Below are 230,686 nucleotides of genomic sequence, written 5' to 3' on the forward strand. Positions count from 1 at the left end.
TTCTAACTGCTTTACGTTGAAAGGCTTGCTTAAATAGTCATCCATTCCTGAATCAATACACTCATCCCGATCGCTATTCATGGCACGAGCTGTAATCGCTATAATGGGTATGTTTTTTTCTTCTTCCATCATACGGATTTTTTTCGTTGCTTCAAAACCGTTCATCACCGGCATTTGGCAGTCCATTAAAATTAAGTGATAGGTATGTTTTTTTACAGCTTTGATCGCTTCTTGTCCATTCAGCACCGCATCGACTTGATAGCCTAACTTTTTCAACTGGCAGGTAACAAGGCGCTGGTTGATCAAGTTATCTTCAACCAACAAAACTCGAAAGCTATCATTACAGCGACTTTTGCCATTCTCTTTACCACTGTGAAGTTTCTTTTTCATTGAGCAGTTGCTATTGAGCTTTCTTGGATTCAGCTTTGGCTTTGGCTTTTCTGCTTTATTGATAGCCTTGGCTTTTGCAAAAGGAATGATACACCTGAAAGTAGAGCCTGTTCCTTCCCTGCTTGTTACACCGATGGTTCCTCCCATTAAGTGAACCAACTTTTTACTAATGGGAAGACCGAGGCCTGTTCCGTGATAATGACGACCTGATTTATCATCGACTTGCACAAAGGGGTTAAATATTTTTTCTACACTGTCAGAAGAAATGCCTATGCCTGTGTCTGTTACTTCAAAGCGAACTAGCATTTCTTGATCACTTTCCTGTTCTAGAGTGACTTGGAGACTTACTTTTCCATAGGATGTAAATTTAATAGCGTTCCCAAGCAAGTTCAACAAAACCTGGCGAAGTCGAATCGGATCGCCTCGCAAGACTTGGTTGAGTCGAGGATCAATCTCTTTTTTGAAGGTTAAGCCTTTGCTCGTCGCTTTCGAAGAAAGCAAATAAACACTCGTCTCAATAAGGGTGGGTAAGTCAAATTCTTTGATTTCTAGATGCAATTGAGAAGCTTCAATTTTGGAAAAATCGAGGATGTCATTAATAATGATCAAAAGCATTGTAGAGGAATCGCGAACTACCTGGGCAAACTCACTTTGCTCTAGACTTAGCTGAGTCTCTAGAAGCAAATCGATCATTCCAATAATCCCGCTCATCGGTGTTCGTATCTCATGGCTCATCGTTGCTAGAAAATCCGTTTTGGCACGATTGGCGCATTCGGCCACTCTTTTGGCTTCTCGCAAGGCCTTTTCAACTTCCTTCTCTTTCGAAATATCTCGAAAAAGAATGGTAAGCCCAATGCGCTCTCCTTCACAAATAATCGGCCTTACTACATAAGAAACAGGGAATGTTGAACCGTCTTTACGAATAAAAGTGGCGCTTGCCGTTCGAACCAAAGTAGGTCCCTCTTGCTCATATAGAGCCATCCAATCGATAGGCATTCTTGACTCTGAAGGATTATCTACAATTACCGTTGTTTCTTGACCATAAAGTTCTTCTGTAGACCAGCCAAGGATTTGCATGGCAATGGGATTCAAAAATACAATAGAGCCTACACAATCAATGATAAATAGAGCCTCACCGAGACTATTCAGTAAAGATTGGTTTATGTCATTCTGCAATAGCTCCTTTTTCAATATGATTCGACCCATCTTTTCCACCCACTCAATTCTCCATTTTCATGGTCTTTTGTGGACAGATATTCTTATTATGCTTTACTTTGTTGCATTCTCCTTGATGTTTTGCTTTGCTGCCTATCATGTCCCTCGTGATTTTTTTCTTTATTGCTTTTCTACGCCCCCCCTTCCTTATCCTGCTATGGATTGTTAATAAGTTGAATAGATTAATTTGCTTTGCCTGGCTCTGTTGATAATCGTTTTCAATTGGCTTCATTTTACTGTTTTTTTCTGTAGCTGTCAATGCTATTTTTGGTATAGATTTCACAATCTTTTGCTTTTCCTTATAGTTTCCCTAAGAAAGCCCTACCTAAATTAGGGGTGGCATGGGGGTAGCAGGTGAAAATATTTTCTAAAGTTTAGATCTTCAGAAGGAATCTTGTCATTCTTAGCTAACTTTCTACTTTAGAATCCTCTAAAGAAAAGGAGAGGTCCATCAATGGCTAAAAAGGGACGCTTACTACTTGCTTGTTCTTTATCAGTTAGTATGAGTATGATGCTCTCTATCTTCCCTACCGACGCTTTTGCTGGTACGAAAGCCCTACCTGCCAATCTTATGATGATCTCTGAGCAAGCTGAGGTCACTTCTGAAAAAGGCTTCCCCTCCCCCTTACAGGAAGTACGGTTGTCTTTAGAAGAAGCGATCCAAGAGGCAAAAAGAATCGTTACGATTCCTGAAGACTATAACTCTTTCTCTTATGCTTTCGAAAAACATAGTAATTGGCAAGGCTGGTCTCTTACCTGGATTCAACAAGAAAACGATCGTACTGCTGCTTCTATACATCTATTGATCGATAGTCAAAGCGGTCAACTTTTACGGCTTCATCACTGGCTCCCTTACGACGATAGAAAGCAAAGCACTCTTTCTCAACAGGAAGCACAAAAGATTGCTACACAATTCATGCAACGTGCTGCGCCTAAATATATGGCGCAACTTGAGCTTGAGCCCTTAGACCCTGAAGCTTTCCCCTGGCCAGGACAGCGCGGTCAGAGAAACTATGCCTTCCACTGGCAGCGCCAAGAGGCCTCTATTCCCGTTGGCAATGATGGTATACGCATCACCATCAACAGCGACTACGCTTCGATTGAGTCTTTCGAAGTAACATGGAGTCAAAAGTCCCTTCCATCTTCAAGAGAAGCCATCTCTTTATCAAAAGCAGAGCAAGCCTTCACAGATGCAGGGCTTATGAAACTACAATATATGCAACCCACTCGTTATAGAACTTTTTCTTCTGACGACAGGGCTGAAGTTTTGCTTGTCTATCGCCTAACAAGCCCTTCGATGGGACGCATTGATGCCCTAACGGGACAGCCATTTATACCGCCTCAAGAGAGCCATTTAGACGATAATGCTAGAAAAGAAGCAGGAGATGCCTCTATGCCCATGGAGGAAGAAGCTGCTTTGGAGTCTAGAGCCCTTCCTTTAACGCCACAAGAAGTAGAAGCCATTTATAAGCAAGCCAATCTTTTGACAGAAGAACAAGCCATCCAAGCAATTGGTCAATGGGTGGATATTCCATCTAACTTACGCCTTCATGGGGCAGACCTTTCGAAGAGGGAAAATGATTATGTCTGGAATTTCCGCTGGCAGAGCCAAGAAGGCAAAATGGCTTATATGAATGCTTCTGTAAGCGCTACAACAGGTGAGCTGTTAAGCCTTTATCTGCCTCACGATTACGAAAAGACGATAGAACAAGATAAGCAAATTCCTTTGGAAGAAGCGCAGAAAATTGCTGAAGCTTTTCTGCAAAAAGTTCAACCAGAACGATTTGCACAAGTAGAACTCCGAGAAAATGATAGCCTATGGGTTGGTCCTCTTTCAGAAAACCGCTATCAAAATTTCTATTATCAACGATTGGCTCACAACATTCCGTTTCCTGGCAATGGATTCTACTTGGTCGTAGATAGAGCAGAGCAAAAAGTGATCCAGTACAACCTTACTTGGACTTCTGCAGAAATCCCGGCTCCAGAAAACATTCTCTCAGAAAAAGAAAGTCATAAGAAATATCTAGCAAACTATCCTTTACAAATTCGTTACGCACCGCACTATCTACCTCGCCTAGATGAGCAACAGTTCTATCTTCTCTATGAACCCAAAAGCTTGCCCAATCAAACCTTTTCACAAATAATCGATGCCAAATCAGGTGTTCCTCTAGACTGGCAAGGCCAAGAAATTAAAAAGTCTTTCGACGGTGCTTTCAGCGATATTGCGGGTCACATGGCTGAAAAGGAGATTCGCAGACTTGGCCAAGCGGGACTCTTTGTTGAGTATGGCGAGGTCTTTCGCCCTCAAGAAAATTTATCGGTACTGTCATTGCTGCAAGGTTTGTACAAGCTAAATAACCCGTACTCGTTCTATGGGCCTTCTCCCTCTGACGAAGTTCTTGTCAAAGAAGCTCGGGAAAATGGTCTTATTGCAGAAACAGTAGAAGGCAAAGATTCTGTGAATCGAGAGATTATTACACGAGCCATGATCGGATTGCTGAATCTTGATCAAGCCGCAAAGCTTGAACAGATCTATCAAGTCCCTTATGAAGATCAAGATCGCTTTCCGGCTGGCTTTCGAGGCTATGCTGCCCTAGCTTGGGGATTCAATCTGCCAGGAAGCAACGATAAAACCTTTGCTCCCGAAGAAACTGTTACGCGCGCCGAAGCAGCTGTAATGATTATGAGAACCTTAGAAATTAGACAAGCTATGTAGAAAAAGATAACCCCTCTCTCCACGTAGAGCTGAGGGGTTTTACTTTTTTATTGATAACCTAAAAGCTTCTTTTTGCTAGTTAGGTGGTCAATTTCATTTTGAATCACTTTTTCTGTTGCCTTGGGCAGTGGGACACCGTTTTCTTTACAGTAAGCGAGAAAACGGCGATGAACGCGTACTTCATTGATGAGCACTTTTAGCTTTCGTTGCTCTGCTTCTATCACCTTTTGCATTTGTCGTTCTTTGCCTCTTGACTCCCAAAAAGCGTCTAATATGATTCTTCACTCCCATTTTTTTGCGTTGTGCTTTCTCTGGCTCTTTGTCCTTATTATTTGCGATTCTAGCTAAATCATAAGATGGAAGATCTTAATGGGCTTCATTCGTTTTGAAAAAGGTCTTCAAGGCATCGTAGACTTCGCTTCTATCTCGAATCGTTACAGATGAGAATTTGTCGTTTTGTATTTTTCGCAAGGCGTTCATTAAGGTGCTAGAAAAGTGAGAGCGTACAATCTCGCCGTAACCAAAAAGGTTCGTTCTTTCTAGTAATTGATTGACAAGGCGGAGGCAGTTTTCGTTATCGCTAGATAGATTGTCACCGTCGGAAAAGTGGAAAGCGTAGGTGTTGTAGTCTTGTGGTGGAAAGCGCTCGTTAATAATGTTAAGAGCCAACTGGTAGGCTGAGGAGCAGCGAGTCCCTCCTGATTCACCTTTTGTAAAAAATTCTTCTTCTGTCACTTCTTTTGCTTCTGTATGATGGGAGATAAAAACGAGTTTTACAGCATGATACTTGGTCCTTAAAAAGCGCGTCATCCAGTAGAAAAAGGTGCGCGCAATATACTTTTCAAAGTTGCCCATGGAACCTGAGGTATCCATAAGAGCTAAAACAACCGCATTGGAGTGCCGTTCATTGTGGATTTCCCAGGTCTTATAGCGCATGTCATCGGGAAGAACGGGATAAAAGCCTGGATTCCCCTGTCTCGCGTTGCGCTTTAACGCTTCTAATAGAGTGCGCTTGCGGTCTATATTGCCTTGCAAGCCTTTTTTGCGTACTTCATTAAATCGATAGGATTCTGTTTCTAGTTCGGGCACCCGCTTTTCTTCCATATTGGGCAAGCTTAAGTCTGCAAAGAGAAGTTTTTGGATTTCTTCAATCTCTACTTCTGCTTCATAGTAGTCGACACCGGGCTGCTCACCTGCGCCAGGCCCTTTGCCTGTTCCGGAGGAAGGACTGCCATCTCGCCCTAGCACATCCCCTACTTTGGTCTTGCCATTGCCTTGGCCAACTTGTTTTTGTTTGTTAAAGTCATAGCGAATGCGGTACTCTTCTAAAGAGCGAATGGGCACTTTCACCGTTTTTCGTCCATCACTTAAAATAATGGCTTCTTCCGAAATGATCTGGGGCAAGTTTTTCTTAATGGCTTCTCGAACTTTCTCCTGGTGACGAGCCTGGTCGATCTGGCCTTTGCGATGCAAAGACCAGTCTTCTCTCGACAAGATAAAATCATCTGTCATGACTGAAGGCCCCCTTAGCGATTTAACAATGAGCCTGTGTAGCGAAGCAACTCATTGGCGCAGACTGGGCAGTAGCCATGATCTTCCATGAGTCGGGCTGTCACTTCGTTCATACGCTTTAATTGCTCTGCATTGGGCGTTCGCGTTGACGTGGTAATCTTGACGACATCTTTGAGGTCTGAGAATAATTTTTTCTCAATCGCTTCTTTTAGGCGCTCATGAGAAGTATAATCAAAAGCTTTTCCACGTCTTGCATAGCTTGAAAGGCGAATTAGAATCTCTTCACGAAACGCTTTTTTCGCATTTTCAGAAATTCCAATCTGCTCTTCAATGGAGCGCATCAGCTTTTCATCGGGATCGAGTTCTTCATCGGTAATCGGGTCTTTTAGTTTTACGCCATTGCAATAGGCTTCCACATTGTCTAAATAGTTGTTAAGAATGGTACGAGCTGATTCTTCGTAGGCGTAGACGAAAGCTTTTTGCACTTCTTTTTTGGCCAGCTCATCGTATTCACGTCTTGCTGTCGCGATAAAGTTCAGATATCGTTCTTTTTCTTCTTTTGAAATCGAAGGGTGCTGATCAAGGCCATCTTTTAAGGCTCTGAGAACGTCTAGGGGATTAATGCAAATGGTGTCTTTGCGAATAAAGGCAGAAGAAAGCCGGTTGATAACGTAGCGAGGATCTACACCGCTCATGCCTTCATCACTGGTCTCATTTTGTAGCTCAATCAGATCTTTTTCTTTAAATCCTTCTACGTCTTCTCCATCATAAAGGCGCATTTTTTTGACAAGATCCATGCCTTGCTTTTTTGATTCTTTCAGGCGGGAAAGTATCGAGAAAATGGCTGCAACGCGCAAGGCATGAGGTGCTATATGGATATGTTTGAGATCAGATTGAGCAATTAGTTTTTCGTAAATTTTTACTTCTTCTGTTACTTTTAAGTTATAAGGCACTTTAACAATAATCATCCGTGAAATTAGGGCTTCGTTCTTTTTGTTAGAGACAAAAGATTTGTATTCATTTTCGTTCGTATGGGCCACAATAAGCTCATCAGCACTAATCAAGGCAAATCGCCCTGCTTTGAAGTTGCCTTCCTGCGATAGCGACAGCAAGTGCCAGAGGAATTTCTCATCCGATTTGAGCATTTCTTGGAATTCCATCATGCCTCGGTTGGCTTTGTTCAGTTCGCCGTCAAAACGATAAGCTCGAGGGTCTGACTCTGATCCATATTCTGAGATGGTAGAAAAGTCAATGGAGCCTGTTAGATCAGCAATGTCCTGGCTTTTGGGATCAGAGGGGCTGAAAGTTCCGATACCAATGCGGTCTTCTTCTGATATGAAGAGTCTTTCTAGAGGTACCTCTTCAATTTTGCCACCCCATTCTGTGTTAAGGCGCATTCTACAATGAGGGCATAAGTTTCCTTCGATGTAGACGTTGTACTCACGCTGGAACTCTTCTCGTAATTCCTTCGGTATAAGGTGTAAAGGTTCTTCATGCATAGGGCAACCTTTGATTGCATAGATTGCGCCGAAGTCCGTGCGGCTAAAGTTTTCTAAGCCACGCTTTAGCATCATAACAATGGTTGATTTTCCCCCTGATACTGGGCCCATTAAGAGAAGTATCCTTTTTCGTACTTCGGTGCGACGAGCGGAGGAGTGAAAATATTCTTCCACCAACGTTTCCAAAGTGCGATCCAGTCCAAAAATCTCTGAAGAAAAAAACTTATAGCGTTTGACACCGTTTACTTCCTCGACGCCTTCTGAAACAATCATGTTATAGATCCTCGAGTGTGACAGCTGCGTAATCTCAGGTTTTTCTTTCACCAGTTTTAAGTAGTCTCGAAAGGTACCTTCCCAGACCAAGTCTTTTTCCCGTTGACGAAATGTTTCTAGCTTGTCTAGAAATCCCATTCTTTCTCTCCCTCCTGCTGGCTAACCAGAAGCTGGTTACTTCTACCTTATGCGCGAGAATCTGGTTGAAACACTTTTCATCACATCCAAATTCAGGGTAGCATATAAAGTGGAAGCGCTAAAAAGTGCCTATTCTTATACTTATGGCTTTCTTAGCGAAGACAGGTCTTTTTTATTGTTTTTTTCTTTTTTTCTTTTTTCTAGGAAGGAGCCTGCCATGTCTGGTGAAAAAGTTGTAGCCATTGTAATCGCGCTACTTCTTATCGGGTCAACTATCTACGCGCTTTACCAGGCTTGGTTTAAGCAAATGCTGAAACCATAGACTTTAGTACTATCTAGACAAATTCTCTTTTCCTCGCTATGGTAAAGAGTGAGGTGAAGCATCTTATGGAAAATATGACCTTAGAAGAAGTGCAAAAGCAAGTCGATGACTATATCTCTCAGTTTGAAGAAGGTTATTTCGATCCACCTACTTTAATTCTTCGTTTTTGTGAAGAATTGGGAGAACTTTCGAGAGTTGTCTCTCACCGCTATGGGCCGAAAAAGAAAAAGCCTGGTGAAGAAGAAGGCGATATGGAATTAGAGATGGGCGATCTCTTTTTTGTCCTTATATGTCTAGCCAATCGACAAGGTTACGATCTGAACGAGATTTTTCAAAAAACAATGGAAAAGTATAATCATCGTGATAAAGAGCGATGGACTCGTAAAAAAGAAAAACCACCTTCCTATGAAGGTGGTAACGAGCCAATCAATGAACTGGATTTGAACCAGTGAGAAAGGATGCCACAGTCCTTTCTAGCACCTGCTATCATTGATTCTTTTCAGTCTTACTTAAATTTTATTAAATGTTGTTCTCTATGTTCTACTATATTTTTCGTTATTGTCATCGTGTTTTTGTCTGCATCTGCCCTCGGTTTTGTATTTTTTTAGATAGAGTTTTTTTCCTTTTCTCTTCTATGGCGATTCAGCCTCTACTACTAGGTACTGTAGAAGCTGATCGAGCTCTGGTGCCTTCATAGTACCAGAGGCTGTTGTCGCCAGGTTGCCTTCTTCATCCAATAAGATGAAAAAAGGAAGGCCTTCTACTTTCAATTCACCACTGGCAATGCGAGGATCATTGCGTCCTACATCGACCATTTCAATCATAACTTGTTGTAATATATCCTTTCGTTGGGTAAGCCATTTTTGGAACTCTCTTTTTTGTTCTTCGCATTCTTGACAGGGTAAAGCATAGTAATATTGAATGATGCCAACATAGGTAGCAGGGGAAACAATGTTATCTTCGTCCTTCGTATTCGCCTCTTGCTCTTTCGGTACGTCCTGTTCCTTACTTGGTTCTTTTCCTTCTTCTCTCTGCGTCTCTTTATAATTTGTTTCTATCTCTTCTGATGAAACGTTGTTGTCATGATTTTTTGCATTTTGGCCTTCTGAGCCTCTCGTGCTACGTACTAGGTTCTCTTGCTCTGGTGTTATTGTATCTTCTGTTTCAACTTCTACACTTTCAGATGGTTCTTCTTGTATGCTATCTTGTTCTTCTATTGCTTCCTGATTCCGATTCTCCCAGCTCGTCTCGCTTGCTATCAATTGCATCGTGCAGCCCGAGATAAGAGACCCTGTGAGCAACAGTGCAAGGAGAACCCACCACCCCTTTTTTCCCATTTCTGCTTCCCCCCTTTGGAAAGGTAGCTGTAACAACAACGATAGGTTGACCTGTTTTCTTGCGCATGTGTGCACATTGTCTATTCTATTCGACTTTGCGCTTTTATCTTCCTTCTTATCCTATCGAAAATTGTTCCAATCATCTCCAGTATTTCGTGAAAAGCGAGGGGAGTAGTAGAAAACTATAGAGCGAAAGGGGGATTGTTGGTGTGAGCGATAAGAAAAAACCGCTTTGTAAGCTTATTGAAAAAGATCTGATCAAAAAAGATCTAAGTTCTTTTAAAGAGATCGTCTCTAAGGCGGGCTACTATTGTAAAAAGTGTGGCCGAGTGGCAAAGAAAGATAAACAACTGTGCAAACCAGAAAGCCTCTAATCTTTAGCATCTAAATTTATAAGCCCCAAATACCTCTCTTTTCTTTCCGTGCTTCTTCTTGGGCTGCTTTGAAAATGTCAACGTATTTTACATTGGGAGGAAAGGTAGTTACTTCCGCAAAACCATTTCTCACCAAGGTTTCGTTAAAAAGTTCTTCCTCAAGCCAAATGTAGCCTAACAATCTTCCGTAGCGATCTCGCTCTTGTACGTCAAACTCCAGTTGAAAGGTACGCCCTTCGAGCCTTTGCTTTGTATAATCACTCGCTTCTCGGCCATAAGGCTCTTCACCGATGGTAGGGTGAACTGTTTCAGGTGTATCTATGCCAATAAAGCGAAGTCGTTCTTGTTTTCCGTCAATTAAAATAACAGCCGTGTCACCATCAACCACTCGGACCACTTGTACCGTAACGGTCTGTTCAGGAACTTCTCTAACAACAATTACCGTATCGCCCATGAAAACTGTCTTGTTCATACAGCCTGTTAGGAACAGCAGCAAAAGGGCTGTAATAAGGGCAACGTAGATAGGGTGCTTCTTCATTGGGTTGAATCTCTCCTTGTGATTGTAGTTACCTGCATTTCATATATACATAAAGAAATCACCTCGCAGAGAGGATAAGGCTTCACTCTGCTGAGGTGATTTCTTTTGTAAGAAGATAGCCGTCTTTATAGAGACTGTAAGCTACGAATGCGATCGTCAAGATCGGGGTGACTGGAGAATAGCTTGGTCCACTTGCTGGCGCCACCGTTGATCTTCATGGTCTGTAAAGCTTGCTGATCTGTATCGACAAGTTGTACATTTTGCTTCAGAGATTGTAAGGCATGAATCATCTTCTCTTTGCCCGCTAGCATAGCGCCACCGCGGTCGGCATGGAATTCACGATAGCGCGAGAAGGCCATGACAGCAATACTGCCGAGGATAGAGAAGAAGATCTGGAAGAAGATAATCGAAGCAAAGTGAACGATAGTAGCATACTCTTCACGAACAAAGGTAGAAACTGCGTAAGCTAGAATACGGGAAATAAAGACTACAAAGGTGTTAACAACGCCTTGGATCAGTGCCATCGTCACCATATCGCCATTGGCAATATGAGCTACTTCATGAGCGAGAACACCTTCAACAGCCGCATCATCCATACGATTGAGTAAGCCTGTTGATACAGCAACAAGAGAACTGTTTTTCGTTGCTCCTGTGGCAAAGGCATTCACCTCAGGGGAATCATAGATACCGACTTCTGGCATTTTCGTAATTCCCGATTGGCGAGACATATTATGGACAAGTTGAACAATTCGATATTCTTCGGATGTTAAATTCCCATTGGGATCGAGAACGCGAACGTTCATCATTTTCTTGGCCATCCAGCGAGAAAGGGCCAAAGAGATAAATGAACCGGAGAAGCCTACAATGGCTGCAAAAACGAGGAGGCTTCCATAATCAATGCCATAGGCAGTGATGTATCCTCCAACGCCCAGCAAACTAGTCATAATTACAATGGTTAATAGAACTAGAAAGTTAACGAGTAAGAACAAACCGATACGTTTGAACATCCACCACAACCTCCTTTTTCATAATCGAAAATTATCTCTCGCATCGGGCACCGATAGGTATTATACCATATATTTGATATTTTTTTAAGTTTTATTTCATCTAGTTTTTTGGTAAAATTTACAAGGAGACTCTTTTTCATAGCTTGACCCAGCATAAGATTGATTTTTGTGTTACTATACCGTAAAGAAGACTTTCTTATCCAGACTTTTTACGAAAGGGGCGTACTTTTGTACTGTGGAAAACCTATTATACCTGGATACACTTTTTAAAGATCTTGTGATAGCGACAACCATATTCTTTTTCTTCCTTTTACTTCGCAAAATTTTTACTCGTTACGTTTATCAGTTGATCCTAAGAATCCTTCACAAGACGGAAACGGAGTTTATCACTCGCATTTTCCTTGCTTTTGAAAAACCTTCGCAGTTTTTCTTTATATTTATCGGTATTTACGTTTCACTGAAATACGTTGACTTATCGCCTTACTATCAAGATCTATCTCTGAAATTCTTCCGCTCTGCCCTGATTGCTTTAATCGCCTGGGGGCTTTATAACCTTAGTGATGTTTATACGGGCATTTTCAGCACTCTAGAGAAGCGGCTCAGTGTAGAGTTTAATGAGATTTTAGTTTCTTTTTTCTCTAAGGTACTTCGAGTGATCGTTGTTTTGTTTGCTGCTAGTATTATTGCCCAAGAGTGGGGCTATCGAGTAGAAGGGCTTGTTGCCGGTCTAGGTTTAGGTGGCTTGGCTTTTGCACTGGCCGCTCAGAATACCTTGTCCAACATTTTTGGTGGCGTAGTCATTATCATGGACAGGCCTTTTTCCATCGGTGATTGGATTAAAACGCCCAGTGTGGAAGGTACTGTAGAGGATATTAGTTTTCGCAGCACCAAGGTTCGAACTTTTGCCCAGGCTCTTGTCACGGTACCCAATTCTACGCTGGCCAATGAAGCGATTACGAATTGGTCACGGATGGGAAAACGGCAAATTGCTTTCCATGTCGGTGTTACATATGATACGACGCGTGAACAAATGGAAAAAACGGTCGCTTCTATCAAGGATATGCTTGTCAATCATCCTGAGGTTCACCCCGAGACTATCTTCGTTGTCTTTGACAAATACAATGATAGTAGCCTCGATATCTTCCTTTATTTCTTTACAAAGACCACAGTTTGGGGCGAGTTCTTAGCTGTAAAGCAAGATGTAAATCTTAAGATTATGGAAATTCTTGAAGAGAACAATGTATCGGTAGCTTTCCCCACTACAACAGTCCATGTGGAAAAGTCCTCAGAAGAAGAGCTTTCTTTTCGGAAAATGCCTCTCGCTTAAACAGCAACGACCTCCTTGTTGGGCTCTAAGACAAGGAGGTTTTGCTTTTTTCGTCGAATCATATCTGGAAAAGCGTAGTAATTGTTCGTTTTAACGGGGTTGTTGTCGATTGGCGTCGCAAGTTATCTACAACCTTGTCCACACCAAGAAAGCCTGCTATTTCAACCTTTCCACAGCTTTATCCACATTATCCACAATACTGCTATCCCCTTATCCACATGGCCTATTGGGTCGTTTTTTTCAGAAATTTCCAGATATCTGGGGCTTATAAAAATCGAATAATGACATACTGATGAACGAATGAATACTGTGAGGTGTTGCTTTTTGGCACCGATTCTTCTGATGTTACTAATCGGCAGTTTGCTGATTGCTCTTGTTGTAACGTTCCAGACGAAATATATAGACCCTACTTTGTTGGAAGTGGCCAAATATAATCTCTATACTTTCCCCTTTATGTTCGTAGCCAATACAATGCTTTTTATTGCTTTTACGAAAGGGCAAGCTATTTTTGGTTCTTTAGCTGTTGTTGTGGGCATGCAAATCGCCATCTACATGCTGGCAATCGCCCTGTTTGGCTACTTCATTCTAGCACAGCAACCGAGTTGGAACACTCTAATCGGAATCTCTTTGTTAGTAAGTGCTGTTTTTTTCTTGAATCGAGGGTAAAAAAACAAGAGCTGATGCATCCTATGATGGAAGTTATCTGATAGGACAAGGAGGTTTCTCCGTCAATGACACAACAACACATCCATTGCACTGTTGATAATTGTCATTACTGGGCCCAAGGTAACAAGTGTGTGGCCAATGAAATTCTCGTAGCTTCTGATCAATTGGGTGCCGATCAACCGGATCGGATTGATGCAACGACAGCACAAAATCTTAACCCCACGCCGGTAAATACTTGTATGTCAACCTGCTGTAAATCTTTCGTGGCAGGCAATTCTCCCAACACCAATGTTGATGGTATTAAAAAGCAGTAGGCTTTCCTACTGCTTTTTAGCTTCTTCTTGCTACTTCAATCGCTTCATCTGCATCGACGGCAGTTTAATGGGGTACGATGATTAGCAGCAAAATTTTTTCGGAGGTGTTCAATGGCTGTTTTTTATCTATCCGAGATAAAAGAAGCGATTCGACGCGGTGTCTGGCCTCCTGATTCTTGGAAGTTGCCTGCACCTTTACCTGAGCTAGAAATCAAAGAAGAAGATAGTCCTGAGAAAGTAAACGCCCAGCTCGAAACTTTGGCAAAAGATTGGGCCCAAAAAAACGACGTGAAGCTGCATTGACCCACAACGAAGGGTCCCTGCAGCTTCTTTTCTTAGAATAGTTTTAGTTTGCCCTTTTTTAAGAGCAAGCCTAAGCCACCAAGCATAAAAAGGTAGCGATTGTCGATGATTTTTTTCATCAGTACGGCTTTTTTGCCTACAAGCATTTTTCCGAAGACGACACCAATTGCTTCTTCACTTCCTAGAGATGCAACCGTTCCTTTGATTTCAATTTTTATGTCTTGAAGTGCTTCTCCTTTTAGTAGCGCCTTGATATTGTTGGCACAGGTTTCAGCTTGTTGAATCGTAACTTGTGCGGATGGGGGGTAGGGACGTCCTGATTCTTGATCGTAAAGGACAGAACAGTCACCAATTACAAAAGTATGATCGTCATGAGGTGCTCGTAAGTCTTTACGCACTTCTACGCGACCTCGCTGTGTAGGAAAGCCCGATTGACTTACCAAAGAGTTGCCTTGAACACCGCCTGTCCAGACGACTGTATCGGCCTTAATTATTTCTTCTTGTTCCCCTTGTGCAATCGTCACACCATCGCTATGACAGGCTTTTAACATACTTTTCAGATAAAACTCTACACCACGACTTTTCAAGTAGTTGTATGCATATTCTACCAACTCCGGTGCAAAGCCCGGTAAAATCGTGGGACCTGCTTCAACGTTAATGATTCTAACTTTTTGGGGATCAATATCAAATTCCTTGCATAGAACAGGAACTCTTTCTACTAGTTCACCAACAAACTCTATACCTGTAAAGCCAGCGCCACCTACAACAATCGTGAGCATCTCATCGCGCTTTTCATGGTGATATCTGGCAAAGGTACATTGAATATGTTCACGAATCTTGCGTGCTTCGTTAATACTTCGTATGCAAAAGGAGTGCTCTTTCAAGCCTGGTATGCCAAAAGTAGCTGGTTCAAAGCCTAAAGCGACGACGAGATAGTCATATGACAAGGTTCTACCGTTTTTCAAGAGGACTTGCTTTTTCTCCGTTAGAATCGTAGTAACTTCATCTTGAATAAAGGTAACACGCTTCGTATCAATCACTTCTTCGATGTTTACACGGTTCTGATCCTGATGGGCTGTTCCTGCTGCATTTTCATGAAGCAGTGTTGTTTGGTAATGGTAAGGATGCTTATTGACCAGTGTAATGGACGCTTCTTCGCTGGCAAGCATTTTCTGTAGGTGCAGTGTGGTCATTATGCCACCATACCCGGCACCGAGAACTAGAATTTCTGCTTTTTTCATTTTGTCTTGGCTCCTTATCTCCTCAGCACACTTTTTTTGATAACTTCTGAATCACCCTTCGATTCGCTGGGATAACAATTTTATTACGAACCCAACTACTATTCTCCATTTATTATCATTTTCCTGCTTAAATCCCTTTTCAGGATTAAAATACCTTGTGTTCTCAAGCACGAGGCGATCAAAAAAAGACTACCTGATTTCGGTAGTCTTTTTTTTGATTACTTATAGTTCTTTTAAAGAAGGGCCTATTCGTTGTACCAGTTCTCGTGCAAAAGGGCCTAAATCATTGATAGAGTATGCTTTCATGGTGCCTGCTGTAGGGACTCGAAGTGCTACAGCAATCCACTCTTCTGGAACGCCTGCTTGACGAAGTCTCTTCTCAACACGAAGTGCTGCCCGAATTCCTTCTTCGGCAGCTACACTGTTCACGAAGGCAACTTGATCAGCAGGACCCGGAACAGAAGGTGCAAGGTCTTTGAGTAGCTCTGCAATGCGCTGGTACCTTTCCTTTTCTGTTGCATCTATGACGAGCAGTCCTTCTTCTCCTAATTCCATTTCACGAAAGTGTCCGATGACTTTTACACCGACAACGGGCAAATCAATGCCTGCACTTTTTATTTTTTCTGCTGTTATCGTTGTTGCCATATTGATAAAGAGGGTGTTGTTGCCAATGCCTTTTGATTGTAGTTCCTGTAATACAGGGATGACAATGGGTGCTGGCAATGTAAGAATGGCTACTGTTGCCTCTTGTACATCCTCTATCGAAGTACTATAAGAAGCAGCCGTCATGCTGGCGACATTACGAGCGACTTCTTCTTCTTTATCAATGACAAGCAGCTCTACTTCTTTGGGTAGGCGTTTTACAATAAGAGCACCCAGTCGTCCAGCACCTAAAAGAGCAACTCTTTCCTCTCTCTTTTCCAATGGATCCATCCTTTCTCCTCACTGTGAAGGTTCAGGTTGTTATTCAAGCAGATGCGTCTATTGCTTTTTTATTCAACTTACGTAGCCATTCATCCCACTTCTCTGTCGTTCTGCCTGTGTAGGCATCGCCGATTTCCTCTTGCTTTTCTTTAGAAAAGTCGATACCTCGTCCTCCAATGGCCAGCTTTAGGTTCATATCCATCTCCTCGGCGAGTTTTTCTAGTTTTTCTTTCAGTTGAACCATTGTAGTTAGCGCTTGAGCCGTACCCACAGAAAAAGCAACAATCCGAGGCCGCAGTTCTGTAAAAGCTTGCATCATATCTTCCATTGGCACATTTTGACCTAAGTAAATGACCCTAAAGCCTCTTCTTCGCAAGTAAATCGAAAAAATCAAGAGCCCAAGTTCATGTTGTTCTTCAGCGATACAGCCTGTCATTACGATAGGCATCTCGCGGTTAGAGGGCAAGGCGCTAAGCATGGTTCCAAGACGAGCCCGGAAGAAGTTCGAAGAAAAGTGCTCTTGGGCTACTGTGATTTCTTGCTTGGACCAGCGATCGCCCAAATTGTGAAGAATCGGCAAAATGATATCTAGGGACACTCTTTCCATGCTAAAGAGGCTTAAGGCTTCTTCGAGAGCAAATCCTGCACTTTGTTCATCGTAGTCATCTAAAGCTTTTATAATTCTATCTTTTATATCATCAACAATATCTTTGCCCATATCCATGATCGGACTAATCGGCAGAAGATTGTCTCGCTGGTGAAGCATTTTTACGGCTTGGCCAATTGTAACACCGTTTTTTACTTGCTGTGCTAACCATTGAATGGTTTGTACGTCTTCTTGAGAGTAGACACGATAGCCAGCACGATTTCTTTCTGGCCTGATAACTTGATAACGCTGTTCCCAGACTCTAAGGGTACCTGCTGCAACACCAGTCATATTTTCTACTGCTTTAATGTTATAGAAACCTTTCTCATCAAAAGCCACGTTGACACCCCTTCATTATAAATAACGAATGCTATAAATAACTTGTTCTAACTAATTATAAGGTATAAACAAAGAAAAAACACTGGTTATGCATGGAAAGAGAAAGTCCCCTAAAAAATATTTTTCACTACGAATACTATGATATTGCTTTTACCTTATTATCTTCTACTTTATAATAGCAATGGTATATTCATGACTATTTCATTTGCCATCATGAACTTGTGTAAAAAAGCAAGGAACTTATCTTGAGGAAGAATCGAGGTGATCATGTTTGTTTGAAGATGCTCAAAAAATAAGTGCCGTATTTGCCGATAGAACTCGCTTTTCCATTTACCAGTTTATTGTCAATCTTTCTACGCAGACTTGCAACGTAAAAGAGATTGCCAAAGAGTTTTCGATTCACCCCAATGTAGCGCGCCTTCATTTATCAAAGCTAGAAGAAATCGGTCTGCTAGAGTCCGATTGGGATCACCAGGCTACACCAGGTCGTCCTGGACGGGTCTATAAGCTTTGTACAAAAGCGTTATCGCTTACTTTCCCGCCACGCAGGTACGAATTACTGTCCCATCTACTTTTAGAAAGTCTTTATAGTTATGATGATGCTTCCGATGTTTTAGAGCGAATTGGCTATCAATACGGCAAAAAGCTAGCGCAAAAAGTAACTGCCCAGGAGAGCTTTTTAATGTCTCAGTCCATGGATGAAGAGACAAAGAAAAAATATTTAATACAGATTCTTTCTGCACAAGGTGTAAGTTTTATGATAACCAAGGAAGGTACCCAGAAAGTAATTCGCCTTACAAACTGTCCTTTCCGGGAGTTGGCTTTGGAACATTCTCATCTAACTTGTAAGCTTCATCAAGCGATTATTGCAGGTCTCTATGAAAGCTTTTTCGAACCTGTTCAAATGACGACTTTGTCGAGACAATCTAACAATGATACATATTGTGAGCTTCTCTTGTCCCAAGAGAAACCATAAAATATAAAAAAGTGGACCTCTTCTTGCGGAAGGGGTCCACTTTTTTATTCTACCGATTAATAGCCTGTGATGGCCATAACGCTTCTGACAGATTGGACTGATTTGGCAAAGAGCTCCTTTTCTTCTTCTGTCAGTTCAATCTCAAAAATCTTTTCTATACCATTGGCTCCTAACATAACGGGTACGCTTGTAAAGAGCCCTTCATAACCATAGTCACCTTGTAGCAAGGCTGCTACGGGGAGGATTCGCTTTTTGTCTTTTAAGACGGCTTCGACCATCTGTACGGTTGATGCAGCTGGTGCATAGTACGCGGAACCGGTCTTCAGATAGTTGACAATCTCAGCGCCGCCTTTGCGCGCTCGATCTACCATGGCTTGAATTTTTTCTTCTGGAAGCAACTGGCGAATGGGGATGCCTCCTACAAAAGTGTAACTTACCAAAGGCACCATGTCATCACCATGGCCACCTAGAACGAAAGTCGTTACATCTTCCACAGAACAACCCACTTCCATGGCAATAAAGGTTTTGAAGCGAGCTGTGTCTAAGACGCCTGACATGCCGTAAACGCGATTGGCTGGAAAGCCAGAGCATTTATAAGCCACATAGGTCATGGCATCAAGAGGGTTAGAGACTACAATGAGATGGGCATTCGGTGATACCTGCGCTGCTTTGCTAGCACAATCAGCCATAATCTTGCTGTTTGTTGCCACGAGGTCGTCACGGCTCATGCCTGGCTTACGAGCAATACCAGCTGTAATAACAACTACGTCAGAGTTGGCAGTGTCAGCATAATCATTGGTACCTTTAATGTAGCAGTCAAAGCCCTCTACAGGAGAAGCCTGCATCAAATCGAGACCTTTTCCTTGAGGGATGCCTTCTGCAACATCGAGCAAAACAATGTCCCCAAGCTCTTTGGCAGCAGCCCAGTGGGCGCATGTAGCACCTACATTACCGGCACCGATGATGGTAATCTTTTTGCGAGCCATTGTGATTCTGGTCCCCTTTCTCTTACTTGCTCCTTACGTATGAGTACGTCTTCTCACTTACAGCTATAAATTACATCCGATCTACTACAGCTTGTGCAAATTGAGAAGTTTTTACTTCATTGGCGCCTTCAATACCGCGAGCCAGGTCATAGGTCACCACTTTGTCCTGAATGGCTTTTTCAATCCCTTTAATGATGAGATCGGCCGCTTCTTGCCACCCTAGGTGCTCTAACATCATGACACCGGAAAGAATGACAGAACTGGGGTTAATTTTGTCGAGACCTGCATATTTCGGTGCTGTGCCATGGGTTGCTTCAAAAACAGCATATTCGTCAGAAAGGTTGCCGCCGGGTGCCATACCAAGGCCTCCTACTTGAGCGGCTAGAGCGTCAGATAAGTAGTCACCATTTAAGTTGGGAGAAGCAAGTACGTCATACTCGTTAGGGCGGATTAAAGCTTGCTGGAACATGTTATCGGCAATGCGATCTTTTAAGACAATCTTGCCTTCAGGCGCTTTGCCTTCATACTTCGCCCAGAGCTCATCTTCTGTAATCACTTGATCAGCAAATTCATCTCTAGCCAATTCATAGCCCCAGTCTTTAAAAGCACCTTCTGTAAATTTCATAATGTTGCCTTTGTGAACTAGGGTTACGCTTTTGCGCTTATGCTGAATGGCGTATTGAATTGCTTTGCGAATGAGGCGTTTACTTCCAAAGTCAGTCATGGGCTTTAATCCCAAAGCTGTGCCGTCCCGTAAAATTTTAACGCCTAGTTCGTTGCGGAAAAATTCAACGGCTTTTTCAGCTTCTTCAGAACCGGCTTGCCACTCCAAACCAGCATAAACGTCTTCTGTATTTTCACGGAAAATAACCATGCTTACTTTTTCAGGCTCTCTTACAGGACTGGGAACACCATCAAAATAGCGCACAGGACGGACGCAAGCATAGAGATCAAGAACTTGGCGAAGTGTCACGTTCAGGGAGCGAAAACCGCCTCCTACAGGTGTTGTTAAAGGACCCTTGATCCCGACACGAAACTCTTTAAATGCTTCTACCGTCTCTTCAGGGAGCCACTCGCCACATTTGTCTTTTGCTTTCTCACCAGCATAGACTTCCATCCAAGCAATGGATTTTTTGCCACCATAGCTTTTTCTACAGCAGCATCAAAGACTTGCTGAGAAGCACGCCAAATATCAGGACCAGTCCCATCACCTTCAATGAAGGGAATAACCGGTTTATCAGGTACTTGTAAAGAGCCATTTGCATACTGAATTGCTTCACCCTGCGCAGGTACTTGTGCATATTGGTACTTAGCCATTCGATGTTCTTCCTCCTTGTCAGCGATTGCATTACAAAAATATACATCCCTAGTAATGATAGTCCAAAAAATGGTGCTTGTCCACTTTTCTTCACTATCTTCGTCATCGATGGGAAAAAACCCTTCTCCTGTGAGATATCGATCAAATTCTGTAAATCATTATCTTGCGTCCTGTCCCTACAAAAGATTGAATTGTACCATAGAGTGAACGATCAATGGTATCGTAGGTATGAGCAGCCAAATGAAAATCTTGCTCTACCTTCTTAACAACAAGTAAAGTATGATAAGGTCGTCCTTCCGGCAGTGTTAGCTGAATCACATCGCCTCTCCACAACTTTTCCAACCACTGCGGCCACTGTGCGATCATCTCTTCAGGGCTATGAATGCTGTAGTCTGTGGCACGCTTAGACCAGTGATTATGAAAAGCAGAAGCGACTTTCCAGGTTAAAGTAATTCGGCGATCGCCGTCTCGGTCCGTAGCGCCAGGCTTACACCACCAGTATGTGGCCCAAGTAAAACGTTCTAAGGGTCCTTCCACCCAAGGCATCCCTCCGGCAAAAAGGCATTGAGAGATAAAGTTGGTACAGTCTCCACCTTCACCGGGATCGCCAAAAAAGGGATAGGCTCGATTGGGGTTGTTCCAATGTCGATAAGCATAGGCAACGGCAGCTTCTCGATTATAGCGAGATTGTTTTGCTAAGGATTGACGGGACTTGGCTTGTGATGATTTCCTAGGGAAAGTGGCAATGATCAAGTCTCGCAAAGAAAAGGTTACCCTCTTTTTCTTCATCAACGAAGACCTCCTAGGATTCACGTTTTGTTTGGAAGTTTCGTTTCATGCTATGTAAGAAGGTACAAAAGAAAGACCATCCATCACCTTCCATCAAGATGTTGTAGATGTAATCTTCAAGCCAACAATTCCAATTAGAATGAGCAAAATAAAAAAAAGACGAGATAGTTCTCTTGACTCCCCAAAAAGTACAATACCCAGCAAGACCGTGCCTATCGCACCAATACCTGTCCACACTGCATAGGCCGTACCTAAAGGCAAGGACTTCAATGCTTGCGCAAGCAAGAAAAAGCTTAAAACCATCGCGCAAAGGGTACCTATAGAAGGCCATAGTCGACTAAAGCCTTCGGAATATTTTAGCCCAATCGCCCAAAGTACTTCAAAAAGACCTGCTATAAAAAGATAAAGCCAAGCCAGTTCTATCACCTCATACCCTACACTCTATGCTTGACAAAAACAATGCGATTGTAATCCTTCTATAAGGTTACAATCGCATTGTTTTTGCTTTACTTCACAGCAAAGTTATAGCCAGCCATGAAAGCTTTTTTATTCACTTCTAATAATTTTGCAGGTACTTTGGCTTCTAGCGCTTCCTGCCATCTTTCAAGAGGGATATCCATATGAGCAGCTAGAATCCCCATTAAAACGACATTCGTTGCTTTTGCATTCCCTGCTTCTGTAGCCAAATCAAGGGCGGGTATCACCGTTACGTTCTGTATAGAGCTGTTTAGGTCGTCCAGTATGCTATCTGGATACTTGGCAGCACCAATAAGCACAGGCAACGGTTCAATGCGCTGATCGTTTACAATTGCTTTGCCATCTTTTTTTAGCATGTGAGCCCAACGATAGGCTTCTAGCTTTTCGAAAGCAACAAGAATATGGACGTCTCCAGCTTCAATGGTCGGTGAAAAAACTATTTCACCCATTCTGACCTGGGTCACAACAGATCCACCCCGTTGTGCCATACCATGAATCTCTGAAAGTTTTACATCCCATCCTTTGCTCAAAGCAACATGAGATAAAATTTTTGAAGCCAAGATGGCACCTTGACCGCCAACACCTACAAAGAGAATATTTAAGACTCCTGACATCTTAGGCCCCTCCCTTGCGCAGTGCACCAAACTTACAAATCTGAATACAAACATTGCAACCTGTACAAAGCGGCTTGTTCACAACGACAGTCTTACCTTCTTCATCAAAAGATAGGGCAGGACAGCCAATTCTCAAGCAGACGCGACAAGCTTTGCAATCTTCACAAACAACAGCTTCTGTCTGGCCTTTTAGCATCAGTGCACAAGGTTGGCGAGCAATAATTACCGATGGTTCGGGCGCAGCCACTTCTTCCTGAATCACTTTCTTAACTGTTTCTAAGTCAAAAGCGTCTACTTCAGCAACTCTTCGAACACCTAAAGATTTAGCCAAAGCGGCAAAGTCGACAGTGGGTGAATCTTCATTCATCAAGGTCTTACCTGTACCAGGATGATATTGATGACCTGTCATGGCTGTAATAGAGTTGTCCAAAATTATGATAGTTGCAGCTGTTTTGTTATAGACTACATCCATTAACCCGGTAACACCAGAGTGCATAAAGGTGGAGTCTCCAATGACTGCTACGAGCTTACCAGCCAGTTCGGGATTGGCTTTTTCCATACCGACAGCAGCGGAGATAGAAGCGCCCATACAGATACATGTATCCATCGCTTCTAAAGGTGGCATGGTACCTAAGGTGTAACAACCAATATCACCTGATACAACTAGCTTAAGCTGCTTAATCACATAGAAAACACCACGGTGTGGGCAACCGGGGCACATAACAGGTGGACGAACAGGTGCTGTAAAGGGTTGCTGTACCTCTTGCATTATATTGCTTTGTTCTGTTGTAACAGCAACAGAAGGGTTCGCTACATTCAGGTAAGCACCTAAGTTTTTCTGTAAAAGAGAAACAGAAAGCTCTCCATAAGGAGGCAATAGATCTTTTCCTACTACTTTGATGCCCAGAGCTTTAATCTGGTTTTCTAAGTATGGTTCTAGTTCCTCCACGACAAACAAGGTATCGACTTCATTGGCAAAATCCATAATTTTTTGCTTTGGAATGGGATGAGTTATACCAAGGCGTAATACAGAAGCTTGCGGGAACGCTTCTTTTACATACTGATAGGATACACCGGAAGTGATTATGCCGAAAGACTGCTGTCTCATTTCCACAAAATTCGCAGCTGATTGCTCTGAAAAAGTGGCCAACTGGGCATCCCGTTCTTCTAAGAAAACCCGCCTTGTGCGAGCATGCGCTGGAATCATCACAAACTTTTTAGCATCTTTTGTGTAGGGCTTGATTTCTCTTTCCATGGGTTCTCCAAGCTCTACAAGGCTCTGGGAGTGAGCAATGCGAGTGGTAATCCGCAGCAATACAGGCGTATCAAAAGTTTCAGAAATTTCTAGCGCTAGCTTAACCATATCTTTAGCTTCTTGCGAATCAGAAGGTTCTAGCATCGGTATTTTAGCAAAAGGTGCGTAATGACGATTGTCCTGCTCATTCTGAGAAGAATGCATGCCTGGATCGTCAGCCGATACTAAGATAAGACCACCGCGAACCCCACTATAGGCAGCTGTAAAAAGTGGATCAGCTGCTACGTTGACGCCTACATGTTTCATGGCTACCAATGTACGAGCACCAGCAATAGAAGCACCGACGCCCACTTCCATGGCGACTTTCTCATTAGGGGACCACTGACTATAGATTTCTGGATATTTTGAGATGTTTTCTAGAATTTCAGTACTCGGTGTACCAGGGTATGCAGCAGCTACAGAAATACCATACTCATAAGCGCCCCGAGCAATCGCTTCGTTACCGGTTAGCAAAGCTTTCAAGTCCAGTCCCCGCCCTTCATCATTCGCAAATATATTCATAATCCAACATGATTTTACCAAAAAAGTTTCCACTTGAAATCCATTAATCTTTGGGTCTGTTGTCAATAATTCTCTTGGATTTTCCTGTTGTTCTTTCTAGGGACCGTGGCTCTACCAGACGTACTTTGGCTGTTATTGATAATACACTTTTCAGTTGCTGATGGATTGTTTTGGTGAGAGACTCCAACTCACGATATCGGTCTTGGAAGTACTCTTCGGCCAATTCAACATGCACTTCTAAGGTATCCATGTAGCCTTGTCTATCCACGACCAGTTGATAGTAAGGCGCTACACCTTCCGTCTCCATAAGTACGCTCTCGATTTGTGAAGGAAAGACATTGACGCCTCGAATGATTAACATATCATCGGTTCGGCCTGTCACACGGCGCATCCTAACGGTACTGCGGCCACAACTGCAAGCATCAGCGGTGAGCATACTGATATCTTTGGTCCGATATCGGATGACGGGAAAACCTTCTTTGGTTAAAGTGGTAAAGACAAGCTCTCCTTCTTCTCCATACCCTTTCGGTTCTCCTGTATCAGGATCGATCACTTCGACGAAAAAGTGATCTTCTTGAATATGTAGACCATCGCCAACAATACATTCACCGGCCACGCCTGGCCCCATAAGCTCTGTTAAGCCATAATTATCACTGGCACGAAGAGACCAATCTTTTTCCAACTGTCGACGTACGCCTTCTGACCAAGGCTCAGAACCAAAAAGGCCGATGCGCAAAGGCAATGCTGCCGGATCAAGGCCCATCGTTCTTGCTTCTTCCGCCATGTGAAGAGCATAGCTCGGCGTGCAAACGAGTACCGTCGTTTCAAAGTCCTGCATGAGCATGAGCTGCTTTTGCGTGTTACCACCCGATGCTGGCACAATGGTACAGCCCACTTTTTCTAAGCCATAGTGAAGCCCAAATCCTCCGGTAAAAAGACCGTAGTTAAAAGCAATTTGTGCTGTATCTTCACCAGTAACGCCTGCCATGGTCACAACGCGGGCTACCATTTCCGACCAGTTTTCTAAGTCTTTCTTGGTATATCCACCGACTACAGGCTTGCCTGTTGTTCCAGAAGAAGCATGGAGACGGACAAGCTCTTTTTTCGGCACTGCAAAAAGTCCAAAAGGGTAGTTATCTCGCAAATCATGCTTTGTGGTAAAAGGAAAGCGGCCTATATCTTCTATGCTTTTTAGATCATCGGGATGTACACCGGCTTCATCAAACCGACGGCGATAATGCGGTACTTTCTTATAGACCCTCTGTAACGTTTCTTTCAACCGCTGTAGCTGTAATCGCTGCAAGGCCTCCCGCTCCATACATTCGGCCTCGGCGTTCCATATCACGTATTTATCTCCTCCCTTATGGACGACGGATTATATTGTTTGGACTTTTCCTGCTCCTCCGTGCCAAAAGCCTGGTCCACTCTGTCTGTTGGTAGCGGTGCTGTTAAAAGACTTACAACAGGCACTACTAGCAGAGACGTTAGCATGGCCAGCGTTCCGACCAACGGCGTATCCAAGCGAATTTCGCCAATGGACGTGAAACCGAATAAAGGAGCAATAAAAGATAACCCCACGGAAATTGTTAGGCCTGTTAAAGCACCAGCCCAGGCGCCGGCCTTGGTCGTCTTGCGCCAAAAAAGACCGTATAGATAAGGCGCCAAGAAAGTTCCTGCTACTGTTCCCCAGGAGATGGCCATAAGATCTAAGATAATCGCTGGTTTGGCGATAGCAATAAGCAAGGATAAAAGAACAAAAATAATACAAAGGGCTCTCATTAATAAAACGCCATACTTCTTGCCCCAATCAGGCTTAACGATACCAACAAAGTCTATGGCAATGGCAGAAGCTGATACGAGAACAAGCGAAGCAAGGCTTGACATAGATGCAGAGAGAACGAGCAAGAGAATAATCGTAAGTCCAAAGAGTGGCAACGTTTCTGTTAAAATCTGTGGAATGATTAAGTCTGGATTGGGTTGTCCATCAAGCAGTGGTAACTGTTCAAAAAAGAGCGGCGATAAAGCACCGATACCATAAGCACCTGCTCCAATTATGATACAAAAGACTGTCGATACCCAGGTCGCTCGACTGATAGAAGCTTCATCTTTGATAGAGTAAAATTTTTGCACCATTTGTGGAAGTCCCCAGGTCCCTAGAGATGTGAGTAGCACCAAGGAAACGAGGGCTATGATGGCAGGCAAAGAAGTAGGTGCTGCTAATGCAAGAGCTGGATTTACGGCATCTAGTCGAACAATTGCTTCTGACAGGCCGCCCACTTTTTCATGACTGAAGACGAAAAAGAGCATCATAGCCACACCGAAGAGCATGACAATCCCCTGTATAAAGTCTGTAATAGCCACCGCAAGATAGCCACCCATGACGAGAAAAAGCGCTGTAAGACCGGCCATCATAATGTTGGCCATGAGGTATTCCATGCCTAAAACTTCCTGAAATAGATAGCTTAATCCCATGTAAACTGAAGCAGAGTAAGGAACTAAGAAGATAAAGATGATTAAAGCACTATAGAGCTTTAAGTTTCTACTTCCATAGCGAGCTTCTAAAAATTCTGGCATTGTGCGAGCATTCAAACGCACAGTCATTCGACGCGTTCTTTTTGCTAGAATCCACCAGGCTAACAGGGAACCGATCAAAGCATTGCCTACGGCAATCCAAAGCGCGGATAGTCCAAAGCCCCAGCCGACCTTTCCAGCATACCCAATAAAAAGGACAGCCGAAAAATAGGTCGTGCCGAAAGCAAAAGCTGACATCCACGGACCTACATTACGATTGCCCAAGAAAAAATCGTTTACAGTCTTTGTTTTGCGCATGGCGATATAGCCACTGCCTAATAAGAGGGCTACAAAAAGCCCCAGCATAAGCCATTGAATCATATTCTACCATCCTCCCATTCTACAGAACCATTGAGCCCAGGCACCGTACTACATCTTCTCTTCCTTTGGTTGCAGTTCCTTCCTATTACGAGTAACTGAGGACCTTGGTTAAACCTTATCTTTTTTTCCAACATTCTGTTTTTGAATACTCTGAAAAGCACTACAGATATATTATTCAAAAAATGCACTTTCGTCTAGTGATAATATAATTTTTTGTAGAAAAAAAGCAAGTGCACCTAACAATACATCGTTAGGTGCACTTGCAAAAGGTTGTTTTCGCTTAGCCTTCAATAGCGCCAACAGGACATACGTCTGCGCAAACGCCACAGTCTACACAGTCATCATTGATTTTGTAAGGGTTGCCAGCAACGATTGCGTTAACGTAACAGGAGTCAACACATTGTCCGCAAGCTGTGCAAGCGCTAGAAATCTTATGTGCCATTCTTCTTTTCACCTGCCTTTTCAGGGTAATTCATAAGTACGTAGACAGTTCATAAAAAGGTTAGCCTGCACTGATTGCACCAGCAGGGCAAGTGTCTTCGCAAGATCCGCAATCGATACAAGTATCCTCAATGGTATAAGGGTTTCCTTCTTTGATAGCATCGACTGGACAAGAATCCAAACAAGCACCACAGGAAACGCAAGCATCAGAAATTGTATAAGCCATTAACTCGATTCACCTCCCAGTACTTCGTAGGACAGTGCATCTTTACAATATCATGGAAATACAAAAGCTTCAATATATAAATTACGTAAAATTATAAATTTAATCTTTGTTGCACTGATTGAATTGCTTTTTGCACAGCTTCTACAGCCGGTCCCCCCGGTACTTTGCGATCATTCACACAACGAGCCACGTCAATGGCTTCAAATACGTCTTCTTCAAAAACGGGAGAGCATCTCTGGTAATCTTCAAGAGAGAGCTCATCAAGAGAAAGACCTTTTTCCAGGCACAAGAAAACCATCTTACCCACAATTTCATGAGCTTCTCGGAAAGAGAGGCCTTTTTTCACGAGATAGTCGCTACATCGGTAGCATTGGTAAAGCCACCTTTTGCGCCTTCTTTCATCTGGTCTTTCCGTACTGTCATCGTCGCGATCATGGGGGTAAAGGCGGTAAGGCATCCTTTCACGGTGTCAATGGCATCAAAGAGCGATTCTTTATCTTCTTGCATGTCTTTGTTATAGGCTAGTGGCAAAGCTTTCATGACCGTCAGCAATGCCATTAAAGAGCCGTAGACTCGACCTGTTTTTCCACGAATTAACTCTGCCACATCCGGATTTTTCTTTTGTGGCATCATAGAGCTACCGGTCGAGTAGGCATCATCAAGCTCGATAAAAGAAAATTCTTGGCTGCTCCAAAGGATAATTTCTTCACAAAAGCGAGACAAATGCATCATGATCATGGAGGCGGCACTGCAAAATTCAATGGCAAAGTCACGATCAGAAACAGCATCTAAGCTGTTTTCTGTAATGCCATCAAAAAGAAGCTCCTCGGCAACACCTTCACGGTCCAGGGAAAAGGTAGTACCTGCCAAGCACCGGAGCCAAGAGGAGAAAGGTTCATCCGGCGAGCACAGTCTTTTAATCTACCCAGGTCACGTTCAAACATCTGTACATAAGCAAGCAAATGATGGGCCAATGTTATCGGTTGCGCTTTTTGCAGATGGGTATAGCCTGGCATAATAGTATCGATATTCTCTTCTGCTCGTTCTAAAAGCGTTTTGATCAAGCTTTGAAGAAGAATCATTGTTTCTTCGATTTCGTCGCGAAGATAAAGTCGTATATCTAATGCCACTTGGTCATTGCGACTGCGACCAGTGTGCAATTTCTTACCAACTTCTCCTACTCTCTCTGTGAGCAGTTTTTCTATATTCATGTGAATATCTTCAGCAGCTACGTCAAATTCAACGGTACCTGCATCAATATCAGCTAGAATGGCACCTAGACCTTCGAGAATCTTGTTCGCATCTTCTAGCGTAATAATCCCTTGCCGACCTAGCATTCTCGCATGGGCCATAGAGCCTTTGATATCTTGACGGTACAGACGCTGATCAAAGCGAATGGAAGAATGAAAATCTTCTACCACTTTGTCTGTCCCTTTCTGAAAACGACCACCCCAGAGTTTTTCTGTCACAAAAAACTGCCTCCTTGAGCGAAACTTTCTCTGCCTTTTATGTGTCTAAGATCGTAATAGACATTGAGAACCAGACAAGGCAGTATTTTGAATCTTTATTCTCTATCACTCTTATTGTACCTTATTCTTTCATGAATAGGAAGAGAGGTGAAGCCGATTGAAATCCTTATGCAATAAGTTAAAGCTATCTTATCATGAAAGGGAGCTCTTGTCCCTTATGATTTTATTTATCATCGCGCTGGGGTTGGCGGCCTTCACCCATGTATAAACAGATGACTTGATAAGCACTCTAAGCATAAAAAGGAGTGCTTTCTATGAGTGATTCTGCCAATATAGTTCCAACATTGTCCAGCGAGGTATCTTCTATACCAGAAACCGAATCTAAGCAAGAAATGGTCGTTCTTCTCGACGATGGTACCATTTTCCCTTTATCAACCGAAGAGCCTCCTTACTAAAGGTAAGGAGGCTCTTCGGTTGATTGGTAATCTTTTTGTTTGCCAACTTGATCAATAAAAGGATTTAGACTTGATTTTTCTGTATCAAAAGGTACAATCAAGTGGGAGGTGGTCTCTTTGATCAACATATCCGAAATTGCTCGAGATAAGTTAAAAGAGTTGATGCTGAAAATAATGCGCCTCATATCCGTATCTATGCACTTGACCGTACTCACTCTGCTTATGAGTTGGCTTTTGAGTGGAGCCCTAAAAAGAGCGACCTTGTAGTTGAAGTACAGGGTATCTCTTTTGTAGCCGATGATGTTACGAAAGATTATCTTCAAGGCCTGACTGTAGATTATGAGGAGAGCGATGATGAAGTAGGCTTTGTTGTGCGCTCTTCTTTTAACACAGGTTGTGGAGCTTTGGCTTGTGATCACGGTTTTGGAACCTGTAGTGGCGATGGAGAATGTAAAAATTAGTTTATCAAAGAGAAAGCCGACTGAAAAAAGTCGGCTTTTTTCTTTTCTTGTAGAATAATTTCTTTGCCTCTATAACAAATTAAGAATGGCTAACGTTCAATAGAAGTTGATAAGGAGGTACTACCATGCCAGATGTAAATTGTACTGTAAACACCTGTCACTATTGGCAAAATGGAAACTTGTGTACAGCAAAGCAAATTGTAGTCCAAAACGACCAACAAGGCGGCTTTTCACCGAGTTCTAGTCTGAACCAGTTGGCAGCTACACCAGCTAGCAACACTGACGAAACTTGCTGCCAAACATTTAAAAACAAAAATTCCCAGTAATTGGTTTTCACCCTTGTAAGCTTACAATACTTTTTGCTTTTTATTAAGTTATAAATGAAAAGTGTGTTACTTTTTACCTTATTTTTCTTTATCGAAGCATTCTGCAAACCATTGCAATGCTTCGATAAATTTTTCTGCCTTTTCTGGCTCATGGCGTATCTGTTCACGAATTAAGAGCAAAGCCGATTCACTTACATTTGATAAAAGTTTTTCTCCTTCTGAAGATAGCGCAATTACCCATTCACGCTGGTCCACAGGGCTTTGAGTCCTTGTAATGAGCCCTTTTTGCTCTAAATCTTTCAGGGCTGTAGACAGTGCACCTTGTGTAAGATGAAACAGTTTACGCATGTCTTTTTGTAGCGCCAGTCCACGGTGATTGATATGGTGAATCAATAAAAACTGTGTGTGAGTCAGAGGCGTTTTCTGGCTCATTTTTGACATGGTTCGCATCATTGTTTCATAGAAGTCGTGAAGGGCATATTGAAAATCTCTTTCCAGCATAATGGAAGCACCTGCCTTTATTCATCCTCTTATTTATTCATCTTGAGTAATAATTCATAATTTTTGCATCTTTCATTGTAACATATAAAGACTCTAAAAGCATCGACTTGGTAGAAAGAGCTCTAGAAGAAAGCTTGAAAGTTCAAAGTATAACAAGCGGAATTCTTTTTTTATTGAGATATTTTATTGCAAACTCCTTTTTGGATAAAAAATGTTTTTTCAGTCAATCCATCCAATTGGAATCTTTAAGAATCACTAAGGTTGACAATTTCTTTTTGGCTATGAAATAATTATTATACTTTATCACCTAAATCTTCCGCAATGTGGTTTCTAAAATATTGTTTCCTTTTTTGTCTTCCATGTGTCTCATTACAGGCTTATTTATTTATTTTTGTATTTATTGATTATTGTTATTTCGTATCGCAAATTGTTTTTAATTTCAATGGACTCTGTGAAAGAAAGATAGCAACTTAGAAAGGATTGGTGATAGAGCCCTATTCGGAAAAGGAGGAGCTGTATATGGGATTGCTTAAGCCACTATCCAACTTAGATAGGCGATTGGTAGTTGTCTCCAATCGGGGACCTTTTACTTTGAAGGACAGCGATAAAGGAACCGATATTGTTCCTTCCGTAAGTGGTCTTGTCTCAGCACTTACCCCTATTATCAATCAAGAAGGGGGTGCTTGGGTTGGTTGGGGTGGTCGCTTAGGTAAGCCAGAAGACGTCTTTGGGAGAACCCTTCCTATTACAAATCGTAACAATGCTTTCTTTCATGAAGTCATTCTTACACAAGAAGAAGTAGAGGCCTTTTATGAAGGCTTGTCAAACAGTTGCCTCTGGCCCCTGTGCCATAACTTTGTAGAAAAGTCAATTTTCGATATAGAGCAGTGGACCAACTATCGCAGCGTCAATGCAAAATATGCCAAGACTTTACTGCGCAAAAGCAACTCTCGTGATTTAATTTGGATTCATGATTATCATCTAGCACTCGTTCCCACCTTTGTTCGAGCTGAAAGGCCACAAGCCCAGCTATCTTTGTTTTGGCACATTCCTTTCCCAGCACCTGAGATTTTTGCAACTTTGCCCTGGTCGAGAGAATTACTGCGTGGAATGCTCAATTGTAATCTTATTGCCTTTCACACGGAAAGTTATGTGCGAAATTTCCTAATTACGGTGGAAGAGTTGCTTGATGCCAAAGTAGATCATTTGACAGGTTCCGTCTTTTGGATGGGGCGCAAAGTAAAGGTGGCTGCCTTTCCAATTGGCGTTGACTGGAAAGAGTTTGAGGCCTTCGCGACGAAGCCAGAAATTCGTCAGAAAGCACAGCAGTTAAAGCAAGCCGCTGGTGGGGATTACTTGATTCTCGGTGTAGATCGACTTGATTATACCAAAGGCATTCCAGAGCGCTTAAAAGCCATGGAGTGGCTCTTCGAAAACTACCCTGAGTACAGACGTAAAGTTACTTTTATTCAAATAGCCGTTCCCAGTCGCACCCAAGTTACAGCCTATCAGGATTTACGCCGAGAAGTAGAAGAAAGCGTAGGAAGAATCAACGGACGCTTTACAGAAGATCACCATATTCCGATTCGCTATCTTTTTAAGCCTTTACGCAAAGACCATCTGGTAGCTCACTATCTTGCAGCTGATATGTGCCTGGTAACACCGCTGCGCGATGGCTTGAATTTGGTGGCCAAAGAGTATATAGCCACCAATGGTAATTATTCTGGCACCTTGCTGTTAAGTCCTTTTGCCGGTGCTGCCAACCAGTTAAAAGAGGCTTTACAAGCCAATCCTTATTCGCCCCAAGAAACGGCACAAAAGATTATCAAAGGGTTGCAAATGTCTGAAGGCGAAAAGAAAAGAAGGCTCCATAGCCTCTATAAAGGTGTAAAAGAGCAGGATATTACTTGGTGGTGGAAAGCCATTAAGCAGGCCTGGCTAACTGGATCTACCATAGCCGTTCCAAAAACGACAAAAGCAGAGGATCCGAAGCATGAGCCAACGATTAGCTAATCAACCTTTACAGTCAGCACAGCAGCTCTGGGCCCAACTTGTCATTCAGGCAGAAGAACCTTTGCTTTTATTACTTGATTATGATGGCACCCTTGTACCGATCCAAGACAAACCAGACCTTGCTCGACCTTCTGCCCCTCTTTATGAAAGCCTTATAACTCTTTCGAAGCAACAAAATCTTATCATTGCTATTGTATCAGGACGAGATATTAGAGAGCTTAAAAGCTTTCTGGCCATAGAAGGGATTTACTACGTGGGAGGTCACGGCGCAGAAATGGAAGATCTTCATGGAAACCGATACAATTTTGTCAACCAAAGAATAGAATGGATTGAGTCCTTAGCAGAAATTGCTTGCCAATGTATCGGCTCCCATGAAGGCTTTCTCCTAGAGAGAAAAAAAACTTCCTTTGCATTCCACTACCGTCTAGCCTGTCCATCAATTGCTTCTGTTGTCTTAGAACAATATCGTAAAAAGATCCAAAGAATACTTGAAATAGAGAAGCTAGAAATGGTAGAAGGTAAAAAAGTGATAGAAGTGCGCCCTGCTTACATCAACAAAGGAACTGCTGTATTACAACTTATGGATCGCTACTCCCAACATCGCCCTCTTTATATGGGTGACGACAAGACGGACGAAGATGCTTTTAAGGCAATTGCAGGCTATGGCTTTACCAGTTCTACTGTTCTCATATCCGAAAACCCAAAACCCTCGTATGCCTTTTACCGTATGAGAAACTCCCAGGAAGTAGTTCAATTCTTACAAATCCTTTCTATGAGGTGTAGTGATGGTTCAATTCAATCCGCCGTCCCCCCGTGAACGTTCTCGAACCCTTGCTTCTTATCAGAATCTTGTCTCTCCAGAACAATTGGTAAATATCGAAAAACTTGCGAAACCGCTGCAAAACAAGACAATACAACACATTAATTCCACCTTTGTAGGTGGTGGTGTGGCCGAAATCTTACAGAGTTTGATTCCGTTGATGAAATCAATCGGCTTACAAGCTCAATGGGATGTCTTAACTGCGCAAAGTGATTTTTTTGAAGTAACGAAGGCCTTTCACAATGCTTTCCATGGTGAAAAGATTCATTTTCGTGAAGAAATGATAAAAATTTACAACGATACTTTACAGCGAAACCTGTCTATTATCGATAAAAATGCAGACTTTGTTATTCTTCACGATCAACAGCCCCTTGGACTTGTTAATGCCAAAAAAGGACAAAAAGGTCATTGGATCTGGTATTGTCACATCGATCCCATTGACGTAGACCCTAGAGTCTGGAACTTTCTGAGCCATTATGCTAGACAATGTGATGCTGCCATTTATCATCTCGATGATTATGCCAAGCACCTTCCTCATAAGCAGTTTATTTTGCCACCGGCAATCGATCCTTTAAGTGATAAAAATCGTGAGGTAACGTCAGAGGAAAGTGAAAAGGTCTTGCAATCTCTGGGAATATCAACAGATAGACCTTATGTTCTTCAAGTGTCTCGCTATGACCGCTTGAAAAATCCCTTTGGCCTTGTGCATGCCTATCTTGAATTGCTCAAAGTTTTTCCTTGTGATCTTATTTTTGCTGGCGGTGCCGCTGACGATGATCCTGAAGGTTTGGAAGTCTACAATGAGCTTAAAGAACTGACCAAAGATCATAGTACCATTCAAGTACTCAATTTATCACCAACGAGTCACCTAGAAATCAATGTATTACAGCGTTCTGCTGCTGTTGTTGTTCAAAACTCCAGTCGTGAAGGTTTTGGCTTGACGGTAACAGAAGCCATGTGGAAAGGTAAGGCCGTCGTCTCAACGCCTGTTGGCGGTATTCGCATGCAAGTGATACCTGGTAAAACAGGTCTAATGGCTTCTTCCGTTCAAGAGCTAACACAAGCCCTGTTGGAGCTCTTGCAGAACCCTTCACTGGCACAACAATTGGGCCAACAAGCAAAAGAGCATGTGCGACAAAACTTTATCACGCCTGTCTATCTCCAGCGTTGGTTAGAATTGATGAATGACCTAGAAAATAAAAAAGCTTGAGTAGCCTCTAAAGGTTGCTCAAGCTTTTTTTTGTAAAGAGATTGAACGGACAGGACATAATAGTGTTAGATTTCGCTCAATCTATCGTGGGAGGTGAAAGTCGTGAAAAACAAAAAAAATAAAAAGAACCGTAACAATACAGAGCCAGCTAAACAGGTAAACACTGTGAGTCCTGGTGAACCTGAAGTTCGTAACTTGCCACAAAACCAAACAGACTAAGAAAGTAAATTAAAAGTCCCTTAATGACGTCATAAGTTCTAACGTCATTAAGGGACTTGCTTGCAAATTCTTTAATTTTCACGTATCGCAGAGAGTTCATAGGAGGTGTCACTAAGATGGTAAAAAGAAAAAAGAGCATTGATACAGGCAAGGAAACTGAGACAGTAAAAGAAGCTTTCCAAAGAGATCAGGCAGTTCAGGTAGAAAATTCCGACGCCATCCCAGCACATCATGCTGAAATCATTGCGAAAACAAATATGGGCGTTCTTCCTACGCCTCTTTATTCCGAATTGGAAGATCCGGAAAGCTTTCGTAAAAGAAAGGAATAAAAAATAAAAAACCGACATAGTAAGTCGGTTTGAAAAATCTTGGTTGCGGGGACAGGACTCGAACCTGTGGCCTTCGGGTTATGAGCCCGACGAGCTACCAACTGCTCCACCCCGCGACATTTTGTGTTCTACTTTTATAGTATAGGCAAGATACAAAGTTTTTATGCATTATATTCAATAATTTCTTCAAAAAATATCATGAATTTTGCACCTTGAAAGCTACACAGAGAAATATTCGCGATGTAAAGAGTAGGTTAAGTCCTCGACCGATTCGTACTCGTCAACTACACGCCTCACAGCGCTTCCATCTCGAGCCGATCAACCAGGTCATCTTCCTGGGGTCTTACCTACTTACGTAGTGGGAAGTCTCATCTTTGGGTCGGCTTCGCGCTTAGATGCTTTCAGCGCTTATCCGGTCCCGACTTGGCTACCCAGCGCTGCATTTGGCAACACACCAAAAAATGGGAACCAGGGGCTTTGATATGTTATTGGCTTTTTATTAATAAAGAAAAATTTTACAGGGTTAAAAGTAAAGTATTCTCATTTTCTTCTTTAGTTCGTGGTATTGAATCAGACCTATCGTTAGAGAAAAAAAGACCGAAGGGATATCTTCCTTCGGTCGACTTGTATCCAACGAAAAAATCACAGGTTGCTAATAGATTTTTTTGTATTTTTTTACTTTGATGCAAGGCTATTCTCGATGTCGGCTCATCGCATCCTGGGGCTGAACGTAGGTCCCAAGGGTTGGGCTGTTCGCCCATTAAAGCGGTACGTGAGCTGGGTTCAGAACGTCGTGAGACAGTTCGGTCCCTATCCATCGCAGGCGAAGGAAGTTTGACGGGAGCTGCCCCTAGTACGAGAGGACCGGGGTGGACCGACCGCTGGTGTACCAGTTGTGTTGCCAAATGCAGCGCTGGGTAGCCAAGTCGGGACCGGATAAGCGCTGAAAGCATCTAAGCGCGAAGCCGACCCAAAGATGAGACTTCCCACTACGTAAGTAGGTAAGACCCCAGGAAGATGACCTGGTTGATCGGCTCGAGATGGAAGCGTCGTGAGGCGTGTAGTTGACGAGTACGAATCGGTCGAGGACTTAACCTACTCTTTACATCGCAAGTTTTTCTCTGTGTAGCTTTCAAGGTATAATTTTGATTCAATTAAAATGCAACTGAGAATTTAATAATCATAAGTAGAAGCAAAAGACCTTACAGCTGAATAAGAGCTGTGAGGTCTTTTTTTCTAGAGAAATTCTTGCTCAGCATAAAGAAATTGAGTACTGGAAAAGAAAGCAAAAGGAATAAATCAATATGATTAACAAGGAAATGAAAGAGAAAACAAAAATCGTACCGATGGGTGATACAGCATGGGTCATTTACTGGCCAGATAAAATATCACCTACTATTAACGAGGAAGTACAAAAAGCAGCAGAAAAGATAAGGAAAGAGAATCCTCCCTGGCTAATCGAAGCTGTACCTACTTTTTCTTCCCTCGCCCTATACTATGACTGCTTACAATTTGATGGAGAAGAAGTAAAAAAAATTATAGCAAAACAACTCAAGAATCTTACAGAAACACAAAAAAAAGAAAAGAAAGAATGGGAGATTCCAGTTTGCTACGGTGGATCTTACGGACTTGATCTAGAAAATTTAAGCCGTGAAAAAAAACTAACGAAAGACGAGATCATCAAATTGCACACGCAGAAGCAGTACATCGTATACATGCTCGGTTTTATACCGGGATTTTGTTATCTCGGAGATGTCGATGAGCGCATTGCATCACCTCGTCTGGCAACACCACGAAAAGCAGTACCAGCAGGATCTGTAGGCATTGCAGGCCAGCAAACGGGCATTTACCCAGTAGAGGCACCGGGGGGGTGGCAAATTATCGGTCGGACGCCAATTAAAATGTATAACCCAGAAGATGGTGAACCCGTTTTCGTTCAAGCAGGAGACTATATAAAATTTCGAGCTATCGCGGAAGAAGAATTTAATGAATGGAAAGTAAATCAAAGAGGGCCCGTAATGAAAGGAGTGTTAAAACAATAAAGCGCATTTATCCAAAAGGATCAAGGATAAGAAACACCACCTAGGTAAAGGGTAATGCGCCAAGAATCATTATGACTGTTGAAGTTTTAGAATCAGGCCTTTATACGACCATACAAGATAAAGGGCGTTATGGCTACCAGGCAGCAGGAATACCTGTATCAGGTGCTATGGACTCCTTTGCCCTACAGGTAGCCAATCGACTCGTGGGCAATGAAACCAATAGAGGCGCATTAGAAATGACCTTACAAGGTCCAACATTGCTATTTGAAGAAGACTGCGAGGTTGCCATCACTGGGGCTGATATGACCCCAACATTAAATGACCAGCCAGTGCCATTGTGGGTAAACCTTTATATCCCTAAAGGAAGTATCCTTCGATTTGGTTATGCTCAAAAAGGTTGTCATACCTATTTGGCTGTGGCAAAAGGATGGAAAGTTCCAGAAAAATTTGGTAGTACATCTACTTATGTCCGTGGTGCTATCGGGGGCTACCATGGAAGAGTAATCAAAAGAGGCGATATTCTTCTCCTCAATCAGAATCAAGTTAATCAAGAAGCAGAGAAAAAAATGGAACTACGAGCTCTCGAGCCAAACCGTACACCACAATATAACAATAAAATAAAAGTTGCAGTAATAGCAGGCCCGCAAGCAGAGTATTTTACAGACGAAGCATGGCAAACTTTTTATCGACAAGTCTACCGCCTCACCACAGCAGCCAACCGAATGGGCTATCCCTTAGAACCAGTAGAAGGAAAATTACTCACTCGCAAAAGTAATAAAGAAATGATTTCTGATGCCACAGCAGTTGGTGCAATTCAAGTACCTCCGAATGGACAACCTATCGTTCTCATGGCCGATCGCCAAACAACAGGTGGTTACCCCAAAATCGCAACGGTTATCTCTGCCCATATATCTAGAATCGCACAGGCTCAACCGGGCAGCCTTATTCAGTTTGCAAAAACGGATCTTTCTAGGGCTCACCAATTGGCAAGACAACAACAAAAAGTGATTGAAGAAAAAATAATAACAGGAGCCAAAGGCAAAGAAGCTTGGTTAGAGCAAGCATTGCTGCAACGAAGAAAAGTGATTGCACAAATTGAAAAAAGAAAAGGTCAAGAAAAAATTATTTACAGCATTACCTGGGAAAAAGAAAATGTAGGGAACGAAAAAAAATCAAAAAATATTTTTCATCAAAAAGCTGTTATTTATCCTGAAATAATAGACAGTTAACATAGAAAGATTCACCTTGGTTCTTTTATAAAGTAAATCTAATAGAAAGGCTGGCAAAAACTTATGCAGATAGACGTAAACTGTGACCTCGGTGAAAGCTACGGCATCTATAGGATAGGTTCCGATGAAGCTATGATGCCACTGGTGTCATCCGTAAACATTGCTTGTGGCTTTCACGGCGGTGATGCAGATACCATGGCAGAGACAGTAGAAAAGGCCTTAAAGCATGGAAAAGCAATCGGAGCTCATCCTGGTTATCCTGATCTACAGGGCTTCGGACGTCGCCACATGGCAATGACGCCATCGGAAGTGATCAATGTAATGATCTATCAAATTGGCGCACTAGATGGATTTATACGCGCAGCCGGTGGACAACTACACCACGTTAAACCACATGGTGCTTTGTATAACAAAGGAGCCATCGATCCTGCTTTGGCCGATGCGATTGCAAGTGCTATCAAGAAATTGAATCCTCAACTCTTTCTCTACGGCCTAGCTGGTTCAGAACTATGTAAGGCAGGTCAACGGCAAGGTTTAAAAGTAGTGCGAGAAGCATTTGTTGATCGAACATACCAGGAAGATGGCACTTTAACACCGCGGCAGCAAGAAAAAGCCCTTATTCACGACGCAGATCAAGCGCTTCAACAAGCATTATCAATTATCGAAAAAAAAGCAGTACAAACTACAACAGGCACGTGGATATCCTTAGAAGCAGATAGCTTATGCCTTCATGGTGATAATGAAAAAGCTGTTGAACTCGCTCAATATCTTAGAAAAAAGTTTTCAGAAAAAAACATCACAATTAAGGCTCCTTTTTGCTAAAAAAGGGTTATAACAATAATTTTTCATAAAGAGGCCCAATTATTTAACTACATGAAGGCCTCAACTTGTCAAAATTTTTTATCAAATTAACTTTTTTACTATCCAGTGGAACCAAAAAGTCTTATCAGGAATACATTACCACTGAAATAAAGACCAACTCTTGATAAGGAGTGAAGTACATTGGATTGGTGGATGATGCCTGCGCAACGTCCGATGATGTGTGATCACTTACGTGGCATGATTGGTGAAACCATGAGGGCTGAAGTAAGACACCCCAGTGGGATGCGCACTTACACAGGTCGACTCGTTGCAGTAGGAGATGACTTTATCGAGCTAGAAATAGGTGAAGCAGACGATAGAGCAAGATACTATGAAGTAGAGTCATCAACAATACCAAATGAGCCAGAACACCTCTATCCTTTAGAATCAGGACAATATGAAGAATCAGTTGGACCTATGGCACCGATGGATCAATTAAGTCCGATGGATGAAAGTGGACTATACTCACAAGTAGAACAATACAGTCAAGGTGATGAAGTAGAAAGCCAACAATTTATTGGAGGACCTTTTTCACGACTCCTGATTCCCCTTGTGTTACTATCCACTCTCTATACCTATCCCCGTCGACGCCGTCGTCGCTACTGGTAACAATACCCACAAAAAACCCTCTTGCATGGTAAGCAAGAGGGTTTTTTCATAGATACGTCAAGGAGAACATAAGCTATTTTTTATATAACGTAATAAAAAAAGAAATTCTAGGCTGTGAAGGAGCAGCATAAAATATTTTTTCGCATAACCTTTTATTTCCAATGCCATCCTAAAAAGTGAAAATAATATCGTTGACAAGACGAAAGGAACGACATAAAATAAAGATGAAACTGAGATTCAATATCGATAACAAAGAATACGGGGAGGGTTACACGATGGCTCCAACTGTAATTCACTGGAAAAAGAGCCTTGACCAGAAAGAGTCCGTGCAAGTTAGATTTGAGAAATGGCTTTTTGTTAACTTATCAAAAGTAATTATCGGTGGAAAAACAGGTGAGTTAATCCGTTTTAAAGCACCCTTTTTCCGTAAAAGCTTGCTAGAAACATTGCGTGATGGAGAAAAACTATCACATCAATGGGGCCTTGAGGTATTCGTATTACGAAAATGTCACAACTGCGCCCATGTTATTTTTTATGACTCTCAGCGGTTAGAAGATGCTTTAGATGAAGCGAGAAAGACGCCTCTATTAGAGCGCTTGCAATACGATCAACAAATTACGGGGAAAGAGTTTTTAGAACAGTTACGCCATAAGTGGCAGCACAAAGGGACCATTCCTCATGAGATTGGAATCGCTGCTGGCTATCCTGTCAAAGATATTCTAGGGTTTATGGGCTTAGCGCCCTTACCACTCACCACCGTCTGCGGATGGCAAATCTATGGCGATGCCAACCCATCTTTGATCATGAAAGAACGCTTTGATCAAGCGCAACGATGGGCCATGGATTATATTGATGTCGATCAATCTATTTTTTTACGGGATGAGCTTCGTCATTAAGAAAAATAACTTCCACAGTAAACAGAATTTTCCCAATATATATTTTTTTCAATAATAATACTATAAGAGAAAAAGAGCCTATTAAGAGAGGCTCTTTTTCTTATGCTTTTGACAGACCTTGTTAGGTTTTGCAGGTTAGTGTAGAATATTTAGGTAGTCGTGGATAGACTAGATTGAGTAGCACTAAAGGGCATTCCCGGCGCGGGAGGCCAGATGGGAGCCCGAACATCGCACGGGGAGGAAGGAAAATAAATGACAGACGTAAAAGCAGAAAAGGGAACTTGGACTGTAAAGAAAGGTCTTGCTGACATGCTCAAAGGTGGCGTGATCATGGATGTTACAACGCCAGAGCAAGCAAAAATTGCAGAAGAAGCTGGCGCTTGTGCCGTAATGGCCTTAGAAAGGGTGCCTGCTGATATCAGAGCCGCTGGTGGCGTCGCTCGCATGGCTGATCCGACTGTCGTTCTACGTATTATGGACGCTGTTACCATTCCAGTCATGGCGAAAGCACGGATTGGTCACTTTGTAGAAGCACAAGTGTTAGAGTCACTCGGTGCAGACTACATTGACGAATCAGAAGTTCTTACACCAGCTGATGATCTCTATCATATCAACAAGAATGACTTCAAAGTTCCTTTTGTCTGTGGAGCTCGCAACTTAGGGGAAGCCCTTCGTCGTATTGGTGAAGGTGCCGCCATGATTCGAACAAAAGGTGAGCCTGGCACAGGCAACGTTGTAGAAGCCGTTCGTCATGCTCGTCAAGTTCTGAGCGATATTCGCAAGCTTGTGAATATGCCAGAAGAAGAAATGATGACATTTGCGAAAGAAATTGGAGCACCTTTTGATCTGCTTCGCCAAGTGGCGAAAGAAGGTCGTTTGCCTGTTGTCAACTTTGCAGCAGGTGGTATTGCCACGCCTGCCGATGCAGCTTTGATGATGCAAATCGGTGTAGATGGCGTATTTGTCGGCTCCGGTATCTTCAAATCAGGCGACCCCGTTCGTCGCGCCAAAGCCATTGTAGCCGCTACAACCCACTACAACGATCCCAAGATTATTGCAGAAGTCTCCAAAGACTTAGGCGAACCCATGGTGGGCATTGAGATTCCTACCATTCCTGCTGAGCAACGGATGCAAGAGCGAGGCTGGTAGAAGTCCATGAGAAGAAAAATCGGCTTATTGGCCATGCAAGGTGCTTTTGTAGACCATGAGAAGGTGATGCAAAAGCTCGATTGCGAAACGCTACAAGTTCGTACGCCAGAACAGCTTGGTCAAGTTGACGGTTTGATCATACCCGGTGGAGAAAGCACGACCATTGGAAAGCTCATGGACCAGTTTGGTCTTGTTGATGCCGTTACAGAAAGAGTTCGTAACGGCATGCCGATCTGGGGAACTTGCGCTGGTATGATTTTGCTAGCAAAAGAAATTGAAGGTTCTGATCAACTACGACTGGGTCTTATGGACTTAAAAGTTCGACGCAATGCCTTCGGTCGGCAAGTCGATTCTTTTGAAGCGCCTCTTCAGATAGAAGAACTCGGACAAGAGCCTTTTCCTGCTGTTTTCATCCGGGCTCCATATATTGCTGAGAAAAGTGACAATGTATCAATCTTAGCAACGTACCAGGACAAAATTGTTGCAGTGCGCCAAGGTTGTTGCCTAGCTGCAGCATTTCACCCTGAATTGACTGCAGACAGTCGTATGCATCAATACTTTCTTGACATGGTGAACCAATCCCTGTAAAATTTGAAAAAACAAAGTCATAGTTTTTACAGAATGAATATATCTTTTTATGTCTCTATCCAAGGGAACAGAAAGATGGATCGTCTTCTATGGTGGTGAAAGAAACGAATGGGCATATATCGAGGAAATGGCGTAGAATTATACTATGAACTCCATGGACCTCATGATGCCCCTGTCCTCGTTTTTACTCATGGAGCAGGATGGGATCATGAGCAGTGGACTCCACAGATTAAAGAATTTTCTAAGGATTATCGTGTCCTTGTCTGGGATATTCGCAGCCATGGTCGCTCTTCCTGCTCTAATGAAGCCCTAGAAGGGAAGTTATTTAGCCAGGATTTGCTCCATTTATTGGACCATTTAGATATTGAAAAAGCAGTTCTAGCTGGCTGCTCCATGGGAGGGCATATCTCTCTTCGTGCTGCTGTAGAAAGACCTGACAAAGTCGCAGCTGTTGTTGCCATGGGGACACCTGTGACAAGTGCTTTTAACTGGTATAATCGATTGGGACGCTGTTTTAAAGAACGATCCATACGCAAAATGACGATGGAAATCGTCGATATGTCCCTGCAATCCTTTTCCTTTTTTGCCTATGGCTTATCGATGCGCATGCTTTCGATGGAAACACTGGCGAAGCTTCATGCGAAAGGTTTAAGCATGATTAGCCCACAGTTAAGAGAATATTTTTATCAGGTTACTGTAAAGCATAAGAAAGAACAATGGATCCGCATTTTCAATACGGTGTCAAGAATGGAGCTTTTGGAAGACCTTCCTAAAGTATCTTGCCCCACCATGGTGATTGAAGGCGATGCTGAGTGGATGATGCGTCGACAGCATCGATACATTTGTGAATGTATTGATGGAACAGTGCACTGTCTCGTCAGCGACGCAGGACATGCAGCCAATCTTGACAATCCGGAAAAAGTAAATAGCCTGCTACGGGATTTTTTAGACAAGACGGTTTTTACTCCTGTAGAGCCAGCAGCAGAAAATCCCAAAGCCTCAGCTTTGCCGCCAGTGAATTGGCCTGCTTGTCAGCCCTAGATAGATCTTGCCAACAAAGAAAAGCTATGGTAGAATTCTCACAAATCCTATATTTATAGTGATGATGGGGAACAGTAACCAGAGAATAGGTGCAGAAAGTTGGCGGGTTCGATGCGAGCCAATCCTAATAACTGGTGAATTTCCACCCCTGATGCTGGCGATGATGAATCGTCCGGTCATGTCCGTTACGCATGGTTGAGTGGACTTTCGAGAGGAAGTCAAGCAGGGTGGTAACGCGGGTAGCCTCTCGTCCCTGACCATAGTGTCAGTGACGGGAGGTTTTTATGTTTCAGCCCACTTTGTATACAAGGACTCTGTATACAAACGAATTAGGACCCCTGGATATCCTAAGGAGGAATAAGATTATGTATGAAAAAGAATACCTCATGTTACCGGGGCCGACACCTGTACCGCCTCGCGTATTGAGGGCTCTGTCAGAACCTCTGATCAACCATAGAGGTCCTGCTTTCAAAAAACTGATTGAAGATGTAACTGAAGGCATCAAATTTGTCTATCAGACGAAGTACGATGTTCTTGTTCTCCCTGCTTCCGGTACTGGCGGCATGGAAGCTTCTATTGTGAATTTTCTCTCACCAGGTGATAAGGTACTCGCTTTATCGATTGGTGCCTTTGGTGATCGCTATGCGACCATTGCCAAGAATTATGGTTGTGTCGTTGATAAAGTTGACTTCGAATGGGGCACTGCCATTGATTTAGAAGCGGTAAAAGCAAAGCTGGCCGCTGACGTAAAGCAAGAATACAAGGCCATTTTAGTCACTCATAATGAGACATCTACAGGCGTTTGCAACGATCTTAAAGGATTGGCAGAAATCAGAGGCAATCATCCGGCTTTATTACTTGTAGATTCTGTTTCAGGTCTTGGTGTAATGGATGTAAGGCCGGACGAGTGGGGACTTGATGTCGTTGTAACAGCAGCGCAGAAAGGGTTTATGATTCCACCAGGTCTGGCCTTTATCTCCGTAAGCCCAAGAGCCTGGGAAGCCTATGAGCAATCGAAAGCACCTAAGTTTTACTGGGATCTTGGTTCAGCGAAGAAATTTTTAGACAAAGGTCAGACACCAGTAACTCCAGCATTGCCTCAGTATACAGGTCTTCGAGAAGCACTTAAGATCTTCCAGGAAAAAGGCATGGAGTTCATGTTTGCCAAGCAACTTTATTTGCGCGATATGACTCGAGCTGCCGTAAAAGCTTTAGGTCTCAAGCCATTGGCCGAAGATGCCATTGCTTCTGCAGCTGTTACAGCTGTATGGGCACCGGAAGGCATTGAAGCCAAGGCAATTAATAAAAAAATGCGGGAAGAATATAATGTCGTTCTCGCCGGTGGACAAAAACAACTAGAGAACAGAATCTTCCGCATCGGTCATCTTGGCTATGTACAACATCTAGACATTCTTGCTACCATCGGAGCGCTGGAAATGTGTCTCCAAGAGCTCGGTTACCCTGTAGAACTTGGTCAAGGTACCAAAGCCGTACAAGAAGTCATTATGTCAAGAAAGGGGATCATTTGATCTTATGCGCGTACTTGTTTGCGACCCTATATCACAGCAAGGTATCGAAGTTTTTCAGGCCGCTGGCAACATTGAAGTCGATGTAAAACTAAAGCAGACTGAAGATGAGATTGTCAACATAGTGGCTGATTACGAAGGAATTATTGTTCGTTCAGAGACAAAAATTACGAAAAAAATTATTGAAGCAGCCGACAAACTAAAAGTTATTGGTCGGGCTGGTGTGGGCGTAGACAACATTGACGTAGAAGCAGCCACCCAAAAAGGGGTTGTTGTGGTCAATGCACCAGAAGGCAACACCATTGCAGCAGCAGAACTTACCTTAGGACACATTATTGCTCTAGCTCGTAATATTGCACCTGCCAATGATGCTCTTAAAGGTGGAACTTGGGCAAGAAGTAAGTATGTTGGACTGGAATTAAAAGGCAAAAAGCTGGGCATACTCGGAATGGGTAAGATTGGATCTGAAGTTGCCAAAAGAGCAAGAGCTTTTGACATGATTGTATACGCCTATGATCCTTTCGTATCAGAAGAGCGGGCTCGAAACATTGGCGTTCAAGTTAAAGACCTTGATACAGTGATTCGAGAAGCTGATATTATTTCCATTCACATGCCCAAAACGAAAGACACCTATCGTCTTTTGAATGCTGAAAAGTTTTCCATGATGAAAGATGGCGTCTATATCGTGAACTGCGCTCGTGGTGGCATTGTGGATGAAGAAGCGCTTTATGAAGCTGTTACTTCTGGCAAAGTGGCTGGAGCCGGTCTTGACGTTTTCGAAAAAGAACCGATGACCGAAAGCCCTCTTTTTGGTTTAGAGCAAGTGCTCGTCACACCACACCTCGGTGCATCCACGAAAGAAGCACAAGTCAACGTTGCTGTTGATGTCGCTCATGATATTGTTAAAGTCCTTCGTGGTGAAGCCGTTAGCGCTGCTGTCAATATTCCTGCCGTAAAACCGGAGTTAATGGCCATCTTCAAGCCTTATCTCGATCTAGTAGAAAGACTGGGCCGTTTTATCGGTCAAGTTACAGACGGTCATATCGAAAAAATTTCTCTAACCTATGCTGGCGATCTGGCTCAATACAATGTCAATCCGCTGACAACAACGATCCTCAAGGGATTGCTTCGTCCTACCTTACAAGATGCTGTGAACTATGTAAACGCTCCTTTCGTAGCTAAAGCGAGAGGTATCAAAGTAACAGAAACGAAGACTGTCGATATGGATGACTATGCCAACTTGATTACTCTAGAAGTGGTTACTAGCAAAGGAACGAAAAAAGTATCTGGCACTATTATGCAGAAAGAGCCTCGCTTTGTTCGCATTGATGACTTCAGTCTCGATATGGCGCCGATTGGGCATATGCTTGTAATGCCTCATATTGATAAGCCTCGGATCATTGGTCGAACAGGTACGATCATTGGGGAACATGATGTAAATATCGCAGGTATGCACTTAGGAAGAAAAGAACTAGGGGGTCCTGCTATCGCCATCTTAAATATCGATGGCACAGTTCCAGAAGCTGCCTTGAATCAACTGAAAGAAATTGACGGCGTTATTGATGTGAAGTACGTCAACTTACAGTAAGCCCCTGATTTCTTTTATTCACCGCTATTTCATGTAAAGTGTTTTCCTGGAATCAGAGGGTAGAGACGCTGTTGGTAGCGTCTCTACGCCTATCCCACCGAAAGGGGGTCAAGCACTCCATTGCTCGATCTAAAGTATGTACGTGCTTACCCTGAAGTTGTTCAGCAAGCACTAAATCGAAGAGGTACCCAACTATCGCTAGAAGATTTTTTAGAATTGGACAAGCAACGCCGCAAAGTGCTAGTAGAAGTAGAAGCACTGAAATCGCAGCGCAATCAAGTATCTGAAGAAATTGCCCGCAAGAAAAAAGCCAAAGAAAATGCAGAAGCAATGATTCTGGCCATGCGCCAAGTTGGCGAAGAAATTAAAAAGCTCGATGAACAAGTTGGGCAAATTGAAGAGGAAATGAAAAAGATCCTCTACTTTATTCCCAATCTGCCTCACCAGTCAGTACCAGAAGGTTCTTCGGAAGATGATAACGTAACGGTACGTACTTGGGGAGAACCAACTAGCTTCGACTTTCCTGTCAAAGCACACTGGGATCTTGGTGAAGATTTGAAAATCCTAGATTTTCAAAGAGGCGCTAAAATTACAGGGGCTCGTTTCACAGTCTACAAAGGATTGGGCGCACGCTTAGAAAGAGCTTTAATCAGTTTTATGCTCGATCAGCATGCTAAAGCAAACTATGAAGAGGTTTTGCCACCTGTCATCGTCAATCGACAGTCTATGCTAGGGACAGGTCAGCTCCCTAAGTTCGAAGAAGACATGTTTCATCTAGAAGGAACCGATTATTACTTAATACCAACGGCAGAAGTACCTGTAACAAATCTCTATAGCAATGAAATTCTCGATGGCGCACAGTTGCCTATCTACCATTGTGCTTATTCTGCCTGTTTTCGAGCTGAAGCTGGCGCAGCTGGGCGAGACACAAGAGGCTTAATTCGTCAACATCAGTTTAACAAAGTTGAACTGGTGAAGTTTACAGAGCCAGAAAAATCATATGAAGAACTGGAAAAGCTTACACAAAATGCTGAAAATATATTACAACTCTTGGGCTTGCCCTATCGAGTCGTAGCGCTCTGTTCCGGTGATCTTGGTTTTTCCGCAGCAAAGACTTATGACATTGAAGTATGGCTCCCTAGCTTTCAGACCTATCGAGAAATCTCTTCTTGCTCTAATTTCGAAGACTTTCAGGCACGTCGGGCCAACATTCGTTATCGAACAACACCGAAAAGCAAGCCAGAGTATGTTCACACACTGAATGGTTCTGGATTGGCCATTGGACGAACGGTAGCCGCTATCTTAGAAAATTATCAACAGCCTGATGGCTCTGTTATCATACCTGAAGTTTTACGTCCCTACATGGGCGTGACGTCTATTGATGTTCCTTAAAAAATTCTATAACCCCATAAAGCGTTTTTTCAATGGCCTAATATAGGTATAGGTTTGAGGAATAATTTTTTTTTATAAAAAACAATATAATTTGAAATAATTCTGAATAGGATGAATAGGATAAAAGAGCCTTACTTCGACAAGGCTCTTTTTTGTAATAGCAGGACTTTTAATGATTGAAAGCGAAGATGTAAGCAAAATTATAAAGATAGAAGGCTTCCAGATGAAAGACGATGAGGTGTGAAAAGATGAAGGAAAAGATAGAAGGAAGGGACAGCAAAAAACACATCTCCGTTGATAGTATTATAAGAAATAGTGAAGAGCGTTTTTTTGCCGTTATAGAGAAGATACCTGTTGGTGTCTGTATTACGGATGAGAATGGATTTTTTGAATATGTAAATCCTGCTTACTGCAAAATCTATGGCTATGAGAAAGCAGAACTTCTGCATCAACATTTTACCATTGTCGTACCTGAGAATTTGCGCCCTTATATGAACCATATGCATCGAGAATTCGTAGAAATAGGGTCAGAAGTTCGTGGTGAATGGAAAGTTGTAAGAAAAGATGGTAGTGAATTAACAATTTTAGCCGATGCAGTTCTCTTTTATGACATAGATGGTCAGCCTCGCAAAGCCACATTCGTCACAAATATTACTGAACGAAAAAAAATGGAAGAAAGTCTGCGAATTGCGAAAGAAGCGGCTGAGAAAGCCAGTTTGTTTAAATCAAAATTTCTTTCTACCATGAGCCATGAATTGCGGACACCATTAAATGCTATTATAGGTTACGCAGATTTGGTTATGTCGGATTTAGATCATCCACTTAACGAAGTGCAGAAAGAAAGCCTTAACGAAATATTGCAAGCAGGTGAGTTTTTACTTAAATTGGTCAACGATCTTCTGGATCAAGCGAGTATTGAAGCAGGCAAAGTTGTACTAACGAAAGAAAAGGTAAACCTGACTAAAACATTGCAAGAAAGCATTCAACTCATTATGCCCATGGCGGAACAGCAAGGATTGAAGCTTCGTGCGCGTAACAATGATTGTATGCATGTAGAAGTAGATCCAAGGCGTTTGAAGCAAGTTCTAGTGAACTTACTTTCGAATGCAGTCAAATACAACCGAATCAATGGTACGATAGATATTCACTGTGAAGAAAAAGATGAAACTTTCATTCGTGTATCTATAAGCGATACAGGAGCAGGCATTTCAGTTGAAGATCAAGAAAAAATATTCGACCCCTTTCAACGGGTTAATTTTAGCTATTCACATTTAGAAGGTACGGGCATCGGATTGCCCATTGCAAAGTCAATTATAGAACTAATGGGTGGTTCTATGGGCGTTGCAAGTCAAGTAGGTGTTGGCAGTACATTTTATATCGATGTTCCGAAAAGCAGCTACGAGGAAAAAAGTCTACGCTAAAGCTTTTTTATTTACCATGACTTTCCTCGAAAAATAAGCGGAGAAATACTTGCAAAGGGAATATGATTGTATTATAATAATTGAGTCTTAGCAAGAAATTCACTTGAGGAACTTCTTGTTCAGTAACATTGGAGAGGTGTCCGAGCGGTTGAAGGAGGCGGTCTTGAAAACCGTTGAACCTTTGCGGGTTCCGTGGGTTCGAATCCCACCCTCTCCGCCACTTAAGAAAAGCTTGGTGTAGAGCGGTTTGTAGCGACTATGTAGTCTGAAGTTCCAAAGAAGATACACCAATTAATTAGATAAAAAAGACGGTAAACCGTTGAACCTAGAAAGGCCACTCTGCGCCTGCTGTAGGTTCAACGGTTTTTTATTTTTTTCGAAAAGATGCGATGCTTCAAAAAGCACAAGAACAAGCCGCAGCAAGAATCACGAAGAAGGAATTTCACTACTACAATAGAATAGTAATCACTGAAAAGTTTTATCAAAAACATAGAAGGATCATAAAAGGAGGACCAAAATTTTTTTCTGAGATAAAAATTTAGCATCGATATGGCACAAAAAACGACGAAAGAAAGGGGAAGTAATAAGATGGGCAGAGCAAAGAACTGCATCCTAATTGTTGATGACTCAGAAGATGTTCGACGCCTTCTCCAAGAAATGCTTCGTCGGGAAGATTACGATGTAATTGTTGTTGAATCAGCTCAGAAAGGAATTGCTTTATTATCAGAGAACACTGTAGATCTCATTCTAATGGATGTCCTTTTACCAGCTATGAATGGACTAGAAGCGTGCCAGTTGATCAAGTCCATGCCAGAGTGGCGTCACATACCCATTATTATGGTCACAGACTTAGAAGACATGGAAGAGCTTGATCGCGCTTTCTCTGCAGGTGCGATTGATTATATTACCAAGCCGATCAAAAAGGTGGAGCTCTTAGCGCGCATTCGTTCAGCACTCGCACTAAAAAAAGAAATGGACGAACGCAAAGCGCGAGAAACAGAACTACTCGCAGTCAATGGACTATTAGAAAAAGCAATCGAAAAACTAAAGACACTCTCTTCTCTTGATGGATTAACAGAATTACCCAATCGGCGACGCTTTGATGAATACCTACATACAGAATGGAAAAGAGCGTACCGAAATAACATACCTATTTCCTTAATTATGCTAGACATTGACCACTTCAAAGCCTATAACGACAGCTATGGCCATCTAGGTGGAGATGAGTGTCTAAAAGAAATATCCAGAATATTGAATAAAAAAGTGCGTCGTCCAGGAGATCTTGTTTGTCGCTATGGCGGAGAAGAATTTGCCATAGTACTACCAGAAACCAACTTACATGGCGCGGAAGTGCTTGCTGAGAACATAAGAAAATCTATCGAACAAAGGAAGATTTTCCACAATAGCTCTCCCATTCATAATGTCGTTACAGTCAGCGTTGGTGTAGCTACCAAAATACCACAGTTAATTACAAGTTGGAATGACCTAATCCTAAGTGCAGATCAAGCCTTGTATAAAGCGAAAAACCAAGGTCGAAACCGTGTAGTTTTAGCGAATTAAAACTTTCAATTTGTTGAGCTTGTGCCTTTTGGGGCAAGCTACAAAAAGCATTTTCCGAGTAGTTGTAAATAAGGAGGGTGTATTGTGGAGTTACTAGGCCAGATACTGTCGTTAATCATAGTAGCGGCTACTATATTCTGGCTTCTGCTCTTTACAACGGATCGTTCTTCTCGCATCATTCTTGCTTTCTCTTGTGGAGCCTTGCTTGCCTTAGGAACGACAGAACCCTTTATCTATCAGATATGGGGTATGCGAGTTTTAGCACCTTTGTTTGCTGGTTGGGCAGTTGCCTATTCTTGGATTTTCCCAAAAACTCTCATCTTCGGAGCTCTTTTCTACTACATCACCATACTTCTGGAAAGAATCATAGGAGAGAAAAAAGAGGAAGAATCATAAGAGCCAAAACCTACTCTTGCTTTTGTATCAGAAAAGAAAGGTTTCTAGGTTTAAAAAACATTTAATAAAATGAAATACTGAGAAAACAAGAGATAACCGGAATTAAATGGTTTACAATAGATATAATTGGCTGAGATTCCTGATTATAAGAAGTGACCTTATCAATAAATTGATGTATCGTAATAGCATAAGTTGACGGAAAGAAATCGATAAAAAAGATGGCAAAGGCGCCATTTTGAAGTGAAAGTTTACTTCAAAATGGCGCTTTTTTGTTTCTTCAACCGTCCATCTCTTTGGTAAAAAGAAACGGTAAAAGACTCTTACGATGGCAATGCTGCCATAGCAGTGCACTGGATTGGTGCCAGTACACTGCGCGCCTTAAAGCAGCAGATCGTAAGAGTTTTTTTTACACCTTAAAAAGGGGGTGGTGCCCAGTAAAATATAACCAATCACGTACTCGTCAGAAGAACGAGCAAGTTCACTCCAAAAATATAAAAAGAGGATATAAGGAGGAGTAGGGTCTTATGAAAATGATTCGAGCAATCATCAGGCCTGAACGGGCAGAAGCTGTAGCAGAGGCACTTTCCGAAGAGGGTTTGAACTCTCTCACGAAAATGCACGTCTTCGGGCGGGGTAAGACAAAAGGCATGCGCATTGGCGACATTGTCTATGATGAGTTCCCCAAAGTAATGCTGCTCATGGTTGTAGAAGATGGCATGGCTGACAAAGCCATCGAAACCATCGTCAATATCTCAAAGACAGGTGCCATGGGAGATGGCAAAATCTTTATCACTCCCGTTGAAGAAGCATACACCGTAAGAACGGGGGAAAGGGGGCTCTAACATGAAGGAAATAACTGCCTTCATCAGGCGCCACCAGGTTCCTGCAACCAAGAAGGCTTTAGAAGAAGCCGGTTTTGCCGCTTTGACCATCCAGAGTGTTGAAGGTCGAGGCAAGCAAAAAGGAATAGGCGGCTGGGCTGCTGAGATAGACCCAGAGCTTAACACCGTAGAAGCAGGCCTCCAACTTCAAGGCGAACCGGAAATAAAATGGATTCCCAAAAGAATGCTCACCATCATCGTACAAGATGATCAAGTGGAAAGTGCTGTTGCAGCCATCATGGCTGCCAACCGAACAGGCCATATTGGAGATGGCAAGATATTCGTATCTTCAATGGAAGAAATCCTTCGTGTTCGTACGGAGGAAAGTGGTGTCGAAGCGGTTAGCTAACAAAGAACGGAAAGACATAAAGGAGGATTGGCCATGCGTCAAATAGCCATTTACGGTAAAGGTGGAATTGGTAAGTCCACCACCACCCAAAACACAGTCTCTGCGCTGGCAGAGATGGGAAAAAAAGTGATGATTGTGGGTTGTGACCCTAAGGCAGATTCGACAAGGCTAATCCTGAATGCCAAAGCCCAGGCCACTGTTATGGATCTTGCTCGTGACCGTGGTACCGTCGAAGACTTAGAGTTAGAAGATGTCTTACTACAAGGTTACGCGGGTATCCGTTGTGCGGAATCAGGCGGTCCAGAACCGGGTGTTGGTTGTGCTGGACGTGGTGTTATCACAGCCATTAACTTCCTCGAAGAAAACGGTGCCTACACGCCTGATCTAGACTATGTATTCTACGATGTCTTAGGTGATGTTGTTTGCGGTGGTTTCGCAATGCCCATCCGTGAGAACAAGGCGCAAGAAATTTACATCGTTACCTCCGGTGAAATGATGGCCATGTACGCGGCCAACAACATCTCCAAAGGTATTTTGAAATACGCTTCTTCCGGGAAAGTTCGTTTAGGCGGTCTCATCTGTAACAGCCGAAAAGTTGATAAAGAATATGAACTTATTGATGAGCTAGCCAAACGTCTCGGTACCCAAATGATTCATTTCCTCCCACGTGACAACCAAGTTCAAAGAGCGGAGCTTCGTCGTCAAACTGTTATCGAGTACTCCCCAGAGCATCCACAAGCAGACGAATACAGAGCACTCGCCAGAAAAATTGACGAAAACAAAAATCTAGTTATCCCATCACCACTTAGCGTTGACGAGCTCGAAGATCTACTTCTTGACTACGGTATCTTAGAAGACGAAGAAACAGCGGCAGCGAAACTAGCTTAAATAAAAAGCCTTCAATAATTATAAAGAAATGGGGTGTGGCCTGTGAGTGAACAACCAAAAGTCAGTCGGGAGATGGTCGATGATATTTTATCGGCCTACCCGGAAAAAGCCAGAAAAATGAGGGCCAAACACATCGTCGTTAAGGATGAAGGCTGCACCACCTGTGCAATTAAGTCCAACTCCAAAACGATTCCCGGTGTCATGACGGCTCGCGGTTGTGCCTACGCCGGATCAAAAGGTGTTGTTTTTGGTCCTGTTAAAGATATGATTCATATCTCCCATGGTCCTGTTGGTTGCGGTTACTATTCCTGGTCCACCCGACGGAACCTGGCTGCTGGTGAACGAGGGGTCGATAACTTCGTCCCCTTCCAATTCACCTCTGATTTCACCGAAAATGACATCGTCTATGGCGGTGACAAAAAGTTAGAAACCCTAATCAGAGAGATCAAAGAACTTTTCCCAAAAGTCAAAGGCATCTCCATTCAGTCAGAGTGTCCTGTCGGTTTGATCGGTGACGACATAGAATCGGTCGCTAGGAAGATGAGCAAAGAACTAGATATGCCTATTGTGCCTGTTCGTTGTGAAGGTTTCCGTGGCATTAGCCAATCTTTAGGACATCATATTGCCAACGATGCCATCCGCGACCATATGATCGGAAAAAAAGAAAGAGCCGATGTCGGTCCCTACGACGTGGCTTTAATCGGTGACTACAATATCGGTGGTGACGCTTGGGCCACGAAAACAATTCTAGAAGAGATGGGTCTTACTGTAACCAACATCTGGACCGGTGATGGTACCGCTGAAATGTTGCAAACAGCCCATCAAACAAAGCTCAACTTGATTCACTGCTACCGCAGTATGAACTACATCTGCAAACACCTCGAAGAAGAATATGGTACTCCTTGGATGGAGTTTAACTTCTTTGGTCCTACTAAGATAGAAGAATCTGTCCTTCAAATTGCCGAGCGTTTTGACGAAAAGATCATGAAAAAGGCCAAAGCCGTTATTGCCAAGTATAAGCCACAAATGGAAAAAGTAATCGAACAGTATCGCCCTCGCCTAGAAGGGAAAAAGGTTATGCTCTATGTCGGTGGCTTGAGACCACGTCACATCATCGGAGCATACGAAGACCTGGGTATGGAAGTAATCGGTACAGGTTACGAATTTGCCCACAAAGATGATTACGACCGCACCATCCCCGAGATGGGCAATGCCACTGTTATTTATGACGACGTAACGGCCTACGAATTCGAAGAGTTTGTAAAACGGCTAAAGCCAGACTTGATTGGTTCTGGTATCAAAGAAAAATATGTCTTTGAAAAGATGGCCGTTCCTTTCCGTCAAATGCACTCCTGGGATTACTCCGGTCCCTACCATGGCTATGATGGATTCCCCATTTTCGCTCGTGACATGGATATGGCCATCAACAGTCCAACCTGGGCTTTATCGCAAGCGCCCTGGAAAAAAAGTGCGAAGGAGGTGTAGCCCATGAGCGTCGATACGACTTGCTGTAACAACAGCTGTGACAATCAAGCGATTTCCGAATGGATTAAGTCAGAAGAGTACAAAGAGAAAAACTTTAGCCGTGAAGCCTTGACGATCAACCCGTCCAAAGCTTGCCAACCCCTAGGCGCGATGCTCTGTGCCCTTGGCATCGAAGGCTGCCTTCCTTTTGTACACGGTTCTCAAGGTTGTGCCGCCTACTTCCGGAATAACTTGAGCCGCCACCTCCGTGAGCCTGTTCCGACCGTCTCTGATTCCATGACAGAAGACGCTGCCGTATTCGGAGGGCAGGCCAACATGATAGATGGGCTAAAAAACGCCCATGCACTCTACCACCCTGCCATGATGGCTGTCTTTACCACCTGTATGGCTGAAGTTATCGGCGATGACTTGAAAGCTTTTATCACCAACGCCCGCAACCAAGGTGCCATTCCTGAAGACTTTCCCATTGCCTTCGCTCACACACCTAGTTTTGTGGGTTCCCACATTACAGGCTGGGATAACATGTTCAAAGGATTGCTACAATCCTTGGCCGATCCTCGCCACGGTAAATGGACCAACGGAAGACTCTATCTGGTACCTGGCTTTGATGCTTATCCAGCCAACTTGCGAGAATATCGTCGTCTCGTAGATGCCATGGGCATTCCTGTCACCATCCTTCCTGATGCAAGTGAACCCATGGATGCGCCCCATACGGGAGAATACGAGCTTTACCCAGGCGGCACACCCATGGCAGAGCTTGCCGATGCATTGAACGCTTCTGGCTTCGTCTTCATGCAGAAGTATTCAACCCAGAATAGCTTTAAGTTTGTCAAAAATGTTCAGAAGATCAACACCGAAGTTGTCACCATGCCAATTGGTATTAAGAACACCGATAACTTCTTGATGGCTCTGACAGAAATGACAGGCAAAGCTGTACCTGCTGAATTAGAAAGAGAGCGTGGTCGTGCAGTGGATGCTGCCACAGACGCGCACCAATATATTCACGGACGCCGTTTCGCACTCTTTGGAGATCCGGACTTGCTGATCGGACTCGTAGGATTCTTGCTCGAAATGGGCGGCATGCCAGTTCATATCGTATGCACCAACGGAAACGCAAAATTCAAGAAAGAAATGGATGCCCTCTTAGCCAGCAGCCCTTTTGGCTCAGAAGGAAAAGTATACATTGGCAAAGACCTCTGGCACTTACATTCTCTCTTAATGACAGAACCTGTTGACATGCTCATTGGTGACTCCCATGGAAAATACCTAGCCAAAGACGCCGGAATCCCTTTGGCTCGCGTAGGTTTCCCTTTAACAGACCGTGTCAACTTACACCGCTCTCCGATTGTTGGTTACCAGGGTGCAATCAACTTAATCAGCTTGATTGCCAACACCTTCATTGAAGAGCTAGACAGAACCTGCTCCGATGAAAGGTTCGAATTGCTCCGCTAAAATTGTCACTCTCTTACTATTTCGATAGAGGGACCTCACAGACCAGACTGCCTTTACCGTGAGGGAACCCGGCACCCGCGCGAGAAAGGCAGCTGGTCGCCCCGGTCCCCCAGCCCAGTTAAGAAGAAACAAAAAGGGGGGATAGCGATGTTTGTCAATCTCTCTAAACTTCATCTCAAAGAAGAATGTCCTCTCGAAGACAAAGGAGCCCCCAAGCTCTGCATGAAAGCCCTGCCGGGTGAAGGCGCTGAAAGAAGCTGTGCTTTTGATGGCGCAAGAGTTGTTCTCATGCCGATTGCTGATGCCGCTCACATCGTTCACGGTCCCATTGCCTGTGCCGGGAATTCTTGGGACAACAGAGGTGCCCGTTCTTCGGGTCCACAACTGTACCGCCGAGGTCTTACTACAGACTTACATGAAATGGACGTTGTCTACGGCGGTGAGAAAAAATTAGAAAAAGCCATTGTCGAAGTAGCCTACACTCATCAGCCAAAAGCAATTTTTGTCTATGCCAGCTGTGTATCTGCCCTCATTGGCGACGATATCGATAAAGCTTGCCAAGAAGCACAAAAAGAAGTTTCCGTACCTGTTATTCCTGTAAATGCCCCAGGCTTTATGGGAGACAAAAACATCGGCAACCGGGTTTCTGGTGAAGTGCTATTACAGCAAGTTATTGGTACAGCCGAACCAGAAGAAGACCATCCTTTTGCTATCAACTTTATCGGTGAGTACAACATTGCCGGGGATCTCTGGGGTATTCTACCTTCCCTTGATGCATTGGGAATCAAGCTTCTCTCATCTATCAGCGGTGATGGCCGCTTTGACGATATTAGAAAAGCTCATCGCGCCAAACTGAATGTCCTTGTATGTTCCAAAAGTTTGACCAACTTGGTAAAGAAGATGGAACAAAAGTGGGGCATGCCTTATATAGAAGGATCTTTTTACGGGATTCACGACACAAGCGAAACCTTGCGAATGATAGCACAGATGCTGGGAGATCAAAGTCTGATCGAAAGAACAGAAAAGCATATTGCTGAACAAGAAGAAAAAACACGCCAAATTATTGACCCCTACAAGAAAAAGTTAGCCGGGAAAAGAGCCGTCCTCTTTACAGGGGGCGTAAAAACTTGGTCCATGGTCACAACGTTGAAAGAACTGGGGATTGAAGTTCTTGCCGGTGGGACGCAGAACTCGACGCCAGAAGATTTTCTGCGCATGAAAGCTCTCATGGATCCAGAAGCGCAGATTATCGAAGACACCAGTGCGGCAGGCTTTTTAACACTGATCGCTGAGAAAAAGCCCGACTTAATTGTAGCTGGCGGTAAAACAAAATATCTGGCCCATAAGACAAGAACACCCTTTTTAGATATTAATCACGGCCGTAGCTTGCCCTATGCAGGTTATAGAGGCATGGTCACTTTCGCAGAAGCCGTTCACCGCACTGTATTCAGCCCCGTCTGGGAAAAGCTCCGCCAATCTTTTCCACCAGGAGGTGAAGCAAGGTGAAAGCTCCAATCAAGCTAAAACAGCGTAGCTATAGTGGTAATCCACAAAAAAACAGTCCTGCTCTTGGTGCTACCATTGCCTATATGGGCGTCGACGGTCTCTTAGCACTCTTGCACGGATCACAAGGATGTTCAACTTTCATCCGACTTCAGCTCTCAAGGCATTTCAAAGAGCCTATTCCATTGAATTCAACAGCCCTATTAGAAGATACAGCCATCTTCGGTGGCTGGGATCATCTCAAAAAAGGAATTGCCAAAGGTGCTGATAAGTTCAAACCACAAATTATCGGCGTTATGAGCTCAGGCCTCACCGAAACTTTTGGCGATGACATGGTAAGCGCTCTTGCGGCCATGCGTCAAGAAAGAACGGACCTAGCGGACCTTCCAGTCGTTCTGACACGAACAGCCGATTACGTAGGTTCTTTGCAGGAAGGGTATCAGTTGGCTACACTATCCCTGCTAAAAACCCTAACGGTGGAAAAAGTTCCAAAAGAAGGGCAGACTGTTGCTCTGTTTCCAGGTGCCCATTTCACCCCGGCTGACGTAGAAGAATTAAAAGAAGTTCTGACCTTGTTCGGGCTCAAAAGCCTTGTCTTGCCAGACATCTCCACTTCCCTCGATGGTCACGCCGAATTGGAACCGGCGCCCGTTGTGCAAGGTGGAATTACCCTAGAAGAAATCAAAAAAATTCCTGGCGCTGTAGCAGCATTTTCTTTCGGCACAAGCATGGCTGTAGTTGGCCAAAAGCTTCAAGAAATGCATGGAATTGCCCATTGCAACATTCCATCGCTAACAGGCTTAGAAGCCGTCGATAACTTTTATCTAAAGCTTTCTGAAATATCTGGAAAGCCAATTCCAACACAACTGCTACGCCAGCGCAGTCGCTTGCTCGATACTTTAGCCGATTACCACGATGCACTGGCTGAAAAACGAATTTCCATTGCTTTAGAGTCTGACTTACTCCTCTCTTTAAGTGGCTGCTTACAAGAAGTAGGCGCTCATATCAACATAGCTCTCACTGCCACACCCTTACAGGAAGCATTCATTCCTGAAAATCTGCCCATTGCTGTCGGTGACTTAGAACATCTAGAAGAAAGAGCGGCCGGAAGCCACTTAATTATAGCCAACTCTAACGCTCGTCAAGTTGCTGTCCCCTGGAAAATACCGCACTTGCGAGCAGGCCTGCCTGTCTTTGATAGAGCAGGCATCCCTCAAAAAGTATGGATTGGTTATCGAGGAACACAACGATTTATCTTTGATGTCCTTAACACCATGTCATCTCAATAAAAACGAGTGGAGGTGGACTATATGCTTGTAGCCTTTGCCTCAAAAAGTATGAAAACAATTGATTCTCACTTTGGGCTTGCTGAGTCTTTTGCTATCTATAAAGTAACAGCAGAAAAAATTGAGTCACTCGGTGTTACAGCTTGTCCGCAAGGAGAAGCTGGCGACGAAGACAAGGTGGAAAGCAAGCTTAACTTGCTGAAAAACTGCTCTGTTGTCTACTGTACGCAAATCGGAGGCCCTGCTGCAGCGCGGTTGGTGCAATCCAACATACACCCCTTAAAAGTACCAGAAGGAAGACCTATCCAAGACGAGCTAGAGCGACTGCAACTCTTATTGGCTACCAATCCACCTCCTTGGCTGGTAAAAAAAATAAAGAAAGAACAAGAAAAGGAGGCCTAAGCGCGATGAGCAAGTATGTGACCGGATTGACTTATGGCGGTCAAGAATGGACCCCCCAATTCATCACAGAAGTGGATCCTATGAAATGCATGGGCTGTGGACGCTGTGTAAAAGTTTGCGCACAAAAAAGCTTGGGCATTGACATGTTTGAAGATGAAGACGATATGCAACGAATGGTAGCCATTGTAGCCAACCAAGACAGCTGTTCAGGCTGTCAAGCCTGTGGTCGTGTCTGTGTAAAACACTGTCATCGCTTTGAGCCCAAGTTGGCCTAGATTCAAGAAAGAGGTGAAAAACATGGGATGTCAAGGTGGTTCCTGTGGTTCAGAAAAAAAATCGTCGCTGGCGAATCATCCCTGTTTTTCCCCTCACGGTCACGGAAAAACAGGACGGATTCACCTCCCCGTAGCACCAGGTTGTAACATTTCTTGTGGTTACTGCGTACGCAAATTTGACTGCGCCAACGAGTCTAGACCCGGTGTTACCAGTCGAGTCATCAACCCGGAACAAGCACTCTGGCGTGTCGAAAAAGCATTGGCTGGCTCTATGGGGCCTTACCTGGCTGTCGTTGGCATTGCAGGCCCAGGAGAGCCATTGGCCAATCCCAATACATTCAGAACATTGCGCCTGGTCAAAGAAAAGTATCCTCATATGATGCTTTGTGTCAGCTCGAACGGACTTTTGCTTACAGAAAAAGTAGAAGAGCTTATAGAGATTGGCATTAGCCATATCACCGTAACCTTAAATAGCCTGCGCCCAGAAACAGGTGCAGCCATTTATCCCTATGTATACTGGAAGGGAGAAAAGCTCACTGGATTGGCTGCTGCAGAGCGACTGATTGAACAACAATTAAAAGGAATTGAAAAAGCAGCGCAGGCCGGTCTGCTTGTTAAAGTCAACACTGTTGTCATCCCTGGTATCAATGACGAGCAAATCGAGGAAATCGCAGAAAAAGTGAAAAGCCTTGGTGCAGCTGTCTTAAATCTAATGCCTTTGATCAACCAAGGAATATTTGCTCATTTAGAGCCTCCAACGGTTACTGAAATGACGCAACATCGACAAAAAGTGGCCACCATTCTTCCTCAGATTGCCCATTGTCGCCAATGTAGAGCCGATGCCATTGGGCTCATCTAGTAGATAGGAGGTGCAGAAAGTGCATTGCAATCAAAACAATCAAGAAATCGCCTTAATGGATACAACCTTGCGAGATGGCGATCAAGCGGCTGGTGTGGCCTTTCGCAGAAAAGAAAAAGAAATTATTGCGAGAGCTTTGGCTGACATTGGCGTACAGGAAATCGAAGTTGGCATTCCAGCGATGGGGCCAGAAGAAGTGGAGTCTGTTAAAGCACTCGTCAAGCTCAACCTTCCCTTACGAGTCTCTACTTGGAATCGTTCCGTGATTAGTGACTTAGAAGCAAGCTTGCGCAGTGGTGTAAATGCTGTTGCCATCTCCATGCCAGCGTCGGATCAGCAAATTGCTCGCAAGCTTTGTCAATCAAGGGAATGGGCTCTAGAAAAGTTAGGGCAGGCCATTCGTTGGGCAAAAGATAGAGGTCTCTATGTAACCGTCGGCTTAGAAGATGCCAGTCGAGCAGATTTCGAACACCTGATCGCCATTGGAAGAGAAGCAGAACGATTGAAAGCCGATCGCATGCGCTTTGCTGACACCTTGGGAATTCTAGAACCAATCGGAACGTATAAAATCTTCTCTCAACTCTCCAAAGCGTTGACCATACCTTTAGAAATTCATGGTCATAACGATCTTGGAATGGCAACTGCCAATTCTGTTGCTGCCATTCAAGGTGGTGCTAGAGCGGCCAGTGTTACTCTCTGTGGTCTCGGTGAAAGAACAGGAAATGCTCCACTCGAAGAAGTTGCCATTGCTTTGGCCCAAAGCTGTCAAATTGACTGTGGCATTAACTTCGAAAAACTGCCTTCTCTCTGTCGTCTAGTTAGTAAAATTACAGGTCGCCCCATTGCCTATCACAAGCCTGTTATCGGTCGTTATGCTTTTACCCATTCCTCTTCGATTCACGTCGATGGCTTTCAAAAAGATAGAGCCAATTATGAAAGCTATCCGCCTGAGAAAGTAGGAAGACGCCATCGCATTGCTTTAGGTAAATACAGTGGACGAAAAGCCTTAGAGACCTTTTTAGCAGAGCAAGGAAAAAGCCTACCAGAAAAAGAGCTAAATGCTCTTTTAGAACAAGTCAGAAGAATGAGCGAAATTCTCAAAAGACCGCTTCGGCGGAGCGATATCTTAGCCTTACTTCCTAGAGCAGAGGAAAAGTGCAGTATTTCTATGGAGTCAAGCAACCTTAACTAGCTAGAGGCTTTTATCGAAGAGACTATTTCTACGAGACCATAGCGTATGTAGCTATGGTTTTTTATTTTTTCGGTGAATTTTATGTGTTGCAATAAATAAAATTATAGGGTATAATACTATTTGTCTTTGAAAAAAGAACAATTTGCGCCCGTAGCTCAGCTGGATAGAGTAACTGACTACGAATCAGCAGGTCGGGAGTTCGAATCTCTCCGGGCGCGCCATTTTAAGAAATGATAAAGCCTCGCATTTTTGCGAGGCTTTTTTGTTTTTTTGTGTGTTTTAGAGAACTACTTACTTTTGGCTACATAGAGACCTTGCAATAGAAATCACCACATAATCACATAAACAAAAAGGAGATGGAATCAAAAGATGCAACTAAGGCATCGTAATGATTCCATCTCGCTATAATTGGAATGGTGAAGATATGTTTACGTATTAATAGAAGAATACGTTAATGCTCTGTGGTTCTCAAGGAGTTAACAACCAATGGGTATCAGGGCTACTCTTTGATATCAAGGGCCAGTTCTAGCTTGAACTGTAAAAGCATTTCTTTTTTGATGATGACTTTGAGCATTTCAGCCACAGACTTATCAAGATCGATCAAGTTACCAATAGTTATTGGCTCTGCAATACCACCTGTGGTACTGTCTAATGTACCGAGAACTTTTTGGATCTTTTCTCCTTCTGCGTTGATAATGTGGGCGAGAGCAACTTGCTCTATGGCAATGGCTGCAATGATGTCCGCTTTGGCTTCTTCAAGTGTTCTTTCTGATTTATCAGGAAACGTAGGTGTTGACATGAAGATACCTCCTACACAAGAAATTTTGTAACCCTGTAAACTTTATGTGAGGCGGTTTTGCTTTATACTTTTTCAGAAATGGTAATTCTTAGGTCACCTTCTTTTTCTTGAAGCCAATGGTTGCGTTCTTCAAGGAGTGAATAAATCGAGGAAAAATCGAAAGTCTGATCTAGATTTTTTTGAAGAAATTCTCTATTTACGGCTTCCATTCTTCGAAGTGAGATCCGAAGCAGTGTCTGAGACTGTTGGAGAGATCCAAGCGATAGGGGTTCTCTTCTTTTCATAGATAGTCACCTTCATTCGCATAGTAGGCAAGATGGTCACATATTGTTGGCATGTCAAGTTACTTTCATAGCTCTCTAGATTTAGGACTATGTACTCTTTTTTCAAAGAGTCTTTTTACCTAAGCGGACGATAGCTTTGTCGAGACTTTACTCTATATTTTGGTACCATTTGTGGTGTTGATATGGTACGAGTCGAGTAAATTCGTTCAGGAACAACAGGTTCTTTTTTCTCTGGCGGTTTTGGTGGCTCTGATGGCTTTGGTGGTTCAGGTGGTTTTGGTGGCTTTGGTGGTTTCGGTGGCTTTGGCGGATCTGGTGGCGTGGGCGGTTTTGCTGGCAACAGTTGTGTAACCAATTCTAGTTTGAAGTGGAGGAGCATTTCTTTCTTTACGATTGTGGTCATTAAATCTTTTACGCTTTGATTTAGTTGGACCAATTCTGTAATGGAGACAGAGTCTGTCTTTATGGCATGCTGAACTTTTTCTGCTTCTGCATTGATCAGATGGGCCAGCGCCGTTTCTTCAAGTGCAATTGATTCGATAATATCATTCAAAGCTTCATCGCGAGTCCGCTTTGGTACTGTAGGTGGTGTCATCTGCTATACCTCCTTATGGAAGATATATGCATAAGAAGACAAGCCAATGAGTTTCTTTGGTGCAAAATATATATTTTTTTTCTATTACATGAATTTTTCAGAAACTGCATTGTTGAGAACCGACCACTTCAAGGGAATGTTTTTTCCAAATTCTTACGCTTGCATCTACTGTAAGAATAAGATATAATTAGTTTCGTCTTCTTGACAGATAGGAACAATGCGCCCGTAGCTCAGCTGGATAGAGTAACTGACTACGAATCAGCAGGTCGGGAGTTCGAATCTCTCCGGGCGCGCCATTTTTTATTTGTTGAGATGGTTTTTTACCTTTTTCTTTATGTAAGAAGACATCGTGTTGGTTTGAGGAAGTTAGTAGCATGGATTACGTCTCAGACGATTACAAGTATATGGGTCTTGCTTTGGAAGAAGGGAAAGTAGCCCAGTCCAAAGGGGAAGTACCGATTGGTGCAGTTATCGTCTTAGATGGCCAAGTCATTGGTCGAGGCCATAACTTGCGAGAAAGCGATCGCAATCCTGTAGCCCATGCAGAAGTTCTAGCTATTCAAGAGGCAGCGCAAAAGCTAGAGCGGTGGCGCTTATCAGGCAGCACTCTTTATGTGACTGTGGAGCCTTGTCCGATGTGCGCAGGAGCCATTGTCTTGGCTCGTATTTCTAGAGTGGTTTTTGCTGTTATGGATCCCAAAGGCGGTGCTGCTGGTACCTGCTTTAATATTCTAGAAAGCCCTTGGACGAATCATCGTGTTGAAGTAACTTCTGGCGTTCGAGAAGAAGAAGCGCGAGCGTTGATGCAGAGTTTTTTTCGCTCTTTGCGGGAGAAGCGAGGGAAGTAACTTTTTCTACTGGTGATGTCGGTATAGGACGATTTGTTTCCCGATGGTAGGATATGAATATTGCATTAATTACGGAGAGATGGCTGAGTTGGTCGAAGGCGCTCGACTCGAAATCGAGTAGGCGGTAACCCCGTCTCCAGGGTTCGAATCCCTGTCTCTCCGCCATAAACATAATAATATCAAGGGTTCTGGGGCTTTTTGCCTTAGAGCCCTTTCTGCATTTTAGGGCTCATTTTTTCTTCGTGATAACATTTTGATAACACTAAAAAAACCTCCCTTTTGCGTTTGCGGGGAGGTTTCTTTGTACTTTCCTGTCCCATCACTTGCTAAAATGTGTTCCTGTTGCTTTTTGTTCTGAACTAAATGAATAAAGAGATTCCCAGTAAGAGGTAAGAAGCATACCATGTAGTTATGCTTTGAATGTAAACGACAAAGGGAACTCACTTTACTCCCGAAGCCTTAAAAACAGGTAAAAAATCTCTTGCTAACAAAGTCTATCATTTAGAAAGGGTGAATTGTGAATCCAATGAGTCAACAGTTCCGAGTGATAAACCAAACAAAACAAGAGTTAGTTTTTCAACCCATTCAAAAAGCTGATAGATTTTGGAAGAGATTGTTAGGATTAATGGGAAAAAAGGAACTTCATTTTGGGCTCTTATTAACGCCCTGTTACAGCATTCACACCTTTTTCCTGAAGCATGAAATTGATGTTGTCTTCCTAGGAGAGAATAATCAAGTTCTTTTTTTGATACAGCAGGCTCAACGAGGAAGAATTTTTGTAGGGGTACCAGGAACAAAAACAGTGCTTGAACTTCCACCGACAGTTACCAAAGGGAAACTTCATATTGGAGATATTTTAGCATTTATACCCTTTTCCACTAGTCAGTAACCAATGACATCTAGGTCCTACTCTATTAATAAAAAGATTGTTTTGGGTTCACTGTTAAAAGATTGAGGCGCTCTAATATCATAGGCACCAATGATCTCTGCGTTGTTGTTTTTCCAGTAAATTTCATTCGCTATTAAAGCTCCGTAAAAAGTATTGTTATTCCCGTCGAGGGTAAGTAAGCCGGGGGTATATAAAATACCATTTATTCTACAATTGTTAGACTTTATATAAATACCTTGGGTAGCATACATGGCTATAAGATCAGTCGTTTCGTTTGTATACTCTAATTTGTTTCCACTAATGTATAAAAGACCATCTACCAGCAATTGACCACTGCCAGAAAATAAATTATCCCTTAATTCCAAGTCTCCATCTACATAGATGATACCATTATTAGGTGCGATTGTTGTATTACTAAAAACTGTTAATGATGAGCCATCTCCATATACCTCAGTAGCGCCAGCAGCCATACCATAAAAATCAAACTCCGGGAAGGGGATAATAGGTGAATTCTTATTAATTGTTCCTGTAATTCCGCTTAAATCTCCTGAAGAACCTCGACAAGATAAATTTCCATATATATACCGATTCGCACCTTTAACTGCAAACTTGCCATTGGTGTGTACATTACCGTGTATTTCAAAATTATTCCCTTGAATGTTAAAGTCTTTTGTACTGCCAACAAAAAGGGCGTAATTAAGTGGCTCAAGTGTGACAATAGCTTGAGATGATTGCTGAGCTCGGGCTACCGCCCGTACAGTTATAACATGCTTATCAAAACCAATAATTTTTAGAAAAGCAAAGTCTACAGTCCTACTACCAACGACTTCTAACATTAAGTCACTTCCATTATAGGGATAATTCACTGTTACTTCACTTCCATCTAGACCATTTATTTTTGCAAAGTTTATGGCTTTACTTGTGACTTGACCTTTATTTTTCACTACCTCTTGAACGGCAGACAATGCTGCAAGATCCACAGCATTTTGCATACGATTTTTGTTATAAAACAGTAGAGATAAATCCAATATTAAACCTGTCAAAATCAAAATAATAGGCATCAAAATAGCAAATAAAATAGCAATTATGCCTTTTTGATTATTACAATATCGAAACACCCCAATCACCTCTATAAAGCCCCCTGACCGTGAAAAAAGCGAAGGATATGCTTGTCAGAGTCACAATACGCTACGGTGGAGGGCTTTCTACTCGTCCGATATAGGTGGCATTTATATCGGCTGTTGCCCCAAAGATTGTAGATATAGGCGTTAGAAAGTCCATCTTATAGTGAATGGAAACGCCTATCTGCTCTCCTATAGTCAAAGAAGTATCATAGGGCGGGGTTACCGTCACGATCATGACATGGCCTGATGCAGGTGTTAGTGTAAACTGGGTGCATAAATCACCTTGATCATCCGTGGAAGTTGAAGAGATGACGGTCGTAGTACCAGTCAAGGGTGCTGTGATTGACGATAAATTGTTAGCAATCTCTTCCTCAGATATTCCAACAGAGATCATGCGCATGGTAACTCTGGTAGCATTATCAACCATTGTATGGTAATACATGAGTCGTCCCAAATCGATAATTGAAAAGAAAAACATTATAAATATTGGTAAAATCAGAGCGAATTCAATCAAACCCTGCCCCTTGTTATGGTTACTCCATACTTTTTTTACGCTCATGATCCGATGCCTGCCCTTCCTGCCGGGTAAGGTCATTCATAGATGGGTCCATAGGGAATACCACCTCTTAAAAGAAATTTTCTATCATACTGATCATGGCTGGGCCCAGTAAGATGATAAAAAGTTGTGGAAAGATAAAAAAGACCAGAGGAAAAAGAAGCTTGACAGGAATTTTGTAGGCAGCTTCTTGGGCTTTTTGTTTACGCATGAGACGAATCTGTTCTCCCTGGGCTCTAAGAATCGTCGTTAAGCTGACTCCCATTTGCTGCCCACTTAACAATGCTGTAATAAAATTAGATAATTCAGGTATGGAAATACGGCTGGCCATATTTTGAAAGGCCTCCTTTTTGGCCTTTCCATACTTTATATCAGTCATCGTTAAGGCTACTTCTTCCGCAACAGGACCTTGAAGATAGGTAACGATACGAGTAAGGGCCAAATCAAGCCCTATGCCTGCTTCCACACTGATCATTAAGTAATCAATGAAAGCAGGAAGAGAACGATAAATCGCCTGTTGCCGCTTGGCAACTTTCTTTTTCAGATACAGAATAGGTGTTAAAAAGCCGAGTATAAAGAGTAGCAAAGTGCCGACCCATTGGAATGTTACATCTGCAATCATTCCCAAGAGAAAATAACCTGTCAGGCTAAATAATACTGAGAAAAGAAAGCTATATCCTACGATTAATTCGGAGCTGCAGTTAGACCCTGATGCTTTGACCAGCTTAGACAACCTTTCTTGCAATGAGAGAGGTAAAAAAAGAAAGATTCTCTTTCCTTGTTCTGACAAAACGTTGAGGCCCGTTGAAATATTTTTTAAGGAATATTTTTCTGAAGAGTCCATGGGTGATAAGAGCTTTGAGCGAATGGAACGGTGAAGAAGCTTTTCTTGTAGAAATAGAAAAAGAAGTATGAACAGGCCGATACATATAAGTAGTAACCAAATGAAGTTTTGAAGAATTGTAAACATGATCATCACCAATTCAACGAAACGATTCTTTTGATCAGCAGAGCACCAATGATTTGACTTACTACGCCAGCAAGGAGCAATTGCTGGCCCAGGCTATGGGTGAGTAGTATGCTGATGTAAGTGGGGTTCATTACATAGAGAAAGATAAATATTACAATAGGCAATAACACAAGAATCATTCCCGACATTTTTCCTTGCGCTGATAAGCTTTTTATTTCTCCTTTTATTCGCTGTTTCTCTACCATCGTTTCCGCTAATGTTTGAAGGATTTTTATCAGGTTTCCTCCTGTTTCCTTAGAAATCATGATGGCTGTTGTGAACGTTTCAACATCTTCTGTAGGATTGCGTTGATAGAAAAGGTAAAAGGAATCTTCGTAACTTTTTCCTAGCTGAATGTCTTGAAATACAAGCTGAAGTTCTCGCTTCATAGGAGCAGGGGCTTCGTCAGCGACGATTTTTAAGGCATGTTGAAAACTATAACCAGACTGTAAACTACTACAAAGAAAGTTAACGACATCAGGAAGTTGACGAGATAAGGACTCAATTTTCTTTCTAGCCAAATAAGAAAGAAAAATATGAACGCTTAAGGGGAAAAGGACAGTCACGATGATGCTACTTAGCAGTGATCTTGTAAGCAAGACGGTGAATAGAATCGTTGTAATCCATCCTGCACTTACATAGATCATGAATTTGGTTACTTCTATTTCTACAGAGGCTTTATTTAGTGCAGTTTGAAGCCAGGATGTAAAAGTAGCCTTCTGATTTGACGATTTTTTCAAGAGGAGTTTTGCTTCTTTGGAGATGGTGTTGTCAATTTTTTTTTCATTACGAAGACGTTTTATCATCATCTGTTGAAAAAATAAACCTTTAAGGAGTAAATAAAGAAAAAAGGTCAGAACTGTCCCCAAAGCAAGTAAGAGTAATGGGACAAGCAATTGTATCACCCCTTAATCTCAATACCTAAGGTTCTAAAGCGGATCTCTATCTTCGCTGGTAAGTCTGTAGAAACAAATTCTCCTCTGACTTTTCCGTTAGCACGGTCTTTGCTGTTAAAATAGTACAGATCTTGAAGTAAAATGGAGTCTCCTCCCATGCCCGCAATCTCCGTAATATGGGTTACCTTTCGAGTTCCATCAGACATGCGCTCAATGAAGCATATTAAATCGATAGCACTATGAATCTGTTCCCTGATGGCACGAAGAGGAAGATCTATTCCCGCATAAAGGGTCATGGTTTCAAGCCGGGATAGTGCATCGCGAGGTGAATTGGCGTGTACTGTTGACAAGGAACCGTTGTGACCTGTATTCATCGCTTGCAACATATCCAAAGTCTCTGCCCCTCTTACTTCGCCTACGATAATTCGGTCTGGTCTCATTCGCAGGCTATTGCGAACTAAATCTTTAATGGTAATGGCACCTTTACCTTCAATATTCGGGGGACGAGCTTCTAAAGATATGACATGGGGCTGTAATAGTTTCAATTCGGCTGCATCTTCAATGGTTATAATTCTTTCTCCCTCAGGAATAAAAGAACTTAATGTATTGAGTAAGGTGCTTTTTCCACTTCCCGTCCCGCCAGCCACCATAATATTGGCTTTTGCCTTAACAGCCTTGCTTAAAAAAAGGGACATTGCTTCGTTGAGTGAACCATACTGAATTAACTTTTCAATCGTTATAGGTTTGGATGAAAACTTGCGAATTGTTAATAAGGGGCCTTTTAAGGAAATGGGGGGGATCACTGCATTGACCCTTGAGCCATTTGGTAAACGGGCATCTACCATGGGAGAGCTTTCGTCAATTCTTCTTCCTAAGGGAGCAACAATTTTATCGATGATTTGCAATACATGTTTGTCATCACGAAACTTGATTTCAGATACTTCAAGGCGGCCCTTTTTTTCTATATAAACTTGATGCGGTCCATTTACCATAATTTCACTGATGGAATCATCCATTAGGGCATGCTCTAATGGGCCAAACCCTCGTAACTCATCGAGTACGGAATGAAGAACCACTTCTCTTTCTCGTCGAGAAAGAGAAGGAAATTCTTTAGCAACCAAGTCATCTAGGAGCATTTCTAAGTAGGCCCCTATCGCTGTATCTGATTTCAAGGTAGGTACAAGTGTTGCATCAATTTGACTGATTAACTTGCGTTGTACAGTAACCAATGCAGAATTGTGATAAACATTTTCTGTAACCGTTTTGTGAATATCTTCTACTTGGGTTCCTTGGTCTTTCTTTTTGGTTTTATTATTTAGAGAGTCCTTTAAATTGGGGTTACCACTAGAAAATTCCATTTGCTATTCCCTCCCCCTACCAAAAATCCTTTTTAAAAAGGAAGTTTTTGGTTTTGAGGAAGGAGTAGAGGTGGTTTCAATCAAAGAACGACTCAAAGTGATTAATTGTTTTGCTACAGTTGAATCTTTATGCTGCAGTACAATAGGTTCTCCTGTATTGATGGAATACCTGATCAATTCTGAATTATCATCAATGAGAAACAAGTTTACTCTACCTAGAAACGCTTGGATGTCATCTACTTTCAATTCGCAAGAAGTTTGAAAACGGTTTAAAACCAACTCTATTTTATCGTCAGGTACATTTAGTTTTTGAAGAGTATCCAAACCGCCTTTGACATTTTTAAGAGTTGGAATTTCCATGGTTGCCAAAAGTAAGATTTTATCGGCTCTTTCAATCGAACCAAGAACCACTTGATTGAAGAGTGGAGGTAGATCAATGATGATATAGTCATAAATTTGAGTATACAAGTCAATTATTTCTTGAATATCTTGGGCCTTAATCATTTCTGCTTGCTCAGGTTCAGTGGGTGCAGGAAGAACGTGAATGCCACTTGGATGAATTGTCACGTATTGAAGCAAGTCTTTCGGTTCTAGCCCCATTCGGTCCGTAGGAATGTCAACAATTGTGTTTTTGGGTGTTAGATTGAGCATGTCAGCAACATCACCAAACTGTAAGTCCAGATCGATCAACAGGACGTCTTCTCGAGTTTCTTCTTTCAAGCTAACGGCTAGATTAATAGCTAAGATACTTTTCCCTACACCACCTTTGGTGCTGAAAACGACAATGATATTCGGCTCTCGGTTAGAAATTTGCTTCGGATTAGAGAGGAATTTTTGCTTTTGCTGCAGCTTCCATGCGTGAACTTCTAAAATGGAGTGATGGAGTTTAGACGATGTAAGAGGGAACTCTAAGAAGTCATTAGCACCTGCCTGCATGGCTTTACGAATGACATCGAGTGAAGCAGCAGTACCCATCAATATTACACCGATATAAGGGTAGAGCTCTTTAATCTTCTGGGTTGTTTCAAACCCTGTCATCTCTGGCATGTTTGCATCAATGATAGCTACGTCTGGCTGATATTTATCTATAAATTCAAGGGCTTCTTGACCCGTTAATGCTTCCCCTGTGACCTTAATATTTTCAAATGGTTCTATTAAAGCCTTGAACGTTTTTATGGATGTAGGATTGTTATTGACAAGCAATATTCGTATTTTTTTTCTCATCCTTCTATCCCCCCCTCAAACAAGTCATTTTGCAAATTCAGTTTCAGAAGCGCTAACATAAGGTCTGTATAGGTATAGGAATGTGGCTTTGTTATTCTCTATTTTCTTTGTAGCTTTTCCGGCTGGCTTTGACAAGGCAGAAAATCAAGAATATCAAGATAGAGTCGATGATAAAACTGCCATCTTTCTTTGTCTTTTTCGGGTTCTATATTTTCCTTCTGATCACAAGCAAAAAGCAAAAGCTCTTTCGTGTATGTGTCACGATGTTCACGGAGAAGATTGCTCAAAGCTCTATCGTGATTTTCTGAGGTAATCTCTAGCTCTGCAATACGCTCTTTTGCATCGTCTAGTTTTTCTCGAAGATCATTCACCTTGTTCATTTGCTCTACTCGTAGAGCCTGCAGAGCTTTTTCATGTTCAATCTCTTTTTGTTGCATCTGCCGCTCTGTCTCTGCTTCTTTGTCTGTTACTTCTTTTTGCAATATGGACAAATGCTCTTTCAGCATTGCTTTTTCTTGTTGCTCTGTCTGCAACTGCTCTTGCCATGTGCCTTTGTCGCTTTCATAGCTTTCACTTTTGCTTTGTAGGCTTTCGACTTTGCTTTGCAGCTCTTTGGTTTTACCCTCTGTTTCCTGTCCTGCTTTTTCTGCCAGCAGAGCCAGTCGGTTGAATTCCTCTTGGGCTTTCGCCAAAGTGCTTTCAGCAATTGCTACTCTTTCAAGAAGCTCTTTTTCTTTTTCTTCATACTGTATCTTTGCTTCTGCCAGTTTTTGTTGCACTTCCCTTGTTTCTTGCTCTGCAAAGGCTATCTTGTTCTGAAGGCTTTCTTGTTGATCCGCAAGGGGAGAACGTAAGGTAAGCCGAACTTCTCCAAGTATGCTGTAATAAAATAGCTTTTCTGCATCAAAAGGGCTCATTAGAAAAGTAATATAATTGGACTCGACAGATTTATTTTGACCTGTATCAATAACATAAACATTTTGGAAAATGGTTTTTACTATTTCTTGCTGGCTGTAAGGGGGTTTCAAGTACACGAGAATATCCACTTGGTCGCCATTTTGGATCTGTCCTCCAACACCGCTGATTGAATCGACTTTCATTGTAATTGCTCGTTGGTCTTTAGGAACTAAGTAAGCTAGACCATCTTGTTTCCCCTGTACGATGCGCCCTAGGATGATTTGTTCGCCTTTGTAAATGTTTTCTTTGGTAATTTTTCCGACAATCTGACTCTTAGATTGCAGAGCGCCTTCTACAACTTGTTGCCTAGTAACCTTGGAATTAGATAGATGCTTCTCGGTGATCAAGGTGTTTGCGGGAATATTCTCACTGGCTACAATGACACTTATCAATGAACCTGTTTCTATGGTTTTTTGCTGAAAAAAATAAAGCAAAAGACCTGTTATCGTCATAGCGATGGCAAGAGATAGAATTAATGCTTTTTTCTTAACTGTAGTCAAAGATTCACCTCCTTATCCCGGCAGAAACAATGAACAGTACCAACGAAGGAGAATACCAATTCCTAAAAAAACACCGAGTGGGAGTGAACCAGTTGGCGAGATGGTACTAAAGTTTCGATATAACAAAGCAAATCCAATGTTGCGAAAGACATATTTCAGCTTTCCTTGCAGTGCTAATACAATTAGTGCTACCAACCCAAATAGAATCAAACCATATAGGGTGCCATGCATGACAATGGAAGTGCCTACGAATGCGCCAGAAGTGGCCAAGAACTTCACATCGCCTCCACCGACCCAACCCCAAACAAACGGTAGAATCAGTAAGCCTAAGCCCAAAAAGGCGCCTAAAAGTGCATCAAAAATTCCATGAAAGCTCCCAAACCAGCCATGTAATGCCATAGCTGATATAAAAAATGAAAGTGTAGTCCAATTGTAAATTTTTTTGTAACGAATATCTGTGTAACAGACAATGAGTATGAATATGGACAAAAAGATGGAGATGATTGTATGAAGCATGTTTCTCCTCCTTTTGTATAGAGAACCGAATAGGTCTCAGACCTATTCGGTTCAGGCGGGTCAGGGCTGGTTAATCAAGACTGGTGTTGATTTCTTCGTATTTTGTTTCAAGTTTTGTACCGATTGCGGTGATTACGCCGATAAGCACAACTGCGATGAGGGCGAGTATAAGTCCATATTCAATCATGCCCTGACCAGATTCGTCGGTGATGAGAGTCGTTAAAAGTTTTTTCATACCAATCCCTCCTTGATGACCGCCTTCAATAATAAACTATTCAAAAAAATAGAAAAAAGTTCCAGAAACTTGATGTTACATGGGGAATAATGACGAATAATATCGAATTCTGGGTTGGGTGCGTAACCTTGATTTGCCAATACCGTTCTAAAGCTTTATATCCTGCATAATCTTTACTTTCATATCATAGATAAAACCCCCTTACCTTTTTAAGTAAGGGGGTTACAGATTATTGACAAAGTGTGCTCTGTATGGTTATTCAGGGGCAATTAATTGCCAGTATTCATAGGCTTGTCAATTCAGTATTTAACAAAAGAAACCAAAGAATAAGCCGTAATAGCGTCGTAACTTGAGGTAAGGTCATCAAAAACCTAGCCTATTCAGCCCAGTAATTTAGGAAGTTTTTGAAAACAGAAATTCTACTTTATGAAACACTTCTTGATTTTTCTTTTTTTCTTTTTACGCTTAACTGGCTTTCCGATTATTTGAACTTTCGCTACAGCTTTACACACCACTGGTTGAGGATAAATTATAGGAGGACAAAGTAAAGGTTTCGGAGGACATGGTGGGGGTGGGCATGGTGGCTTTGTATCCATGGCTGTTTCTAGCTTAAATTGAAGTAGCATCTCTTTCTTTATAATGGTTTTCAAAACTTGTTCAACTGTTTTGTTTAATGCTATCAGTTTATCCGGACAAATAGTTTTACTCTTTAAATAATGCTCTATTTTATCAGCCTCTGCGTTTATGAGATGGGCCAATGCTGTTTCTTCCAAGGCAATGGATTCAATTACATCGGTAATAGCCTCTTCACGAGTTCGCTTAGGAATCGTTGGCATCGTCATAGGCAAACCTCCTTACCAACGATATATGCAGAAAAAAATGGAGCGGATGGTTGTCCTATAGATTTATATTGCATATTTTTCCTAATGTTATTACTATTTCTGCAGCAGTTTCTAATTTTAAAGGGCTAGACGACTTTTCGCCTAACCCTTTTTTGAACTGCTGAAAGAAAATCGTCAGGCCTTTAAATAAATCCGCCAATTCGTTTGCAGTATTGAAGTGGTGTCTGGAAAACTTTTTCAATCATGGATCGATCACAAGATTTGTACATAGCATCATAACCAGGTTTTGCATTTGATTCAATGAACCATAAATTTAGATTTTCATCAAAAGCAAAATCTATGCCTAATTCCCCAAAGGTACCATACTCTTTTTCGATATAAACATAACAAGTGCGTAAAAATCGTTCAACTTTTTCTTTTAGTTTCTTTAGCTCATCATCTGATAGTTTAAAGTACTCAGCAAAAAAAACGTCAAACTCAAATACTTTTGAACCGGATTGCGTACTTGTAATCGGTGATTTTCTTACACCCATTCTTACAGGATAAGAGTGGATTTGCAAATCACCATTTATATCTCTTTGTAGAGTCGCTCTTAGGTCAATTTTTTTATCGTCAATCGTTATGAGAGGAATGGCTTGTTGTATCAGAACTTTTTTATTTGCGAAAAATAGTCTAACAGTTTCAGCAACTTCATGGACCGTCTCTAGTTCTTCTGAAAAAACTTGCCCTTTGAAATAGCTGTAAATAAATTTACCATTTCTTAATTTCTCTACATAGAAAATATCACGACCATTGCTACCTAAACAGTCTTTTATATAAAGCTTATGAGAAAGATCGAACATTTTTTCTATAGATGCAATATCTGTAAACAGATTTGTAATGGGAAGATAAGGTTGCATTTTTTCATGCTTTGATAATTTTTCATGTAAATCCCACTTATCAAAAAAGTATTGTGGATTCAATGTAATGATCTCTGGACAAAGAGCCAATTGTTCTCGGATATAATGCGACTTAATCTTTTGTTTTGGTAGTACACCGCCGCCGCGGTCATATAAAATATCAGGAAAAGGAAACTTTCTTCTTTCCCAACGGTCTAACATCTCATTGTAGTAGGTTCCGTTAATTTTTTGATTAAGAAAGTCTACATCTTTAATTGAAAAAAAGTATAAGATTGTTTTCTCATATTTATTAGCAATTGCAAATTCTCGATGCCTGAATTTAGGTGTTTGGCGATGCATTCTTCGAATATGTCCATTGCTTAAAAAAGCAGCGATGACCGGTCCAAAACGAAGGCTATTATCTTCTACCACAAGCTGACAGCTTGTTCCCTCGATAAGACTAAGCTTATTCATGAGATCTGGACAGAAGTAAATTTCACCGGTGCTTTCTTCACATAAATTTGCTGTTACATTTTCTTCAGATAATCCAACTTGTACAGAGATATTCTGATGAATGTCCAATCTTTCAAAAATTTTTCTAGGTACAGTAATACAGTGGGGTCTTAATTCAGAAGAACGATATAGTTTTACTTCAGTTGTATTTCGACCAGAGGTCATATTTCCTTGTATTAAGTATTTGGTATAATTCAGTATCGAAAGAAAGGGATAACTGGGCTCATCGATATATAGATCACTCGCCGTTGGATATTTTTCAGGCTTTGTATTTGCCTCAATAAACCATATTCTTCCTTGGGTGTCAACAGTAATATCCATGCCAATCTCAGCAAAAGTACCGAATTCTTTTTCAATGGCTTTCATAATTTCTAAGCTAACAGTTCGAACTTCAGCGTCTGTTGGAAAAAAAACATCTTTATCCTTCATGCGTGGGTAAAAATCTGCATATTCTATTTCTTCGCTTTCAATCGTTGTTATGGAATAGTCTTTTTTTGCAATACTTACCCTGTTGTATGCTATCGTCCATTTCCCACAATGATTTTTTTGCATTAAGACACGAGTATCAAAGTTCCTTCCTTCATACTTCATAATCTTGATGCCTTGTTGGAGGATAAACTTTTTGTTATTTACGAAAGCGGACACTAGATCTTGCGTATCCCTTAAGTCTTGATAGACTTCTCGAAGGAGGCCATTTTTATAATAGACAACTACATATTCGTTATTTACTTTTTCAAATGACATTACTTCAAGTCCACGGCTGCCATAAAAGGATTTTAGAAAAATAAAGCGATGCTTTTCTATCATTTCTTCTAAATCCTTAAAGTCACGGTACTCTACTGTATCTGGTAAATAAGGTCTAATTTGCGAGTTTTTGTTGAGCCGCTTAAATAATTGCCATTTTCCCAGATAGTCGCGACTGTTAATAAACGTAACATCTGAATGCTTTCTAAATTGCTCTCGAATATGCTTTACCAGTATTTTCTGTTCTGGATAAAAGCTAGCGCCTCGATCATAGATTACATCGGGCATGGGAAAGGTATCTTGTTTCCATTTATTTTCTTTAGTGTCAAACCAATATCCTTTTATAGATCTAGCAAACCAATTGATGTGGTCAATCGAAAAAAAATAGAGCAAACAGTGAGCCACTTCATTTGCAATAACCGTATTATAGAGAATCGGCTCCCTTTGATCTTTTTCAATAACATCCATGTATTTTGTATTGAGAAAAACCCCTAGAACGGGTCCTAATTGAATCACCTTGTCTTTCCGCCAAATATTTAATGTGACTTTGTTAATCAGTTTAAGTTTGTTAAAACTATCCTCGCAAATAAAAAGTTCACGTCCCCTGGCTTCTTTTCGAATCACTATAACTTCTGCTTCTAAGGCCCCGCATTTTAAAATATAGTTTTCATTTTCTTTCACACCAAGCTCTTCCATTATCTTTTGATCGACTAAACATACCCCTTGCTTAAGCTCCCTCGATTTTATAATGTCTATATGCATGGTTAACCACCCTTTTACAAAAAGTAACCAAACTTTTTTCTTGTCATAACCTGTAGTTAGTTAAGTTGTTTTTTCGACTTACCTAACTATTATGATAAAGAAAGGAAAGTTGTTCATGTCATCTCCGACCATTCCTACGATCGATCCTCAGATTAATATCGATCGAGAGGACGCAATTAATCTGCTTTTAACGTCCATTGCTCTCGAAGAAATAAGCCTAGCGCACATTATCAATGCTGAAGGCGAAAAAATTCAATCTATCTTAGGAACCTTACCAGGGCAGACCGTAAATAACCCAACACTCGACGAGCTTATGGCAATCAATAAAAGCGTTAAAAGTACACTGCAGACTTTGATTAAAAAGGAGATGCTTTTGCAATTTAAGTTAGAAGCGGTGTTGCAGATTCCAAGGCCCGTGCCACCGGAAGATTAAACGGGTTAGCAAGTGAATCCATCTTCATGACAAGGTATTTAGCATATTCCAATGGGTTTAAAAAGGCTTTTTCAATTGTTTTCCTATCATAAGCTTTGATTAAAGAAGCCTTGGTCGGTTGGTTGTTGCTTTCAATGAACCAAATATGGTTTTTCTTATCTAATGCAAAGTCAATGCCCATCTCACCTGTGGGACCGTAAGATTTTTCAATTCCTCTATAGAGGGCAGATAAAAAATCTTCTACTCTATTTCTTAAAGCGATGATTTGTTCTTGAGAATAATTCATATGCTTTGTAAAAAAATCTTCGAGACGATAGCAGTCCCCATGGGTCGTGATGGGGGCATTTTTTTTGCTTATCCTGACAGAAATCGACGTATACTCTAATTCTCCGTAACCATTTCGCTGAACCTCTGCCCGCATATCCATGATCTTTTTATCGATACTGTGTAAATCAATTGCTTGCTGAATGATAAATGGACTTCCTTGAAAAAAGTTATGGACTACTTTGAGAAGGGAGTGAAGATTTGTTTTACCCGTCATTACGCCGTCGTCCATTGTGAAGTAGCTGTATTCATAGCTCGCATCGTCAAACCTTGCAACTCTCATCACATGATAGCCTCTTCTTCCTCGACATGCTTTTAGATAAAGGCTAGGATGGTTCTTGAGCATATCGATCAAATCTTTGTCTCTTCGATATTTCATGGTTATTGGTAAATGGGGTTGTATATTGTCCAAATCATTCAAAGCTCGATATACTTCCCATTTATCAAAACCTTTACAATAATTTATGCTTCTTGCGCCTTTTTTCACTAACTCTTCGATAAAGCTACTATATTTTTTTTTTCGCTTTTGAAAACCCCACCTCGTTTATATAAAACAGTGGGAAAGGGAAAGGATTTACTAAGCCATCTTTTGCTTTCATCATCGTAATAGAAACCTTCGATGGTTAAGTGACGTAAACGAATGTTATCTATAGAAAAAAAATACATAGTTGTTTTTGCTTTTTTATTAGCTTGATGAAGTAGAAGGATTCTCTTGTTAGCAAGGCCTTTTTTCAGATATCTTATATTTCTTTTTGTTAGTAAAACGCCTACAATCGCATCATGGGAAATATCGACAGATTCAGTAGCTTTCATTTTGCTTGTCACCCATTTCTCCGGAACCATTATTTACCTTTCTTAACAGTATTCAAAATGGCTTCCTATTGATACAAATAAAGAAGAACTGCCATTCATAAGGTATAAGTCTGAAGCTACTGAATCTGTCAATCTCAACTTTTTTTCCATAAGAAAGGCAACAGTTGTCACTACCCCGCTAAGTCATGAATGACTAACAGGTAATGTCAACCGTTGCCTAGGAGTGCTTCTTTTAGCATTTTCGAATAAGGATGAATGGTAGGTGTATTCGTGACAAGAAATCATAGGTATAGGAGGTCTGAATCTTTCTTTCTGTCAGGAGGTGTCTTTCATGACGAAGGTCCTAGGGAGCTATATAGGGCGTTATACGCTCGTACATGTCCTGATCTATGGGATTGCTGGTATGTTTTTTTATCAGGGTACAGGCTATGAAGAAGCAATGGTTCCAATGGATGTAATAAAACAGTATGGGCCCCTTGACAATTTTCTTACGGCTGTAGTTGCCTTATTAGGACAGATTGCACGTGGTGCTTTGATCGCTTTATTACTCTACCCATTTTACAAGGTTATTGTAAAAAAAGATCATGGTTGGTTGTTGCTCTTCGGATTGCTTTTCGGCTTGAATGTGTTGGGTTTTCAAATATTTTTCGTTGAAAGCATAGAGTACTTTACAGTGGTAGACTCTTTGCCTGAAGTAATTGAAACTTTCAGAATCGAAGTTCCTGAAATCATTGTTAAAAGCTTGCTTATCTCGGTTCTATTTTTTGGTGGGAGAGAAAGCGGCTAAGAAAAGCGATTGATTTGCGTGGTTGGTAACGTGATGACGGCAAGGCAAAGCGCGCGGGACCACGCAAGAGAGTGCTCAAACCCCTTGATTTCAGTACTTGCTTCTTTCCATGGAAAAATAATCAAAAAAAGAAGGGGTTCTTTTTTTGATGTAGAAGTAATCATTGTAAGCACAAATACAAGCTGAATTAATGAAAAATATAGAGCAATAGAATGTATAGAAAGGAGGTTTTGGTATGAGGCTAAAGAATAAGCTAATGCTTCATGCGAAAAATATTCGCTCATCCCAAGATCGTAAGAAGCATGCCAAGAGGTTTGTTGCCCAGTCGCAAAGTGCTTTTCGTGCGAGAGCGAGTAACAATAACCATAGAAAATTGAAGTAAGGTAGTGGTAGCATGATTAAGAAAAGAATTGCCAAGAAAAGAGAAAAAGCTGCTTTTCTAGAAGGAGAAGCAAAAGAACAATTCATTGCCGACGCCAAAGCGGCTCGTCGTATCAAAAGGGCGATCAACCGAGCAACGCGTCGACAACAACATAAAGCAGAACAAAGTCGTTATCGAGTTATGATCAACAACGCCAAGATGTTTGTAACCAATGTAGCCAACGAAGAAGAAGCTTTGAAAAAAGCTTCCACCCATCGTACTTTCAAAGAGCAAGTGCGTATGGCCAAAAGCGCAGGAAGAGAACCAAATATTTCTGTTCAAATCCTTGAAAAGTAGCCAATGGCTACTTTTTTTGTGCCCTGCAGAGCCGAGGATTACCAGGGTGGCTTAGAAAAGCGATCGATTTGCGTGGTTGGCAACGTTGCTCATGACGCATATTCATCGATGAAAATTAATGCTACAATAAGCAGCGTAGGAAGAAAAGACAAGCAAATCAAAATCACGTCAAGATCAAGATTAATAATCGAGGGAAGAGGTAAGACAAACCATGGTAGCAAAATCAAGCAATGAAACAACAAAAAAACGAGCCGGAAGAAATCGTACCCTCTTCCTGACAGAAGAAGATAGAATTCGACTAAAGCCAAAATTGATTACAGAAATGCCCTTAGAGCGATTCAAAGAGATGCCTCAAGGCACAGCCAATGGCGACTGTCTACAATGGGCGCAAGTATTGCCGCTTGCATCGATAGACTTACTTTTTTTAGATCCACCCTATAACTTAACGAAAAACTTTAATGGTAGAAACTTTACCAAAAAAGATGTAAAAACATACTCCCAGTGGCTTGATGGTGTCCTACAAACCTTAGATCCTTTACTTAAAGAAACAGCCTCTATCTATATCTGTGGAGACTGGTATACATCGACGTCAATTTTTGAAGTGGCGTCAGAATACTATCATGTCCAGAATCGAATCACCTGGGAGCGGGAAAAAGGAAGAGGTGCACTGGGTAATTGGAAAAATTCCAGTGAAGACATTTGGTTTTGTACCAAGTCCAAAAGCTACACCTTTCATGTAGATAAAGTAAAACTGCGTCGCAAGGTTATTGCGCCTTATAAAGAAAACGGCAAACCAAAAGATTGGCAAGATACAGAGGCTGGAAAGTTTCGCGATACCCATCCTTCGAATCTGTGGACTGACATTACCATTCCCTTTTGGTCCATGCCTGAAAACACTGATCATCCTACACAAAAAAGTGAAAAATTGCTAGCGAAAATCATTCTTGCGAGCAGCAATCCTGGTGACCTCGTTGTTGATCCTTTTGTAGGCAGTGGCACCACTTCGGTGGTAGCGAAAAAATTAGGCCGACGCTATCTAGGCATAGAACTCGACGAAGAATATGCCATGTTAACAGAGCGCAGGCTGGAGTTGGCTGAGATAGATAAAGAGATACAAGGATATCAAGATGGCGTCTTCTGGGAGCGCAATACCTTGGCTATACAAGGCAAACAAAGTAAAAGCAGCTAAATTGTATCGGTCGACGCTGCTGTTTTTTCCCACTTCCTCCTCTTCTGAATACTATAGAATCGTAAGGAGGAGAAGTAGATGTCGATTGCTCGAGGAACTTATTTTTTATATACGGTCTTTCCGGGTGATTCGCTTTATGCCATTGGAAGGAGATTTGGCAGCTCTGTAGAAGAGCTGGAACAGTTAAACGCATTGTACCCACCTTTTACCGATCCGGGGCTGATATTTCCCGGTCAATTGTTAATTGTACCTTATGGATATGGTGATCTTGCCGCAGGGACATTTCTTTTTGTTAGACCTGGCGATAGTCTCTATCGCATCGCAAGGCAATTTTCTACATCTGTAGAAAATCTAATTCAAATAAATCCTCAGATTGATAATCCTGCCTTGATTTACCCAAATGAACTGGTACAACTTCCTGCTCAGATTTATATCGTATCTCCTAGTGATTCTCTATATAAGATTGGAGCTCAAAGCGCTGTTTCTGTTGGTGCATTGATTCGAGCAAACCAAGACCGTCCAGGATTTTCAGCCGACGCCCTCTATCCTGGATACGGGTTGATTCTTCCGCGATTTGAACCAGTCATAGAACCGCTGGAGCCTTTGGATCAACTGGCCAGCTTGCTGCCGAATCAAGCTGGTTTTACTTGGTACTACGAAGGCTTTGCTGAATATGGTCATGTCATGACCTTGCAGTCGATCGAGAGGGAACCGAATCGGTATGTGTATCGCGTGACGGGTGAAGTCAATGATCCTTCTGAGGGTGAAGCTGTAGGAAGAGATTTTCGTTTAGCCCTACAATATGTCATTACCGGGGAATCGTTGTTTCAGATTAAAAGGGAAGAAGCAATGTTGGATTCGCCCTTTGATCAGTTAGAATTGATTCGACTCCCTCTTCAGCAGGGAAATCGCTGGAGACAAGAAGTGACAGACCGAGCCGGTCAAACATTCGCTTTAGACTCTATCATTGAAGATGTTCAAGAAGATCGAGGGGCTAGAGTTTACACGGTTCGTTATACTTTAAATGGTAGCGACTACTATGAGTTACGGAGAATTAGAGAGGGGATCGGGGTAGTCTATTTTGAGAAGTTGCTAGTCTTAGGGGATCAACAGTTTCCGGTGAGTTATTTTCTCTATGAAGATATCTCTGGTCTACAACGTTGAGGGGTTTTACAAAGGTAGGTTCATAGGAACGCCTCGCCATTAAGATCATACAGAAAAAAATTTTTGAACTAGAAGGAATAACTCTTTTTACGTAGAATTAAATATAATATCAAGAATAATTATGAATACCAATAGGAGGTGAATTCCGGTTTTCTCTGTGAAGACCGGAAAGAGACTATGACGATGAAAGCGTATTTTGAAAAAGCCCAAGGTACAGGCATTCTTTCTACAGCTGATGGTGAGGGGAATGTTAACGCAGCGCTCTACGCCACGCCTCACTTCATGGAAGATGGTACCGTTGCTTTTATCATGAGAGAGCGATTGACCTATCAGAATGTGCAAGCCAATCCCAAAGCATGCTATCTCTTCAAAGAAGCACATAAAATCGGTGGATACCGTTTGTATCTGACGAAAGTAAAAGAAGAGGTAGACAGCGAACTGCTCTTTGAAATTCGTCGCAAAGAGACTCACATTCAAGAAGATGAAAAACTATACCTCGTGTACTTCAATGTAGATAAGATTCTTCCTATACTCGGCGGCAAAGAAGTAACTTCTTGCCCTCATAGTAAAGGTTGCTGCTAAGAATTGGTGCCTAGGTGGGTGATTCTACGATAAGATGATAGGAAAAGAAAATCTGTCGAAGAAGTAGCATAATGAAATAGCAGGAAGATAAAAAGCCTTTCCCGGTGCTCATAAAAATGGCCGGGAGAGGCTTTTTGCATAGAATTGGAAACCCAATGCTTTGTGACTGTGCTGCTTATTTACCTTACGTCCTTTACAGGGCAAGTGAGAAGCCCACAATATGAATATAGGAGTACGAAAGCAACGACCATGGAAATCATAAAAAAACTGAACGATTTATTAGATAGACAAGAAAAAAAGAAATACATCCTCTTATTTCTGCTTATGCTTATGGCTGCAGCACTGGAGGTTTTTGGACTTAGCATGATCATTCCTTTTATCAGTCTCGTCATCAATCCTGCCTATATGGAAGAACAGCCTTTGGTATATCAGCTTTATGCACTTTTGCGTTTTGAATCTTACCAAGCCTTTTTAGTTACGACTACCTTCGCTTTGTTAAGCATTTTTATCTTCAAAAACTTTTTTCTCTATTCTATGTACTCTTTTAAATATCGCTTGACCAACGATCAGCAAGCCCTTATCGCCAGCCGCTTGTATAGCACCTACCTCAAGCGACCTTATGCTTTTTACTTAGATCGAAACTCAGCCGAGTTATTACGCAATACGAATGAGGAAGTAGGCTTGGCTTTTACAAGAGTCGTACAACCTTTTCTGATTCTTGCCACAGAAACACTGGTCTTACTGGCCATTGCCATTTTTTTGCTTACCATCGAACCGGTCATCACTGCGACTGCCATGGTCGTGCTTGGCGGCTTTGTCTTGCTTTTCTTTACCTTTCAACGTAAGAAAATGATTCAATTGGCTCAAAAACAACGGACTTTGCGGAAAGAAAAAGTAAAGTGGCTCAAGCAAGGCTTTGAAGGAGGCAAAGAAATCAAAGTAAATGGCAAAGAAAAGTTTTTTATTGAAGCATTCCAGAACCAGGCTATGCCTTTTGCACAGATCAACCGTTATTTTCAAGTGATTCGAGAAGTGCCTAAACTATTTATTGAGTCTCTTGTTGTAGTCACCATCTTGCTGATTACGGCTATGGTCATTCTGCAAGGTGATACTTCGCAAAGCCTCTTACCGACGTTAGCGCTCTATAGCATGGCCGCTTTTCGGCTTATGCCGTCGATCCAAAAAATTGCCGGTTCTATGACACAAATAAAAAACGGCATGCCTTCATTAGAAACAATACACAGTGAGCTTTTGGAGTTAGAAGATGAGAAAAGCGAAAGGGAGCATGAGTTACCTAGCGCCAAAGCCATAAAGGGCTCTAGCAATAAATTTCACCAGGCCATTGAAGTAAAAGATATTTACTACCGCTATCCCAATGTAAAGGAATATAACCTTCAAAAGGTGAGTCTGACCATTCCCATTGGCCAATCGGTGGCTTTTGTCGGTCCGTCGGGTGCTGGAAAAACAACACTTGTAGATATCATTCTAGGTCTACTCCAACCTGAAAAAGGTCAAGTTACCATTGATGGAATGGATATCTATCAAAATCTAAGACGATGGCAACAAAAGATTGGCTACATACCGCAGTCTATCTATCTTTCTGATGACACAATTCGTAACAATGTTGCTTTTGGCTATGATGGGGATCAAATTGCTGATGAAGCTGTATGGCAAGCTTTAGATGCCGCCCAGCTAAAAAGCTTTGTGGAAAAACAACCACAGGGGCTGGACACCTTAGTCGGTGAAAGAGGTGTGCGTTTATCAGGTGGGCAGCGACAGCGTATCGGTATTGCCAGAGCGCTTTATCACAATCCAGAGATTCTTTTTCTCGATGAAGCGACTTCTTCTTTGGATCAGGAGACAGAAAAAGGCGTCATGGAAGCCATTGAAGGGTTGCGAGGAGAAAAAACCTTGATCATCATTGCCCACCGCTTGAGTACCATTGAGCATTGTGACCTTGTCTATGAGATTCGGGATGGTCAGTTGGTGGAATTCTAAAAGGCTACTGCTTTTTTTAGACAATAAAAAAAGGAACTTTACCCCATCTGTGTAGAAAAGTTTAGTCTCCAAACAAAACCAATAGATACAGAAGGAGAAAAGAGGTAAGCAAATGTCTACGTTCGTATGTCCTTGGTGGATGGGGTATTTACTACTGAATCCTTTTCGAAAACTAATTCACGATCCTCACAAAATTCTAGGCAAACAGGTAAAGCACGGGATGAAAGCAATGGATGTAGGATGCGCAATGGGATACTTTAGTTTGCCTATGGCAAAGATGGTCGGAGATCAAGGCAAGGTTATTTGCATTGATCTTCAGGATAAAATGCTCGAAAGACTGGTTAAAAGGGCTACAAAAGAAGATCTACTTCATCGAATCGAGACCCGAGTTTGCAGTTATGACTCCTTAAAAGTAAGCGATATGAAAGAAGAGATCGATTTTGTCTTGGCTTTTGCAATGATTCATGAAGTTAAGGATAAGGAGCGCCTATATAAAGAGCTTTACGAAGTGTTAAAACCAAAGGGCACTTTGCTGGTCGTTGAACCCAAAGGACATGTGAGCGAAAAAGACTTTGCTTATAGCATGACTCTATGTGAAGAAAGCGGCTTTACACTGATGGAGCGTCCGGTTATTGGGAAAAGTAATGGTGCCTTGTTTCAGAAAGGTATCGCCTTTAATCAAAAGTAGGATGGCAAGTGCTTAAGGTGTATTACACCCAAAGCCTTGCCTTTTTATTTTGCCACCAGAATTGAGTAGGACGGTTTTCTTTTTTCCACAAAAAAATCAACAAAGCTTTTCAGATTGACATCGGTTCAAAGCATAAAAGCCAATCCTTATTTTGAGCTCTTTTTTGTTCAGGGAACGGACGGCATGCAGACAGCTCGTAGCAGTGGAGAACTTGGCGATCGTGCAAACCGTTGGTGGTTTAAGAAGATCATGGATGGGCCAGACAAACCTTTTGTTAGCAAATCCTACTACTCCATAAGCGGAAATATGGCTGTATCGTCCGTTATTATGCCTATCTATCGGGACAACGAACTTGTCGGGATTTTTGGCAGCGATTTAAAACTAGAGTCTCTTCAGGAGTTGGTGGATCGTACAATTGAAGGGCAGGAGCGGTATGCCTATATCATTGACGGTGAGGGATATGTCGTCGCCCAGGAAATTAAGAAGCTGGCCGAGCAAACGTCTGAGGCGACGAAGGAAATTACAGACCTTATTGTTGCAACCCAGACGAATGTGAAGAAAGTGGTTTCAATGATCAGTGAAAGTTCTCAACAAATGGAACAAGGCTTTCATTTTTGCTTCAATCATGACATTAGAGAAGGCAATTGTGTGTTTAAACAGGCGTAACCAGGTCGTATCAACTTTTTCAATCCTTTGCTCTGCTTTATTTAATCAACCCGTATTACCAACTCCTGCTGCAATGCCACTTATGGTAAGCAAGACATCTGTAAAGAGATCATCATCATCTTCCACATGCTCGCGCATTTCTTTAATCAATTCCACTTGTATAAAGTTTAAGGGGCATATATAACTGCTTCTTCTTTCAACCCAATCAACAATATTTGGGGAATGCTCAGGGCATTTCTCTTTCGTAATTTTCTTTACAATTTCTTCGGTTCGTCTAAATTCTGCTACGATATCATTAAAAACTTCATCGGCAACCTTTTTATCTTGAACCAATTTCTTGTATTCCGTCGCGATGGTTATGTCCGCTTTGGTCAGTGCAATTTGCAAATTTTGAATCACTGCACGGAAAAAGGGCCACTTTTCATACATTTCTTCTAACAACTTCATGTTGGCTTCCGATTCTTCGGCAAAGCTTGATAATCCCGTTCCTGCTGCGTACCAGGCAGCGAAAAATAGGCGAGTTTGGGTCCAAGAAAAAACCCAGGGAATGGCCCTTAAATCTTCAAAGCGAGTGCTGTTTTTACGAGCCATGGGACGAGAGCCAATCTTTAATTCACCGAGCTCCATTAATGGAGTGGCTTGCTTAAAGTATTTTAAAAAGTTTTCATTATGGAAAACGAGGGATTGATATTTTTTCAAGGATATTCTCGTTACTTTTTCCATTGCCATTTCCCAGGCCTCTGCTTGCAAAGCCCAATTTTTTTGCTCTTTTGTGATTGCACCCTTTAATAAGGCTGTAGCAGCTTGCTCTAAGTTCAAGTAAGCAATATCGGGTTGCAAATAACGAGAAGAAAGTACTTCTCCCTGTTCTGTAATTTTCACGCTGTTTCCTAAGATTTCTGGCGGCTGAGACATAATGCTTTTATTCAAAGGCAAGGCGCCTCGACCTAACGTACCGCCTCGACCGTGGAAAAATTTCACAGAAACAGCCTGTTCTTTCGCAATTCGATCAATCTCTTGCTGCGCTTTGTAGAGTCGCCAATGAGCTGTTAAGGTACCACCATCTTTGCTACCGTCAGAATAGCCGAGCATGATTTCTTGGTGATGATTGCGCGCTTGCAATTGCTGGCGATATATATCCATGCTAAAAAGTGTTTTCATCATCTCAGGTCCTGCCAGTAAATCATCGATCGTTTCTAAGAGCGGTGCAACGTTGATATCGCTTTCCACTTGACCCGTTGGCAAGACGCGATAAATCCCTGCTTCTTTCGCCAGTACTAAGACTTCAAGTATATCGCTAACCGATTGCGTTTTACTAATCAGATACACTTCAATTGCACGTTTCCCAAAGGTCTGATGGGCTCTGCGAATCATGCGAAAAACATTTAACATTTCTTCTGTTGCTTCTGAATATTCGGCATGGACGATGACTAAAGATCGGGGATCCCTTAAAACTTTTTGTAATAGTATGATCTTTTCATGCTCTGTAAGGTCTGCATATTTTTCCGTGATCGCCACTCTTTGTAGCAATTCTGTAATCGCTGCCTCATGCTCACCGCTATGGTTTCGCACATCGAGCGAAAGAAGGTGGAAGCCAAATAACTGAACTTGACGAATGATTTTGGATAACATTTTCTTTTCATATTCCACTGGATGATGCTGTTGTACACTTTCCCGAATGGACAATAAATCTTCTAACAGTTGATCTGGCGACTGATAACCCCTGCTGGGTTCTCCGATATGTCTAAGCCTTTCAAGCATAATGGCGAATTTCCGGCGATAGATTTCCGTTGGCACGGGCCATTTTTTCTTGTCCTTTACATACAACTCTTCCTCTTGCCGTACCTTCTCTTGAAAGGCATTGCTAACCTCTACACGGTTCGTCGAGTGACTGAATCTTCTCATTAACTCTACCAAGGCTTTGTCGTATTTTTTTAGCACCAGCTCTCTTTGTTTTAACAAAGTTTGACTTGTAATGGCAGAGGTTACATTGGGATTTCCATCGCGGTCACCACCAATCCAGGAACCAAAACGTAAAAAGTTAGGAACTTTTACTTCTTGTCGCCCGTAAAGGGCTTCGAGCTCTTTTTCTAAATCTTGATGAACATCAGGCAATATATCAAATAAGGTTTCTTCAAAATAACGAAGACCCTGTCTTACTTCATCCATGACCGTGGGTTTTTGGCAATGAAGTTCGTCAGTTTGCCATAAAGCAGCAATTTCGTTAAACAAACTTTGATCCAATTTTCGTAAATCTTTCGCCGGTATCATCGGTTGATCTAAGCGTTGAAGGAGCGATAAAATCCTTTTCTTAATATCTAGCACCGTTCGTCTTGAGGCTTCTGTCGGATGTGCCGTAATCACTAATTCGAATGATAAACGATTTAATACTTGTTGAATGGTTTCTTTAGAGATTTGCTTCTCCTTCATTGTAAGAATAGCGCTCTCTAACGTATCAGGATGGCTTTCGAGTTCCTCATGGAGTCTCAGTTCCCGATTTTTACGAATGAGATGGTATTCTTCAGCAATATTGATGAGACGCAGATGGATCGCAAAAGCACGAATTACCTGCTGTCGTAACGGAGGCTTTAGTTGAATCATTTCCTCTTTTAATGCTTTGTATAAGCTTTCAGAGTTATTGCTTTCTAACATTGCTGTCATTTCTCTAATTTTATGTATCTGTTGCAATAAAGCCTTTCCACCATGGTGTTCTAGTATTTGGTCCAGCACTCGTCTTAACTTTTCTAAGTCCTGTTGTAGCTGCATAGAACAAGCATTCATATCCATTTTGATATCACCGATCCTTTACACATTGTGTCCATGACAGAACAAGAGCTTTGATATTTGGATTCATATATTCAGTTTCTTCGGATCGACTATATTTTTCGACGCGAAATATATAACCCCTGCTACTTTCTCCGCCATGCATAATAAAATCAAGGGTTAGATAGTTCTTAAACGAATCCTTCTGGTCTGATCTATCGAGGTACCTCAAATATTCAAAAAACGACAAGAAAGCACAGCTGCCTTCTTGTCGTTTTTGAATTCTTACGTGAATCTTTACGGTGATTTATAAAGCTTTTTCCTTTACATTCTAGTCCGAATTCTTTCTAGCGCCTTTTCCGTGTTTTCTCTTGTACCAAAGGCTGTCAGGCGGAAGTAGCCTTCACCGCTTGCACCAAAGCCTGCACCGGGTGTGCCGACAACATTGGCTTGGTTCAAAAGCGTATCGAAGAAGTCCCAAGAGCTTACATTGTCAGGCGTTTTCAGCCAGATGTAGGGAGCGTTGACACCGCCAAAGACTTTGTAGCCAGCGTTGATCAAGCCTTCTCGAATGATTGTAGCATTGTCCATGTAGTAGCGGATGTTGGCCTGGATTTCTTTTTGCCCTGCTTCAGAGTAAATGGCTGCAGCGGCCGCTTGCACAGGATAGGATACACCATTAAATTTTGTTGTCTGTCTTCTCAGCCAGAAGCTGTTCAAGCTGTGGGCATTGCCTTGTGAATCATAAGCTTTCACTTCTTTGGGTACAACGGTGTAGGCGCAGCGCGTGCCTGTAAAGCCAGCTGTCTTAGAGTAGCTGCGGAACTCTACAGCAACTTCGCGAGCCCCTTCAATTTCGTAGATGCTGCGAGGAATGTTCTCTTCTTGGATAAATGCTTCATAGGCAGCGTCAAAGAGAATGAGCGCTTTGTTATCTCGCGCGTAATCGACCCATTGCTTCAGCTCATCTTTCGTTAAGGTCATGCCTGTGGGGTTGTTCGGGAAGCACAGATAGATCATGTCTACTTTGGTTGTGGGCAATTGGGGCTTCATGCCGTTTTCTTCTGTACAAGGCAGATAGACAATGCCATCGAATTGACCTTTGGCATTGAAAGCACCAGTACGACCGGCCATAACATTGCTGTCTACGTAGACAGGATAAACGGGGTCTGTTACGGCAATGATGTTAGTAACGCCTAAAATATCAGGGAAGTTGGCTGTATCTGTTTTGGCGCCGTCGCTGATAAAGACTTCATCGGTGTTCAATTCCACACCGAGGGGTTTATAATCATTTTCGATAATTTTTTCGCTTAGAAATTCATAGCCTTGCTCTGGTCCATAGCCTCTGAAAGATTCAGCACGACCCATCTCGTCTACAGCTGCTTTCATTGCGTCGACAATGGCTGGTGAAAGGGGTCGAGTCACATCACCAATGCCTAAGCGAATGATATCTGCATCTGCGTTCTCTGCTTTGAATTGATTCACTCTGCGAGCAATCTCCGAAAAAAGGTAGCTGCCAGGCAACTTCAAATAATTCTCGTTAATTAATACCATAGTTTCAAAAAACTCCTTCTCTCAAAAAGGTTGTCTTTATTTATGATATATTTTCCCTGTAGCAATGTCAAAGTCTGTATTTAAAGTATACAGGGATACTTGAGTACGGAGCCATTGAGTGTACATAGGGTCTCTGGAATTAGAGATTATAGGCATAATAAAAAAGCCAGCTCTTTTCGTATCGAAGGGATACAAAAAAAGCTGGCTTTTTATGGGGTTATGAGCATAGGAGGAATTAGAACCGTCCCCCCAGTGTTATTCGAAAAAGACAACTTCGCCAGACTGTAAAAGATACTTAGCACCGACAATAGATATTTTGCCTTGCTCTACCAATGGACGAAGAGTTTCGTTATTCATAAGTTTTTCAACGACGGCTTCTACATTTTTATCGGTCGCTGCTTCATACAGTAAAGTTTCTTCGTAGCCTTCGTTCTGCGCTTTTTGAACTGATGGATGAATCAATGAAAGTAGTTTTGCCATATTGCTGTCTCCGAGACTTTCCCCTGCGGTGCAGCAAGTATCAACAGCCGCTCTGACAGCGCCACACTTTTCATGACCTAATACAACAACGAGGGGGCTTTGTAGATGCTCTACTGCATATTCCACAGAAGCCATTGCAACAGCATCAACAACGTTGCCAGCCATTCGAACAATGAAAAGGTCGCCTAGGGCTTGATCAAAAACAATTTCAGGTGGTACCCTGGAATCAGAACAACCAACAATGATAGCAAAAGGCGCTTGCCCTTGCTCGTTCAGTTCTTTCCGACGTTCTTCACCGATGTTTTTACTTGCAAGCTGGTTCTCTACGTACCGCTTGTTTCCTTCTACGAGCCGTTGCTTTGATTCTTCAGGTGTTGATGCTACTTTTTTCATTCTATTATCTTCACTCCCACTTCCATGATTGCTTGTCTATAACAGTTCATTCTGCCCAGCGTTTTTTATTATATCAAGGCGAGGTCTTTTGTCACAGCTTTATTTATCAAATTTGCTCTAGAAAATATTACACAGTCATAGTAACCTGAGAAGGTGCAAAAATCTTTGTTGATAAAGCGTTATTTTTAGAGCATGATAATGATCTCGAATAAGGCGCTTACTTATGTTATGAAAGGATTTATAACGATGAAAACAGATGCTGCGAACTTAAGAAGAATTATCATAATGCCTCTTCTTGGTCTATTATTTCTAATGATTATTGGTGCATTCGTCGTAAACACAGTAATCAACGATAGTACTAAAAGTTCAATCTCAGCGAGTACTGCCCCGGTGCTTCTATCTGCGGATGAGCTGGGCGAAATCTACAATCAACTGTCAGTACTGAATCCCCAAGGTCTTGAAGGTGCTATCAGTGATGCCATTAAAAATCAAGGAAAAGGCTATTACCCTGGAGAATATCTCACAGAAGGTCATATTATTTTAGGTCTTGAGAAAAAAGACAAGGACCTTATCGTCTATACGATTGCCAGTACAGGTTGGTTTGGCTTTGAAAATGCTATCTTTACCAAAACAAGCGGTACTGGTGCAATTCCTACCGTTATGACCTTTACCTACAATGAGTTGGGAGAATATGAGCTTCTAGATTATCAAGAGCCTAGGGACGGTAGTGAATATGCACCATCCCTTAAAAAGCTTTTTCCTGAAAGCTTACAAAAACCCCTACTTTCTGGAAACATTGACACGACTGACTTGGACCGTCAACAAGAAGCACAAGCAGAAGTGTATTTGCAAAATATAGGTAGAAGTGCTCAAGTTCAAATCGATTATGTAGAAAAACAGCTGCCCGAAATTGATGTTACCGCTTCTAACAAACTTTTTAGTGAGCTGAGCAAGCATGATTCTTTTCTCAATAACTGCCCTTACTGGCTTGGTACAAGAGAAGAAATAGAAGAAGGGATTCGCTATATCTATGAAACTGCTCAAAGCAAAGCCGACGATGGCACAGACTTGATCACTTTTTCTAAAACCAAAGAAGATGGGGCAATGGTGGAAAAGCGAGTATACATGATTGTTGGCCAAGAGCCTATGCCTATTTACCCTTAATAGTTTTTTTACAAGCAAAGTCATTCTCTGACAAGGCGAAGCAAAATGAAGAATCTTACTTTCATGGTCCTCACTTTATTAAGGAGGACCTTTTTTTCATGGGGAAGTGTGAATTGAACTTACAGACCTTTTAAAGTAGAATGACAGTAGCGATATTTCGACAATATTATCAATTTTCTGAAGAAGGGGTCGCTTGCAATGGAAACACTATTGTTATTCAAAAAAGAAGCTGACATAGACATTAACAACCCTTTTTTCTTTCGTGATTACTCTTTGTGTATTAAGTGTGGGAAATGCGTTAAGGTTTGCTCTGAAATTAATGGAGCTGCCATGTATGAACTTGTCTACGGACCAAAAGGCAGAGAAGTTAGCCACCGTTTTAATGAACCCGATCATAAAGACAAGTGCACCTACTGTGGCATGTGTATCAATGTTTGCCCTGTGAAAGCCATTCAAGAAAAATCTTCTGCTGATAAAAAGGTAGATAAATTGGTGAAAACAACCTGCTCTTACTGTGGCGTGGGTTGTCAATTGCAACTGAAAGTTCAAGATAATCAAGTTATCGGCGTTACATCTGACAAATCGAGCTCCAATAAGGGGCATTTATGTGCAAAAGGACAATTCGGATGGGAATATATTCATACTGAAAAGCGCTTAACCCATCCATTGATTAAAAAGAATGGAACCCTTACAAAGGCAACTTGGGACGAAGCTTTCGATCTGATTCAGAAGCGGTTCTGTGAAATCTCAAAGCATTATGGTAGTGAAGCTATTGCAGGCCTTGCTTCTGCGAAAATCACCAATGAAGAGAACTATTTGTTCCAAAAATTCATGCGTTCCATTTTGAAAACGAATCACATCGACCATTGTGCGCGCTTGTGTCATGCTGCTTCCGTCGTAGGCCTGCAAGCGAGCTTTGGCAGTGGGGCTATGACCAACACCATCAATGAAATTCTAGAGTCCGATCTTCTTTTTGTAATTGGTGCCAATCCAACAGAAGCCCATCCTGTCATTGGCTATCGAATCAAAGAAGCCCTTCGCAAAGGTGCCAAGCTGGTTGTGGCCGATCCTCGAAAAATTGAGCTATCTTCTTATGCTGACATTTTTGTACGGCAAAACTCAGGAACAGATATTGCGCTACTCAATGGAATTGCCCATGTAATTTATAAAGAAGGTTTATGGAACAAAGAATTCGTCGCAAATCGAACGGAAGAATTTGAATCATGGGCTAAGGCCATCGAAAAATATTGCCCTGCATATGTAGCGGAAATCACTGGCATCGATGCGGAAGAGATTGTGTCGATGGCCAGAATGATTGGACAAGCCAAAAAGATGATGATTCTTTATGCCATGGGGATTACACAGCATATACATGGAACAAATGGTGTACTCGCCATTGCCAATCTGGCGATGCTGACAGGCAATATTGGCAAAAGAGGTGCAGGCGTAGCTCCCTTGCGCGGACAAAATAACGTACAAGGTGCCTGTGATATGGGTGCTTTGCCCAATGTGTATCCTTCCTATCAACCGATCAATGAAGAAAATAGAAAGTTCTTTGAAAGTTTTTGGGGTACCTCCTTGCCTGCAAAGCCGGGGATGACGCTTAATGAAATTACCCATGCCGTCTATAACGGTCAGATCAAAGCCCTGTATATTGTAGGTGAAAACCCTTCCTTATCCGAGCCCAATGGCAAGCACGTTAAGGAAGGCTTTGATAAGATTGATTTTCTGGTTGTACAAGATATCTTCTTAACAGAAACAGCAGAGCAAGCCGATGTAGTCCTTCCTGCCGTTTCTTTTGCTGAAAAAGATGGTACCTTTACTAATACAGAGCGGAAGATTCAAAGAGTTCATCGCGCCGTTTCTCCACCGGGAGAAGCAAGAGCAGACTGGGAAATCTTCATTGAACTGGCGAAGCGTTTTGGACAATTCTGGTCTTATCAAAGCCCTGAAGATATTATGAATGAGATCAATCAATGCAGCCCTCTTTACCGTGAGGCTACCTATGACCAAATCGAAGCAGGCACCGTGTACTGGAACTACCCGGGTACGCAAACACCAATTCTACATACTGAAAAATTTGTTCGTGGAAAAGGAAAGTTTCATGCTGTGGAATTTATCTCAACAGCAGCAGAAGAGCCTTGTGAAGACTACCCTCTCCTTCTAACAACAGGGCGCATGCTTCATCAATACCACACTGGAACCATGAGCAGAAAGTCAAAGCTAGAGTTGTTGCAGCCAGAAGAACATATCTTGATTCACCCGAATACGGTAGCTGCTTATGCTATGGAAAATGACGAAATCGTCTTGGTAGAATCTCGACGTGGTAAGATTAAAGCCAAGATTCGTTGTAGCGATAAAATGCCGGAAGGCGTTGTTTTTATGACTTTTCATTATGCGGAAACGCCTTCGAACATTTTAACGAATGACGCTCTCGATCCAGCTTCTAAAACTCCGGAGTTAAAAAGTTGTGCTGTGAATATTAAGAAGATTTGTTGAGACTGCAAGGGTTAGATTTTTTATCTAGCCCTTTATTGAATAGGTCTGAAGATTTATTGACAATGAAGAAAACTCTTATTACCATTAAAAGAGTTTGTAAAACAGTTTGCAAAAAGGATAAAGCGAAAGGAGTTGGTTCTACCGATGCGATGGAAACACGTAAGTCTCGGAGCGATTCTTGCAGTGCTATTACTATTTTTAACAGGATGTGGCTCTGGTGCGAAGGAGAAGAATAGTGTAGAAGTGGACAAGTCTGAACAGATAGAGCAGACATCATCTCTTCCAACGACGGTGCTCTATCAGCATAAAGCCCAGGTCACCCCAGCAACGACCAATGTTCGTATGGGTCCATCTATCACCAGTGATAAATTAACCTTAGTACATAGTGGCGAAATTGTTGTGATTGAAGATGTTGTTGAAAATGATGATCAAGAAATCTGGTTCGAAGTGATTTTGCCTACGGGGAGTAAAGGCTTTATTCGCGGAGATCTGCTCCTATTGTTACATGAAAAAGCATTTACTTACGATGCTGTACATAGTTATAGTGAGGAAGAGTCTTTGAGCAATTAAGGGCTCATTTCCCAAAAGGCGGATTCAGAGAATCAAATATGAGAGGCTTCATATAGCCTCAAAAAAAAGGAAGAAGTAACTTTAGCGACTACACTATCGTTACTTCTTCCTTTCTCTTTTTTATGTTCCCAAAGAGGCGAATGCTTGTACGTCAAAAGTGATACCATTGTTGTCCTGTACTTCAGAGGGAATAGAAGGTTTATCTGCAGGCAATGTGCCCCCTTTTGAATTGGCTTTTGAAGAAATCTTTGTGGAACTGTCGGGAATTTTTTTTACTTTTTCCTTGGTACTCACGAAAGAAGTCGGAGCTGACGGCGCTTGCTCTTGCTCCATTAAGCCGGAACAAATGGAGAATAAACGGGCTTTATCAGGGTGATAAAGGGCGTTATTAATTAATACTTCTAAAGCGAGATTGCGATAATCGGGAGGTAAGGATTCAAGCCACTGGCCAGCTGGAGAGGATGAAGGGACTTTGAAATAATAACGCTTATATTTCCCTTTGCCTTTTTGAGTCATCGCTATTCTAGCAGCTTCAAAAATCCCAGTGAATTGGCCCAGACGGGGTCTTCAATCACTGTCGCCTGCATGTCCTCAACCAGACGGGGAAATACATGAGAACCGCCGCCGGCCATGTATATGGCATCTAAATCGTAATGGATTTCAGCCAGTGACTTTTTAATACGGTCTCCAATTGCTTTGGCAATCATGGTTTGAGCTTTGAGCATATCATCGGATAAATCGATGATTTTCCTGCGGTAGGCGATCCGACCTTGCCGCTTGATTACATCTTGGATGCGATTACCATTGGCGGGAGCGCCAGTATGTGCCTGGTAGATCTCTCCGATGGCTCGATAATAATCGGCAACACCAATCTCAATGCTTCCCGTTTGACTGAGGACAGGCGTTACGCGTCCATCTTGAATACGAGCGGTAATATAATCGGTCGTGCGTTGGCCAATATCGATTAAAGAAACCATTCCTTCTTGGGGTAAACTCTTCAGTGTAAGCAAAGCGGCAGCGCCCTGGGGATAGACGATAATGTTATCGAAGAAGATTTCTCGAGGTTTCATGCCGTCGACAGAAACTTCGGCTTCTAACTGAGTGAGACTTCTCTGCAGATCCACTCTTTGGTCAGCAAAGTAGGCAATGGGCAAGCCAACAGCAAGATGACAACCTGGTTCTGCATTAAGGAGGCGAGCCGCTGTCAAGATCAAGACATCGTGTTCTTGATTGTGGTGCTTCGTCCGTTCTGTTTGCTCAATAAGACTGTTGCTCGCCTCTCGTTCAGCCAAATCCCCTACGAAAAAAGGCTCTCCATCGATGGTAACTTGATAGTTTTCCAATCGGGCAATACCGGAAGCGGAAAAAGTACGAGCCGGTGCAACGCTTGATGGAAAAGAAATTCTTGAACGGGCGCTTACTGCCTTTACTTGTCGGTATCCCACATCGATAGCTATTCGGTTTGCCATAGGAATGGCAGGTGTGACGGACGCCGTAGAGCTCTTGCGTGCTCTTGTCATAACAAGTCCCTCCTCTTGGAATCTACATCAATATTACCATATAGTTCCAAGAAAGTCCTTCTTTCTTGGAAAGTTTTCCTAGAAAGAATTGATCATAGCTCATGAAAGGCTATCTGTGAAGAACTTATAAAAGCTACAAAGAAGTAAAGTAATGTGATTAAAACCATGAGATAAAGATGAAAAAACAGACCCTGTATAAGAACAGGGTCTGTTTTCTTTCATTCAACAATGACGTAGCACAAAATGTGAAATACATCGTCCGATTTAAGCAATTTGAACCTAGACAACACCTTGGGCAAGCATCGTATCAGCCACTTTAACAAAGCCTGCAATATTAGAGCCTACAACAAGGTTGCCGGGATGGCCAAATTCTTCAGACGCTTTCATGCTATTTTCATAAATGTTTTTCATGATGACTTGGAGTTTTTGATCGACTTCTTCGAAGGTCCAGGCGTAGCGCATGCTATTTTGAGCCATTTCTAAAGCGGAAACAGCAACACCACCAGCGTTGGCTGCTTTGGCAGGACCATATAAGATACCACTTTGGAGATATACTTCCATGGCTTCTAGTGTGGAAGGCATATTGGCGCCTTCTCCAAGGGCTATTAGGCCGTTGGCGACAAGCAGTTTGGCGGACGCTTCATCAATTTCATTTTGCGTTGCACAAGGCAAGGCAATATGGCAAGGCACGGACCAAATACCACTGCAGCCTGGATGATACTGCGCCTGGGGATGTTCTTTGACGTATTCGCTAATACGCTTTTTCTCAACTTCTTTTAAACGCTTGACCGTATCGAGCTTAATGCCTTCTGGATCGTAGATATAGCCACCAGAATCGCTACAGGCAACAACTTTGGCACCTTTTTCTTGCGCTTTCTCTATGGCATAGATGGCGACGTTCCCCGAGCCTGATACAACAACAGTGCGACCTTCAAAGCTCATGTCTTTAGAACGTAGCATTTCTTCCACAAAGTAGACGGTACCGTAGCCAGTTGCTTCCTTGCGTCCCAGACTACCACCATAGGTAAGTCCCTTGCCTGTTAACACGCCATTTTCATAGGCGCCGCGAATGCGTTTGTATTGACCAAACATATAGCCAACTTCCTTGGCGCCGACACCAATATCACCAGCAGGAACATCGACATCGGGACCGAGGTAGCGATAGAGTTCCGTCATGAAACTTTGGACAAAGCGCATAATCTCGCCATCGGACTTGCCTTTGGGATCGAAATCAGAACCGCCTTTACCGCCGCCAATGGGTTGCCCCGTTAAAGCGTTTTTGAAGATTTGCTCAAAGCCCAAAAATTTAATAATGCTGCTATTGACGGAAGGATGAAAGCGAATTCCACCTTTATAGGGACCCAAAGCACTGTTAAACTGAACGCGATAGCCACGGTTTACGTGTACCTTACCTTGATCATCTACCCAGGGTACTCGAAATAGAATCAGTCTTTCAGGCTCTACCATTCTTTCGAGAATAGCAGCTTCTATGTATTCTGGATGCTTAGATAGGACAGGTGCAAGGGAGTATAAAAATTCTTTAACGGCTTGTTGAAACTCAGGTTCATAAGGATTGCGTTTCTCTACCTTTTCATAGAGTTCTTCGATGTAAGCCTTTGTTTCGATTGGCATCAAAAAAACGTCCTCCTTGCAGATGCTTTATTTGGTAGAAGTAATAAATATATAATAAGTACTGCATCTATTACTTTATGTCCATTATAAAGACTTTGTGGGTTCTAATACAATATTTTTGAATAAAACTATGAAAAAAAGACTGGGGAAATTGTTATTGCAACATAATCAGACAAGGTTTATCCTATTTCTTACCAAGCTTACCAATAACCGATAGATATCTTGAGAAGGTACACGACACAGTGGGGACAAACATCCCCACTGTGTGACTGTGGCTAACGCCAGAGATTTCGAGCTTTGTAATGGGTATGCAAGATTTCGCGGGCTTTTTCACTGCCGGGGTGACCAAGGTAGGTGTCGTAAAGTTTTTTTACGGTCGCATTTTCATGGCTGTTGCGCATTTTTTTGCTGTAGTCAATATTGTAGAGAGCATCGGAACGGTTATGGCGGTAATCGAGAGATATTTTCCGGTGATCACGACCTCCTAAGATAGGTTGGCCGCCACCGCCAACACAACCACCGGGACAAGCCATGATTTCTACGTAATCCACCTTTTCTCCAGCAATGATAGCATCCAGAATTTGTCGTGCATTGCCTGTGCCGTGGGCTACAGCTACTTTGATTTCTCGATCACCCAATCGGACCGATGATATTTTTAAGCCGGACTGTCCTCGAATCTCACGAAACTCTACAGTCTGCTCTCGGACTTGCTCATCTGGTGAATTTTCCATCTTTTTGCTGCCACTGCTCATGGCCCAATAAGCCGTACGCAGGGCTGCTTCCATAACACCACCAGTAGCACCAAAGATTGTACCAGCACCGGTGTATTCGCCTAAAGCAGCATCATAGTCACTGTCTGGCAGTTTGACAAAATCAAGGCCTGCTTGCCGAATCATCATGGCCAGTTCTCTCGTTGTTAGAACATAGTCAATATGAGGTCGTGTACCATCGCTATGTTCAGGCCGAGCTGCTTCATACTTTTTAGCGGTACAAGGCATAATGGCCACTGAAATCAAGTTCTCTGGCGGTATATCTCTTTTCTTACCATGATAATAGCGAGTTAAAGAGCCAAACATGGACATGGGTGATTTGCATGTGGATAGATTGGGGATAAACTGTGGATAAAAATGTTCGCAAAACTTGATCCAGCCAGGACAGCAAGAGGTCAGAAAGGGAAGCTTGCCTTCTTCTAAGCGCTCCATAAACTCATAAGCTTCTTCCATAATTGTCAAGTCGGCTGCAAAATCAGTGGCAAAGACTTGATCAAAGCCCAGTCGCCGCAAAGCCGTCACCATTTTACCAGTAACGACGGTTCCAACAGGCAGACCAAACTCTTCGCCCAAAGTAACTTGAATAGAAGGAGCTGTCTGCACCACCACATGACTTCTCGGGTCCTCCAAGACTTTCCAGACAGGGCTCATGTTTTCTTTATCTGTTAAAGAGCCGACGGGACAAGCTATTACGCATTGACCACACATAATGCAAGCCACTTCGCCGAGATCGCGCATAAAGGAAGGGGCAATAACTGTTTCAAAACCTCGATTCTGCGCGGAGTAGACATGACACTCTTGCATTTTAGAGCAAATACTTTCACAGCGACGACAGTGAATACACTTGTTGTAGTCTCTTTTTATGGCCGGATTGTTCTCGTGGATCTCGTAGCGACGCACTTCTCCCGTTGGTTCAATGTCTCGAATGGCCAGATCGTCGGCAACGTTTTGCAGTTCACAGTTAAGGTTGCGGTTGCAAGTGGTACATTCACGGTGATGGTTTGACAAGAGCAGCTCTACCGTTCTTTGCCGTGCCTTGCGAACCCGTGATGTATTGGTGCGCACCACCAGCCTTCTGTTGATGGATAGACACAGGCGGCTTGCAACGTTCTTTGTCCTTCAATTTCAACGAGACACACACGACAAGCGCCAATCTCGTTGATTTCTTTCAAATAACAGAGACTGGGAACGTTGATACCGATGGAGCGGGCTGCTTCTAACAAGGAAAGGCCTTTATCCACTTCTACGTCAATGCCATCGATTTGTAGCTTTACTTTTTCCGTCGCCTTGGAATGAGTATCTTTGGTGCTATTACGATGGGAGCCATGCTTTTCCATTGTCTTTGCTCCTTCATAATCTTCCTCAGACACAGTCAAAAGACGATTCTTATTCCGTTTCTGCATAAATAACCTCCTGGTTCTGAAAAAAATTAACGACGCAGAATGGCTTTCGGAGGACACTTTTCAACACAAATACCACAGTTGGTACAAATGTCAGGATTAATGGTGAAAGGTTTTATCTTACGTTCTCCTGAAATCGCCTGTACGGGGCAATGCTTGGTGCAAATGCTACAGCTGATGCATTTTTCTAGATCAATTTCATGACGAGCCAAAGCTTTACATACACCGGCAGGGCAACGCTTTTCTTTGATATGAGCTTCATATTCGTCTCGAAAATACTCAAGTGTACTTAATACAGGGTTCGGCGCTGTTTGGCCTAGCCCACAGAGAGAGGCTTCTTGAATGTCATGACCCAACTCTACGAGCATATCTAGATCGGATAAAGAACCACGCCCTTCTGTAATTCCTGTCACTATTTCGAGCAACCGCTTGGTACCTATGCGACAAGGCGTACACTTTCCACAAGATTCGTCTTGTGTAAACTCTAGATAAAAGCGAGCAATGTCGACCATACAGTCACTTTCATCCATGACGATAAGACCGCCAGAGCCCATCATGGAGCCAATTTCGGTTAAGCTGTCATAATCAATCGGTTTATCAAGATGTTCAGTCGGCAAACAACCGCCAGAAGGACCGCCTGTTTGGATGGCTTTAAATGATTTACCTTGAGGAATGCCGCCGCCGATGTCATAGACGATGGTCCGTAAGGTGGTGCCCATGGGTACTTCGATAAGTCCAGTATTATTAATTTTACCGGCCAAGGAAAAAATCTTCGTTCCCTTGCTACCTTCCGTTCCCATACTGGCAAACCAGGCAGGTCCTTGCAAGATTATCTGAGGAATATTGGCATAGGTCTCTACATTATTAAGAAGCGTTGGTTTTTCCCAAAGGCCGGACACAGCGGGATAAGGTGGGCGAGAGCGTGGTTCCCCGCGCTGGCCTGTAACAGAGCGGAGCAGTGCCGTTTCTTCGCCACAGACAAAAGCACCGGCGCCTAAGCGAATTTCTACGGTAAAAGAAAAGCCTGTTCCTAAAATATTTTCACCGAGCAAGCCCGTTTGCAAAGCGTCCTCGATGGCTCGCTCTAGCCTTTCGACGGCGACAGGGTATTCAGCTCGTACATAGATATAGCCTTCTTTGGCGCCAACAGCATAGGCTGCAATGGCCATGGCTTCTAGGATAGAATGAGGATCGCCTTCTAAGATACTGCGATCCATGAAGGCACCAGGATCGCCTTCATCGGCGTTACAGACAACATACTTCATTTCTTGTTGCACAGAAGCGGTAAAAGCCCACTTTTTGCCTGAAGGAAAGCCAGCACCGCCACGACCGCGGAGTTCTGAAGCAGTGATAGCTTGTACCACTTCTTCGGGTGTCATCTCCATCAAGGCTTTGGCCAAGGCATAATAACCGTCACGAGCAATATACTCTTTGAGCTCTTCTGGATTGATAACGCCACAGTTTCGAAGAGAGACACGAGTCTGAGGTTGGAAAAATTTATTATCATCCATTTTTTCGGTAACTTCACCGGTCGATGGATTTTTATATAGAAGACGCTGAACAGGCTTGCCCTGGGCAATATGGTTGTCAAAAAGTTCTGTTACATCTTCTGGCTGTACGCGGCAATAGAAATAGCCCTGGGGATGAACAACTACGACAGGCCCTAATTCACAAAAGCCAAAGCAACCTGTTTTGACGATTTCTACTTTGTCTTGTAGTTTGCGGTTTTTTATTTCTTCGACAAGGCGGTCTTTTACTTTTTGGCTGTTGCTTGACAAGCAGCCTGTTCCTGCACAGACCATAATGCTATGGCTATAGGGTGCTGGGACGGTAGAATGATTTTGTAAGCGCAACGATAGAAAAGGTAGTGTTTTTTCTTTGATCTGATTCAAATCTTCTAAGGATTGAATTTTTTGCAAAGCCATAGGCACACCCCTTTTATTCTTTTGGCTCTTCTGGTTCTGTTTTTTTATAAGAAGCGAGTATAGTAGGAATATCTTCTTTTTTGACGCGACCATAGATTTTTTCATTGATCGATAGTACCGGCGCTAGGCCACAGGCACCAATGCAGCGGCTGCCTTCTAAAGTAAAGAGGCCATCGGGTGTTGTTTCTTTTACGTCAATGGATAAATTTTCTTTGATGGCATCAACAATATCTTGCGCTCCTTTGACATAGCAAGCCGTACCTAAACAGACAGAAATGGTAAATTTGCCTTTAGGCTCTGTAGAGAATAAGCTATAAAAGCTAACGACACCAGCGACTTCACTGACAGGCAGATCCATGCGAGCGGCAATATAGCACTGAACTTCTTCAGGCAAGTAGCCTACTATTTCCTGGCTTCTTTGTAACACTCGAATCAGTTGGCCTGGTTGCTCGCTATATTCTTCTATTATTTCATCAATTTTTGTTCTTACTTCTTTATCAGGAATGAGCTCTTCATAGGTTCGTACAAGTGCTTTCCATTCATGTTCATGAACATACTCTTTTTGAGATTCCATGAATCGAGTCGCCTCCTTAACTGCTTGCTACGCGCAGGCGCAAAGAACAATCATTTTTTAGATTCTTTCGCTACATAGATAGGGTTTCCCTGCTCTGCATAAAGATTGTCCGTACAAATGCAAAGGTTATTAAAAGGGTAGAGAGGGAGAGAAGGTTCAATCAATGGTATCAACCTGTTTGGGCTAAAATATACAAAGAAGAATCTCAGACAAGTAGAGGGTCACTGTCTGAGATTCTTCTTATGTTCGTTTTTTTCTGTTATTAGAGTCTTTCGCCCAAAAGCTCTACATTTTCTTCCGTTACGTTGACGCCTTCTTCCACAATGAGGTTGCCTTGAATGGTTACATTTTTCAGGGTAACATCATCTTTTACAGTTACACAACCGCGAATGGTAACGTTTTCAATGGTGACTTTCTCTGTTACAACGACATCACCATTGAGCACGGTGTACTCTGCTTTTTTTCTATCAAAATGCTCAGAATTGTCGCCGTCAAAGTCTTTGTCAATGACGACATCGCTCCAGATAGCGGGGTAGGTTTCGTCAAGTCCTTGGCTCAATGTTTGCTCGATTTTTTGTACTTTACCAGTAACACCTGCTATTTCGTTACCTTCAAGATCTTTTAGTACACCAACCAAAGATACAGTTGTACCTTCTTCTGCTCTTTCGCCAAGCTCTAGAACTGTCCAGAAGACTTCGTCAGCGTTAATGCCGATGGGTGGTCCTGGTGGTCCTACACTGGTGACGCCTTTAACGGTAAAACCATCAACAGCAAAAGTCTCTTCTGTAATACCATCGTTGGCCATCAGTTGATCATAGCCAATGGCGACTTTACTGCCAAAAGCATAAATATAAGGGGCATCGTTGAAAGTTTTTAATTGGGGCGTACTGCTCAGTGTCACTTCTACATCTTCAGCAGGCATGGAAGTATCCTCCACTTGTGCTTGTCCACCGCAAGCGGTTAAGACTAAAGAAAGCCCTAGTATACCTACCAGTAATAACTTCTTCATGGTCCTCTCCCTTTTTCATTACAATTTACCACACTAGAAACCAAGAAAAACTTCGGTTCTTTGTGGGCATTACAGTAAACCATGGTAATACAAAGAAATTTCGATTTCAATCATATAGAGGGAATTTATTACAGTTAGGGTTTTTATTAAAATTAATATTTATTTTTAATATAATTCAAAGAAGCTTTGATAGATAGGTGGAAAAAGAGTTCCTTTTTGATACAATAGGTACATAACCTTCGAAAGAGAGGCCTTGAACATGCTTGTGAAAGCTGCTACGAATGAGAAAGTACTAGAAGCTGTAGATCAATTGTCGATTCCTTCTGGTAAAACATTGTTTTTGCTGCTCGGTGAAAAAGGTATTTATGATTTACCTGCTATGAAGGAGGCCTTAAAAGCAAGAGGGGTTCCTTTCTTCGGCGCTCTTTTTTCGAGTGTTATTTATGGAGATAAGAAGTATGACGACAGCGCTGTGCTTACCTTAATAGAATTGGAAGAAAAGCCCTATATCGTTGAAGGCTTAAATGGTGAAGACCCTGTTTTACCGGAAGTTTTTACCCAGCCGTTATTTGTAGAAAAAATGATCGATCGTACAGCCCTGGTTCTTGTTGATGGGCTTACTTCTCATATCTCTTCCTTTTTGACAGCTCTCTATGATCATTTTGGGCCCGGTGTAAATTATGTAGGGGGCGGCGCTGGTTCTTTGTCTTTTGTTCAAAAACCTTGCTTGTTTACGGAAGATGGTATTTATCAAGATGCTGCCATTGTAGCTTTTTTACGACATAGAATTAGCTTAGGTGTTCGCCATGGTTGGAGAAAGGTTGAGGGCCTACTTGTGGCAACGAAAAGTCATAAAAATGTGATATGTCAACTGAACTGGGAAAATGCTTTTGAAGTCTACAAAAAAGTGGTAGAAAAAGATGCTGCCATTACATTGACGAAAGATAATTTTTTTGATGTAGCGAAAGGATATCCTTTTGGTTTGGTGAAAGAAAACCTAGAATGCATCGTTCGTGATCCCATTGCAGTGAATGAAGAAGGTCACTTGATTTGTGTTGGAGAAGTTCCTGAAGATGCCACTTTAGATATCTTAAAAGGGGAAAACAAAGAACTCATTGATGCAGCTGCTCAAGCAGCAGCAGACTGTTTTCGAGACCCAAAAAGTCATTATAGTGGCTGTTTAATCTTCGACTGTATCTCCCGAGTTCTTTTTATGGAAGAAGATTTTGAGCGTGAGTTGTCTGGTGTATTAGAAATTGTGCAAAAAGAGGTATCGACTCTTCCTGTGGGTGCCCTAACGCTTGGAGAAATATCTTCCTACGGTGATGGGTTTTTGGAGTTTTTCAACAAAACAATGGTAGTAGGGATACTTTATGAAGGATGACAATATTTTCAAAGATCTAACAGTGCTTTATGAGATGGCCTTATCGATTGGGCAGTCTTTAGATCTTGAAAAAAATTGTGATAACTTTTTGAAAATTTTAATGGCCCGTAAAAATTTAAGTTTTGCCTCCGTTTGGATACGAGAAGACAAAATCATTCCCCAGGGTGAAAAGAACAATCTTCTTCTCACCTATGGCAAGCCTCGCTACTTTGTTCGAGAACGTATTATCAATGAGTGTGAGCAATTACGAGATTTTTTTCAAGGGAGAAAATATCTACCCATTTCTTATGACAACCCCTACTTTAGGCACTTTGTTCATGAAAATAATATTAAAGGTGGGACCTATGTCATATTTCCGCTCGCTGACCTTGGCTACTTAAAGCTCTATACCATGCAAAATCAGCTCCGTTTTTTTGAAGAGCGAGAGATTAACCAGCTGGAGAAAGTGATGAAAAAGTTTGCCATATCTCTAGAGGGTTGCCTATCTCACCAAAAGCTTGTAATAGAAATTGCAGAGCGGAAAAAGGCAGAGCAGGAACTATCGACTTTGAATGAAACACTGGCAGAGAAGATTGAGCAGGAAGTGACAAGGAGTCGACAAAAAGATATTATATTACAAAGACATGCTCGACAAGCAGCCATGGGAGAAATTATTAATTCAATTGCACACCAGTGGAGACAACCGCTCAATAGCATTAGCTTGGCTGCTTCTAACATTTTGCTCGATCTGGAATTAGAAGAAGATCCAGAAGAAATTAAGAAGTCCTGCGATTTTATCTTAAAACTTACAGAAGATATGTCTAACACGATTACCGACTTTATGGACTTCTTCCGTCATGACAAGGAAAAAAGCGAAGTACTAATTGAAGATATTTTTCAAGATATTGCGGGGATGCTGCAAGCGCAATTGTTTAGTCATAATATTATGTTTACCTGGCAGGTTGAAGCAGGTCTTAGGATGGTGACCTACAAAAAAGAACTACAGCAAATCCTGCTTAACTTAATCACAAACTCCATTCAGGCTTTTAAGGATAGATCATTGCTAGAAAAAAGGGTTGAAGCACGGGTTCATAAAGATGGCAGCTACATTATCGAACTGCGCGATAATGCCGGTGGCATACCAGAAGAGATAATCGAGAAAATTTTTAACCCCTATTTTACAACAAAAGAAAAAGGGCAAGGCACAGGGCTAGGCCTATCTATCTGCAAAAGCATTGTCGAAGACAGCTTACGTGGTGAGATAAGCGTATGTAATGAAGGCGAGGGTGCTTTCTTTCGGATTAAACTGCCAACGGATCGAGATTTCTTAACAGCATAGAGTAGACACCAAGGGAGAAGAAGGGGAATAAAGACTATGCTTAAAGAGTTAAAAGAAAAAGCGAAGAAGCTTTCTGTTCTACTTGTAGAAGATGATGAAAACATAAGAATGCAGATGGAGCGGATTTTGAAACGCTTTTTTCAGAAAGTCTATATTGCTGAAGATGGAGAGAAAGGCCTAGAACTATTTAATAGTAAGACAAAGCAGATAGATCTAATTCTCACCGATATTGCTATGCCTAATATGAATGGTCTCGATATGATACAGGCCATGGGAGAAAACCGCTATGATCAGCCCGTCATAATGATTTCAGCACACAATGATAGTGACAATCTTTTAAGAGCCATTACAGTAGGTGTGGACGACTTTATAATCAAGCCTGTCAACGTAGATAAGCTTATGCAAGTACTACATAAAGTGATTCTTGAGCAAGAAAAAGAAAAAAAGTTAAAACAATTGGCCAAACTGTCCATAGACAACGTAACAGGCTTGCCCAATCGTTTTGCCTTATCACAAGATCTAGAGGAAAAGAACCCTTTAGCTCTCATGCTTTTGAATATAGATTTTTTCAAAGAAGTTAACAATGTCTATGGCTTTTCCAATGGTGATAAATTGATTTGTGAAATGGCCAGACGCATTAAAAAGCACGTCGACGATAAGAACTACAGCTGCTATAGCCTACAGGGAGACGAATTTGTCATTTTGTTAGAAACAGATCAAGAAAGTGATTCTTTTACCGTGTATTCCTGTGCTGAAGAAATGGTAGAGCTTATAAAAAAATTAGAGAGTGAGCCTTTTGAGATCGAAGGATGGGAGATCTTCCGTAACTTTACGGTCGGTATTGCCTGGAACGACAAAGGTGATAGCTCCGATCTCCTACGGCAAGCTGATATTGCGTTGAATCAAGCCAGAGCAGACAATAAAAAATGGGCCATCTATAAAGAAAATCACAGTATTTTTAAAGAGTATGAGAACAATATTCACTGGTTAAAAAAGATCAAAGAAGCAATTCAAAATGAAGGCGTTCTTTTGTACTTTCAGCCCATTGTAGACAATACCAGCGGCCAAATTACAAAATATGAATGTCTCGTTCGGCTCCGTGATCAAGATGGGGTTATTCATAGCCCCAATGTCTTCTTGCCGATTGCGAAAAAGACAAAGACGTACTTGCTGATTATGAAAGAAGTGATTCGAAAAGCCCTTCAATGTTTTAGAGACAGCACTTCTGATTTCTCGATTAACTTATCGGTGGAAGATATTTTAAACCAGGAGATGCGTGAGTATATTTTTCAGCAGATAGATAGCCATATGGATGTAGCTCCGAGACTGATATTTGAGATTCTTGAATCGGAAGGAATCGATAATTACGAGCAAGTGATCGAGTTCATTGAAGAAGTGAAAAAAAGAGGATGCAAGATTAGCGTTGATGACTTTGGCACGGGCTATTCAAATTTCTACCATGTCATACAGCTAGATGTTGACTACTTGAAGCTTGATGGAACTTTGATTAAAAATCTTCATTGTGATGATAATGCAAAAGCAGTTGTAGAATCGATCGTTGACTTTGCCAATAAGTTAAATATAAAGACCGTTGCTGAGTATGTGCACTGTGATGAGGTCCAGGAACGAGTTCGTCAGTTACAAGTGAACTATTCGCAAGGATACTACATAGGGAAACCGGAAAGTTGCCCTCTTCCAAAATATTCAGAAGACAATAAAATAGAAAAAAGAAGCCAAAGCTCACCCTGATCAGGGTGAGCTTTGGCTTTTACAGATACTTATATCGTATACAAAATACTATATCCAAAAGAATGATATTTGCCTAACTTTTAGCAATTAATTATACAAAAAGCCTTTACAAATATAACCTTAAAGAAGGATAATAAAAAGAAAGCATAAAAAATAGGGAGAGAGGTTGCAGTGTAATGAGACGAATGGGATATCCAAATAAGCAAGGTCTATATGACCCTCAATTTGAGCATGATGCCTGTGGCATCGGGGTGGTTGCTCATATTAAAGGAAAAAAATCACATAGCATTGTTCAACAAGCGCTCACTGTATTGCTCAATCTCGATCATCGAGGGGCTCGTGGCAGCGATGCCAACACAGGCGATGGTGCTGGAATTTTAATGCAGATCCCTCATGATTTTTTCCGTGAAGCTTGTAGTCAACTCGGTTTTCAATTGCCTGAGCCTGGTAAGTACGGTATCGGCATGCTCTTTCTATCGCCGGACCAGAAGGAACGTGAACAATGTCAGCAGGCTTTAGAACGTATTATCAAAGAAGAGGGGCAGCACTTGCTAGGTTGGCGTGCTGTGCCAACCGATAATAGCACCTTAGGGACTTGTGCCAAAGAGGTGCAACCTTACATTGCCCAGGTTTTTGTTGAATCTGCTAACCCTTGTATCGATCCGTTGACTTTTGAGCGCAAACTTTATGTGATTCGCAAGCGAGCAGAAAAGGAGATTCGCCGTGATGGCATGGCCGGTGGTGAATTTTTCTATGCAGCAAGCTTTTCTTCTCGAACGATTGTGTATAAAGGAATGTTGGCGCCAGAACAAGTGGATCGGTTTTACCTTGAACTACAAGATCCTTCTTTGGAGACTGCCATTGCCCTTGTCCATTCTCGTTTTAGCACCAATACCTTTCCCAGTTGGGAGAGAGCCCATCCTTACCACTACATCATTCACAACGGTGAAATTAACACCTTACGGGGCAATGTGAACTGGATGCATGCCCGCCAAGCACTCTGTCGCTCTGAACTATTCGGTGATGATATGGCAAAAATTTTGCCAGTCATTGACAACGACGGCAGTGATTCGGCCATGTTTGACAACTGCTTTGAACTGCTTGTTCTTGCGGGACGAGAATTGCCCCATGCGGCTATGATGATGATTCCAGAGCCTTGGGCCAATCATGAAAGCATGCCAGAAAAGATTCGCGCTTTTTATGAGTATCATAGTTGCCTTATGGAGCCTTGGGATGGCCCAGCAGCCATTGCATTCACCGATGGAAAAGTTATTGGAGCTTCTTTAGATCGCAACGGTTTGCGACCTGCTCGCTATTATGTAACCGACGATGATCTGATCGTACTTGCTTCTGAAGTAGGTGTCCTCGATATTGCTCCTGAAAAAATCGTTTGTAAAGAACGCTTACATCCCGGGCGAATGCTTGTTGTAGACACAGAGCAAGGGCGGATTATTACAGATGAGGAAATCAAGAATCAATATGCATCAGCCCAACCCTATGGCCAATGGCTTCAAGAGCACTTAATAGACTTGAAAGATTTACCGGAGGCGCCTTCTTTCTATGAAGAAAGGCATGTTGATAATCGTCAAACACCTTCTTGTCTCGATATTTTGACGCGTCAACAGGTATTTAATTATACCTACGAAGTTTTAACAAAGGTCTTAGAACCTATGGCGAAAAACGGCGTTGATCCCGTTGGTTCCATGGGCTATGATGGGCCGCTTGCTGTTTTGTCTGAAAAATCTTGCCTACTTTATGATTACTTTAAGCAACTTTTTGCTCAGGTTACCAATCCACCAATTGATGCCATTCGAGAAGAGTTGATTACTTCTACGATAACGACCATTGGTTCTGAGAAGAACTTGATTGACCCAGAGCCAGAAAGCTGCCGCCACATAAGCCTCCAAACGCCCATTTTAAGCAATGCAGAATTGGCCAAACTTCGCCATATCAATCGCAGCGGTTTTCATGCTTTGACTTTGCCAATTCTTTACCCTGCTGGTAGTGGTGGAAGGGGCTTAGAAGAAGCTCTAGAGTCATTGTTTCAAGCAGCCGATCGAGCAATTGATGAAGGAACCAACTTACTTATTCTTTCCGATCGCGCTATCAATGAGCAAATGTCACCCATACCTGCTTTGCTGGCCGTAAGCGGATTGCACCATCATTTAATTCGTCAGGGAACGCGCACTCGTGTTGGCTTACTTGTAGAATCAGGAGAGCCTCGAGAAGTACACCATTTCTCTGTGCTTATCGGCTACGGAGCCAGTGCCATTAATCCTTATCTGGCTTTTGAAACGATCGAAGACATGGTAAGGCAGGGCCTATTAACGGGTGTGACATCAGAACAAGCGGTGAAGAACTACATCAAAGCAGCCACCAAAGGCGTTGTAAAAGTCTTGTCTAAGATGGGCATATCTACCATTCAGAGTTACCGTGGTGCTCAGATTTTTGAAGCATTGGGCATTCACAGTACCGTCATTGATAAGTACTTTACGTGGACGGCTTCTCGCATTGGCGGTATTAGACTCAACGAGATTGCCCAAGAAGTAGAGATGCGACATCAAAGTGCATTTGTCAGTGTAAAAGGCTGTGAACGCAGCCTTGACTCCGGCTCTGATCTACAGTGGCGCCATGATGGAGAAGAACACCTTTTTAATCCAGAAACGATTCAAATGCTGCAACAGTCCTGTCGCAACGGTGATTATCAACTTTTCAAAAAATACTCTCAATACCTAGACGAGGAAACAACAAGGCGAAGTAAATTGCGTGGTTTTTTTCAGTTCAAAAAAGGTTCCTCTATTTCCATCGACGAGGTAGAGTCTGTCGAGTCGATTTGTCGCCGCTTTAAGACCGGTGCTATGTCCTACGGCTCGATCAGCAAAGAAGCGCACGAAGCCATGGCAATTGCAATGAATCGCATTGGGGGAAAAAGCAATACCGGTGAAGGTGGGGAAGAAGCAGATCGCTTTACAGCCGATGCCAATGGAGACAGCCGACGCAGTGCCATAAAGCAAGTAGCTTCGGGTCGCTTTGGTGTAACCATTCATTATCTGGCCAATGCCGATGAAATTCAGATCAAAATGGCCCAAGGCGCAAAACCGGGTGAAGGTGGCCAGTTGCCTGGTGGCAAAGTCTATCCCTGGGTAGCCAATTGCCGAAATTCTACACCAGGCGTAGGTCTCATATCTCCACCACCCCATCATGATATCTACTCTATCGAAGATTTGGCCGAGTTGATTCACGATCTAAAAAATGCCAATCCGAAAGCGCGAATTAACGTAAAGCTTGTTTCTGAAGTGGGTGTTGGTACCATTGCCGCCGGTGTGGCCAAAGGTCGAGCTGACGTTGTTCTGATTAGCGGCTATGACGGAGGTACCGGTGCCTCGCCACGAACCAGTATTAAGCATGCGGGACTCCCTTGGGAATTGGGGCTGGCTGAGACACACCAGACGCTGGTGCTGAATGATCTACGCAATCGGATTGTTGTTGAAACCGATGGCAAGCTGATGACAGGACGCGATTTGGCCATTGCAGCATTGCTAGGTGCCGAAGAGTATGCTTTCGGTACAGCCGCTCTCGTCGTCTTAGGTTGTGTCATGATGCGCGTTTGTCAGCTTGACACATGCCCCGTCGGTGTGGCGACACAAAATCCCGAACTACGCAAAAACTTTCAGGGGTAACCAGAACTAGTCGTACGGTTTAACTAACGTTATACGGTACCTTAGTTTTTTAACGTTTCAGAGACGCACTCCGCAATCGGATTGTTGTTGAAACCGATGGCAAGCTGATGACAGGACGCGATTTGGCCATTGCAGCATTGCTAGGTGCCGAAGAGTATGCTTTCGGTACAGCCGCTCTCGTCGTCTTAGGTTGTGTCATGATGCGCGTTTGTCAGCTTGACACATGCCCCGTCGGTGTGGCGACACAAAATCCCGAACTACGCAAAAACTTTCAGGGGAAACCAGAACATCTGGTTAACTATATGCATTTTATTGCCCAAGAAATGCGCGAAATCATGGCAGAATTGGGTTTTCGCAGTGTCAATGAAATGATTGGCCGTACTGATAAACTGGAAGTAGGCGAAGCAATGACTCGCTGGAAAGCGACGGCCCTTGATTTGACGCCCTTACTGTATCAGCCTACTCTTTCTGAAAATGTAGGCTCTTATTGTCAGGTAGAACAAGATCACGCTCTTGATCAAGCCCTTGATCGTCAACAGTTGATGGATCTTTGCCGCCCTGCTTTGGAAAAAGGAGAAAAAGTGGAAGCTCGCTTGCCGATTTGCAATATCAACCGTGTTGTCGGTACCATGGTCGGGCATCAAGTAACAGAGCGCTATGGCGTCAATGGACTGCCTGAAGATACTATTTCATTAGAATTTACTGGCTCGGCCGGTCAAAGTTTTGGCGCTTTTGTACCACCTGGTATGACGCTGGAACTGGAAGGAGATGCCAACGACTATGTAGGCAAGGGGCTATCAGGCGGAAAGATTATCGTCTATCCACCTCGCGAAGCTTCATTTGTAGCGGAAGATAACATAATTATTGGCAACGTCGCTTTTTACGGTGCCACAGCCGGAGAAGCTTACATCCGTGGTATCGCAGGAGAACGGTTCTGTGTACGCAACAGCGGTGTAAAAGCGGTTGTAGAAGGTCTGGGCGATCACGGTTGTGAGTATATGACCGGAGGCCGTGTTGTCGTGCTGGGAGAGACTGGCCGGAACTTTGCAGCTGGCATGTCTGGCGGAATTGCCTATGTGCTTGATCAAAGCGGTGAATTTGCTAGACATTGTAATCAAGACATGGTTTTGTTAGAAGATCTTGTTGATAAGCAAGAAATTACAGAAGTTCGGAATATGATCGAGAATCATGCAGTCTATACGGATAGCTCTGTAGCGAAGAGAATCCTTCAAAATTGGAATGCGATGCTACCTTCCTTTGTACGCGTCATTCCGAAAGATTACAAGCGAATGCTCGAAGCCATCGAGCGAGCCTGTCAGGCTGGTTATTGCGGCGACGAAGCGATTATGGCTGCCTTTGAAGAAAACAAGGGCGACTTGTCCCGTATCGGCGGCAATTAATAACCTGCTGTATGCTGTAATTTAGAAAGTTTGGAGGAATAGCTGATGGGAAAACCAACCGGTTTTATGGACTACCGACGAGAATTGCCGTCCGATCGGTCTCCGCAAGAGCGCATTCAAGACTGGCGGGAGTTTCATCTGTCACTTTCAGAAGAAGAGCTGAAAAGACAGGGCGCTCGTTGTATGGCCTGCGGTACCCCTTACTGTCATACAGGGATCATGATCAATGGTAGTGCTTCAGGTTGTCCGATTCATAACTTAATTCCTGAATGGAACGATCTGGTCTATCGTGGTTTATGGAAAGAAGCATTGCAACGATTGCTACGTACCAATAACTTTCCCGAATTTACAGGTCGAGTTTGCCCCGCTTTATGTGAAGGCGCTTGTACAGCTGGCCTGGTAGAAGAAGCCGTTACAATTAAGAATATTGAATGTTCCATTATAGATAGAGCTTTTGACGCAGGTTGGGTTGTTCCTCAACCACCTCAACAGCGCAGCGGCAAAAGAGTAGCCGTCGTTGGCTCCGGTCCTGCCGGACTAGCCTGTGCTGATCAATTAAACAAAGCAGGCCACAGCGTAACAGTCTTTGAGCGGTCTGATCGTGTTGGTGGATTGCTCACCTATGGCATTCCCAATATGAAGCTTGACAAAAAAGTGGTGCAACGCCGTGCCGATCTTATGAAGGCAGAAGGTATCGTCTTTGTTACGAATACAGAAGTAGGAAGAGATATAGAAGCGAAAAAGCTTCAGGAAGACTTTGATGCGATTGTCCTTTGTGGTGGTGCAACGGAACCTCGAGATTTACCTGTTGAAGGGCGACAACTACAAGGAATTTATTCGGCTGTGGAATTTCTCACAGCCGATACTCGCAGCCTCCTCGATTCGAATCATAGCGATGGTCGCTTTATTTCAGCGGCAGAGAAAGATGTTATCGTCATCGGAGGCGGCGATACAGGCACTGATTGTGTGGCAACTTCACTGCGCCATCGCTGTCGCAGCGTTTTACAATTCGAAATCATGCCAGAATTGCCTTCCGCTAGAAAGGAGAGCAATCCTTGGCCGGAGTTTCCCCGCATCTTAAAAGTTGACTATGGCCAAGAAGAAGCAGCGGCTCTCTACGGTGCCGATCCAAGGCAATACTGTATAATGACCAAAAAATTTGAAGGTGACGAACAAGGTCGAGTAAAAGCGGTTCACACCGTACAAGTAGAGTGGGTCCAAGGAGAGACGGGGCGATGTATGCCACAGGAAATTGCAGGGACAGAAAAAGTATGGTCAACAGAGCTTGTTCTATTGGCAATGGGCTTTACGGGACCTGAGAAGCTCTTGCTCGATCAACTTGGCATAGAGCGAGACGAACGTTCCAATGCAAAAGCACCTTATGGTACCTATAATACCAATGTAGAAGGTATTTTCGCAGCCGGTGATATGCGACGTGGTCAAAGTCTCGTCGTCTGGGCCATTCATGAAGGCAGAGAAGCAGCGCGGGAATGTGATCGCTATCTGATGGGAGAAACGTATCTTCCTTAAACGAAAATAGTTCAGTAAAAAAGACCTGCAGAAGAGAAACTCTTTTGCAGGTCTTTTACATATGAAAGTCTATGAAACGTCATTCCTTTCTTTGCATCAAGCAAAATAAACTTTGCCTGCTCCAAAGAAAGCATCTTAAATAAAGCGCAAAACTTGTTGATAAATATGGGGTAGCGGTACTTTAATATCAGCATAACCTGCTTCATGAACTGCTTTTGGCATACCATAGACGATACAAGATTCTTCTGCTTCCACAATGACAGTGCCTTGATAGTGCTTTACTTTTTTGCAACCTTCCATGCCATCGTTCCCCATGCCTGTTAAGATAACCGTTAATAAGTTTTCACGATAAATGGGAGCCGCCGAAAACAATGTAATGTTAATGGAAGGCTTATACAGATGAGACTCTGACTCTGTTGTGTAAACATGAAAATATACAGAGCCATCTTGGTCTTGCTGTAGCCGGGTCTGAAAGCCAGCAGGACCAATATAGATGCGCCCGGGTAGTAAGTACTCACCTTTTTCCGCTTCTTTTACAGGAAGCTGACAAAAATTATTAAATCGCTCAGCCAGTGCTTTGGTAAACCCTTCTGGCATGTGTTGCAAGACTACGATAGGAATGGCTGTATCTTTGGAAAAGCGAGGAAGAATCGATTGCAGGGCTGAGGGCCCACCGGTGGAAGAGCCAATAATAAGGAGTTTGCAGGCGCCGTTGACGAATGGTTTTTCTCGAACCGTTACAACTTTTTTCTGCTCTACAAAGGACTCTTCTTGCGCTTGCAAGGCAAGCTTTTCTTTTTTGATACTAGCTTCTTTGGCCAGGGACTTAATGCGATGGAGAAAGTCTGCAATAACAGCAGGATTGGCACAATCACTGACCAAGTGGCTTTTCAGAATGACGTCCACAGCACCGAGCTCTAAAGCTTTGATCGTGCTCTGGGCTCCTTCTTCCGTATGATTGCTTAGCATAACAACTGGCACGGGGCACTTTTTCATAATCACTTCAAGGGCTTCTAAGCCGTTCATTTCAGGCATTTCTAGGTCCATGGTTACCAGATCAGGCTGTAATCGTTCAATTTTTTCAATAGCGTCTCTGCCGTTTCTAGCGATGGCAATTACGAACAAGGCGGGATCTTTTTCTATGATCAAGCTAATGCATCGACGCATAAAAGAAGAGTTGTCAACGACCAGAAGGCCATATTTTTTCACGGGCACTCTCCTTTTCTACGGTAGTAAAAGACAGAGGATTGATAGATTGTCTCAAAAGCTCTGCTTGTACCCGTGATGGTTTCAGCGTGTCCAAGAAAAAGATAGCCCCCTGGCTTCATAATGTCTGCAAAAGAATTGACAATTTTTTGAATCGCTTTTCCATCAAAGTAGATTAATACATTTCTGCAAAAGAGAATATCTATCTTTTCCATCTTTCCAACAAGATAGGGGTCGAAAAGGTTGAGTCTTCTAAACTCAATCATTTCTTTTACTTCGTTAATAATTTGATACTCTTCTTCTTGTGGGAGAAAATATTTACGAAGCATTGTGTCTGGCATCTTACGAAAAGATAGAGATTTCTTGTGGTAAAGACCACTTTTTGCTTTTTGAAGAATTTTTGGATTAATATCAGAGGCAATAATTTGAACGGCACCCGGTGGGAAAAGAGCTTTTTCTTTAATAAGCATGGCCAAGGTATAGGGCTCTTCTCCGCTAGAACAAGCAGCGCTCCAGATCCGAAGGGGTTGATGAACACTTCGATTTTGATACTGAAGTAATAGCTTCTGAAATTCTTCTAAGACTTTATCTTCTCGAAAAAAGTAGGTCTCATTGACTGTAATGAGCTCAATAAGTTTATCCCATTCTGTATCTTTGGTTTTTAAATAGGTTGCGTATTCGCTGCTAGTTAGACCTAGTTCTCGAAGTCGACTAGCAATCTTAGAAGAGAGTGTGGCTTCTTGCTTCCTGTAATCGATGCCGCAGTGTTCATAGATCATTTTCGATAAATGTGCCAGCCCTATTTGATCCATAAACGACACCTACCTACCCTTATAGTAATGAATTAGTTTTCATTTCCTTCTAATGCATGTAAAGCTTCTTTGATTTCTTTCGTATAGTGGATAAATTCTTTGCTGGCTAGAATGCTCTGTTCTAATACTTTGCTGTTTTTTGCAGCCATTTTTAACTCTGCAAGCAATGTGCCTACTTGATCTATCTCAGCCCCTTGGCTATCTATGGTGTTATGAACATCTTCAACTTGTTCTGACAAACCTGCAAGGTGACGCGTTAAATCTTCTATCTTCATCGCTTGTTCTTTCATGGCTGCTGTAATCTGGCGGACTTGATCCTTCGTGTTTGCCACGGCTTTCGCATTCGTAGTGACTACGTTGGCTTGCTCTTCTGTTGCAGCAGCAATTTCGGCAGCTTGGTTCGTTACTTTTTCGGCGGCGCCTGTAATATTGCGGCCTTCTTTGGCTTGTTCTTTAACAGCAGTTGTGATTTGACGAACTTGTTCGCGAGCATTGTTAATCCCTGCTACGATTTCAGCAGCGCTAGCTGTCTGCTCTTGAATGGCTTGGCGAACTTGTCTTACTTGATTGGTAACAGAAGAGACAGCATCAACGATATGCTTGCCTTGTTGTGCTTGCTCTTTGACGGCCACCGTAATTTGTCGGACTTGCTCTCTGGCACTGACGACGCCTACTATGATATCTTCAACGCCTTTGGCTTGTTCTAGTGTAACCTGGCTCGTTTGTTCTGTCTGGTTTTTCACATTTTCCATGGAAAGGGCAATGTTTTTGCCTGCCTTGGCTTGTTCTTGCATGGCTACGGTAATTTGTCGCACTTGTTCGCGAGCATTGCCGACACCCTTGATCACTTCTTCGGCACCAGCAGCTTGTTCTTTAATAGCAAGGGTGACCTGGGTGGTCTGGTTGCGCATCATCTCTACGGAGTGAACAATGTTTTTACCTTGGAGAGATTGCTCTTGCATAGCTACATTAATTTGTCGTACTTGTTCCCGAGCACTGCCTACACCTTTAATGACTTCTTCAGCCCCGATAGCTTGCTCTTTAACAGCCGCTGATACTTGAGCAACTTGGCGAGCTACATTTTCAACGGCACCTACAATGGTCTGTCCTTGACTCGCTTGCTCTTTTGTCGCCACTGTAATTTGACGTACTTGTTCCCGAGCGTTGCCCACACCTTTAACAATGCTTTCTACGCCAACTGCTTGCTCTCTCGTAGCATCTGTCACCATCGTAGCTTGATCGTTTACGGCTTTGACAGCGTCAATAATGCGAGTGCTATCTTTTCGCTGATTTTCTGTGGCAGAAGTGACTTGACGAATTTCTGTACTTACCTTTTCAATACCATCTACAATTTTCTCAATGGCTTTCCCTGCCTGATCACTTAGGCGTGAGCCTTGCTCTACTTTTTCTGTACCGACTTCAATGGCTTTAATGGCGCTCGATGTTTCGCCTTGAATGCCTTTAATTAGTTGAGAAATTTCTTTTGTTGCTGTCGCTGTTCTTTCAGCAAGCTTTCGTACTTCGTCAGCGACTACAGCAAAGCCTTTGCCATGTTCACCGGCTCTAGCTGCTTCGATAGCAGCGTTTAAGGCTAAGAGGTTCGTTTGTGCTGCAATATCGTCAATTACCTCTATGATACTGCCAATCTTTTCAGAACTTTTTCCCAAGCCGTTCATAACGGTTTCAGCGCCGTGAATGACTTCAGAAATCTCTTGGATGGCCGATAAAGTGTTTCCTACAGCTTTTTGGCCATCTACAGCATCTGACTGTACTTTATTGCTTAATTGACTGATATTTTGAGCATTATCGGCTACAAGATTGATTGATGTTGCCATTTCTTCTACAATATTCGATGTGTCTTTGGCAGAACGTTGCAATTGCTCTGCATTACCAGCAACGCTTTGAATCGATTTCCCCATTTCTTCGATAGATGCGGAAATTTCCTCAACAGATTTTGCTGTGCTTTCACTGTTGCCAGCAACTTGCTGGATCGATACGACCATTTCTTGTACTGCTGCGGCCACTTCTTCGGAAGAGCCTTTCAAGCTTTCTGAATTGTTGGCTACACTTTTGATAGAAGAACCCATTTGTTCAATCGAAGAAGAAATTTGTTCGACGGAGCTCGCTGTGCTTTCCGCATTGCCAGCCACTTGTTGAATCGAGGCAACCATTTCTTGAATCGCTGCTGCCGATTCTTGCACAGAACTATTTAGGCTTTCGGCATTGCCAGCGACGCCTTTGATCGACATACCCATTTGTTCAATGGAAGAAGAGATCTGCTCTACCGAACTCGCGGTGCTTTCTGCGTTACCCGCCACTTGTTGAATGGAAGCGACAACTTCTTGGACAGCCGCTGTAACTTCTTCTGTAGAAGCCGTAAGGTTCTCGGTGTTGGCAGCAACACCTTTAATGGATTGTCCCATTTCTTCAATGGCTGCGGAGATTTCTTCGATAGATCGAGCGGTGCTTTCACTATTGCCAGCAACTTGCCCAATGGAGGCAACCAGTTCCTGGATAGCAGCGGTCGCTTCTTCGGCCGAGTGTGCCAAACTATCGGCATTGCTCGTTAAAGATTTTAAGGAAACGCCCATTTCTTCAATGGCTGCAGAAATTTCTTCGACAGAGCGAGCTGTACTTTCACTATTGCCAGCAACTTGTCCAATGGAAGCAACCACTTCTTGAATGGCGGCGCTTGTTTCTTCGGCCAAAGCGGTGAGGTTTTCTGCGTTGGTCGTAACGCCTTTAATGGAATGACTTGTTTCTTCGAAGGAGGCGGCAATTTCTTCTACAGAACGGGCAGCACTGTCACTATTTCCTGCAACACCTTGAATGGCAGATACAATGGAACGTAAAGAAGCCTCACTTTCTTCTACTTGCTTGGCTAGCTTATCGGTGCTTTTAGCAACTGTCTTAATAGACCTTGAAAGATCTTTTGCAAGTTGGTTCGTAGAATCAACGAGAGAAAGGGGATCATCACTGCGACTTATTATTTGTTCTGCTGTTGCCGAGAGGTTACCCAGCTTATCCTCTAATTTGTTTGCTGTGGAATGAGCTATGTAAACTTTATGGGCCAGTCCCGATGTTGCCATAAATCGCAAGGCCATCTTTTTTGAAAAACTCATAAGGAAACCTCCTTGTGGTTAGTTGTAATAATCACTTATGTGGGCACCTTCTGAACGATTTAATAATAGACTTGCGCTTGTACACATTATAAATTAAAATTATACCTTTAGCAATCGTTCGGCTTTTTAACCAGTCCCGTAAAGAAGAAAAAGAACCTTTTAATTATTTACTAGAGAGAACTTTACTGGATTCGGTTACAATAAATAGAAGAAGGTAGCGCCTTGGAAATCCTTTAGATAGTTCGAAGAATATCGATTTTTTTTGCGAACTTTACTCCTGTCGGTTACAATGATGTTGATTCTGTAATATAGCCGAGGTGTTCGCCTGTTGACAACACTGGAAGAGCTTAATACTTTTTTATACCCCTTAAACATTATTTCGGCCATAGTTGTTATTTTTCTAGAGAGAAGAAACGTAGCAGCTACCTGGGCCTGGTTAATGGTACTTCTCTTTCTTCCTGGGATTGGTTTTTTGCTTTACTTGGTCCTGGGACAAAGTTTGAGAAGACGAAGAATTTTCAAGATCAAAGAAGAAGAAATCAAAGCCATTGAAAAGCGAGTAGATAAACAAAAAAGCTTGTTGCTTCAAGGGGAGATGGCCTACAAGGATCCGGAAACGCTTTGCTATCAAGATATGATTTTTATGAATCTTAATAGCAACTATGCCATTTATACGCAAGACAATTCTGTAGAGATTTATACAGAGGGACAAAGCAAGTTTCATTCGTTGTTACAATCGATAGAAAAGGCAAAGGATCATATTCATTTGCTTTACTATATTGTACGAAATGATTCTATTGGCAAAAAAATTTTAGAAGCTTTAATCAGAAAAGCAAAAGAGGGAGTACAGGTACGCGTTCTTTATGATCATGTGGGATCTTCTGGATTGCATAAAACTTTTATCAATCAATTGATTGAAGCAGGCGGTGAAGTGAGGGCTTTTTTCCCTTCACGCATTCCCTATGTAAACATACGACTGAATTATCGCAATCATCGCAAGCTTGTCATCATCGATGGAGTTCATGGCTTTGTAGGTGGCTTTAACATTGGCGATGAATATCTAGGACTTGACAAGCACTTGGGTTACTGGCGAGATAGTCACTTGAAAGTAACGGGCAGTGCTGTTCATATGATGCAAGCTCGCTTTATCTTAGACTGGAATCTTTCCTCACCTTCTCGCATTGAATTCAGTCCCGCCTACTTTCCCAAGCCTGAAAAAGCAGGCTCGATTGGTATGCAGATTGTTTCTAGTGGACCTACTTCAGAATGGCAGCATATTAAGAATGGCTATCTGAAAATGATTCATTCCGCCAAAGAGAGTATTTATATTCAGACGCCGTATTTTATTCCCGATGATAGCTTGCTAGCAGCGCTAAAAATTGCAGCTTTGTCCGGTGTTGATGTGCGTATTATGTTACCGAGTAAGTCTGATCATATGCTGATCTACTGGGCTTCCCACTCTTACCTAGGAGAACTGTTAGCAAGCGGTGTGAAGTGTTATCTTTACGAGAAAGGCTTTCTTCACGCTAAAGTCATGACCATTGATGGCAAAGTAAGCTCCATCGGTTCGGCCAATATTGATATTCGCAGTTTTAAGCTTAACTTTGAAATCAATGCTTTTATCTATGATTCAGCAACGACGAAGCAGCTAAATGAAATCTTCTTTCAAGATGCCAGAAACTGTGGAGAAGTTACTTTAGATGAATATGACAATCAGCCTTTTACCATTCGTATGAAAGAGTCATTGGCGAGACTTTTATCACCTATTTTGTAGCAAATTTCTTTCATAAGGAAGAAGTCAGGCAAGACTTGCACTGTATCTATGATTGCAAGTCTTTTTTCTTGCCTTAAAAAGGCTATGTGCAGGATCTTGCAATTCCTCTTCGCGAAGAAGGGCCCTGGTTATATAATAAAAAGAAGAATAGATAGCAAGGAAGGAGTGCTTTTTTTGCGCCTGCTTCATACATCAGACTGGCATTTTGGAAAAACTTTAGAAGGACAAAGCCGTTATATAGAACAAGTGACGTTTGTTGATGAGATTTGCGAGATTTGCGATCGTGAAAACGTCGACGTGATTCTTTTAGCTGGCGACGTCTTTCAACATGCCAACCCCAGTGCTTCCTCGGAAGAACTTTTTTTTAATGCCCTTGGGCGTTTGACTCGACAGGGTACTCGAGGGCTGGTCGTGATTGCTGGCAATCATGACAATCCAGAACGGCTTTGTGCCCCCAGTCCTTTGGCCGATGAATGGGCCATTACTTTACTTGGTTTGCCGAAAAAGGTAATCCATCCCTATACAAACGCTCAGCCCCAGCAAGTCCAACGTGTTCAGGCGGGCGCTTCCTGGGTAGAGCTAGCTGTGCCTGGTTGCGATCATAATATTGTGATCGCGGCTTTGCCTTATCCGTCAGAAGGGCGCTTGCGTGAATTATTGGCTCAAAGCATGGAAGAAGACGATTTGCGGAAAGGATACAATGAGCGGCTAGAACAAATATTTCAAGAACTAGGAAGTCATTTTCGTGATGATACGGTCAATGTGGTGATGAGTCACCTCTATGTTCGCGGTGGAGCCGCTTCCGATTCAGAAAGCAATATACAAATTGGTGGTGCCTTTGCTGTTGATCCAACGGTTTTTCCAGAAAAAGCACAATACATTGCTTTAGGCCATCTCCATCGCCCTCAAAACATAAGAGGTGCTTCTATGCCCATTCGCTATGCAGGCTCTCCCTTAGCCTACAGTTTTTCTGAAGCTGGACAAGCCAAGTCCGTAACGATTGTCGATCTACTGCCTGGGCAAGAAGCGCAGTTTTTTGAAATTCCTTTGTCCTCGGGGAAGCCCCTGGTGAAGTGGGTTCTACGAGGTGGTGAGGAAGAGTTGAACGAGCGCGTTGAATCGGGAGAAGACAGCGAAGCTTGGATTGATCTAGAGTTATATGTAAAAAGACAGCCTACATTAGATGATATCCAAAGGATAAAAGCTCTACATAAAGGTTTTGTTAACATTCGAGTTGTTGTAGGCCAAGAAGAAGAAAAAGCTTCAGTAAAAGAAAAGCTAGAACAACTTTCGATGGAACAGCGCTTTGTTCGTTTCTATCAGCAGCAGACCGGGGAAGAAGCGCCAGAAGAAGAATTGGTAGAGCTTTTTTTGGAGCTTTTGCAACAAAGCGAGACTAGCGAAGAGAGCACCCCTGAGCCAGAAGAAGTATTGAAAGAGCAGAAAGCAGGAGAGCAGGTGATTGCGCTATGAAGCCAGTAAAGCTGACCCTTTCTGGACTAAACAGTTTTCGTCAGAAGCAAGAGATTGATTTTGGCGTGCTTACCGAAGCCGGCGTCTTTGGTATTTTTGGCAAGACGGGCAGTGGTAAGTCGACCCTTCTTGATGCCATCACCTTAGCACTCTACGGAGAAGTTCTGCGAGCAAAAGGAGGCACGCAGGGCATTGTTAATCATGGAGAAAAAAGTGTAGATGTTGCTTTTACTTTCGAGTTAGGTCTAGCTCAGGAGCGGCAGCGTTATCGTGTGGAGCGTAGATATGTCAGAGTGGATGAGAACGCAGTTAGAAACAGCGTCAGTCGATTGGTACTAATGGCTCCTACGAAAGAGGAAGAAGTTATCAAAGAAGGAAGTCGTGAAGTAACAAGAGCGATTGCTCATCTTTTAGGTATGACTTGTGATGACTTTACGCGAGCGGTGGTCCTTCCCCAAGGAAGGTTTGCCCAATTCTTAAATCTTGGCGGTAGAGAACGTCGTGAAATGTTACAGCGACTTTTTAAGCTTGAGCAGTTTGGAAGAATATTAGGAGAAAAGACAAACAAACGTTACCAAAGCGTCTATGAGGAAAAAGGCAAAGTAGAAAGTGAGCTCAAAGGCATAGGCGATGCTTCGGAAGAAGCCCTTCAACAAGTGATAGAAGCCTTAACAAAAGCAACAGAAGAAGAAAAAAAGTCAAAAGAAGCTCTACAACAAGTGCAAAAGAAATGGCAAGAATTTCAAAAGAGATATGAACTTCAAGAAAAGATAGCGGTCGTAGAAAAAAAATATGACGATCATCAAAAGCAGATTGATCTTTTAGAGAAAATAAAAGAGGCCGTTCATAAAGCAGAGCGAGCCTCTAAAGTCTATCCATTTTTGCAACGACAGGAAGAAGTCCACCAGTATGAACAAAGTCTTCTCAACGAAAAAAGCGTAATAGAAAAAGAAGTGCAAAATCTCTGGAAGAGAGTACTGGAAGCGCAAAAGACCTGGGAAGAAGCCAAAAAGCGAAGAGAAGAAGAAGAAGCACCCTTAATTAGAGAAAAAGCGCAACTAGAAGAGGCGCTAAAAATAGAAAAACGACTAGCCCTGCAGTTAGCTGAGATAGAAAGCCTTCTTGAAGAACTGTCGGTGTATCAGCAAGAAGTCGAAAAAGCGAGCTTGCTTAAAAAGCATTGGCGGGAACAAAGAACGATTAACCAAATTGATTTAAGCAAGGCAGAAGAGCAGTTGGTACTAAATAGAGTAGAAAGTAGTGCTCGTAACGCAGTTATAGAAAGCTGTCGTCGCTGGGATAATCTTGAGCAAAAAAGAAAAATCATAGCAAAGGCTGAGACCGAAGTAAAAGGAAGAGAAAAGAAACTTGAAGAGAGCCGTGGTCACTGGACGCAAAAAGGTATACTCGCTGATAACTTGCACAAAGAGTGGGAGAAGCGTAAAGCGCAAGAAGAAAAACTGGCAGATCCACCAATACAAGAAAGAATTATAACAGATTTTGAAATTCGTCTTGGAGAAATGGCTCTACTGCACAAAAGCTTACAAGAGCAAGAAAATGCTTGGAAGCAATTAAATGAAGAGCAAAAGAAAAATCAAGAAACAGTAGGAACCCTTGGCCAAGAAAAAGGAAAAGAAGAAGCAAAGCTGCAAAAAGCAACAGCAGCCTTGGTGGCACTACAAGAAAAGCTAGAACAGCTTCTCCGGCAAGATAAAATCGCGATGGCGATTCAACTTGCCCAAGATTTACAGCCTGGTCAACCCTGCTTGGTCTGCGGTTCTCTTGATCATCGTCAACACAGTAGACCAACAGAGCAAGATAGTTCTACCAAAGAAGAAAAAGAGCTGCTGGAAAGAAAAATTGCGGAGACAGAAAAAGCACAAGAGAAGATCAAAAAAAATCTCGAGCAGATAGAACGTTCCATAGATCGAGCAGAGACGATTAAAGATTTTTCTAAAGAAAAAGAAGGTATCCTTCGTGAAGAATTGCGCCATCTGCGACGTTTATGCAATCAAAAATGGCCAGGAAAAAAGCCTCTAGAGCTTTCCCTTGAAGAAAATAGTCCTTCTGCCTTGCTAATGGAAAAGCGTATAGAAGGGGCCCGTCAAGCTTTATCTAACAAAAAAGTACAATTGCAACAATGGAAAGAAGAAAGAGAAAAGAGCCAGAAGCGACTACAGCACTGTTACGAGCAACGGGCCAAAGCCCAAGCGGATTATGAAACAGGAGAGGAACTTGTAAGAACTGCTGAGATAGAATTGGACAAAGCGAGGGAAAAAAATTTAGAAGCCTTACAAGAAGGAGAAAAGGCCGAAGAATGGTTTCGTCATAGCCTTCTATCCCTATCGTTGCCACAAGAGATGACTCTTGATGAAGCCCAGGAAAAAATCAAAAAAATGGTAGCAGAAATAGAAGAAAAGGATAGACTTTATGCAGCCACAGAAAAAGCGATTGCTACACTCCATGAAGCAATCGCTCAATCAATCGAAAAATATGAAGAATATCGTCAAGAAGAAATAAAAGCGCATCAGGAAGTAATCCAAAGAGAAGCTCTACTTAAAGAGAAAAAAGAGCAAAGAGAAAGTCAAGAAAAGCAACTTCATCAAATAACAGAGGGTGTTTCTGCAACAGAATTACTCAGAAAAAATGAAAAAAAAGCTGGCTACGATTCGTGTAGAAGAAAAGCAATCTTATGATACTTATCAAGAAGGGGAAAAAGATCATCGTCAGAGCAAAGAAAAGCTGACGAAAATAGAAAGTGCTTGGGAAAGGGCGCAACAAGAGCTTGATCAAGGGACGCAGAAGGCAATCGATGAAATGGAAAAAGAAGGGTTTTTGAGGCGAGACGATCTCTTGAATGCATTGCTAGACGAAAAGGAGTTGGAAAAGAAGAAAGAGTGGATTGAAGCGTACTTAGATCAAAGCAAAGAGATGCAACGAGAGATAAAAGCTTTAAAAAATCAACTGGAGAATCGGAAAAAGATTACGAGAGAAGAAGTGAACCATCAAGAGCAGTTGTTTCAAGAAGGACAAAAAAAGTTTGAAGAAGCTACGAGAAAGAGAGGCGCCGTTGAACAAGCTCACCAAGAAATACAAAGGAAACATCAACGCTGGAAAGAGCTTTCTCATCGTCATAAAAATTTGATGCAAGAAAACCGTCTGCTAGAAAGGCTCAAACTACTGCTTCGAGGAGATCGTTTCGTAGAATTTTTAGCCCAAGAGCAGATTGAATTTGTAGCGCAGCAAGCTTCAGAGCAACTGAAGATGATGACGCAGAACCGTTATGCCTTAGAGATTTCTTCCGACGGTGGTTTTGTGATTCGAGATGATGCCAATGGCAGCGTCAGGCGTCCTGTCGCTTCTTTGTCGGGAGGAGAAACTTTTCAAGCATCCCTTGCTTTGGCCCTCGCTTTATCAGCACAGATCCAATTGCAAGGTCGATATCCCCTCGAGTTTTTCTTTCTCGATGAAGGCTTTGGCTCTCTGGATGCAGAGTCTCTCGATGTGGTTATTGCAACGTTAGAAAGATTGCAACTGGGCAACCGCTCTATCGGGGTGATCAGTCATGTCCAGGAATTACAACAGCGCCTTCATCGACGGTTGATCGTCTCACAAAAAGATGGGATCCTTGGAGGCAGTCAAGTTCGCGTAGAAATTGGCTAAAAAAGTAGGTGATACCATGGCTACAAAAAAAGATTTTGTTGCCGTAACAGCTTGCTCAAGTTATGAACAGTTGCAAATTGACAAAGCCGTAGAAAGGCTTTTATCTAGGCTCCAAATCACAGATAGTGCTATCAAGAAAGGAATGAGAATTGCCCTAAAGCCCAATCTGGTGATGGCCAAAGAACCAGAGCGGGCTATAACGACCCACCCTGCCCTCGTCGAATCCATCGGACGTATCTTATTAGAAAAAGGAGCCATTCCTTTTCTGATTGATAGCCCAGGCGGACCAGCCAGCCAAAGCGCTTTAGCGACACTCTATGAAAGAACAGGCATGAAAGAAGTTGCCCAAAGATTGGGCATCGAGCTGTGCTTCGATCTGTCGGAAGTAGAAGTACCCTTGGCTGGAAAGAGTCCCATTAAGAAAGTCTATCTCTTACAATCAATTGTAGAAGCCGATGGCTTAATTAATTTTCCTAAAATTAAGACACACGGTCAGACGGGGTACACAGGCGCTGTGAAAAACTTATATGGCGCCATAGCGGGCTTACGTAAAGCAGAATATCACTTTCGGTTGCAAGATCGAGCTATCTTTGCGCAATTGCTTTTGGATTTGAACGAGTTGCTGAAGCCTATGCTGCATATCGCCGATGGCGTGATTGGAATGGAAGGCGACGGACCTACAGGCGGTGTGCCAAAGCCTTTCGGCTATCTTTTTGCTTCAACGTCTCCCTATGCGCTGGATCATTATGTTCTAGAATTGATTAAACTTCAGGGCATTGAGACAAATCTGCTGGCACAGCAGCGTGGCTTACTTCAACCCTATGAGGTCCTTAGCGGCGGCGAGTCGATTCAAGAGGTACCTTTCCGACCGGCCAAAAGTCGACAAGTTAATTTTGCCGAAAATTACTTGCCTCGACCTCTGGCCCAGATCGTCTCGCGCCGCTTACGTCCCTTGCCACGATTTCATCAAGAAAAATGCACCGGCTGTCGCATTTGCTTAAAAAGTTGCCCTTCTCAGGCTCTTACCTTTGCGAAAATTCCTCAGTTAGAAAGAGATAAATGCTTTGGTTGTCTTTGTTGTCATGAGCTTTGCCCGGAAGGAGCTGTTTCGATTCGGAAAAGCTTGCTCAATCGAGGCTTTTGGCGATGAGCTTGTAGCTTGCGTTGCTAAACTTTAATGGGGTGTTGTTGTGGGCAATTCTTGAGAAGGGACCGTCTGTTGCCCTTTCTTCTTGCGATAGTATTGACTAACAAAGAGAAAGAGTAAGATGGCTATGCCGACTGTGTCGGTTATAAAGCTACCGTGAACCAGAACGAGGGCTGCAACCAGGGCTAGAAGGCGTTCGTACCAGCGGTATTCTGAGAGAAGCCAGCGTTGAATAAAGGATGAGAAGGCAACGATGCCGATAAAGGCTGTAAAGATATTCAGCGTCACTTGGACCCACGTTGCTTCCGGATTAAGAAGTAAGATTGTGGGGTTGGTTGCAAAGACGAAGGGCAGAAGTAGTGCGCCGGAGTCGAATTTAAAGCCTTGTATGCCTGTACGAAGCGGTTCTGCTTTGGCTATGCCGGCAGTGGCGTAGGCAGGCAAGTTAATCGGTGGTGTATCGTCTGCGAGGATGCCGTAGTAGAGAACGAAAAGGTGCGCCGCCATAATGGGTAAGCCTAGCATCACGAGAGCCGGTGCGATCATGGATGCTAGAACAACGTAAGTGGCCGTTGTTGGAAGACCGAGCCCCATAATCAGGCAAGCGATGACGGTAAGAATTAAAGCAATATAAAGCTGCATGTCGCTACCGCTAAAGAAGGGTACAAAAGCAACAATATCTTCAGAAAAGCCAACGATCATGTGGGGCAGTTTGCTCGATAAGCCTGTTAAGTTGACAACACCAATAAGGATGCCGGCGGTCGCACAGGCAACTACAACAGAAAGGGAGTTGCGGGCGGCCATTTCAAAGCCTGCAGCCAATTCGCGCAAGCCAAAGCGGACAGGGCTTCCTTCTATCTGGTACTTTCGTTGGAGTAAAATGAAGAGCAGAGCAATAAAGGTGCCTAATAGGATCATTGCGGCAATCTCAATCTTCCAATTTAAAAAGTAGTGCAATCCATAGGAGAGAAGAAAGAGAGACGCGGCGATGGCCATGCCTGCTCCAAAGCGCTCTCGAAAATGATTGGCGAAAAAAGCAAGGGAGAGCAAGATGATAATGGCGAAAAAGGCCGCGTTCGGCACGGTTTGTCCTTTGGCCAAGAAAAAGACAAGAATCATCAAAGGTAAGAGCAAGTAACCTTGTTGCAACAAAGTGCTACGTGCTGAGACGAGTTCATGCGGTGATAAGCCTCTGATGTTATTTTTGGCTGCTTCAAAGTGAACCATCAACAAAATCGCTGTATAGCTGAGAATGGCAGGTATGGCGGCACTGCGAATGATTTCTATGTAACTGTGTCCCGTATACTCAATCATCAAAAAAGCAGCGGCACCCATAATGGGTGGGAGTAGTTGACCACTTGAAGAAGCGGCTACCTCAATACCACCGGCTACATGGGGCTTAAAGCCTACTTTTTTCATCAAAGGAATGGTAAAGGTTCCTGTTGTTACGGCATTGGCCACAGAGCTTCCAGAGATACTGCCGAGCATACCGCTTGATAAGACAGCCGCTTTGGCAGGGCCGCCACGGTATTTGCCAAAAGCACGCAAAGCAAGATCGATAAACATTTTCCCCGCGCCAGTGGCTTCTAAGATAGCGCCAAAAAGGATAAAGATAAAAACGTAATTGGCCGAGACCCAGATGGGTGTGCTAAAGAGCCCCGTTGTGGTAAAGGCCATTTCGTAGAAAAAGTCATGAAAATCAGCACGGCTATGGCGAAAAGGTGGCAATAGGTAAGCACCTAGGAAAAAGTAAGCCGTAAAAAGACCCGCAATAATGACGAGGGGCTTGCCAACGACGCGGCGGGTTGCTTCTACGACCAAAAAAAGTAAAGAAATGGCTACAGCCAGATCCATTGTCGTCATGCGGGCACTTAAAATAGACGGCGATTGTTGATTAAAGATAATGTAAGCGCCGACGGAAGAAGCAAAAAGAGCGAGCAAAAGATCATACCAGGGAATGGTGCGCTGATTTAACCCTTTTTTAATGGGATATATAAGAAAGACTAAAGTTAAGGCCATGGTTAAGTGCAAGATAAGATGACTGCGAGATCCTACAAGCAAGCCAAAGCCTGCGGTAACAAAGTGATACAGTGACATGGATATGCTAATGAGAAGGATCATTAGAGCCAAGATGCCGCCTACATTGCGATCGCTTGATTCTAGCTCCATCGCTTGCTTTTGAATTTGCTCTTGCATATCCTCTATTTTTTTAGAGTTCAAGCTATCACGTCCTTGTTATATTTTTTGAGGATCTGCAAAGGTGTACCAGTATGACCAAAAAGGTAGCTTGATAACATCGATTTTTATAACAACACCAACGTAAGGGGAAGCTGATAATAGAATCGTTTCATCATGGACATGCAGCGTATGAGGAAAGAGATCATCTGGAAGCAAGTACAGTGATGACACAGGTTCTTCAATTTCCTGTAAGACATAATATCCGTCTATCAGTGCGCTTTGCCCTTTGCTTAGATGAGGCAAGCCAGCACCAAAAGAACTTGTCCAGCTTTCCATGGCTAGGATTTGTCCTTTTTCATCAATCTTAAATTTTTCTATCACTTCAGACCGTTCCACCGAATGAATGTAGCGGTGGGAAAACCAGTCGCCTTTTTCAATGGCTACAGAAAAGAGGAGGCTGCCTCTGTCTTTTTCTTTTATGACAAGATAGAGTTGTGACGGTAGTAAGAATCCTAGCAAAAAAGAGATAAGAAAAGAAAAAGACAGAAAAAGGCACTGCCTACGAGCAATGCCTTTTTCTTACCCTTAGAGCTGTTCGTACTTTTCATAATCAAGAAGAATTAGAACTTTTTTACTTCAGTACTTCGTCATAGTAACGCTGGGCACCGGGATGAAGCTTAATGGAGACACCATTTAAAGCGCTTTCTAGGCTTATATCTTTTCCTCGCTGGTGGGTGTTGCCGAAAGTCTCGAGATTCTCAAAGAGTGCTTTGGTGATAGCATAAGCATCATCTTCACTGACTTCATCACTGACGACAAGCATGGCTTGTACAGCGACAGTTGTGGCATCTTCATTGCGATCGTAAAGTTCTTTTGGCATTGTAAAAGCGGTGTAATAAGGATAACGCTCTGTAAGCTCTTTGATTTTATCAGCGCGAATGCTAACGATTCGAACGGGCTTAACGGCTTTCAGGGCTTCAATAGCACCCGTTGGTGTACCGGCTGTAACAAAAGCAGCATCAATGTTACCGTCTTGGATACCGTTGGCAGCATCACCAAAGGCCATATATTCGACACGAATATCAGCATAGGTAATTCCGTGAACTTCTAAGATTTGCTTGGTGTTTGCTTCTACACCAGAACCTTGGTCACCAACGGCAACACGCTTGCCTCGTAAGTCTTCAACATTTTGAATTCCGCTATCGGCGGCGGTAACAATATGTACAACTTCAGGATAGAGGCTGGCAATGGCGGAGAAAGATTCGATTTTTTCGTTAAATTGCACGAGTCCTTCGGTCGCATAGTAGGCAATGTCGTTTTGGACGAAAGCCAATTGTCCTTTTTTATCTTTTAATTGGTTCACGTTGACGACAGAAGCGCCTGTAACAACCGCTGTGGCCGAGATCTCATCAACATTGCGGTTGATGACTTGGGCTAAGGCACTACCAAGGGGGTAGTATGTTCCCTGTTCACCACCTGTTAAGATGGTATAGTCTTTTCCATCTTGGGCACCACAAGCGGTAAGTAGAAAAGAAAAGGCAAGGAATAAGGTAGCGACTGTGAAAAGCTTGGACTTCCTGAACATAGAGAGAACACACCTTTCATTGCTTTGATCAAGGGTACCGATTATTTTCTACATTCTTGATAAATGCTCTTTAATTCTACCATGGCTGACAGAAAAGAACTCGTTCTTTGTTATAACAAAATTTTATAACCCAGCATAAGGTCTCATAAGAAAGAGGCTGGAATCTATCCGTATTGATATAGAAAAAGAAGCCGCTTTGCCCTTTTTTATAAAAAGGCAAAGCGGCTTCTTTTGTTTGTTGCGCCTATTCGTACTTGTTTATTCAATAATTTTCCGAACTTCAAAATTGTCAACCAGTAGAGGCCAATTTTGCGGGAAATCAAGACCTAAGACCCAATAGCTTACACCTCGCAAGTTGTACTCTCGAAGAAGATCGTACTTCGCCTGGGCACTCCGTGCATCTTCAAACCAGACAATATGCTCACGACCTTGTTGATCATAATAGCTATAAAAAGGAGCTTGTGCAATAGGGTCGTATTCGATGATTGTATTGTATTGGATCGCTCGTTGCAAAGCGCCTTGGGGACTTAAGGTAGCAGCCCAAGTCTCACCGCGGACAAAAGGCAAAGTCCAGTCGTATCCATAGAGTGGCATGCCCATCATAATTTTTTCTCTGGGAATGGCTGTGACAGCATAGTCTAAGACACGCCGCACCTGATTCACAGGCGCAACTGCCATAGGAGGACCACCAGACCAACCCCATTCGTAGGTCATGATGACGACAAAGTCGAGCAGTTGGCCATGGACGGGATAATCGTGGGCTTCATATAAAAGGCCGACTTGATCAGCACTTACTTTAGGTGCTACAGCGCTGGAAATAGAAAATCCTTGGGGTCTCAGTCGATCTACAACACGCTGGAGGAATTGATTGTACAGCTCTCGATCGGCGGGATAGATGTACTCAAAATCAATGTTCAATCCGGTAAAGCCTTTGGCACCCATGGTAGAGAGTATGTTGGTAATCAAGGTTTCTTGCACTTCAGGATTGGCTAAAACGGCTCGTGCTAGATCAGAGCTAAAATCTTCTCCTTCCACAATATTGGTAATGACCATAAGCGGAGCAGCGCCTCTAGCTCGAGCTTCTGCAATAATGGCTTCATCGTCTAAGGGCGCTAAGGTACCGTCACTGCGCACTTCATAACTGAAAAGGCTAAGATAGGTCAAATAGTTGCCCACTTGCTGAACTGTGGCAAGGCCTACATCGCCTAGTCGCTGTATATAACCGTTTGTCTCAATCGTGGGCCTCGGTCTGGGTGGTATGGTCAGCACCATACCTGGAAAGATCATAGCAGGCTCCATAATCTGATTGGCCTGGGCAATCGCTTCAACAGTGGTGCCGAACCGTTGTGCCAAAATCCAGAGACTTTCACCAGGCTGAACAGTGTGAGTGGGCGGTCGATCTCGTGGAATAAGAATGCTTTGCCCGATCAGGAGTCGCGACGGATCGGGAAGTTGATTGATTTGAACGATTCGGTTAGGATTGACACCATACTGTTGTGATATAGACCAAACACTTTCGCCAGGGCGAATCGTGTGGATGATCATACTATAACACCCCCTTATTCGTACCTATACTTATGAGGGGATGCTGAAAAAGTGTACAGGAATCGAAAGGGCTTTCACTGGAATGATCCGGAATTGGTGAAAACAAAAAGACTTTTCTGCTACAATAAAGAGCACCGGGGGAAGATTTTTTCTGTGCTGTTAGCCCAACTATTTTTCGTTGTCTGGACCCGCCTAGACTTCGGATAGAGAAAAAAGTTTTGAGGGAGTATGAACCACATGATGAAACGCCTACTTGCATTACTCGCTATCTTCGGAATCGTCTATGCCAATTATGCTTTTTTTGCAGTCCACTTTTTAGAAAGAGAAGTCGTCAAAGTCTACATGCCTCTGCCTACTTATGTTGTCTTTACCGAAAAACTTGACGCTACCGATCATGGCAAAGCCGCTTTTGATCGATATATGCTTTCTAAAGGCTGGAATTTCAAAGAACAAATGGGTGCTTTGATCGTCTATGAGAAAGAAGGTATCGAAAAAACGTACACTTGGAAAGCCTCTCAAGCTTATCATCGTTTTGCAAGGTAGTTCTTACAGCAAAAGTTCATAGGAGATGTTCTTTATGTCATCGGTCAACCTTAACAATCAAGAAACGCAGAAAATACAGCTTCAAGGGATTGCACAGTGGGAGCTTCGCCAAATCATAGAGCAGCTTGGCGCTGAGAAAGACAAAGAAGGCATCTTAAAAGCCAAACAGTGGCAAGCGCACGTATCGGATGAAACAAAAGTTACCCTAGGTTCGCTGACCTTGCAATCTACGACCGTTACATTTGTAGGTCCTACAGAAGTACTAGAGCCGCTCTTGCTAGAATTTCGTAAAAAAACATTGCGAGGTGGCGGTTAATTTGCTCATAAACAAAAGAAAATCGTACCAAAAGGACGGAGTTGCCTGTGAGTGAAGTTTTTCTGGCGAGCCTCCTAGCTGGTTCGGCGACTCTACTAGGAGCTATTCCTTTGCTTTTTTTACGACGAATTCCTCATAGAGCTCAGGATATTTTCTTGGGCTTTGCCGCCGGTGTCATGATCGCAGCGAGCTTTACGTTGTTAGGCGAAGGCATGGAGATAGGAGGATCTTTCCTCTTAGTAATTGGCGGACTTTTGATGGGCGCTATTTTCGTTGCTGTCTTAGGCGCTTATTTGCCTGACGATTTGTTTGGGCGTTTCTTAAAGTTGCCGCAAAGTGGTAAAGGAGAGCTGACGCTAGCCTGGCTTACCTTTACGGCGATTACATTACACAACATTCCAGAAGGCCTTGTTGTTGGTGTTGGTTATGGCAGTGGCGACGAAGCCTTGGGCTTGTTGATGGCAGTAACTATTGGAATTCAAAATGCACCAGAAGGCCTTGTTATTGCGGCGCCTTTACGACAAAAAGGTGTGCCCATCAGCCGTATTTTACTGCTTGTAGCTTTTGCAGGACTTGTTGAACCCATTGCAGCTTTATTTGGCTTTTGGGCTGTTGACGTTGTCTCAGGCTTGCTACCTCTTGCCCTTGGCTTTGCAGGCGGCGCAATGCTTTATGTAACTTCGAAAGAACTTATTCCAGAAAGCCATGGCCACGGTTATGTACAGACAGCCACTTTTGCTTTGCTTTTCGGTGTGATTACCATGCTTTCTTTGGAGGCACTGTTGTTTTAAGTGATGATTACGTTATAAAAGCCCAGACTGTAAATAGTCTGGGCTTTTATGTGTAGGCTTCTTGGTACCTTTCATGCTTTTCGTGTTAACCCCCCATGCCCGGTCGGGCACAGCCAGTGATGAAAAAAAGCTTTTCCTGATTACGTTGGGGTTACTGCTCGCAGGGGCCCGGTCATCACGCTTTCCTCCGCTCTGGACTGGTCCCACGCTGTTACCGCCAGCAAGCTGGCGACAGCTGAGGTCCCAAGTCCCGCTGCGGAAAGCGTGATGCCCAGTCCCAGAAGGTTTTTTACTAATTGTCACTCCCGTTGATCGGAAGGAATTCATAACGCCTGACCCCACCACAGAGTAGCTTTTTCGTGTTAACTGCTCTTCTGTTATTTGCTGCATTCCTCCATCAACTTCTTCGCTTCAATGTACAGAGCCATACCAAAGGCTACTTTTTTAGCTTCTTTCATAGCAAGAACGACCGTAGCTGGCTCATGAACAACATCGCCACCGGCAAAAACGCCAGGTCGGGTCGTCATGCCATAAGGCTTTTCGCGCGTTATGACATAACCCTGAGAATTGACTTCAATGCCCCTCGTTGTGGAAACAATACGTGCGGCAGGTCGTTGTCCTATGGCTAAAATGACTTTATCGACAGGCAGACGTTCTCTTCGACCGCTGTCGAGGACAGTGCCGTCTTCTTGCATTTCCATAGAGGCAATTTCTAGAGCTTCTACTTTCTCTTCGCCAATGTAGCGAAGAGGTGAAGACATCCAGCAGAAAGTGACACCTTCGGCTCTGGCATGTTCGTACTCACTTTGAAGCGCCGTCATCGTCGCTTTGTCTCGTCGATAGACTACAGTCACTTCGGAAGCACCAACTCGTAAGGCTGTACGGGCGGCGTCCATGGCTACATTACCAGCGCCAATAATTGCAACTTTGTCACCAGGGCTCACAGGGATTTCGCGATGGCTTAAGCTGCCGCTATTGGCCAGGGCGAGGACTCGTAAAAAGTATGAAGCTTGCATGATCCCAGCAAGATCGCAACCTGGTAAATCTAAGCTTTTAGGCATGGCTGTGCCTGTACCAATAAAAATGGCATCGTAGCCTTCAGCAAACATCTGATCTACAGTGACATCTTGTCCGACGAGTACACCATTGCGAAAGGTGACGCCAAGCATTTCGATGCGCTTGATTTCGCGACGCACAACTTCTTTGTTGAGCCGAAACTCTGGAATGCCGTAGAGTAAGATACCACCGGGTTCTTCTTGGGCGTCAAAAACGGTAACATCATAACATTGCTTGGTCAAGTCACCGGCTACGGTGAGCCCAGCAGGACCAGAACCTATAACAGCTACTTTTCCTTTGTTGGGCGCGGAGCAAACTGTAGGCTGCGTTAATCCCATCTCAGCGTCAAAGTCAGCAATAAAACGTTCAAGCTTACCAATGTGGATGGACTCTCCTTTTCTGCCTAAAATACAACTTCCTTCGCATTGCTTTTCATGGGGGCAAACTCTTCCACAGACAGCGGGTAAGTTGCTGCGACGGGCAATGATAGCAGTCGCTTCGCCGATATTGCCTTTGGCCAAAGCTTCTATAAACTGAGGAATTTCATGTTCTATGGGGCAGGCCGCTCGACAAAGCGGCTTAGGGCACTTCAAGCAACGTTTTGCTTCAGCAATGGCTTGTCGAAAGCTATAGCCTTCATCGAGCTCTGCAAAAGTTAATTCTTTTCTATCAAAATCACTTTGCTTGTCAATGATCATGGGTTCAACGCCTCCTTGCTTCACGTTAAGACTTATTGGTTCTGGGTAAAGAAGTCTTCTTAAAAAACTGGAGATTGATGAATGAAAATTCCATCTATTCTAATAAAATCCTGCTTAAAAATGATTATAAAAGTGTTAATTGCTCTGTTTCTTCTAAACGGTCAATGCTATGAGGCGCCTGATCTTGGAAGAAAGCATAGAAAATATCTTTTTGTGTCTCTACAATGGAGATAGAAGGATCCTTGGTGGGGCGAAGGCGGCAACTATAAAGTACGGGAAAGTAATCGCGTAAAAATTTTCCCTCGGCATGGGCTGTTAAAGCTACAATCTGAAAGCCCAATTGGCGTGCTATGTAGAAAACGGGGCTTAAGACGTGGCTGCTTGAAGCTTTTCCGAAAGGGTTATCTAAGATGACAACGCGGTAGTTGCCCTGGCCTTTGCTGATGTGCTGCCGTTTCTCAGCTAGATAGTTGAGAATTCCGAGAAAAAGGGTCATGTTTTTGCTCCATTTTTCACCACCGGACCATTTTTCACTGGTGGGCCAATCTGTTAAGGTGGCGCTTACTTTGTTGTCATTCGTAACTTTGCGACAACGCACTTTGATCTCTTGATTGGAGGCAACAATTTGTAAAAGTTGCTTGGGGTGAAGCCACGATTCAATATGGCTTTGCACTTTTGCTTTGTCTTCCTGGTCTTTGTCAGTTTGAAACTTTTCTTTTTCTAACTCTTGTAGCATCCATTCTATATGTTGGCGCAGTCGCATTTTCCCTTCTGTTTCTTCCCAACTGGGAATGGAAAAGTCAAAAATTTCTCGTCGCCGATCTTCAACACGAACAGCTGTCATTTTGGGAATGCTCCGCAATTCTTCACAGATACGCAAGAGATGGGTATGAAGATGACTGATAAATTGCTGTACTTGCGCGTCTAAGGTGCGCATATTGTCTTCGGCAATGTGGTTGGCTGCTTCGATTCGCTCTTGTAAGCGATCACTCCATTCTTTGATTTCTTTATAGTTGTTACGTTGCTCTACGCCTTTAAGAGATTGCTGTTTTGTTTTTTCGTCGTTGAGCTGGCGGCGGCAATAGCCTTCGAAGTGTTGCCTTTGTTTCTCTACTTTACGGTGTTCTTCTTCTAAGGATTTTTTTTCCTTCTCCAATTCTTCTAGAAGAGCTTCGAGAAAAGCCCCTCTTCGATAGGGATAGTCTTGTTCTTCTTGCGCACTTAATGCGATTGGGGCAATGCTTTCTAGTCGAAAGTGATAGCGTTCCTGGGCGATAGCAAGCTTTTGTGCCAGTCGCTCTAGTTCTTTGAGATGTTGGCTAGCCTTTGCTACTTCCTGGGTAAGCCATTGTTCTTTTTGGCTGCTTCTTTGCTCTTCTTCTTTTAGATTTTTTTCCACGACCTGAAGCGATACATTATTGAAGGTATAAAGAGATTGGCGGGGAAACAATTTTTGGTAGTTTTTTATTTTTTCTTCGATGGTTGCTTCTAAGCGATCACACTGTGTCTTTTGAAAGCGCTGTTCATCAAGAAGTTGTTCTTTAGACTTATTATCTTCTTGTAACAACTTCGCCAGTTTTTTGATTTCTTTTTCTCCTTGTGGTGGAAAAGAAATGGTGGCGATGTTGAAAGCGTTATATTCTAAAGAGAGTTCTTCGATTTGCTTGTTCAGTTCAATTATTTCATTTTTGAGGGAAGTGACTCTTTCTTCTAAATGAAGTCGACTGCTTTGTAGGCCTTGTAGTTTCTTTTCAATTTCTTTATATTGTGTTTTTATACTTTCTAGAGCCTGGTCTGTTTGTTGGGCTTTTATAGATCTTGTGAGTTCATATTCTTCTTCATTTTGTAGACTGGAAAGGCTGCTCTGGTAGTCACGAACTTGCTCTTTTTGCTCTTCCAAATATTTTTCTTGCAAGTTTTTTTGGGAACGAATTTTTTCTTCTTCTACTTTTAAATCTAGGCTATCCTTTTCCAGTCTCTCTACTTCAAGAAGTGCTTGTTGTTTTTTGCTTTGTTGTTCTTTCCACTTTAGCCCTTGTTGGTAGCGACGGTATAAATCCTGTTGTTCTAATTCTAGATCACTTTTTTTGCGCATTCCTTCGTTATAGAATTTTTCAAGAGCTTTGAGCTGCTTCTTTTTTGCTTCCAGATCTTGCTCTAGCAGCAAACGTTCTTTTTGGGTGGTTGATAAGGCTTCTTTCAAGGGTTGATAGACTTTTTCGAAAGAATATTGATTCCAAAAGCGATGAAAGTCTTCTTGAAGAGCTTGCCATTGTCGTGCTTTTTCTTCCTTTTCCTTACGTTGATGTGCCAATCGATTCGCTTCTTGGCTGCTGCTTTGTAACCATTGATAAAACTGCCGGCTATCGGTCATGGTAGGCCAGGCTGTGGGGATGACAACTTTTCTCGCTTCTTCTTCATGAAAGGGCGCTGTAATTGTCTTTTGGGCTTCTTGGTCACTAAGGATATAAATAGGGTGGGTCCAGTGAGAGCCTTTTTTGGCTACGAGGCGATAGAGCTTTTCTCGATCAGCTGTCGTGCAAATCAAGGCCAGGGGCCAGAAGGGAAAGTTTTGATAAAGTTTCTTAATGGTGCTTTCTTTATGTTCTTGCAGGACCATCTCAACGTAGTCTGTTCCCATTTGCAGAGAGGGAATGTTACGGCGCCACAGAAGCGCTTCTTGTTCTAAAGCGGGATCGGCAGTAAAGGTATGGTTGTCTTTGTATAGCTCATAGTACCGTAAGAAAGTGCGTTCTTGTTCTAGGGACTTTTCTTTTACTTCTTCTAGATATTTGCGCTTTTCTTCGAGGCGATGGCGTAGGGAGCTTTCACGGTGATAGATGGAGTGAATGGTGCTATCTTGTGGTGAAAGCTGATGAAGTCTCTCTATCAAATGAAAGCCAAAATTGTCAATCTGATTTAGTTCTGTTTCTAGTTCTTTTTGCTTTTCTGCTTTCTGAACTTGTTCTTGCCTTGCTTTTTCTATGTCTTCTTGTAGAGTAATTTCTTGCGCTTTCCACTGACTTAGTTGTTCTAGTAATCTTGTTAGAGAAGTTCCTACTTCTTGGGAGCGTTCTTGCCACAGTGGTAGTTGTTTTTCTACTTGTTCTTTTTGACAATCGCTGAGTATGTCTTGGGCGATGTCGTCCATTTGTTGTTGATAGTGGCCTATGTCTCTTTGTTTTTTTACGATTTCAAACTGAACGTTTCTGCTTTGTTGCTCTTTTTCTTGGAGAGCTTTTTTCTTTTCTTGACAAATTGCTTCTAGTTCTTTTTGTCGCTCTTGAGCTTCTTGATAATATTGTTGGTAAGTGATTTCTTTTCGGTCATAGCAAAAACGCATTTGTTGCAGTAATTTTTGCTTGGATTCTTGCCATGTTGCTATATCTGGTGACTGATCAAGTTCTTCTAGTTCTTTTTGGTATAGAACTTGCTTTTCTTTTTTTTCCTTGTATTGTTTCTGAAGTCTTGCCATTTTGAGCTCTGCAATTTTTTGTTGAAGTTGCTTGATTTGTTCTTCTTTTTCTTCTAATTCTATGGCCAACTTGTCGAGGGTTTTTTCTTGCTCTTTTTGTTCTTGTTGCAGATAGGCGATGTCGAGGGATATTTTTTGCTGCTGTAATAACTCTTTTTGGCGAAGGATATTGATTCTTTCTTGTTCTAAGGTGGCAAGTTTCGCCTGGCCTTCTTCGATTTCCTTTTCAATTCTTTCTACAAGGCCTTTGGCGCGAGATTGTAAGTTATTATAGGTTTTTTCTTTTTGATCATAATCTTTGTATTGTTCTACGAGGCGAAAGACTTGCTCTAGCAAATCTTTGTTTTCTTCAAGTTGTGTTGCTAGTTCTAAATATTCTTTAAATTGTTGGCGATGGTTATCAAAGAGACGGGCAAAGTCTTTGGTACCTTCACCGGCAAGGCCTTTTTCTACAACAGGAATGAGCAGACGGTCAACCAGTTGTACGGTACTGCTACATTGTTCAAAAAACTTTTCGACGCCACCTTCAGCGCTGTTGATCTTAACGATGGCTTCCCATTCTGAGGAGACAAGTTGAAAATTTTCTTCTATGTAAGCTTGATATTCTTTGCGCGTGCTAAAGGTTTTGGCAAAGCGGGGGTGGTTAGAGACCATGGCCTGGTAATATTCCTTCATTTCTTCTCGGCCTGCAGGGCGTTTGCTTTTGCCGTCAGGGCGGACAAAAGGAAGATTTTCTATGCAATTCTTATCACCACTGCCGTATTCGTAAGCATAAAGCAAGTATTCTATGCCTTCTCTGCCCATGTATAAGGTGATACAGGTGAGGCCATAGCGGCGCGGTCTTTCGGTGAGAATCCACTCAACGGCAATGTGGGCTGGGGAACCTGTTACATCAAAGGTATCGCGCACTTTACGATCGGCTAGAGGTGCATTGGGAAGCAGGGCTTGGATAATCGTTTGAACGAGAACGGATTTGCCGCCGCCGTTTTCGAGTAAGATGGCACCGTTGTAGCCCTCAAAGCGGAAAAGGGTGTCGTTGTATCGCTTGTTGCCTTGTTCATACTGAAGATTGGTCAGTCGTATCTTGGAGATGGCTGGCAGGGGAATTCTCTCCTTTCGCCTGATCATACTGGTACATAAAGGCCAGGAGATCGCGATTGTGTTCCCGGTCCATAAAGTAGCGCTGGACGATAATTTTGGCTTTTTCCGTGATAAAGAATTCGTTTCGCCCCTGGCTTTGGGCAAGTCCTTGGTCTTCTAGAAAGCGAATTACTTTTTTTAGAAAGCCTAGGCGACTTTGTTGACGACTATCTTGACGCTTGGCCTTTTCTTTTAAGTCGTCTAAGTTGTCCCAGTAATCAATCACAGCAAGCCAGTTCCATTCGGTGTCGCCTTCAAGGTTTTCCAGCTTTTCTCGACCTTGCTCTTTCAAGGTGTCAAGGCGTTCGCGGATTTTTATCATCCAGTCACTAAGGCTGAGAAAGTCTCGCGTTGCTTCGGGGCTTTCGTAGCTATCATAGAATTCTCCGAAGAAGACGATGATGGCAAAATACATCATGTAAAGGTCTACGTTAGTTGCTCCCGTGCCCAAGTAATCTCGCTTGATCCAGGCGTTTTTCAACGCAAAAGGGGATTGGCCAGAGCGGGGAATAAGGTAGAGGTGATCAGATGTTTTGATGATTACGCTATCGAGCTCTTTGGCAAAGTCTTCGGCGAGGCTGCGCACTTCACTGCTCGTACGGTAGTCGTGAAAAGAGGGATGTTGGTCGTTGAGTTGGCCTTGTCGCAATAGTTGCACCAGGAGACGAAAGGTTTGTTCGGTCTGTTCGTGACTGTAGAGGATCATCGTTCTTTCATCCTTATCTGTAACTTCATCTCTTGAATTTGATAGCGATCATGAGGTTGTAATAAAGGCCTTTCTTCTTCCACTAAAATTGCCTCAGCCTGGGGAAAAGCAGCCATGATTTCATCAACGAGGTGGCTTTGCTTTTCTTCCTCTTCTCCTCGAAGCATCGGAGAACGCTGGTGTACAAAGAGCCAATAGTCGTAAAAGGAGCGATTGCTTAACAAGTCTTTTGCCGATACCTGACCTATTTCTTCTACTGCATTTTCTTCTTGGGACAATTTTTGCAGATGGTTGACAAATTGAGAAAGGTAGATTTCTGTACTTACGCCCATAAAATAAGCAAGCTTTTCGCTGATAATCCGAAAATTATGTAGTTGTTGCTGTAAAAAGGTCTGATCTTCTTGCTGTTCTTCTGCTTCCATAAACTGATGGATTCTCCATTCGCCGCTTTCTTCGTGGCCTGTGCGCTGGGGTGCAAAAAGCTCAAAAGGCGACCACCTGCGTTGCGGTTCTAGGCCTAGAAAGGGTTGTGCAATGCCTTCAAGGCTTTGTAAAGGCAGTGGTGTGGCGACGACGAAAGAAGTAATGTCTTGATTAAAGTTAAAAGCGATCAAGCCTGCGTGATAGAGAGATTCTTTGGCGGCTTGTAAAGCTTTGCGTTGTAAGGTAATGCTATCATGGAGCAGTGTGCGGTGCTGGTAGTGTACTTCTTCTAGTTCTTTGGCAATTTCGATCAGCAGACGGTAGGCTTGCTGATCTTTTTCGTTGGCCTTGTTCAGCTCGTAGGCTTGATTTTTCTTTTTCTCCACAATAAAGCTATGAAGTTCACGAAATTCTTCATCTTCTCGTTGTAAGCGGCTATGGATATCGTCGATGGTGGCGCTGTATCGCTTTTGTGTTTCATAAGAGATGATGTTGCGTTGTACTTCTAAGTTCAGTTGTTCCATTTTGCGGTGAAGCTTTTCTACGGCGACGCGCATTTCATCAATTTCTCGTAAAGCGCTGTTGAGCTCTCCTTTTTCCAATTGTTTGCGGAGCACCAATTGATTAATGGAAAGCTGAAATTCGCTAAAGTATTCTTTGGTGGCAAAGATGAGGTCAAGCCCTTGCTCGCTGAGGCGATAGTATTGAATGTTTTGAGCAACGTTAGAGTCATGGACTTCTAAAAGGGCATATTCAAAAGTTTCAATTTGCTTTGTTTCCCAGTTGTAAAAGCTTTTTTCTTTCTTTTTACCGGTACCGCGAAAAGTATCAATGATTTCTTCTGCTATTTTATCAAAGCCTTTGCTATCTGTTATGATGGGTCCTCGGTTGTTTAGGTTTTGAAGGTACTGTGCTAGATCGTGAAACGATGTCTGTTTTCGCCGTGTCAGCATGCTTTCGAAGAAGAAGAGCAATGAGATTAAGCCTAGGCTAAACCAGTCAATGCTATTGCCGCTCTCGTCTTTGGTTACTTTCCTACCTAGTTCATAGAGGGGATCGAAAATCGCCAGGCGACCCATTCGCTCCCGATAGCCACTTGTTACGTCTTGTAGTCTTGGATCCATGACTCTTCTCTCCATATCCTTTCTGTTTCTTCTGTAGATAGGGCTTCTTGGGGCAGATAAGTACCTGATTGCAGAATGTTTTTTATTTTTTCGGCCATATCTGCTGGAAATAGAGTTTCTAGGTTGGCAAGGGCTTCTTCCTTTAGCCGTTGATACTCTTTGCCTTTTCTGGCTCTTTTTGTTAGGAGTGATTTATAAAAAGGAAGACATGGTTGGAGCTTGTATCGCTGGTGCAAGCTGTAGAAAATAGAAAGGCCTTCTCGATCGATATCACCATAGTAATAGAAGGAGTGGCTTGTTTCTTTAGAAAAACAAGCTTGCACTTTGAAGTTGCGTAAGGTGGCTATAATGGCTTTGCCTTGACCGTAAATCAAGGTGGTAAAAAAAGATTGTGCTTGTATATATGGTAATAAAATGTGAAAGGCTGTTTTGTTTTCTACGATAAGATGGCAATGTTCTTTTTTCTCTTCTTGATACAATTCTTTATGTAGGGCGAACATAACAGGGTCGGGATTTTGCTGGAGAGAAAGGTCTTCGGCTGTTATACCAAGGCGTTGGAGCAGCTCGAGACCTTTTTTTTCTTCTAAATATTTTTCGTCTCCAAAAATCTCGTAAGACCGCTCTGGAAGAGAAGCCTCTATAAGCAGAGAGTCTTGCTTTAGAAGGTATTTATTAAGCGTCACAATCTGGTGCCGATCTTTTTCAAAAGCTTGGGCTCCTAAACGGTAGTAAGCCGACAGATCTATGGCGGGATGGAGCTGTAATTTGAAACGATTTAAAGCATCGAAGAAGGATTCCTGTAGAGCGGTCTTGTTAATTCGCAGCTGATGGGGCAAGGGTGGCTTTTTGTTGTTGAAGCCTTTGCTTTTGACAGGCTCTAAGAGTTTTTCTGCCAATAAATCGGTAATAACAGTGGCAATTTCTTGATAGTTTGTCTCGCCCGGTGCATTTTGTAATAGTTCGTAAATATCAATCCTTTTGCGGTGATGCTTTTCTATTTGCTCTAGCAGCAATGCTCGTAAAGATGTGGACATGGACAAGCTGATCGCCTCTTTCAAGGTGGGGAGCATTTTTGGGTTTTATTTTAAGATAATATATTCTTTTTCTTCTCCTTTTCCTCCCCATATTCCTACATGGAACTGACTTGTGATGATAGGAAAAGTTGCCTCTTCCTATTCTTCATTGTAAATGACAATGCGATCAATTTGCTCTGATAGCGTGGGCATTTGGAAAGAATGATGCAAGGAGCGAATAGCAGCTTCCGGTACTTTCCGTTGACGTTGGGCATTTCTTTGTAAGGCTGTGGGCAAAGTCGTTCTAACGAGATGGAGTGTCACCTTGGCTTGATGATTTTTGGCGATTTTCAGAAAAGGTCTTCGATTTCTTCGTGTTAGATTCGTAGCGTCGAAGATGACGTCTTCGTTGCGAGCTAACATATATTGAACGACATCTTTGGCTATATGGAAGACCAATTGATCTTTATCGAGAATCGAGGCATTTCCCCAGAGGAACTCTCGAATTTTATCGGTAGAGACGAGATAGCCTGAGAGTTTATTGACGAGCGTTGATTTACCGCTTCCGGGAATACCACAAAGCATATGAAATTCCGCCATTACAAGGCCTCCTTCTGTGACCAGGCTCATTTTTTTTCTTAGTATAGACTGCTACTATGAGGAATAGCCAGAAGAGCGGGAGGTGAAGGCTTGATGGAACGGGATAAAGTAGTTGCTTTGTCGAAAGTTGACTTTTTCTTTGATTTACCAAGAGAAAAGATTGTGGCACTCGCCGATGATTTTCATTGGAAAAGTTATAGCCAGGGTGCCATTGTAATTCAGCAAGGGGAAGTAAGGCATCCTTTTTTTGTGATTGTGGAAGGTGCTGTTGAAGCAGTTGTTACCAAAGGTGAACTCGATCCCGTTCGGATCAATACTTTCATTGCTGGCGATTCTTTTGGCAAGATTTCTTTGTGCCTTAACGAACCAGCCCCGACTACGATTCGAGCTTTGACAGACTGTCGAGTCTTATACCTAGATGAAGATCTTTTTCTTCAACTGCTGGCAGGGTGGCCCATTCTATATAAAAAGTTAGCAGAACGTTTATCGCGCCATGCTAACAATGTGAACCTGGGGATTTGGGACGCTAGACAAAAAGAGTTTTTACGATCGACCCTTTATCTCAATGAAATCGAGAAAAGGTTCTATAAAGTATGGGGCGGCCCTAAAACGACGCGACTCATGGATGAAGCAATTGCTACATTGGCCAATCATGATGATCACTTGCTTTTGTACGGGGAACGTGGTACAGGTCGGCAAATGATGGCCTGGATGATTCATAAAAAGCGCTTTGGTGCACGAGCCCCTTTTGTAATTGTAGAGGGAAGTCAGTTAGAGCGTTACTTGACGGAAATGGATCGAGAGTTGTATCAGCTAGACTGTACGCTACCCGAGTCTGAAATGTCTGATGGCGGCCTCTTTAAAATGGTAGAAGGCGGCACTCTGTTCGTACAAGACTTACATGAAGTAACAGCCTATCACCAACGAAAGCTTGCAAAAATTTTGCGATCGGAAAAGACGAACTTTGTGATCACAGGAAGCTTGCGACTGGCACAAGAAGAGATTGGCGATTTGTCAACGATTTTAGAAGAAGAGCTAAGCCTTTTCTTTCAGCATACCTATTTTCTGCCAGCTTTGCGGCAACGAAAAAGAGATCTACCTTTTCTGGTGCAAGGGATTTTAGAAGAGCTTGCTCAAAGACAGCAGCGAGTTGCTCCGACTGTAAGCAATGAAGCGATTAAGCTGCTTTTATCGCACAGTTATCACCAGGGCAATGTAACGGAGTTGGCGCAGGTGATAGAACGGGCTTTTTTGCTTGCTGATGGGACGAGCATTGACGTTGAGCATGTCTTCTTTGGGCCGACAGCGAAAAAAAGTGGTGGCACTTTTAACCTTTTGTCTATCCCTTTTCTGCGTAAAAGCTTGAAGCAGGGAAAAGGATTGTTGTTGCTAAAAGAGACGATTGCTTTTTTGTTTTTTGGCCTTCTTTTCCTACTATTGATGCAACCGGACTGGGCTGTAAAGACAGGAGTTTTTCTTTTTGCTTGGGGCTTATGGTGGCCTTTGTTGGCCCTTTTATCGCCCATTTTGGGTAGAATCTGGTGTACTTTTTGCCCTGTCTCTACAGTCATGGAAAAGGTACAAAGAATCAAAAGTTATCATCGACCTGCACCGATATGGTTAAAAAAATATGATTACTTGCTTGTGACAGGATTTTTTCTTTTTATTTTTTGGGTGGAAGTAACTTTTGCTTTTCGGCATCATCCTCTCTTTACCGGATTGCTGTTGCTGTTCTTGCTGATGGTCGCCGTTGTGATTGCGATTGTTTACACAAGGCATGCCTGGTGTCGCTATCTTTGTCCACTCGGTGGTTTTATAGGCGTTGCGTCAATGAGTTCTCTCATCGAGGTAAGAGCAGAAACATCCCTATGCTTGAATCAATGTACGACCTTTGACTGTTATAAAGGGAAAGGCCAGATAGCTGGTTGCCCCATGTCGCAGCATCTTGCCTATTTAGATAATAATATCGATTGCAAACTTTGTTTGAATTGTGTACGAAATTGTCCCAATGATGCAGTGGAAGTAAACTTGCGCATACCGGGAAGAGAATTATGGCAATTGGTACGGGTTAATCAAGGCTATGTTATTTTTGTCGCTGCTTTGGTTGCCATTTTAGTTCCAATATTTTTCTTTGATAGTGTGCTTCCTTCTATAGAGGCTTTTGATGACTGGTTTCGGTTTAGTTTGTTATACTGGGGTTCTGCTTTGTTAGCAGGCGCTTTCACCTATGGAATCATTAAACCTTTTCAAAGGAAAGGTGCGTCAAAAAAAGTTCAATTTTTCTTTGCCCTTGTGCCACTTCTTTTTGCAGGTCATGGTATTTATCATCTACAGTATTTTCCTATTCTAGAGACAGTGCTTTTGGCCATGGCTCGGCTAGATGGTGAAATGTTGCAAACGATGTATATACCTGTTGTACGGTTGAGCCAACTTATGGTCTTAATAGCGGGAGTGAATTTCACAATTCTTTTCCTATTTTTGGTTCAGTGGCGAAGTTCTGCAAAACTTTGAAGAGTACACTTAAAGAAAAAAATTTTTATTTTTTTTAGAATTTGACCTTATAAAATGATTTCTTTTCGTGTATAATTAGTGCAGACCCTGATATGGCGAACGTCTACTCTTCTCAATGGCCGCTGGCTAGGGAGGTAGGAACAGGTATCCCTAGCAGGGCAAATATTGAGGAGGTCTTTTTTTACATGTTTCAAGACAAAGTTTTAGGCTGCAAGGATTGCGGACGGGAATTTGATTTTACTGCTTCTGAGCAAGAGTTCTATGCTGAGAAAGGTTTCACCAACGAGCCTGGTCGTTGCCCTGAGTGCCGCTCTGCTCGTAAAGCAAACCGCAATGGTGGCGGTTCCTATGGCCGTCAAGAGCGTCAAATGTACCCTGTTACATGCTCTTCCTGTGGCGTAGAGACAACTGTTCCTTTCCAACCTCGTGGTGACAGACCTGTCTACTGCCGTGACTGCTTCCAACCTCGCAACAACTGGTAATCATTGATTGCTTTTAAGAAAAGCTCGCCTTAACTAGGCGGGCTTTTTTTTGTTAGCCCTTCCTGCCCTCGCCAACCCCGGTAGTAAAAGGCTTTATTGTCAGAATTGTTGCGGCTTCTGTGTATGAAGTAGAGCAGGAAAATGTCATGAAAAGTAGAATAAATAGTTTAGAAACTTAATAACTCCGAACTGGTTTGCCTACACTTCTTTCTTGGAAGCAGGGCTTGCCAGTCTATAGGGTCAGCGAGGAAACTTTCTGGCCTCCCAGGGTGGAAAGGAGACAGGTGAGCTAGGGACAAAAGGTCAATCCACCGCTTTGTGTGATTGTCCTTTTTTATTTTTTGTTTTTATGTCGATCAAGAAAGGGAAAGGTGGTCGTTCTGCTTGGAGCTCATCTGGCAAGGAATTGTAGAAGCTTTCTGGATATTTGTTACTTTCGATACTGAAGTTTTTGGTATTACCTTGCGAAGCCTGCAAATTTCCACAATAGCTACACTTTTGGCACTCCTGACAGGTGTACCCTTGGGGCTTTACCTGGCTCTTCGAAAATTTCCTGGACGTAAAATTTTAATTAGCCTCGTAAATACAGGGATGGCCTTTCCGCCCGTAGCCATTGGTTTGTGGGTGAGTATTTTCTTATGGCGCAGTGGTCCCTTGGGTCACTTGGAGCTTATCTATACACCGACGGCATTGATTATCGGCCAATTTGTAATCGCTTTTCCCATGGTGACCGGTTTTACCATTGCCGGGATTCAGCAACTGAATCCGAAGCTTCATTTGCAGATTTGGTCACTCGGTGCTTCGAGGTGGCAGTATTTATGGGCTATCATCAGAGAAACAAAGTTGCCTCTTATTGCTGCTATCATTGCTGGTTTTGGTGCTGTGATCTCGGAAGTAGGCGCTTCTATGATGGTGGGCGGCAATATTAAAGATTCAACAAGAGTGTTGACAACTGCAACGGTACTTGAAGTGGCTCGAGGCAACTTTGGTCGTGCCATGGCCTTGACGATAATCTTGATGACCATTGCCTATATAGTTACTTTGTTGCTTACATTACTTCAACAGCGGGAGCGACGATCATGATAGTGGCGAAAAAAAGTCTTCTGGAGGTAGAGAACCTCACCTGGATAAAGGATGGAAAGAAGATTCTCGACATTCCAGCAATGCAGATTGATCAAGGCGATCATATTGCTTTAATTGGGTCTAATGGCTCGGGAAAAAGCAGCTTGCTAAAGCTGTTGAGTTTTCTAGAAAAACCAACAACAGGGGAAGTGCTTCTACGAAGTGTCAATCGTAAAAGTTCGATGATAGAAAAAAGACGCAAAATCGCTGTCGTCTTCCAAGAACCCTTGTTGTTGAACCTCTCTGTGTACGACAATATTGCCTACGGCCTCAAAATCAGAGGAAGAAAAAAAGGTAGGGAAGCGATTGTAGAAGAGTGGATGGAAAGGTTGAAAATCGGTCACTTAAAAGAGCGATATCCCCGTCATTTGTCTGGCGGAGAAGCACAAAGAGTAAGTATTGCTCGAGCTATGGCTTTGGAGCCGGAACTTCTTTTTTTGGATGAGCCTTTTAGTGCTCTTGATGCGCCAACAAAAAATCAATTGTTAGAGGATATTTCCTTGATTATAAAGAAAAGTAATATGACCACTCTTTTTATTACCCATGATTTTTCGGAAATTCCTTTTTTGGCGGACAAAATTTTTGTGCTTGCCGATGGTCAAATGGTTCAAAAGGGCACAGTGGAAGAGATTTTTTACCGTCCTTCTTGTAGCGCTGTCGCTGCTCTAGTCGGAGCTGACAATGAGTGGTCAGGAAGGATTGAGAAGCGATGTGAACGGGAAAAGCAGATCCTAATCAAGCTCGATCAGGGTATCAAGATGAAGGTGCCTTTTACTGAAGCGTACCAATTTTTCGCGGAAGGTCAAACTGTCACCGTGTTTGCTCGCTCTGACGATCTCTCCTGGGGGAGGGGGGCTTGTAACAATTATGAGGGTTTTGTGAGTAAAGTAGCTCCTTACGGATGGCATTACAAGGTAACCGTAAATTGCGCCATTCCTGTCACTGTCGTTATGGATAAGCATACTTTTTTGCAGCGCAAACCTGAAATTGGTGACAAAGCAGAGGTGCACATTCTTCCGGAAAAAATTCATATGATTGGAAAGTAACAGCGCAAGGCGGGCTGCTTTTTGTAAGGAAAGGTGGATGAGAGAAGGCAATGAAAGTCAAATGGGAAGATGATCTGCTAACGGGGATTGGTATTATTGATGATCAGCACAAAAAGCTCTTTGCACGGATTTCTTCTTTTACTGAAGCGGTAGAGCAACAGGACTATGAAGCCATTGAAGACACAGTGAACTATCTAATTGGCTATTCGATTCAGCACTTTGGTGCCGAAGAATTACTAATGATTCGAAATGGCTACGATGATTTTAAGCGTCATCGAGAAGAACACAGTTGGTTTATTAACAAAGTCTACGATCTTCATAAAAGTCTGTTAAAGAAAGAAATATCACAAGAGCAGTTGAATGAAATGAGAGATATATTAATTAACTGGACGATTCATCATATCAAGGTTAGTGATAAGCGGATTTTTTCTCATATACGGTAGGGTGGATGCAGTACAGGGGGAGGTTAGGATGAGCGATATAATAAAAGATATGGGTGCCTTTCACCTTGATGTGCTTAAAGAGATTAGCAATATTGGTTCGGGCAATGCAGCTACGGCATTGTCACAATTGTTGGGCAAGCGCGTAGGAATGCAAGTCTCTCGTGTTATGCCCATGCCTTTTCATGAAATCACAGAATATGTAGGTGGAGCAGAGAATATTATTACATCTGTATTTCTCCGTTTTGAAGGCGATATCACCGGTAATATGTTCTACATTGTAGATCAGGAAGATGCCAAGAGGCTCGTGGAAGATCTGGCGGGACTGAAAGTGGAAGATGAGTTCTGTGAGATGTCCCTTTCTGTTCTTCAAGAGATAGGAAATATTTTATCGGGCTCTTATCTGACGGCGCTGGCTGATTTTTCTGGCTTGGAGATGAAGCCTTCTGTTCCCTCTTTGGCCATTGACATGGCTGGCGCATTGTTAAGCTACGGTCTCGTGGAGATTGGAAAAAGTAGTGACTACGCGATTATGATCGATGCAGAGATTCAGGCGGAAGGCAATGAGGTGCAACAGGCTGTTGTGAGAAAAGGCAAGACAGGCCACTTTTTCCTCTTGCCTGATCCGGAGTCTTTCGAAAAGATTTTCATGGCTTTAGGAGTTCATGGTTATGGCGGTAATTAAAGTCGGCATTGCCGATTTGAATGTAGCCGTCAAACCAGACACCATCACAACGCTAGGCCTGGGTTCTTGTGTCGGTGTGACCTTCTACGATAGTAGTAAAAAAATTGCAGGGCTTGCCCATGTTATGTTGCCTTCAACAGAACTGTCTAAAGCGGCTGTCTTGAACAAAGCCAAATTCGCTGACTCTGCTTTGCCAGAATTGCTGCGTCGAATGGTTGAGCTTGGTGCAATACCTCGACGGATTCAGGCAAAGATGGCCGGTGGAGCGCAGATGTTTAACTTTAAAGACCCATCGGGACAAAAAAGCATCGGCGATAGGAATATTGAAGCTTGCAAAGTAGCGCTGCGCAAATTGGGAATTCCCTTAGTAGCGGAGGACGTAGGGGGCAACTACGGAAGGACAATTGAGCTATTTACTGAAACAGGAATCTTGGAAGTTCGAGCCATTTCTAAAGAGATAAAACATATATAATTCTGTCTGAAAAAAAAGGAAAGAGATAGTGATTTTTTCTACCAAATCATATACAATGATAGTGAATAGAATGTTTATATTCTGTTTGCAAAAAGGAAAACTTGGGTTCGCGTCGAATTATAATGCCTAAATCGCCATCTTCTGGTTATTACTTTTGCTTATGGCCGAAGGTGGTGCAATTTAATTATAATAGGAGGTGTTCAAGCATGGAAATGTACAGCCCCATTTGGAACGTAGCTCACGTATTGGCTCTTATGTTACTTTTACTTCATATCCCTTACTACTTCGTTTTGAAAGACTAGTACATGAAAAAGCTTGCTCCTTCATAGAAAGAGCCAGAAGAAAGGACCTTATAGTCGCTTTTCTTCTGGCTCTTTCTCATGGTAACAGTTAGGACTTTGCAACTTATTTTTTTGTTGTTTTGGGAATGAAAGTTTCACAGGCTGTATCATCAGAAATACTGGTCATATGATCAGGTACTCTAGACTTAACATGGATGGTGGAAGCCTGACAGAATTCGCTTTGGTTGTAGTGACATTCTTCTACGTTGCATTTAATCATAGACATAAACTCACCTCCTGTCTATTCCGCTTTTATTTTGACCTTTTTGTAAGGAATTATGTTAGCAGAAAAGATGGAAGCAGCTGCGAAAGATTACTTATCTTTCAATTGATAGGTGATGGTTGCTTTCTCTAGAGGTAGATTGTCAGTACATTCTATTTGCAGGTTCGGCTCCCCCAGTGCTTCGCGAATGACTTTTTCATTGGGAGCATATTTTGGAGGAGTTGTGTGATTTTTTGCAGGTATAAAAGGAAAAGGCACCGTATTAGAAGGTGTTCTTGTGGAACGTGACGGGTCGCTTATAGGAATCCCCTGGTTTTCATGATAGATTTGCAGTTCCAGGGTTTGTCCAAAATGTTCTGATAGAGCTTTTTGAACAGCAAGAGCAAGGTCTTTTAAACGGGGATCGTTGGGTTGATCATAGAGATTACAACTATGAAGCAAGTAAACTCTCTGTCCGCTTACTTTTTCTAGTCTCGTCTGGTTGCGCAAGATGGCTCGAAGAGGTGCTGATGACAAATTCGCTTTTGCTTTTTCGATAATCGCAGGCCAACACTGCTGAACCTGTTCAAAAGATAAGCTTTCTGATGAACGTACCGGAGAGATGGCACTTTTTTTCGGAGGTTCTTGTTGTCGGGGAGAAGATGGTGCCAGTTGTGGAGCTTCCGTTATCAAGGAAGCGTCTGAAGCAACTGCTTGGGATGTGATTTGTCCTTGTAAACGCTTTTCTAAACTTTCGATGCGGCGACGCAACGCTTGCAACTCCATGGGATCAACCGTTGTATGGGAGGAACCTCGTTGTGGTGCCGGGCTATCTTCGGGGCGAGCAATGCGAATCAAAGCAACTTCTAAAAGCAGTCGTGGATGCGTACTCCACTTCATCTCTGACTCTGCTTTGCTAATAATTGTCAGTGCCCTTTGAATTTCTTCTATGGAGTCGCCTGTGCTTTTCGAGGAAATTATAGTAAAGACTTCTGGTGATAGATTAACCAAGCTTTGACTGTTCGGAATGGTTGCTAAAATCAAGCGATCACGATAATGTTCAAGAAGGTCCTTGGTAAGGGGGCGAATTTCTTTACCTCGATTCATCAAGTCATTCAACATCTGCAAGGCCTGGGAAAGATTTCCCTCGAACAAATGCTCACTCATTTTGTACAATGCTTCATCGCCAACAGCACCTAGTATGGTAGTTACATCTTCCGTTGTTATGGCCGCGCCTGCGAAAGAATGGGCTTGATCAAGGATACTAAGGGCGTCGCGCAGACCGCCTTCTGCTTTGCGAGCAATAAAATGAAGCGTTTCATCAGAGGTGTTGATTTGATGATGGCTACAAATCTCGCGCAGACGGGTAACGATTTGGTTTGCTTCAAGACGACGAAAATCAAAACGCTGACAACGAGACAAAATGGTTGCTGGTATTTTGTGGACTTCTGTAGTAGCTAGAATGAAAATGACCTTGTCGGGAGGCTCTTCTAATGTCTTTAACAAGGCGTTAAATGCTTCTGTTGTAAGCATATGAACTTCATCAATAATGTAAACTTTGTATGTTCCTTCTTGAGGTGCGTACTTTACTTGTTCGCGCAGCTCTCGAATTTCATCGACGCCTCGGTTGGAAGCAGCATCAATCTCTAGAACATCATGAGATGAACCACTGTTAATAGAACGACAATTGCTACATTCGTTGCAGGGCTTCTGTTTAGGCTCTATATTACTGCTACAGTTTAAGGCTTTGGCTAAAATTTTGGCTGTTGTTGTTTTCCCTGTTCCGCGAGGTCCGCAAAAAAGATAGGCATGAGCCATTCTTTGATAGACCAATGCATTTTGTAAGGTACAGCTAACATGCTCCTGGCCCACCAGTTCTTGGAACGTGCCAGGTCTCCACTCCCTGTAAAGAGCCAAATAGGCCATAACAAGTCCTCCTAGATACAGAAAAAAGATGGTTTATAACCATCTTTTTCTAAGTTACTAAAGCTATTCACTGTAGTCTTATTGGTATATACTATAATATTAAAGGCCGTGCGCTTTTCTTCGAAAACTGCCTTCCAGGCGTTACCTCTGCAGTTAGCTCGAGCCAGGCTACCCCACGGCACCCGAAAGGGCCTACTTACCGTTGCTTCCTTCCGGACCTGGCGGGGTTCATAGGTTTTCGTTGCGTAGGACCCAACCGTCTACACCACTTACAGAGGCCAGTCCCCACAAGACAGGCCCTCAGAAAAAGCTTCAACCCCGCTACAGCGGATTGCGAGTTACAAGGCACCGCTAACGCCCCGTCTAGCACGACCAAAGCTGGCTCAATTGATACAAGCAATAGTATAGCGTGGTTCGTAGGATTTGTAAAGGCGATTCTAACTGGTTCTACTGGAAATGACTGTGCAGAGACCAGAATTCTGATCTCTGCACAAGCTTTGGCTCTGACCTTTTAGCGGATGGTCCAGCGGTTGCGGAAGATCCAGCGCAGTCCCAAGCGAGCAGCGTTATACATAAAGAAACCACGAACGCCCATTGGGAGAAGACGTCTAACGATACTCCACATGCTTAGCCACCTCCATGGTTTGCCCTTTGACTCATTGGTGTTTCTGGAAAGTCATCTGGGTTCAAACCTTCGGCCATCTCCTGTTCTAAAGCTGTTACTTCTTGAGCTTCTAGAGGCGCACCTTTTTTCGGGCTTTGCTTGCGCTTGGCCATTTTTGCTCACCTCGTTATTATTGTGCCGAAAAAAAATAACTTTTACGCTTCCTTTTTCTTCACCTCTTTATACTTTTTGCGTATCGTGGTAAACTGTAGTGAATGAGTTTTTTAGGGGGAATCGATATGTTCGGTGGCAATATGCAAAAAATGATGAAGCAAGTGCAGAAAATGCAAACTGATATGGCCAAAATGCAAGAAGAATTGGCAGAACGTACTGTTGAATCTACAGCCGGAGGCGGGGCTATTAAGGTTGTTGTTAATGGGAAAAATGAAGTCTTATCGATTTCAATTGCGCCTGAGGCCGTCGATCCAGATGATGTAGAAATGCTGCAAGACCTTGTTTTGACAGCTGTCAATGAAGCTTTGCGGAAATCGCAAGAAATGGTGGCGCAGGAAATGTCTAAGATTACGGGTGGAGTCAAAATCCCCGGTCTCTTCTAAATGAAACTATATGTTGTATTATGCAGAGCCTGTAAGTCGGCTCATTGAAGAGCTTTCTAAATTACCAGGCATCGGTCCAAAAACAGCGCAGCGGCTTGCTTTCTTTTTGCTTCGCCAAAAACGTTCCGATGCCGTTGCCTTGGCTCGAGCGATTGTCGATGCCCATGATAAGACCCTCTATTGTTCTTGTTGTATGAATTTAAGCGATTCCGATCCCTGTCGCTTTTGTCAAGATGAGCGGCGCGATCGATCGATCCTTTGCGTCGTTGAAGATCCAAGAGATGTTGTGGCCATTGAGAAGACGCGAGACTATCACGGTCTTTATCATGTACTTCATGGGTCTTTATCACCCATGGAAGGAATTGGCCCAGAACAGTTAAAAGTGAAAGAATTGATGGCGCGGCTCTCTTCTCCTGCTTTGCAGGAAGTCATTCTGGCCTCGAACCCAACCGTAGAAGGAGAAGCGACTTCCGCCTACCTAGCTCGCCTCATTAAGCCCATGGGCTTAAAAGTGACGAGAATTGCCCACGGGCTGCCTGTAGGTGGAGATTTGGAGTATGCTGACCAAGTTACTTTGGTGCGAGCTTTGGAAGGCCGAAGAGAGCTTTAAAAGCAGTAACCCCAACAGAATCAGGAAATTATGAAAAAACAGCTATGTTCTGGTTTAACCAGAGACTAGCTGTTTTTTTCTGTTCTCTTTTGAAGAGACAAGCGTAGGTATGTAAGGGAAACATTTTCCATATTAAGAAAGAACGACTCACGTAACAAGTTAGAGGTGATAATGATGATGGAGTTAACGACGGAGCAGCTGATGTTGGTAGCCCTTGTTGGTCTTATGCTTTTACTGGCTGTTCACTTTTTATGGCGTCCCATTCGCTGGATCTTTATCATTGCTTTCAATTCTCTTCTTGGTTTGTTAATCCTCTGGGCCACCAACTTTGTAGGGGCTTTTGTGGGGTTTTCACTCCCTTTGAATCTTTTCACTGCTTTGCTCATAGGATTTCTGGGGATCCCTGGGCTGATTTTGGTAACCGCCTTGAAATACTGGTTATTAATGTAAAAGCTTGACTGCATTGACTTTCATTATATATAATAATCAATGGTGGGCGAGGGTATATATGACTTCCCTGACAATGGGATCCTTCGTTCTTTTTTCTTGCCTATATATAGAGTCTTTTCTCTTGTATTGTCGTTTAGACTCAAAAAAGAGAAAAGGGTTTTTCACAAGGAGCATGAATTCAACAATAACCGGGGAATATTAAACACAATGGAGGTGGTGGACGATTCTTGGCTCCGAACAACGGAGGATTGTAGAAGCTTACATTGGAGAATATGCGAGTGGGAAGAGTGAAAATGCTGTCAATCGCGCCCTAGCGCTTCTGCAAAGAAGTGATCAAGTCACTTTGGTTGACTTAGACGTGGTTGAACCATTTTATACACTCAGACCGATCAAAAGAGAGCTTGAAGCAAAGGGCCTGTCTGTGATTGCTTGGGAAACGGGCGATACAGTCGGTCTTGGAGAAGCAGGGAACCTAGTACGAGGCGATATGCTTTGGGCATTGCGGCGAGAAGGCCATATTGTTCTTGATATTGGCTATGGTGTAGAAGGTTCTAAGACATTGAATTTGCTTCATGGTGCTCAAGATCATCCAGAACTCCGTATCATTGCTGTGATTAATATTTCTCGACCGATGACTTCCACGATTCAAGACATTGTGGAATATGTCCAACACTTAGGTCCTGTCCATGCTCTGTTAAACAATACCCATCTCGGTGAAGAGACGGATGAACAGATCATACAGGAAGGCGCCAAGGTTGTGGCGGAAGCCGCGGAGATTTTAGGGTTGCCTATAGAGGCAACGGCTGCTGATGAGAAGTTTCGAAAAGTCTTGGGAGACCGGGATTGTATGGGAAATCCTGTTCGTTATTTGCAACGGTTAATGCCGAAAACTTTTTGGTAACATATCACCTTCAGGAGGTGCACCTGCTACATGGCTGATAAGCCGATTCAAGGAGAAAAACGGATGTTCGTAACGGGTAACGAGGCAGTTGCTTACGCTGCTCTTGCTGCCGATGTAGATATTATGTATGGTTATCCGATTACGCCTCAGAATGAGATTATGCATTACTATACCCGTCTAGCTCCAAAGTACAACAAGCCTTTCTTGCAGACAGAAGATGAGATTTCTGCTGGCTTTACAACAGTCGGTGGTGTTATGTCAGGAAAAAGAGCTTTCACAGCCACAGCTGGTCCTGGTAACACCTTGATTCAAGAGTCTATGTCCATGGCTGAAATGATGCGTATTCCAACCGTCGTTGTGATTATGCAACGAGGCGGTCCATCAACAGCAACAGTTATCTACTCACAACAAGAAGTAACCATGACTTGCTATGGTGCTAACGGAGAGGGAATCCGTGTTGTCTACTCCACTTGCAATCACCAGGAGTTATATGACTACACCATCAAGTCTTTCAATACAGCTTGGAAATATCGCATTCCTACCTTTGTTCTCGGTGATGGCTATCAAGCAAAGATGCGTGAATCTTTGACCATGTATGATCCTGCAACGCGGGGCATTGAAATGGTCAACACTTCCCCCTTTGTTGGTTTGCCTGGAACGGCTGGCGTAGATCGCGATCCAGCCCACTTGAGAAACACCTATAACACAGAAGAAGAACTCTACGAAGTGGTAAGCAATCTAGTGGCTGATTATGAAAAAGTGGCCCCTGAGATTGTAGAAAGTGAGAGCTTTGACTGCGATGATGCTGAAGTTGTTGTGCTCGCTCACGGTGTTGTGAGTCGTGCCGCTGTAGAAGCCATTCGGGAACTGCGTAAAGCAGGTATTAAAGCAGGTCACTTCCGTCCCATCACGTTGCGCCCCTTCCCAGATCAAGAACTAAAAGCTGTAGCAAATCAGGCTAAGAAACTGCTTGTTGTTGAATCAGCGCAAGGGCAGTTTGCGAAGCTTTGCCAGCATTCTCTTTATGGGAATTCTACACCGATGGAGTACATCTTTAAGCCAGGTCTTGGGATTACATCGGACGAAATCATGAATAAAGTTAAGTCCATGCTCTAAGGGGAGGGTTAGCAAGAATGACTGTTACAACAGTAATGGAACCGAAAATGCCCAAGTGCTGGCGTCAAGAGACGAAGCCTCATAAGTTCTGCCCTGGCTGTGGTCATGGTGATGTGTTAAAAGCGCTGGGGACAGCCATTGACGAACTGGGCATTCAAGATCGAGTTGTTTTCGGCTGTGATATTGGATGTTCTCTCTTGTCTTGGGATTTCTTTAACTTCGATACGATTCAGGCACACCACGGTCGGACTACACCTGTCATGACAGGTGTAAAGCGTGCTCGTCCTGAATTGATTTGCATTGCTTATATGGGTGACGGTGGCGGTTATGCCATCGGTTCCCAGCACCTTGTGAACGCAGCGACTCGTAACGAGCGTATCTTTGTTCTTTTGGCTAACAATGCCCAGTACGGCATGACCGGCGGACAAATGGCACCTACAACTTTGCCAGGCATGAAAACAGAAACGTCACCCTACGGTCGTGACACCGATTGGTCAGGTAACCCAACACTGGGTCCCGAGATGGTTGCTGCCATTACACCAGACAGTGCCTATGTAGCTCGCGGTACTATGTCCAACTTGCGTCAATTGACGCAGATGATGAAAAAAGCTCTGCAAAACCAGATTGACGGCAATGGCTTTTCCTTCGTAGAAGCACTTGCTTCTTGCCCAACGAACTGGCGCACCAATGCGGCCAAGACGTGGGAATTTGTGGAGAAAGAAATGCCTAAATACTTCAAAGTCGGTGAACTGAAAGTTCCCGCTAAGAAGGAGGGTTAAGCATGGGCAAACTGGTCAAAATCGCACTGGCTGGTGAAGGTGGCCAAGGCGTTCAATCGGTTGCTGAAATTTTGGTTGAAGCGGCTAACGAAGAAGGAAAAGAAGCGCTTTATATCCCTAACTTTGGTGTAGAACAGCGTGGCGGTGTTTCTATTGCTTTCGTTCAGATTTCTGACGAAGAAAAGATTGGTTCACCAAAGTACGTAAAAGGCGATATTGTAATTGCACTTTCCGATCGTGCTGTTCGTCGTTGTGCGCAATATGTCGACGAAAATACGGTATTTATATATGATACTTCCATTGAAGGGGTAGAAGATGATCTGCCCAAAAATGCGAAGAAAGTTTTTGGGATTCCAGCCATTGAAGTAGCAAAAAATGAGTTGCACCCTCGTGTTTTTAACATCATCATCATGGGCGCAACCATTCGGGCGACACAGGTTGTAACACCTGAACAAGCAAAAGAAGCTTTGGAAGATAAGCTAGGATATAAGTTTGAGCAAAATCCTCAACTACGTGAATTAAATTACCGCGCCTTGAGCGGGGCATGCAACTGGTTGAAGGCCAGATGTAAGATCCCTGCGGGAAAAAGGAGGAACTCCCCCCATGGCCGAATGGAAAGTCTACACTACAGAAAGCGGTAAAGGAAGATTCAATCTCTTCCCAGGACTTTGCAAGGGCTGCGGCCTCTGCATTGAGAAATGTCCGACCGATACGATTACTTGGTCCGGTAAGCTTGGTATTTATGGCACGCCGGCTGTAGAAGTGCAACAAGATCCTGCGTGCATTGCCTGCGGCATTTGCCAGAACGTATGCCCTGACTGTGCTATCGTGATAGAACGCCTACCTCAAGATCAGCAAAAGGAACCAAAAGCTTAAAATATTGTCATAAAAATGAAGAAGCACGAAGATGATGGCATCTTCGTGCTTCTTTTTGCATTACTTTTTCTTTTAGTTTCATTTTCCTATATTCTTCAGTATAATAAACGCTAGAGGTGATTAATCGATATGGCAGGTTTTTTGAGCCGACTTTTTGGTAAAAAAGAAGAAGCCCCTGTTGAGTCTGTAGCCTCACAAGGGGAAAAAAAGCCTGGTGCCGGAGCCCTAGAAGCGGTTAAGGCACAAGAAGAGCGCTGGAAGATTACCAGTTTAACCAATGCTGATCCTTACTATGAACTGGGGAAAGTTGCGATTATCCACTCCAATCGAGACTTCTATGTGGACTTTCCGGCAGAGCTCAAACCTTTTATGTTACAGAAAAATAAAAACTTTGCTTTTCACGAGGACAAGTCTTTTGATGGCTTTCACTACTATTCTGATATTCCCATGCGTACGGGAATCTTTGAGTTGGTTCAACTGCTGAACAAGCACCGTATGATTGCCGCCAAAGAGTGGCTTGATGAGTCTCGAGGTACCTTTGAAAATGAGACCAAATGGGGCGTATTACATATCAATCCTTACGGGAAAACAGGCCGGTCTGGACTAGAAGAAAACGCTTTAGAAGTACAAGTTTATAAGACTGACGCTTTTACCCAACGTGTCTTCCTCTCCATCTACAAAGAATTAAAAAACAGCAATCATGAGATTTGCAAAGCTACATTGAATGAGATCAATCGTTACAATTGTTTCTTAACGGCCTTTCGAGTCTATGCACTGCTGCTGGTTCAGAATGGACAGGAAAAGGAATTGATTCTATCTAAAGATGGAAAGGCATGGGCGCAGGCTCTTACAGAAGAAGCTTTAGAAGACCGTAAGTTTGGGCTTCATAAGTGGTTTGCTTATAGCCTATCTGCAGAACATGTTCATAACAATGAAATTTTATCGAAGCTAGAAAATGGCTGTAAATACTACGATTTATTTGTAGACAAAGAAGACCTTTCCATTGGTTTTACAGCAGCCGCTACCGTTGATGGAACTTTTGCAGCTGCTTGTAAAGGTGGAGATGTGCGAGTACCTTTTACAGCGCAGGGTATTTCATCTCTTATGAGCCGGGGTATTGATAGGACGGCAGCTTATCAGATCCGTCTTTTGGCAGCCCGTCATGGCATTGATGTTTCTTAGTGAATTAACATGAATTAAAGGCTTTGAGTAGAACTCGAAGCCTTTTTTCTTTCTTCTACTTGTATCTGTTGGGCTATATCTGTAACCGATACGATCTCTACATTTTTCGCTTCTAGTTCTGGTAACACTTCTCGAAGCGCTTGCACGGTACTTTTGCCTCCATCGGGTCCTACGTGTCCGATAATTAGCACTTTTCCTGTCTTCATAGCTGTTTTCGCTGCTTCTAATATGCGCTTTTTGGTACCTTCTTTACTATGAGCCACATCGATAAAGTAGTCACGGCTGCCGTAAGGGACGTCTAGACGCTTTGCTTCTTCGATTAGCTTTGAGTCTTCTGATGTGCGACTATCAACAATCAGCCAGTTCAGTTTTTTTGCTTTTTCGACAAGTAGCCGGGCAACCCGCTCGTCGGCTGTTGCTTTTGAGCCCATGTGGTTGTTAAAACCGATTGCATGGGGGACAGAAGAGTGGGCCTGTTCAACAATCGAAATAATTTCTTCGTCTGACATAGATGTTTTAATCGTACTGGGTCCGTACCAATTTGGAGAAGCACGATTGGCTTCTAAAGAAAGATGTATGATGACAGGAAAGCCAGAACGATGGGCTTTTTCGCTTTCTTCTGTCGAATGTTCCATAAAAGGCATAATGGCTAGCGTAATGGGGCGATTGATTTGCAACAATTCTTCAGTACCTACGGCTCTATTGCCAAGATCGTCAATAACAATGGCCATTTTGGCTTGCTTGCTAGTTACAGGTATCGTTTGATCCCACTCTAACTGGCGATCAACTTGTTCTGACAGCACTTTGCCTTCGCAGCGGATAGAAAAGGTAGTGAAGGACCAAGTAGAAAGGCGATCTGACAAAGCGCTCATAGACATGCGGAAAGCTGTCGGATCATCGGCTAAAAATCTTTCCAAGGCTTTGTTAAAACTAAGCTCTACATGAGTACCTCGGATTGTAAGACTTTGTAGAATTAAATCTTCGGGAAAAAACTCTGAGATTTGTTGCCACTGTAGCAAGGAATTGTATAAATCCTCTGCCTCTACGGCTATCGTATCATCTTCAGGAGAGGCTTCGGAAGAGCGAATGACAGGATCGGCAAAAAAATCAAGATCATAAAGAGAAAGGCCTTGTAAAAACTCTTCCGTTCCTTGTGCAAGTACCTGAACTATCTCTTGTTGATAGAGGGGATCTAGAAGAAGTTTCAGGTCTTCGGGGTTGGACATAAAGCCAGCTTCGACAAGTACTGCTGGTACAGAAGTGTTACGCAGAAGATAAAAGTTGGCCGATCGTGGTTGATAGGTATAGGTAATCGCAGGCGTGCTATTTAACGCTACATAGTTCATGTGCCGTTGCAAATGATAGGCCAACTCTTTGCTTTCTTTTGATGAATGGTGGTAAAAAGTCATAGGTCCACGCTCGTGGCTGTTACTGGTAGCATTGCAATGGATACTAATTAATAAGTCGGCCTTCGATTGTTCTACCTGCTCAACTCGTACTTGCAAATCTTGTCGTTCACTGTAAGGGAGTCCAAACAGGGTGCACATGTCGATATCTTCTGTGCGACTATAGATGATCTCGTATCCTCGCTTTTGCAATTCTTCCCCGAGAGCCAAGGCGATTTTTAAATTTAAATCTTTTTCATTGATATTATTGTAGCGAGCACCACTGTCAATGCCTCCGTGACCTGCATCGATAAATATGATAGGTACTGACGGTTCCTTGAATTTGATAACGATAAAATAGGCCGAAAGGGTGAAGGCCAACAGCCCAAAGAGAGCTACAACTTTGATCAGAAGAGGACGAGATAGATAGAGGAAGAGACCTTTTTTTCCCACTATTTCACTCCCTTTGCCAATTACTTTTTCATCTTTATACGTATGACATCATAAACATGTCTAAACATTTTCTCAAAAAAGGGTGTGATCAAGAGTGATGACGGAAAAGAGAAGTGGCAATACCGTTAAACCGTTATAATCAACCGCTTGAGGATAAATTATTGCATCTTAAAAAAAGTTTTTGCAACAATTACAAAATTCAGATACAATAAGGCTCGAGCCCTTTCCACAAAGAACCATTTTGAGAGGTAAGGTGGCAGAAGGTAAAGAATAATCGAAATATTCACGAAAGGAGGGTCTTTGCAGGTGTTGTATGTAATTTTATTGGTTACGATTGCCAGTATCTTTCTAGCTGTATATCGGAAGCAGCCATTGTTCTTAGGGTTGCCTTTTGCTGCCATTTTCGTCCATATGATGGTTCAGATTGCAATGGTGCCTATGGGTTTTTTTGAAACGTTACAGTTTATTATGAGTCTCCGTTAAGCCAGACTCGAAGACAAAGCGAAAGAGTTCAATGTCTACTTTAGGAAAGAAGGTGATGGGTGTGAAGAAACTTGATAAGCAGGTGGCCAATGCCTACTATTACACCAGGGTGAAGCATGTTGCTATCTATCTGTCCATCTGGTTTATCGTATCCTTTGGGGTAGTTGCTTTTGCCGACTCTTTAACGGGTTTTAATGTGAATGGAATGCCTTTCCACTACTTCATGGGAGCTCAGGGTGCGCTCATCATCTTTGTCGTATTGCTATTTGTTAATGCAGTTGTGAGCGATCGTGTAGACAAGAGCTTTGGTATTGATGAAGAGGCCAATGAAAGGCTAGGGTCTGGAAAAACCTTAGACCATTAAAATCGAATAGGGGGGAACAACGTGGATCAGCAATTTCTGACGAGTATGGCTTTTATCTTTCTGTCTTTTGCTCTTTACATTGGGATTGCAGTATATAATCGAGCGAGACAAACATCGGACTTTTACGTGGCGAGCCGCGGTGTTCCTCCAGTGTGGAATGGGATGGCCATTGCCGGTGACTGGATGAGTGCAGCTTCCTTTCTAGGAATGGCCGGTACGGTTATGATTCTTGGCTATGACGGTCTTGCCTATATCATGGGTTGGACTGGCGGTTACTTGCTTTTGACCTTTTTGCTAGCGCCTCAGTTAAGAAAGTATGGTCGCTATACGGTACCGGAGTTTATCGGTGACCGCTTTGACAGTCATAAGGCGAGGTTAATTGCAGCCATTGGGACAATGCTGATCAGCTTTGTTTACATTATTGGGCAATTATCAGGTACCGGCGTTGTTTTAGGACGACTCTTTGAAATAGATGCAGCCATTGGTACAATCATCGGTGTCGTGGTAATCACGATTTATGCTACTTTTGGTGGTATGCGTGGCATTACCTGGACACAGGTGGCACAGTTCATAATTTTAATTATTGCTTATCTAATTCCTGTTGTTTTTATGTCTTTACAGATTACGGGTAACGCAATTCCTTGGATTACCTACGGTGAAATAGTTACGAAGCTCGGCGAGCTTGATCGAGACCTAGGAATCAGTCAGTACTTTGCACCTTTTGAACAGACCAATAAAGCGCAATTTCTGGCATTATTGTTCTGCTTGATGGCGGGTACAGCAGCTCTTCCTCACGTTATTGTTCGCTTTTATACCGTATCGACGATGAAGGCCGCTCGTTGGAGTGGTGCTTGGGCTCTTCTTTTTATCTGTATGCTTTACTTAACAGCGCCGGCTTACGCAGCTTTTTCACGCTTTATCTTGATGACAGAAGTTGCTGGCCAACCTTTTGATGCATTGCCTGCTTGGACACAGACCTGGATCGATACAGGCCGCTTGCAGATGATTGATACAAACGGTGATGGTATTTTACAGTGGTCTGAAATTACGATTAGCAATGATATTGTCGTTATGGCTACACCAGAAATTGCCAACCTAGGTGTTTTTGTTATTGGTTTAATGGCGGCAGGTGCTCTAGCAGCAGCGCTTTCTACGGCAGGTGGATTGCTGATTGCCATCTCTTCTTCATTTGCTCACGATATCTACTATCGCTTGATAAATCCACAGGCCAGTGAAGAAAAGCGCTTACTTGTTGCACGACTTTCTATTGCTGTAGCTACCATTGTCGCTGGTCTAGTAGCACTTGATCCACCTGGTGTTATCACTCAGATTGTAGCCTGGGCTTTCTCACTTGCTGCAGGAACCTTCTTCCCAGTGCTCGTACTTGGTGTGTGGTGGACTCGATGTAATGCCCAGGGTGCAATTGCTGGCATGTTGTCTGGTTTGGTTGTGACTTTAACATATATTATTTTAGCCCGTTACTTTGGCGTTTCTTTGTTTGGTATTATAGACACAGGTGCAGGTATCTTTGGTGCCCCTATTAGCTTACTCGCAACAATTCTTGTTTCATTAGCAACACCAGAACCTTCTCAAAAGTTGAAAGAAGAAGTTATGGATTTACGTTATCCTGAACAGATGACCTATAAAGATGGGGAAGTGTGGCTCCATGAAAATAGATGATCAACTGCTCCGTCAAATAAATAGACACCCCCTTTTCAAGGGGGTGTCCCTTTCGGAGCTCGAAAGATTGCTTCGTTCTTGTGAACTAAAGCAATACAGTCGCTCAGAGAAAATATTTTACTCAAAAAGTGCTAGTGATGGCCTGCTGCTTCTTCTCAGTGGGCTTGTAGAGATCTATATTGATTGTCCTGAACTTGATGATAAAGAGAAAGATACGTTAGAGGTATTACAGCCTAACCAGTTAGTGGGCCTTTCTGCTGTCGCTGACTTTCTGAGTGAACCAGTCCATTATACGACGCCTCAAAACTTAGCTGTGCGCGCTTTAGATGATTGCCAGTGCTTATCCATTCCTTTTTCTGTCCTAGAAGAACGCTGGAATGATGATGGTGTTAGAGACTATATTCTTCGTCAATTGGCAGCGCGACTGAAAGATGTCTACTCTTCTCTGGCAGAACAAGTGAAACAGGCTAGGGAGTGGGGAGAACGAGAGACTTTCGTTCGTCGCGTTGATGATCTGATGAGCTATCCAGTCTTATCAGTAGAATCGGGCGTTGCTATTTATGAGGCTGCTCAGAAAATGATTGACCATCGAGCCAGTTCCGTCGTCGTGATGAAAGAAGGGCAACTCATTGGTATTATTACAGAAAAAGATATGGTTGCGTCAATTTTAGAACCCCTCAATGCACGGGAAGGTACTGTTGACAGGATTATGACAGCAACCCCCTTCACCATTTCTCGACAGGCCTACTATTATGAAGCAATCTCTCTTTTTCTAACAAAAGGAATTAAGCATCTGCCTGTTGTCGATGGCGATCAAGTCGTTGGGATGGTTACTTTATCTGATCTGCTTCGCAAAAAGCATAAAGGCACTGTAAAGATGGTGCAAGCCATTGAAGAAGCAAGTCATGAAAAGCTGCCAGAAGTTAAAGAGGGCATAAGTTACATCTTATCAAGCTTATTAAGAGATGGAACGCCTATCTTACACACTCTCGATACAGTTACAAGTCTTTATGATCGTCTGGTAAGACATTGTGTTGACTTGGCTTTGCAAAGCATGGAAGAAGATGGTCATGGTCTAGCGCCTGTTTCTTTTTGTTGGCTTCAAATGGGCAGTGCCGGTCGAAGAGAACAGTTTATGCTAACGGATCAAGATCATTTTCTGATCTTTGATGATCCATTGCCAGAAAAGCGAGAAGAGGTTGAATATTACTTTGCCCTTTTAGGACAAAAGATTGTACGCCATTTAGAATGGGCCGGCTACGCGCTTTGTCGCGGTAAAATGATGGCCAGTGAGAAACAATGGCGCGGTAGTTTAACGCAATGGGAAGAGCGATTGCGAGGTTGGATGATTCACGCTACCAACGAAAAGTTGATGTTGGCGCAGAACTTCTTCTCTTTTCGCTTTGTCTATGGCGACCCTCTGCTCTACGGTCGCTTTCTTGAAAAGATATACAATCAACTTGATCGGTCTGGCATTTTTCTCTTTCGTCTGGCACAGGTAGAGAAGGAGCAGCCTGTACCGCAACTCGGTGACCGAATTCGTTCTTTATTTCGTTTAGAGCGCAAAAGTATTGACATAAAGAAGGAAGCGCTTTTTCCATTTCATCACGCTTTACAGATATTGGCACTTCATCATGGCGTTGTCGATGGAACACCTCGAGAAAAGATTCAGCATCTCGTTAATAAAGATGCCATGACGAGTGCTTTTGCCGAAGACTTGCTCAATGCATTCAGTACAGTAATGCGGATCCGAGTAGAGTATGCTTGGAAAAAGTATGAACGGCAAGAGGAGGTTTCTTCCGTCGTTCCTTTTAGCTATCTACGTTCTAACGAGAAGGATGAGCTCGTAAGAGCCTTAAAAGTATTGCGATCTTTACAAAATCATATGTTTGCCGAATTCGGGTTACTGTAACTCGAAGTGAGAACGGGAAGGGGGGGATTTACTTGTTCTGGAGAAAAAAAAGACTGAATGTAGAGTTTCATGATCAGATTGCTTTATCCACACCTTTAGAAGAGCTTTCTTTTGTTGTTTTTGATACGGAGACGACGGGTTTTGAGATCTTTGGTTCAGATCGTCTTATTGAGATTGGGGCTGTTCAGGTTAAAAATCTGGTCGTGACGAAACAATCCTTTCAGACCTATGTCAATCCGAAGCGAGAAATTCCCCAAATTATTCATCAACTGACTGGAATCAACGATGAAATGTTAGACGAAGCGCCTGATTCTTTTGCTGGTATAGAAAGCTTTTTTCATTTTATAGAAGAGCAAAAATGCACATGTCTTGTAGCACATTGCTTGCCTTTTGATCTATCGGTTCTAAAAAGTGAGTTGAATCGTCACGATCACGAAGCTAAGATACCTCGCGGTGTTGATACGCTGGATTTGCTCCGCACATTAAATGGCTACAGTCCAAAAAAAGATCTGGCCGAGTATGCCCAGGAGTACGGAACGCCTGTGTTCGAAAGACATCGCGCCTTAGGAGATGCTCTTACAGCAGCCTATCTCTTTTCTGCTTTGTTACACCGCTTGCTAGATCGAGGATGTAAAAGCTGGGGTGATTTGCTCTTTATGGCTGATCAGCATCGCCGGCAAATTGCCATGAGCTAATCAAAAATATTGTGTTGTTCTGTAAACTCACGAAAAATTTGACGTTTTTTTAAGTGGCATCGCTCTTCCGAACAAAGAAGATGGGAAAGTGTTTTGACGGCTTCTAATATATGAGGACCTTTGTTAAGCATGACACATTCAGCACGGTGTGCCATAGCGGCATCGGTGATTTCTGCTCGGGCAGGTAATCCTTTTTTAGCGAGATTCTCTAAAACTTGTGTAGCCCAGATAACAGGAATATGAGCAGCTTCGCAAAGACATAGAATTTCTTCTTGAACAAGCGATAAGTTATCGAATCCAACTTCGACAGCCAGATCACCGCGAGCGATCATAATTCCGAAGTTGGGTAAGTCGAGGCCTTTTAACAGAATTCTTGATAGTTGGTGAATGGCTTCTTTTGTTTCAATTTTAGCGATAATACCTAGGTCTTCTCGGCCTAAAGCGACAAGTTCTTTCTGCAAATCGAGAAGATCTTGGGGACTATGAATAAAAGAGAGTGCAACAGCATCGGCATGCTTTACAATAAAAGATAAATCTTGACGGTCTTTATCGGTCAGTGCGGGCAAATTAATTGTAGTATCTGGGAAATTAAGCCCCTTTTCCGGTCTGATATGAACAGGGCGCTCTTCGGGATGGGTTACTTCTAACTCTACGTATCCTTCTTTCTTAGATAGGACGGTTGTGCCGATTTTTCCATCATCGATGTAGACACGATGTTGAGGAAGTAGATTTTTGAGTGCTTCTGGTAAGGTACAACTGATGGCGAGAGGCGATTGCTCAGTAGCACTGTGGCTCCGCTGTGCTGGGTCGAGATAGAGTCGTATATGCTCTCCTGCCTGAACTTGAAGTGTCACTGGTTGTGGTTTCGGAGCTTTTACGGTAAGATATTTGTCTTTTTCATATTGAAGCTTCATGCCTTCTTGGATGTAAGAAGTTCTTTCGAGAGATACTTTTACTCGCTGATGATTGATTCTTTCGATAACTCGTAACTTTCGCTTTCTTTGACGAGTGTCTTCAAAAAAAAGTTCTTCTCCCAGTTGAAAGCGATTGAGTGGATAGGGTTCTTTGATGGCGATGACAAAGGTGGGGTCTTCACTAGGGTTGGTGTTGATAAGTTCGGTGTATTCTGCTTGGTTATCCAAATAGCCTTCTAAAACTTTTATTGGTCGTCCCCAGTCGTCTCGAGCAACCTTCAGGCGAATAGGCAAGATTTCTTCTACGAAAGGACCGGTGCGAATCTTTGGCCCTCCTAGGTCCATCATAATGCGACATTTTCGTCCAGGCAGGAGAGCTTTTTCAGCCAACTTTTTTTCGGCCGCTCGCAGTGACTCAATTATTTGATACCAAAGTTCAGGATGATCATGAGCGCAATTAATGCGGGCTATATCCATTCCTTCCAAAAGAAGTTGTTCAAGTAAGGTAGGTTGATTTAGATAGCGGCTGTCTAAGGTAACCATAATTCTAGTGTTACGATCTTTTCGCGTTCGTCCAAAAAGCTTTCTTGCTCTTTTCTCAGATAAAATGCGCCCTGTGTTGGAATCGGTTTTGTAAAGAAGGTAGTCAGGAACGGTCGCATTTATATGATGCAAAACTTTTTCCATGCTGTTTAATACAGACTCTTCAAGACGGCCCAGGGAAGAAAGACCCAATTCTGCAAGTTCCAATTGAAGGTTAAATATATCGTGGCGTCGTAGAGCTAGGTAGGCTAGTAGGTTGTCTCGACTTTGCTCACCTTCTCTATGTGAAATCGGAAATTTATCTCTCATTGAGAGCACTTGCGTGGCAATGAGATTGTACAGAGAGCCCAGTTCTTCTGCCAGTTGGTTCTCTTGGTTGTCTTGGTGTTCTGATACCATTTTCACTATCACAACCTCCTTCAGAAGCTTTTCCCCAAAAAAGCATGAAGAGACTCGAACTATGTTGCTTTTAGTGTATCTTTTCTAGGATGATATAGGCAATAAGGTTTCTGTAAACTTTTCATGAATATTCATAATGATAAAGAAGGTTATTATTCCTGTAAGATAAAGTGTGTCTTAAAAAGACGATATTATCAAGGTATTTACTTTGCCGAAAAGAGAGCTCCCTTCCGGATAGTGGAAAGGAGCTCTCTTTTCTTTTATTGTTCATGAAAGTCAAATAGGGTGCTCCCATTTTGGTCGAATACTTCTTCTAGCCTAAAACTTTGTTCAAGGTCATCCCTTTCTCTCCATTCTACCTCTTCTTCTTCAGGCGCTGATGCGGATTCAGGCTCGAAATGTAACGCTGGCTCTAGCTCTGGCTTTGACTCAGATTCTAACTCTAGGGCTGACTTATCTTCTGGAGTAGAAAGATAGATAGTAATGGATCTGCTCGTTTCGTTCCAATCGATTTCCCCACCAAGAGCTACTATAAGATCGCGCAAAGGAACCATAATGTGGTTGTTCAAGCTCCGTACAGCAGGCTCAAGAATAATAGAGTTCTCGTCTTTTTCTAGCTTCGATACAGCCATATCGATGGTGATTTTTTGCTCGCCATACTGTAAAGTAACCAAGTTGCTTTCAGGAAGGTAAATAAGCTGCGCTTCTATTTGTTCTGCAAAGCTATGTAGAGGGACCATAGTTTTATTCTGGATTAGGAGAGGTGAAAAAGAAAATGAAAGAAGTCTTTCATTAACTGTGATAGGGAAAGGTGCTTCTTGATGAAGGCGTTCGTAAAGGCGAACTTTTAATATGTTGTCCCTAGATGCCATGTTGATATGAATGGGATTTTCTTTATTGTTTCGAAACTTATAATCTAAGATACCCCAATAGACTGTTGCATCGGTGCCGCGGGGAGCATAAGAAACAGGGACGGTATGAAGATGTCTCTCTATAATTTGCAGGTCCGCCTGCTCAACGGCCTGGTGAAGTGCTGTAGAGGTTCGGCAGATCCCGCCGCCAAGACCTTGAACAGTTACCCATTGACCATTAACGTAGCTGAAGACCCCACCTCTAACAAAACCTCTTTCTACAGTACGGCGACCTACTACTTGATTAAAAGAAAAAGTCTCTCCAGGTTTTACGATAGTGCCATTAATGTATTCAGCCGCCTTTTTGGCGTTGTGTAATCCTGAATCCGCAGGGACGGGCAAATCGATGGATGAAATCACCACTTCATAAGCATACAAAGGTGATGGTAAAAAAAAGGACAAAAGCAAAAAGTAAAAACCAATAATAACCTTTCGGAAGTAAATGGGCAGGGACATGAAGAAGCCTCCTTGATTTGCAGATTTTTAGTATCCAGAATATGGATTCTGCAATGTCAAGGAAGTTCCTCCCTGAAAAGAGAAAAAACTCCTGCAGCTTATGTGCAAGAGCTTCTCTATTCTTCCTAGGCCTTCTATGCTTTGATAAGGTTTACTCTTGGGGCTCGAATTGGTCTTTGCCTACGGCACAGACAGGACAAACCCAATCATCAGGAAGAGATTCAAAGGATGTACCTGGGGCAATGTCACTCTCGGGATCACCTTTTTTGGGATCATATACGTAACCGCAGGGAATACAGGCATACTTTTTCATAATAGTATCTCCTTTCGCTATCTAAATTCTGATCATCTACCAGTATTATCTATTCATATTAGAAAAATACAATTTTTTGGAGGAAAAGGTCTAAGAAGACCCTTTTTCATGGTAAAATAGTACTGTCTTAGATGATTTGAGGTGAATGAATTTGCAACAAAAAAAAGTGACCATTTATACAGATGGCGCTTGTCTAGGCAATCCAGGACCGGGTGGCTATGGTGCTGTTCTTTTATATAAAGAACAGCGTAAAGAACTATCGGGTGGCTATGATAATACTACGAACAATCGCATGGAAATGATGGCTGTTATTAAAGCGCTAGAAGCGTTAAAAGAACCTTGTCAAGTTGTTATCTATAGTGACTCCCGTTATGTTGTGGATGCCATGTCCAAAGGATGGGCAAAACGATGGCGCAGTCAAAACTGGATGAGGGATAAAAAAAATCGAGCCCTCAATGCAGATTTGTGGGCTCAACTTCTCTCTTTAGATGAAAAGCACGAAATAGAATATCGCTGGGTTCGCGGTCATGCTGGCGATAAAGAAAATGAACGTTGTGATTACTTAGCGACAGAAGCAGCACGGGCTTCTGACTTGCCTGTCGATGTGAGAGCAGATGGGGGATAATCCTTTATCCTTTAGGTAAGGAAGTGCTGCCGGCCCTCTCTTTGGTAGTGTAAAACTTTAGGAACATAGGCTTTCGTTTCTGCAAAAGGTGGAATACCACCGTATTTTAATACATTGCCGGGACCAGCGTTGTAGGCCGCCAAAGCATGCTCAACATTGCCGTTAAAGCGGTCAAGCATCTGGCGAAGATATCGAACGCCTCCCTCTATATTTTGTTCTGGGTCAAAAGGATCTTGTACGCCCAGAGAGCGGGCTGTAGCTGGCATAAGCTGCATGAGACCCTGTGCTCCGGCATGAGATTGGGCCTTGGCATTGAAGTTCGATTCAGTTTTCATCACAGCCCAGACTAAGTCCGGAGGGATCTTGTACTGGTGGGCTGCTTTTTCTATCAGTTGATTGTATTGATTGGATGATGCGCCAGATGCTGTTGCTCCATAAGCTCCTAGCGCTTTCTGTAGAGTCGCTGTCGTCTGATTATTTACTTGCGAGATCTCTTTTATATCAATTCTTTTGTCTATGTGTTCAAGAGGTAACAAGGGCTTCGTGGGAGTCGTTAGCGGCTTCTTACCTTGCAGTGTACCTAGAGCTTGCGCTTTAATTGAAGCTTCTAAAGTAGCAGAAAAGGCTGAAAAACCTTCCGAACCAGGCAATTGGGAGCGAATTTGCTCCTGAATGGCAGCTATGGCTGGGACATGAATGGAAACCACCTCCTGCCATAATATAACAGATAGAAGCACCTCTGTAAAGAGATACCTTTCCTCCCTATAGAGCTTCCTCGGGAGGAAGATGGAGATAGGGTGGCAAACGAAGCTCAGGCCGTTCTAGTATATCAGCGGGATGTGGGACAGGCAGTATAATATCATATACTTCGTCACCCTGTTCATCAACTTGTACTTGGATCAAAGATAATTTTAATAGTAAATCAACAGATTGAGTTACATTGGCAGGAAAAGTCCACCCTTTGCGCTCACAAAGCTTTTGAAGTAGCCATTGATTGATTTCTATTTCTGTATTTTCAGCATGCCAGGGCGTAAAAGGACGGTCGTAGAGTTCATACCGAGCCCTAGAGCCTCGCAAATCTGTTTCAGCGATTCGACAGAGAGCGCGGTATAAGGATAGAGCGGTTGGCGGCAGATAGTGAGGCCAATTGTATTCATAGAAGGTAGAAGGGATACGAATCAAGCCTTGACGTTTATGACTTAGTTCTTGACGTAGACCGGGCATAGGTGTTGGTGAGGACATAGAGATATCAACCTCACTTCCAAAACGGTTTTTTTGTATCCCCTACTTTTCTCTTATTATTACGGAAAATCCTGCCGGACAAGATACATGGACGTGAAAGAAAGCATATGATGAAGTCACGAAGAGGGAAGGTGCGTGAGTACGATGACTGCAACGTCTCTACGACCCCGCTGTGCCGCCTGTCAGGAAACACCTGAAGGAGGGCTTCATGATGGTCTCTGGGTAAAAGGATTGTTCATCTGTTCTCGCTGCTGTGAAACATTACCCCATTGGTTGGGTGATGAAGTAGAATATGCAAGGTTGAAAGAATCTCTTAAGTGTTCCTGGCGAGGCAATCCTGACTGGCGTAAATATTTGGCCATTGCAGAAAACCCATGATACAATAAATCTAGGTAGTAAAGCGACATGGAGGATGACAGATTGAGTGAGAGGCCTCTGTGGCAGGCTCTACAGCGTTACCATCAGGAAAATATAAGAGGGTTTCATATGCCTGGTCATGGAAAAGGACGTGCTTTTTTGGAATGGCCTTGTGATCCTACGCTGGATATGACAGAAGTGCCAGGCTTAGATGATTTACACAGCCCTGATGGCGTGATCGCCCAGGCAGAAGCGCGTGCTGCCCATGCTTTTGGTGCGGAGAAAACTTTTTTTCTCGTTCAGGGTGCAACGGTTGGATTACAGGCACTTTCTCTTGCTTTTTTAAGAGAAGGCGATGAAATTATTTTGCCACGCCATAGCCATCGGTCTATTTTCGGAGGTCTTGTCTTGTCTGGTGCAAGACCTTCTTATTTGCCTTCTATCTGCGAAGAAGTAACAGGTCTTCCTGTAGGGACCGACCTATCCGCTCTCGATTCTATTGGGAAAAAAGGGACTGATAACGTTAAGGCATTGCTTGCTTTGCGACCGACCTATTGGGGAACGGTAGAAGACTTAGAAGGATGGGTGAAAAAGGCACAAGCATGGAAGAAGCCTTTATGGGTTGATGAAGCGCATGGGGCTGCTTTTTCTTTTTCTTCCGCTTTGCCATCAACGGCATTACAACAAGGTGCCCAAGCTGTTGTGCAAGGCAGTCACAAGACCTTGCCCGTTCTTACCCAGGGAGCCATGCTTCATCTTGGAAAAGATGGCGCCCTTCATTCTAAAGTGTGTCATAAAAAGGCTGAACTTGTTCGAAAAGCCCTAACAATTCTGCAAACGACGAGTCCTTCTTACTTGCTTCTCTCTTCTCTTGATCTAGCACGAGCTCGTATGGAAGAAGAGGGAGAGTTTTTATGGCAAAAGACTGTAGAACGGGCTGCTTTTTTACGTCATAGGTTGAATCGTGTCAAAGGAATTTATTGCTGGGGCGAAGAAGTAAAGGCCTATCCTACCGTTACAGAGTGGGACCCAACGAAGCTACTTGTTGTATTGAAAGAATCTTATCTAACAGGGTATCAGCTTCAAAAATTGCTACGAGAAAAGTGGGCCATTGAAGCAGAATTGGCTGGACCTAACTATTTACTCTTTCTTCTATCCCCTTTTGATCATCCGGAAAACGATCAAGCACTGCTAGAAGCTTTTCAAAGCCTACACTTCTTTACAGAAGGAATAATAGAACGAGAAAGCAGAGAAGTTGTGTCTCGGCTTTTTCATCAGGGGCAACAAGAAGGCATAGAAGTACTTTGTACACCGCGAGAAGCTTTTTTGGCATCTCGTCGTCTCGTTTCTTTTGAAGAAGCTTTGCATCAGATTTCGGCCCAGTTTATTTGTCCTTATCCGCCTGGGATTCCCTTGGTTGCGCCAGGTGAGTTAATCACACCAGCTCTTTGGGAAGTTGTGCGAGAGCTTCGAAGAATGGGTGTGCACTGGCAAGGTGCGTACGATGGACAATTACATAAGATTGCCGTTGTTGATATATGAATGGTGGTTATGACATGACAGGAATTTTTATTACTTTCGAAGGCGCTGACGGTGCCGGAAAAACTACGCAATTGGACATGCTTACGACTTCTTTTCAAATGATAGGCCAAGAAGTAATTCGGACGAGGGAGCCTGGGGGGACTGTAATTGGTGAGGCTATCCGTCATCTTTTGCTAGATCCATCTATGGGTAGCATGGGTGCTGAAACGGAGATCTTCCTTTATGAAGCAGCGCGAGCACAGCTTGTTAGAGAAGTAATTAAGCCAGCTTTGCTGAAAGGCCAGGTGGTACTTTGTGATCGTTTTACTGACTCAACAATGGCTTATCAAGGGTTTGGCCGAGGCTTAGAAAGGGCGATGATCGATCCGTTAAACGATCTAGCAACAGGTGGCATGAAACCGCACAGAACGTTTTTGTTAGATCTTGACCCACAAGTGGGTTTGCAAAGACTGCAAGCCAAAAGAGGTGCCGATCGGCTAGAACAGGAAAATCTTCTCTTTCACCAGCGTGTGCGAGAAGGTTTTTTGACAATTGCTCAAAAAGATAACAATCGGATCAAAGTGATTTCAGCCGATGGCAGTGCCGTCGCAGTACACCAAGCAATCGTAGAATCATTGCGTGAGCTGTCGCCTACTTTGCCTTTTTGTAGCACTTGTTAAGGAAGACTATTACGTTTAGAAAGGCCGATCAAGGTGAAACTATCTCAGATAAGGGGTCAAGAGCGAGCCATTGAACAGTTGCAAAAAGCCCTTTTACAGCAGCGTATTGTTCATGCTTATCTTTTTTCTGGGCCCCCTGGCGTAGGGAAAATGAGGACGGCTCGAGCTTTTGCGCAGTCCATTCTTTGCTTGAACATAGAAGGCGTCGATGCTTGTCAGGTTTGCTCTTCTTGTTTACAGTTTGTCAGCTCAAATCATGCAGCTTTTTACGATATCGAGCCTGATGGCACAACGATTAAGATAGAACAAATTCGAAAGTTACAGAAATGGCTTCGCTATCGTCCCTATGTAGGTCAATACAGAGTGGTTTTACTACAGAAAGCAGAATTGATGCAAGAGCCAGCGGCCAATGCGCTGTTGAAGGTGTTAGAAGAACCGCCTAACTCTACAATTTTTATTCTTGTATCCAACCGGGGTCATGGTCTTTTACCGACCATTTTATCACGTTGTATGCCTGTCTATTTCAATCTCTTACCGGATCTCGTGATTGCTGACTATCTTCAGGAAAAAGGCATCACGAATGAGAAGATTCCTTTATTTACTTTGCTAGCTCGAGGTTGCCTCTTACAAGCAATGGAATTGGCGGAAGGAGGTTTACCAGAAGGTCGAGAAAAAGCAATCTATATTCTAGAAAGAATCACTCAAATGAGTGAAAGGGATATATTTGCTATGGCCGATGAATGGGATAAGAATAAAGAAGGTCTCACAGAACTCTTCGATTACTTGGCTCTGTTATTGCGGGATCTGCTCTTGTTGCGAGAAGGTCTTACTCATATGCTCATTAACCAAGATCAAAACTGGGGGAATATGGCCTATCAAAGCAATCAATTGCTCTTGGCCATGGACCATGTCCTAGAAGGGCGTCGTAATTTAGAAAGCAATGCCAGTGCCAAGTTGATTTTTGAAGATTTGATGATAAAGTTAGGGAAAGCCATGAAATCATGAAAAAGGAGCTGATAGATTGATCAAAATTGTGGGTGTTCGCTTTAAGAAAACCGGTAAGATATACTACTTTGATCCCAGTGAACTAGAAATCCAAGTTCATGATCGATTGATTGTAGAAACAGCGAGAGGTATTGAGTTTGGTGAGGCTGTAATTGGTCCACGGCAGGTACCGGAAGAAGATGTTGTCAATCCTTTGAAGAAAGTGTTGCGGATAGCAACAGAAGAAGATATAAAGCAAGTAGAAGAAAATCAAGAGAAAGAATCAAAAGCCTACGAGATCTGTCAAAAGAAAATCGTACAGCACCAGTTGCCGATGAAACTAGTTGACGTAGAATATACTTTTGATTCCTCCAAAATCATTTTTTACTTCACCGCCGATGGTCGTGTTGATTTTCGTGAGTTGGTCAAAGACTTGGCCGCTGTCTTCCGGACTCGGATTGAATTGCGTCAAATTGGTGTTCGTGACGAAGCAAAAATGATCGGTGGAATTGGTTGTTGCGGTCGCGTACTTTGTTGCGCTTCTTTCCTTGGCGACTTTGAGCCTGTCTCGATTCGGATGGCAAAAGATCAGAATCTTTCATTAAATCCCACGAAAATTTCAGGTATCTGTGGTCGCTTAATGTGTTGTTTGAAGTTTGAAAACGATTGCTATGGACCTAAAGAAAAACAATGTTGTAAGCGAAAAGAGAAGGGGCCGGAAAAGAACGAAGATTTCGAGGAATGTGGAGATTGAGAGCTTTGTATTTCCCCATTGCTTCTCCATCTTCATAGGAGGTGCTTGAGGTGAAGAAGATTACGAGTCGATTGATTGCTTTAGAAGAGCAAATGCAAAAAATACTCGTTGAAATAGAAGCCTTGAAGATGGAAGCGTATACCTTAGAAGAAGAAAATGATCGTTTACGAGCCGTAAAAGCGGCCAATTTAACGGTAGAGGCTTTGACACAAGTTGAAAGTAATGTGAAGAAGATACAAGGAGAAGGTTATGACAATTTGAGTAACCTTTACAAAGAAGGATTTCACATTTGTCATGTTCACTTTGGACAACCTCGAAGTGGGGAAGATTGCCTGTTTTGCATGAGCTTTTTGCATAAAGAGTAAGGCATTGTACGGGGAGGGATGACGCTGGTCGGCAAACTTAAAGTTTGTGCTACGCCCATTGGGAATTTAGAAGATATTACTTTGCGAGTGCTACAGGCTTTGCGAGAAGCCGATCTGATTGCTGCTGAAGATACAAGGCATACCCGTAAGCTCCTCAGCGCCTACGAAATACATGGCCCCTTAACTTCGTATCATGAGCACAACAAAAAAGGAAAAGGATTGGAAATTGTCAAAAAAATCGAAGAAGGTGCCACCGTGGTGCTCGTCTCTGATGCGGGGCTACCTGGCATATCCGATCCTGGTGAAGATCTGATTCATCTCTGCATAGAGCGGAACTTGCCTGTGGAAGTTCTACCAGGTCCTTCTGCTTCTATAACTGCCCTAGTCCTATCAGGATTGCCGACGGGACGCTTTGTCTTTGAAGGGTTTTTGCCACGACAAAAAAAGGCCTATCGTCAAAGATTGCAGGAACTTGCGAAGGAGACCCGAACGATAATCCTATATGAATCGCCTTATCGTGTTCAAGCAACGCTAGCCGATCTACAAGATCATTTTGGAGCAGAGCGACGGGCGGCCCTCGTTCGAGAGTTGACCAAAAAGTTCGAAGAAGTGCGTCGTGGCACTTTGGGTTCTTTACGTGAAGAAATCAAAGAGCCGCTCAAAGGGGAATGTAGCTTGGTAATCGGAGGTTGCGAGGGGGGCATGGAGACAGAGTCTTTGGGGGAAGGTTTGACGGAAGAGGAGCTTGCAACAGCCTTGATGAAAGAGATGGAAAGGCTACAAGCAGCAGCTATGGATCATAAAGAAGCACTAAAAAAGGCAGCGCAAAAATTAGGTCTTTCCAAACGAGAAGCCTATCGGCTAAAACTTCTCTATGAGGAAAGATAAAAATATCAATGGGACGGGTTAAACCCGTCCCATTGATATGAAATATTTTAATGGGCAAATCAAGAAAAATGCCCTTTCTTTTGCTTTGTTGGGAATAATGATACTATGTAACCCGATTAGCTAGCATTTTGAGCCATTGTTATGGCACATTCTTTACAGACAATTTTGCCGCGGAAGTTTTGAACATCTACGGCGCTACCACAGAAAACACAAGCAGGCTCGTACTTTCTTAAGATAATCTTTTCATGATCAACGTAGATTTCAAGAGCATCTTTTTCATCAATGCCAGTGTGCGACGCAATTCGATTGGGATTACAACACGACCTAGTTCATCAACTTTGCGGACAATACCGGTGGACTTCATTTTCTTACCCCCTTTTTTCTACATTTTTCGACACGGAACAACCTAATGGTACCAAGCATCCAGTAACAGTCAAGCCATTTTGTTTGGAAAAAGAAGCTCGCATATAAAGGTTTCTTAGGCTCACTTGTTTTTTTGGGTGCTCACTCGAAAGAGAGCAATGTATTTTTTTCAAGGAGGATTTTTTCGTGACACAAGAGAGACCAACTTTTTACATTACTACACCTATTTACTATCCCAGTGACAACCTTCATATTGGTCATGCCTACACAACAGTCGCTGCCGATACGATGGCACGCTACAAAAGGTTACGAGGCTATGATGTGCATTTTTTGACAGGATCCGATGAACATGGCCAAAAGATTGAACGTAAAGCGAAAGAAAAGGGACTGGCACCGAAGGCGTATGTGGACCCGATTGTAGGTTCTTTTAAGAAGCTTTGGGAACGTTTGGAGATTACCTATGATACTTTATTCGTACAACCGATGAGCGTCATATTCAAGGGGTACAAGCTATCTTTCAAAAGATTTACGATCAAGGCGATATTTATAAGTCAGAGTATGAAGGTTGGTATTGTACACCTTGTGAAGCCTTTTGGATGGAAAGGCAGCTTCAAAAAGGTGAAGAGGGAGCTAGGCTTTGTCCAGATTGCCAGCGTCCTGTAGAGCTACTAAAAGAAGAAAGTTATTTCTTCCGTCTATCGAAGTATCAAGAGCGATTGCTTCAACATATCGATGCAAATCCTGACTTTATTCAACCAGTCAGTCGGCGCAATGAGATGATCAGCTTTATTAAGCAAGGCTTAGAAGATCTTTGTGTTTCTCGCACGACCTTCAAGTGGGGCATTCCTGTTCCGAACAATCCCGACCATGTAATTTATGTTTGGTTCGACGCCCTAAGCAACTATATTACGGCACTTGGTTACGGCCGTGAAGATAGCGCTTCCTATCGCCGCTACTGGCCTGCTCAAATTCACCTTGTTGGAAAAGATATTGTGCGCTTCCACACGATTATCTGGCCCATTGTTTTAATGGCCCTTGATGAGCCCTTGCCGCAAAAAGTCTTTGGCCATGGCTGGGTCCTTTTAGAATCAGGAAAAATGTCGAAGTCCAAAGGAAATGTCATTGATCCCCATGTGCTAATCGAACGCTATGGTGTTGATGCGCTCCGTTATTATTTGCTTCGAGAGATGCCTTCGGGACAAGATATCTACTACTCTGAGGAGGCTTTTGCCAGTCGTTTGAACAGTGATCTCGCCAATGACCTGGGCAATTTGCTGCATCGCTCTCTTTCAATGGTAGAAAAATTTTCTGACGGCATATTCTATAAACCGACAAAAGAAGCGGAAGGGCCTTTAGAAAAAGAAATTCAAAGCCTAGCCATGAATACGGTCAATGAATACAGTCTCTACATGGACCGTTTCGATCTGTCGAATGCCCATGGTGCTATCATGAAACTAGTAAGTCGTATGAACAAGTATGTTGACGAGCGGGCACCCTGGGCTCTAGCAAAAGATCCAGCGAAACAGGAAGAGTTAAAAGCGGTACTCTATCACATGGGAGAAAGCTTGCGTATTACAACCATTTTATTGCAAAGCACCATGCCCAATGTGCCAGCTAGAATTTTTGAACAATTGGGTTTGAAAGAGAGAAAAGAACTGCAGAAATGGGAAGGCACGCAATGGGGCTTGCTACCTGATGGTACCAAAGTAGAAAAAGGACAGCCTCTTTTCCCGCGCATTGATCTAGAAGCACTTCGTGCTGCAGAAGAGCGGCAAGATCTTTCTAGTCAAGAAGAGCCTATAACAAAGAAAGTGAGTGCACCGATCCTTCCTTTGAAACCAGAGATTTCGATCGATGATTTTGCCAAAGTGGATTTGCGAATTGTAGAAGTGATTGAAGCAGAAAAAGTACCGAAGACGGATAAATTGCTCCAGTTAAAAGTTTGCCTCGGTGAAGAAGAGCGGACGGTCGTATCAGGCATTGCCAAGCACTACGAGCCAGAACAACTGATTGGCAAGAAAGTAGTCCTTGTTGCCAACCTAAAGCCTGCCAAACTTAGAGGCATTGTGTCCCAAGGCATGATTCTGGCCGCTTCTAATGATGAAATCTTAGAAGTGTTATCAGCGCAAGAAGATCTACCTGCGGGAAGCCAGGTGAAATAGAGTGAGACTTTTTGATACTCATGCCCACATGGATGACAAATCCTTTCTCCATGATCGCGATGAAATATTGCAAAAGGCTCGCAAATCAGGTGTAGAACTGTTTATGAATGTAGGATACGATCTACCTTCGTCAGAACGCTCGATTGCCCTCGCTGAAGAATATTCTTTTATTTATGCTTCTGTTGGTATTCATCCTCACGATGCCAAAAATGTAACGGAGGATACCTATCTAGCTATAGAAAAATTAGCGGCCCATGAAAAAGTGGTAGCACTTGGTGAAATGGGACTGGACTATTATCGTGATTTGTCGCCGCGAGAGGTACAGCAAGAAGTTTTTGTGGAACAGTTGCATTTAGCGCGTCACCTACAAAAGCCTGTTATTATTCACGATCGAGATGCTCATGGTGATATTATGCAGCTTCTTGATCAGGAAGCCAAAGGCATGCGCGGCGTACTTCATTGCTTTTCCGGCAGCTGGGAGATGGCTCGTTATTGCTTAGAGCGAGACTTTTATATCTCTATTGCCGGGCCTGTTACGTACACAAATGCCCGTCAATTGCTAGAAATTGCACAGAAAGTACCGATCCAGCGCTTGCTGGTAGAGACAGACTCCCCTTATCTTTCCCCCCACCCTTTCCGAGGGAAGAGAAATGATGTAAGCAACGTTGCATTGGTAGTTCAAAAAATTGCAGAACTACGGCAAGAAGATCCAGACCTGTTGGCAGAGCAATGTCTGCGTAACGGTTGCGAACTTTTTGGAATTTCTTGGACAGGCTAGTTTCTACCAAAAAATCTTGCTTATTCATAAAGAACTCTTTTTGGTCTGATGGAATTATATCCATCGGAACAAAAGGAGTTCTTTTTTTATACATAAAAACATAAAAATGGAAAAGAGTGGGTTGAAATTCCCTTTTAGATAGAACTTTTATATTCGAAAGAGGAGGTCTATGGTTGAAAGAACATGATTGTGAGAAAGAGAGGCCCCCATCGAGAGACCGAAAAGTTTGGGCTCTAGGAGCTACCATCTTCGTCGGTGCCTTGATTCTACCTTTATGGGCTTATGAGCATAATGAAGCTCCACCGACGGTAGAAAACAGCATAGAGATATCCCATGAGGATGTTGCCAAGGAGGGGGCACTCTTTTTTGGGCAATCAATCGAAAAAGAGAGCATAGAGCCTCAAATGATTGCTGAAATGGTACTAAATACACCTCTTCTAGAAGTAAGTGAAGACAATGAGCAGAAGGGTCAGACCCGAAGAACAGTCCTAGCTTCGCGAGGCGGTTCTCGGGAGGCAGCTAGAGATGTAGCTAGAGATGTAGCTGTAGCAGAGACCAAGGAGATGCAAGAAGAGGCAATCGAGATGAAAGAGCCAGTGGTTCCTGAAGTTGCGACAAATGAAGCGGTAGATATAACCAAAACTGAGAATAGAGCTGAAAGAACAGCATCTGTAGCAGAGGGTCTAGAGAATGCTGCAGCCATTGAAGCAATGACGGGTTTGTCTGTTACGGCAACAATGCAAGTTGAAGCAACAGCGTATACGCATACAGGAAACAGAACCTTCTCTGGAAAATGGCCCAAAGTGGGATTAATAGCCGTTGATCCTAGGGTCATTCCCATGGGGACAAAACTCTATGTGGAAGGATACGGAATAGCAGAAGCAGCCGATACAGGTGGCGCTATAAAAGGTGCGATGATTGACGTTTTTTTTGATACTCGAGAAGAGTGTATCCTCTGGGGGCGGCGTCAAGTAACCATACATATTTTAAGATAGTACAAGATTGGAAAGAGGCTTCCTAAGGAGGCCTCTTTTTATACATAGAATTCCAGGGAATGAAAAAGATAAAAAGTAGCTTTTAACTTTGACAAACTTTTCCTACGGCGTTACAATAGAAAAAGTCCAGAGAGCTTGGACTTGTTTGAAAGGGGGACCTGTCATGCCTGAAGAGGCTACTGGAACAACCGAGCAACAAGGAAAGTCTCTTTCGTGGATTGAGACATGGACGCAAAGGATGGATAAGAAAAAGAAAGGCCTATCCATCGCTGTTGCTAGCGTCCTATGCCTGCTATTAGCATTTGGGGTATATCAGTGGTTGGAGAATGAAGTCACCATCTATGTAGACGGCGAAGAAGTCATTGTGAACACATTTGCAAAAACGGTTGACGCAGTGTTAGTAGAAGCAGCGATTGAGCTCGGTGCAATGGACAAAGTAGAACCGGCTCTAGAAGAGACAATTGCAGACGGCACAGTCATACATATTGAAAGAGCCTTTACCGTAACCGTTCTCGCCGATGGGGAAAAGCAGGAATTGTTGACGACGACAGAAAAGGTAGAAACGTTGTTAGAACGCTTGGCCCTTGAACTAGGCCCCCTTGATCGAGTGGAGCCGGCGCTCGGTGAAATGGTAAGTGAGCCAGAAGAGATCCGAATTGTTCGTGTCACGCAAAAAGAAATTCGAGAAGAAGAGTCCCTTCCTTTTACGGTGGAACAGCGCCCCGATAACACTTTAGAAAAGGGCCTGCGCCGTGTAGCTTCTCGCGGTCGTAACGGCTTGGCGCAGTCGACCATTCGCGTCACTTACGAAGACGGTATTCCTGTACGCCGGGAAGTGTTGTCTCGAGAAATCGTTCGTGAGCCTGTAACGCAAGTGGTAGCGATGGGAACTATTGATCGGGTCTCTAGAGGTGGTTTGAACTTTCGCTTTCAAGAAGTTCGTCACATGGTAGCAACAGCCTATACGCATACGGGTCGCAATACGGCATCGGGTGTCTACCCCCAAGTGGGTATGGTTGCTGTAGATACCAATGTCATTCCTATGGGGACCCGACTTTACGTAGAAGGATATGGTTATGCAAGAGCCGCTGATCGCGGTAGTGCGATTATCGGGGATAAAATCGACCTTTTTATGGAGACATCTAATGAGGCGCGGCGCTGGGGTGTACGAACTGTGAAAGTATACATATTGGAATAATTATCCTTGCTATGCTCCGACCGGGCATGGCGGGTTAATGCGAAAATGATTTGGATCTCGCCTGCCTCCCCATAGGGCAGGTTTTTTCGTGTTATAATGTTAATGGCAGCTCGCCTTGAGGAGATGAAGTCTTGACAAAAGAAAAAATTGGTGAAGTCATTGTCGTAGAAGGCCGAGATGATTTGATAGCCGTAAAAAAGGCAGTAGAAGCCCAAGTCATTATTACACAAGGTCTCGGTCTTAGTCCCAAGACAGTGGCTCTGATTCAAGAAGCGCAGAAACGTTGTGGTGTCATTGTTTTCACCGACCCTGATGGACCTGGCGAGCGAATTCGGCGATGGATTACAGAAGCGGTGCCTGGTGTGAAGCATGCTTTTCTACCCCTTTCGCAGGCCAGAGAAGCAAGGAAAGTAGGCATTGAACATGCCTCTACCGATGACATTCGCCAGGCTTTGTTACAAGTCCGCTCCCCCGGACAAGCCTCTGCTGGCTTTACCAGAGAAGATATGCGCAACTGGAAGCTAGAAGGTAGCCCCGAAGCAGCATGGCGTCGACAAGCTTTGGGAGAACGCTTGGGAATGGGACATGCCAATGCGAAACAGTTTCTACAACGCCTGAATCATTTCGCCATCTCTAGGGCAGAAGTGGAAGAGGCGTTAGCGAAGATAGGAGAAAAGCCGTGTCAAGAGAAATAAGAGAACGTCTAGCTCGCTATGGCATACGAGCTAAAAAAGGCTTAGGTCAGAACTTTTTGGTCGATAAACAGTATGTTCAAAAAATCATAGATGCTGCACAACTGCAAGCAGGGTCTGTTGTTGTTGAGATTGGACCAGGTCCTGCGACGCTAACGCCCTATCTAGCCCAAGAAGTAGGTTCATCCGGTAAGGTCATTGCCATTGAAGTCGATGAAGCATTGCGAGAACTTTTAACAGACTTTGCCAGTGAATTCCCACAGGTGAAAATTCACTGGCAAGATGCTTTGCAAGTCGACTATGATCAACTTACAGAGCCCTATTTACCACCAGGAGGATCTTTTGTCCTTGTGGCCAATTTGCCTTACTATATTACCACACCGATTATTATGCACTTGCTAGAAAGTAAGTTTTCCTATTCTCATCTTGTTGTGATGGTACAAAAAGAAGTGGCCCAGCGAATTGTGTCGCCACCTGGAAATAAGAACTATGGTGCTCTTTCCGTAGCGGTACAATTTCACTGCCATGTTGATCTGGTTACAACCGTTCCACCCGGTGCTTTCGTACCAGCCCCGAAAGTTAGTTCTGCTGTAGTGCGATTGGAGCGCCGTAAGGTACCACCCGTATCGTTGCTCGATGAACGTTATTTTTTCCAAACTGTTCGTGCCGCATTTAACCAGCGACGCAAGACTTTGCTCAATGCCTTGTCGTCTCTTGATACAAAGCTTACTAAAGCAGAGTTGGCTTCTCTTTTGGCCAATAAAAATATTGATCCAACTCGACGAGGAGAGACGCTTTCCCTGGATGAATTTGCAATTGTAGCAAACGCTTTGACAGAAGTGAAAAAATGACTGGAATTAACAAAATAGGGTATTGCCAAAGTCTGTAGGAATCCCTATAATAAAATCAAGACAGAGACGTCGGATGCACAAACATCGACTTCTCTGTCTTTTTTTTTCTGGCGACAGCGCTAGGGGAACTGTTATGACGTTCTAGGAAAGGGCTGTCACGGAGCTAGAGGCATCATTTTTATAAAATCTACTATATTGAGAAGGGGTGAGGGTGTTGAAGAAGGTAGAGGCTATTATCCGTCCAACCAAATTGGATGAAGCGAAAGAAGCATTAAATCAGTATGGAATTCGTGGTTTAACGGTGACACAAGTTGCTGGATGTGGTCTTCAGAAAGGAAAAAAGGGTTTCTATCGCGGGTCTGAATACAACATTGACCTATTACCAAAGGTAAAAATTGAAGTGATTGCACAAGATCACATGGTTGAAGATATTGTAAAAATCATCACTGATACTGTGCAGACTGGTGAAATCGGTGATGGGAAGATTTTTATCTACCTGTTGAAAATGTAATTCGCATTCGAACAGGGGAACAGGGCGAGGTCGCTCTGTAAGATTTATTATTTTTAATCTGGAATTTTTAAGTACTTTTTGCCGGGGAGCAATGAAGCTCTCGAGGAAAGCGATTGGGTTGGCTTTCCTCGAGAGCTTTTTGTTTTTCACTTGAATTTAGGGAACAAGCATAAGGAGGAGAATCTCATGATAAACAGAGTGAATAGAATCTTTAATGCAACGAGTTGGACAGCAGTCGGTATATTTTTCATATTAATTTTGCTAGGTCTTATTATGCCTTTTGCAGCGATAGCAGCGCCGGATGCAGACGGTGCATTGGCCATAGATACAGGTGATACCGCTTTTATTATTCTATGTGCAGCTCTCGTTATGTTAATGACGCCTGCCCTTTCTTTGTTCTATGGCGGTATGGTGCGTAAGAAAAACGTCTTGAGCACCATGATGCATAGCTTTATGGCCATTTGTGTTGTCTCTATTGTCTGGGTTCTATATGGCTACTCTTTGGCTTTTGCTCCTGATGTAGCAGGCGTTGTAGGAAATCTAGACTGGGCTGGCTTAATCGGTGTCGGCTTAGCACCCAATCCAGATATTGTGGAAACGATTCCACACCTGCTTTTTGCGGCTTTTCAGTTGATGTTTGCCATTATTACGGTTGCAATTATTAGTGGTTCTTTTGCTGAACGAATTCGCTTTCCTGCTTTTTTGCTTTTTATTGCCATCTGGGTTACTGTTATCTACGCACCACTGGCTCACTGGGTTTGGGGCGGTGGTTGGATAGATGAGATGGGTGCTCTTGACTTCGCCGGTGGTACTGTCGTTCATATTAGTTCCGGTGTGACGGGTCTTGTCTTAGCCATTTTATTAGGAAAGCGTCGTGGTTGGGGGACTGTTTCCATGGCACCTCATCAACTGCCCATGACTGTTTTAGGCGGCGCTCTCCTTTGGTTTGGTTGGTTTGGTTTTAATGCTGGTAGTGCTCTAGCCGCCGATGGTATTGCTGCCTTGGCTTTTATAACAACGAACACAGCGACAGCAGCCGGTGCTTTAGGCTGGATTGCTTATGAATGGATTCGTCAGGGCAAACCAACAATGCTTGGGGCTGTTTCGGGGGCCATTGCAGGTCTTGTTGCAATTACACCTGCGGCAGGCTTTGTAACACCTCTTGCAGCTATTCCCATGGGCTTTATTTCTGGTGTTATTTGCTACTATGCCATTTTAATGAAAAATCGTCTCGGCTATGATGATTCTCTGGATGCTTTTGGCATTCATGGTGTTGGTGGTACCTGGGGCGCTCTGGCTACAGGCCTTTTTGCAACAACCATGGTCAATGCTGATGGAGCCGATGGACTTTTCTACGGAAATCCTGAATTGGTAGTAATCCAGATAATTGCCGTTATAGCTACCTTTATCTTTGCCGGTGTGGGCACATTCCTTATCTACCATCTTGTTAACTCCATTGTAAAAATGAGAGTGAGTGCAGAGGATGAAGAAGTTGGCCTCGATGTCAGTCAACATGGTGAAGAAGCCTATGGTTTCCTTAATCCTAGCAGTAGTATTTCAACGACAGGTACAGGTGGATCAAATACAACGACTCCTCAAAAAACAATCTCTTCATAGTCATAAAACCACACAGACCCTTCAAGGAAAATCCTTTACAAGGGAATCAAAGAAATATATGGTATGTATTCGACAGGGCAGAAAAGAACGATTTCTATCTGCCCTGCTTTTCTGTCACAATTTCCTCTAACTGTAGAATCTTAACTGTCGCCTTCAATCACGCCCCTACTTTTTTTCTCATACTGATAATACTGACGCAGATGTCGACGAGTTTTTGAATATTGTGGGGGAGATGTAATATATGGAGGAACGACGAGTCGGAACCATCGTAACCCGGAACTCCTATGGCAATGATGTTTTTTTCCGTATTGTGGCGATTCGAGCAGGGGAGGAAGAACCGGAAGCGCTGTTAGAAGGCTTAGATGTTCGCTTGATAGCCGATGCGCCTTGTAGCGATTTAGATGCACCGCCGTTGCTTGAAATTTTTCGATACAAGCAAAGGTTACTCGTTCGCCACCATAAACGTATTGCCAGTTTGCTGCAAGGGTATCAGGAAAAGGGATATTTGCAGGGAAAGACGGAGCGAGACAAAGAAGAACCGAGACAACCGAGACCCGGATCGGTTTTACACATTGATGGAAACAAAGACTACCTAGCCTTATGTATGGATACGTACAAACAATTACAAATTTCAGCCGTTGGGGTTCATCGCGAAGAACATGATTTTCCCCAGATTGTGTCAGACTATTTAACGCAAAGGCCTTTTGATATACTTGTAATCACAGGCCACGATAGCTTGCTCAAACATCAAAGTGACTTAGAATCAATTGATTCGTACCGCAGTTCCCGATATTTTGTGGAAGCGGTCCGTAGAGCAAGAATGATAGTGCCCAATCCAGAAGATCTAGTTATTTTTTCAGGTGCTTGTCAATCTTACTATGAAGCCATTCTAAATGCCGGTGCTAACTTTGCTACTTCACCAGACCGAGTGATGATCCATGCGCTAGATCCTGTCTTTATCGCGCAAAAAGTGGCTTACACACCACGGGATGAATATGTAGAAGTAACAGAAGCGGTTGCGAGTACGATTACAGGCGCTGAAGGCGTCGGCGGTGTTACAACAAGAGGTTGCTTTCGGTAGCTGAAAAAAAGAAAAAAGCCCTGCTGTCAAAATCTTGATAGGCAGGGCTTTTTTACAACTATTTCACTTTCACTTTTTTTCTGTACTCCTGTTGTGAGAAGAAAGGGGAGACAGAAGTGGAGGTGCCTCCTTTGTAAGAACAGAGTTGCGATCGAGCCAAGCGCGGAAACGTTCTTGAGAAGAAGGCCCTTCGTTCATCGTTGCGGTCAGATAAGGCTCTAATAAGGCTAGAATGTTTTGTATAACTTCATCATGGGAAAGATAATGGCCCACAGGAATAGCAAAAGCAGGTTGGCGGCCTAATTTGCCTCCTACCAGCAAAGACCAACCACTTTTCCCCTCTTCTAGGGTGCCTGTTGGGCAAACTTCAATACAGCGACCACAGGCCAGACAGTGCTCTGAAAAATGAGGCCCTTGGTCGAGAAGGTGTACGTACTTTTCAGGGCAAGCTTTCACACAAGCTTGGCAGTGAATACAGGGGTGGTCTGTAATAACTGGTTTTTGCCGTCCTTGTAAGCCAAAATCTCGCACTTGTGGTTGAGAACAGCTATTGGGGCAACAAGAAAGGGAAAAGCGAAGCATGCTGTGATGACTAGATACGTTATGTCCTTCCAGACGCCTTTCTAAGATCTCCTGTAGTGAAAGAAGAAGTTCTTGTGCGGAAAGGACTGCATAGGAACAGTTCTGGTTTCCACGGCAAGTATCTATCTTAAAAGGTGGTAAAACAGGCGCTTGACTCATAGTAGTAACCTCCATTTTGTACTGCCACCATTATAGGGCCTGACTCTTATAGAAGGCTGTGAGCAAGATCAAAGCGGAGTCTATATCATCCAAGTATGAAAGCAATTGTTCATTGGAAAAAATGAAAAGAATACATAACATGGTAGATTAGAGAGAAATATGTCGATTTTTTCTTAGTGGAAAAAAGGAGATGGGCTATCGGTCGCGGAATATCAGTAACAGAAAAACCTTGGGGAAGAGGTGAGCTTCATTTTACAAAAGATGGCACCGGCTAAAATAAACTTAACTCTTGATGTTTTAGGACGACGAACCGATGGCTATCACCAAGTTGCCATGGTTATGCAAACGATCGATTTATGCGATACACTGAGGGTTCGCCGACGCGATGACAAAAGGATTTTTTTGCATGGAGGCAATGACGAAGCGCCTCCTGATCAATCCAATCTTGTCTATCGAACGGTACAGTTAATAGCAGAAACAAAAGGCTTAAAGAGCGGCTTGGATATTTATTTGGAAAAAAAGATTCCTGTTGCAGCGGGGTTGGCCGGCGGTAGTTCTGATGCGGCAGCGATGATGAAATTGTTGAACCAGCTTTGGGAAATGCAGCTTTCTCCACAGGATATGGAGAGAGAACTGGCAAAGCTTGGGTCCGACATTCCCTTTCTTGTGCAAGGAGGCACAGCCTTAGCTACAGGTAGAGGAGAGCAATTGCAGCCTTTACCAGCAGCACCTCCTTTTTGGGTCCTACTAATTAAACCACCTTTTGGTGTTTCTACGCCCAAGGTGTACCAGGCCTTGCAAGCACCTCTGTGGCAAGGCGAACCAGAATCTGATCAGCAGTTGGCCTTAACAGCCAATACGGTAACTATAATAGAAGCACTGCAAAAGAATTCCTATGAAGCAATGATTGCAGCACTGGGGAATGATTTAGAACAAGTTACCCTACAATGGCATCCTGAATTAAAGGAATACAAGCAGATCCTGCTTGATGCTGGCGTTGACCAAGCGATGATGTCAGGAAGCGGTCCTACGATCATGGGCTTTGTTCAAAAGGAAGAAAAAGCAAGGGCGATTGCGGATGCTGTGGCGACATTGTTCGAAAAGAAAGGTTGTCAAGTCTATGTAGCTCGTTCTCTTAATAAGGAGGAATAAAACATTGGAACGCCGATTTGTGCCCATTAAACTAGATAATTATAGACCCTTGCGCGATATCGTTTTTGAAAATTTACGAGAAGCGATTATTGAAGGTGTCTTAAAACCAGGGGAACGATTGATGGAGATTCAATTGGCTGAGGAAATGGGTGTAAGCAGAACGCCGGTTCGAGAAGCCATTCGAAAGCTTGAATTAGAGGGTTTTATTGTGATGGTTCCTCGCAAAGGTGCTTATGTAGCCGGTATTTCGGTTAAAGATATTACGGATGTCTTTGAGTTGAGAGCGGCCCTAGAAGCATTAGCGGCAGGGCTAGCTGCTCAACGCATTACAGAGGCAGAAATAGAAGAACTGGAAAGACTGCTTGTGCATACGTCAGGTTCTTCTTCATCAAAACAATTTGATCTGGAAGTGCTGGTGGCAGGAGATATTTCTCTTCATGATATTATTTACAAAGCCAGTCGCAATCAGAGATTGGTGCAAAATATTAATCATTTACGAGAACAACTACAACGCTTGCGGACAACTTCTTTGGCTCATCCCGGTCGAATGAGAGAAGCATGGGAAGAACATCGCAAAATTGTGGAAGCGATTTCGGAGCGCAATGTAACGCTGGCGCAGACTTTAGCTTGGGAACATATTGAGAATGCTGAGAATAGTGTGTTGGAAGCCATGGGCGTGGTTAAAGAAAAGCTACATAGCGATGTAAAATCCTAAGGCAGGAGGCGATCAAAGCCGTGGATGCAATCGTATTGGCGGCAAGTCCCAACAATGGTTTATTAAAATCTTGCCATTCGGCATCCATGGAAGCGCTGATACCAATTGGATCGAGGCCTATGGTTGAGTATGTGTTGCAAGCATTGCTGCAATGTGAGCCTATCGATCGAGTGGTACTCGTAGGGCCTTGTGAGCTAGAAAAGCGATATGAAAGCAATGATCTTGTTCAAGTTACGGCAGGAGGCACCGACCACTTAGATAGCTTGCAAAAAGGGATAGCACTGCTTAAGGAGCCTTCTGAAGAGATTCTCGTTGTAGCCGGAGATGTACCTTTGCTTACAGCGCAGGCCATCTGTCGTTTTCTAGAGAGTTGCCGAAACAGTAACGGGGACTTGTATTACCCACTGATTCGCAGAGAAGTCAGTGAAGGCAAGTACCCTGGCATGAAGCGAACTTTTGTCAGATTGCGAGATGGGGAAGTAACAGGTGGCAACCTTCTTTTGTTCAAGAGATCCATTCTTGACTCTATTGTTGCGAAAGGCCGAGAATTTATTAAACTACGAAAAGATCCTTTCGGTTTGGCAGGCTTACTCGGTTGGCGTTTTCTCTTATCTTTTATGACGGGCACCTTGACGGTACAGGATGCACAAAACCGAGTTTCCGAACTTCTGGGGATAGAAGGTAGGGCTATTATTGTGGAGGATCCGGAGATTGGATTTGATATTGATAAACCTACTGATTTGGAATTGGCTAGAAAGATATTGTGTTCTTGAGAAAAGTAAGCTACTGACAAAGTCAGTAGCTTTTATTTTTTTCACCGATTCATTGGCAACTTCATACAATGGGGTAGAAAAAGAACCTCCCTCTTTCTAAAGGGAAAGAAAAAAAGGAGGCTCACCGAATTACAGGCTTCGTCATACAATGTGGCGAGCCGTATGGATTCGAGGGTTCAAAACTTGTCGTAGACGTAGGTAATAAAGAAGGAGGATGTTCATGGATATCAAGAACGGCACCATCGAGTTGTTTGCCCAAGTCGTGGTGGCCAAGAACGTTCAGAAGGATGAACCCATTTTGTTCGATGCGGCCCCTCATTGTCATGTGGGCCCCAAAGAAGTCTGCCTGGAGAACATTGATGGATCACCCATCGTTGCCATTGAAAACATCATCTTTGACTTTGATCGTCGTGATCCAGAAGATCTTGTCGTCAATATGAACGGAAACGTAACAGTAACTTTGAATTATGATCTTGTTTTTCTTGTGAAAGATGCCAAAGGGGAGAGAGCTGTTCGCGTTTGCCCAGGCAGCTTTACAAAGATTATTCAATTGCACGAGTTTTGTCCTTCCTTAACACCGGCTGAGCTAGCTGAAGAAGTAGAAGATGCTGAAGTACTGGTGCGTAACGTTCGTTTTGATGTTGTGTTACGCCGCAATGAGAAGTGTGAAGTAAAGCCAAGTGTGCTCGGTACACCTGTTGATGTACTCGTTTTTGCTGATATTATTGTTAAATTAACGCGCTTTACCGATGTCATTGTAGTTGGTGAATTGGATACGCTGATCGACAAAGACTGCTAGTAAATTGCCTCTCTTGAGGGAGCTTGGCCACCCCAAGCTCTTTAATTTTTTGGCTTGCAGGAGGTGACTTACTGAAAAGGTAAGGAGGCACTATAATGGTTCGAACGAAAGAAAATATTCTAAAGGCCCTGGTCTACGAGCAAGCTGCTTATTACAATTACCGTAAGTTTGCAGATGAGGCTAAAAAAGAAGGCCTTCCAGAAGTTGTTGAAGTCTTTCAAGAACTGGCCAGTCAGGAGCTAGAGCATAAAAATAAATTGCTCAGTCAACTTAAGAAATTAGTTCCTCCTGATCTAACCCGTGGAAAAAGAAAGCTATCGCTCATTCCAGGTCCCTCGAAGTCCTGAGAAGTTTCGTTCTTAAAAACTCTTTGTCTCATGATAGACAGAGAGTTTTTTGTTTTTTAAAGAAAGACAAGGAAGTGCATACTTTGTGGCTAATAATGGTAAAATTAGCATTGTAATGCTATATATTGACAATAAGATGATTTTTTCAAGAGGAGTACCAGTCAATGAATGATGCCCAGAAGGGATTGACTTTTCGCGATATCGAAGCAGCAGCTGAGAGATTGTCTGGAAAGATACGGCGCACTCCACTAGAAGTTTCGCGCAGTTTTAGTCAGTTAAGTGAGCGAGAGGTCTTACTAAAGTGTGAAAACTTACAGCTTACAGGCTCTTTTAAGGTACGCGGCGCTTTTAACAAAATATTAAGTTTAACAAATCAAGAAAAAGAAAGAGGTGTTATAGCAGCATCAGCAGGCAACCACGCCCAAGGTGTGGCCTTAGCTTCTGCAATGGCTCACGTAGCTTCTACCATTGTAATGCCGAAAGGAGCACCCATTGCGAAAGTAGAAGCAACAAAAGCCTATGGAGCTTCTGTTATTTTGCATGGTCATAGTTATGATGAGGCTTATGAATATGCTCGAGAAATACAAAAAGAAAAAGGCTCTATTTTTGTGCATGCTTTTGATGACCAGGCTATTATTGCAGGACAAGCTGTTGTGGGGTTGGAGATAGTAGAAGAGCTGTCACAATTGGATGGCATTGTTGTGCCTGTAGGAGGCGGTGGCCTGATTAGCGGCTTGGCTTTTGCTGTCAAAACGTTACGTCCCGAAGTCTCTATTATTGGTGTTCAGACGGAAGCTGCACCGGCGATGGTTCACTCTAAAAAAGTACAAAGTCACAGAACAGTCCAATGTCAGGCTACCATCGCCGATGGCATTGCCGTAGCTTGTCCCGGTTCCCTCAACTTTGAGCTGGTAGATCGTTTTGTCGATGATATGGTGACAGTGGAGGAAGAAATGATTGCTTCTGCTGTTGTTCTTCTTTTGGAACGAGCTAAAATGGTGGTAGAAGGAGCCGGCGCAGCAGCTCTTGCAGCTCTAGTAAGCAAAAAAGTGGGAAATGCCGGGGAGCGGTGGGTGGCTGTTTTATCAGGTGGCAACATGGATATAACCTCGGTAGCCAAAATTATCGAATATGGTCTTGTGCGAAGTGGCCGGCGCTGGGAGTTTCGTATTGTTTTGCCCGATAGGCCCGGTGCTTTACAGCATTTGCTGGCCGAAGTTGCCCATGGTGGTGCCAATATTATTGCTGTGCTCCATGATAGATTGCGACCCGGTCTTTCGCTAAGTCAGGCTGAGGTTATCGTAACCTTAGAGACACGTGATCACGACCACATCCGAGAATTGAGAGAAAGGCTTTTGCATAAAGGTTACAGGATAGAAAGAAATGTTTGATAGGAAAGTGATGGTGGTGTCTAGAAAAGTTTACATTTTACAAAAAGATTGACAATATGTTAGACAAAATTTTTACTGCAAAATTAATCTTCCATTGAAGGTATTAACTGCCAGAGGTCGAATATTGATCCTAAGACAACTATGTAAAGCAGGGAAGGTGGTGAAACCGTGAATATCACCGACATTCGCGTCAGAAAAGTTAATCTTGAAGGTAAAATGAAGGCGATTGTGTCTGTTACATTTGACAATGCTTTTGTTATACACGATGTGAAAGTCGTGGAAGGCCAGAAGGGTCTATTTGTAGCAATGCCCAGTCGTAAAACACCAGAAGGTGAGTATAGGGATATTGCTCATCCCATTTCATCGAATGCTCGTGAGATTATTTCTAAAGCTGTTTTAGATGCTTACAAAACAGCGATGGCCAATGCCATTGCTTAATTCTGCAGAAAAAAGCAAAAAGAAGAGATGCACTAGGGCATCTCTTCTTTTTGCTTTTTCACGTTTCTTGCTCTAGAAGCCAGCTTTCTCTCAGATCAATGTCTTCAAGCCACTCCTGCGACTGTTCTATCATCTCCCAGAGGGGCAGGATTGAAGAAGACAGTTCGTTATATAGAGGCAGTTTCTCAAGATCTTTGCGTAAATGCTGGCAGAGAGGGCGAAAGTAGTCTTTTTCGCCACGATAAAAGGATCGGCAAGCGTTGAGATCGGCAAAATAGTCTAAAGGCAATTGATCTGCAGAGAGAGCTACAACTTTGGCCAGACTGAGAGCGGCCAAAGTGACTTCGGGAGAAACGAGCCAGCTTCCTGGAGACCGGTACTCAAATCGTTTCGGCCCTTTTAAGCGAATATCTCCGATGTAGCCATAATAACGTCGTCTTTTTATAGCAGTGTTGCTTTTTTCGACAAGATATAGTGGAATGAGCAAGTAGTTATCAAGGGCTCGCATGACCTGAAAAGAGAGAGGGACTCCACCGAAGTGGATGTGCCCACCAATGGGAAAGTGTTGAAAGGGTTGAGAACCGGCTAGTAAACGGTACCGTTTGTTTTTTAATTTTTTAGAAGCTCTTCCTAGTAAGGTGCGAATGGATTCAGTGAGTTTATAGGGGGAGCTTTGTGGTGCTGGCCGCAATTCACCGATAGAACGGCGATTGTCACAACCGATGGTACCTTGCAGTGTGAAAAAGCGACTGGCAGGAATTAATTTCCCAGTACGTATATTTTTAATCATAAATTCAGGGTCTGCACCAAGTAAGACTTTTTCATCTGATGTGACTGTAATCAATCTTCCGTCTGGGTTACCTACAAGAGAGCTGCTATTTGTTCTTCTCGCGATATATTGTCCTATGGCTTCTGCATATGCTTTGGCTAAAGAGGGTGTTAAGGCAGGCGCAGACATAACTTTTTTTACTCTGATTCGCCCTCTTGCAGGAATGGCTACTTTAACAGCGCCCAAATCAAGTCGGGCTAAATACATGGCTCTTAGAGCCGTTCCGAGAGCCCGCTGCCGTTCATTTTGACTAAACTGTTTTGCACTTTGTGTCGCTATAATAAATCCATCTATGATGTGAACGATCATTTCACGGGAATCACGTGCCTGTGAATTGAAGGGAAGACGGTGTAGCTTATAAAGCGCGGCTAGTTTTTTGGCTTGAAGCCCTTGAATAACAGAGCTTTTATTGATGGTTAGAACAGTACCTTCTTCCCCTTCGCTATTACCAAAACGCAGCAAAATTTTTGGTGGTAGTTCCGGGAAAGTGGTGCCTTCTTGGCATCGAAGTGCTTGGGCTAAGCGGCGGGCGGATAACTGATTTCGGTGTAAGACAAGTAAACTCAATGGTTTCACCTCGCCGACAAAATTTTGTCGGATAAAAAGGAAACGACGCGTCAATGTGGAATAGTAGACGAAGACTTACCGGCTTTTGCATAATCTATTGAAATATGCGAGAGTATGGGGGTAATGAGCGATGTCAGTACGGGAGGAGCTAGGATGAATAAACGGACGGCAATCGTCCTCGCAGCAGGGAAGGGGACACGGATGAAGTCTCTGCGCCCTAAAGTACTACATGAGGTCGCTGGCCAACCGTTGATCGCCCATGTACTGGAGGCGATTGGCGCTTGCGGAGTTGAAAAGCCTGTTGTTGTGATTGGCCATGGTGGAGAAGAAGTGCAAGCCTATCTGGGTGAGAAGGCTCTTTATGCCTGGCAAAGAGAGCAATGCGGAACCGGTCATGCTGTGATGATGGCACAAGATTTTCTGGCCAATGATGTTGAGACCGTAATGGTCCTCTGTGGTGATACACCCTTGTTTCAGGCAAAAACTTTAGAGGCTCTCTTCTTGGCTCACGAAAAGCAAGGTGCCTTGGCAACGGTGTTGACGGCCCAGATGGCTGATCCGACTGGTTATGGTCGCATTATTCGAGATGATACTGGCGCTTTGTTGGCCATTGTTGAGGAAAAAGATGGGTCGCCCGCGCAACGAGCCATTAAAGAGATTAATGCAGGTACGTACTGTTTTAACAAAGATGCGCTGCGAAAGGTACTTGGTCAATTGAGGCCGAACAATGCTCAAGGAGAGTATTATTTGACCGATGTTTTGGCTCTTTTACGTCAAGAAGGCACGGTGACGGCCTATCAGGTTGATGATGCCAGTGAAGTTCTGGGGATTAACAATCGCCAACAATTGGCAGAAGCTGAGAGATTGATGCAACAGCGTTTGAGAGCCCAATGGATGGATGCTGGCGTAACGATGATCGATCCTTCTTCTGTGTGGCTTCATCGACAGGTTACGATTGAGCCAGATACGGTACTATATCCACAGACTTTTTTAGAAGGCACTGTTACAATAGGAAGTGGTTCAGTCATTGGTCCAGGCACTCGGATCAAAGATAGCTTCATTGGTGCCCAAGTGCATATCCAGAATTCCATCGTACTAGAAAGTCAGATTGGTGACGGCTCTACAATTGGCCCTTTTGCTTATATTCGACCGGGTACCCGGTTGGAGCAAGACGTGAAAGTGGGAGACTTTGTAGAAATTAAGAAGTCCCATATTGGAAAAGGCTCTAAAGTACCTCATTTAAGCTACGTTGGAGATGCGATCATTGGGTCTGATGTAAATGTTGGTGCTGGTACGATAACATGCAATTATGATGGGGAAAATAAATTTCAAAGCATTGTTGAAGATGGCGTTTTCATCGGTTCAAACTCCAATCTTGTGGCACCGGTGACAATAGGCGCAGGTGCTGTGATTGGCGCAGGCTCTACGATTACAAAAAATGTGCCTTCTGGTGCACTTGCTGTAGAACGGAGCCGGCAAGTAACAAAAGAGGGGTATCAGGAAATTCGTCGAAAAAAATGCTGCAAAAAAAAGTAAATGAACCGTTCTCAGGAGGTGCCCAATGTCTTTTTTTAATAAAAAGTTAAAAATTTTTACTGCCAATGCAAATCCTGCGCTAGCCGAAGAAATTGCGGAGTACTTAGGTGTTTCGGTGGGCTCGTCACAAGTTAAAACTTTCAGTGATGGCGAGATTCAAGTAGAGATTGACGAGAGTGTTCGAGGGGCTGATGTTTTTGTAGTGCAGCCTACCTGTCAACCTGTGAACGAGCATATCATGGAGCTACTCATTATGGTAGATGCTTTGAGACGAGCTTCGGCTCGTCGAATTACTGCAGTCCTTCCATATTACGGATACGCGCGACAGGACCGGAAGGTGCGTGCTCGAGCACCAATTTCTGCTAAACTTTGCGCCAATATCTTAACAGCCGCAGGTGCGCGGCGTGTTGTTACAATGGACCTGCATGCGGGACAAATTCAAGGCTTCTTTGATATTCCCGTGGATCACTTGCCGGGCGTACCCATTTTGGCAGAATACTTTTTGAACAAAGGGCTACAGGACATTGTTGTGGTGTCACCTGATCTAGGTGGTGTTACAAGGGCACGTGATCTAGCAGAGCGGATCGGTGCTTCTTTAGCCATTATTGACAAGCGTCGCCCCGAACCGAATGTGTCAGAAGTAATGAACGTAATTGGTGATATCAAAGGCAAGACTGTTGTCATTACAGACGATATTATTGATACGGCAGGAACGATTGTGAATGCTGTAGACGCACTCTTAGAGCGCGGTGCACGAGATGTATATGCTTGTGCCACCCATCCTGTCTTATCAGGACCGGCCATTGAGCGAATTGGCAAATCGCCCTTAAAAGAGTTGATTGTAACGAATACAATTCCGCTCGGCGATGAGAAAAGAATCGATAAGGTGCGCGTACTGTCCGTGGCACCTCTTTTGGGTGAAGCGATTATTCGAATCCATGAAGACTTATCGGTTAGCAAATTGTTTGATTAAATTTACAAAAAAGGGAAGGGGTCGATGGTCCCCCTCCCTTCTTTATTTATCCTGATCCTTTTCGATTTTTTCTTTTTTTTCTATCTCTTTCTCTTCTTCCGCGGAGATAATGAGAACTTCGGGTGATGATGCATTGTCGCTAGAATCACTTTGGCTCATTGAGGGAAGGCTTTTGTCGTTTTCCGTGAGAGATGGCGTTGGCTGTACCTGGGTAGACTCTTCTCCTGCTTTGTATTTCCCTAGATTGACTGTTGCTTGGGTGGGTGCTTGTCCTGAAGGTCCTTCTTGATAAAAAAGGCTGCCAGTGGAATCCCCTCTTTTTTCTCCTTTAGAGAATTTTTCCCAGGACTGACTCAGCTTTTCGCTCCACTCTTTGCTAAGTAGGACTGTGCTATCCCAGAAGTGCCCTGTTTTTTCTGATGCTTTCTTGAACGTTTCTTCTACGGGATTTTCAACGACTGCAAGATCGGTCAGAGAGGCTTCATGAACGAGAATCATATTCTGACTGATGGTGCGTATGGAGCGGGCAGGCAGCACCGCTTTGTTCTGAAACCAGTTGTCACCAAAGCTGCCGCGAAGTTCGATGGATATGATTTTTCCAGTATAGCGATCTAGGTAGTATTCATTGACAATGCCGATTTTTTCACCTTCTGTGGTGAGCACCTTGTTGCCAATGATGGCAATTTTCTCTTTGAACAGTTGAAATAGCTGTGGCAGATTGGTCGCTTTTTGAACCTGGTTGGCTTTATCCACGATGATAGCGGCTTCTCCAATCGAGTGAACTTTACTGAAGGGGATTACTTTCTGTTCTCGAAACAGGCCCTTTTGATCCACCTGTAAAGCAACCACTTCCATGGCTTTGGGGTCTACAATCAATCCGCGCACGGTTCCTATTTTTTGTCCTTCTTCCAGGCTTACGATGGGCCTTGTGAGTAAACTTTTGCTAGCTAGCATGAGGTGGGGACCTCCTTTAGCTTGTTTTCTTCTTCATTTTTATGCCTAGAAGGGTAGAGTAATGACCGATTTTACCTTCTTCTTTGCGATTGCAATAGCACCTTTTGGGCCATACTAGAAGGTGGAAAAGTCTATAATGTAATTGCAAAGGTGGTTCAAACAATGGAGGTCATTCCATTAAAAGTTCAAAAAAGGGAACGAGGTAGTCGTGGTCAACTGAATAAAATGCGCAACCAAGGTCTATTGCCGGCTGTGTTGTATGGCAAGCAGAAAGACGACTTGTTGCTATCTGTCCCTGTAAAAGATTTACAAACAATCCTTCATTCGGAAGGAGGACTCAATAGCATCATTGCTCTGCAACTAGAAGGACAGGCAAGTGAAGACAAACATACCGTTGTGGTGAGAGACATTCAACGAGATCCCATTACGCGTTCTTTTAACCATGTTGATTTTCAGCAAATCAACATGAATGAAGTAATCTCGGCTGAGTTGCCGATTCACTTTGTTGGTGAATCCGTCGGCGTTAACGCCGGTGGCGTTATTCAACATGGTATTCGGTCTTTGCAAGTAGAAGGTATGCCAGCTCAATTGCCCGGGCGTATTGACGTAGATATTACTCAACTTGATCTACATGATAAGCTCTTTGTTCGAGATATTCAGGCACCGGAAGGGATTGAGATTACCTCTGATCCGGAACAGGTTGTTCTTTCCATTGTGGTCCCACGGGCTGTTATAGAGAAAGAAGAAGTTACAGAAACGACAGAAGCGACTGCAGATGAAGAACGGACGGATGGGGCCAAGGAAGAGGAAAAAGAAGGGGAGTAGAAAAAAGCCGTCCTTGTCTGGGGCGGCTTTTTCTTACATAAAGTGTGAAAAAAAAGGGTATGACGTAAGAAGCAAGAAGTACTCCTAAAGGAGGCGATTGCAATGAAGGCAATTATTGGACTTGGCAATCCAGGGAGAGAGTATGAAAGGACCCGACATAATGTTGGTTTTATGGTCCTTGATCGATTGGCTCAGAACTGGGAAATAAACAACTATTCGTCGAAATTTCAAGGCGCTTTTGCAGAGAAGTTTGTCGGAACTGAAAAAGTGATCTTGTTGAAGCCCCAAACGTATATGAACCTGAGCGGACAAGCGGTGGCATCGCTTGCTAGTTTTTATAAGCTAGAACCTCAAGATTTGCTCGTTGTCTATGACGATCTTGATCTTGCTGTGGGGCGCATTCGGATTCGAGCACGAGGCAGCAGTGGTGGACACAATGGAATCAAGTCCATTATAGGCCATCTTGGCAGTGAGTTCTTTCCACGCTTAAAGATGGGGATAGGCAGACCGCCGGTGGGGCGTTCTGCTGCTTCTTATGTGCTAGAGCCCTTTGCAAAAGATGAAGAAGAGGGTTTAGATGCTATGACGGAACAAGCTTGTGAAGCCATTGAATTGTGGCTATTAAAAGGCACGACAGAAGCAATGAATCGCTTTAATGCAAAAAGTTAAGAAGAACGGCTAGTCGGATTTTTTCTTCGAGCCACTTTTTCGTTTTGATTTGAACAAGTTCGTTGTTATAATACCTCTCTAAACTTTGAAGGCGCCTTACTTTTTCTTGAAGATAGCAATCAATCTCTTTGTTGTCGATGGCACCACTTTTTAAGGCCAACAAGGGCCCCCTCTCTTCTTCGGGGTACCAGATGGCTCGCCCAAAATCCCATTCATAGTGATAATACCGCTCAAGCAAGTCAAGGAGACGGTAGGCGTGCAGAGCCTCTTTTGTGTCGTAGCCTTTTTGGGCTACTGCATCTTTCGTAGTCGCAGTGCCTTTGCGCAAATTCTTGATTTTTTCCTTGCTATGACCGATACAAGCGCGATAGAGACCTGGCCTGTTCATAGATGCCAGTTTTTCTCTTTTTTCGATTAACTGCTCAAGCAAGTCATGATAACGAGGTGTAGCATATACTTTGATACTGAAGAGGATTTCTAAAAAATAAGGATTGCCTTTTCCAAGCAGTTGACAGAATCGTCTGATATCATGAACTGTGAAATCTCGCTCTGGAGAGTTATGAGACTGTGTATAGTAGGTGCCATCGTATAAATCGTCGAAAGAAGGAGAAACCAAATACTTCCAATCCTCGTCAGAATTGGCTTCCTTGAGGTTGTAATTAGGAGAACCTACTAAAGCGGCTATGACGACGCTTCGACCGTCAAATGATTGCTCCAAGGAAAGAACCTCCTTACTTTTCTCAGCAAAGGTAGGGAGCGGCTTCTGCTTGACCGAAGAAGTTTATTCAATCTATAATGGGAACGAATTGAGCACCCCTATTCCCCCCAATGGAATAGGGGTGCCTGTTCCCCTGTCCATTATGGTGCATACGATGGGTCTGGGGGAGAGAGGAGAGAGAGAATGATCCAAGAGTTGCATCGAGGCAACCTTTTTGAGTATATGGCTCATACAGCAGAATTTCAGCGCCTCTGGGCTTTGTGGGCTGGGAAATCAAAAGCCTACAGTGTAGTAGGCCTTTCTACGAGCCAGAAGACATTGTTGATGGCGACGATGGTTCGTCAGTCAAGTAGACCTCTTTTTGTGGTTACCTATAGTGCTTATCAGGCGAAAAAGATGATAGAGGATTTACAGACTTTTTTGCCTGATGAGGAAATCTTATTCTTCCCAGCTACTGAAGTAATGCCTTATGAGGTTCTTTCTTCGAGTCATGAATTGGCGACACAAAGGCTCAGGGTGTTAACGCGCTTGGCACGCAAAGAGCCTGTTACGGTGGTAACGACTGTCGATGCTCTGCTCAAAAAGCTGGTTCCACCAAGAGTTATGGAACGAAGCCTGCTATCTTTTTCCTGTGGTCAGATCATGAATATTGGTAATATTGTGTCAGAACTTCATGATTTAGGCTATGAGCGGGCACCTCTCGTGGAGCGGCGAGGACAATTTTCCTTGCGTGGTGGGATTTTGGATATTTATCCCATGAACCAGGAAGTGCCGGCGCGCATTGAGTTTTTTGATGATGAAGTTGATACGATTCGGATTTTCGATCTTGACTCACAGCGTTCTCAAGAAAAAGTATCTTTTTACGAAATCGGACCGGCTCGTGAAATGCTATTGTCCACTCGGGAACGAGAAGAAGGTCGATGTCGCCTTCAGGCAGAGACAAAAAGCGTCATCGAGAAACTTTTAGAGAAAAAACAAGAAGAAGCGGCGGCGCGATTGCAGGAAAAAATGGAGTCCTATGTGGCACAGCTAGAAGCCGGTATCTGGGTAGAAGGTATGGAACAATTTCAGAACTTTTTCTACCCCGATCAAGTCACTTTGCTTGATTACGCACATCCTGAAAGCTTGCTCTATTGGGACGAGCCGATGCGTATGGAAGAGTCAGCTGAGGCAAAGGGAAAAGAAATTGAAGAAACATTTATCCATTTGTTAGCAGCAGGAGGCGCTTTACCAGTACAGCAGACCAACTATCTTACCTATCAAGATATCATGGCTCATCTTAAGGGAAAAGCGCTTTTCTTTCTTTCTTTGTTGCCTAAAAAGATTGCTACGGTAAAGCTGGAGAATACGATCCATTTCACAGGCAAAACAATGCATTCTTTTATGGGCAAATTGAATATGCTGGCTGAGGAGCTTCAAGGTTTTCGGCAAAAGAAATATGCTACTGTCTTGGTGGTAGCAACAAAGGCAAGGCAAAGTCACGTAATCCAAGTATTGCGCGACTATGGCGTGGAAAGCTACGCTTTGGGAGCGATTGATGACACTTTAGAGCCCGGAACGATTGCTGTCGTTGTGGGTGCCTTAGAAGGCGGCATGGAGTTGCCCCAGAGTAAGTTGCTTGTAATTACAGATAGTGAGATTTTTGGGCGAGAGAAAAAAGCAAGAAAGACGAAGAAAAGTCGAGAAGGTGCTAAGATAGATTCATTTCTCGATCTTTCAGTCGGTGATTATGTCGTTCATGTCAATCATGGGATTGGTCGCTACGTTGGCGTAGAAAAGCTTGTTGTCGGTGGCTTTCATAAAGATTACTTGGTTGTTAAGTATGCCGGAGAAGATCGACTTTACGTTCCTACGGAGCAAGTCCATTTAATTCAAAAATACGTCGGTGCCGAAGGGGTCGCGCCGAAAGTGTATCGTCTCGGCGGGAACGACTGGCAAAAAGTAAAGAATAAAGTGAAAGAGTCTGTCCGAGAGATGGCTGGAGAGCTGTTAAAGCTTTATGCAGCACGAGAGAGCCAGAGAGGGACCGCTTTTTCTTCTGATACGTCATGGCAGCGAGAGTTTGAAGAAAGCTTTATGTACGAAGAGACGCCTGATCAGCTTCGCTCAATCGAAGAAGTAAAAAAGGATATGGAGAAGATAAAGCCCATGGATCGCTTGCTTTGTGGTGATGTGGGCTATGGCAAAACAGAAGTAGCCATTCGAGCTGCTTTTAAAGCCGTCTGTGATAACAAACAAGTGGCCATTTTAGTTCCGACGACCATATTAGCGCAACAACATTACAATACTTTTCGGGAGCGGTTTCGCAATTACCCTGAGATTCAAGTAGAAATGCTTTCTCGATTCCGCTCGGCCAAAGAACAAAAAGCAACGATTGAAGGCTTGAAACTAGGTACTGTTGATGTGGTGATAGGCACCCACCGACTTGTATCGAATGACATTCGCTTTAAAGATCTAGGTCTTTTAATTATTGATGAAGAGCAGCGATTTGGTGTAGCCCATAAAGAGAAAATTAAACAACTGCGTACCAATGTGGATGTACTAACTTTATCGGCTACGCCCATACCAAGGACACTCCATATGTCCTTAGTCGGTCTTCGCGATATGTCTACCATTGAAACGCCGCCAGAAGATCGTTATCCCGTTCAAACCTATGTGGTCGAGCATAGTTATGAGATGATTCGAGAAGCCATTCGTCGTGAATTAGGACGTGGTGGTCAAGTTTATTATGTGCGCAATCGTGTGGAAGATCTCGATCGGATTGTACGAGATTTGAATAAGCTTGTTCCCGAAGCTCGAATTGCAATAGGTCATGGTAAGATGCGGGAAGATCAACTTGAGCAGGTTATGATGGACTTTTTAGAAGGGGAATATAATGTTCTCGTCTGTACAACGATTATCGAAACAGGGCTCGATGTTCCCAATGTGAATACCTTGATCGTAGATGGTGCTGATATGATGGGACTGTCCCAGCTATACCAGTTGCGAGGTCGTGTAGGTCGCTCTAACCGATTGGCTTATGCCTATTTTACCTACAGAAAAGATAAAGTGCTGACGGAAGTGGCTGAAAAGCGCTTGCACGCGATTCGGGAGTTTACCGAACTTGGTTCCGGTTTTAAGATTGCCATGCGCGATCTGGAAATTCGAGGTGTGGGCAATTTGCTGGGCCCTGAGCAGCATGGACAGATGGTATCAGTTGGTTTTGATTTGTATTGTCGCCTGCTAGAGGAGGCGATTCAGGAGTTAAAAGGAGATAATGGAGAGAAAAAGGAAGAACTGTCAGAGTTGACGTTGGAACTGAAAGTGGATGCTTTCATTCCAGATAGCTATATCGCTGATTCTGCCTCAAAAGTGCAGATTTACAAACGCTTGTTATCCCTACGAAAACTAGAAGACGTGGATGCACTTGAAGAAGAGCTCATCGATCGCTATGGTGATTTACCGGATTCTGTCCATAACCTGGTTCTGCTTAGCAAAGTTAGGGTGCGAGGTGCCTTGGTGTCTCTTGCTTCAATCCATCAGTCAAAAGATTCTTTGAGTCTCCGCTTTTTGCCGCAGGCACAGTTAAACAGTATGGCCATTGCAGAAGTATTGAAGCTAGACCGAAAAATCAAGTTTTCCAATGGTGGATATGAAATGTTGCTAAAAACAACAGCCCTGCAGGGGCGGGAAATCCTGCTACTACTCGATAAAATGATTGCTGCCTTGCATAAAGGGCTTGAAAAAGCTTCTTCGACGGAGCAAGCTGCCTCAATGGAACAAAAAGTTGCTTCCGTTCCAAAAGCAGCAGCGACATCGACTCTTGTGTGGCCACCGTCGCGGTAAAGGAAGGAATCGCAATTCTTGCGTTCAGTCTGAAGGAAAATTTCTACTTTTTAAGCAACAAAAACACCCAACGAAGGCTGGGTGTTTTTTACATTTTGCTTGCTGCACCAGTTTAAGAATGTTATAATCGTTGCAATAGTGAAGAAAGGGGCAAGAATTGTTGAAAAAATATTTACGGCTTTATATGGGTGTTCTTATAGCACTCCTATCGTTAACTTTGTTAGCAGGCTGTTCTGGAAACTCTGTAGTTGCAACTGTGAATGGAGAATCGTTGTATCGCCATGAGCTAGACAAGCGTGTGGATCGTTACAAAATGGAATTGGCGGCCCGTGGTGTTACGGAAAATAACAAAGACATGATCGCTATGATGGAACAGCAAGAGCTAGAGCGTATGATTGAAGAAAAGCTTTATGAACAAGAAGCGATTAAATTGAATATTCAAGTTACTGATGAGCAAGTAGAAGAAGAATTGGCAAAAGAGAAGATGCGCTTTCAGTCAGAAGAAGAATATTTAGCAGCTCTTCAACAAGTTGAGCTGACAGATCAAGAATTCAGAGAAATTATTCGAGAAGGCATTATGCTCTATGAGCTTTTTGAGCATATTACGGCAGATATAGAAGTATCTGAAGAAGATATGCGACAATATTATGAGGCTCACCCTGAAAAGTTTGTAGAGCCAGAGCAAGTGGAAGCTTCTCATATTCTAGTTGAATCAGAAGAAGAAGCAAGGGAGATTATTGCTCAACTGAGAGCGGGCGCTAATTTTGCCCAGTTGGCCAAGGATACGTCAATTGATCAAGTATCTGGTGAAAGAGGTGGCGAATTGGGCTTTTTCACTAGAGAAGACATGGTAGAAGAATTTGCCAACGCTGCCTTCTCTTTGAACATTGGTCAATACAGCCAAGAACCTGTACCTTCTCTCTTTGGTTATCATATTATTCTTGTGCAAGACAAAAAAGCAGAGAAGAAACTGACTTTTGAGGAAGCAAGAACACAATTGCAGATTGAGCTTCCAACAGAGAAAAAAGTAGAGAAATTTGAAAGCTGGTTCGAACAAGTAAAATCAATGGCTGAAATCGAAAGAAAAATTGCATAGCTTTTTTTCTATCCCCGGATAATTTTTAGAGTTATTCGGGGATATACTTTTTATGGGGTAAAGAGTCATCGATCCATTGATTTGGTGAGGTGCAGTGATGGCATCTCAATGGAAAAAAATGAATAACCCTTTGAGGTGAGATATATACTATCACTGAACCGCACCCCGATAAAGGCCCAAAAAGGAGGGATGGGAAAGGGATGAAAGCAACGGGCATCGTACGGCGAATCGATGATCTCGGTCGCGTTGTAATTCCAAAGGAAATACGTAGAACCTTACGTATCCGTGAAGGTGATCCCTTAGAGATTTTCGTTGACCGTGAAGGCGAAGTTATCTTAAAGAAGTACTCGCCCATTGGAGAATTAGGGGATTTTGCAAAGGAATATGCTGACTCCTTAAGTGAGGCCACGGGGCATATTGCTTGTATTGCCGATCGAGATAATATAATCGCTGTGGCAGGAGCTCCGAAAAAAGAGTTCCTTGGAAAACCGATAGGTCCTGCAGTGGAACGAGTCATGGAAGAGCGTAAAGCTGTACTCATCCATAAACCTGGCGAGCATACCCATTGCAAAGGTTGTCCATCGACAGAAGAAGAAATGGACTGTAAGTTTACGGCTGAAGTCATTGCGCCAATTATTGCAGAAGGCGATCCTATAGGAGCTGTTCTTTTGGCTTCCAAAGATCCCAATGCGAAAATGGGAGATATGGAGATCAAGCTTGCTGAAACGGCTGCTGGTTTTCTAGCAAAGCAAATGGAGCAGTAGCTTTTTCTGATCGGAAAAGTGGAGTGCGAAAGCATAACCTTGGGGTTATGCTTTGCCGCGTTATCGGGGGTGATGCCCATCAGCTCATGGTGGTCTTCGACAGGTAGCCGACGCTTGTTGACGGGAGCTTTGTGGCTCACGGCAGCAGGTGTGATTAGCAAGTTTCTAGGTGCTTTTTATCGAATACCGCTGGCTCGAATTTTAGGTCCTGAAGGTGTGGGTCTTTACCAGATGGCCTATCCTCTTTATACGATGGTGCTCAATCTTGCGACAGCCGGTCTGCCTGTAGCAATTTCCGTTCTTGTGGCTCGAAAATCAGCACAGGGAGATCATAGCAATGCTCTGCGTATCTTTACAGCTTCCTTCTGGCTTCTTTTTGTCTTGGGTTTAGGTGCTACATATCTTCTCTACATGTATGCTGAAGTACTGGCTGTGCGCATTCTGAAAGATGAACGAGCAATTTACTCGCTCTGGGCTGTAGCACCAGCTATTTTTCTTGCTTCTATGATGGCAGCAATTCGTGGCTATTTTCAAGGTTATCAGCAAATGATGCCGACGGCACTGTCTCAAGTTGCTGAGCAACTAGTACGAGTTGGCACAATCTTGCTTTTAACAATTTTTTTGATGGATAAAGGGATAGAACTAGCCGCTGCCGGCGCGACTTTTGGCGCTGTAACAGGTGGTTTAGCTGGATTGATGGTGTTACTTTTTCTGTTCTATCGTTGGAAAGGCAACCTTTCTTTTCGGAGTTCAGTGTACCACAATGAAATGATCCGAGAAGTGGCCATGACTCGTTCCGAGGCTTTGCAAGGAAAATCCAGCTATTTGTCACTATGGAAATCCCTGTTGCTCTTATCTATGCCAATTGCCTTAGGAGGCCTTGTCACGCCAGTTATGCAAACGGTGGATGCTGTATTGATTCCGCGGGGGTTGCAACTGACGGGCTATACAGCACCGGAAGCGGCAGCCATGTTTGGTGAATTTTCAGGGATGGCAACAGTGTTGATTTTTTTGCCAACGATGGTAACAGGTGCTGTAGGCTCTAGTCTTGTTCCTGCCATATCAAGTGCCTGGTCTGCTGGAAATCAGCAGTTGGCGCGGGAAAACTATGTTACAGCATTGCGCTTGGTCACCATTATATCCTGGCCAGCTGCGGTTGGTCTTGCTGTATTGGCACTGCCGATCTGTACGCTTCTCTTTCACGCGCCCGGTGCTGCTAGCTCTTTGACCTGGTTAGCACCGGCTGTTGTATTTACAGCTTTCTACCAAGTGGCTACAGCAGGGCTTCAAGGCATGGGTCGAACTTTTTTCCCTGTTATTGCTCTAGCGCTGGGAGCTTTTATCAAAGGTGCGTTTAACTTATGGGCTTTACCCGTCTATGGTTTAGCTGGAGCGGCCGTAGGAAGCAATGTCGCTTTTGGCTTGGCAGCATTGATGACAGTGAGCTATCTACACTGGCGCAGCCCTTTTGGCTTTTCTTGGCTTTTTACCTTGTTCAAGCCAGCTGTTGCTGCTACAATAATGGGAGTCTATGCGGCTACCATGCTACCTTACCTAACCGATTGGCTCGGTCCCTGGCCTGGGTTACTGCTCGTCGTCTTATCATCGGGTCTGGTTTACTTGATGACGTTGTTGGCTGTTGGTGGCCTAAGAAGCAGCGATCTGGCGGCGTTGCCTAGAGTAGGTCCGAAGCTGGCACAATGGCAACGTAGATTTTGGGGTCGTTGATCTGTTGCGTCCAAAGCAGAAGTTGCATTGTAGGGAGGACTTTGTCTATGGCTCCAGCGATAGAAATAGTTGGATTGGGTGCGGGTTCACCGGGACACTTGACATTGGCCGGCTGGCAGGCCTTGTGCTCTGCTCGCCGTCTTTTTTTGCGCACTCGTATTCATCCTACCGTTGAATATCTGGAAAAAGAGGGCTTGTCATTTCACAGCTTTGACGATCTTTACGAAAAAGCTACTTCTTTTGATACCCTATACGCAGACATAGCGCACATTCTTTGTCAGGAAGCTTTAAAAGGACCCATTACCTTTGCGGTACCAGGTCATCCTTTTGTCGGAGAGCGAGTTGTACCTTTATTGCTCGAAGCGGCAAAAAAAGAAAACCTGGAGGTTTCAATTATTGCAGGCACGAGCTTCCTAGAAGCGATGTACCCACTTTTGCAAATGGATCCGGCCCAGGGCTTTCTTTTGCTCGACGCTTTGGCTCTCCAAGAGGAAGATCTCATGCCTGGAAAAGAAACAATTGTTACGCAGATTCATTCGACCTTCGTTGCTTCTGATGTGAAGTTAACGTTGATGGAGCAATATCCTGATGATCACGAAGTCGTCGTTGTCAGAGCTGCCGGTGTTGAGGGACTAGAAAAAGTGGCCAAGCTTCCATTGTATGAACTTGATCACCTCTCTTGGATCGATCATCTCACATCGCTCTATGTGCCGTCATTGCCTGCAAGGATTTTCGATAAGGGAAAAAAGCAGGATGATCTGGTACATCGGGAAAGCTCTGTCAGGCCTCTTATGGATGTAATGAAGACATTACTAGGGCCTGAAGGATGTCCCTGGGATAGAAAGCAGACGCATCAATCTTTGAAGCCTTATCTAATAGAAGAAGCCTATGAAGTATTGGAAGCAATTGATGAAAAAGATCCGCAAAAGCTGCAAGATGAATTGGGCGATCTATTGTTACAAGTCCTTTTCCATGCTTTGTTGGCTACTGAAAAAGGACACTTTGGTATGGGCGATGTTGTTCAGTCTATCACCGAGAAAATGATACGACGCCACCCTCACGTCTTTGGCAACGTGCAAGTCAGTGGTGCCGATGAAGTACTTCTGAACTGGGAAGCGATTAAAGCGCAAGAAAAAGGTCAGGGAGAGAAAGAAAAGGGTCAACCTTCTCTGTTAGATGCTTTGACTGTGACGCTTCCGGCTTTACTAAGAGCGGAAAAAGTACAAAAAAAAGCGTCTGTTGTAGGTTTTGACTGGATAGACTGGCAGGGGCCTCGTGACAAAGTGATGGAAGAGTGGAAAGAGCTAGTAGAAGCCGTTGACCTTGGCGATGAAAAAGCTTGTCAAGAGGAACTGGGCGATCTTCTTTTTGCTGTTGTAAATATAGCTCGCTTTTTGAAAGTAAACCCAGAAGAAGCTTTGCAACGGACAACTGATAAATTTATAAGAAGATTTCAATATATAGAGGATGTATGTAGAAAAGAAGGGAAAACAATGTCTTCTTGTTCCCTTGCTGAGCTTGATCAAAAGTGGGAAGAAGCAAAAAGAAGAGAGAAAATGGACAAGAACCAGACCAAAAGAGAGAAATAATTACAGAAAAATGACTCTCTGAGGAATATCTTTCCTGAATATGTCGAAAATATTAATAAACCCTGAAGGAAAAGAAGGGTTTGCAGCGAATACTCATACGAACATTTCAAAGCTAGGAGGGGTTTGGGTGAACAAGACCGAGTTAATCAGTGCGGTCGCTGAGAAAACCCAACTATCGAAGAAAGATACGGAAAAAGCAATCAATGCCTTCTTTTCAGTCGTAGAAGAGTCCTTAAAAGCTGGTGATAAAGTGCAGCTTGTTGGTTTCGGAACTTTTGAAACACGGGAAAGAAGTTCTCGCACAGGCAGGAATCCTCATACAGGGGAAACTATCACAATTGATGCTTCTGTTGTACCTGCTTTTAAAGCCGGTAAAACATTAAAGGATGCTATTGCTTCTAAGTAATTTTTTTGGGTAGATAGGTATCTTGTCATGCAGGACAATCAGGTTTCCCGTGGGAACCTGATTTTTGATCGTGAGGTGTTTTTTTGCGGATCGATAAGTTTCTAAAAGTATCTCGAATTATCAAAAGGCGAACGCTGGCCAAAGAAGTCTGTGATGGTGGACGTATACAGGTAAATGGTCGTCCTGCCAAAGCCGGCACAGAGATTAAAGTCGGCGATCGCGTTGTGATTCAATTTCCGCGAAAGCGTTTAGAAATAGAGATTAAAGCAGTAAAGGACAGTGCCCGTGTAGAAGAGGCGCCAACCCTTTATGAGGTTTTGCAAGAAGAATTTACATCGGAAACTGAATAAGGTTCTACTGAATAAGCCTGCCCACATATTCATGTTGGGGAGGCTTATTCAGTGGAGGGGGGAAAGGAATGAACGATCGAGCAGTCAAGCATGGCTTCGTTGTGTCAGAGCGTAAAAGCATTCAAATTGAAGGGGTAACACAAGTTGGTGCTTTTGATGAGGAAGAGATCTATCTGGTAACTCTGGGTGGACCTTTGTTGCTAAAGGGAGAAGGTTTACAGATTACGCAGCTTAATTTAGATGATCAAATCCTTGCTGTGGAAGGGTATATAAAGTCGGTGCAGTACTTAGAAGAGAATTCCCCCCAGAATTATAAACAGAAAGGCAAGAATCTGATCAGTAGGTTATTACGATGAACTTTTTCATCCCTGTAGAAGGCGAGGGGAGGGTTGAGAGGTGACACCTCTGGCCCAGCAGATTTATGATTTTCTATTGTCTTCTGTAGGGGGTGTGATAATAGGTGCTGGCTTTGATCTCTATCGCACCCTCATTCGGGTAGGATATCGTCGTTGGTGGGTCGCTCTAGCCGATGTGATCATTTGGCTCATGGGTGCCTTGCTTTTCTTCTTACTTTTATTCTGGGGAAACTGGGGCGAAATACGAGCTTATGTTTTTTTAGGTCTTGCGACGGGACTGCTTCTTTACTTTCGCTATCTTTCTGGAGAAGTGCGCGCTTTTTGGGAAGGTATGCTGGAGTTGATATTACACATTTTGCGCACCCTTTTTTACGTCCTTACTTTTCCGTTTATTTACTTGTATCAACTACTAGTGCGTGTAGTTCGTTATTTGCTGAAAAAAAGCCATGCCTTTTGGCAATGGTATCTTCGCCGCTGGGGTCGCCCAATAGGGTCTATGGCTAAAAAGATACGTGGAAGGTGGCGCAACTTCTGGCGTACTTGTCGTCAAAAGCTGGGGCGATGGCGGCGAAGACCGCCTGCTGATCCGCCTTCTATGGGATAAGCTTATTTCAAAACTTCGCATTTTTGATACAAATAGAAAAGGGTTTTTTTCCTCTTTATAGAAAAGAGCAATGGTAAATTGTGCTTTGATGCGAGGTGATTGCCCTGAAGAAGACCAGCAAGGCATCCTTTCTATCTCTAAAAAGCCTGCTATTTTTTTTGTTGGTTTTTCTCTTTTTGCTGGCTTCGATTCCGCCTTATCTACAACAACGGCAATTGGTTCAAGAAGCAGAAACGCTGCAAGCAGAGATTGAAGTACTTCGTCAAGAGCGGATGAAGCTAGAACAACATAAAGCTTGGCTCTCTACCGATGAATATGTTGAGCAGGTGGCTCGACAACAACTGGGTTTGGTTAGGCCTGGAGAAGTCGTTATTATTAGAGCTAGAGATGACATGCGATGAGCCTTCTTTGCCGTAGTTTCAGAAAAGCCAAAAAAGCATTTCTACCTTGTACGGAAGGTGGAAATGCTTTTTTTATGAAGAAAGGATGATAGTTCTGTTGGAACATGAAAAACGCTATGGTGCCATTGATATCGGCTCTAACTCCCTTCGCTTTCTCGTCGCATCAGTGCAAGCAGGAAGGCTTCTGCCTTTGTGGAGGCATTTAGAGACGACACGGTTAGGGCAAAAGGTAGACCAAGATGGTAGACTGTCTCCAGAAGCCATCGAGCGAACAATAGAAGCTTTACGACGAGGCCTTGAAGTTATGAAAGAGCAAGCTCTTGCTACGCCTTATATCGCTGCTTTTGCAACAAGCGCTGTTCGAGAGGCAACAAACGGCCAACTTTTTTGTGATAGAGTGCAAAGAGAACTAGGCCTTTCTGTTAAAGTTCTTTCTGGTGAAATGGAAGGGCGCCTTAGTTATGAAGGTGCTTTGGTGATGATGGATTCTAAGAGTCTCGATGGCAAGGTACCCGTTGTTATTGATATTGGTGGTGGCAGCACAGAAGTGGTCTGGTATGACCAATCTTGGTGGAGGAAAAGCCTACCATTAGGAGCCTTGCGGGTTACAGAAAGAAAATGGTCTGCTCGGGAAATTGTACAAGCTTGGCAGCCTCTTACAACAATCTTGCAAGAACAATTGCGGGGAAAAGCTCCACTTCTCGTTGGTGTAGGTGGTACTGTCACGACCTTAGGCGCTATGGTGTTAAAAATGTCTGTCTATGATCCCGACCGAGTTCACGGCACAAGGCTGTCTTTAGAACAAACGAAAAGCTATGCCAAAGAATTGGCGCTTTTGTCGACGGAAGAGCGTAAAAAAATTGCCGGTCTTCAGCCCGAAAGAGCTGATATAATACCGGCAGGTGTAGAGGTGCTTGCTCAATTTATGGAGCATGCAGGCTTTTCTTCTGTTGTAGTTAGTGAAACAGACTTACTCCACCAGGCCTTGTGGGAAATAGCAAAAGGTCGCTGGTAGTGCCTTTAAGAGAAGCGCTTTACAACGGACTGATGGGCTTTCTGCTCCCATAGATCAGGCAAAGGCTCAAGCTGGCCTTTGCCATATTTGCGTTCTAGTGCTTTGGTAAGGAGCCAATCAGCAAAAGCGGGATTTTTCGGCAAGATGGGACCATGGAGATAGGTACCCACAGCGTTTTTATAGATGGCACCTTCTCCTTTGTCCTGGCCGTTGTTGCCATGGCCTGCTATTATTTGGGCCAAAGGTACTGTTGTCTCGCTAGAGCCTAAGTAGGTTTTACCAGAGTGATTTTCGAAGCCTACTAAAGTGATGTTGGGACCAAGCAGAGGAATTCGAGCAACTACATTTCCGATTAAACGGTTTTTTCCAGCTTCTGTCCAAGCATCAAAGAGACCAAGACCAGGCATTTCATCGCCTTCTTGTGTTTTGTAGTATTTTCCAAGTAGTTGATAGCCACCACAAACGGCGAGCAAGGGCAGACCTTCTTCTGTGGCTTCGACCAATGCGGGACCTTTGTAAGCTTTAAAATCTTGAAAAAGAAGTGTTTGTTCTCTGTCGGAGCCTCCGCCCATAAAGACGATGTCGATGGTGGAAAAGTCAACTTTGTCGCCCAAAGAAGCTTGAACGATGGTAAACTCAATATGACGCCATTGGCATCGACGCGATAAAGCAATGATGTTGCCACGATCTCCATACAAATTTAACAAATCAGGGTAGAGATGAAGCAACTGTAGGGATACTTTTTTCTCCGTTGTAAGGGGGGTTGCTATCATGATACACCACGCTTTCCCTTATTCTTCCCAGTACTTAGGAGAGTAACCCAGGCGGGTTAGCGTTGTTTTGGCAGCTAGCAATGCTGTGTAAGTAGGAAGGATATACAAAGTTTCACCAGGACCTGTAGCTTCGATCGTGCTGGCAATGGCTTCATCGATACTCGCAATGAATTGAATTTTCTGGGCAGGCAGTCCGGCGTAGGAAAGTCGGAGAGCCATGTCTTCTCCCCGAAGGCCCGAAGTGGCGATGCTCTGGAGTTGAGGGGCAATTTGCTCTAAGCTCTCAAAATCAGCATCCCAAAGCCAGGAAATGTCGCGACCATCGGCGGCGTTATCTTGAATCATAATGAGCAATCGCTTGGGTCCTTCATTTTGTCGGAGCGTTCGAATCACTTCATCACAACCGGTAGGATTTTTGATTAAAGCTAGAAAAGCTTTCCGCTCAGCACCGATGTCAAGGCGCTCCATTCTCCCGAAATTGGTACGATACCCCTCAAGGCCCATTTGCATCGAACTTTGGGTTGTCTTCATATGGGATGCTGCAGCGATAGCTGCCAAAGCGTTGTAAATGTTGTAAAAACCAGGGGTCGATAAAGTGATGGAAAGAAGCCCTTGTGGCGTTTCCAGGGAAAAGCTAGAGCCTTCTTCGCCTTTTAATTCGATGTCAGTAATACGCACTTGCGGTTTTGGTCGTTGGAAGCCACAATGTGGACAGTGGTAATGACCAAGTTGACCAAAATAGTACCATTCATACTGTAGCGGTTTGCCGCAGAGGCGACAAAAGCGAGTTTCAGCCGATTGTGACATATCCTTATTGCCATAAGAGCGGCTTTCAATACCGTAGTAGAGAATCGGTCCTCGGTGTTTAACACCTAGAGAAGCTACAAGCGGATCATCTGCATTTAAGATAATAAGTGATTGGGGAGGGAGCTTTTGAAGTGATTTCTTAACAAGCTCTACTGTTTTATCCAATTCACCAAAGCGATCCAGTTGATCTCGAAAAAAGTTCGTAACCACAACAGCTCGAGGTTTTACTTCTTCTGTTAGAGAAGGGACTGTAGCTTCGTCGACTTCAATAATCCCTAAGTCGCTGCCAATCTGACCACCGACAGAGGCCGATTGAATAAAAGCTGTTGTAATGCCGCTGATCAAGTTAGCGCCGGCTCGATTGTGCGTCAGTGTTAGGCCTGCTTTTTCCATAATGGCGGCAAGCATTTTGGATGTTGTCGTTTTCCCATTGGTACCTGTAACGACAATGGCTCCTTTTTTTAATTGACTCGCTAGGGAGGATAACATTTGTGGGGCAATTTTACGACCGACCATGCCGGGTAGGGATGTGCCGCCATGACCGATATGACGATTGACCGTAATAGCTACCTTTCCCAGCCATAAAGCTGTAAGAAGTCGAGGAGAAGGGAACAAAAAGTCACCTCCTAAGTGAATTGCTATTGGTATGAAATATTTCTTCTCGCATTATAAGTATTATAGCACTTTTTTGATTAGACAAACGGATAGAGGATTCTAAAAAGGTTTTTACTACATAGATAAAACAAAGACATAAAAAACATTATTAATATTTTCCCTTACACTCTTCCATCACAGTGCACTATTTAGTAAAATAGTAACAAGCGCATATGGAGTCCTGACCTGCAATGTTACATGGTACACTTGTTCCTGGGAAAGCCTTGGCGTTGGGATGAAAATTCCTCAATGAGAGGGTGGAGCCATTGTTTATCCTCGTCGTTGGATTGAACCACAAGTCAGCCACTGTGGAGATCCGCGAAAAGCTATCTTTTTCAGAAAACGAAATATGTGACGCGTCTATTCAGTTAAGGGAAGAAAAGTCAATTGAAGGTTGCTGTATCTTATCTACTTGCAACCGTACGGAGATTTATGCCGCCTGCACCGATCTCGAAAGAGGACTGGCCTCTGTAAAAAAGTTTCTCTTAGACCGAGGAGAGCTTTCGAGTGAAGAGTTTAGTCGCTATTTCTACGTTCATACTTTGTATGATGCCATTCGCCATCTTTTCCGTGTAGCGTCAGGTCTGGACTCTATGGTTCTTGGAGAGACCCAAATTCTTGGACAGGTACGAACAGCCTATCAGAGAGCTTGTAGTGAGAAAGTAAGCAATGGAATTATCAATACATGGTTCCAACAAGCTATTACGGTAGGAAAGCGAGTTCGCACCGAGACCGGAATCGACCAATTGCCTGTATCGACTTCTTATACGGCCGTTGAATTAGCACGTCAGGTTTTTGGCGATCTATCAGGTTGCAATGCTATGGTCTTAGGAGCCGGCAAAATGAGTGAGCTTACGCTGAAGCACCTAGTTGCGCAGGGTGTACAGAAAATCCTCATTGCCAATCGCTCCATCGAAAAAGCAGAAGAACTGGCATCACGTTGTGACGGAGAAGCCATTCCTTTTTCGCAAGTCTATGAGCGTATGAGTGAAGCTGATATCGTCATTTCCTGTACTGCAGCAACCCATTACGTGATTCGTCGTTCTTTTGTTGAAGAAGTAATGGACAGGCGAGCCCAGAAACCGATGTTCCTTATTGACATTGCTGTACCCCGTGACATTGACCCAGAAGTAGCCCAGGTATCAGGTGTCCATCTCTATGACATTGATGATTTGCAAAATGTAATTGATCAGAATTTAGAAGCGCGGCGCAAGGCAGCCATTGAAGCGGAAAATATTATTAATAAAGAAATTCATCAGTTTCTCCGCTGGTTGAACTCATTATTTGTTATTCCTACTATTATTGCCTTGAAAAGCAAAGGTAACGAGATCAAAGAAAAAGAACTGAATCGTGCTCTTTCCAAGTTAAAAAACCTTTCCGAGAAAGAGAAGAAAGTTGTAAGTTCTTTGGCCAGTTCCATTGTAAATCAGTTGATTCATGATCCCATTACGCAAATTCGTCAATATGCTGCAATGCCGGAAGGGCACTTGTATTCTGAGATCTTACAGAATTTGTTCTGCCTTGATGTGCCAGGACAACGTCAAAAGCACGTGGGACATCGTAAGCAAGAATATGTCGAAAAAATTCGCTGTCACGGATAATTACGAAGGTTTTCGATTGACTTTGTTATCACATAGGAAAAAGGTTTGGTAACTTCTTGCTAGCAATGAGATTGTATGCACATTTATAAGAAAAATTTTTAACAAAACGTAAAAATAGCATTAACAAAGATCTAGTAACGATTTTGCTTGAAAAACAGCTTTTTTTGCGTAAAATGGACACTCTAGACTATTGACTGTATATAAAGAAAGAAATTACAATTAATATTGAACTATATAGAGGGGGTGAAGTAGTGAAAAAACTACAACTGATTGGTCTAACTGGTATTCTTGGTCTTTCCATGGTAGCGCTTACTGCTTGTGGAGGTTCCACGCCAGCACCGGCTCCTCAAGATGAAGAAGAGGTTATTGAGGTGCCAGCGGAAGAGGAAGCTGCTGAAGAGACTGCAGAAGAAGCTGAGGAAGCTGCAGAGGAAGCTGCAGAAGAAGGCGCTAGCCAAGTATCAGCTGCTGACTTAGAAAAAGGCAAAGCACTGTACATGGGAAGAGCAGCTTGTATCGCTTGTCATAAGCTAGGTGACGAAGGCCTTGTTGAGATCGGTCCTAACTTGGGTGATACTGGATCCAAGTTCACATCTGAAGAATTGGTGCAAATCATGATTGATCCTTCAGGTATGGGTCTAGACGCTTCAATGCCACCTGCGCCTATGCTAAACGATGAAGAGAAGAAGCTTGTTGCTGACTTCTTAGCATCTCTGAAGTAGCTTGCTTTCCTCTTGCGTACAGGGGAATACATAGCGATAGTTTTATTGATTAGTAAAGATGCCCCTACGGGGGCTCTTTTTTGTTCCCCTTAGAACGTGGAAATATAATCCTGAAAAATCGTTAGACCATGAGAAACAACCGCTTAAAGTCTAAAAATACTGAATACGTTGCAGCACTTTTGTTAATGGTCTATACATAAAATAAATAACGTGTTATTATACCATCGCGGGAAAATTTTATCTCATTAGGCATAGCATAGACCAAGCCTGTATATGTAGATTTTCGCTGCACAATGAACTTTACTCAACACACTGCTACCCCGGCGATCCGTTTATTCCACATTGTGTAACGAAAATGCGGGTAATGGAGGTTGCAGCTATGTAATATGGGAGCATGAAGAGTAGTTCAAGAACTTTACTATCAAAAGGAGGGGACATCATGAAAGCACCAGATACTAAGGCGGGTACGATCAACTTGATCTTTCTTTCTGTCATAGCCCTGGTACTGCTTGGGCTCATGTTTCGAAGTTTCATGATGGGCGATTACGACGGAGCAACCATTTATATGGGCTTTTTGTTCATCAACTTTGGACTGGCTCTCTACACCTTTCGAGTGGCAGTCTTTGATGGTACTGGTTATAAGGAGGTCAAAGAATAATGGACAACAATGTATCTAGGAGGAAGTTTCTGGGTGGTTTAATCGCTGTGCCCACAGTAGCTGCACTGGCAGCACCATTGGCGGCTGTAGGTGCTTATGTATATCCTCCAGATTCATTTTTACAACCACCAAAGCCCAAAAAAGTAGGTAACATTGCCGACTTAAAACCTTGGGATTCCATTCAATTTGGCTACAACCAAGCACCTGCTATGGTAATTAAGACAGACACCGATGATGTTGTAGCGTATTATCTAAAGTGCACCCATCTTGGTTGTACTGTAGAAGTTCCACAAGGCAATTTAGATGGACAACAACTGGTTTGTCCTTGTCATGGTGGATATTTTGATCCTCTGGGCAATAACACAGGTGGTCCACCACCGACGCCTCTGAAGCAACTGGCCGTCACCATCGATGAGAACGGCGATATTATCGTTGAAGAAAGGATGGCGTAAGGATGAACTGGCTAGAGGAACGTTTACCGGGTATTGGCAAAGTAGTGAAAGATGTTAAAGAACACCCTGTCCCATCTCACACACTGAATGTTTTTTACTGCTTAGGTGGATTGACGCTTGTTGCATTTATTGTACAAGTTGTGACTGGTGTTTTCCTCGCAATGTACTACAAGCCTACACCAGAAGCTGCTTTTGCCAGCGTTCAAATGATTACCAATGAAGTTCGCTTTGGTTCTATGATGCGCTCTATCCATCACTGGGCTGCTAACTTCATGGTTATCTTCTGCTTCTTGCATATGATGAGAGTCTACTATACAGGAAGCTTTAAGAAGCCCCGTGAAATGAACTGGGTTGCTGGATCTTTCTTGTTTATCCTAACCATTGTTATGGCCTTTACAGGCTACATACTGCCCTATGAGCAACTGTCTTATTGGGGTGCTGTTATCGGTGTTGAAACAGCGGGAGCTTTACCTGTTGTTGGTGAAATGACGAAAATCATGATGCAGGGCGGTATTACCGTTTCTGAAGAGATGCTTAGTCGTTTTTACGTGCTTCATGTTCTTGTCCTACCAGCAATTACAATTGCCTTTTTAGTAGCTCACTTTATTATGATTCGTGTTCAAGGCATCTCTGATCCGATGTAAGGGGGGACGAAAGTGGAAAAGCAAAAAAAGTTTACGATACCTTTTATGCCGACGCATATTACTACTGAAGCGGCTGTAACCATGGTTTTTATTGGGGTCTTGTTGATTATGTCTGGTGCTTTCCCCAAATTGATGCACGCACCAGCAGATCCGCTCGTAACGCCGATGAACTTAAAGCCTGAATGGTATATTCTTTGGGGCTATGCCATCCTTGAAATGGTACCGAATAAACTGTTAGGCGTAATATTGCCTGGGGTCTTGCTTGGTCTGTTAGTTGTTGTGCCATGGTTAGAGAGAAACCCTCATCGTCATCCGAAGAAAAGGGTTTTTGCTGTTACTGTCTTCTCTGCCATGATTGTTCTCGTTGCCATATTGACCTACATCGGCGCAACTATTCAGTTTGGATAAATGTGAAGTAGCTATTTTTTGGCAGTGAGAGATAAGAGCGAGGAGGATTCAAGTTGGACAACCGTAAATTAATTTTGTTTGCTTCATCAGCCCTCCTGCTGGTTGGGTTGCTGATGACCCCGCTTTTGCAAGCAAAGGGTCAGGACTTTCAGGGTTCTCAGATCTATAAGACCTATTGTTATGAGTGTCATGGCGTAGAAGGTCGTGGTATTGATGGGCTACGCACAGCCACATTGAACAATGAAGGTTTCTTAGAAGTAGCTGACGATGATTATTGGGAGAAAACGATTCGCTTAGGTCGAGTTGTTCATGAAATGCCTGGCTTTGGACCGGAAGTTATCACCGATAGACAACTAACCTATCTAGTTGACTATATCCGCTCATGGGCTCCTAATGTGCAACCTATAGAATTCAGTGATGAGGTTATTGCAGGAGATCCTGTGAAAGGGAAAGAATACTATGGTATGCTTTGTGCGGCCTGTCATGGACCGCATGGAGAAGGCCTGCTAGGACCGTCATTGACAGACCCAGCATTTTTAGCTTCTGCGAGCGACAACTTTATTTTGCAATCTACGATCAAAGGTCGCCCAGACACAACGATGCCTGGTTATCCGGATTCACAGGATCTACGCAATGTCGTTGCATTTCTCCGTACTTTTGAAGTGGAATTAGAAGATGGAGAACTGCCTGAAGATCTAGTTCTACCAGGGCAGTTTGTAGAAGAAGAGACTGAAGATGCTGAAGAAGCACAATAATCATTTTTTAATGTAAGATTTATAGGGAAAGCAATCCTTGAGGAGGGGTAGAATGATGAGAAAACTACTGAATTTCTTATTATACTGGAGGAATTTTATTTTCTTATTATTCTATGCCCTCCTTGCTGCTTTTTCTTTTGATCTGGTTATGTCCTATTTTAGGCGATGGTTGCAAGGGGAAAGTGATAGTCTTTTCTTTGCATTGCTTGGATTGGGCGGTTTGATTGTCGGTTGTTATGGTCTTATGCGTTTTATATACCATCAGGATAAAAAGCGAGGTAGATTAAAACGACAAATCCGTTGGTTAGAGTAATTGCTTCCCAACGGATTGTGAGCAGCTAACGCATCTGTTTTTTTGTCGCCTCTTCGGACCACGGATCCAATTCTGTATACTTTATTTTAATTAACTAAGTGCGAAATTACGCGTTAGCAATATCTAGGGGGTCTGAGATGGTTGCAGTTAGAGATCTATTTAAATTAGTGGCGGCGCTTTTGATATGTCTATATGCTAGTTGGCTGGGAGCAAAGTATACATTATCCTCCTTTGTATGGTATCACAACTTGAACAAGCCCTGGTTTAATCCTGCGGCTCATACCTTTGAACCTGTATGGCTTATTCTTTATACGATGATGAGCCTGTCGCTTTTTTTAGTATGGAGACAAAGTCCTCAAAAAGATGTGCGCTTTGCTCTATTCTTATTTGGTCTGCAGCTCGCTCTTAACGTGATGTGGTCTTGGATATTTTTTGGCCTACAATCCCCATTTTGGGCAACTGTCGAGATTGTGCTTCTGATGTTTGTGATCGGAGTCACGATTTTTTACTTTTACCGCTATTCAAAGTGGGCAGCTATTTTACTGGTCCCTTACTTCTTAAGAACAGGTTATGAGGCCCTTTTGACATTTCTAATTTGGAGAATGAATTAGTTGATAAAGCTAGTTATAACTTTTTTAGCGTCTTTGATTACGTAAACTGTTGATCAATCTTAGCTTATCTTGTATAATTCAACCAAATAGACGAATCGGTGCAACCTCATACGATGAGGGTGATTAACTAATGACTATGGATACATCAAAAATTGGTCCTAATTCAATTATCCAAACGGTCAAAGCGTTGCGCGAAGCGCAAGGTGAAGAAAAAGTTCATAAATTGTTACATAATGCAGAATTAGAAAAATATCTTCAAATATTACCATCAGAGATGGTTGATGAAGAAGAATTCATCAGACTGGTACATGCCCTAGTTGAACTTTGTGGGTATGATGTAGCGAAAAAGGTTCTGCGAACTTCCGGGCAGTACACAGGTACATATTTACTTGAAAATAGAATTCCCAGAGTGGCCCAATGGTTGTTTGGAGTGGTGCCTAAATCTGTAGGCATGAATTTATTCCTAAAAGCAATTGGTAAAAACGCTTGGACTTTTGTTGGAAGTGGTAGCTTTACATATCAAGTTCAAGGGAATGAATCGTACATAAAGATTGAGAACTCCATCAATAGCCGTGGGCTTCGTGCAGAAGAGCCGCTCTGCGCTTTCTATACAGGTACATTCGAAAAATTATTTCAAACTCTGATAGACCGGAAACTACAAGTGAATGAAAGTAAATGCATAGCTTGTGGTGACAATTTTTGCTACTTTGAAGTGAAGTAATATCTGAAAATAATACATTTTGACTTTTGGACAGGTGTTCTAAAAGGACAAAGTAGACAATACACTTCAAGCAAGAATGAAGTCACACACATAGGTGAAACAATCATCGCTTCTGAGATGAGGTGTTCGTTCCTATCAGTTTAATGATGGAATGGGAGTGCCGAAATGAGTGTTGAGATAAAAGAGCAAAGCGACAATAGAAAAGCTTTGCAGGAACAAGAAGCCCCTACCTACACACTGTGGCAGATTCGCTTACAATTAACAAAGCCCCTTACTTGGGTTGGTCCTGTCTGGGCCGTTGCAGTTGGTACTGTCGGTGCTGCGCAAGCTGACCTAAGCATTGCAACGATTCTTTGGTCCTTTGCACTTATGTTTTTAATAGGCCCTCTCGTCCTTGGAATGGGACAGTCCATTAATGACTACTATGACGCTGATGTAGATGCTATTAATGAACCCCATCGACCTTGCGCTCGGGAACCTAGATTCAAAGAACTTGCTATAGTTAATGTTTTTGTCTTGGGTATAGCTTCTCTTATTTTGTCTTTTTTCTTTTTTCCGATTGAGATATTTTATCTTGTTGCAGTAGGTCTCCTGGTTGCCTACATCTACAGCGCACCGCCCTTGCGACTAAAGCAAAACGGTTGGTGGGGGAACAGTGCTTGTGCACTAACTTATGTATCGCTACCATGGATTGCTGCGCTTTATCTTTTTGATAGTTTTTCAACAAATCAATTAATTCTTGCTCTCATATATGCGATTGGTTCTCATGGCATGATGACCTTAAATGACTTCAAGAGTGTTGAAGGCGACAAGCGTAGTGGCCTCAAATCAATCGTTGTTTTATATGGTGTAGAAGGTGGACTTAAAGTATTACTCGCCATGATGACAATCTCGCAGCTCTTAGCTGCAGCCTTTGTTGCTTATCATGGTCAATACATAGGTGCAACCATTCTAGTTGTATTGTGGTTAGCACAGTTTCCTTTTCAGCCCAAGCTGAAAAAGGATCCTAAAGCAATGGCGCCCTGGTATAACGCGACAGCCAATAGCTTCTTTATTATTGCTATGATGGTTGCTGCGTATAGCCTTAAACATTTATAACTTTTTGATGGCACTAAATCCTTCCTTATCTTTTACAAGGACTTAGATGCTGTCGGGGTGCAACAAAGCTCATGTGAATGAGCGGAAAATACAGGAGGTGAAAAGAGAGTCTTTCTAACTACTCCAGGCCCCTAAGTGCACTTAACACATTTTTTTATACTTTAATTTATTGGCACTTATCTTTTCTGTCGGGGCGCAGAACATTGAAAACTTCATACTTGGGTAAAGGAGGTTGTTCTATGTCAACTGCAGGTGCGGACATGAAAGTCCAAGTCTTTGATTGGTTCAAAGACAAAGTACCCAGTAGTAGATCCGACATTATGCGCGCACATACCAACCATTTAGGTATTGTCGCGGGTTTTGTATCTTTCTTCTTAGTTCACCATTTGAGTTGGGACAACAGTGAGGTTCTGTGGGCACCATCCACATTCTTTTATGCCCGTCTTTATCAATTAGGTATGGATGCATCTCCTCTTAGTGGCGATGCTCTGATGGTTGCTCGTTTACACCTTCTTGCTGCTGTAATTCTCTGGGCCATTGGTCACTTCTACAAGTTTGACAGAGAGCCACTAGAGAAAGTAACAATGGGTAAAGCACTCGTTGCTCAATTCCACTTCCTCGCACTTATTGCTACTCTATGGGGTATTCAGATGGCATTCATTGGCGGAGTCTTAAGAGACGTCGATGGTACTGTTATGGGTCCCACAGGTCTAGACTTTAATATGTTCGGGGATATAACCGCGGCTAAAATGGCAGCGAACCACATCGCTATCGGTGCCGCCTTCTTCCTAGGTGGTATATTCCACCACTTTGCTGGCTTTAACAAAGGCTTCTTCCGCCACTTTGACCACAAAGATGGTTGGGAAGCAGTCCTCGGCGTAAGCTTGCAAGTATTGGCGTTCCACTTTGCAACTGTTGTCTTTGCTATGATCATCTGGGACGACCCAGTTCTCGGATTCGGCTTCATGCAGCAGTATGCAATGTCTGAATACGCTTCAGAAACCATTCGTGAGCTTTCCACAGGAAACCCTGGCTACTTGATCAAGCAAGTTATTCTTGGTCACTTAGTATTTGGTGTTATGTTCCTCTGTGGTGGTACTTTCCACGCTGCACACTACCTCTTCAGAGCGACCAACGATCCAGAGTTGGCAGAGCAACTGAAAGGCTACAAGATGTACCAGTGGTGCTTCGATTATGAGTTCCAGAAGAAATTCTTGGCTCTCATTATGTTCGGTGCCTTCTTGCCCATCCTTGTGTCTTACGGTATTGCAACGCACAACACCATTGCTGACATTCATGCGAACTCTACCATTGGTATGTTTGCAAACATGGATTACATCAGCTATGGTACACCTCTCCATGATGCTATCTTTGGTTCTCAAGGTAACGTCAGTGACTTCATCGCTGCACACGCCATTGCCGGTGGTCTCCACTTTATGATGGTTCCACTGTGGCGGATGGCCTTCTTCAGCAAAGTATCTCCTTGGACTCAAAAAGTGGGTATGAAAGCCAAGCGTGACGCTGAATTCCCTTGCTTAGGTCCTGCATACGGCGGTACTTGCTCCATCTCCCTTGTTGACCAGTTCTATCTGGCTATCTTCTTCTCACTCCAAGTAATTGCACCAGCATGGTTCTACATTGATGGTGCATGGATGGGCTCCTTCGTAGCAACTTCCAGTGACGTCTACAGAAACGTTCTGGCTGCTTACCAGGCTGACCCAACCAGCTACGCTCTCCACTCCGTATCTGCTCTGAGCAATGAAGGTTACTTCAGCTACATCATTTCTCAGACTGTACGCATGTTCCGTTACTATGATGGTCACATGATTCAAGCACTCTTAGGTGCACACTTCATCTGGGCTTTCACATTCTCCATGCTCTTCCAATACCGCGGATCCCGCGACGAAGGTGCTATGGTCCTCAAGTGGGCTCACGAGAAGCTTGGCGTAGGCTTTGCTGGCAAAGTTTACAACCGTGCTCTTAGCTTGAAAGAAGGTAAAGCTATCGGTACATTCTTGTTCTTTAAGATGACCGTACTTTGCATGTGGACCCTCGCAATGGTGTAGACCTTTCGACTCTCACCCCTGCGCCCTAAGGGGCGCAGGGGTTTTTAAGCTCTTGGGCAGATTTTTTTCAAGCTTTTTCGATAATATTGGACAAAAAACACGCGAGATTAGCCGAATTGTGTAACATATGGCTATGCTCAGCATAAAATCCATCATTTTTCTCCATCTCCATGGTGGATACTATAAATGGAAGGATTTATGGAGGTGAAATCCGTGGCGAAAGAATTCAAACAATACGGCCAACAGCAGAGACGGATTAAGGAATATTTCGATGGAGAAGCCTTCGGCCGCTGGGCCGCCATCAGCACTGGTAAAGGCAATAATTTTGCGCAACGTAAACTAATCGAAGGAAGACAGGAAATACATGACTGTCTCATGGAATGGATCGAGCCTTTAGAAGGCAAGTCTGTTTTAGATGCTGGTTGTGGTGCTGGTTTTTTATCTGATCACTTTGCGCAACAAGGTGCCATTGTAAAGGGAATTGACATATCTACAAAAATGATTGCAATGGCAAAAGAAAGAGGTCAAAAGAACACATCATTTGAAGTTTGCGATCTCATGTCTGAAAAAGGCGAGTATGATATACTCGTATCAATGGATGTACTTATCCACTATTCTTTAGATGATATGCCCCAATTGTTGTCCCATGTTCTGGGTCGGGCGAGGGAAAGAGCGTACATATCTTTTGCTCCATCAACAGCTTGGTTTCGTTTCTTAAAAGTAATAGGGGAAAAATTCTCAGGAAGTTCTAAGACAACAAGTGCCTATTTGCATCCTATCCAGGATATCGAAAGAATATTAAATGAACTTGGATATAAAATTACGCGAAAAAAATTAGTCTCCAACATCATTTACAATGCTGTTTTAGTGGAGATTTATCCAAGTAAAAACTAGGAGGCTTGCCATGCGCATTCTACTTATTCAACCAAATTATCATTGTGGTGGCGCAGAGATTGCCGGTAACTGGCCCCCGAGCTGGGCTCCTTACATCGGTGGTACTCTCAAAAAAGCAGGGTATACCAACATAAAATTCATTGATGCCATGTGCGAAGATCTCCCCGATGATATCTTGGGTGAAATTATACGTCGAAATCAACCGGATGTTGTAATGGCCAGTGCTATTACTCCGATGATTTATAAAGCTCAAGATACTTTGAAAGTAGTCAAGGACATCAACCCCAATACCAAAACAATTTTAGGTGGTATTCACCCGACTTTTATGTATTCCCAGGTTCTCAATGAAGCACCCTGGATTGACTATATTGTTCGTGGTGAAGGCGAAGAAATCATTATTAACTTAATGGATGTTATTGCAGCTGGCAGTGATCTCAAGGACCGCAAAAATGTAAAAGGGATTGCTTACTTAGAAGACGGACAAGTCGTTGCTACACCAGCGCATCCTCCCATTGCTGATCTTGATACAT

217 protein-coding genes, 5 tRNA genes, 1 other RNA gene, 5 pseudogenes, 1 riboswitch and 3 other annotated features (2 of these 232 cut by a window edge) are annotated in these 230,686 nt (G+C 43.1%); of the genes and pseudogenes, 146 read left to right on the forward strand and 82 right to left on the reverse strand.

The window, feature by feature from the left end; translation table 11 throughout:
- Together FTV88_RS10940 and FTV88_RS10945 are read right to left on the reverse strand one after the other, a co-directional pair.
- Positions 1-1,596, reverse strand: the 5' portion of a protein-coding gene (locus FTV88_RS10940; RefSeq protein ID WP_153725655.1) for a PAS domain-containing hybrid sensor histidine kinase/response regulator. Its footprint begins 63 nt before the window's first position; the window shows 1,596 of its 1,659 coding nt (coding positions 1-1,596); it begins with the start codon at positions 1,594-1,596; the stop codon falls past the left edge of the window.
- A 13-nt stretch (positions 1,597-1,609) separates the two neighbouring features.
- A complete protein-coding gene (locus FTV88_RS10945; protein ID WP_162008002.1) occupies positions 1,610-1,888 on the reverse strand; it encodes a hypothetical protein in 279 nt (92 codons plus the stop codon).
- A 171-nt stretch (positions 1,889-2,059) separates the two neighbouring features.
- Here FTV88_RS10945 and FTV88_RS10950 point away from each other — a divergent pair, with 171 nt between their 5' ends.
- Positions 2,060-4,321: a YcdB/YcdC domain-containing protein gene (locus tag FTV88_RS10950; RefSeq protein ID WP_153725657.1), complete on the forward strand. Its 2,262-nt coding sequence runs from the start codon at positions 2,060-2,062 to the stop codon at positions 4,319-4,321.
- 47 nt (positions 4,322-4,368) lie between these two features.
- Here FTV88_RS10950 and FTV88_RS10955 read toward each other — a convergent pair whose 3' ends face one another.
- The 3 genes from FTV88_RS10955 to FTV88_RS10965 all read right to left on the reverse strand — a co-directional run bounded on the left by FTV88_RS10955 (position 4,369) and on the right by FTV88_RS10965 (position 7,743).
- A complete protein-coding gene (locus FTV88_RS10955; RefSeq protein ID WP_153725658.1) occupies positions 4,369-4,554 on the reverse strand; it encodes a hypothetical protein in 186 nt (61 codons plus the stop codon).
- Between the two features lie 133 nt (positions 4,555-4,687).
- The gene (yhbH, locus tag FTV88_RS10960) at positions 4,688-5,833 is read right to left on the reverse strand and encodes a sporulation protein YhbH (RefSeq protein ID WP_153725659.1); all 1,146 of its coding nucleotides are present in this window, start codon (positions 5,831-5,833) and stop codon (positions 4,688-4,690) included.
- A gap of 14 nt (positions 5,834-5,847) precedes the next feature.
- Positions 5,848-7,743, reverse strand: coding sequence for a PrkA family serine protein kinase (locus tag FTV88_RS10965; protein ID WP_153725660.1), 1,896 nt, complete (start codon positions 7,741-7,743; stop codon positions 5,848-5,850).
- A 387-nt stretch (positions 7,744-8,130) separates the two neighbouring features.
- On the opposite strand from FTV88_RS10965, the gene FTV88_RS10970 reads away from it, so the two are divergent.
- On the forward strand, positions 8,131-8,517 hold the full coding sequence (locus tag FTV88_RS10970; protein WP_153725661.1) for a nucleotide pyrophosphohydrolase: 387 nt from the start codon (positions 8,131-8,133) through the stop codon (positions 8,515-8,517).
- A gap of 180 nt (positions 8,518-8,697) precedes the next feature.
- On the opposite strand, the gene FTV88_RS10975 is transcribed toward FTV88_RS10970, so the two are convergent.
- A complete protein-coding gene (locus FTV88_RS10975) occupies positions 8,698-9,402 on the reverse strand; it encodes a TlpA family protein disulfide reductase (protein ID WP_153725662.1) in 705 nt (234 codons plus the stop codon).
- Between the two features lie 209 nt (positions 9,403-9,611).
- Between FTV88_RS10975 and FTV88_RS15565 the strand changes: the two genes are divergently transcribed.
- Positions 9,612-9,776, forward strand: a complete 165-nt coding sequence (locus FTV88_RS15565) for a hypothetical protein (RefSeq protein ID WP_170285771.1) — start codon at positions 9,612-9,614, stop codon at positions 9,774-9,776.
- Between the two features lie 16 nt (positions 9,777-9,792).
- Here the strand turns inward: FTV88_RS15565 and FTV88_RS10980 are convergent, their stop codons facing one another.
- Both FTV88_RS10980 and htpX read right to left on the reverse strand, forming a co-directional pair.
- Entirely contained in the window at positions 9,793-10,314 is a 522-nt protein-coding gene (locus FTV88_RS10980) for a thermonuclease family protein (RefSeq protein WP_153725663.1), read from the reverse strand.
- A gap of 125 nt (positions 10,315-10,439) precedes the next feature.
- Positions 10,440-11,321, reverse strand: a complete 882-nt coding sequence (gene htpX, locus FTV88_RS10985; RefSeq protein WP_153725664.1) for a protease HtpX — start codon at positions 11,319-11,321, stop codon at positions 10,440-10,442.
- 235 nt (positions 11,322-11,556) lie between these two features.
- On the opposite strand from htpX, the gene FTV88_RS10990 reads away from it, so the two are divergent.
- From FTV88_RS10990 to FTV88_RS11005, 4 genes are all read left to right on the forward strand, one after another.
- On the forward strand, positions 11,557-12,648 hold the full coding sequence (locus tag FTV88_RS10990; RefSeq protein ID WP_153725665.1) for a mechanosensitive ion channel family protein: 1,092 nt from the start codon (positions 11,557-11,559) through the stop codon (positions 12,646-12,648).
- A gap of 324 nt (positions 12,649-12,972) precedes the next feature.
- On the forward strand, positions 12,973-13,314 hold the full coding sequence (locus tag FTV88_RS10995; protein WP_162008003.1) for a hypothetical protein: 342 nt from the start codon (positions 12,973-12,975) through the stop codon (positions 13,312-13,314).
- A gap of 65 nt (positions 13,315-13,379) precedes the next feature.
- A complete protein-coding gene (locus FTV88_RS11000) occupies positions 13,380-13,628 on the forward strand; it encodes a DUF1540 domain-containing protein (protein WP_153725667.1) in 249 nt (82 codons plus the stop codon).
- Positions 13,629-13,739: 111 nt separating this feature from the next.
- Positions 13,740-13,931, forward strand: coding sequence for a hypothetical protein (locus tag FTV88_RS11005; RefSeq protein WP_153725668.1), 192 nt, complete (start codon positions 13,740-13,742; stop codon positions 13,929-13,931).
- A gap of 32 nt (positions 13,932-13,963) precedes the next feature.
- Here FTV88_RS11005 and FTV88_RS11010 read toward each other — a convergent pair whose 3' ends face one another.
- From FTV88_RS11010 to FTV88_RS11020, 3 genes are all read right to left on the reverse strand, one after another.
- Positions 13,964-15,172 carry an NAD(P)/FAD-dependent oxidoreductase gene (locus FTV88_RS11010; protein ID WP_153725669.1) on the reverse strand — a complete coding sequence of 403 codons (1,209 nt, stop codon included), beginning with the start codon at positions 15,170-15,172 and terminating at the stop codon, positions 13,964-13,966.
- Between the two features lie 222 nt (positions 15,173-15,394).
- On the reverse strand, positions 15,395-16,096 hold the full coding sequence (locus FTV88_RS11015) for an NAD(P)-binding domain-containing protein (RefSeq protein ID WP_162008004.1): 702 nt from the start codon (positions 16,094-16,096) through the stop codon (positions 15,395-15,397).
- A gap of 43 nt (positions 16,097-16,139) precedes the next feature.
- Positions 16,140-17,081, reverse strand: a complete 942-nt coding sequence (locus FTV88_RS11020; protein WP_153725671.1) for a MerR family transcriptional regulator — start codon at positions 17,079-17,081, stop codon at positions 16,140-16,142.
- Positions 17,082-17,352: 271 nt separating this feature from the next.
- Here FTV88_RS11020 and FTV88_RS11025 point away from each other — a divergent pair, with 271 nt between their 5' ends.
- On the forward strand, positions 17,353-18,057 hold the full coding sequence (locus tag FTV88_RS11025) for a helix-turn-helix transcriptional regulator (protein ID WP_153725672.1): 705 nt from the start codon (positions 17,353-17,355) through the stop codon (positions 18,055-18,057).
- 56 nt (positions 18,058-18,113) lie between these two features.
- Here FTV88_RS11025 and mdh read toward each other — a convergent pair whose 3' ends face one another.
- From mdh to argH, 12 genes and pseudogenes are all read right to left on the reverse strand, one after another.
- Positions 18,114-19,043, reverse strand: coding sequence for a malate dehydrogenase (mdh, locus tag FTV88_RS11030; RefSeq protein WP_153725673.1), 930 nt, complete (start codon positions 19,041-19,043; stop codon positions 18,114-18,116).
- 70 nt (positions 19,044-19,113) lie between these two features.
- On the reverse strand, positions 19,114-20,160 hold the full coding sequence (gene icd / locus FTV88_RS11035; RefSeq protein ID WP_438266897.1) for an isocitrate dehydrogenase (NADP(+)): 1,047 nt from the start codon (positions 20,158-20,160) through the stop codon (positions 19,114-19,116).
- Positions 20,094-20,360: a hypothetical protein gene (locus tag FTV88_RS16245; RefSeq protein WP_438266898.1), complete on the reverse strand. Its 267-nt coding sequence runs from the start codon at positions 20,358-20,360 to the stop codon at positions 20,094-20,096. Before FTV88_RS16245 ends, icd begins: the two co-directional genes overlap by 67 nt.
- Positions 20,361-20,502: 142 nt before the next feature.
- Complete coding sequence (locus FTV88_RS11040) at positions 20,503-21,150, reverse strand: amidase domain-containing protein (protein WP_153725674.1); 648 nt, start codon at positions 21,148-21,150, stop codon at positions 20,503-20,505.
- 93 nt (positions 21,151-21,243) lie between these two features.
- Complete coding sequence (gene sugE / locus FTV88_RS11045) at positions 21,244-21,567, reverse strand: quaternary ammonium compound efflux SMR transporter SugE (RefSeq protein ID WP_153726627.1); 324 nt, start codon at positions 21,565-21,567, stop codon at positions 21,244-21,246.
- Between the two features lie 89 nt (positions 21,568-21,656).
- The gene (locus FTV88_RS11050; protein WP_153725675.1) at positions 21,657-22,241 is read right to left on the reverse strand and encodes an indolepyruvate oxidoreductase subunit beta; all 585 of its coding nucleotides are present in this window, start codon (positions 22,239-22,241) and stop codon (positions 21,657-21,659) included.
- A gap of 1 nt (position 22,242) precedes the next feature.
- Positions 22,243-24,018, reverse strand: a complete 1,776-nt coding sequence (iorA, locus tag FTV88_RS11055) for an indolepyruvate ferredoxin oxidoreductase subunit alpha (RefSeq protein WP_153726628.1) — start codon at positions 24,016-24,018, stop codon at positions 22,243-22,245.
- Between the two features lie 82 nt (positions 24,019-24,100).
- Positions 24,101-25,402, reverse strand: a complete 1,302-nt coding sequence (locus FTV88_RS11060) for a phenylacetate--CoA ligase family protein (RefSeq protein ID WP_153725676.1) — start codon at positions 25,400-25,402, stop codon at positions 24,101-24,103.
- Entirely contained in the window at positions 25,399-26,949 is a 1,551-nt protein-coding gene (locus FTV88_RS11065) for a sodium:solute symporter family protein (protein ID WP_243137101.1), read from the reverse strand. Before FTV88_RS11065 ends, FTV88_RS11060 begins: the two co-directional genes overlap by 4 nt.
- Positions 26,950-27,229: 280 nt before the next feature.
- Complete coding sequence (locus FTV88_RS11070) at positions 27,230-27,391, reverse strand: DUF362 domain-containing protein (protein ID WP_153725677.1); 162 nt, start codon at positions 27,389-27,391, stop codon at positions 27,230-27,232.
- 60 nt (positions 27,392-27,451) lie between these two features.
- Positions 27,452-27,616 (reverse strand): 4Fe-4S ferredoxin, encoded by a 165-nt coding sequence (gene fdxA / locus FTV88_RS11075; protein ID WP_153725678.1) that lies wholly within the window; start codon positions 27,614-27,616, stop codon positions 27,452-27,454.
- A gap of 91 nt (positions 27,617-27,707) precedes the next feature.
- A pseudogene (gene argH, locus FTV88_RS11080) lies at positions 27,708-29,085 on the reverse strand (argininosuccinate lyase).
- A gap of 314 nt (positions 29,086-29,399) precedes the next feature.
- On the opposite strand from argH, the gene FTV88_RS11085 reads away from it, so the two are divergent.
- The 3 genes from FTV88_RS11085 (at position 29,400) to FTV88_RS11095 (ending at position 30,327) form a co-directional block, all read left to right on the forward strand.
- Complete coding sequence (locus FTV88_RS11085) at positions 29,400-29,540, forward strand: hypothetical protein (RefSeq protein WP_153725679.1); 141 nt, start codon at positions 29,400-29,402, stop codon at positions 29,538-29,540.
- Positions 29,541-29,767: 227 nt separating this feature from the next.
- Complete coding sequence (locus tag FTV88_RS11090; protein ID WP_153725680.1) at positions 29,768-30,001, forward strand: iron-sulfur cluster assembly accessory protein; 234 nt, start codon at positions 29,768-29,770, stop codon at positions 29,999-30,001.
- 125 nt (positions 30,002-30,126) lie between these two features.
- Positions 30,127-30,327, forward strand: a complete 201-nt coding sequence (locus FTV88_RS11095; RefSeq protein ID WP_153725681.1) for a DUF1540 domain-containing protein — start codon at positions 30,127-30,129, stop codon at positions 30,325-30,327.
- 78 nt (positions 30,328-30,405) lie between these two features.
- On the opposite strand, the gene FTV88_RS11100 is transcribed toward FTV88_RS11095, so the two are convergent.
- Positions 30,406-30,828: a MarR family winged helix-turn-helix transcriptional regulator gene (locus tag FTV88_RS11100; protein ID WP_153725682.1), complete on the reverse strand. Its 423-nt coding sequence runs from the start codon at positions 30,826-30,828 to the stop codon at positions 30,406-30,408.
- 519 nt (positions 30,829-31,347) lie between these two features.
- On the opposite strand from FTV88_RS11100, the gene FTV88_RS11105 reads away from it, so the two are divergent.
- From FTV88_RS11105 to FTV88_RS11120, 4 genes are all read left to right on the forward strand, one after another.
- Entirely contained in the window at positions 31,348-32,841 is a 1,494-nt protein-coding gene (locus FTV88_RS11105; RefSeq protein WP_153725683.1) for an alpha,alpha-trehalose-phosphate synthase (UDP-forming), read from the forward strand.
- Complete coding sequence (otsB, locus tag FTV88_RS11110) at positions 32,822-33,658, forward strand: trehalose-phosphatase (RefSeq protein ID WP_153725684.1); 837 nt, start codon at positions 32,822-32,824, stop codon at positions 33,656-33,658. The genes FTV88_RS11105 and otsB overlap by 20 nt, the downstream gene beginning before the upstream one ends.
- Entirely contained in the window at positions 33,627-34,871 is a 1,245-nt protein-coding gene (locus FTV88_RS11115; RefSeq protein WP_153725685.1) for a glycosyltransferase, read from the forward strand. Before otsB ends, FTV88_RS11115 begins: the two co-directional genes overlap by 32 nt.
- 335 nt (positions 34,872-35,206) lie before the next feature.
- Complete coding sequence (locus FTV88_RS11120; protein WP_153725686.1) at positions 35,207-35,419, forward strand: hypothetical protein; 213 nt, start codon at positions 35,207-35,209, stop codon at positions 35,417-35,419.
- A gap of 40 nt (positions 35,420-35,459) precedes the next feature.
- Here the strand turns inward: FTV88_RS11120 and FTV88_RS11125 are convergent.
- Positions 35,460-35,535, reverse strand: a tRNA-Met gene (locus FTV88_RS11125).
- A 146-nt stretch (positions 35,536-35,681) separates the two neighbouring features.
- Positions 35,682-35,935 (reverse strand) — a sequence feature (23S ribosomal RNA rRNA prediction is too short).
- Positions 35,936-35,976: 41 nt separating this feature from the next.
- Positions 35,977-36,505 (forward strand) — a sequence feature (23S ribosomal RNA rRNA prediction is too short).
- A gap of 218 nt (positions 36,506-36,723) precedes the next feature.
- On the opposite strand from FTV88_RS11125, the gene pxpB reads away from it, so the two are divergent.
- The 27 genes from pxpB to FTV88_RS11260 all read left to right on the forward strand — a co-directional run bounded on the left by pxpB (position 36,724) and on the right by FTV88_RS11260 (position 62,510).
- Complete coding sequence (gene pxpB / locus FTV88_RS11130; protein WP_207707862.1) at positions 36,724-37,461, forward strand: 5-oxoprolinase subunit PxpB; 738 nt, start codon at positions 36,724-36,726, stop codon at positions 37,459-37,461.
- A gap of 71 nt (positions 37,462-37,532) precedes the next feature.
- Entirely contained in the window at positions 37,533-38,690 is a 1,158-nt protein-coding gene (locus FTV88_RS11135; RefSeq protein ID WP_153725687.1) for a 5-oxoprolinase subunit C family protein, read from the forward strand.
- A gap of 63 nt (positions 38,691-38,753) precedes the next feature.
- Positions 38,754-39,512, forward strand: a complete 759-nt coding sequence (locus FTV88_RS11140; RefSeq protein ID WP_153725688.1) for a LamB/YcsF family protein — start codon at positions 38,754-38,756, stop codon at positions 39,510-39,512.
- Between the two features lie 180 nt (positions 39,513-39,692).
- A complete protein-coding gene (locus tag FTV88_RS11145) occupies positions 39,693-40,160 on the forward strand; it encodes a hypothetical protein (RefSeq protein ID WP_153725689.1) in 468 nt (155 codons plus the stop codon).
- A gap of 275 nt (positions 40,161-40,435) precedes the next feature.
- On the forward strand, positions 40,436-41,056 hold the full coding sequence (locus tag FTV88_RS11150) for a DUF3793 family protein (protein WP_162008005.1): 621 nt from the start codon (positions 40,436-40,438) through the stop codon (positions 41,054-41,056).
- A 252-nt stretch (positions 41,057-41,308) separates the two neighbouring features.
- A complete protein-coding gene (gene pdxS / locus FTV88_RS11155; RefSeq protein WP_153725691.1) occupies positions 41,309-42,205 on the forward strand; it encodes a pyridoxal 5'-phosphate synthase lyase subunit PdxS in 897 nt (298 codons plus the stop codon).
- A gap of 6 nt (positions 42,206-42,211) precedes the next feature.
- Entirely contained in the window at positions 42,212-42,793 is a 582-nt protein-coding gene (pdxT, locus tag FTV88_RS11160) for a pyridoxal 5'-phosphate synthase glutaminase subunit PdxT (protein ID WP_153725692.1), read from the forward strand.
- A gap of 108 nt (positions 42,794-42,901) precedes the next feature.
- Positions 42,902-43,834: an alpha/beta fold hydrolase gene (locus tag FTV88_RS11165; protein ID WP_153725693.1), complete on the forward strand. Its 933-nt coding sequence runs from the start codon at positions 42,902-42,904 to the stop codon at positions 43,832-43,834.
- 52 nt (positions 43,835-43,886) lie between these two features.
- Positions 43,887-44,092, forward strand: a binding site (T-box leader).
- 107 nt (positions 44,093-44,199) lie between these two features.
- The gene (locus FTV88_RS11170) at positions 44,200-45,363 is read left to right on the forward strand and encodes a pyridoxal-phosphate-dependent aminotransferase family protein (RefSeq protein WP_153725694.1); all 1,164 of its coding nucleotides are present in this window, start codon (positions 44,200-44,202) and stop codon (positions 45,361-45,363) included.
- A 4-nt stretch (positions 45,364-45,367) separates the two neighbouring features.
- Entirely contained in the window at positions 45,368-46,948 is a 1,581-nt protein-coding gene (serA, locus tag FTV88_RS11175; RefSeq protein WP_153725695.1) for a phosphoglycerate dehydrogenase, read from the forward strand.
- A gap of 120 nt (positions 46,949-47,068) precedes the next feature.
- A complete protein-coding gene (serS, locus tag FTV88_RS11180) occupies positions 47,069-48,340 on the forward strand; it encodes a serine--tRNA ligase (protein ID WP_153725696.1) in 1,272 nt (423 codons plus the stop codon).
- Between the two features lie 248 nt (positions 48,341-48,588).
- The gene (locus FTV88_RS11185; protein WP_162008006.1) at positions 48,589-49,761 is read left to right on the forward strand and encodes a PAS domain-containing sensor histidine kinase; all 1,173 of its coding nucleotides are present in this window, start codon (positions 48,589-48,591) and stop codon (positions 49,759-49,761) included.
- Between the two features lie 130 nt (positions 49,762-49,891).
- Positions 49,892-49,981: transfer RNA gene (locus FTV88_RS11190), tRNA-Ser, on the forward strand.
- Between the two features lie 368 nt (positions 49,982-50,349).
- On the forward strand, positions 50,350-51,321 hold the full coding sequence (locus FTV88_RS11195) for a diguanylate cyclase domain-containing protein (RefSeq protein ID WP_153725698.1): 972 nt from the start codon (positions 50,350-50,352) through the stop codon (positions 51,319-51,321).
- A gap of 84 nt (positions 51,322-51,405) precedes the next feature.
- Positions 51,406-51,717 (forward strand): hypothetical protein, encoded by a 312-nt coding sequence (locus FTV88_RS11200; protein WP_153725699.1) that lies wholly within the window; start codon positions 51,406-51,408, stop codon positions 51,715-51,717.
- Between the two features lie 524 nt (positions 51,718-52,241).
- The gene (locus FTV88_RS11205; protein ID WP_153725700.1) at positions 52,242-52,559 is read left to right on the forward strand and encodes a P-II family nitrogen regulator; all 318 of its coding nucleotides are present in this window, start codon (positions 52,242-52,244) and stop codon (positions 52,557-52,559) included.
- A gap of 1 nt (position 52,560) precedes the next feature.
- Positions 52,561-52,947 carry a P-II family nitrogen regulator gene (locus tag FTV88_RS11210; RefSeq protein WP_153725701.1) on the forward strand — a complete coding sequence of 129 codons (387 nt, stop codon included), beginning with the start codon at positions 52,561-52,563 and terminating at the stop codon, positions 52,945-52,947.
- Positions 52,948-52,980: 33 nt separating this feature from the next.
- Complete coding sequence (gene nifH, locus FTV88_RS11215; RefSeq protein ID WP_153725702.1) at positions 52,981-53,835, forward strand: nitrogenase iron protein; 855 nt, start codon at positions 52,981-52,983, stop codon at positions 53,833-53,835.
- 72 nt (positions 53,836-53,907) lie between these two features.
- Positions 53,908-55,320, forward strand: a complete 1,413-nt coding sequence (gene nifD, locus FTV88_RS11220) for a nitrogenase molybdenum-iron protein alpha chain (RefSeq protein WP_170285787.1) — start codon at positions 53,908-53,910, stop codon at positions 55,318-55,320.
- 3 nt (positions 55,321-55,323) lie between these two features.
- A complete protein-coding gene (gene nifK / locus FTV88_RS11225; protein WP_153725704.1) occupies positions 55,324-56,772 on the forward strand; it encodes a nitrogenase molybdenum-iron protein subunit beta in 1,449 nt (482 codons plus the stop codon).
- A 147-nt stretch (positions 56,773-56,919) separates the two neighbouring features.
- Positions 56,920-58,278 carry a nitrogenase iron-molybdenum cofactor biosynthesis protein NifE gene (gene nifE / locus FTV88_RS11230; protein ID WP_153725705.1) on the forward strand — a complete coding sequence of 453 codons (1,359 nt, stop codon included), beginning with the start codon at positions 56,920-56,922 and terminating at the stop codon, positions 58,276-58,278.
- Entirely contained in the window at positions 58,275-59,564 is a 1,290-nt protein-coding gene (gene nifN, locus FTV88_RS11235; RefSeq protein ID WP_243137104.1) for a nitrogenase iron-molybdenum cofactor biosynthesis protein NifN, read from the forward strand. The genes nifE and nifN overlap by 4 nt, the downstream gene beginning before the upstream one ends.
- Before the next feature lie 21 nt (positions 59,565-59,585).
- Positions 59,586-59,963 (forward strand): nitrogen fixation protein NifX, encoded by a 378-nt coding sequence (nifX, locus tag FTV88_RS11240; RefSeq protein ID WP_153726632.1) that lies wholly within the window; start codon positions 59,586-59,588, stop codon positions 59,961-59,963.
- 5 nt (positions 59,964-59,968) lie between these two features.
- Positions 59,969-60,238, forward strand: coding sequence for a 4Fe-4S dicluster domain-containing protein (locus tag FTV88_RS11245; protein ID WP_153725706.1), 270 nt, complete (start codon positions 59,969-59,971; stop codon positions 60,236-60,238).
- A gap of 22 nt (positions 60,239-60,260) precedes the next feature.
- The gene (locus FTV88_RS11250) at positions 60,261-61,097 is read left to right on the forward strand and encodes a radical SAM protein (RefSeq protein ID WP_153725707.1); all 837 of its coding nucleotides are present in this window, start codon (positions 60,261-60,263) and stop codon (positions 61,095-61,097) included.
- A gap of 19 nt (positions 61,098-61,116) precedes the next feature.
- Positions 61,117-62,289: a homocitrate synthase gene (gene nifV / locus FTV88_RS11255; RefSeq protein WP_243137105.1), complete on the forward strand. Its 1,173-nt coding sequence runs from the start codon at positions 61,117-61,119 to the stop codon at positions 62,287-62,289.
- Between the two features lie 144 nt (positions 62,290-62,433).
- Positions 62,434-62,510, forward strand: a tRNA-Arg gene (locus tag FTV88_RS11260).
- 278 nt (positions 62,511-62,788) lie between these two features.
- Here the strand turns inward: FTV88_RS11260 and FTV88_RS11265 are convergent.
- The 3 genes from FTV88_RS11265 to FTV88_RS15650 all read right to left on the reverse strand — a co-directional run bounded on the left by FTV88_RS11265 (position 62,789) and on the right by FTV88_RS15650 (position 63,967).
- The gene (locus tag FTV88_RS11265; protein ID WP_153725708.1) at positions 62,789-63,088 is read right to left on the reverse strand and encodes an alpha-helical endospore appendage domain-containing protein; all 300 of its coding nucleotides are present in this window, start codon (positions 63,086-63,088) and stop codon (positions 62,789-62,791) included.
- A 62-nt stretch (positions 63,089-63,150) separates the two neighbouring features.
- Complete coding sequence (locus FTV88_RS11270) at positions 63,151-63,372, reverse strand: hypothetical protein (protein WP_153725709.1); 222 nt, start codon at positions 63,370-63,372, stop codon at positions 63,151-63,153.
- A 115-nt stretch (positions 63,373-63,487) separates the two neighbouring features.
- Entirely contained in the window at positions 63,488-63,967 is a 480-nt protein-coding gene (locus FTV88_RS15650; protein ID WP_207707863.1) for an alpha-helical endospore appendage domain-containing protein, read from the reverse strand.
- Between the two features lie 219 nt (positions 63,968-64,186).
- Between FTV88_RS15650 and FTV88_RS11280 the strand changes: the two genes are divergently transcribed.
- The 4 genes from FTV88_RS11280 (at position 64,187) to FTV88_RS11295 (ending at position 65,704) form a co-directional block, all read left to right on the forward strand.
- Positions 64,187-64,263 (forward strand) — tRNA-Arg (locus tag FTV88_RS11280).
- 78 nt (positions 64,264-64,341) lie between these two features.
- Complete coding sequence (tadA, locus tag FTV88_RS11285; RefSeq protein ID WP_153725710.1) at positions 64,342-64,815, forward strand: tRNA adenosine(34) deaminase TadA; 474 nt, start codon at positions 64,342-64,344, stop codon at positions 64,813-64,815.
- Between the two features lie 73 nt (positions 64,816-64,888).
- Positions 64,889-64,980, forward strand: a tRNA-Ser gene (locus FTV88_RS11290).
- A 361-nt stretch (positions 64,981-65,341) separates the two neighbouring features.
- Positions 65,342-65,704, forward strand: a complete 363-nt coding sequence (locus FTV88_RS11295) for a DUF192 domain-containing protein (RefSeq protein ID WP_162008007.1) — start codon at positions 65,342-65,344, stop codon at positions 65,702-65,704.
- Between the two features lie 17 nt (positions 65,705-65,721).
- On the opposite strand, the gene FTV88_RS11300 is transcribed toward FTV88_RS11295, so the two are convergent.
- The 11 genes from FTV88_RS11300 to FTV88_RS11350 form a co-directional block, all read right to left on the reverse strand.
- The gene (locus tag FTV88_RS11300) at positions 65,722-66,831 is read right to left on the reverse strand and encodes a TadE/TadG family type IV pilus assembly protein (RefSeq protein ID WP_153725712.1); all 1,110 of its coding nucleotides are present in this window, start codon (positions 66,829-66,831) and stop codon (positions 65,722-65,724) included.
- A gap of 61 nt (positions 66,832-66,892) precedes the next feature.
- Positions 66,893-67,387, reverse strand: a complete 495-nt coding sequence (locus tag FTV88_RS11305) for a TadE/TadG family type IV pilus assembly protein (RefSeq protein ID WP_162008008.1) — start codon at positions 67,385-67,387, stop codon at positions 66,893-66,895.
- A gap of 67 nt (positions 67,388-67,454) precedes the next feature.
- On the reverse strand, positions 67,455-68,354 hold the full coding sequence (locus tag FTV88_RS11310; RefSeq protein WP_162008009.1) for a type II secretion system F family protein: 900 nt from the start codon (positions 68,352-68,354) through the stop codon (positions 67,455-67,457).
- A gap of 5 nt (positions 68,355-68,359) precedes the next feature.
- The gene (locus FTV88_RS11315) at positions 68,360-69,202 is read right to left on the reverse strand and encodes a type II secretion system F family protein (protein WP_153725715.1); all 843 of its coding nucleotides are present in this window, start codon (positions 69,200-69,202) and stop codon (positions 68,360-68,362) included.
- Between the two features lie 92 nt (positions 69,203-69,294).
- The gene (locus FTV88_RS11320; protein WP_153725716.1) at positions 69,295-70,647 is read right to left on the reverse strand and encodes a TadA family conjugal transfer-associated ATPase; all 1,353 of its coding nucleotides are present in this window, start codon (positions 70,645-70,647) and stop codon (positions 69,295-69,297) included.
- A 3-nt stretch (positions 70,648-70,650) separates the two neighbouring features.
- Complete coding sequence (locus FTV88_RS11325) at positions 70,651-71,871, reverse strand: CpaE/TadZ family protein (RefSeq protein WP_153725717.1); 1,221 nt, start codon at positions 71,869-71,871, stop codon at positions 70,651-70,653.
- 98 nt (positions 71,872-71,969) lie between these two features.
- Positions 71,970-73,328: a Flp pilus assembly protein CpaB gene (gene cpaB, locus FTV88_RS11330; protein WP_153725718.1), complete on the reverse strand. Its 1,359-nt coding sequence runs from the start codon at positions 73,326-73,328 to the stop codon at positions 71,970-71,972.
- Positions 73,329-73,340: 12 nt separating this feature from the next.
- On the reverse strand, positions 73,341-73,844 hold the full coding sequence (locus FTV88_RS11335) for an A24 family peptidase (protein ID WP_153725719.1): 504 nt from the start codon (positions 73,842-73,844) through the stop codon (positions 73,341-73,343).
- Positions 73,845-73,914: 70 nt separating this feature from the next.
- Positions 73,915-74,079 (reverse strand): Flp family type IVb pilin, encoded by a 165-nt coding sequence (locus FTV88_RS11340; RefSeq protein WP_153725720.1) that lies wholly within the window; start codon positions 74,077-74,079, stop codon positions 73,915-73,917.
- Between the two features lie 419 nt (positions 74,080-74,498).
- Positions 74,499-74,921: an alpha-helical endospore appendage domain-containing protein gene (locus tag FTV88_RS15655; protein WP_207707864.1), complete on the reverse strand. Its 423-nt coding sequence runs from the start codon at positions 74,919-74,921 to the stop codon at positions 74,499-74,501.
- Between the two features lie 182 nt (positions 74,922-75,103).
- Positions 75,104-77,818 carry a YheC/YheD family endospore coat-associated protein gene (locus FTV88_RS11350; RefSeq protein ID WP_153725721.1) on the reverse strand — a complete coding sequence of 905 codons (2,715 nt, stop codon included), beginning with the start codon at positions 77,816-77,818 and terminating at the stop codon, positions 75,104-75,106.
- 115 nt (positions 77,819-77,933) lie between these two features.
- On the opposite strand from FTV88_RS11350, the gene FTV88_RS11355 reads away from it, so the two are divergent.
- Positions 77,934-78,251 (forward strand): alpha-helical endospore appendage domain-containing protein, encoded by a 318-nt coding sequence (locus tag FTV88_RS11355; protein ID WP_153725722.1) that lies wholly within the window; start codon positions 77,934-77,936, stop codon positions 78,249-78,251.
- Here FTV88_RS11355 and FTV88_RS11360 read toward each other — a convergent pair.
- Together FTV88_RS11360 and FTV88_RS11365 are read right to left on the reverse strand one after the other, a co-directional pair.
- Positions 78,199-79,062 carry a YheC/YheD family protein gene (locus tag FTV88_RS11360; protein ID WP_162008010.1) on the reverse strand — a complete coding sequence of 288 codons (864 nt, stop codon included), beginning with the start codon at positions 79,060-79,062 and terminating at the stop codon, positions 78,199-78,201. The two genes, FTV88_RS11355 and FTV88_RS11360, sit on opposite strands and share 53 nt — an antisense overlap.
- Positions 79,062-79,388: a hypothetical protein gene (locus FTV88_RS11365; RefSeq protein ID WP_162008011.1), complete on the reverse strand. Its 327-nt coding sequence runs from the start codon at positions 79,386-79,388 to the stop codon at positions 79,062-79,064. Before FTV88_RS11365 ends, FTV88_RS11360 begins: the two co-directional genes overlap by 1 nt.
- Before the next feature lie 331 nt (positions 79,389-79,719).
- On the opposite strand from FTV88_RS11365, the gene FTV88_RS11370 reads away from it, so the two are divergent.
- The 8 genes from FTV88_RS11370 (at position 79,720) to FTV88_RS11410 (ending at position 87,180) form a co-directional block, all read left to right on the forward strand.
- A complete protein-coding gene (locus FTV88_RS11370; RefSeq protein ID WP_153725725.1) occupies positions 79,720-80,175 on the forward strand; it encodes a hypothetical protein in 456 nt (151 codons plus the stop codon).
- Positions 80,176-80,569: 394 nt separating this feature from the next.
- Positions 80,570-80,893, forward strand: a complete 324-nt coding sequence (locus FTV88_RS11380; protein ID WP_153725727.1) for a hypothetical protein — start codon at positions 80,570-80,572, stop codon at positions 80,891-80,893.
- 211 nt (positions 80,894-81,104) lie between these two features.
- Positions 81,105-82,082: a DNA-methyltransferase gene (locus FTV88_RS11385; protein WP_153725728.1), complete on the forward strand. Its 978-nt coding sequence runs from the start codon at positions 81,105-81,107 to the stop codon at positions 82,080-82,082.
- 78 nt (positions 82,083-82,160) lie between these two features.
- The gene (locus FTV88_RS11390) at positions 82,161-83,246 is read left to right on the forward strand and encodes a LysM peptidoglycan-binding domain-containing protein (protein WP_153725729.1); all 1,086 of its coding nucleotides are present in this window, start codon (positions 82,161-82,163) and stop codon (positions 83,244-83,246) included.
- A 183-nt stretch (positions 83,247-83,429) separates the two neighbouring features.
- On the forward strand, positions 83,430-83,828 hold the full coding sequence (locus FTV88_RS11395; RefSeq protein ID WP_207707865.1) for a pyridoxamine 5'-phosphate oxidase family protein: 399 nt from the start codon (positions 83,430-83,432) through the stop codon (positions 83,826-83,828).
- A 162-nt stretch (positions 83,829-83,990) separates the two neighbouring features.
- Positions 83,991-85,826, forward strand: coding sequence for an ABC transporter ATP-binding protein (locus FTV88_RS11400; RefSeq protein WP_153725731.1), 1,836 nt, complete (start codon positions 83,991-83,993; stop codon positions 85,824-85,826).
- 112 nt (positions 85,827-85,938) lie between these two features.
- Positions 85,939-86,514: a class I SAM-dependent methyltransferase gene (locus FTV88_RS11405; RefSeq protein ID WP_153725732.1), complete on the forward strand. Its 576-nt coding sequence runs from the start codon at positions 85,939-85,941 to the stop codon at positions 86,512-86,514.
- Positions 86,515-86,628: 114 nt separating this feature from the next.
- Positions 86,629-87,180 carry a cache domain-containing protein gene (locus FTV88_RS11410; protein WP_153725733.1) on the forward strand — a complete coding sequence of 184 codons (552 nt, stop codon included), beginning with the start codon at positions 86,629-86,631 and terminating at the stop codon, positions 87,178-87,180.
- 45 nt (positions 87,181-87,225) lie between these two features.
- Here the strand turns inward: FTV88_RS11410 and ppc are convergent, their stop codons facing one another.
- From ppc to FTV88_RS11425, 3 genes are all read right to left on the reverse strand, one after another.
- Positions 87,226-89,967, reverse strand: coding sequence for a phosphoenolpyruvate carboxylase (gene ppc, locus FTV88_RS11415; RefSeq protein ID WP_153725734.1), 2,742 nt, complete (start codon positions 89,965-89,967; stop codon positions 87,226-87,228).
- Between the two features lie 300 nt (positions 89,968-90,267).
- On the reverse strand, positions 90,268-91,497 hold the full coding sequence (locus FTV88_RS11420) for an LL-diaminopimelate aminotransferase (RefSeq protein ID WP_153725735.1): 1,230 nt from the start codon (positions 91,495-91,497) through the stop codon (positions 90,268-90,270).
- A gap of 255 nt (positions 91,498-91,752) precedes the next feature.
- The gene (locus FTV88_RS11425; RefSeq protein WP_153725736.1) at positions 91,753-92,370 is read right to left on the reverse strand and encodes a carbonic anhydrase; all 618 of its coding nucleotides are present in this window, start codon (positions 92,368-92,370) and stop codon (positions 91,753-91,755) included.
- A gap of 246 nt (positions 92,371-92,616) precedes the next feature.
- Between FTV88_RS11425 and FTV88_RS11430 the strand changes: the two genes are divergently transcribed.
- The 3 genes from FTV88_RS11430 to FTV88_RS11440 all read left to right on the forward strand — a co-directional run bounded on the left by FTV88_RS11430 (position 92,617) and on the right by FTV88_RS11440 (position 96,603).
- The gene (locus tag FTV88_RS11430; protein ID WP_243137108.1) at positions 92,617-93,534 is read left to right on the forward strand and encodes a hypothetical protein; all 918 of its coding nucleotides are present in this window, start codon (positions 92,617-92,619) and stop codon (positions 93,532-93,534) included.
- A gap of 198 nt (positions 93,535-93,732) precedes the next feature.
- Positions 93,733-96,033 carry a formate dehydrogenase subunit alpha gene (gene fdhF, locus FTV88_RS11435; RefSeq protein WP_153725737.1) on the forward strand — a complete coding sequence of 767 codons (2,301 nt, stop codon included), beginning with the start codon at positions 93,733-93,735 and terminating at the stop codon, positions 96,031-96,033.
- Positions 96,034-96,177: 144 nt separating this feature from the next.
- Positions 96,178-96,603 (forward strand): SH3 domain-containing protein, encoded by a 426-nt coding sequence (locus FTV88_RS11440; RefSeq protein WP_153725738.1) that lies wholly within the window; start codon positions 96,178-96,180, stop codon positions 96,601-96,603.
- A gap of 120 nt (positions 96,604-96,723) precedes the next feature.
- On the opposite strand, the gene FTV88_RS11445 is transcribed toward FTV88_RS11440, so the two are convergent.
- The 8 genes from FTV88_RS11445 to FTV88_RS11475 form a co-directional block, all read right to left on the reverse strand.
- Positions 96,724-97,119 carry a hypothetical protein gene (locus FTV88_RS11445; protein WP_153725739.1) on the reverse strand — a complete coding sequence of 132 codons (396 nt, stop codon included), beginning with the start codon at positions 97,117-97,119 and terminating at the stop codon, positions 96,724-96,726.
- Positions 97,120-97,121: 2 nt separating this feature from the next.
- A complete protein-coding gene (locus tag FTV88_RS11450) occupies positions 97,122-98,123 on the reverse strand; it encodes a ParM/StbA family protein (RefSeq protein ID WP_153725740.1) in 1,002 nt (333 codons plus the stop codon).
- 279 nt (positions 98,124-98,402) lie between these two features.
- A complete protein-coding gene (gene gdhA, locus FTV88_RS11455; RefSeq protein ID WP_153726635.1) occupies positions 98,403-99,755 on the reverse strand; it encodes an NADP-specific glutamate dehydrogenase in 1,353 nt (450 codons plus the stop codon).
- A 275-nt stretch (positions 99,756-100,030) separates the two neighbouring features.
- On the reverse strand, positions 100,031-101,590 hold the full coding sequence (locus FTV88_RS11460; protein WP_368277318.1) for a [FeFe] hydrogenase, group A: 1,560 nt from the start codon (positions 101,588-101,590) through the stop codon (positions 100,031-100,033).
- Positions 101,542-101,928, reverse strand: a complete 387-nt coding sequence (locus FTV88_RS16180; RefSeq protein ID WP_368277320.1) for a 2Fe-2S iron-sulfur cluster-binding protein — start codon at positions 101,926-101,928, stop codon at positions 101,542-101,544. The genes FTV88_RS11460 and FTV88_RS16180 overlap by 49 nt, the downstream gene beginning before the upstream one ends.
- Positions 101,929-101,954: 26 nt before the next feature.
- Positions 101,955-103,850, reverse strand: a complete 1,896-nt coding sequence (locus FTV88_RS11465) for an NADH-quinone oxidoreductase subunit NuoF (RefSeq protein ID WP_153725741.1) — start codon at positions 103,848-103,850, stop codon at positions 101,955-101,957.
- 13 nt (positions 103,851-103,863) lie between these two features.
- Entirely contained in the window at positions 103,864-104,424 is a 561-nt protein-coding gene (locus FTV88_RS11470) for an NADH-quinone oxidoreductase subunit NuoE family protein (protein ID WP_153725742.1), read from the reverse strand.
- 262 nt (positions 104,425-104,686) lie between these two features.
- On the reverse strand, positions 104,687-105,433 hold the full coding sequence (locus FTV88_RS11475; RefSeq protein ID WP_153725743.1) for a hypothetical protein: 747 nt from the start codon (positions 105,431-105,433) through the stop codon (positions 104,687-104,689).
- Between the two features lie 259 nt (positions 105,434-105,692).
- On the opposite strand from FTV88_RS11475, the gene FTV88_RS11480 reads away from it, so the two are divergent.
- From FTV88_RS11480 to FTV88_RS11505, 6 genes and pseudogenes are all read left to right on the forward strand, one after another.
- Positions 105,693-106,817 carry an FIST signal transduction protein gene (locus tag FTV88_RS11480; protein WP_162008012.1) on the forward strand — a complete coding sequence of 375 codons (1,125 nt, stop codon included), beginning with the start codon at positions 105,693-105,695 and terminating at the stop codon, positions 106,815-106,817.
- Positions 106,807-108,135, forward strand: coding sequence for a sensor histidine kinase (locus FTV88_RS11485; RefSeq protein ID WP_153725745.1), 1,329 nt, complete (start codon positions 106,807-106,809; stop codon positions 108,133-108,135). Before FTV88_RS11480 ends, FTV88_RS11485 begins: the two co-directional genes overlap by 11 nt.
- Before the next feature lie 36 nt (positions 108,136-108,171).
- A complete protein-coding gene (locus FTV88_RS11490) occupies positions 108,172-109,884 on the forward strand; it encodes a two-component system response regulator (protein ID WP_153725746.1) in 1,713 nt (570 codons plus the stop codon).
- A gap of 176 nt (positions 109,885-110,060) precedes the next feature.
- Positions 110,061-113,537: pseudogene (gltB, locus tag FTV88_RS11495) on the forward strand (glutamate synthase large subunit); the annotation flags it as partial.
- Between the two features lie 95 nt (positions 113,538-113,632).
- Positions 113,633-114,964 (forward strand): annotated as a pseudogene (locus tag FTV88_RS11500) (GltB/FmdC/FwdC-like GXGXG domain-containing protein); the annotation flags it as partial.
- Positions 114,965-115,009: 45 nt separating this feature from the next.
- Positions 115,010-116,494, forward strand: a complete 1,485-nt coding sequence (locus tag FTV88_RS11505; protein WP_153725749.1) for a glutamate synthase subunit beta — start codon at positions 115,010-115,012, stop codon at positions 116,492-116,494.
- A gap of 135 nt (positions 116,495-116,629) precedes the next feature.
- Here the strand turns inward: FTV88_RS11505 and FTV88_RS11510 are convergent, their stop codons facing one another.
- Genes FTV88_RS11510 through FTV88_RS11520 form a run of 3 tightly spaced genes read right to left on the reverse strand, consistent with a single transcriptional unit; the run spans position 116,630 to position 121,634 of the window.
- On the reverse strand, positions 116,630-117,703 hold the full coding sequence (locus FTV88_RS11510) for a protein-glutamate methylesterase/protein-glutamine glutaminase (protein WP_153725750.1): 1,074 nt from the start codon (positions 117,701-117,703) through the stop codon (positions 116,630-116,632).
- Positions 117,700-118,512: a CheR family methyltransferase gene (locus tag FTV88_RS11515; RefSeq protein ID WP_153725751.1), complete on the reverse strand. Its 813-nt coding sequence runs from the start codon at positions 118,510-118,512 to the stop codon at positions 117,700-117,702. The genes FTV88_RS11510 and FTV88_RS11515 overlap by 4 nt, the downstream gene beginning before the upstream one ends.
- Positions 118,513-118,544: 32 nt before the next feature.
- Entirely contained in the window at positions 118,545-121,634 is a 3,090-nt protein-coding gene (locus FTV88_RS11520; RefSeq protein WP_153725752.1) for a methyl-accepting chemotaxis protein, read from the reverse strand.
- Between the two features lie 328 nt (positions 121,635-121,962).
- On the opposite strand from FTV88_RS11520, the gene cls reads away from it, so the two are divergent.
- From cls to FTV88_RS11545, 5 genes are all read left to right on the forward strand, one after another.
- Positions 121,963-123,408 carry a cardiolipin synthase gene (gene cls / locus FTV88_RS11525; RefSeq protein WP_153725753.1) on the forward strand — a complete coding sequence of 482 codons (1,446 nt, stop codon included), beginning with the start codon at positions 121,963-121,965 and terminating at the stop codon, positions 123,406-123,408.
- Positions 123,409-123,582: 174 nt separating this feature from the next.
- Positions 123,583-124,881: an exonuclease SbcCD subunit D gene (locus tag FTV88_RS11530; RefSeq protein ID WP_153725754.1), complete on the forward strand. Its 1,299-nt coding sequence runs from the start codon at positions 123,583-123,585 to the stop codon at positions 124,879-124,881.
- On the forward strand, positions 124,878-127,577 hold the full coding sequence (locus FTV88_RS11535; protein WP_153725755.1) for an AAA family ATPase: 2,700 nt from the start codon (positions 124,878-124,880) through the stop codon (positions 127,575-127,577). The genes FTV88_RS11530 and FTV88_RS11535 overlap by 4 nt, the downstream gene beginning before the upstream one ends.
- A complete protein-coding gene (locus tag FTV88_RS11540; protein WP_153725756.1) occupies positions 127,528-128,544 on the forward strand; it encodes an SbcC/MukB-like Walker B domain-containing protein in 1,017 nt (338 codons plus the stop codon). The genes FTV88_RS11535 and FTV88_RS11540 overlap by 50 nt, the downstream gene beginning before the upstream one ends.
- Before the next feature lie 16 nt (positions 128,545-128,560).
- A complete protein-coding gene (locus tag FTV88_RS11545) occupies positions 128,561-129,694 on the forward strand; it encodes a DUF362 domain-containing protein (RefSeq protein ID WP_162008013.1) in 1,134 nt (377 codons plus the stop codon).
- A gap of 24 nt (positions 129,695-129,718) precedes the next feature.
- Here FTV88_RS11545 and FTV88_RS11550 read toward each other — a convergent pair whose 3' ends face one another.
- From FTV88_RS11550 to FTV88_RS11565, 4 genes are all read right to left on the reverse strand, one after another.
- Entirely contained in the window at positions 129,719-131,911 is a 2,193-nt protein-coding gene (locus tag FTV88_RS11550) for a TRAP transporter permease (RefSeq protein ID WP_207707866.1), read from the reverse strand.
- Between the two features lie 15 nt (positions 131,912-131,926).
- Positions 131,927-132,388 carry a DUF1850 domain-containing protein gene (locus tag FTV88_RS15515; RefSeq protein WP_279236797.1) on the reverse strand — a complete coding sequence of 154 codons (462 nt, stop codon included), beginning with the start codon at positions 132,386-132,388 and terminating at the stop codon, positions 131,927-131,929.
- 112 nt (positions 132,389-132,500) lie between these two features.
- On the reverse strand, positions 132,501-133,454 hold the full coding sequence (locus FTV88_RS11560; protein ID WP_153725759.1) for a TAXI family TRAP transporter solute-binding subunit: 954 nt from the start codon (positions 133,452-133,454) through the stop codon (positions 132,501-132,503).
- 258 nt (positions 133,455-133,712) lie between these two features.
- A complete protein-coding gene (locus FTV88_RS11565; protein WP_153725760.1) occupies positions 133,713-134,999 on the reverse strand; it encodes a glycoside hydrolase family 18 protein in 1,287 nt (428 codons plus the stop codon).
- 237 nt (positions 135,000-135,236) lie between these two features.
- Here FTV88_RS11565 and FTV88_RS11570 point away from each other — a divergent pair, with 237 nt between their 5' ends.
- Genes FTV88_RS11570 through FTV88_RS11580 form a run of 3 tightly spaced genes read left to right on the forward strand, consistent with a single transcriptional unit; the run spans position 135,237 to position 136,649 of the window.
- Positions 135,237-135,542, forward strand: coding sequence for a hypothetical protein (locus FTV88_RS11570; protein ID WP_153725761.1), 306 nt, complete (start codon positions 135,237-135,239; stop codon positions 135,540-135,542).
- Positions 135,543-135,576: 34 nt separating this feature from the next.
- Positions 135,577-135,858, forward strand: a complete 282-nt coding sequence (locus FTV88_RS11575; RefSeq protein ID WP_153725762.1) for a MoaD-like domain-containing protein — start codon at positions 135,577-135,579, stop codon at positions 135,856-135,858.
- Positions 135,859-135,905: 47 nt separating this feature from the next.
- Positions 135,906-136,649 (forward strand): ZIP family metal transporter, encoded by a 744-nt coding sequence (locus FTV88_RS11580; RefSeq protein WP_153725763.1) that lies wholly within the window; start codon positions 135,906-135,908, stop codon positions 136,647-136,649.
- A gap of 377 nt (positions 136,650-137,026) precedes the next feature.
- Here FTV88_RS11580 and FTV88_RS11585 read toward each other — a convergent pair whose 3' ends face one another.
- The 6 genes from FTV88_RS11585 to FTV88_RS11610 all read right to left on the reverse strand — a co-directional run bounded on the left by FTV88_RS11585 (position 137,027) and on the right by FTV88_RS11610 (position 146,884).
- Positions 137,027-138,403: an NAD(P)-dependent oxidoreductase gene (locus FTV88_RS11585; RefSeq protein ID WP_153725764.1), complete on the reverse strand. Its 1,377-nt coding sequence runs from the start codon at positions 138,401-138,403 to the stop codon at positions 137,027-137,029.
- 124 nt (positions 138,404-138,527) lie between these two features.
- The gene (locus FTV88_RS11590; RefSeq protein ID WP_153725765.1) at positions 138,528-143,006 is read right to left on the reverse strand and encodes a coiled-coil domain-containing protein; all 4,479 of its coding nucleotides are present in this window, start codon (positions 143,004-143,006) and stop codon (positions 138,528-138,530) included.
- The gene (locus FTV88_RS11595) at positions 142,936-143,724 is read right to left on the reverse strand and encodes a DUF6063 family protein (protein WP_153725766.1); all 789 of its coding nucleotides are present in this window, start codon (positions 143,722-143,724) and stop codon (positions 142,936-142,938) included. Before FTV88_RS11595 ends, FTV88_RS11590 begins: the two co-directional genes overlap by 71 nt.
- Positions 143,721-145,271: a replicative DNA helicase gene (locus tag FTV88_RS11600; protein ID WP_162008015.1), complete on the reverse strand. Its 1,551-nt coding sequence runs from the start codon at positions 145,269-145,271 to the stop codon at positions 143,721-143,723. The genes FTV88_RS11595 and FTV88_RS11600 overlap by 4 nt, the downstream gene beginning before the upstream one ends.
- Positions 145,247-146,305, reverse strand: coding sequence for a Wadjet anti-phage system protein JetD domain-containing protein (locus FTV88_RS11605; protein WP_243137518.1), 1,059 nt, complete (start codon positions 146,303-146,305; stop codon positions 145,247-145,249). Before FTV88_RS11605 ends, FTV88_RS11600 begins: the two co-directional genes overlap by 25 nt.
- A 138-nt stretch (positions 146,306-146,443) precedes the next feature.
- Positions 146,444-146,884 (reverse strand): ATP-binding protein, encoded by a 441-nt coding sequence (locus tag FTV88_RS11610; RefSeq protein WP_162008017.1) that lies wholly within the window; start codon positions 146,882-146,884, stop codon positions 146,444-146,446.
- Between the two features lie 93 nt (positions 146,885-146,977).
- Here FTV88_RS11610 and FTV88_RS11615 point away from each other — a divergent pair, with 93 nt between their 5' ends.
- The 7 genes from FTV88_RS11615 (at position 146,978) to FTV88_RS11645 (ending at position 153,642) form a co-directional block, all read left to right on the forward strand.
- Positions 146,978-149,395 (forward strand): cyclic nucleotide-binding domain-containing protein, encoded by a 2,418-nt coding sequence (locus FTV88_RS11615; protein WP_162008018.1) that lies wholly within the window; start codon positions 146,978-146,980, stop codon positions 149,393-149,395.
- Between the two features lie 185 nt (positions 149,396-149,580).
- Positions 149,581-149,877 carry a zinc-ribbon domain containing protein gene (locus FTV88_RS11620; RefSeq protein ID WP_153725771.1) on the forward strand — a complete coding sequence of 99 codons (297 nt, stop codon included), beginning with the start codon at positions 149,581-149,583 and terminating at the stop codon, positions 149,875-149,877.
- A 171-nt stretch (positions 149,878-150,048) separates the two neighbouring features.
- A riboswitch (molybdenum cofactor riboswitch) is annotated at positions 150,049-150,173 on the forward strand.
- A gap of 88 nt (positions 150,174-150,261) precedes the next feature.
- A complete protein-coding gene (locus tag FTV88_RS11625; protein ID WP_153725772.1) occupies positions 150,262-150,960 on the forward strand; it encodes an ABC transporter permease in 699 nt (232 codons plus the stop codon).
- Positions 150,957-152,045, forward strand: coding sequence for an ABC transporter ATP-binding protein (locus FTV88_RS11630; RefSeq protein ID WP_153725773.1), 1,089 nt, complete (start codon positions 150,957-150,959; stop codon positions 152,043-152,045). The genes FTV88_RS11625 and FTV88_RS11630 overlap by 4 nt, the downstream gene beginning before the upstream one ends.
- Before the next feature lie 50 nt (positions 152,046-152,095).
- Complete coding sequence (locus FTV88_RS11635; RefSeq protein WP_153725774.1) at positions 152,096-152,488, forward strand: bacteriohemerythrin; 393 nt, start codon at positions 152,096-152,098, stop codon at positions 152,486-152,488.
- 28 nt (positions 152,489-152,516) lie between these two features.
- A complete protein-coding gene (locus FTV88_RS11640; protein WP_153725775.1) occupies positions 152,517-153,170 on the forward strand; it encodes a chemotaxis protein CheC in 654 nt (217 codons plus the stop codon).
- Complete coding sequence (locus FTV88_RS11645; protein WP_153725776.1) at positions 153,151-153,642, forward strand: chemotaxis protein CheD; 492 nt, start codon at positions 153,151-153,153, stop codon at positions 153,640-153,642. The genes FTV88_RS11640 and FTV88_RS11645 overlap by 20 nt, the downstream gene beginning before the upstream one ends.
- Positions 153,643-154,047: 405 nt before the next feature.
- Here FTV88_RS11645 and FTV88_RS11650 read toward each other — a convergent pair whose 3' ends face one another.
- The 4 genes from FTV88_RS11650 to FTV88_RS11665 all read right to left on the reverse strand — a co-directional run bounded on the left by FTV88_RS11650 (position 154,048) and on the right by FTV88_RS11665 (position 156,888).
- Positions 154,048-154,209, reverse strand: a complete 162-nt coding sequence (locus FTV88_RS11650) for a DUF1540 domain-containing protein (RefSeq protein WP_153725777.1) — start codon at positions 154,207-154,209, stop codon at positions 154,048-154,050.
- 87 nt (positions 154,210-154,296) lie between these two features.
- Positions 154,297-156,111, reverse strand: coding sequence for a DNA polymerase III subunit gamma/tau (gene dnaX / locus FTV88_RS11655; RefSeq protein WP_153725778.1), 1,815 nt, complete (start codon positions 156,109-156,111; stop codon positions 154,297-154,299).
- A 106-nt stretch (positions 156,112-156,217) separates the two neighbouring features.
- Positions 156,218-156,483, reverse strand: an RNA gene (gene ffs, locus FTV88_RS11660) — signal recognition particle sRNA large type.
- Between the two features lie 255 nt (positions 156,484-156,738).
- The gene (locus FTV88_RS11665) at positions 156,739-156,888 is read right to left on the reverse strand and encodes a hypothetical protein (protein ID WP_153725779.1); all 150 of its coding nucleotides are present in this window, start codon (positions 156,886-156,888) and stop codon (positions 156,739-156,741) included.
- A gap of 126 nt (positions 156,889-157,014) precedes the next feature.
- Between FTV88_RS11665 and FTV88_RS11670 the strand changes: the two genes are divergently transcribed.
- The 9 genes from FTV88_RS11670 (at position 157,015) to FTV88_RS11710 (ending at position 163,246) form a co-directional block, all read left to right on the forward strand.
- Positions 157,015-157,332: a YbaB/EbfC family nucleoid-associated protein gene (locus FTV88_RS11670; protein ID WP_153725780.1), complete on the forward strand. Its 318-nt coding sequence runs from the start codon at positions 157,015-157,017 to the stop codon at positions 157,330-157,332.
- Between the two features lie 10 nt (positions 157,333-157,342).
- Entirely contained in the window at positions 157,343-157,942 is a 600-nt protein-coding gene (recR, locus tag FTV88_RS11675; RefSeq protein WP_279236805.1) for a recombination mediator RecR, read from the forward strand.
- A 171-nt stretch (positions 157,943-158,113) separates the two neighbouring features.
- Positions 158,114-158,392 carry a pro-sigmaK processing inhibitor BofA family protein gene (locus FTV88_RS11680; protein ID WP_243137120.1) on the forward strand — a complete coding sequence of 93 codons (279 nt, stop codon included), beginning with the start codon at positions 158,114-158,116 and terminating at the stop codon, positions 158,390-158,392.
- A gap of 358 nt (positions 158,393-158,750) precedes the next feature.
- The gene (locus FTV88_RS11685) at positions 158,751-159,293 is read left to right on the forward strand and encodes a hypothetical protein (RefSeq protein WP_368277332.1); all 543 of its coding nucleotides are present in this window, start codon (positions 158,751-158,753) and stop codon (positions 159,291-159,293) included.
- 30 nt (positions 159,294-159,323) lie between these two features.
- On the forward strand, positions 159,324-160,409 hold the full coding sequence (locus tag FTV88_RS11690) for a transketolase C-terminal domain-containing protein (protein WP_153725782.1): 1,086 nt from the start codon (positions 159,324-159,326) through the stop codon (positions 160,407-160,409).
- Between the two features lie 17 nt (positions 160,410-160,426).
- Positions 160,427-161,188, forward strand: coding sequence for a thiamine pyrophosphate-dependent enzyme (locus tag FTV88_RS11695; RefSeq protein ID WP_153725783.1), 762 nt, complete (start codon positions 160,427-160,429; stop codon positions 161,186-161,188).
- A gap of 2 nt (positions 161,189-161,190) precedes the next feature.
- Positions 161,191-161,829: a 2-oxoacid:ferredoxin oxidoreductase subunit gamma family protein gene (locus FTV88_RS11700; protein ID WP_153725784.1), complete on the forward strand. Its 639-nt coding sequence runs from the start codon at positions 161,191-161,193 to the stop codon at positions 161,827-161,829.
- Complete coding sequence (locus tag FTV88_RS11705; RefSeq protein ID WP_153725785.1) at positions 161,792-162,064, forward strand: 4Fe-4S dicluster domain-containing protein; 273 nt, start codon at positions 161,792-161,794, stop codon at positions 162,062-162,064. The genes FTV88_RS11700 and FTV88_RS11705 overlap by 38 nt, the downstream gene beginning before the upstream one ends.
- A 129-nt stretch (positions 162,065-162,193) precedes the next feature.
- Positions 162,194-163,246 (forward strand): hypothetical protein, encoded by a 1,053-nt coding sequence (locus FTV88_RS11710; protein WP_153725786.1) that lies wholly within the window; start codon positions 162,194-162,196, stop codon positions 163,244-163,246.
- Between the two features lie 14 nt (positions 163,247-163,260).
- Here the strand turns inward: FTV88_RS11710 and FTV88_RS11715 are convergent, their stop codons facing one another.
- Entirely contained in the window at positions 163,261-165,084 is a 1,824-nt protein-coding gene (locus FTV88_RS11715; RefSeq protein ID WP_153725787.1) for a divergent polysaccharide deacetylase family protein, read from the reverse strand.
- Between the two features lie 306 nt (positions 165,085-165,390).
- On the opposite strand from FTV88_RS11715, the gene FTV88_RS15570 reads away from it, so the two are divergent.
- From FTV88_RS15570 to FTV88_RS11735, 5 genes are all read left to right on the forward strand, one after another.
- A complete protein-coding gene (locus FTV88_RS15570) occupies positions 165,391-165,567 on the forward strand; it encodes a hypothetical protein (protein WP_170285772.1) in 177 nt (58 codons plus the stop codon).
- 61 nt (positions 165,568-165,628) lie between these two features.
- Entirely contained in the window at positions 165,629-165,931 is a 303-nt protein-coding gene (locus FTV88_RS11720; protein WP_153725788.1) for a DUF4212 domain-containing protein, read from the forward strand.
- 21 nt (positions 165,932-165,952) lie between these two features.
- Positions 165,953-167,611, forward strand: coding sequence for a sodium:solute symporter family protein (locus FTV88_RS11725; protein WP_153725789.1), 1,659 nt, complete (start codon positions 165,953-165,955; stop codon positions 167,609-167,611).
- Positions 167,598-169,523 carry a DUF294 nucleotidyltransferase-like domain-containing protein gene (locus FTV88_RS11730; protein WP_162008019.1) on the forward strand — a complete coding sequence of 642 codons (1,926 nt, stop codon included), beginning with the start codon at positions 167,598-167,600 and terminating at the stop codon, positions 169,521-169,523. Before FTV88_RS11725 ends, FTV88_RS11730 begins: the two co-directional genes overlap by 14 nt.
- A 32-nt stretch (positions 169,524-169,555) precedes the next feature.
- The gene (locus tag FTV88_RS11735; protein ID WP_153725791.1) at positions 169,556-170,218 is read left to right on the forward strand and encodes a 3'-5' exonuclease; all 663 of its coding nucleotides are present in this window, start codon (positions 169,556-169,558) and stop codon (positions 170,216-170,218) included.
- On the opposite strand, the gene FTV88_RS11740 is transcribed toward FTV88_RS11735, so the two are convergent.
- The 3 genes from FTV88_RS11740 to rd form a co-directional block, all read right to left on the reverse strand.
- Positions 170,215-172,074, reverse strand: coding sequence for a pyruvate kinase (locus FTV88_RS11740; protein ID WP_243137520.1), 1,860 nt, complete (start codon positions 172,072-172,074; stop codon positions 170,215-170,217). The genes FTV88_RS11735 and FTV88_RS11740 overlap by 4 nt on opposite strands.
- 260 nt (positions 172,075-172,334) lie before the next feature.
- Entirely contained in the window at positions 172,335-173,441 is a 1,107-nt protein-coding gene (locus FTV88_RS11745; RefSeq protein ID WP_153725793.1) for a VanW family protein, read from the reverse strand.
- Positions 173,442-173,592: 151 nt separating this feature from the next.
- Complete coding sequence (gene rd, locus FTV88_RS11750; RefSeq protein ID WP_153725794.1) at positions 173,593-173,754, reverse strand: rubredoxin; 162 nt, start codon at positions 173,752-173,754, stop codon at positions 173,593-173,595.
- Between the two features lie 145 nt (positions 173,755-173,899).
- Here rd and rnhA point away from each other — a divergent pair, with 145 nt between their 5' ends.
- Positions 173,900-174,379, forward strand: a complete 480-nt coding sequence (gene rnhA, locus FTV88_RS11755) for a ribonuclease HI (protein WP_153725795.1) — start codon at positions 173,900-173,902, stop codon at positions 174,377-174,379.
- Between the two features lie 11 nt (positions 174,380-174,390).
- Here rnhA and FTV88_RS16065 read toward each other — a convergent pair whose 3' ends face one another.
- Together FTV88_RS16065 and FTV88_RS11765 are read right to left on the reverse strand one after the other, a co-directional pair.
- Positions 174,391-175,086 (reverse strand): lytic transglycosylase domain-containing protein, encoded by a 696-nt coding sequence (locus tag FTV88_RS16065; protein WP_279236807.1) that lies wholly within the window; start codon positions 175,084-175,086, stop codon positions 174,391-174,393.
- A gap of 55 nt (positions 175,087-175,141) precedes the next feature.
- Complete coding sequence (locus FTV88_RS11765; RefSeq protein ID WP_153725796.1) at positions 175,142-175,621, reverse strand: DUF6042 family protein; 480 nt, start codon at positions 175,619-175,621, stop codon at positions 175,142-175,144.
- Between the two features lie 144 nt (positions 175,622-175,765).
- On the opposite strand from FTV88_RS11765, the gene FTV88_RS11770 reads away from it, so the two are divergent.
- From FTV88_RS11770 to rsmI, 7 genes are read left to right on the forward strand one after another with little or no spacing between them, the layout of a single operon-like run.
- Positions 175,766-175,999: a sigma factor G inhibitor Gin gene (locus tag FTV88_RS11770; RefSeq protein WP_243137522.1), complete on the forward strand. Its 234-nt coding sequence runs from the start codon at positions 175,766-175,768 to the stop codon at positions 175,997-175,999.
- Between the two features lie 27 nt (positions 176,000-176,026).
- A complete protein-coding gene (locus FTV88_RS11775) occupies positions 176,027-177,520 on the forward strand; it encodes an aminotransferase class I/II-fold pyridoxal phosphate-dependent enzyme (protein WP_153725798.1) in 1,494 nt (497 codons plus the stop codon).
- Positions 177,521-177,534: 14 nt separating this feature from the next.
- The gene (gene tmk / locus FTV88_RS11780) at positions 177,535-178,179 is read left to right on the forward strand and encodes a dTMP kinase (RefSeq protein WP_153725799.1); all 645 of its coding nucleotides are present in this window, start codon (positions 177,535-177,537) and stop codon (positions 178,177-178,179) included.
- 33 nt (positions 178,180-178,212) lie between these two features.
- Positions 178,213-179,184: a DNA polymerase III subunit delta' gene (gene holB, locus FTV88_RS11785; RefSeq protein ID WP_153725800.1), complete on the forward strand. Its 972-nt coding sequence runs from the start codon at positions 178,213-178,215 to the stop codon at positions 179,182-179,184.
- Between the two features lie 16 nt (positions 179,185-179,200).
- Complete coding sequence (locus tag FTV88_RS11790; protein ID WP_153725801.1) at positions 179,201-179,917, forward strand: PSP1 domain-containing protein; 717 nt, start codon at positions 179,201-179,203, stop codon at positions 179,915-179,917.
- Positions 179,918-179,967: 50 nt separating this feature from the next.
- Positions 179,968-180,282 (forward strand): initiation-control protein YabA, encoded by a 315-nt coding sequence (locus FTV88_RS11795; protein ID WP_243137124.1) that lies wholly within the window; start codon positions 179,968-179,970, stop codon positions 180,280-180,282.
- Positions 180,283-180,300: 18 nt separating this feature from the next.
- On the forward strand, positions 180,301-181,170 hold the full coding sequence (rsmI, locus tag FTV88_RS11800; RefSeq protein WP_153725802.1) for a 16S rRNA (cytidine(1402)-2'-O)-methyltransferase: 870 nt from the start codon (positions 180,301-180,303) through the stop codon (positions 181,168-181,170).
- A 116-nt stretch (positions 181,171-181,286) separates the two neighbouring features.
- Here rsmI and FTV88_RS11805 read toward each other — a convergent pair.
- Positions 181,287-181,534, reverse strand: a pseudogene (locus FTV88_RS11805) (AbrB/MazE/SpoVT family DNA-binding domain-containing protein).
- 185 nt (positions 181,535-181,719) lie between these two features.
- On the opposite strand from FTV88_RS11805, the pseudogene metG reads away from it, so the two are divergent.
- From metG to yabG, 9 genes and pseudogenes are all read left to right on the forward strand, one after another.
- Positions 181,720-183,695: pseudogene (gene metG, locus FTV88_RS11810) on the forward strand (methionine--tRNA ligase).
- 1 nt (position 183,696) lies between these two features.
- The gene (locus FTV88_RS11815; RefSeq protein ID WP_153725803.1) at positions 183,697-184,473 is read left to right on the forward strand and encodes a TatD family hydrolase; all 777 of its coding nucleotides are present in this window, start codon (positions 183,697-183,699) and stop codon (positions 184,471-184,473) included.
- 173 nt (positions 184,474-184,646) lie between these two features.
- Positions 184,647-185,468, forward strand: coding sequence for a 3D domain-containing protein (locus tag FTV88_RS11820; protein WP_243137125.1), 822 nt, complete (start codon positions 184,647-184,649; stop codon positions 185,466-185,468).
- Positions 185,469-185,631: 163 nt separating this feature from the next.
- Positions 185,632-186,666, forward strand: a complete 1,035-nt coding sequence (locus FTV88_RS11825) for a resuscitation-promoting factor (RefSeq protein WP_153725804.1) — start codon at positions 185,632-185,634, stop codon at positions 186,664-186,666.
- Positions 186,667-186,797: 131 nt separating this feature from the next.
- Positions 186,798-187,361: a ribonuclease M5 gene (gene rnmV / locus FTV88_RS11830; protein WP_153725805.1), complete on the forward strand. Its 564-nt coding sequence runs from the start codon at positions 186,798-186,800 to the stop codon at positions 187,359-187,361.
- The gene (gene rsmA, locus FTV88_RS11835) at positions 187,346-188,209 is read left to right on the forward strand and encodes a 16S rRNA (adenine(1518)-N(6)/adenine(1519)-N(6))-dimethyltransferase RsmA (protein ID WP_153725806.1); all 864 of its coding nucleotides are present in this window, start codon (positions 187,346-187,348) and stop codon (positions 188,207-188,209) included. Before rnmV ends, rsmA begins: the two co-directional genes overlap by 16 nt.
- A 214-nt stretch (positions 188,210-188,423) precedes the next feature.
- Positions 188,424-188,720: a P-II family nitrogen regulator gene (locus tag FTV88_RS11840; RefSeq protein ID WP_368277344.1), complete on the forward strand. Its 297-nt coding sequence runs from the start codon at positions 188,424-188,426 to the stop codon at positions 188,718-188,720.
- 273 nt (positions 188,721-188,993) lie between these two features.
- Positions 188,994-190,337, forward strand: coding sequence for an ammonium transporter (locus tag FTV88_RS11845; protein WP_153726642.1), 1,344 nt, complete (start codon positions 188,994-188,996; stop codon positions 190,335-190,337).
- 241 nt (positions 190,338-190,578) lie between these two features.
- Complete coding sequence (gene yabG / locus FTV88_RS11850; protein WP_153725807.1) at positions 190,579-191,418, forward strand: sporulation peptidase YabG; 840 nt, start codon at positions 190,579-190,581, stop codon at positions 191,416-191,418.
- A gap of 69 nt (positions 191,419-191,487) precedes the next feature.
- On the opposite strand, the gene FTV88_RS11855 is transcribed toward yabG, so the two are convergent.
- Positions 191,488-192,159, reverse strand: a complete 672-nt coding sequence (locus tag FTV88_RS11855; RefSeq protein WP_162008021.1) for a 4Fe-4S binding protein — start codon at positions 192,157-192,159, stop codon at positions 191,488-191,490.
- A 240-nt stretch (positions 192,160-192,399) separates the two neighbouring features.
- On the opposite strand from FTV88_RS11855, the gene ispE reads away from it, so the two are divergent.
- The 7 genes from ispE to spoVG all read left to right on the forward strand — a co-directional run bounded on the left by ispE (position 192,400) and on the right by spoVG (position 197,774).
- Positions 192,400-193,311, forward strand: a complete 912-nt coding sequence (gene ispE, locus FTV88_RS11860; protein WP_207707867.1) for a 4-(cytidine 5'-diphospho)-2-C-methyl-D-erythritol kinase — start codon at positions 192,400-192,402, stop codon at positions 193,309-193,311.
- 4 nt (positions 193,312-193,315) lie between these two features.
- Positions 193,316-194,026 carry a GntR family transcriptional regulator gene (locus FTV88_RS11865; RefSeq protein WP_153725809.1) on the forward strand — a complete coding sequence of 237 codons (711 nt, stop codon included), beginning with the start codon at positions 193,316-193,318 and terminating at the stop codon, positions 194,024-194,026.
- A 20-nt stretch (positions 194,027-194,046) separates the two neighbouring features.
- A complete protein-coding gene (locus FTV88_RS11870; RefSeq protein ID WP_162008022.1) occupies positions 194,047-194,799 on the forward strand; it encodes an NTP transferase domain-containing protein in 753 nt (250 codons plus the stop codon).
- A 220-nt stretch (positions 194,800-195,019) separates the two neighbouring features.
- Positions 195,020-195,598 carry a hypothetical protein gene (locus tag FTV88_RS11875; protein WP_153725811.1) on the forward strand — a complete coding sequence of 193 codons (579 nt, stop codon included), beginning with the start codon at positions 195,020-195,022 and terminating at the stop codon, positions 195,596-195,598.
- A gap of 95 nt (positions 195,599-195,693) precedes the next feature.
- The gene (locus FTV88_RS11880) at positions 195,694-195,945 is read left to right on the forward strand and encodes a ferritin family protein (RefSeq protein ID WP_153725812.1); all 252 of its coding nucleotides are present in this window, start codon (positions 195,694-195,696) and stop codon (positions 195,943-195,945) included.
- Positions 195,946-196,109: 164 nt separating this feature from the next.
- A complete protein-coding gene (gene ilvA, locus FTV88_RS11885) occupies positions 196,110-197,336 on the forward strand; it encodes a threonine ammonia-lyase (RefSeq protein ID WP_153725813.1) in 1,227 nt (408 codons plus the stop codon).
- A gap of 168 nt (positions 197,337-197,504) precedes the next feature.
- A complete protein-coding gene (spoVG, locus tag FTV88_RS11890; RefSeq protein WP_153725814.1) occupies positions 197,505-197,774 on the forward strand; it encodes a septation regulator SpoVG in 270 nt (89 codons plus the stop codon).
- Between the two features lie 58 nt (positions 197,775-197,832).
- Here spoVG and FTV88_RS11895 read toward each other — a convergent pair whose 3' ends face one another.
- Positions 197,833-199,170: a putative amidoligase domain-containing protein gene (locus FTV88_RS11895; RefSeq protein ID WP_162008023.1), complete on the reverse strand. Its 1,338-nt coding sequence runs from the start codon at positions 199,168-199,170 to the stop codon at positions 197,833-197,835.
- 153 nt (positions 199,171-199,323) lie between these two features.
- Here FTV88_RS11895 and glmU point away from each other — a divergent pair, with 153 nt between their 5' ends.
- Together glmU and FTV88_RS11905 are read left to right on the forward strand one after the other, a co-directional pair.
- Positions 199,324-200,706, forward strand: a complete 1,383-nt coding sequence (glmU, locus tag FTV88_RS11900; RefSeq protein ID WP_153725816.1) for a bifunctional UDP-N-acetylglucosamine diphosphorylase/glucosamine-1-phosphate N-acetyltransferase GlmU — start codon at positions 199,324-199,326, stop codon at positions 200,704-200,706.
- Between the two features lie 25 nt (positions 200,707-200,731).
- The gene (locus FTV88_RS11905) at positions 200,732-201,679 is read left to right on the forward strand and encodes a ribose-phosphate diphosphokinase (RefSeq protein WP_153725817.1); all 948 of its coding nucleotides are present in this window, start codon (positions 200,732-200,734) and stop codon (positions 201,677-201,679) included.
- 42 nt (positions 201,680-201,721) lie between these two features.
- On the opposite strand, the gene FTV88_RS11910 is transcribed toward FTV88_RS11905, so the two are convergent.
- A complete protein-coding gene (locus FTV88_RS11910) occupies positions 201,722-202,633 on the reverse strand; it encodes a PRC-barrel domain-containing protein (protein ID WP_153725818.1) in 912 nt (303 codons plus the stop codon).
- Between the two features lie 162 nt (positions 202,634-202,795).
- On the opposite strand from FTV88_RS11910, the gene FTV88_RS11915 reads away from it, so the two are divergent.
- Entirely contained in the window at positions 202,796-203,458 is a 663-nt protein-coding gene (locus tag FTV88_RS11915; RefSeq protein WP_153725819.1) for a 50S ribosomal protein L25, read from the forward strand.
- A gap of 102 nt (positions 203,459-203,560) precedes the next feature.
- Positions 203,561-204,127 carry an aminoacyl-tRNA hydrolase gene (pth, locus tag FTV88_RS11920; RefSeq protein ID WP_153725820.1) on the forward strand — a complete coding sequence of 189 codons (567 nt, stop codon included), beginning with the start codon at positions 203,561-203,563 and terminating at the stop codon, positions 204,125-204,127.
- Here the strand turns inward: pth and FTV88_RS11925 are convergent.
- Positions 204,111-204,845: a DNA polymerase beta superfamily protein gene (locus tag FTV88_RS11925; protein ID WP_153725821.1), complete on the reverse strand. Its 735-nt coding sequence runs from the start codon at positions 204,843-204,845 to the stop codon at positions 204,111-204,113. The genes pth and FTV88_RS11925 overlap by 17 nt on opposite strands.
- A 183-nt stretch (positions 204,846-205,028) precedes the next feature.
- On the opposite strand from FTV88_RS11925, the gene mfd reads away from it, so the two are divergent.
- The 11 genes from mfd to FTV88_RS11980 all read left to right on the forward strand — a co-directional run bounded on the left by mfd (position 205,029) and on the right by FTV88_RS11980 (position 216,979).
- Positions 205,029-208,670, forward strand: a complete 3,642-nt coding sequence (mfd, locus tag FTV88_RS11930; RefSeq protein WP_153725822.1) for a transcription-repair coupling factor — start codon at positions 205,029-205,031, stop codon at positions 208,668-208,670.
- A gap of 160 nt (positions 208,671-208,830) precedes the next feature.
- Positions 208,831-209,766 carry a peptidyl-prolyl cis-trans isomerase gene (locus FTV88_RS11935; protein ID WP_162008024.1) on the forward strand — a complete coding sequence of 312 codons (936 nt, stop codon included), beginning with the start codon at positions 208,831-208,833 and terminating at the stop codon, positions 209,764-209,766.
- Between the two features lie 200 nt (positions 209,767-209,966).
- The gene (gene spoVT, locus FTV88_RS11940) at positions 209,967-210,530 is read left to right on the forward strand and encodes a stage V sporulation protein T (protein ID WP_153725824.1); all 564 of its coding nucleotides are present in this window, start codon (positions 209,967-209,969) and stop codon (positions 210,528-210,530) included.
- 72 nt (positions 210,531-210,602) lie between these two features.
- Positions 210,603-212,258 carry a putative polysaccharide biosynthesis protein gene (locus tag FTV88_RS11945; protein ID WP_153725825.1) on the forward strand — a complete coding sequence of 552 codons (1,656 nt, stop codon included), beginning with the start codon at positions 210,603-210,605 and terminating at the stop codon, positions 212,256-212,258.
- A gap of 47 nt (positions 212,259-212,305) precedes the next feature.
- Complete coding sequence (gene yabN / locus FTV88_RS11950) at positions 212,306-213,847, forward strand: bifunctional methyltransferase/pyrophosphohydrolase YabN (RefSeq protein WP_153725826.1); 1,542 nt, start codon at positions 212,306-212,308, stop codon at positions 213,845-213,847.
- Between the two features lie 127 nt (positions 213,848-213,974).
- Complete coding sequence (locus FTV88_RS11955) at positions 213,975-214,253, forward strand: HU family DNA-binding protein (protein ID WP_153725827.1); 279 nt, start codon at positions 213,975-213,977, stop codon at positions 214,251-214,253.
- An 83-nt stretch (positions 214,254-214,336) separates the two neighbouring features.
- Positions 214,337-214,603 (forward strand): RNA-binding S4 domain-containing protein, encoded by a 267-nt coding sequence (locus FTV88_RS11960; protein WP_153725828.1) that lies wholly within the window; start codon positions 214,337-214,339, stop codon positions 214,601-214,603.
- A 68-nt stretch (positions 214,604-214,671) separates the two neighbouring features.
- Positions 214,672-214,959 carry a sporulation protein YabP gene (gene yabP, locus FTV88_RS11965; RefSeq protein ID WP_153725829.1) on the forward strand — a complete coding sequence of 96 codons (288 nt, stop codon included), beginning with the start codon at positions 214,672-214,674 and terminating at the stop codon, positions 214,957-214,959.
- Between the two features lie 40 nt (positions 214,960-214,999).
- Positions 215,000-215,563 carry a spore cortex biosynthesis protein YabQ gene (gene yabQ, locus FTV88_RS11970; RefSeq protein WP_153725830.1) on the forward strand — a complete coding sequence of 188 codons (564 nt, stop codon included), beginning with the start codon at positions 215,000-215,002 and terminating at the stop codon, positions 215,561-215,563.
- Positions 215,564-215,658: 95 nt separating this feature from the next.
- Positions 215,659-215,964 carry an FtsB family cell division protein gene (locus tag FTV88_RS11975; RefSeq protein WP_153725831.1) on the forward strand — a complete coding sequence of 102 codons (306 nt, stop codon included), beginning with the start codon at positions 215,659-215,661 and terminating at the stop codon, positions 215,962-215,964.
- Positions 215,965-216,061: 97 nt separating this feature from the next.
- Complete coding sequence (locus FTV88_RS11980) at positions 216,062-216,979, forward strand: Ppx/GppA phosphatase family protein (protein WP_162008026.1); 918 nt, start codon at positions 216,062-216,064, stop codon at positions 216,977-216,979.
- Positions 216,980-216,984: 5 nt separating this feature from the next.
- On the opposite strand, the gene FTV88_RS11985 is transcribed toward FTV88_RS11980, so the two are convergent.
- Positions 216,985-217,752, reverse strand: a complete 768-nt coding sequence (locus FTV88_RS11985) for a type 1 glutamine amidotransferase (RefSeq protein ID WP_153725833.1) — start codon at positions 217,750-217,752, stop codon at positions 216,985-216,987.
- Positions 217,753-217,770: 18 nt separating this feature from the next.
- Positions 217,771-219,174, reverse strand: a complete 1,404-nt coding sequence (locus FTV88_RS11990) for a Mur ligase family protein (protein ID WP_153725834.1) — start codon at positions 219,172-219,174, stop codon at positions 217,771-217,773.
- Positions 219,175-219,470: 296 nt separating this feature from the next.
- Here FTV88_RS11990 and hemA point away from each other — a divergent pair, with 296 nt between their 5' ends.
- The 14 genes from hemA to bchE form a co-directional block, all read left to right on the forward strand.
- Complete coding sequence (gene hemA, locus FTV88_RS11995; protein WP_243137129.1) at positions 219,471-220,814, forward strand: glutamyl-tRNA reductase; 1,344 nt, start codon at positions 219,471-219,473, stop codon at positions 220,812-220,814.
- A 251-nt stretch (positions 220,815-221,065) separates the two neighbouring features.
- Positions 221,066-221,536 carry a c-type cytochrome gene (locus FTV88_RS12000; protein ID WP_153725835.1) on the forward strand — a complete coding sequence of 157 codons (471 nt, stop codon included), beginning with the start codon at positions 221,066-221,068 and terminating at the stop codon, positions 221,534-221,536.
- A 439-nt stretch (positions 221,537-221,975) separates the two neighbouring features.
- The gene (locus tag FTV88_RS12005) at positions 221,976-222,194 is read left to right on the forward strand and encodes a hypothetical protein (protein WP_153725836.1); all 219 of its coding nucleotides are present in this window, start codon (positions 221,976-221,978) and stop codon (positions 222,192-222,194) included.
- Positions 222,194-222,646: a QcrA and Rieske domain-containing protein gene (locus tag FTV88_RS12010; RefSeq protein ID WP_153725837.1), complete on the forward strand. Its 453-nt coding sequence runs from the start codon at positions 222,194-222,196 to the stop codon at positions 222,644-222,646. Before FTV88_RS12005 ends, FTV88_RS12010 begins: the two co-directional genes overlap by 1 nt.
- Positions 222,647-222,648: 2 nt before the next feature.
- On the forward strand, positions 222,649-223,290 hold the full coding sequence (locus FTV88_RS12015) for a cytochrome b N-terminal domain-containing protein (protein WP_153725838.1): 642 nt from the start codon (positions 222,649-222,651) through the stop codon (positions 223,288-223,290).
- A gap of 12 nt (positions 223,291-223,302) precedes the next feature.
- Positions 223,303-223,698, forward strand: a complete 396-nt coding sequence (locus FTV88_RS12020; protein WP_153725839.1) for a cytochrome b family protein — start codon at positions 223,303-223,305, stop codon at positions 223,696-223,698.
- A 53-nt stretch (positions 223,699-223,751) separates the two neighbouring features.
- Positions 223,752-224,453 carry a c-type cytochrome gene (locus FTV88_RS12025; protein ID WP_153725840.1) on the forward strand — a complete coding sequence of 234 codons (702 nt, stop codon included), beginning with the start codon at positions 223,752-223,754 and terminating at the stop codon, positions 224,451-224,453.
- A gap of 52 nt (positions 224,454-224,505) precedes the next feature.
- On the forward strand, positions 224,506-224,766 hold the full coding sequence (locus FTV88_RS12030) for a hypothetical protein (protein ID WP_153725841.1): 261 nt from the start codon (positions 224,506-224,508) through the stop codon (positions 224,764-224,766).
- 137 nt (positions 224,767-224,903) lie between these two features.
- Positions 224,904-225,377: a TspO/MBR family protein gene (locus FTV88_RS12035; protein ID WP_153725842.1), complete on the forward strand. Its 474-nt coding sequence runs from the start codon at positions 224,904-224,906 to the stop codon at positions 225,375-225,377.
- Positions 225,378-225,507: 130 nt separating this feature from the next.
- Positions 225,508-226,098: a bacteriochlorophyll 4-vinyl reductase gene (gene bchJ, locus FTV88_RS12040; RefSeq protein WP_153725843.1), complete on the forward strand. Its 591-nt coding sequence runs from the start codon at positions 225,508-225,510 to the stop codon at positions 226,096-226,098.
- 165 nt (positions 226,099-226,263) lie between these two features.
- Positions 226,264-227,196, forward strand: a complete 933-nt coding sequence (bchG, locus tag FTV88_RS12045; RefSeq protein ID WP_153725844.1) for a (bacterio)chlorophyll synthase — start codon at positions 226,264-226,266, stop codon at positions 227,194-227,196.
- A 320-nt stretch (positions 227,197-227,516) separates the two neighbouring features.
- On the forward strand, positions 227,517-229,262 hold the full coding sequence (locus FTV88_RS12050; RefSeq protein ID WP_162008027.1) for a photosystem I psaA/psaB family protein: 1,746 nt from the start codon (positions 227,517-227,519) through the stop codon (positions 229,260-229,262).
- Positions 229,263-229,448: 186 nt separating this feature from the next.
- Entirely contained in the window at positions 229,449-230,156 is a 708-nt protein-coding gene (gene bchM, locus FTV88_RS12055; protein ID WP_153725846.1) for a magnesium protoporphyrin IX methyltransferase, read from the forward strand.
- 10 nt (positions 230,157-230,166) lie between these two features.
- Positions 230,167-230,686, forward strand: partial view of a magnesium-protoporphyrin IX monomethyl ester anaerobic oxidative cyclase gene (bchE, locus tag FTV88_RS12060; protein ID WP_153725847.1) — the beginning only. It continues 1,163 nt past the right edge of the window; the window shows 520 of its 1,683 coding nt (coding positions 1-520); its start codon is at positions 230,167-230,169; the stop codon falls past the right edge of the window.

Origin of the sequence: Heliorestis convoluta (assembly GCF_009649955.1) — a bacterium.
In the GTDB taxonomy this organism is placed as follows: domain Bacteria; phylum Bacillota; class Desulfitobacteriia; order Heliobacteriales; family Heliobacteriaceae; genus Heliorestis; species Heliorestis convoluta.

Bases quoted from the DNA above. Each gene is read 5' to 3' on its own strand.
- FTV88_RS11515 (WP_153725751.1), bottom strand. From the start codon at position 118,512: ATGGATCAAATAGGGCTGGCACATTTATCGAAAATGATCTATGAACAC.
- FTV88_RS11740 (WP_243137520.1), bottom strand. From the start codon at position 172,074: ATGGTATCAGAACACCAAGACAACCAAGAGAACCAACTGGCAGAAGAA.
- nifD (WP_170285787.1), top strand. From the start codon at position 53,908: ATGGTCGATGATATTTTATCGGCCTACCCGGAAAAAGCCAGAAAAATG.
- pdxT (WP_153725692.1), top strand. From the start codon at position 42,212: ATGAGAAGAAAAATCGGCTTATTGGCCATGCAAGGTGCTTTTGTAGAC.
- FTV88_RS11540 (WP_153725756.1), top strand. From the start codon at position 127,528: ATGAAAAAAAAGCTGGCTACGATTCGTGTAGAAGAAAAGCAATCTTAT.
- FTV88_RS11270 (WP_153725709.1), bottom strand. From the start codon at position 63,372: ATGAAAAGAAGAGAACCCCTATCGCTTGGATCTCTCCAACAGTCTCAG.
- FTV88_RS11620 (WP_153725771.1), top strand. From the start codon at position 149,581: ATGTTTCAAGACAAAGTTTTAGGCTGCAAGGATTGCGGACGGGAATTT.
- FTV88_RS11670 (WP_153725780.1), top strand. From the start codon at position 157,015: ATGTTCGGTGGCAATATGCAAAAAATGATGAAGCAAGTGCAGAAAATG.
- FTV88_RS11105 (WP_153725683.1), top strand. From the start codon at position 31,348: ATGGGATTGCTTAAGCCACTATCCAACTTAGATAGGCGATTGGTAGTT.
- FTV88_RS11350 (WP_153725721.1), bottom strand. From the start codon at position 77,818: ATGCATATAGACATTATAAAATCGAGGGAGCTTAAGCAAGGGGTATGT.
- rd (WP_153725794.1), bottom strand. From the start codon at position 173,754: ATGAAAAAGTATGCCTGTATTCCCTGCGGTTACGTATATGATCCCAAA.
- FTV88_RS11325 (WP_153725717.1), bottom strand. From the start codon at position 71,871: ATGAGAAAAAAAATACGAATATTGCTTGTCAATAACAATCCTACATCC.
- FTV88_RS11765 (WP_153725796.1), bottom strand. From the start codon at position 175,621: ATGTCCTCACCAACACCTATGCCCGGTCTACGTCAAGAACTAAGTCAT.
- FTV88_RS10980 (WP_153725663.1), bottom strand. From the start codon at position 10,314: ATGAAGAAGCACCCTATCTACGTTGCCCTTATTACAGCCCTTTTGCTG.
- tadA (WP_153725710.1), top strand. From the start codon at position 64,342: ATGGATTACGTCTCAGACGATTACAAGTATATGGGTCTTGCTTTGGAA.
- FTV88_RS11465 (WP_153725741.1), bottom strand. From the start codon at position 103,850: ATGGCTTTGCAAAAAATTCAATCCTTAGAAGATTTGAATCAGATCAAA.
- FTV88_RS11450 (WP_153725740.1), bottom strand. From the start codon at position 98,123: ATGACAAGAGCACGCAAGAGCTCTACGGCGTCCGTCACACCTGCCATT.
- gdhA (WP_153726635.1), bottom strand. From the start codon at position 99,755: ATGCCAATCGAAACAAAGGCTTACATCGAAGAACTCTATGAAAAGGTA.
- FTV88_RS10955 (WP_153725658.1), bottom strand. From the start codon at position 4,554: ATGCAAAAGGTGATAGAAGCAGAGCAACGAAAGCTAAAAGTGCTCATC.
- mfd (WP_153725822.1), top strand. From the start codon at position 205,029: ATGATCCAAGAGTTGCATCGAGGCAACCTTTTTGAGTATATGGCTCAT.
- nifX (WP_153726632.1), top strand. From the start codon at position 59,586: ATGCTTGTAGCCTTTGCCTCAAAAAGTATGAAAACAATTGATTCTCAC.
- FTV88_RS11095 (WP_153725681.1), top strand. From the start codon at position 30,127: ATGCCAGATGTAAATTGTACTGTAAACACCTGTCACTATTGGCAAAAT.
- FTV88_RS11000 (WP_153725667.1), top strand. From the start codon at position 13,380: ATGACACAACAACACATCCATTGCACTGTTGATAATTGTCATTACTGG.
- FTV88_RS12050 (WP_162008027.1), top strand. From the start codon at position 227,517: ATGCGCGCACATACCAACCATTTAGGTATTGTCGCGGGTTTTGTATCT.
- FTV88_RS11565 (WP_153725760.1), bottom strand. From the start codon at position 134,999: ATGATCATCCACACGATTCGCCCTGGCGAAAGTGTTTGGTCTATATCA.
- FTV88_RS11695 (WP_153725783.1), top strand. From the start codon at position 160,427: ATGACTGTTACAACAGTAATGGAACCGAAAATGCCCAAGTGCTGGCGT.
- nifK (WP_153725704.1), top strand. From the start codon at position 55,324: ATGAGCGTCGATACGACTTGCTGTAACAACAGCTGTGACAATCAAGCG.
- FTV88_RS11265 (WP_153725708.1), bottom strand. From the start codon at position 63,088: ATGTCAACACCTACGTTTCCTGATAAATCAGAAAGAACACTTGAAGAA.
- yabN (WP_153725826.1), top strand. From the start codon at position 212,306: ATGGCTCCAGCGATAGAAATAGTTGGATTGGGTGCGGGTTCACCGGGA.
- FTV88_RS11430 (WP_243137108.1), top strand. From the start codon at position 92,617: ATGAAAACAGATGCTGCGAACTTAAGAAGAATTATCATAATGCCTCTT.
- FTV88_RS11070 (WP_153725677.1), bottom strand. From the start codon at position 27,391: ATGGCACATAAGATTTCTAGCGCTTGCACAGCTTGCGGACAATGTGTT.
- FTV88_RS11910 (WP_153725818.1), bottom strand. From the start codon at position 202,633: ATGCTAGCTAGCAAAAGTTTACTCACAAGGCCCATCGTAAGCCTGGAA.
- FTV88_RS11570 (WP_153725761.1), top strand. From the start codon at position 135,237: ATGATGAAACGCCTACTTGCATTACTCGCTATCTTCGGAATCGTCTAT.
- yhbH (WP_153725659.1), bottom strand. From the start codon at position 5,833: ATGACAGATGATTTTATCTTGTCGAGAGAAGACTGGTCTTTGCATCGC.
- FTV88_RS11440 (WP_153725738.1), top strand. From the start codon at position 96,178: ATGCGATGGAAACACGTAAGTCTCGGAGCGATTCTTGCAGTGCTATTA.
- ppc (WP_153725734.1), bottom strand. From the start codon at position 89,967: ATGGATATGAATGCTTGTTCTATGCAGCTACAACAGGACTTAGAAAAG.
- fdxA (WP_153725678.1), bottom strand. From the start codon at position 27,616: ATGGCTTATACAATTTCTGATGCTTGCGTTTCCTGTGGTGCTTGTTTG.
- FTV88_RS11505 (WP_153725749.1), top strand. From the start codon at position 115,010: ATGGGAAAACCAACCGGTTTTATGGACTACCGACGAGAATTGCCGTCC.
- serA (WP_153725695.1), top strand. From the start codon at position 45,368: ATGCGCGTACTTGTTTGCGACCCTATATCACAGCAAGGTATCGAAGTT.
- FTV88_RS11170 (WP_153725694.1), top strand. From the start codon at position 44,200: ATGTATGAAAAAGAATACCTCATGTTACCGGGGCCGACACCTGTACCG.
- FTV88_RS11405 (WP_153725732.1), top strand. From the start codon at position 85,939: ATGTCTACGTTCGTATGTCCTTGGTGGATGGGGTATTTACTACTGAAT.
- bchJ (WP_153725843.1), top strand. From the start codon at position 225,508: ATGACTATGGATACATCAAAAATTGGTCCTAATTCAATTATCCAAACG.
- FTV88_RS11905 (WP_153725817.1), top strand. From the start codon at position 200,732: ATGTCTTTTTTTAATAAAAAGTTAAAAATTTTTACTGCCAATGCAAAT.
- FTV88_RS11915 (WP_153725819.1), top strand. From the start codon at position 202,796: ATGGAGGTCATTCCATTAAAAGTTCAAAAAAGGGAACGAGGTAGTCGT.
- FTV88_RS11120 (WP_153725686.1), top strand. From the start codon at position 35,207: ATGGTAAAAAGAAAAAAGAGCATTGATACAGGCAAGGAAACTGAGACA.
- nifE (WP_153725705.1), top strand. From the start codon at position 56,920: ATGTTTGTCAATCTCTCTAAACTTCATCTCAAAGAAGAATGTCCTCTC.
- FTV88_RS12035 (WP_153725842.1), top strand. From the start codon at position 224,904: ATGGTTGCAGTTAGAGATCTATTTAAATTAGTGGCGGCGCTTTTGATA.
- dnaX (WP_153725778.1), bottom strand. From the start codon at position 156,111: ATGGCCTATTTGGCTCTTTACAGGGAGTGGAGACCTGGCACGTTCCAA.
- FTV88_RS11665 (WP_153725779.1), bottom strand. From the start codon at position 156,888: ATGGCCAAGCGCAAGCAAAGCCCGAAAAAAGGTGCGCCTCTAGAAGCT.
- FTV88_RS12015 (WP_153725838.1), top strand. From the start codon at position 222,649: ATGAACTGGCTAGAGGAACGTTTACCGGGTATTGGCAAAGTAGTGAAA.
- FTV88_RS11335 (WP_153725719.1), bottom strand. From the start codon at position 73,844: ATGCTTCATACAATCATCTCCATCTTTTTGTCCATATTCATACTCATT.
- FTV88_RS11825 (WP_153725804.1), top strand. From the start codon at position 185,632: ATGCCTGAAGAGGCTACTGGAACAACCGAGCAACAAGGAAAGTCTCTT.
- FTV88_RS11390 (WP_153725729.1), top strand. From the start codon at position 82,161: ATGTCGATTGCTCGAGGAACTTATTTTTTATATACGGTCTTTCCGGGT.
- FTV88_RS11210 (WP_153725701.1), top strand. From the start codon at position 52,561: ATGAAGGAAATAACTGCCTTCATCAGGCGCCACCAGGTTCCTGCAACC.
- FTV88_RS11115 (WP_153725685.1), top strand. From the start codon at position 33,627: ATGGTTCAATTCAATCCGCCGTCCCCCCGTGAACGTTCTCGAACCCTT.
- pxpB (WP_207707862.1), top strand. From the start codon at position 36,724: ATGATTAACAAGGAAATGAAAGAGAAAACAAAAATCGTACCGATGGGT.
- FTV88_RS11610 (WP_162008017.1), bottom strand. From the start codon at position 146,884: ATGGCGGAATTTCATATGCTTTGTGGTATTCCCGGAAGCGGTAAATCA.
- FTV88_RS11615 (WP_162008018.1), top strand. From the start codon at position 146,978: ATGGAACGGGATAAAGTAGTTGCTTTGTCGAAAGTTGACTTTTTCTTT.
- FTV88_RS10970 (WP_153725661.1), top strand. From the start codon at position 8,131: ATGGAAAATATGACCTTAGAAGAAGTGCAAAAGCAAGTCGATGACTAT.
- FTV88_RS11690 (WP_153725782.1), top strand. From the start codon at position 159,324: ATGGCTGATAAGCCGATTCAAGGAGAAAAACGGATGTTCGTAACGGGT.
- FTV88_RS11365 (WP_162008011.1), bottom strand. From the start codon at position 79,388: ATGAAAGCTACTGAATCTGTCGATATTTCCCATGATGCGATTGTAGGC.
- FTV88_RS11135 (WP_153725687.1), top strand. From the start codon at position 37,533: ATGACTGTTGAAGTTTTAGAATCAGGCCTTTATACGACCATACAAGAT.
- FTV88_RS11855 (WP_162008021.1), bottom strand. From the start codon at position 192,159: ATGAGTCAAGCGCCTGTTTTACCACCTTTTAAGATAGATACTTGCCGT.
- FTV88_RS11645 (WP_153725776.1), top strand. From the start codon at position 153,151: ATGGTTATGGCGGTAATTAAAGTCGGCATTGCCGATTTGAATGTAGCC.
- FTV88_RS11470 (WP_153725742.1), bottom strand. From the start codon at position 104,424: ATGGAATCTCAAAAAGAGTATGTTCATGAACATGAATGGAAAGCACTT.
- FTV88_RS11770 (WP_243137522.1), top strand. From the start codon at position 175,766: ATGACTGCAACGTCTCTACGACCCCGCTGTGCCGCCTGTCAGGAAACA.
- FTV88_RS11005 (WP_153725668.1), top strand. From the start codon at position 13,740: ATGGCTGTTTTTTATCTATCCGAGATAAAAGAAGCGATTCGACGCGGT.
- FTV88_RS11320 (WP_153725716.1), bottom strand. From the start codon at position 70,647: ATGGAATTTTCTAGTGGTAACCCCAATTTAAAGGACTCTCTAAATAAT.
- tmk (WP_153725799.1), top strand. From the start codon at position 177,535: ATGACAGGAATTTTTATTACTTTCGAAGGCGCTGACGGTGCCGGAAAA.
- FTV88_RS11315 (WP_153725715.1), bottom strand. From the start codon at position 69,202: ATGATGATAAAACGTCTTCGTAATGAAAAAAAAATTGACAACACCATC.
- FTV88_RS11185 (WP_162008006.1), top strand. From the start codon at position 48,589: ATGAAGGAAAAGATAGAAGGAAGGGACAGCAAAAAACACATCTCCGTT.
- FTV88_RS11520 (WP_153725752.1), bottom strand. From the start codon at position 121,634: ATGAGTTTTTCAAAAAAGATGGCCTTGCGATTTATGGCAACATCGGGA.
- FTV88_RS11420 (WP_153725735.1), bottom strand. From the start codon at position 91,497: ATGGTATTAATTAACGAGAATTATTTGAAGTTGCCTGGCAGCTACCTT.
- spoVT (WP_153725824.1), top strand. From the start codon at position 209,967: ATGAAAGCAACGGGCATCGTACGGCGAATCGATGATCTCGGTCGCGTT.
- FTV88_RS11245 (WP_153725706.1), top strand. From the start codon at position 59,969: ATGAGCAAGTATGTGACCGGATTGACTTATGGCGGTCAAGAATGGACC.
- fdhF (WP_153725737.1), top strand. From the start codon at position 93,733: ATGGAAACACTATTGTTATTCAAAAAAGAAGCTGACATAGACATTAAC.
- FTV88_RS11490 (WP_153725746.1), top strand. From the start codon at position 108,172: ATGCTTAAAGAGTTAAAAGAAAAAGCGAAGAAGCTTTCTGTTCTACTT.
- FTV88_RS11845 (WP_153726642.1), top strand. From the start codon at position 188,994: ATGCCTTTTGCAGCGATAGCAGCGCCGGATGCAGACGGTGCATTGGCC.
- FTV88_RS11650 (WP_153725777.1), bottom strand. From the start codon at position 154,209: ATGTCTATGATTAAATGCAACGTAGAAGAATGTCACTACAACCAAAGC.
- FTV88_RS11310 (WP_162008009.1), bottom strand. From the start codon at position 68,354: ATGTTTACAATTCTTCAAAACTTCATTTGGTTACTACTTATATGTATC.
- yabP (WP_153725829.1), top strand. From the start codon at position 214,672: ATGAACGATCGAGCAGTCAAGCATGGCTTCGTTGTGTCAGAGCGTAAA.
- FTV88_RS11775 (WP_153725798.1), top strand. From the start codon at position 176,027: ATGGAGGATGACAGATTGAGTGAGAGGCCTCTGTGGCAGGCTCTACAG.
- FTV88_RS11340 (WP_153725720.1), bottom strand. From the start codon at position 74,079: ATGAAAAAACTTTTAACGACTCTCATCACCGACGAATCTGGTCAGGGC.
- FTV88_RS11295 (WP_162008007.1), top strand. From the start codon at position 65,342: ATGAGTCAACAGTTCCGAGTGATAAACCAAACAAAACAAGAGTTAGTT.
- FTV88_RS11385 (WP_153725728.1), top strand. From the start codon at position 81,105: ATGGTAGCAAAATCAAGCAATGAAACAACAAAAAAACGAGCCGGAAGA.
- FTV88_RS11380 (WP_153725727.1), top strand. From the start codon at position 80,570: ATGATTAAGAAAAGAATTGCCAAGAAAAGAGAAAAAGCTGCTTTTCTA.
- FTV88_RS11425 (WP_153725736.1), bottom strand. From the start codon at position 92,370: ATGAAAAAAGTAGCATCAACACCTGAAGAATCAAAGCAACGGCTCGTA.
- FTV88_RS11475 (WP_153725743.1), bottom strand. From the start codon at position 105,433: ATGAAGAAGTTATTACTGGTAGGTATACTAGGGCTTTCTTTAGTCTTA.
- FTV88_RS12030 (WP_153725841.1), top strand. From the start codon at position 224,506: ATGATGAGAAAACTACTGAATTTCTTATTATACTGGAGGAATTTTATT.
- FTV88_RS11485 (WP_153725745.1), top strand. From the start codon at position 106,807: ATGAAGGATGACAATATTTTCAAAGATCTAACAGTGCTTTATGAGATG.
- FTV88_RS10950 (WP_153725657.1), top strand. From the start codon at position 2,060: ATGGCTAAAAAGGGACGCTTACTACTTGCTTGTTCTTTATCAGTTAGT.
- FTV88_RS15655 (WP_207707864.1), bottom strand. From the start codon at position 74,921: ATGACGATGCCAACGATTCCTAAGCGAACTCGTGAAGAGGCTATTACC.
- FTV88_RS16180 (WP_368277320.1), bottom strand. From the start codon at position 101,928: ATGCAGAAACGGAATAAGAATCGTCTTTTGACTGTGTCTGAGGAAGAT.
- FTV88_RS11355 (WP_153725722.1), top strand. From the start codon at position 77,934: ATGTCATCTCCGACCATTCCTACGATCGATCCTCAGATTAATATCGAT.
- FTV88_RS11480 (WP_162008012.1), top strand. From the start codon at position 105,693: ATGCTTGTGAAAGCTGCTACGAATGAGAAAGTACTAGAAGCTGTAGAT.
- FTV88_RS11305 (WP_162008008.1), bottom strand. From the start codon at position 67,387: ATGAGCGTAAAAAAAGTATGGAGTAACCATAACAAGGGGCAGGGTTTG.
- FTV88_RS10975 (WP_153725662.1), bottom strand. From the start codon at position 9,402: ATGGGAAAAAAGGGGTGGTGGGTTCTCCTTGCACTGTTGCTCACAGGG.
- FTV88_RS12010 (WP_153725837.1), top strand. From the start codon at position 222,194: ATGGACAACAATGTATCTAGGAGGAAGTTTCTGGGTGGTTTAATCGCT.
- FTV88_RS11745 (WP_153725793.1), bottom strand. From the start codon at position 173,441: ATGTCCCTGCCCATTTACTTCCGAAAGGTTATTATTGGTTTTTACTTT.
- FTV88_RS11880 (WP_153725812.1), top strand. From the start codon at position 195,694: ATGGTTCGAACGAAAGAAAATATTCTAAAGGCCCTGGTCTACGAGCAA.
- FTV88_RS11395 (WP_207707865.1), top strand. From the start codon at position 83,430: ATGAAAGCGTATTTTGAAAAAGCCCAAGGTACAGGCATTCTTTCTACA.
- glmU (WP_153725816.1), top strand. From the start codon at position 199,324: ATGAATAAACGGACGGCAATCGTCCTCGCAGCAGGGAAGGGGACACGG.
- FTV88_RS11945 (WP_153725825.1), top strand. From the start codon at position 210,603: ATGCCCATCAGCTCATGGTGGTCTTCGACAGGTAGCCGACGCTTGTTG.
- FTV88_RS16245 (WP_438266898.1), bottom strand. From the start codon at position 20,360: ATGGCTAAGTACCAATATGCACAAGTACCTGCGCAGGGTGAAGCAATT.
- FTV88_RS11065 (WP_243137101.1), bottom strand. From the start codon at position 26,949: ATGATTCAATGGCTTATGCTGGGGCTTTTTGTAGCCCTCTTATTAGGC.
- FTV88_RS11370 (WP_153725725.1), top strand. From the start codon at position 79,720: ATGACGAAGGTCCTAGGGAGCTATATAGGGCGTTATACGCTCGTACAT.
- FTV88_RS11630 (WP_153725773.1), top strand. From the start codon at position 150,957: ATGATAGTGGCGAAAAAAAGTCTTCTGGAGGTAGAGAACCTCACCTGG.
- FTV88_RS11100 (WP_153725682.1), bottom strand. From the start codon at position 30,828: ATGCTGGAAAGAGATTTTCAATATGCCCTTCACGACTTCTATGAAACA.
- FTV88_RS11985 (WP_153725833.1), bottom strand. From the start codon at position 217,752: ATGATAGCAACCCCCCTTACAACGGAGAAAAAAGTATCCCTACAGTTG.
- FTV88_RS11635 (WP_153725774.1), top strand. From the start codon at position 152,096: ATGAAAGTCAAATGGGAAGATGATCTGCTAACGGGGATTGGTATTATT.
- FTV88_RS11140 (WP_153725688.1), top strand. From the start codon at position 38,754: ATGCAGATAGACGTAAACTGTGACCTCGGTGAAAGCTACGGCATCTAT.
- rsmI (WP_153725802.1), top strand. From the start codon at position 180,301: ATGACGCTGGTCGGCAAACTTAAAGTTTGTGCTACGCCCATTGGGAAT.
- pdxS (WP_153725691.1), top strand. From the start codon at position 41,309: ATGACAGACGTAAAAGCAGAAAAGGGAACTTGGACTGTAAAGAAAGGT.
- FTV88_RS11040 (WP_153725674.1), bottom strand. From the start codon at position 21,150: ATGAAGAAAAAGAGGGTAACCTTTTCTTTGCGAGACTTGATCATTGCC.
- FTV88_RS11605 (WP_243137518.1), bottom strand. From the start codon at position 146,305: ATGTCCACATCTTTACGAGCATTGCTGCTAGAGCAAATAGAAAAGCAT.
- FTV88_RS10965 (WP_153725660.1), bottom strand. From the start codon at position 7,743: ATGGGATTTCTAGACAAGCTAGAAACATTTCGTCAACGGGAAAAAGAC.
- FTV88_RS11700 (WP_153725784.1), top strand. From the start codon at position 161,191: ATGGGCAAACTGGTCAAAATCGCACTGGCTGGTGAAGGTGGCCAAGGC.
- FTV88_RS11545 (WP_162008013.1), top strand. From the start codon at position 128,561: ATGGCTACAAAAAAAGATTTTGTTGCCGTAACAGCTTGCTCAAGTTAT.
- FTV88_RS11730 (WP_162008019.1), top strand. From the start codon at position 167,598: ATGAAAATAGATGATCAACTGCTCCGTCAAATAAATAGACACCCCCTT.
- FTV88_RS11585 (WP_153725764.1), bottom strand. From the start codon at position 138,403: ATGATCATTGACAAGCAAAGTGATTTTGATAGAAAAGAATTAACTTTT.
- icd (WP_438266897.1), bottom strand. From the start codon at position 20,160: ATGGAAGTCTATGCTGGTGAGAAAGCAAAAGACAAATGTGGCGAGTGG.
- recR (WP_279236805.1), top strand. From the start codon at position 157,343: ATGTTGTATTATGCAGAGCCTGTAAGTCGGCTCATTGAAGAGCTTTCT.
- FTV88_RS11640 (WP_153725775.1), top strand. From the start codon at position 152,517: ATGAGCGATATAATAAAAGATATGGGTGCCTTTCACCTTGATGTGCTT.
- ilvA (WP_153725813.1), top strand. From the start codon at position 196,110: ATGAATGATGCCCAGAAGGGATTGACTTTTCGCGATATCGAAGCAGCA.
- FTV88_RS11875 (WP_153725811.1), top strand. From the start codon at position 195,020: ATGGATATCAAGAACGGCACCATCGAGTTGTTTGCCCAAGTCGTGGTG.
- FTV88_RS11165 (WP_153725693.1), top strand. From the start codon at position 42,902: ATGGGCATATATCGAGGAAATGGCGTAGAATTATACTATGAACTCCAT.
- FTV88_RS11195 (WP_153725698.1), top strand. From the start codon at position 50,350: ATGGGCAGAGCAAAGAACTGCATCCTAATTGTTGATGACTCAGAAGAT.
- bchM (WP_153725846.1), top strand. From the start codon at position 229,449: ATGGAAGGATTTATGGAGGTGAAATCCGTGGCGAAAGAATTCAAACAA.
- FTV88_RS11445 (WP_153725739.1), bottom strand. From the start codon at position 97,119: ATGACTCAAAAAGGCAAAGGGAAATATAAGCGTTATTATTTCAAAGTC.
- FTV88_RS11710 (WP_153725786.1), top strand. From the start codon at position 162,194: ATGGCAGGTTTTTTGAGCCGACTTTTTGGTAAAAAAGAAGAAGCCCCT.
- FTV88_RS11590 (WP_153725765.1), bottom strand. From the start codon at position 143,006: ATGATCAGGCGAAAGGAGAGAATTCCCCTGCCAGCCATCTCCAAGATA.
- FTV88_RS11575 (WP_153725762.1), top strand. From the start codon at position 135,577: ATGTCATCGGTCAACCTTAACAATCAAGAAACGCAGAAAATACAGCTT.
- FTV88_RS11250 (WP_153725707.1), top strand. From the start codon at position 60,261: ATGGGATGTCAAGGTGGTTCCTGTGGTTCAGAAAAAAAATCGTCGCTG.
- FTV88_RS11150 (WP_162008005.1), top strand. From the start codon at position 40,436: ATGGCTCCAACTGTAATTCACTGGAAAAAGAGCCTTGACCAGAAAGAG.
- FTV88_RS11680 (WP_243137120.1), top strand. From the start codon at position 158,114: ATGATGATGGAGTTAACGACGGAGCAGCTGATGTTGGTAGCCCTTGTT.
- FTV88_RS12005 (WP_153725836.1), top strand. From the start codon at position 221,976: ATGAAAGCACCAGATACTAAGGCGGGTACGATCAACTTGATCTTTCTT.
- htpX (WP_153725664.1), bottom strand. From the start codon at position 11,321: ATGTTCAAACGTATCGGTTTGTTCTTACTCGTTAACTTTCTAGTTCTA.
- rnhA (WP_153725795.1), top strand. From the start codon at position 173,900: ATGAATTTGCAACAAAAAAAAGTGACCATTTATACAGATGGCGCTTGT.
- FTV88_RS15650 (WP_207707863.1), bottom strand. From the start codon at position 63,967: ATGACACCACCTACAGTACCAAAGCGGACTCGCGATGAAGCTTTGAAT.
- FTV88_RS11560 (WP_153725759.1), bottom strand. From the start codon at position 133,454: ATGTTCAGGAAGTCCAAGCTTTTCACAGTCGCTACCTTATTCCTTGCC.
- mdh (WP_153725673.1), bottom strand. From the start codon at position 19,043: ATGGCTCGCAAAAAGATTACCATCATCGGTGCCGGTAATGTAGGTGCT.
- pth (WP_153725820.1), top strand. From the start codon at position 203,561: ATGAAGGCAATTATTGGACTTGGCAATCCAGGGAGAGAGTATGAAAGG.
- FTV88_RS11595 (WP_153725766.1), bottom strand. From the start codon at position 143,724: ATGATCCTCTACAGTCACGAACAGACCGAACAAACCTTTCGTCTCCTG.
- yabG (WP_153725807.1), top strand. From the start codon at position 190,579: ATGGAGGAACGACGAGTCGGAACCATCGTAACCCGGAACTCCTATGGC.
- FTV88_RS11085 (WP_153725679.1), top strand. From the start codon at position 29,400: ATGAGTGATTCTGCCAATATAGTTCCAACATTGTCCAGCGAGGTATCT.
- FTV88_RS11600 (WP_162008015.1), bottom strand. From the start codon at position 145,271: ATGGATCCAAGACTACAAGACGTAACAAGTGGCTATCGGGAGCGAATG.
- FTV88_RS11705 (WP_153725785.1), top strand. From the start codon at position 161,792: ATGGCCGAATGGAAAGTCTACACTACAGAAAGCGGTAAAGGAAGATTC.
- nifH (WP_153725702.1), top strand. From the start codon at position 52,981: ATGCGTCAAATAGCCATTTACGGTAAAGGTGGAATTGGTAAGTCCACC.
- FTV88_RS11050 (WP_153725675.1), bottom strand. From the start codon at position 22,241: ATGTCAGGAGTCTTAAATATTCTCTTTGTAGGTGTTGGCGGTCAAGGT.
- FTV88_RS11010 (WP_153725669.1), bottom strand. From the start codon at position 15,172: ATGAAAAAAGCAGAAATTCTAGTTCTCGGTGCCGGGTATGGTGGCATA.
- bchG (WP_153725844.1), top strand. From the start codon at position 226,264: ATGAGTGTTGAGATAAAAGAGCAAAGCGACAATAGAAAAGCTTTGCAG.
- FTV88_RS11205 (WP_153725700.1), top strand. From the start codon at position 52,242: ATGAAAATGATTCGAGCAATCATCAGGCCTGAACGGGCAGAAGCTGTA.
- otsB (WP_153725684.1), top strand. From the start codon at position 32,822: ATGAGCCAACGATTAGCTAATCAACCTTTACAGTCAGCACAGCAGCTC.
- FTV88_RS11535 (WP_153725755.1), top strand. From the start codon at position 124,878: ATGAAGCCAGTAAAGCTGACCCTTTCTGGACTAAACAGTTTTCGTCAG.